Genomic DNA, 230,686 nt, shown 5'->3' on the forward strand with positions numbered 1-230,686 from the left:
AAGGCTCCCAGTAGACGACTGGGTTGATAGGCCAGATGTGGAAGCCCGGTAACGGGTGGAGCTGACTGGTACTAATAGGCCGAGGGCTTGTCCTCAGTTGCTCGCGTCCACTGTGTTAGTTCTGAAGTAACGACCGTGTTTTCATCCGGTTGACATCTTCATAGTGTTTCGGTGGTCATAGCGTTAGGGAAACGCCCGGTTACATTCCGAACCCGGAAGCTAAGCCTTTCAGCGCCGATGGTACTGCAGGGGGGACCCTGTGGGAGAGTAGGACGCCGCCGAACAACCCGCCCTTTTAGCTCAGTCGGTAGAGCGTCTCCATGGTAAGGAGAAGGTCAACGGTTCGATTCCGTTAAAGGGCTCTAATAGAAAAGGCCCCCGCCATTTGGCGGGGGCCTTTTTGCGTTGGCGGGTTGCGCCGGCCCTGGTTAAGGTGGTTTGGAAGGGCAAGACAGGTACGACCGGCGGCTTTGACGTGTCCTGGGGGCCGTCCGGCCTGCCTGGGAGGCGTGATGACCTTTCCCCCCGACGCGGCGGCACCGCGGCACACGCAGAGCGACCCGGAAGACGTCCTCAAACAAGTCGGAGCGTCGTGGCGCTGGGCGCTCGGCTTCGCCCTCGCGACCCTGATCCCGGGCATTCTGGTCCTCGTGTGGCCCGATGAGACGCTGCACATCCTCGCCGTCATCATCGGTCTCCAACTCCTCGCGGCAGGAGTCTTCCGCTTCGTCACGGCCTTTTCGCACAGCCAGGACGGCGGTGGCCGGCTGGCCGGCGTGCTGGTCGCGTTGCTGGCGCTGCTGGCGGGCGTTCTCGTACTGCGGCATCCGATGCAGACGATCGGTGCGCTGTCCCTGATCCTCGGGGTGTTCTGGCTGCTGACCGGAGTGCTCACGGCGTACGCCGCCATCGCCGACCGGGGCCTCGCCCACCGGGGCCTGTTCTTCGGCCTGGGCGCCCTCGGCACCGTCGCAGGCATCGTCGTGCTCTGCTTCCCGGTCGACTCCGCGGTCGCCCTCACCCGACTGCTGGGGCTGTGGCTCGTCCTGCTCGGCGTCTTCGAAGTGGTGCTGGCCTTCGCCCTGCGGTCCGCCACCCGCGGCATCAGATCCGCGCCCCGGCGTGAACCTTCGGCGTGAACCCCGGGCCGCGCGTGGCTAGGCGCCCTCGCGCGGCTGGGGTACGCGGAAGGCCAGGATCGCCATGTCGTCGGAGGCGGGTTCGGCCGCGAAGCGTTCCACCGCGCGCAGGATACGGGCGGCGACCGCGCCGGCGGTGAGGCCCGTACAGGTGGTGAGGACCTCCGCGAGGCCGTCGTCGCCGAGCATGCGGGTGCCCTCGCGGCGCTCGGTCACGCCGTCCGTGACGCAGAGCAGGACGTCGCCCGCGTCCAGGGTGAGGGTCTGTTCGTAGAGTTCGAGGTCGTCCATCACGCCGAGCAGCGGCTGGGGTTCCGCGGCGGGGATGACCTCGCCGTCCGGGCGCAGACGCAGCGGTAGGGGGTGGCCGGCGCACACGACCTTCATCAGGGCGCCGCCGTCCGCCTGGGGGTGGAGTTCTCCGTAGAGGAGGGTGAGGAAGCGGCTGCGGGCGCCCTCGTCGAGGATCGCGGCGTTGAGGCGCTCCAGTACCGCCGGGCCGCCCAGTCCCTCGCGGGCCAGCAGGCGCAGGGCGTGCCGGGCGAGGCCGGTGACGGCTGCCGCCTCGGGGCCGGTCCCGCAGACGTCGCCGATGGCGAAGCCGTAGACCCCGGGGCGGATGGGGAAGACGTCGTAGAAGTCGCCGCCCACCTCGTTGCCCTCGCCGGCCGCGCGGTAGATGACCTCGACCTCCATACCTGGAATGGCGGGGGAGCCGGGCGGGAGGAGACTGCGCTGGAGGGAGCGGCTGATGGCGGTGCGCTCGGAGTAGAGGCGCGCGTTGTCGAGGGCCAGGGCCGCCCGGCGGGAGAGGTCGTCGGCGAGTTCGAGGATCTCCTGGCGGAAGTGTTCCTCGGACGGCTTGCCCAGCGTGAGCATGCCGATGACCCGGTTGCGGGCCAGGAGGGGGAGGACGACGGTCTCCCCGCCGACGGCGCGGGCGGACTCCGGCCAGGGGCGGGCGCCCGCCTCACGGAGCGGCTCGGGCGGGCTGACCCGCGAGAGCAGGGCCTTCAGTCCGTCGATGCGCTCTTCGTCCTCGTGCAGCACGTAGGAGAGGTACGGGTCCGAGGTCTGGTCGGCGATGGTGTAGACCGCACACCAGGTGGCCAGGGTGGGGACGGTCATCTGCGCCATCAGGGCCAGCGTCTGGTCCCGGTCGAGGGTGCCGGCGAGCAGGTCGGAGGCTTCGACGAGGAAGGAGAGCGAGCCGCGGCGCAGGCGTTCCAGCTCGCCGAGGCGGGCGGATTCGACGGCGAGTGCGATCCGGTCGGCGGCGAACTGCAGGCGCAACGCGTCCTCGTTGGAGTAGCGGCCCGGGCTCTCGCTGGAGACGCCGAGGGAGCCTGTGAGGCGGCCCTCCACCTTGAGGGGGACGGTGACCACGGAGCGCATGCCGGTGGACTCCAGGAGCGGGACGGCTCCGGGGACGGCGATGAGGTCGTCGTGGACGGCGGGCATGCGGGCGGAGCCGTACCGGTTCGCGCCCGCCTCGACGGGGACGCGCGCGAAGCGCTGTCGGGTGGACGGCAGTCCGGTCGTGGCGCGGACTTCGAGTTCGGTCTCGTCGTCGGTGGCGAGCAGCAGGAACGCGGCGTCGGAGTCGAGCATGTCGCGGGCCCGCTCGACGGTGCGCTGGAGGAGTCCGTCCAGGTCGTCGGGGGCGGGGGAGCCGATGAACACCTCGAAGGGGTCCACGGGGCGGGCGTCGGTGAGCTGGCCGGCGTCGCCGGAGGGGATGCGTACGGGGGTCTGGAGGAGGGCGCGCTCGTCGTCGTGGACCAGGAGGCACACGATGGACGGCTCGCCGTGGGCATCGCGTACCCGCAGGTGCGAGGCGTAAACCGGGATGACGCGGCCGTCGGCGCCGCGAATGCCGTAGCTGCCCTCCCAGCGGGACAGCCGCAGGGCCTCGGCGATGCCGGTGCCGGTGCCGGGGGTCTGGGGCCAGGCGGCGAGTTCGGCGAGCGGACGGCCGAGGACCTTGTCGGCGGCGTGGCCGAAGATGTGCTCGGCGTCCTCGTTCCAGGCGGAGACGGCGTCGGAGGCGTCGATCTGGATGACGGCGACCCGGACCCGGCTGTCGGCGAGGGGGAGCAACTGGTCGGGGACGACCGGTCCGGCGGAGCGGGTACCGACCGGCCGGTCCGGGAGGTCGAGGCGGAACCACACGTGTTTGTGCGTGCCGGTGTACTCGACTCCCCAGCGGGTGGCGAGCGCGGCGCAGAGCATGAGGCCGCGGCCGTTCTCGCGGTCGGGGTCGGCGTAGGGGCGTTCGCCGGGGGGTTGGAGCGGGAGCTCCCGCTCCGGGTACCGGTCGGCGACCTCGACGCGTACGCCGCCCTCGGTGCGCAGGCACAGTACTTCGGCCTGGGTTCCGGCGTGCACCACGGCGTTGGTGACGAGCTCGCTGGTGAGCACGACGGCGTCGTCGACGATGTCCGCGAAGCCCCAGCCCTGGAGGGTGTCGCGGACGAACGCGCGGGCCCCGGCGACAGAGCGCCCTAGGGGATCGAAACTGGCAGCCGCCCGTGCCGTGATCACAAGACTCCTTCGACGCGGTGGGACATTCGGGTGCCAGGTTACTTACCTTCACGGTCCGCATGGTGCCGTCGTAGGGGATTCCACCCGGGGAGTGCGGCCGGTGTGCAATGGTGCCGAAGTGTTATGGCCGGGTTCGGCCAGGGTGAAACACTGGGCAGGATGGTCTAGCCGGGCGTTTGACTCGCCGGGTTTCGGTGGAACAGTGGTCGACCCTTTCGGGAGGGACACGGTGGAGTCTGGCGCAGCGGTGCGGCGTACGGGAACGCGCCCGAAGGGGGGTCGTTCCCGGCGGAACGGTACGACGGAGGTCGATACCGCCGCTCTGAACCGTCTGCTCACGGCCCTGGTGTCGATGCGGGACGGGAATTTCCGCAAGCGGCTGACGGTGTCCGGCGAGGGCGTGATGGCGGAGATCGCCGCCGTCTACAACGAGGTCGCCGACCGGAACCTCCACCTGACGGGGGAGCTATCGCGGGTGCGGCGGATGGTGGGCCGCGAGGGGAAGCTGAGCGAACGGCTGGAAACAGGCGCCTGTGAGGGTTCCTGGGCGGCCGCGATCGATGCCTCGAACCAACTCGTGGACGATCTCGCCCGGCCGGTGTCCGAGGTGGGTCGGGTGCTGTCGGCGGTCGCCGAGGGCGACCTGGACCAGCGGATGGATCTGCGGACGCAGACGGCCGACGGGGCCGGGCATCCGCTGCGCGGGGAGTTCCTCAAGGTCGGGCGGACGGTCAACAACCTGGTCGACCAGCTGTCGGCGTTCACCGACGAGGTGACGCGGGTGGCGCTGGAGGTGGGCACCGAGGGGAAGCTCGGCGGCCAGGCACAGGTGCGCGGCATGTCCGGGTCCTGGAAGGACCTGACCGATTCCGTCAACACGATGGCGTACCGGCTCACCGCCCAGGTGCGTGACATCGCCCTGGTGACGACGGCGGTGGCGAAGGGCGACCTCTCGCGCAAGGTCACGGTGCACGTGGCCGGCGAGATGCTGCAGCTGAAGAACACCGTGAACACGATGGTGGACCAGCTGTCCTCCTTCTCCTCCGAGGTGACGAGGGTCGCCCGTGAGGTGGGTACGGAGGGTGAGCTGGGCGGCCAGGCGAAGGTGCCCGGGGTCGCGGGCGTGTGGAAGGACCTGACCGACTCCGTCAACACCATGGCCGGGAACCTGACGGCGCAGGTGCGGGGGATCGCGCAGGTCACGACGGCCGTCGCCAACGGCGACCTGTCGCAGAAGGTACGGGTCAGCGCGCGCGGCGAGGTCGCGCAGTTGGCGGAGACGATCAACCAGATGACGGAGACCCTGCGGACCTTCGCGGACGAGGTCACGCGCGTCGCCAGCGAGGTCGGGGCCAAGGGCCTGCTGGGCGGTCAGGCCCAGGTGCCGGGCGCCGCGGGGACGTGGAAGGACCTCACCGATTCGGTGAACACGGTCTTCCGGAACCTGACGACGCAGGTACGCGACATCGCGCAGGTGACGACGGCGGTGGCCAACGGCGACCTGTCGCAGAAGGTCACGGTCGACGTGGCCGGCGAGATGCTGGAGCTGAAGAACACCGTCAACACGATGGTCGACCAGCTCCAGTCCTTCGGTGCCGAGGTGACCCGCGTGGCCCGTGAGGTCGGTGTGGAGGGTGAGCTGGGCGGTCAGGCCCAGGTGCCGGGCGCCGCGGGGACGTGGAAGGACCTCACCGATTCGGTGAACACCGCCTTCCGCAACCTGACCGGTCAGGTGCGCAACATCGCACAGGTGACGACGGCGGTGGCCAACGGCGACCTGTCGCAGAAGGTCACGGTGGACGTCTCCGGTGAGATGCTCCAGCTGAAGAACACCGTGAACACGATGGTGGACCAGCTGTCCTCCTTCGCGGACCAGGTCACGCGGATGGCGCGGGACGTGGGCACGGAGGGCCGCCTGGGCGGTCAGGCCCGCGTGGAGGGGGTGTCCGGAACCTGGAAGGAATTGACCGACTCGGTCAACTTCATGGCCGGGAACCTGACCTCGCAGGTGCGCCAGATCGCCCAGGTGACGACGGCGGTGGCGCGCGGTGATCTGTCGCAGAAGATCGACGTGGACGCCCGGGGCGAGATCCTGGAGCTGAAGAACACCATCAACACGATGGTCGACCAGCTCTCGGCCTTCGCCGAGCAGGTGACCCGCGTCGCCCGCGACGTGGGTACCGAGGGGCGTCTGGGCGGTCAGGCGCAGGTTCCCGGGGTGGCCGGCGTATGGCGTGACCTGACGGACTCCGTCAACGGCATGGCCGGGAACCTGACCTCGCAGGTCCGCAACATCGCCCAGGTCGCGACGGCGGTGGCGCGCGGTGACCTGTCGCAGAAGATCGACGTGGACGCCCGGGGCGAGATCCTGGAGCTGAAGAACACCCTGAACACGATGGTCGACCAGCTGTCGAACTTCGCCGAGCAGGTGACCCGGGTGGCCCGCGAGGTGGGTACCGAGGGCATCCTGGGCGGTCAGGCGGAGGTCAAGGGCGTCTCCGGCACCTGGAAGGACCTCACGCAGTCCGTCAACTTCATGGCGAACAACCTGACCTCGCAGGTGCGCAACATCGCCGAGGTGACGACGGCGGTCGCCATGGGCGACCTGTCCAAGAAGATCACGGTGGACGCCAAGGGCGAGATCCTGGAACTGGTCACCACGGTCAACACGATGGTGGACCAGCTGTCCTCCTTCGCGGAGCAGGTGACCCGGGTGGCCCGCGAGGTGGGCTCCGAGGGCATCCTCGGCGGGCAGGCCCGGGTGCGGGGGGTCACGGGCATCTGGAAGGACCTCACCGACAACGTCAACCTGATGGCCAACAACCTGACCTCGCAGGTGCGCAACATCTCGCAGGTCTCGGCGGCCGTCGCCAACGGCGACCTGACGAAGAAGGTCACGGTCGAGGCGCGGGGCGAGGTCGCGCAGCTCGCCGACACCGTGAACACGATGGTGAAGACCCTGTCGTCCTTCGCGGACGAGGTCACGCGCGTGGCGCGCGAGGTGGGCACGGAGGGCCGGCTGGGCGGTCAGGCGCACGTGCCGGGAGTGTCCGGGACGTGGAAGGACCTCACCGACTCGGTGAACTTCATGGCCTCCAACCTCACCGGCCAGGTGCGGCAGATCGCCATGGTCACGACCGCCATCGCCAAGGGCGACATGACCAAGAAGATCGACATCGACGCGCGCGGCGAGATCCTGGAGCTCAAGACCACCATCAACACGATGGTCGACCAGCTCTCCTCGTTCGCCGACCAGGTGACCCGGGTGGCCCGCGAGGTGGGCACGGAAGGCATCCTGGGCGGCCAGGCCCGCGTCCGAGACGTCGACGGGACGTGGCGCGACCTGACCGAGTCCGTGAACGAGATGGCCGGGAACCTGACCCGGCAGGTGCGCGCGATCGCGGCGGTGGCCACGGCGGTGACCCGCGGGGATCTGAACCTCAAGATCGACGTGGACGCGGCGGGCGAGATCCAGGTCCTCCAGGACAACATCAACACGATGATCGCCAACCTGCGCGACACCACCTTGGCCAACAAGGAGCAGGACTGGCTCAAGGGCAACCTGGCCCGCATCTCCGCCCTGATGCAGGGGCGGCGGGAGCTGGACGACGTCGCGTCGCTGATCATGAGCGAGCTGACCCCGGTGGTCTCCGCGCAGCACGGTGCCTTCTTCCTCGCGCTGCCGACCGGCGGCAGCACCGAGATCGGGACGGACGGCGGCGCGGAGGGTTCGTACGAGCTGCGGATGCGCGGGAGCTACGCGTACGCCGGCGGACAGATGCCCATCTCCTTCCGGCCCGGTGAGGGATTGATCGGGACGGTCGCCGAGGAGAAGCGCACGATCCTGGTCGAGAACACCCCGCCCGGCTATCTGAAGATCTCCTCGGGACTCGGCGAGGCCCCTCCGGCGCATGTGATCGTGCTGCCGGTGCTGTTCGAGGGGAAGGTGCTCGGCGTCATCGAGCTGGCCTCCTTCACTCCCTTCACGCAGATCCAGAAGGACTTCCTCAGCCAGATCGCCGAGATGATCGGTACGAGCGTCAACACCATCAGCGTCAACTCCAAGACGGAAGTGCTCCTCAAGCAGTCGCAGGAGATGACCGAGCAGTTGCGGGAGCGTTCCGACGAGCTGGAGAACCGGCAGAAGGCGCTCCAGGCCGCCAACGCGGAGCTGGAGGAGAAGGCGGAGCTGCTGGCCCGTCAGAACCGGGACATCGAGGTCAAGAACACCGAGATCGAGGAGGCGCGGCAGGTCCTGGAGGAGCGTGCCGAGCAGCTCGCGGTGTCCATGCGGTACAAGTCCGAGTTCCTGGCCAACATGTCGCACGAGCTGCGCACCCCGCTCAACTCGCTGTTGATCCTGGCCAAGCTGTTGGCGGACAACGCGGACGGGAACCTCTCGCCGAAGCAGGTGGAGTTCGCCGAGACCATCCACGGCGCGGGCTCGGACCTGCTCCAGCTGATCAACGACATCCTCGACCTGTCGAAGGTCGAGGCGGGCAAGATGGACGTCTCGCCCACGCGGATCGCGTTGGTGCAGTTGGTGGACTACGTGGAGGCGACCTTCCGGCCGTTGACCGCGGAGAAGGGGCTGGACTTCTCGGTCCGGGTCTCCCCGGAGCTGCCGGCCACCCTGCACACCGACGAGCAGCGGCTGTTGCAGGTGCTGCGCAACCTGCTGTCGAACGCGGTGAAGTTCACCGACGGCGGCGCCGTGGAGCTGGTGATCCGCCCGGCCGGGGCCGACGTGCCGTCGGCGATCCGGGAACAGTTGCTGGAGGCGGGCTCGCTGCGGGACGCCGACGCGGACCTGATCGCGTTCTCGGTGACGGACACCGGGATCGGGATCGCGGCGAGCAAGATGCTGGTGATCTTCGAGGCGTTCAAGCAGGCCGACGGGACCACGAGCAGGAAGTACGGCGGTACGGGGCTGGGCCTGTCGATCAGCCGCGAGATCGCCCGGCTGCTCGGCGGCGAGATCCACGCGGCCAGCGAGCCCGGCCGCGGGTCGACCTTCACGCTGTACCTGCCGCTGCACCCGAGTGAGCTGCCGCCGCAGGGGTACGCCCCGCCGACGCCCGGCGGCGCGCGCGGCGAGTACCGCAGGCCGGCCGAGGAGGCGCGGCCCGCGCCGTCGGTGACCCCGGCGGCGACCGTGCCCGTACCGGCGGTCGAGGCGGGGGAGCGGCGTGCGGCGCTGCCCGCCGCCGGGTCCGCCCGGGCGGCGCAGGGGCAGGGCGGCCCGGCCGCGCTGTTCCGTCGGCGGCGCAAGTCGGTGAGCGACCTGGAGCCGCGCACGGCGGTGCCGGGGCAGCCCGACACGACGGGCGCCGCGGACGGCTGGAGCGGTGAGCTGGAGGAACTCCCGGCGGTGCCGCGGACGTACGACTTCCACGGTGAGAAGGTGCTCATCGTGGACGACGACGTGCGCAACGTCTTCGCGTTGACCAGCGTGCTGGAGCAGCACGGACTGGCCGTGTTGTACGCGGAGAACGGGCGCGAGGGAATCGAAGTCCTGGAGCAGCACGACGACGTGACGGTCGTCCTGATGGACATCATGATGCCGGAGATGGACGGGTACGCGACGACCTCGGCGATCCGGCGGATGCCCCAGTTCGCGGGACTGCCGATCATCGCGCTGACGGCGAAGGCGATGCAGGGGGACCGGGAGAAGGCGATCGATTCCGGCGCTTCCGACTATGTCACCAAGCCGGTGGAACCCGATTACCTGCTCTCCGTCATGGAACAGTGGATGCACGCGAAATGATCGAAGAGCGAGCGCACTGATATCGATTGTTGACTCAGTGTGGCGGAAGCGGTGTGGAAGGGCGGGATACGGGGAACCTTCTGCTCTCCCACACCGTTTCTGCTTCGTGCACAGTGACATCTTGGTGACAGGGTGTGGCGATCTCGGGACTGGGGCTACGATGACCGGCACAAGGACGGACGGCGCAAGGATGCCGTCCTCTGGGGCGGGGCCCGGCGTACAGGCCGGTGCCAGGAGCCGGGGAGGCCCCATGCCGGGGCGAGGAGGACAGGGCATGGTGCAGAAGGCCAAGATCCTCCTGGTCGACGACAGGCCGGAGAATCTGCTGGCGCTGGAGGCCATCCTCTCCGCGCTCGATCAGACACTGGTCAGGGCGTCGTCGGGAGAGGAAGCGCTCAAGGCGCTGTTGACGGACGATTTCGCGGTCATCCTGCTGGATGTCCAGATGCCGGGCATGGACGGTTTCGAGACGGCCGCGCACATCAAGCGGCGGGAACGGACCCGGGACATCCCGATCATCTTCCTGACCGCGATCAACCACGGTCCGCACCACACCTTCCGCGGTTACGCGGCGGGCGCGGTGGACTACATCTCGAAGCCGTTCGATCCGTGGGTGCTGCGTGCCAAGGTCTCGGTCTTCGTCGAGCTCTACACGAAGAACTGCCAACTGCGCGAGCAGGCGTCGCTGCTGCGGCTCCAGCTGGAGGGCGGCGGCTCGAACGGCGTGGACACGGGCAAGGAGACGCCCGGGCTGCTGGCCGAGCTGTCGGCCCGGCTCGCGGCCGTCGAGGAGCAGGCGGAGGCGCTGACCAAGCAGCTCGGCGAGGAAGCGGCCGACGCGTCGGTCGTGGCGACCGCGGCCCATCTGGAGCGCAAGCTCACCGGCCTGCGCAGGGCGCTGGACGCGCTCGAACCCGGGGCCGGCGGCGGCGCGACCGTGCTGCCCCTCCAGGGCTGAGGTCCCCGGGGGAGCGGCCCGGGCGTCGCGCCGGCGGCTCGTGAGGGCGTGTCAGGTCTGGCGGCCCGTCAGGTCCGCGGTCGCGACACGAACGGGTGAAGGGGTGGTCACGCGTGTCCCCCGGCGTGCGCACCGGTAACCTCGGGCGCATGGCCTCACGTACGTCCGGCAAGGGTTCCCAGAGCGCGGCGGGCGCCGCGAAGAGCCGCACCGGCCGTACGACGGCGCCGGCGGGGAAAGCGGCTCCCGCGCGCAAGCCTCCGGCGAAGAAGGCCGCGGCGGCCCGGCGCCCCCCCGTCAAGAAGGTCGCCGCCAAGCCGGCGCCGTCCCCGACCGGGGGTGTGGTGCGGCTGGTGCGCCTGGTGTGGCTCGGCATCGCCCACGCGGTCGGCTCCGTCTTCCGCAGCGTCGGCCGGGGGGCCAAGAACCTCGACCCCGCCCACCGCAAGGACGGCCTCGCCCTGCTGCTGCTCGCCCTGGCACTGATCGTGGCGGCCGGGACCTGGTCGAACCCGGGCGGGCCCGTCGGGGACCTGGTCACCATGCTGATCACCGGTGCGTTCGGGCGGCTCGACCTCCTCGTGCCGATACTGCTCGGCGTGATGGCGGTCCGCTTCATCCGCCACCCCGAGCAGACCGACGCCAACGGCCGGATCGGCATCGGCCTGTCCGCCCTGGTCATCGGTGTGCTGGGGCTCGTGCACATCGCCTGCGGGGCGCCGGGGCGCGGCGAGGGCACCACCGCGATGCAGGACGCGGGCGGTCTCATCGGCTGGGCCGCCTCCAAGCCGCTGATCTTCACCATGGGCGCGCCGCTGGCCGTGCCGATGCTGGTCCTCCTCACCGTGTTCGGACTGCTGGTGGTCACCGCGACGCCGGTGAACGCCATCCCGCAGCGGCTGCGCGGGCTCGGCATCCGGCTCGGGCTGGTGCAGCCGAACGCGTACGACGAGGGCTTCGGGCAGCCGTCGGGCGCGGCCCCGCAGGACCGGCCGGCGGGCGCCGACCCGGTGCGCCGTCGGGCCGGGACCTCGGACCCGGCGGGCGCCGCGGAGGAGGAGGCCTTGGCGCGGCGGCGCAAGCCGCGTCCGAGCGCGACCCGGCCCGCCATGGACCGGGAGATGGACGCCGTCGACGTCGCCGCGGCGGCCGCCGCGGCGCTGGACGGGGTGGTCTACGGGGGACTGCCGCCCTCCCCGGTGGTCGCCGACCTCACCCAAGGGATCAGTGCCGGGCGCGAGTCCGGGGCGGTGGAGGTCACCACCCCGGTGCCGCCCGCGCGGGAGGAGCAGCCCGCCGCGGCTGCCGGCACCGCCGCCCCCGCGCCCGGGTCCGTCCGGCCCACGGCGGGTCCCCACGACAGCACCGCCGCGGCCTCCGGCACCCTCTCGGTGCCCGACCTCACCAAGGCCCCGCCGCGCGCCGAACCGCTGCCGCCCCGCGCCGAGCAGCTCCAGCTGCGCGGGGACATCACGTACGCGCTGCCCTCCCTGGACCTGCTGGAGCGCGGCGGCCCCGGCAAGACCCGCAGCGCCGCCAACGACGCGGTGGTGGCCTCGCTGACCAACGTGTTCACCGAGTTCAAGGTCGACGCGCAGGTCACCGGCTTCACCCGCGGCCCGACGGTCACCCGCTACGAGGTGACGCTCGGCGCCGCCGTGAAGGTCGAGCGCATCACGGCCCTCGCCAAGAACATCGCGTACGCCGTCGCCTCGCCGGACGTGCGGATCATCAGCCCCATCCCGGGCAAGTCGGCGGTCGGCATCGAGATCCCGAACACCGACCGGGAGATGGTCAACCTCGGGGACGTCCTGCGCCTCGCGGACGCCGCCGAGGACGACCACCCGATGCTGGTGGCGCTCGGCAAGGACGTCGAGGGCGGCTACGTCATGGCCAACCTCGCGAAGATGCCGCACGTCCTGGTCGCCGGCGCCACCGGCTCCGGCAAGTCCTCCTGCATCAACTGCCTGATCACCTCGGTGATGGTCCGGGCCACCCCGGAGGACGTGCGGATGGTCCTCGTCGACCCCAAGCGGGTCGAGCTGACGGCCTACGAGGGCATCCCGCACCTGATCACCCCGATCATCACCAACCCCAAGCGGGCCGCCGAGGCCCTCCAGTGGGTGGTGCGCGAGATGGACCTGCGCTACGACGACCTCGCCGCCTTCGGCTTCCGGCACATCGACGACTTCAACCAGGCGATCCGGGACGGCAAGATCACGTTGCCGCCGGGCAGCGAGCGGGAGCTCAGCCCGTACCCGTACCTGCTGGTGATCGTCGACGAGCTCGCCGACCTGATGATGGTGGCCCCGCGCGACGTCGAGGACTCGATCGTGCGCATCACCCAGTTGGCCCGCGCCGCCGGCATCCACCTGGTGCTCGCCACCCAGCGGCCCTCGGTGGACGTCGTCACCGGCCTGATCAAGGCGAACGTGCCCTCGCGACTGGCGTTCGCCACCTCCTCGCTCGCCGACAGCCGGGTCATCCTCGACCAGCCCGGCGCGGAGAAGCTGATCGGCAAGGGTGACGGACTGTTCCTGCCGATGGGTGCGAACAAGCCGGTCCGCCTCCAGGGCGCGTTCGTCACCGAGGACGAGATCGCCGGGATCGTGAAGCACTGCAAGGACCAGATGGCGCCCGTCTTCCGCGACGACGTCACGGTCGGCCAGAAGCAGAAGAAGGAGATCGACGAGGAGATCGGCGACGACCTGGACCTGCTGTGCCAGGCGGCCGAACTCGTGGTCTCCACCCAGTTCGGCTCCACCTCGATGCTCCAGCGCAAGCTCCGCGTCGGCTTCGCGAAGGCCGGTCGCCTCATGGACCTGATGGAATCGCGGGGCGTCGTCGGCCCGAGCGAAGGTTCGAAGGCGCGCGACGTCCTGGTCAAACCGGACGAGCTGGACGGGGTCCTGGCGGTCATTCGGGGGGACGACCAACCGTGAGGGTCCGGCGGGCAACCGTTTCCCCCGGCCGTGCGTCAAGTTGAGGGATACGGCTCACACCGCGCTCCGGCGCGGTGCCGTCGTACCTCCTCCACACCACCCGGAGACCCGATGATCATTCGGATGGCCTAGGGACTCCACCCCTCCGGTTGCTCCACCCTTTCGTCACCCCCCTAGACTGGACAGCCAGCAGGTGGCTACACGCTCGAAAGGCGCCCTCGTGTCCATCGGCAACGCCAACTCCCCCGAAGAAGAGCGGCCTTCGACCGACGACCGGTCCGAGGACCGTCTCGTCGAACGTACCGTCGAAGGACCGTCCATCGGGACGGCCCTCAAGAAGGCCCGGATCGTCGCCGGGCTCACTGTCGACGAGGTCAGTTCCACCACCCGCGTGCGCATCCCGATCGTGCACGCCATCGAAGAAGACGATTTCTCGCGGTGCGGCGGCGACGTCTACGCCCGCGGTCACATCCGTACGCTCGCCCGCGCCGTCCACCTCGATCCGGCACCCCTGGTCGAGGCTTACGACGCGGCCCACGGCGGCCGGCCGGCGCCCACCCCCGCCGCGCCGTTGTTCGAAGCCGAACGCATCCGTCCCGAGCGGCAGCGGCCGAACTGGACGGCGGCCATGGTCGCCGCGATCGTCGCCGTCATCGGTTTCGTGGGCTTCACGGCCTTCGGCGGCGACGGCGGCGCGAAGGAGAACCGGCCGATGGCGGAAGGTTCCGCCGCCTCGGCCGCGCCCAAGCCGGCGGGCAAGCCGGCCGCGTCCCAGCAGCCGCCGAAGGCGCCGAAGCCCGCGCCCTCCGACAGTGCCATCGCCGCCGCGCCCAAGGACCTCGTCACGGTCGTCCTGACGGCCAACGACGGGGAGAGCTGGATCTCCGCCAAGGACCACAGCGGTCGGTCGCTGTTCGACGGCACGCTGGCCCTGGGCGAGTCGAAGACCTTCACCGACAAGGAGTCCATCGACCTCGTACTCGGTGACGCCGGGGTCGTCAAGCTCTTCGTGAACGGCAAGGAGATCAAGGACCAGTTCCAGCCGGGGCAGGTCGAACGGCTCACCTACACCAAGGACGACCCGCGTCAGGGTCAGGCGCAGGCAGGCTGACCAGCGCGGACCGTGTGGTTCCGGATCCCCGGGAGGCCGACCGGCCGCCCGGGGATCTCGTCTTGGGGGATGTGCGGCGGGGGCCGCCGCCGGGACGAAGTAGTCTTGAGTCCATGCCCGAACGCCGTACCGTCGCCCTTGTCACTCTTGGCTGCGCCCGTAACGAGGTGGACTCGGAGGAGCTCGCAGGCCGCTTGGCGGCGGATGGCTGGGAGCTCGTCGAGGACGCCGCCGACGCGGACGTAGCCGTCGTCAACACCTGCGGCTTCGTCGAAGCCGCCAAAAAGGACTCCGTAGACGCCCTGCTGGAAGCCAATGATCTGAAGGATCACGGCAAGACCCAGGCCGTCGTCGCCGTCGGCTGTATGGCCGAGCGCTACGGCAAGGAACTCGCCGAAGCGCTCCCCGAGGCCGACGGCGTGCTCGGCTTCGACGACTACGCCGACATCTCCGACCGCCTGCAGACCATCCTCAATGGCGGCATCCACGCCTCCCACACCCCGCGTGACCGGCGCAAGCTGCTGCCGATCAGCCCGGCCGCCCGCCAGGACACCGAGGTGGCCCTGCCCGGACACGCCCAGGAGCCCGCCGAGGCACCCGCAGACCTGCCGGAAGGCCTCGCGCCCGCCTCCGGGCCGCGTGCGCCCCTGCGCCGGCGTCTGGACAAGAGCCCGGTCGCCTCGGTGAAGCTCGCCTCCGGCTGCGACCGGCGCTGCTCCTTCTGCGCCATCCCGTCCTTCCGAGGCTCGTTCATCTCCCGCCGCCCCAGCGACGTGCTGGGCGAGACGCGCTGGCTCGCCGAGCAGGGCGTCAAGGAGGTCATGCTGGTCTCCGAGAACAACACCTCCTACGGCAAGGACCTCGGCGACATCCGACTGCTGGAGACGCTGCTGCCGGAGCTGGCCGCCGTGGACGGCATCGAGCGCGTCCGCGTCAGCTACCTCCAGCCCGCCGAGATGCGGCCCGGCCTGATCGACGTCCTCACCTCGACGCCGAAGGTCGTCCCGTACTTCGACCTGTCGTTCCAGCACTCGGCCCCCGACGTGCTGCGCGCCATGCGCCGCTTCGGCGACACCGACCGGTTCCTGGAACTGCTCGACACCATTCGCGGCAAGGCCCCGCAGGCCGGCGTCCGCTCCAACTTCATCGTCGGCTTCCCCGGCGAGACGGAAGCGGACTTCGCCGAGCTGGAGCGTTTCCTCACCCATGCGCGGCTCGACGCCATCGGCGTCTTCGGCTACTCGGACGAGGACGGCACCGAGGCCGTCGGCTACGAGAACAAGCTGGACGCGGACACCATCGCCGAGCGGCTCGCGCACATGCAGCGGCTCGCGGAGGAGCTGACCTCCCAGCGCGCGGAAGAGCGGATCGGGGAGACCCTGGAGGTACTCGTCGAGACGGTCACGGCCATCGGCGAGGACGACGAGGACGGCGAGGGTGCCTACGGGCGTGCGGCCCACCAGGCGCCGGAGACGGACGGCCAGGTGGTCTTCACGGACGGCACCGGCCTGGTGCCCGGCCGCATCGTGACGGCGAAGGTCGTCGGCACGCTGGGCGTGGACCTGGTGGCCGAGCCCCTGGACCTGGATCTCGAGGAGGCGGCCGGATGACCGGAGTCCCGGCACCAGCGGCGGGCGGGACAGGCCGCCGGCCCTCGCCCGGCGCGGGGCTCGGGACCGCGGCCGTCCATCAGGCCGGCCTGTGGAACATCGCGAACATCCTGACGATGATCCGGCTCGTGCTCGTGCCGGGATTCGTGCTGCTGCTGCTCGCCGACGGGGGATACGACCCCGTCTGGCGGGCGCTGGCGTGGGCGGCGTTCGCCGTCGCGATGATCACGGACATCTTCGACGGGCACCTCGCCCGGACGTACAACCTGGTCACCGACTTCGGGAAGATCGCCGACCCCATCGCCGACAAGGCGATCATGGGCTCGGCGCTCATCTGTCTCTCCTGGCTCGGCGACCTCCCCTGGTGGGTGACCGGTGTGATCCTCGGTCGGGAACTGGGGATCACGCTCATGCGTTTCTGGGTCATCCGGTACGGGGTCATCCCGGCCAGCCGGGGCGGCAAGCTGAAGACCCTCGCCCAGGGCACGGCGGTCGGCATGTACGTGCTCGCCCTCACCGGACCGCTGGCGACCATGCGGTTCTGGGTGATGGCCATCGCCGTCGTGCTGACCGTGGTGACCGGTCTGGACTACATCCGCCAGGCCGTCGTCCTGCGCCGCAGGGGGCTGGCCGCGGAGCGGGCAACGACGTGACACGAGCGGCGGGTGATTTTCCGGAGGCGGCCGGCGCCGTGGAATCCGCCGCCTCTTCTGCGGACGGCACGGCGGAAGTGGCCGGTGTCGTACTGCGGCTGCTCGCGCAGAGTGACCAGACGGTCGCCGTGGCGGAGTCCCTGACCGGTGGACTGGTGGCCGCCGAGCTGACGGCCGTACCGGGGGCCTCGAAATCCTTCCGCGGCTCGGTGACCGCGTACGCGACCGAGCTCAAGCACCGGCTCCTGGGAGTGGACGCGGCGCTGCTGGCCGCCGAAGGCGCGGTGAACGCGCAGGTCGCGGAGGAGATGGCGGCCGGAGTGCGGCGGGCGCTGGGCGCCTCGTGGGGGATCGCGACGACCGGGGTGGCCGGTCCCGACCCCCAGGACGGGCAACCGGTGGGCACCGTTTTCGTCGCCGTGGCGGGTCCGGGGGGCAGGAAAACGGCCCGGCTGCGGTTGAACGGCTCCCGGACGGAAATCCGTAGGGAGAGTGCACGGACAGTGCTCGAACTCCTCTCGAGCGAACTCCGCGAGAATCTGCGGGGGCAGGATACGGAACAGAACGGGGGGATTTGATGTTTGCAGCCCTGAGTGAACACGACATCGCTCCCCGCACGGCCGCGGCGCGAGGCGGTACGGTGGGGCGTGAAGGTTACGGCTACACGGTCAGAGGAGGGAGCCACCGATGATTCTGCTCCGTCGCCTGCTGGGTGACGTGCTGCGTCGGCAGCGCCAGCGCCAGGGCCGTACTCTGCGCGAAGTCTCCTCGTCCGCCCGAGTTTCTCTCGGCTATCTCTCCGAGGTGGAGCGGGGGCAGAAGGAGGCATCCTCCGAGCTGCTCTCCGCGATCTGCGACGCGTTGGACGTACGGATGTCCGAGCTGATGCGCGAAGTCAGTGACGAGCTGTCGCTGGCGGAGCTTGCGCAGTCGGCCGCGGCAAGCGAACCGGTGCCGGCACCGGTGCGCCCGATGCTCAATTCGGTATCCGTGGCCTCGGTCGCGGGCACCACGGAGCGGGTGACCATCAAGGCGCCCGTGGAAGCGGTGAACGTCGTAGCCGCGTGAAGGCGAGCGCGTGAAGCGCGTATGAGTGTGGCCGGAGCCCCGGCCGGTGCCTGAGGCATCGGACGGGGCTCCTTGCCGTTCTGGGTGCGCCGACGGGGGCGGTGCGGGAGGATGGGGCCCGTCCGGATTCCGGCCCTCCTGGAGGCGGCCGTGCGCTGGCTACTCATACCCGTCGTCCTGACGGCCGGGGTGCTCTGGTGGTGGGCCGTACTGCGGCTGGCGCTGGAGCCCGCGGACGCGGGACCCGTCGAGGGCGCCGTGGCCGTCGGCGGGTGGGGGCTCGGGCTTCTTCCCGTGCACTGCGTGCCCGGACCGGCGCGCGGACGCCGGCGGCCCGCGACCGAGGGCGCGTCACTCGACGGGGCGTCGTTCACCAGGGCATCGATACCCCCCCGTTCGGGCGAAGGATCTGGCCCGTCATGAAGGACGAGGCGTCCGAGGCGAGGTAGAGCACCGCCTGGGCGATGTCCTCGGGCTCGCCGACCCGGCGCAGCGGCGACATCCGGATCATCGCGGCCTCGGTCCGCTCCAGTTCCTCGGCGCTGTGGCGGCCGGTCATGGGGGTGCGGATCCAGCCCGGCGCGACGGCGTTGACGCGGATGCCGTGCGGGCCGACCTCGGTGGCCAGGGTCTTGGTCAGCTGTACGACGGCCGCTTTGGCGGCGCTGTAGCAGAGCAGGCCGGGCTGGGCGGCGTCCACGGCGCCGGAGGCCATCGTGACGACCGAACCGGGACGACCGGCGGCGATCATGGCGCGGACGGCCTCCTGGCAGGTGCGCAGGACGCCCTTGAAGTTGATGTCCAGGACCCGGTCGAGGTCCTCGTCGGAGGTGTCCAGGACGCTGCCGGTGTGCATGATCCCGGCGATGGCGGCGGTGATGTCGAGCGGGCCCGCGGCCTCCACGGCTTCCCGGAGCGCGGCGCGGTCGGTCACCTCGAGGGTGTGGGTGGCGGCCTTCCCGCCGGCTTCCGTGACCAGGCGGGCCGTCTCGTCCAGGCCGGGCGCGTCGCGGTCGGCGCAGTGCACGGCCGCGCCGGCCCGGGCGAGGAGTACCGCGGTGGCACGGCCGATCCCGCTCGCGGCGCCGGTGACGAGCGCGGTGCGGCCGGTGAGGTCGTACGGGGCTGTGGGCATGTCCGGACCGTACGACCGTATCTGACGGGGCGTCAACTACGGGGTCGGGCCGGATTGGCAGCGGGGGCACCAGTACGTGGGGCGGTCGTCCTTCACGAAGCGGCGTACCGGGGTGCCGCAGCGCAGGCAACCCCGCGGGGCGCGCCCGTAGACGAAGAGGGACTGCCCCCGTCGGCGGCTGCCGGTCGTGTTGCGGGTCTCGCCGGTGCCCAGGTTGGCCGCCAGCAGTCGCCGGGCGGCGCCGACCAGCCGGACGGTGGTCACCTCGGGGTCCGGGAGCGCGCCGACCGGGGTCCAAGGGGTGACCTGGGCGAGGAAGCAGAGCTCGCACATGTACACGTTGCCGATGCCCGCCAGATTGCGCTGGTCGAGCAGCGCGTCTCCCAAAGGGCGCTCGGGCTGCGCGAGCAGGTTCGCGGCGGCTTTGGCGGGGTCCCAGTCCGGGCCGAGGAGGTCGGGGCCGAGGTGGCCGACGACCTTGTCCTCGTCGGCGGTGCGCAGGAGTTCGAGGACGGGGAGGCGGTAGCCGACGGCGGTGTCGGAGGCGGTGCCGAGGATGGCGCGGATCTCGTAGGCAGGACCGCCGTGCCACTTCCGTCCGGTGGGGAAGACGTGCCAGGCGCCGTCCATGCGCAGGTGGCTGTGGAGGGTGAGGCCGCCGTCGCCGTCGATGCGGGTGAGCAGGTGCTTGCCGCGCGGGATCACGTTCAAGGTGGTGCGACCGGTGAGGTCCACGGTGGCCAGGCGCGGGACGCGCAGGTCGCTGCGGGTGATCTCGTGGCCGGCCAGGGCGGCGTGCAGCCGGGTGGCGGCGCGCCAGACGCTGTCTCCTTCGGGCATGGCCCCATTGTCGCTCCGGGCGCCTGCCGGCGCGGGGAGGCCAGGGTCGCCGGGGGCCGGCGCCGTGAGCGTCGTGAAACGCCGCAGCCCCCGCGGCGGGGTGTCCGCGCGGGGGCCGGTGGTGCCTGGAGAGTGACTACTTCCAGGTGAGGGCCTTCTTGCCCACCGTGCTGTACGGCTCGCCCCAGTACTCTCCGCCGACCACCTTCACCTGGGCCGACGGCGCCAGGGCGATCGCGCAGTTGGTCTGCGAGTGGCCGTTGGTGAAGCCCTTGGGCAGCGACTCGTCCTTGCACTTCTCGAACGTGCCGATGACGGAGACCCCGTCGGCCTCGCTGCCGTCCGGAAGCAGGCCCTTCATGTGGCCGACCGAGGCGTAGCCGAGGTCGGTGGTGCCGACGTTCTTGACCGTGTAGCGGACGTAGTAGGGGACCATCCCCTTCACCTTGTCGCCCAGCTTCAACGAGTCCAGGTCTGCCGCCTGACCCTGCTCGACGGAGGTCACGGTGAGGGCGATCGTGCCGCTGGTGGTGGTTCCGTAGGTGAACGGGACCGTCGCCGTCTCGCCGATCTTGAAGCTCTGTCCCGGCTTGGCCGTGCCCCCGGCGCCGGCCGGCGCCGCGCTGCCGGCCGCCGACGGGCCGGCGCCGGTGCTGGGTTCGGCGTAACCGCCCGCGGGCGAGGAGGCCGCGGGCGAGCTGGGTGCGGCCGAGCTGGGCGCCGCCGGGGCCGCGTCCTCGTTGCCGCTCTTGCAGCCGCTCAGCGTCAGGGTGGCGGTGACCGCCAGGCCGATGGTGCCGAGTGCGGTCTTGCGCATGGTTGTGGTGCTCACTTCTCAGGTCCCCCATGGACTGTACGTTGACTGCGCATCGTCAATCCCGATGCCTTGGCGATCTTAGGGGCGGGGGAGTGGGCGTCCGTACGCTCTGGGTCCTTCGTGACGGGCTCAGGACATAAGCGCAACATAAGCGGAATGGTCGGGCCGGAACCGGCCCTGCGGCGGCGGCCGTTCGGGCCGGGCGCCGCAGGGGTCGTGTCACGGTCTCAGACGCAGGCCGCGCGGGGTGGCGTGGAAGCCCGCCGCCTCCAGGGAACGGCCCAGCGGCGAGGTCAGCGCGGGCGCCGCGTTGATCCGCTCGACCGTCAGGGGCGGTACCGTGCCCGCGCGGCAGGCCACCGCCAGCGACGCCACGGCCGCCTCCAGGCGCGGCTCCTGGGCGTCGGGCCACGCCAGCAGGGTCTTCCCGCCGCGCTCCAGGTAGAGGACGAGTTCCCCGTCGACCAGGACCACCAGGGAGCCGGCCTTGCGGCCCGGCTTGTGCGTGGCCCCGCCCGGCGGCTCCGGCCAGGGCAGGGCCGCGCCGTACGCGTTCGCCGGGTCGGCGGCGGCCAGCACCACGGCGGCCAGCGGGGGCGGGGTCCGCTCCGCCGCACGCAACCGGTCCACCGCTCCGTCCATCGCGAACTGGGCGGCGCCCAGCCCCTCCACGACATAGCCCCGCCGGGCCTGTCCGCTGTCCTCGAACGCCGACAGCACCCGGTACACGGCGCTGAAACCGCCCTCCACCCCCTCCGCGGCCACCGCACCCCGGGTCACCACGCCGTGGCGGTCCAGCAGGGTCCGGGCCAGGGCGTGCGCCCGGTGGGTCGGGTCCGGTGCCTGGTCGGGCAGGAGCGACCAGCGGCCGGAGACCGTGGGCGGGCCGGTGCGGGACACCGTCGCGCTCAGGGTGCCGTAGCGGCCGCGCGGGACCGTACGCCGCGCCCGGTGCGCGGTGGAACCCGCGGTGCGGCCCGATCCCAGCAGCGAGCGCAGCGGCGCCAGGGTGTCGTTCGTCAGCCGCCCCGACCAGGCCAGGTCCCAGAGCGCCTCGGAGAGCTGGAGGTCGGACGCCTCCGGCCACTTCGCCCGCACCGACTCCACCACCTGGCGGAAGAACAGGCCGTATCCGCCCGAGAGGGTGTCGAGGATCGCCTGGTGCAGCGGCGTCGGCTCCAGCGGATGGGCCGGTGGCAGCAGCAGGGGAGCCGCCTCGGCGAGGTAGAGCGAGACCCAACCGTCCTTGCCGGGCAGGGCCCCGGCTCCGGCCCAGATCACCTCTCCCGTGGTGGTCAGTTCGTCGAGCAGGGCGGGGGAGTAGCCCGACACGCGCGAGGGCAGGATCAGCCGCTCCAGGGCCGAGGCCGGCACCGGTGCCCCCTGGAGCTGCTCGATCGCCCTGGCCAGGCCGTCGATCCCGCGCAGGGCACCCCCCAGGTGCTGCCACTGCGGCAGGAAGGTGGCCAGCGAGGCCGGCGGCACCGGTTCCAGCTCCTGCCGCAGGGCCGCGAGCGAGCGGCGGCGCAGCCTGCGCAACACCGCCGCGTCGCACCACTCCTGTCCGATGCCCGCGGGGTGGAACTCGCCCTGGACCACCCGGCCCGCCGCGGCCAGCCGGTGCAGGGCGCCTTCGGTGACGGCCGCGCCCAGGCCGAAACGGTCGGCCACGGCGGTGGTGGTGAAGGGACCGTGGGTCCGGGCGTACCGGGCCAGAAGGTCCCCGAGCGGGTCCTTGACCGGTTCGGTGAAGGCCTCCGGGACCCCGACGGGCAGCGCGGTGCCCAGCGCGTCCCGCAGCCGACCCGCGTCCTCGATCGCCGCCCAGTGGTCGGCGCCGCCGACGCGGACCCGGATCGCCCGCCGCGCGGCGGCGAGTTCACCGACCCAGGACGGCTGCGCCCCGCGCTCGGCCAGCTCGCCGTCGGTCAGCGGGCCCAGCATGCGCAACAGGTCCGCCACCGACTCGACGTCCTTGGCCCGGCGGTCCTCCGTGAGCCACTGGAGTTCGCGCTCCAGCTCCTCCAGCACCTCGGCGTCCAGCAGTTCGCGCAGCTCCGCCTGGCCGAGCAGCTCCGCCAGCAGTCGGGAGTCCAGCGACAGCGCCGCCGCCCTGCGCTCGGCCAGCGGCGAGTCCCCCTCGTAGAGGAACTGGGCGACGTATCCGAAGAGCAGCGACCGCGCGAAGGGGGACGGCTCGGGCGTGGTGACCTCGACCAGCCGGACCCGCCGCGCCTCGATGTCCCCCATCAGCTCCGTCAGGCCCGGCACGTCGAAGACGTCCTGGAGGCATTCCCTTACGGCTTCCAGGACGATCGGGAAGGAGCCGAACTCAGAGGCCACCTGGAGCAGTTGGGACGCGCGCTGGCGCTGCTGCCACAGCGGTGTGCGCTTGCCGGGATTGCGGCGCGGCAGCAGCAGCGCGCGCGCCGCGCACTCGCGGAACCGGGAGGCGAACAGGGCCGAGCCGCCGACCTGGTCGGTGACGATCTGCTGGACGTCGCCGCGGTCGAAGGCGACGTCGCCGGCGCCCAGCGGGGCCTGTTCGTCATCGAACTCGAAGGACTGCGCGGGGGCCGCCGGGTCGTGGTCGAGCAGGTCCATGGACAGCAGGTCCGCGTCCGGCAGGCGCAGCACGATGCCGTCGTCCGCGTGCATGACCTGCGCGTCCATCCCGTACCGCTCCGCCAGGCGGGCCCCGAGCGCCAGCGCCCACGGGGCGTGCACCTGCGCGCCGAAGGGGGAATGGACGACGACCCGCCAGTCACCCAGCTCGTCCCGGAACCGCTCGACCACGATCGTCCGGTCGTCCGGTACGTGGCCGCAGGCCTCGCGCTGCTCGGCGAGGTAGGCGAGGACGTTCTCCGCGGCCCAGGCGTCGAGCCCGGCCGCCAGCAGCCGCAGCCGGGCGTCTTCGGGGGTGAGGCCGCCGAGCTCGCGCAGGAACGCGCCGACCGCACGGCCCAGTTCGAGGGGGCGGCCCAGCTGGTCGCCCTTCCAGAACGGCAGCCGCCCCGGCACCCCGGGCGCCGGGGAGACCAGCACGCGGTCCCGCGTGATGTCCTCGATGCGCCATGAGCTCGTGCCCAGGGTGAACACGTCCCCCACCCTGGACTCGTAGACCATCTCCTCGTCGAGCTCGCCGACCCGGCCGCCGCCCTTCTTCGGATCGGCCCCCGCGAGGAAGACGCCGAACAGGCCGCGGTCCGGGATGGTGCCGCCCGAGGTCACCGCGAGGCGCTGGGCCCCCGGCCGGCCGGTGATCGTCCCCGCCACCCGGTCCCACACGACTCGGGGCCTGAGCTCCGCGAACGCGTCCGACGGGTAGCGGCCGGCCAGCATGTCCAACACGGAGGTGAACGCCGACTCCGGCAGCGCCGCGAAGGACGCGGCCCGACGCACCAGGGCCAGTAGGTCGTCCAGCTGCCAGGTGTCCATCGCGGTCATCGCGACCAACTGTTGGGCGAGGACGTCCAGCGGATTGGAGGGGATGCGCAGGGACTCGATCGACCCCGTACGCATCCGCTCGGTCACCACGGCGGCCTGCACCAGATCCCCCCGGTACTTGGGGAACACCACGCCGGTGGAGACCGCGCCCACCTGGTGGCCGGCCCTGCCGACCCGCTGGAGCCCGGACGCCACCGAGGGCGGCGACTCCACCTGCACCACCAGGTCCACCGCGCCCATGTCGATGCCCAGCTCCAGGCTGGACGTCGCGACGACGGCGGGCAGCCGGCCGGCTTTCAGGTCCTCCTCGACCAGCGCCCGCTGTTCCTTGGACACCGAGCCGTGGTGCGCGCGGGCCAGCAGCGGCGGGGCGCCCTGCGCGGCCCCCGACTGCGCCATGATCTCGGCCGGCGACGACCCCTCGGGCAGCTTCTCGCCCATCGCCCGCTCGTACGCGATCTCGTTGAGCCGGTTGCACAGGCGCTCCGCCAGCCGCCGGGAGTTGGCGAACACGATCGTGGACCGGTGGGCCTGCACGAGATCGGCGATCCGCTCCTCCACATGGGGCCAGATGGAGGGCTTGTCCCCGCCCTCCCGTCCCTCCGTCGCCGGAGAGCCGCCCAGCTCGCCCATGTCCTCGACCGGGACGACCACCGACAGGTCGAACTCCTTCGTGGACGGCGGCTGGACGATCTCCACCTTCCCGCGCGGCGCGAGGTAGCGCGCCACCTCCTCCACGGGCCGGACCGTCGCCGACAGACCGATCCGGCGCGCCGGCCGGGGCAACAGCTCGTCCAGCCGCTCCAGCGACAGCGCCAGGTGCGCGCCGCGCTTGGTGCCCGCGACGGCGTGCACCTCGTCCAGGATCACCGTCTCCACACCGGCGAGGGCGTCGCGCGCCGCCGACGTCAACATCAGGAACAACGACTCCGGGGTGGTGATCAGGATGTCCGGCGGCCGGGTAACCAGCGCCCGGCGCTCGGCGGGCGGGGTGTCCCCGGAGCGGATGCCCACACGGATCTCAGGCTCGGGCAGGCCGAGGCGGACCGACTCCTGCCGGATGCCGGTCAGCGGACTGCGCAGATTGCGCTCCACGTCGACGGCCAGGGCCTTGAGCGGCGACACGTACAGCACGCGACAGCGCTTCTTCGGCTCGGCGGGCGGCGGGGTGGACGCCAGCTGGTCGAGGGCCGCGAGGAACGCGGCCAGGGTCTTGCCGGAGCCGGTGGGCGCCACGACCAGGACGTCCGAGCCCTCGCCGATCGCCCGCCACGCGCCTTCCTGGGCGGACGTCGGCATGTCAAAGGCCCCCGAGAACCACGAGCGGGTCGCGGGGGAGAAGGAGTCGAGCGCGCTACCGGACATGCCCCCATCGTGCACCCGGCCACTGACAACAGGCCGGACCTGCGTAAACGCGCCGACGGACCGGAGCGCAGAATGAGGGAATGGGCACGGACGACGGCCGCCGGGAGTGGGCGCGGCACTGGCGCTACCCGGAGCTGCCCGGGCTGGACCTGCTGCGCGCCCACTACGTAAGCCACACCTTCCCGCGCCACGCCCACGACGGGTACGTCATCGCGGCCGTCACCGGCGGCGTCGAGGAGATCGGGCTGCCGGCGGGCACCCTGCGCGCCGGCCCGGGCAGTGTGGTCCTGATCAACCCGGAGGTGGCGCACACCGCACGCGCCGGGGTCCCCGAGGGCTGGGCCTACGCCACCCTCTACCCGTCCCGCGCGCTGATCACCGAGGTCGCCGCCGAGATCGCCACCCTGCGCGGGACCCCCGGCTTCACCGCCGACATGGTCCCCGACCCGCACGCCTCGCGGGTGATCGCCGAGGTGCACCGCGCCGCCGAGGCCGGGAACGCGCTGGCCGCCGACACGCTGCTGCGCGGAGTCGTGGCGCGGATGCTGACCCGGCACGGCGGACCGTTGCCGGCCCGTACGGTGCGGCGCGCGGGCGGCGCCGACGCGGAGCGGGCCAAGGCCGTACTGGAGGAACGGATCGCGCGACCGCCGTCGCTGGAGCAACTCGCGGCGGAGCTGGGCACGAGCCCGTTCGCCCTGCTGCGGGCCTTCCGGGAGCGGTACGGGATGCCGCCGCACACCTGGCTGACCGACACCCGGGTGCGGCGCGCCCGCCGGCTGCTGGACGCGGGTACCCCGCCCGCCGAGGCGGCCGTCGCCGTCGGCTTCACCGACCAACCCCACCTGAACCGCCACTTCACCCGGATCGTCGGGGTCCCGCCGGGCGCCTACCGGAGGGAGCGCGGGCAGAGCGGTTGAGCCCGGAGCCCGGAGCACGTGACGGCGCGGGCGGCCCGGGCAGCGGCGCGTCGATCCCGGGCGCGCGCAAGAACGTACAAGACCGCTCGCCGGTCCCGCGCATAGCGTCACCGCGTGGGAGAACATCAGATGGTGACACAAGAGGCCCCCCAGGGGGTCGAGCGGCCACGCGCCGCCGTCGTACGGGACGCCCTCGGCGTCGGGGTGGCCGTCGGTCTTTCCGGATTCGCGTTCGGGGTGACCGCCGCCGGCTCCGGGGTCGGCGTGCTCCAGGCCTGCGTCCTGAGCCTGCTGGTCTTCACCGGCGCCTCACAGTTCGCGCTGGTCGGAGCCCTCGCCGCGGGCGGCAACCCGTTCACCGCCGCCGCCGGCGCCTTCTTCCTCGGGACCCGCAACGCCTTCTACGGACTGCGGCTGTCCCAGCTGCTCGCCCTGCCGAAGGCCGTCCGGCCCCTCGCCGCGCACTGGGTCATCGACGAGACGACCGCGGTCGCCCTCGCCCAGCCCGGCCGCACGTCGGCGCGGCTCGGTTTCACGGTGACCGGCCTGAGCCTGTACGTGCTGTGGAACCTCACCACCCTGCTCGGCGCGCTCGGCGCCGAGGCCATCGGCGACACCACCGTCTGGGGGCTGGACGCCGCCGGGCCGGCCGTCTTCCTCGCCCTGCTCGCCCCGATGGTCAAGAGCCCCACCGAGCGGGCCGTCGCGGCCCTCGCGCTCGTCCTGGGCCTCGGCCTGCTGCCCGTACTGCCCTCCGGGGTGCCCGTGCTGGTCGCGGCACTGGCCGCGCCCGCCGTGCTGTGGATGAAGGGACGCCGCTCGTGAACGTCTGGATCGCCATCGGGCTGACCGTCGTCGGCTGCTACGCCGTCAAGCTCGCCGGGCTGCTCGTACCCGCCGGAGCCCTGGAGCGGCCGGCCGTGCGCAAGCTGTCCGCGTTGCTGCCCGTCGCCCTGCTCACCGCCCTCACCGCCCAGCAGACCTTCAGCACCGGCCACGAACTCGTGCTCGACGCCCGCGCCGCGGGCCTGGCCGCCGCCGCGCTCGCGCTGGTGCTGCGCGCCCCGTTCCTCGTCGTGGTCGGCGCGGCGGTCCTCGTCACGGCCGGTCTGCGAGCGCTGGGCGGCTAGGGCGATCAGGGGAGGCGGCCGTAGGCGCGCAGTGTCAAGAGCGCCTCAAGCGTGGCGATCGGGCGCCGCTCGGGGGAGCTGCCCGCCCCTCGGGCCCCGGTGGGCGCCGGCCAGCCCCCGTCCGGCTGCTGCCGGGCGGCGAGGAAGTCCAAGGACCGGCTCATCTCCGCGTCCGTGAACCAGCCCCGAGCGGGCGACTCGGGGCGGCGCGCGAAGTCGTACGGGAACAACCGCTCGCCCGGCGCGTACCCGGGAGCCGTCGGGTGAGCGTCCCGGCGCGCCGGATCGAGCACCACCAGGTGCCCTTCGCGCACCAGCCGTCCCAGCCGGTCCGCGGCCGCCGCGGCCCGGCCCCGGTCGGGCACGCCGTCGAGGAACGCCACCGCGCCCTGGACCTCGTACGGGTGCCAGTGGCGCAGCGTCTCGACGCGGTCCCAGCAGAATTCGGTGGCCCGGAACAGCCAGGCGTGCCACACCCGGTTGCGGTGCAGCGCGCCGACGACCGGGCCGGTGGTCAGCAGCGCGCCCGGCGGATCGTCGTGCGGCGGGTGGTCAGGGGCCGTCGGCAGGTCGTCCTCTGCGGGGAACACCGCCGGGAGCGCTCCGTCGGGGGTGGAGAGCGAGGCCAGGTGGGTGCAGAGCCGGTCCACCCGCCGGCCCCCGCAGCGGCCGAGGGTATCGAGCACCCGCAGGGCGTACGCGGCGTGCGGTGGCCGGCTCAGCGGTCCGCGCAGGTCCGGGTCGAGGGCGTGCCCGTAGCCGCCGTCGGCGCCCAGGTACGCCTCCAGGGCGCGGTCCACGGCGTCGGGGTCGCCGCCGAGGAAGTGGTACGCGAACCGGTGCTGCTCCAGCACCCGCGCCGTGAGCCAGATGAACCGCTCGGCGCGGGCGAGCGGGGTCGGCGCAGCCGACGCGGCTTCGTCTCCAGGCATGTCGGAACCGTAGGGCGCCGGACCTGCGGTCGGGGGTGCGAACGCCGCCGGTGCACTCTCCGGGGCGCGATACTGGTGGCATGCGGTTGACGATTTTCTGGGAGCGGATGGCCGAGCACTTCGGGGCGGCCTACGCGGACTCCTTCGCGCGGGACCACGTCATGACGGAGCTCGGCGGGCGCACCGTGTACCAGGCGCTGGAAGCCGGCTGGGAGGCCAAGGACGTGTGGCGCGCGGTGTGTTCGGCGATGGACGTGCCCGCCTCGCGGCGCTGACCGGGCGCCCGGCCCGCCCGCCGCGGCACGGGGTGGGTCAGACTGGGGTGCGTGGCAGCGACAGAAGAGACGACCCCCCTCCGGCCCGAACGACCGGAAGAACCCGGACGAAGCGCGGGAACCGAACGAATCGAAGGGGCCGAGCACGGCGGACGGGCCGGTGACGGCCCGGTCACACCGTCCCCCCGGGCCATCGGACCGGTGGCCCGGTCCGATGCGGCGGACGCGGCCCGGATGCCGCGCTGGCTGCCCCGCGCGGTGATCCTGGTACTGGCCCTCGTCGCCTGTTTCCAGCTCGGCAGCTGGGCCTTCCACCAGCTGATCGGGCTGCTCGTCAACATCCTGATCGCCTTCTTCCTCGCGCTCGCCGTCGAACCCGCCGTGTCCCGGATGGCCGCCCGCGGCATGCGCCGCGGGCTCGCCACCTTCCTGGTGTTCCTCGGGGTGTTCGTCGCGGGCGCCGGATTCGTGGCCCTGCTCGGCTCGATCCTCGCCGGGCAGATCGTCGACATGGTGGAGGGCTTCCCCCGCTACCTCGACTCCGTGATCAGGACGGTCAACACGACGTTCCACACCGATCTGTCCCGGCTGGAGATCCAGGACAGCCTGCTGCACTCGGACTGGTTGCAGAAGTACGTGCGCAACAGCGCGAGCGGGGTGCTCGACGTCTCCGCCACCGTGCTCGGCGGCCTGTTCAAGCTGCTGACCGTCGGGCTGTTCTCCTTCTACTTCGCCGCGGACGGTCCGCGGCTGCGGCGCGCGCTGTGCTCCGTGCTGCCGCCCGCCAAGCAGTCGGAGGTACTGCGCGCCTGGGAGATCGCCGTCGCGAAGACGGGCGGGTACCTGTACTCGCGCGGACTGATGGCGCTGATCTCCGGCATCGCCCACTACGTGGTGTTCGCGGTCCTGAACGTGCCGTACGCGCCCGCGCTCGCCGTGTGGGTGGGTCTGGTGTCGCAGTTCGTCCCCACCATCGGAACCTACCTGGCGGGCGCGCTGCCCATGCTGATCGCCTTCACGGTCGACCCCTGGTACGCGCTGTACGTACTCGGCTTCGTGGTGATCTACCAGCAGTTCGAGAACTACGTGCTCCAGCCCAAGCTGACCGCGAAGACGGTGGACATCCACCCGGCGGTCGCCTTCGGGTCGGTCATCGCGGGCACCGCACTGCTGGGAGCGGTCGGGGCGCTCATCGCGATCCCGGCCGTCGCCACGCTCCAGGCCTTCCTCGGGGCGTACGTGAAGCGCTACGAGGTGACGGAGGGCGCCGACACGTCCGACGGCGGGGGACGGGACGGCGGGGGACGGGCGGACGACGGGGGACGGGCGGACGACGGGGACCCCGCTACTCCGGGGTCGTCCCTTCGACGATTGCTGCCAGGGCGTCGGTGACGGTCGCCTCGACGGCGCCCTTCTCCAGGCCGAGGCCGCTGAGCACGCCCTGACCGTTCTCCAGTTCGAGGAGGGCGAGCAGCACGTGCTCGGTGCCGACGTAGGGGTGGCCCAGGCGCAAGGCCTCGCGGAACGTCAGCTCCAGGGCCTTCTTGGCGCCGGCGTCGAAGGGGATCAGGGCGGGCAGCTCGGCCGGATCCGCGGGCTCCGGCAGGACCGCGGCGACCGCGGCGCGCACGGCGTCCTCGGTGACGTGGTGCCCGTCGAGGACGAGCGCGGCGAGTCCCTCGGGCTCGGCGAGCAGGCCCAGCACCAGGTGTTCGGTGCGGATCTCGGTGCTCCGACCGGCGCGGGCCTCGTTCTGCGAGGCCACGACGACGCCCCGGGCGCGGGGGGTGAAGCGGGCGAAGCCCTGGGCCGGGTCGATACCGGCGCCCTCGCCGCTGTCGCCCCCGGCCTTGTCGGCCTTGGGGACGAAGCGCTTCTGGGCGGCCTGGCGGGTGACGCCCATGCTGCGGCCGATGTCGGTCCAGGAGGCGCCGGAGCGGCGGGCCTGGTCGACGAAGTGGCCGATGAGGTGGTCGGCGACGTCGCCGAGGTGCTCGGCGGCCACGACGGCTCCGCTGAGCTGTTCCAACGTGTCGGGGTGGACCTTCTTGATCGCCTCGATCAGGTCGTCGAGGCGTACCGGACTGGTCATGCGAACTGGTTCCGCGGAAGGGTTCGTCATGGTGCAACCGTAGGTTGACAACTCAGGAGGTGTCAACCGGAGGTTGTCACCTGAGTCGGAACCCTTCGCCGCCGCCCGATCCCGGTGGGGCCCGGCGACCGGACCCGCCCCGTGGGGTGAGATCCGGCCACCGGTGCGACCGCGTCAGGCGACCGGCTGCTGCTGGGCCGTCAGCAGGCCCAGGAGCTGGTCCATCTCGTTGCGCCAGAGGCGGTGCACATTCATCCGGGTCGGCCGCTCCTGGCCCGGGAGCTGGAAGCGGAACGAGCTCCAGACGGCGTTGCGCTTGATCTCGGTGACCGCGCCGACGGCCTGGGCCGGCGGTATGGCGAAGACGATCTCCTGCGGCCGGTTGCTCATCCGGCTCGCCTTGTGCAGGACCACGGCCTGCTCCGTCACGGTGACGAAGTAGTAGGTGAGGAACATCTGGCCGATCAGGCCGAGCATGCTCATCAGCCAGACGCTGGGGCCGGCGATGGCCTGGATTGTGACGATGGGCCGGTCGGCCGGATTGATCTGGGCGATGGCCTCGGCCACCTGCTGCTGGATCGTGGCCTTCTTGATGGCCATGGTTCCTCCAAAGCGGAATGAGCGCCCTCGGTCCCGGGGGCACCGCAGGGTACCGATGGGCATGGGGGAGTCGGGGGCCGGGGCCGGGTGGGGACCCATGGGGGCGGTTATGCCGCTCCCGCCCCCGTTCGGTACCGGATGCGGCCCTTGCGGCAGTTGGGGGCGGCGCGGGGGACGGTCAGGGAGGTGGTTTCGGCCGGCGGGCCGTCAACTGCCGGGGTGATAGCGGCTTTCGTCAACTCGCCATGCCCTCTTGTGGGTTGGGGCCCGACGTCCCAACAATGCGCATGACAACCGGAGGATCTTCGGTTGCATCGTCACCAGAGGGGAACCCCCACATGAACAAGCCTCTCGCCGGCGCCGTGCTCTCCCTGCTGCTGATCGGAGCGGGAGCGGCCCCGGCCGTGGCCTCCGTACCCCGGGACGCAGCCCCGCAGGCACCGGCCTCCTCGCGGGACCGGGCCGCGCAGGCCGTCACGGTCACCTACGCGGGGACGGTCGCGCTCAGCAACTGCTCCGGCTCCGTCGTCCGCGCCCCCGGATCGCAGCCGACCGACCCCGCGCTCGTGCTGTCCAACGGGCACTGCCTGGAGACCGGCTTCCCCGAGCCGGGCCAGGTCGTCAAGGACCAGCGGTCCACCCGGTCGTTCTCACTGCTCAACGCCAACGGCAGCAAGGTGGCGACGCTGCGGGCGAGCAAGGTCGCCTACGCGACGATGACCGACACCGACATCTCGATCTACCAGCTGACCTCGACGTACGCGCAGATCCAGAGCCAGTACGGCATCAGCGCCCTGACCCTCAACGACGCGCACCCGGTTCAGGGGACGCCGATCAAGGTGGTCTCGGGCTACTGGAAGCGCACCTACAGCTGCGACGTCGACGGGTTCGCCTACCGCCTCAAGGAAGGCGCCTGGACCTGGAAGGACTCGGTCCGCTACACCTCGTCGTGCAACACCATCGGCGGTACGTCCGGCTCGCCGGTGATCGACACCGCGAGCGGCAAGGTCGTCGCCGTGAACAACACGGGCAACGAGAACGGCGAGCGCTGCACGGACAACAACCCGTGCGAGGTGGACCAGAACGGCGTGGTCACGGTCCGCGAGGGCATCAACTACGCCCAGGAGACCTACATCATCGTCCCGTGCATAGGCGCCGGCAACAAGATCGACCTCACCCGCCCCGGCTGCACCCTGCCCAAGCCGTAACCCCACACGGGCCGTAACCCCCACGCGCCGTCCCCGTTGCCTCGCGGCGGGGGCGGCGGCGCCGCGGCCCGGCCCGCGCCGCCCGCGCCGCCCCGCTCAGTGGAGGCAGAGGCAGAACGGGTGGCCGGCCGGGTCCGCGTAGACCCGCCAGTTGGCCTCCAAGCGGAGCCGGTCCGTCCGCTCCAACACGGTCGCGCCGAGGGCGAGCACCCGCTCCTCCTCCCCGTCGAGGTCGTCCACGTCGAAGTCCAGGTGGAGCTGCTGCGGGTGCTCCCCACCCGGCCACCGCGGCGGTCGGTGGTCGTCCACCCGCTGGAAGGCCAGCGGCGTTCCCTCGAAGCCGTGCACCTCGAACCAGTCGGGATCCTCCGGGTCGGCGACCACCCGGCCGCCGAGGAGTTCCGCGTAGAACTCCGCGAGCCGGACCGGATCGGCGCAGTCCAGCGCGACCGCCTGCAGCTTTCGAATCACTTTGGACACCCCTCGTCGCGTGGACCGTTTCCGCGCCCGTGTACGGAGGGGGTCGTACCCACCGCCACGACGGGCATGCGCAAGGTGTCGACCCGCTGCCCCTGGGCCATCCGGTCACCCTCGACGTGGCCGGCTTGACACGGAAATCGAACACGCATTCTCATTGGTTATCCACAGCCGAACCGGGCGTGGGAGCGCATTGTCAGTGGCAGGCGTTAGCGTCAATGGCGTGAAGCGATCGACTCAAGCAAACCGGGTGGAACCCATGGCAGGCACCGACCGCGAGAAGGCTCTCGACGCCGCGCTCGCACAGATTGAACGGCAATTCGGCAAGGGTGCGGTCATGCGCCTCGGCGACAAGCCGAACGACCCCATCGAGGTCATCCCCACCGGGTCGACCGCGCTGGACATCGCGCTCGGCGTCGGCGGGCTGCCCCGCGGCCGTGTGATCGAGGTGTACGGACCGGAGTCCTCCGGTAAGACGACCCTGACCCTCCACGCCGTGGCCAACGCGCAGAAGGCCGGCGGCACCGTCGCCTTCGTGGACGCCGAGCACGCGCTCGACCCCGAGTACGCGAAGGCGCTCGGCGTCGACACGGACAACCTCATCCTGTCGCAGCCGGACACGGGCGAGCAGGCGCTGGAGATCGTGGACATGCTGGTCCGCTCCGGCGCGCTCGACCTGATCGTCATCGACTCCGTCGCGGCGCTCGTGCCGCGCGCGGAGATCGAGGGTGAGATGGGCGACTCCCACGTGGGTCTCCAGGCCCGACTGATGAGCCAGGCGCTCCGCAAGATCACCGGCGCGCTCAACCAGTCGAAGACCACCGCGATCTTCATCAACCAGCTCCGCGAGAAGATCGGTGTGATGTTCGGCTCGCCCGAGACCACCACCGGTGGCCGCGCGCTGAAGTTCTACGCCTCCGTGCGCCTCGACATCCGTCGTATCGAGACCCTCAAGGACGGCACCGACGCGGTCGGCAACCGTACCCGCGTCAAGGTCGTCAAGAACAAGGTCGCGCCGCCCTTCAAGCAGGCCGAGTTCGACATCCTCTACGGCCAGGGCATCAGCCGCGAGGGCGGCCTGATCGACATGGGCGTGGAGCACGGTTTCGTACGCAAGGCCGGTGCCTGGTACACGTACGAGGGCGACCAGCTGGGCCAGGGCAAGGAGAACGCCCGCAACTTCCTCAAGGACAACCCGGATCTCGCCAACGAGATCGAGCGGAAGATCAAGGAGAAGCTGGGCGTGGGCGTGCGCAAGGACGCCGCGACCGCGGAGGCCGGTGCGGAGGCTTCCGCCGACGCCGCGGCCGTGCCCGCCCCCGCGTCGAAGGCCAAGACGACGGCCAAGGCCGCCGTGGCCAAGAGCTGACCCGTGCGGGAGCGGGAACGGGGCGACAGGGAGAGCGGCCGGGAGGGCCGTCAGGAACTGCCGCCCCAGAGCCCCGAGGAGCAGGCGCGGGCGATCTGCTTGCGCCTGCTCACCGGGATGCCGCGGACCCGGCGCCAGCTCGCCGACGCGCTGGAGAAGCGGGGCATCCCCGAAGAGGTGTCGCAGGAGGTCCTCTCCCGGTACGAGGAGGTGGGCCTGATCGACGACGCCGCCTTCGCCGGTGCCTGGGTCGAGTCCAGACACCGGGGCCGCGGCCTTGCCCGCCGGGCGCTCGCCCAGGAACTGCGGACCAAGGGGGTCCACGCCACGCTCGTCCGGGAAGCCCTGGAACAACTGGACTCCGACCAGGAGGAACAGACGGCCCGGGAGCTCGTGGAGCGCAAGCTCCGGGCGACCCGGGGCCTTGAGCGGGACAAGCGGATGCGGCGCCTCGCCGGGATGCTGGCGCGCAAGGGGTATCCGGAGGGCGTGGCCCTGCGGGTGGTCCGCCGCGCGCTGGAATCGGAGGCCGAGGGGGAGGACGGGGACGGATACCCCGGGGACTGAGCCCCGGGGCACCGGCGCGGCGGGACACCGGACGGCGGCGTGATCGGTGCCGGCGTGGCACCGGGGTCCGCGCCGGCGGGGACCGCGATCACGGTCGCGCGGCGGCCTCCGGTGGGGCGACCGGCAGGCCGGCCGCTTTCCAGGCCTGGAAGCCGCCGGTCAGGTCCGTCGCGCGGTGGAGGCCCAGCCCGTGCAGGGAGGCCGCCGCCAGCGTCGAGGCGTAGCCCTCGTTGCAGATCACCACGACCCGCAGGTCGTGACCTGTCGCCTCGTGGAGCCGGTGGGACCCCTGGGGGTCGAGCCGCCACTCCAGTTCGTTGCGCTCCACGACCACGGCGCCCGGGATCAGTCCGTCCCGTTCGCGCAGTGCCTGGTAGCGGATGTCGATCAGGAGCGCCCCCTCGTCCCGCCTCGCGGCCGCGGCCTCCTCGGGGGAGACGCGCGCGTAGGTCGTACGGAGTCGGTCGACCAGGGCGTCGATGCCCTGCGGCACGCCGCTCACTGCCAGTCCGCCGGGCGCTCGACGTGCTCCAGCCGGAGCACCGGGCCGGTGCGGCTGTAGCGGCGGATCAAGGGGAGCGGCGGATAGTACGCGTGCACCGAGACGGCGTGCTCGGTCCGCGACTCGTTGAGCACCTCGTGGACGTGGTGCTCACCGAAACCGCGCCCCTCGCCCGCCGGGACGCCCCGGCCGCGGTCCACGTCCGGCGCCAGCTCCAGGCTCCGCCAGCCTTCCGACGGCAGGCGCACGGCCAGGGAGCGCTCGGTCAGCTTCCCCCGGGCGGTGGCGAACGCGCCCCGCGACTCCGCGTGGTCGTGCCAGCCGGTGCCGGTGCCCGGCGGCCAGCCGATCAGCCAGGCCTCGCTGCCCCGGGGGCCGTCCAGCCGGATCCAGGTCCGCCCTTGCGGGTCCAGGGGGAGCGAGGCGACGAGCTCGGAGTCGGCCGCGGTGCGCAGCGCGAAGGCGAGCAGTTCCGCCGTCGTCGGTGCGGCGGCGGCAGGGGAGGAGAGGAGGGCGGAGGGAGAAGCGGCGGGAGAGTCGGCGGCGGAGGTGGCCGGGGCAGGCGCGTGCGTGGGCGCAGACATGGGATTGACCGTCCTGGGGGTTCGCGGGTGCGCGCCGCCGGTCCCGGAAGGACACGGGAAAACGGGGCGCGGGAAGAAGGGGCGAATCAGCAGGAAGGGCGACACACGCAGCCCGCGTAGCGGAGCAGGTCCATGTGGACCCTCCGCCACAGGCGTACGTCGTTGCCGGTCATGACCGCGAGTGAAGCACGGGAAGGCAAGAGGGTCAATCGATCACACCGGTGGGCGTGGTGGACGTCTCATCGAGCGCAGAGGGAACGCCGGCCGCCGGAGCCGGGGGACCGCAGCGGACGGCGTCGGCCGCCTCGTACAGTTCCGCCGGCCGGACCCCGGCGAAGGTGGCCGCCAGATGGCCGTCGGGGCGGACGAGCAGCACGGTGTGCGCGGGAGCGCCCGGGTAGCCGTCGGCCACCAGGAGTTCGGCCCGCACGGGGAGGGCGCTGACGGCCGCCGCGAGTCGGGGCATCAACCCGGCGCCCAGCCAGTGTCGCCGGTCCCACACCCCGGTGCCCGGGGCGACCAGGAGCACCAGCAGCCTGCCCCGCCCCAGCAGGTCCCGCAGCGGCACCGTCGACCCGTCGGGCGCGGTCACCGGCACGTTCGCCACCGGGCCGCCGGGTTCGGTGGCGGTCGGCACCTCCCGTACGGCCACGGGCGGGGCGTACGTCGGCTCCCCGCCCAGCGCGCCCCGGCCGAGGTGGCCGTCGGTGAGCAGGCCCTCCGCGGACCGTGCCGCCCCGGGGAGGTACGTACGCAGCCCGGCCCCGCCGCGCAGGGCAGGCAACGCCTGGTCGGCGACGCGCAGCCGGGCCGCGACCGCCCTGCGCCGCTCTTCCTCGTAACTGTCCAGCAGCGCCTCGGAGGCCCCCTGGTGCCAGTCCAGCGCGAGCTTCCAGGCCAGGTTCTCCGCGTCCCGCAGCCCCTCCTCGACCCCCTGCGTGCCGAGCGCGCCCAGCAGGTGCGCCGCGTCCCCGGCGAGGAAGGCCCGGCCGTCGCGCCAGCGCCGGGCGAGGCGGTGGTGCAGGGTGTGCACGCCGGTGTCGATCAGGTCGTACGGCGGGGTCGTGCCCCCGCACCACCCCGCCAGGGTGTCGCGGATCAGGGTGACGAGCGCGTCGGGGGTGACGAGCCCGCCGCGCGGCGGGAGCAGCCAGTCCAGCCGCCACACCCCGTCGGGCAGCGGCCGGGCGGTGACCTCGCCCGTCGCGCCCCGGTGCAGCAACGCCTCGCCGGGCCAGGGCAGTTCGGTGCGCAGGGCGGCCACGGCGTGCCGCTCGACGGCGGTGCGGCCCGGGAAGCGGATGCCGAGCAGCTTGCGTACGGTCGAGCGGGCTCCGTCACAGCCCACGAGGTGACTTCCGCGCCACCAGGTGGTCTCGGCGCCCCGGGTGTGGGCGGTGACCCCGCGGCCGTCCTGCTCCAGGGAGTCCAGGCGGGTGTCGGTGACCAGTCGGACCAGAGGCTCGGCGACGGCGGCGTCCCGCAGGCCGCGCGTCAGGGCGTGCTGCGGCAGGTGCAGCGGCGCCGGGAGGTCCTCGAAGGTGATCCGCCCGGAGTCCCGGCCCCGCCGCATCGTGCGCCAGGCCGCGTAGTAGGCGCCCTCGTCGCGCAGTGTCGTACAACCGAGCCGGTGGGCCATGGAAACGGTGTCGGAGTGCAGGACGACGGAACGGGCCGGTCGGGGCTCGTCCTTGCCGGGCCCCTCGTCCAGTACGACGCAGGGCACGCCTTGGCCGGCCAGGGCGAGGGACAGCGACAGCCCGACGGGCCCCCCGCCGACGACGATCACCGGGTCCATGGTGCGGCTCCCGATGTCCGGTATGTGATCACACAACGTATGCAACCGACTGGAGGTGCCTGCGTCAAGTGACACCGGTCCGGACAGCACTGTGTGGTGCGGCGAAGGATTTCGCCGCACCACACAGGCTACGCACTATGACTGACTTCGCATCAGCGGACTTACCGTCAGCGGGAGTGGTCTCCGCGAACCGTCGCCCGCCGTAGGAGGGCCCTCACCCGGTGCTGTTGTTGCCCGTGGCAAGATCGCCGGCCTCGGCCACGCCCACGACCGCGCCGGTGCTCTTCTTCGACTGCCGCAGCCGGCGCTCCAGCCAGGAGGCGGCGGCGGCGAGACCGTAGTTCACGGCGACGAACAGCGCCGCGATCACGATCAGCGTCGGGATGGTGTTGCTGTAGTTCGCCGAGATCTGCCGGTTCATCGACAGCAGCTCGCCGTAACCGAGGACCGCGCCACCGAGCGCGGTGTCCTTGAGGATCACCACGAGCTGGCTCACCAGCGCGGGCAGCATGGCGGTCACGGCCTGCGGGAGCAGGACGTACGCCATGGTCTGGCCCTTGCGCATGCCGATCGCCTTGGCCGCGTCGGTCTGCCCGCGCGGCAGCGACTGGATGCCGGCCCGGACGATCTCGGCGATGACCGAGGCGTTGTACAGGACCAGGCCCGTGACCACCGCGTACAGCGGCCGGATCTCGGACTCGACGTTCGAGAACTTCACGTACAGCGCGAAGCCGAACAGCATCAGCATCAGGACCGGGATGGCGCGGAAGAACTCCACGACCGCGCCGACCGGGACGCGCACCCAGGCGTGGTCGGAGAGCCGGCCGATGCCGAGCAGCGCGCCGAGCGGAAGCGCGATCACCATCGCGATCACAGCGGCCTTGAGCGTCCCCAGCAGGCCGGGGATCAGGAACGTCGTCCAGATCTGCCCGTCGGTGACGAACGGGCTCCACTTCTCCCAGTCGAGCTGGCGCTTGTCCGCCATGAGGCCCAGCGCCCACCACAGGGCCAGGCCCAGCAGCACGAGGAAGACGGCGGAGTAGATCCAGTTGCGGACCTTGGCCTTGGAGCCGGGGGTGTCGTACAGCACGGTACTCATCGCTTCACCGCCATTCGCTTGGCCACCCAGCCCAGCAGCAGGCCGGTGGGCAGGGTGAGTACGACGAAGCCGAAGGCGAACACGGCGAAGACCTCGAAGAGCGCCTGCGCCTCGTTCTCGATCATCTCCTTCATCAGCAGGGCCGCTTCGGCCACGCCGATGGCCGCCGCCACGGTGGTGTTCTTCGTGAGGGCGATCAGTACGTTCGCGAGCGGCGCGATGACCGCCCGGAAGGACTGGGGGAGCACGACCAGTGTGAGTACCTGGAAGAAACTCAGGCCCAGCGCGCGGGCGGCCTCGGCCTGCCCGACGGGCACGGTGTTGATGCCGGAGCGCAGCGCCTCGCAGACGAAGGTGCCGGTGTAGGCGGTCAGACCCAGGACGGCCAGCCGGAAGCCGGTCTCCTTGAAGGTGCTGCCGCCGAGCGTGATGCCCAGGGTCTGGCTGAGGCCCAGCGAGCAGGCGAGGATCAGCACGGTCAGCGGGGTGTTGCGCACCACGTTGACGTACACGGCGGCGAAGCCGCGCATCAGCGGGACGGGGCTGACCCGTATCCCGACCAGGACGGTGCCCCATATGAGGGAACCGACCGCCGAGTAGAGGGTGAGCTGAACCGTCACCCAGAAGGCTCCGAGCAGGTCGTACTGCCCGGAATCAAGAAAGTCGAACACGTTGCCCTGCGCTCTCCCCAGGATGGCCGGTGGGGCGCGCCGCCGCCCGCGGCAGGCGGGCGGCGACGCTCCTCACCGGGGAATCAGCTGCCTTCGGTGATCTGCGGGGCAGGCTCGTTCTTGTAGTCGGCCGGCCCGAAGTTCTTCTTCACGGCCGCCTCCCAGGCACCGTCCGCGACCATCTTCTTGAGCGCGGCGTTGACCTTGGTCTGCAGGTCCTTGTCGCCCTTCTTGAGGCCGATGCCGTAGTTCTCGTTGCTCAGGTTCAGCCCGACCAGCTTGAACTTGCCCTTGTTCTTGTCCTGCGAGGCGTAGCCCGCCAGGATCGAGTTGTCCGTGGTCAGGGCGTCCACGGCCTTGTTCTCCAGGCCGGTGAGGCACTCGGAGTAGCCCGGGAACTCCTGGAGGTCGGCCTCGGGGGCGAGCTTGGTCTTGACGTTCTGCGCCGAGGTGGAGCCGGTGACGGAGCAGAGCTTCTTCTTGTTGAGGTCCTCGGCCTTGGTGATCGAGGTGTCGTCGGCGCGGACCAGCAGGTCCTGGTGGGCCAGGAGGTAGGGGCCGGCGAAGTCGACCTTCTGCTTGCGCTTGTCGTTGATCGAGTAGCTCGCGACGACCAGCTTGACGTCGCCGTTGGCGATCAGGTTCTCGCGCTCGGAGCTGACGGCCTGCTTGAACTCGATCTGGCTCGGCTCGTAGCCGAGTTCCTTGGCGACGTACGTCGCGACGTCGACGTCGAAACCGGTGAACTTGCCGTCCGGGGTCTTGAGACCCACACCCGGCTGGTCGAACTTGATGCCGATGACGATCTTGCCCTTGGAGTCACCGGACGCACTGGTGCCACCGGAGGACTTGTCGCTGCCGCCGCCACAGGCGGTCGCGGTCAGGGCGAGAGCGACGGCCGCGGCGACGGCCGCACCGGCCTTGTAAACCTTCATCGTGAACTTCCCTCGTATGAGACGTTGTTGGACGGCGGGCGACACGTGGCTCCGGGCCGCCACCGGATCACTACCAGACGAGGACCGTCAGTGGTGAAGGATCTTCGACAGGAAGTCCTTGGCGCGGTCGCTGCGCGGGTTGGCGAAGAACTGCTCCGGGGTGGCCTCTTCGACGATCTTCCCGTCGGCCATGAAGACGACCCGGTTGGCCGCGGAGCGGGCGAAGCCCATCTCGTGCGTCACGACCACCATCGTCATCCCCTCCCGGGCGAGCTGCTGCATGACCTCCAGCACCTCGTTGATCATCTCCGGGTCGAGGGCCGAAGTGGGCTCGTCGAAGAGCATCACCTTCGGGTCCATCGCCAGCGCCCGGGCGATCGCCACGCGCTGCTGCTGACCACCGGAGAGCTGCGCCGGGTACTTGTCCGCCTGGGAGCCGACCCCCACCCGGTCCAGCAGCGACTTCGCCTTCTCCAGCGCCGCCGCCTTGTCCGCCTTGCGGACCTTGAGCTGACCCAGCATCACGTTCTGCAGCACCGTCTTGTGCGCGAACAGGTTGAACGACTGGAAGACCATGCCGACATCGGCCCGCAGCCGCGCCAGCTCCCTGCCCTCGGAGGGCAGTTCCTTGCCGTCGACCGTGATGGTCCCCGAATCGATCGTCTCCAGGCGGTTGATGGTCCGGCACAGCGTGGACTTGCCCGATCCCGAGGGACCGATCACCACGACGACCTCACCGCGGGCAATGCTCAGATCGATGTTCTGAAGCACGTGCAGCGCGCCGAAGTGCTTGTTGACGTTGCTCAGTACGACCAGGCCGTCCGCGGCCCCCGCCGCGTCCTGAACGTCCTCGGTCACTGATACTCCGCTCATCGGCTTCTTGCTCCGTCCTCCGTCGGTTGGGAGGACAGTAGTGACGTGACGCTCACACCGTCATCACATCTGAGGGAGAATTGAGCATAACGATCCGGCCTCGCCCGGATACGCTCCGTGGGCGACCGCGGCCGACGCCCTTCCTTACGCGTACCGGGTGCATAACGGAAGACTCGCGAGACCTGAACCCTCTTGACGTGGGACTCTGCATCGGCGTGGATGCAGGGTGGCCACGCGCGCGTGCCATCGACCGACCGAGGAAAGGGGACCCCGTGAGACTGCTGCTCGTCGAGGACGACGACCACGTCGCCGCCGCGCTGTCCGCGATCCTCGCCCGGCACGGCTTCCAGGTCACCCACGCCCGCAGCGGCGAGGAAGCCCTCCACGCCCTGCTTCCGGCGGGTGCCCCGACCTCTCCCTACGGGGTGATCCTGCTCGACCTCGGCCTGCCCGACCAGGACGGTTACGAGGTCTGCGGCAAGATCCGCAAGCGCACCGCCACGCCCGTCATCATGGTGACCGCCCGAGGCGACGTACGCTCCCGCATCCACGGCCTGAACATGGGCGCCGACGACTACGTCGTCAAGCCCTACGACACCGGTGAGCTCCTCGCACGCATCCACGCCGTCGCCCGCCGCACCGGCGCCTCCGAGGAGGCCGCCGCGACGGGGACCGGCGTCCCGTCCGTGGTCCGGCTCGGGCCCGTCGCCATCGAGCTGCCCACCCGCCGCGTCACCGTGGACGGCGCCGACGTCCCGCTCACCCGCAAGGAGTTCGACCTGCTCGCACTGCTCGCCCAGCGCCCCGGCGTCGTCTTCCGGCGCGAGCAGATCATCAGTGAGGTCTGGCGCACCAGTTGGGAAGGCACCGGGCGGACCCTCGAAGTCCACGTCGCCTCGTTGCGCTCCAAGCTGCGCATGCCGGCCCTCATCGAGACCGTGCGCGGGGTGGGCTACCGGCTCGTCGCCCCGCCCGCCCCCTAGCAAGGCCCCGTCGTGCGCGCCCGGCTGCTTCCCCTGCTCGTCGTCCTCATGGCGGGCGTCCTGCTCGCGCTCGGCTTCCCGCTCGCCGTCAGCCTCGCCGCCGGTCAGCAGCAACGGGTGGTCGTCGACCGGATCGACGACAGCGCCCGCTTCGCCGCCCTCGCCCAGTTCGTCATCGACGCCGAGGGCTCCGCCGCCACCGGCGCCGATCAGCGCCGCGAGACCCTCCAACTGGAACTGGCCCGCTACCAGGAGCTGTACGGCATCCGCGTCGGCATCTTCTACCGCGACGACAACGCCATGGTCCGCGCCCCCGGTTGGTGGCAGCTCCCGGAATCCGGCGAGGGCCGCCGGGCCTTCGAGGAAGCCCTCGCCGGACGCCGAAGCCACGACCCGGGCCAGGTGTGGCCCTGGCAGACGCATGCCAAACTGCTCGTCGCCTCCCCGGTCGTCCTCGACGGGGACGTCGTCGCCGTCGTCGCCACCGAATCACCCACCGGCCAACTGCGCGCCCGCATCCTGCAAGGCTGGCTGCTGATCGCGGGCGGCCTCGCCGCCGCCATGCTGCTGGCCTTCGGAGCCGCCCTGCGGCTCACCAGCTGGGTCCTCAAGCCCGTCCGCACCCTCGACGCCGCCGCGCACGGCATCGCCACCGGACGCATGAACTCCAGGGTCGCCGCCGCCGGCGGCCCCCCGGAACTCCGACGCCTGGCCCACTCGTTCAACGAGATGGCCGACAACGTGGAAGACGTACTGGAGCAGCAGCGGGCGTTCGTCGCCGACGCCTCCCACCAACTGCGCAACCCGCTCGCCGCGCTGCTCCTGCGGATCGAGCTGCTCGCCCTCGAACTGCCCGAGGGAAACGCGGAGATCGCCTCCGTGCGCACCGAGGGCAAGCGCCTGACCCAGGTCCTGGACGACCTGCTGGACCTGGCGCTGGCCGAGCACGCCACCGCCGAGATCACCCTGACGGACGTGGGCGCGCTCGCCGCCGAACGGATCGCCGCCTGGCGCCCCTACGCCGAGGAGAAGGGCGTACGGCTGACCGAGACCGGCCCGGCCGCCGTCACCGGGTGGGCCGACCCCATCGCGCTGTCCAGCGCGCTGGACGCGGTCATCGACAACGCCCTCAAGTTCACCCCGGAGGGAGAGGAAGTCGAGGTGTCGGTCGCCGCGCAGGGCCGCACCGTCCACGTCGTCGTCGCCGACCGGGGACCCGGCCTGACCGAGGAGGAGCTCCAGCGCGTCGGCGACCGCTTCTGGCGCAGCGGGCGCCACCAGAACGTCAAGGGCTCCGGCCTCGGCCTGTCCATCTCCCGGGCGCTGCTCGCCTCGGGCGGCGGGTCCCTCTCGTACGAGACGAACCCGCCCCACGGACTGCGCGTGACGGTCACGGTGCCACGCACGGCCCCGCACTCCCCCTGAGCCTCACTCCCAGCCGAGGGCGGTGCGGGCCGGGGCGGAGACGGCGTACAGCTCGTCGACGGCCCGCACCTCGAACCCGGTCGCGGGCTCCCGGCCGCAGCGGCTGACGGCGGGCAGGTACAGGGCCGTGCCGCAAGTGCCGCCGAGGAAGCGACGGTCGCCGCCGGGAAGCCGCCGGTGCAGCTCGTAGTGGCGGACGGGACCGGCCGCCCGACGCCAGGAGAGGCGCAGCTCGGCCGTACCGTCCCGCCGGGCGGAGGCGTCCACCCTCAGGGCGGCCGGGGCTCCCGGGGGCCGCCGGGCGGTGGCGTCGCGTACCGCCAGGGCACCGAGCCGCCAGAGCACCGGTCCGGTGCCGCGCGCGGTGATCCGTACGGCGATCGCGTACGCAGTCGTCCCGGCCGGTGCGTCGAGACTCGCCCGGGCGCGCAGCCAGCCCCGCCCGGCGCTCCGGGTCACGGTCGCCGGCCAGGTGTACGGGACCGGTTCGCCCGGAGCGGCCGGCTCGCGCAGGGCGATCCCGACCTCCACCCCCACCGGACCGGACCCGGCGGTGTGGACCAGTTCCACGGCGGTGGGGCCGGACAGGGGCAGACGGGTGGAGTGCAGGCCGATGACGACGGGCGCGGTGAGCGCGCCCGCCACGAGCAGGCTGGAGCCGCCGCGCCAGGCGTCGGCGAAGTCCAGGGTCACGGCGGGGCGCACCCCGTCGGTTTCCACGACCCAGCGGCGGCCCGGGAGCCGGTCCTGGAGCCCGAGATGGTTCCACGGCGCGTCGGAGGTGACCTTCCCGTCCTCGTACCAGCGCAGCCCGTGCCCGGTGTTGAAGGCGCAGGCGAAGGGCAGCGCCGCGACGGTCGAACGGTCCGCCACGGCGGTCGCCGGAGCCCGCCAGCCGGTTTCGGGCGCGGGTCGGGCCGGGTCGAGGGAGTCGCCGGTCCAGAAGCGGTCGTCGGCCCGGTGGAAGGCGTCGGGGGAGCGGTCGGAGAGGTGGCCGAGCGTCCACTCGGGCCGGTAGAAGCCGTAGCCGACGACGTGATCGCGCTCGCGCGGGATGACGGCGTCCCAGTCGACGGGCGTGTCCCAGCCCCGGGACTCGGTGTCCACCGCCGCCCACAACTCGTACGGGGAGCGCCCCAGTCGGGCGGCGAGCGCGCCGGAAGCGGCCAGGGAACGCGCGGTCCACCGGAAGTCGACGAACATCGTGTCCGCGACCCGACCGGCCCGGTCCTCGAAGAACTCCTGGTTGAGGGCGTCGAGTTCCCCCTGCCAGCCGACCCTCCCCGTGCTGTTCATCGCGTCGTACCAGGTGATCCGCAGGCCGTACGGCTCGCCCGCGGCGCGCAGCGCGCGCAGGAACCCCCGCATCCGGGTGGCCAGGACGCTGTCCCCTCCGTCGGTCTCGGCGTTCACGAACCAGCCGTCGAAGCCGTACGCGCGCGCCACTGCGACGAGCTTGGCGGCGATCGGGTACCGGCCCAGGGAGTCCCGTTGGACCAGGTCCCGGGTCCACCGGAGGTCACCGCCGTACGCGATGGGCGGCAGGAAGACGTTGCCCAGGACCCGGACCCCGTTGCGGTGGGCGGCGTCGACGACGGGGGCGTTCGGCGCGAGCACGATGCCCTCGCCGGCGGAGCCGCCCCAGAACACCAGCTCGTCGAGGTACGCCCAGTGGGTGAGGGCGTAGTAGTCGGCGGTCGCGGAGCCCTGGGAGGGGTTCCGCGCGGTCGGCGCGAAGGAGACCAGGGCGGAGATACGGGCCTGGTCGGCGCGGGCGTCCGGATGCGGCGGCACCGGCGTGAACCGCGGCGCGAGCGGGACGCACGAGGCGTTGTGGGCCAGGTCGGGGTCCGATTCGGGTGTCCACCCCGCGAGGGAGCGCCAGGTGATCCCGGGCCCGGGGACGCCGTCGGGCAGCGAGTCCGGGAACCAGTAGGAGGCGTACGGGGCCAATGCCGGGGGAGAGGTCGGGGCGGCCGGGGGAGAGGTGGGCGCGGTGGCGGCCCGGGCCGGGGCGCCCGCTCCCAGGAGCGCGGCCGCCCCGGAGACCGCCCCGCCGGCGAGCAGGCCGCGCCGGCTCGGACGGGCACGGGCGGCCGGGGTACGCGGGTCGGGGGTGCGCGAAATGGGGGTGCCGGGTGCGGGGGTGGGCGGGGTGGCGCTGCTGCCGGACTCGGGCACGGGGGCTCCTCGGACGGTGCGTCGGGGGCGGGTCGGGCGGTGCCGGTTCAGGCGGTGCGGGTGGGGCGGTGATGGCCTCAGGGTTACGGGTTCGGGGGTTGTGGGGTGCGGGCTTCGGGAGGTGCGGGCTCAGGCGGCGCCGGTGACGTCGTCCACGCGCAGTACCTCGGTGATGCCGCGCGCCCAAAGGTGTCCCGGGTCGTGGGCGAGGTCCGCCAGGACCACCGCCGGGCGCACCCCCCGCGCGGTCAGCGCGGCCCAGGCCTCGAAGAACGCCCCGCCCGGCCCGCACACCGACCGGTCGGGTGCGGCCTCCGCCCCGCCGACGTCGACGGCGAGGGCGGTCCTGCGGGGTGCGGGCCGGTGCTCGCGGCCCCGCCACAGGGCGGCCATCCGGGCCAGCGCCGCCCCGGCGGGTTTGATCCGGCCGTCGTTGGTGAGCAGGCCGAGGCCGTACTCCAGCTCCGGGAAGTCCGCGAGCTCCCGGGACACGTCGTGCGAGCACCACCAGGTCACCCCCCACACGTCCGCGCAGTCGAGCGCGTTCGTCACGGTGGCCTCCGTGAACCGCGCGGCCCGGTCGGGCGGCACCAGCGGGGCCGGCGCCCCCACTTCCTGGAGCCACACCGGCCGGTGGGGGTCCGAGGCCCAGGCCTTGGAGAGCTCGATCAGGTACGCCGCGTGGTGCTCGGTCGCCGTCCCCGCGGCCCCGTGGCGCTGCGCCGTGCCGTTGAAGACCCAGGAGTGCACCACGGTGGCCGCGCCCAACCGCGCCGCCTGGGCAGGGGTGAAAGGATGCCCGTCCTGGTACCAGGCGGCGTCGTACTCGGCGTGTACGTGGAACCCGCCGGGAGCGCCCTTGTCGCAGGCGGCCAGCATCCGCTCCAGCCAGCGGGCGGCCCCGGCCGGGTCGACGCGGTCGGGGTCGGGGTGCGGGGCGTCGGCGAACTGGTTGATCTCGTTGCCGATCGTCATGCCGAGGAAGTTCGGTCGGTCGGCCAGGGCGGCGGCCAGCGTGGTCAGGTACTCCTCCTGCGCGGCCACCACGTCCGGGTCGTGGAAGATGTTGCGTCGGTGCCAGGTCCCGGTCCACGCGGGCAGGAAGTCGAAGCTCGACAGATGCCCTTGGAGACCGTCCACGGCGACGTCCAGCCCGCGCTCGGCGGCCGCGTCGGCGAGCGCGACGAGCTGATCGACCGCGCGCGGCCGGATCAGTGTGCGGTTCGGCTGGAACACCGGCCAGAGCGGGAAGACGCGGACGTGGTCCAGGCCGAGGGCGGCGACCGAGTCGAGGTCGGCCCGTACGTCGTCGAGATCGAAGTCCAGCCAGTGGTGGAACCAGCCGCGCGCGGGGGTGTAGTTGACGCCGAAGCGCGGGGCGCGGACGGGCGGTGGAGGGGGGCGGTCGTCGGGCATGTGGGTCCCGGAGTTCGCAGGAGTTCAGCGGACTCCCCGCAAATTGCCGGGATTTGGGGGCGAAGTCAACAGGGTGATTCGCGCCGTGCGCGGACCCTGCGGTGACGTCCGCCCAACAAGCTTGTGCATTGCGGTACTTAAACGCTTCAGGCCTTACGGGCGGCGACGTGCGGGCCGGTCGCCCGGCCGCGCTAATGCGGTTCAGTCCTCATTCCGCCGGCGATTTCCTCGTGAACCTCCTTTGCAAGAGCCTTACTTCGTCGTCCGTCCCGAGCGTGTGACCCCTTCCTCCCGCCGCGATGTGGCCGTGGCACTCGCAGGCGCCTCGCCCGCGCCGGATCGCGTACGGTCCGGCCATCGCAGTTCGCGCCACCCCAGGAGGATGAGCCGGCCATGGCCCGCAGACCCACGATCAAGGACATCGCCCGTCGTGCCGGCGTGTCGGAGAGCGCCGTCTCCTTCGCGCTCAACGACCGGCCGGGCGTCTCCCGGGACACCCGGGCCCGCGTCCGGCGCGTCGCCGAGGAACTCGGCTGGCAACCCAACAGCGCGGCCCGGGCCCTGTCCGGGGCGCGCGCCGGTGTGGTGGGGCTGATCCTCGCGCGGCCCGCGCACACCCTCGGAGTGGAGTCGTTCTTCCTCCAACTCGTCTCGGGCATACAGGAGGTCCTGGCGGCCGGACGGATCGCGCTCCTGTTCCAGGTGGTGGAGGACATCGACGCGGAGTGCGCGGTCTACCGGCGCTGGTGGGCGGAACGACGCGTGGACGGGGTCATCGTCGTGGACCCGCGTACGCGGGACCCCCGGCCGGAGCTGCTGACCGGGCTCGGTCTCCCGGCGGTGATGGTCGGCGCGGCGGCGGCGACCGGGGCCGGGGCCGGGGCCGGGGCGGATATGGAGACAACCGCGCCGACGAGCCCGACGGACGATGGGGTGGGCGACCCGGTGGGCGGCGCGGTGAGCCGGGTTCCCGAGGGCGGCGCCGCTCGGGACGGCTCCGGCGCCCCGGCCGCCGCCCTGTCCACGGTGTGGGCGGACGACGCCGGAGCCATGACCCAGGTACTGGACCACCTCCACCGGCTCGGGCACCGCCGGATCACCCACGTCGCCGGCCTGCCCGGCCTTGCCCACACCGCCCGCCGAATGGCCTCGCTGCGTACCTGGTCCGAGCGGCACGGGCTGGGCCCCGGCCAGGTCCGATCGGTGGTGACCGACTACTCCGACGCGGAGGGCGCCGCCGCCACCCGGCGCGTACTCGCCGACCCGCGGCCGCCCACCGCCCTCGTCTACGACAACGACGTGATGGCGGTGGCCGGTGCCGCCGTCGCCGCCGAACTGGGGATACCCGTCCCCGCCCGGCTCTCCCTCGTGGCCTGGGACGACTCCGCCCTCTGCCGGGTCACCCACCCCCGATTGACCGCCCTGGTCCGCGACACGGCGGCCTTCGGCAGGCTCGCGGCCGAGGAACTCCTCGCCGTCCTGGCCGGGGGCCCACCGCGGGTCCGGGCGAGCGAGCTGCCCCGGCTGGAACCCCGGGACAGTACGGCGCAGGCCCCGGCCGCATACTGAACCCCGACCCCTTCCAGGAGAGCGCCGCCGTGACCACTCACCCCTCCGCCCCCTCCGCGCAGCCCGGCCGGGCCGACGGCCTCACCGTGGCGATCGACATCGGCGGGACGAAGATCGCCGGCGCGCTGGTGCACCCCGACGGCGCCATGACGGGGACCACCCGCCGCCCGACCCCGCGCGGGACCGACGCCGAAGGGGTGGTGGCCGCGGTCGCCGAAGTCCTCGCCGACCTCGCGCGCGACCCCCTGTGGCCCTCGGTGGTCCGCTGCGGCGTCGGCAGCGCCGGTCCGGTCGACACCTCGCGCGGCACGGTGAGCCCGGTCAACATCGGTGCCTGGCGCGACTTCCCCGTCCTGGACCGGGTCTCGGCGGAGCTGGCGGCCCACGGAGCCCGTATCCCGGCCGTGCTGGCGGGCGACGGCGTGGCCATGACGGCGGCCGAGCACTGGCTGGGCGCCGCGCGGGGCCACGCCGACGCCCTGTGCATGGTGGTCTCCACCGGTGTCGGCGGCGGCCTCATCCTGAACAACCGGCTCCACCCCGGACCCACCGGCAACGCCGGTCACATCGGCCACATCAGCGTCGCCTTCGACGGCGAACCGTGCGTCTGCGGCAGCCGGGGCTGCGTCGAATCCATCGCCTCCGGCACGGCCATCGCCCGCTGGGCCCTCGCCCAGGGCTGGACCCCCACCGCGGGCCAGGACGCCACGGCGGCGGGAGTGGCCGCCGCCGCCCGGACCGGCGATCCCGTCGCCGTCGCCGCCTTCGACCGGGCGGGCCGGGCCCTGGCCGCCGCCATCGCGGCCACCGCCACCCTCGTGGAGACGGGCATCACGGTCATCGGCGGCGGGGTCGCCGCCTCCGGGGACACCCTCTTCGAGCCGATCCGGCGGCACCTGGCCTCGTACGCGACCCTGTCCTTCGTACGGGGCCTCAAGGTGGTGCCCGCGAGCCTCGGTACCGACGCGGGCCTGATCGGCGCGGCCGCCGCGGCGACGATGCTGCTGGGCGGACCGGCCGGCGGCCCTACGGCTTGACCGAGCGGTAGTACCGGGCGGCGCCGTCGTGCAGGGGCAGCGGATCGGTGTAGATCGCCGTCCGCAGGTCCACCAGCTGCGCGGCGTGCACCTCGTGGCCGATCCGGTCGCGGCTGGAGATCACCGTCGCGGTGAACCGCTCCGTCAGCGCCGGACTGGTGTCGTCCCTCGTCACCAACAGGTTCGGCACCGCCAGCGTGGCCACCGACGAGGTGTTGCGGGCCCGCGCGTACGCGTCCTGCGGCATCACCGCCGATCGGTAGTAGCGGGACGGAGTGCCGCTGCCCTGGAGCCGGTCGACGAGGTCGCCCAGCTGGACGAGTCTGATCTCGAACCGCTCGGACAGTTCGCGCACCGCCGTGGTCGGCAGGCCGCCGGACCAGAAGAACGCGTCGATCCGCCCCGCCTCCATCTCCGCCGGCATGGTGTCGATGCCTATCGACACCGGCGTGATGTCCCGCTCCGGGTCCAACCCGGCCGTCGCCAGCAACCGGTCCGAGATCAACCGCACCCCCGAGCCGGCCTGGCCGACGGCGACCCGCTTGCCCTTGAGGTCCTTCGTCGACTGCACCGGCGACCCCGCGGGCACCACCAGCTGCACGTAGTCGTCGTAGAGCCGCGCGACTCCGCGCAGCCGCCCGGCTCCCGGCTTTCGGTCCAGCCGGTACTTGGCGACCGCGTCCGCCGTCGCGATGGTGAAGTCGGCCTCGCCGGCGGCCACCCGCTGCAGGTTCTGCTGGGACCCCTCACTGGGCTCCAGGCGCACCTTCATACCGGGCATGTCCGTCGCCAGCGCCTGTTGCAACAGGTCCCCGTACCGGTGGTAGACGCCGGTGGGCACCCCCGTGCTGAAGGTGATCTCGCCCCTGGGCTCCGGTTCCCCGAAGGGCCTCAGCCACCACACGGACAGCGCGAGGACGGCCAGCAGCGCCGCCAGGCCCCACAGGGCGCGACGCCGGCTCACGCGGGGCGGTACGAGGTGCACGCCGGCGATCCTGCCACCCCGCCCGGCGTCCTGTCACGGCCCGGCGGCACGGCGCGGGGCAGGACCGGTGCCCGGCGGCCCTCGGGGCCGGAGGGCCGCCGGGGAGCGCCTACCCTTGTTCCATGACCAGCAGCAGCGACCGGAGCACGGCAGTGGACGTCAAGGGAACTTACGAGGTGCGCACCTACGGGTGCCAGATGAACGTGCACGACTCCGAGCGACTCTCCGGTCTGCTGGAGGACGCCGGCTACACGCGGGCGCCGGAGGGCTCCGACGGTGACGCCGACGTGGTCGTGTTCAACACCTGCGCGGTCCGTGAGAACGCCGACAACAAGCTGTACGGCAACCTCGGCCGGCTCGCCCCGATGAAGACCAAGCGCCCCGGCATGCAGATCGCCGTCGGCGGCTGCCTCGCGCAGAAGGACCGGGACACCATCGTCCGGCGGGCTCCCTGGGTCGACGTCGTCTTCGGCACCCACAACATCGGCAAGCTGCCCGTCCTGCTGGAGCGCGCCCGCGTGCAGGAAGAGGCGCAGGTCGAGATCGCCGAGTCGCTGGAGGCCTTCCCCTCGACACTGCCGACCCGCCGCGAGTCCGCCTACGCCGCCTGGGTCTCGATCTCCGTCGGCTGCAACAACACCTGCACCTTCTGCATCGTCCCCGCCCTGCGCGGCAAGGAGGAGGACCGCCGCCCCGGAGACATCCTGGCGGAGGTGGAGGCCCTGGTCGCAGAGGGCGTCTCGGAGATCACCCTGCTCGGCCAGAACGTCAACGCCTACGGCTCCGACCTCGGCGACCGCGAGGCCTTCTCGAAGCTGCTGCGCGCCTGCGGGCAGATCGAGGGCCTGGAGCGGGTCCGCTTCACCTCCCCGCACCCGCGCGACTTCACGGACGACGTGATCGCGGCGATGGCCGAGACCCCGAACGTGATGCCGCAGCTGCACATGCCGCTCCAGTCCGGCTCGGACCCGATCCTCAAGGCCATGCGCCGCTCGTACCGCCAGGAGCGCTTCCTCGGCATCATCGAGAAGGTCCGCGCCGCGATCCCGCACGCGGCGATCTCCACCGACATCATCGTGGGCTTCCCCGGCGAGACCGAGGAGGACTTCCAACAGACGATGCACGTGGTGCGCGAGGCCCGCTTCGCGAACGCCTTCACCTTCCAGTACTCCAAGCGCCCCGGCACCCCCGCCGCGGAGATGGAGGGGCAGATCCCCAAGGAAGTCGTCCAGGAGCGCTACATGCGCCTGGTCGCCCTCCAGGAGGAGATCTCCTGGGAGGAGAACAAGAAGCAGGTCGGCCGCACGCTGGAGGTCATGGTCGCGGAGGGCGAGGGCCGCAAGGACGGCGCCACGCACCGGCTCTCCGGCCGGGCCCCCGACAACCGTCTCGTGCACTTCACGAAGCCGGACGAGGAGGTCCGCCCCGGTGACGTCGTGACCGTGGACATCACCTACGCCGCCCCGCACCACCTGCTGGCCGAGGGCCCGACCCGCTCCGTGCGCCGTACGCGCGCCGGGGACGCGTGGGCGAAGCGCAACGCGGCTCCGGCCCAGCCGGCGGGTGTCATGCTCGGCATCCCCACCCTGGGCGTCCCGGCCCCCCTCCCGGTGGCCACGTCGGGCTGCGCGGCACCCTCGGCCTGACACGGGGGGCGATCCGGCCGCGCCGGCTCGGGGTTCGGTTTCGGCTTCGACTGCCATACCGGCCCCGGCCTCGGCGCCGGTTCCGGCCGCGGCCCCGGTTTCGGTTTCGGCTTCGGCAGGAGAACGGCCGGCCCGCCCCCCGCGCCGCCCGGCGACGGCTAGGCTGCGGATCATGCTCGTAGCCGCCGCCGTCTGTCCCGCCCCGCCGCTCCTCGTGCCGGAGGTCGCCGCGGGGGCCGCCGCCGAACTGGACGGTGCCCGCACCGCCTGCTCCGACGCGCTCGCCGTACTGGCCGCGTCCCGCCCCGACCTGCTGGTCGTCGTGGGCGCCGCCGAGGCCGGGCAGGCCGGCCCGTATCCCCGGGGGTCCCGAGGGGACTTCCAGGGCTTCGGCGTGGACGTCGGTGTACGACTCGGCGAGGGCGAGGCCGAGGGGAAGGCGGACGGAGCGGACGACGGGAAGCGGCCGCTCCCGCCGGCCCTGGCCGTGGGCGCCTGGTTGCTCGGCCACGCCCGCTGGGGCGCCCCCGTCGAGGGGCTCGCGGTGGCGGAGTCCCTGGAGACCGAGGCGGCGCTGCGCGCCGGCGGGGAGCTCGCCGCCCGGGCTGACCGGGTCGCCCTGCTCGTCATGGGGGACGGCAGCGCCTGCCGCACCGTGAAGGCGCCCGGCTACCTGGACGAGCGGGCCGAGGGCTTCGACGCCGCCGCCGCGGCGGCCCTCGGCGCCGCGGACACCGCGGCACTCGCGGCCCTCGACGCGACGCTCGCCGCCGAACTCAAAGCCGCCGGCCGGGCGCCCTGGCAGGTCCTCGCGGGCGCCGCGCGGGGTGCGGGGCTCGACGGACGGCTGCTGTACGAGGACGCCCCCTACGGGGTGGGTTACTTCGTCGCCGCCTGGTCCTGAGACCTCGGGCTCCTGCCGCGACCCCGGTCCGGCCCGGAAATCCCCGGCCCGGAAATCCCCGGCCCGGGAATCTCCTGCCGTTCGAAGCCGGGCCGGTCCCGGACACGCGGAAGGGGTGCGCGGTCCTCAGGACCCCGCACCCCTTCACGGACCGCGTCAGGGAGCCTCCGGCGGCGTCGGCCCGCCGGAACCGTCCTTGTGGGCGATCTTGCCCAGGGCGCCCTTGGCCTTGCTCGTGCCACTCGTGATCCGGTCGCTGTACTTGCCCCTGGTCCTGGAGTCCACGGCCTTGGCCACCTTGTCCAGACCCTCACCGATCTTGCCCTCGTGCTGCTGGGCGAGGTCGCCGACCTTCTCCTTCGCCGGCCCGAGCCTGGCCTTCAGATTGTCCAGGAGGCCCATGGGTCGCCCTTCCCTCGCCGGTGCCTACGTACGGGCGCCCTCGCCGGTCTCGCTGTCCGCGGCGGCCTCAACCGACTGCTGCTTCGGGATCTCCACGGCCTCCGCCGCCTGACCCTCCGCCTCAGCAGGCACCGCCTCCGCTTCCTCGGGCGCGGCCGTCAGGGCCTCGGGAGCGGCCTCTTCGGTCGAACCCTGATCCTTACGGCCAAAAAACCGGCCAAAAACACCCATGTCTACTCCCATAAACGTTACTCGTGCGAGTGGGGTTCCGCCTCGGCCCGATCGGCCATTCCCGGGCGTGCCGGGCCCGGAACCCCGCCAAGGCAACGACCCCGACCGCATCCCGTCACGTCACTCGATCGGGTATCCGCCGCAGGGTTTGCGAGACTGTGGCAGTGAGGAATGCAGCCCCCGCCCCGCGGGTCATCGCCGTCGTCGGTCCCACCGCGGCCGGAAAGTCCGACCTGGGCGTAGCCCTGGCCCACCACTTCGGCGGGGAGGTCGTCAACGCCGACTCCATGCAGCTGTACCGGGGGATGGACATCGGCACCGCCAAGCTGACGCCGGAGGAACGCGAAGGCGTCCCGCACCACCTCCTCGACGTCTGGGACGTCACCGAGACCGCGAGCGTCGCCGAGTACCAGCGTCTCGCCCGCGCGGAGATCGACAAACTGCTCGCCGAGGGCCGTACGCCCGTCCTCGTCGGAGGCTCCGGGCTGTACGTCCGCGCCGCGCTCGACGCCATGGAGTTCCCCGGCACGGACCCGGCCGTACGGGCCCGGCTGGAGGACGAGCTCACGCTGCGCGGTCCCGGCGCCCTGCACGCCCGCCTGGCCGCCGTCGACCCCGACGCGGCACACGCCATCCTGCCCAGCAACGGTCGCCGGATCGTCCGGGCCCTGGAGGTCATCGAGATCACCGGGCAGCCGTACACCGCCAACCTCCCCGGCCACGAGTCCGTCTACGACACCGTCCAGATCGGTGTCGACGTGGCCCGGCCGGAGCTGGACGAGCGGATCGCCCTGCGCGTGGACCGGATGTGGGAGGCGGGGCTGGTCGACGAGGTCCGGGCGCTGGAGGCGAAGGGGCTGCGCGAGGGGATCACCGCCTCCCGCGCGCTCGGGTACCAGCAGGTGCTGGCGGCCCTCGCGGGCGAGTGCGGCGAGGAGGAGGCGAGGGCCGAGACCGTCCGCGCCACCAAGCGCTTCGCCCGCCGCCAGGACTCGTGGTTCCGCCGGGACCCGCGCGTGCACTGGCTCAGCGGAGCGGCCGCAGACCGCGGGGAACTCCCCGGACTCGCGCAGTCGTTGGTCGAACGAGCGGTCACAGCCTGATCACGTGATGGCATCGGGACGCCCCGTGCGCCCGTCTCGGCCTCTGGACCGTGCCATCATCAAACTGCTGAACAGCGGCGTACGAAGTCCGAGTGGGGAGGGCGCGTGGCTATGGAGGCCGGCCCTCGTGACACTGGGCGGGACGACACCGGGCGGGAAGCGGACCCGATGCTTCACAGCGGGACCGCGGAGTTCGCCGGGCGCGAGGAGCCCGCCGGGCCCGCGCCGGAGCCTGCCTCCGGGCCGGTGCCGCGCCAGGAGGCGCGGCCCGCCGGGGCCGACGCTCTCGACGTGCTCGGGCTGCCCGCCGATCCCGCGCGCCTGACCCCCGACGGCCCTGAAGCCCCGGACCCCGTCGCCGAGGGTGCCACCGGCCCCGAGTTCGAGGTCGAACTGCGCCCGCAGCGCCGCCTGCGCATCTGGCAGATCACGCCCATCGTGATGCTGGCCGCCTCCGGCTCGCTGATGTTCGCGTTCCCGCTCGCCTTCGAGTTCGGCGACGGCGGAGCCGTGGTCGCGATGCTCGGCTTCCTCATCAGCTGTTGCGCCGGCGGCTGGGGCATGATGGCCGCGCGCCGGGTCGGGTACTCCCTGCCCGGGCTTCCGCCAAGGGGCAGCGGCCGCGGCCCCGACTGGCGCATGGTCGCGCTGTACGCCCTGGTCGCGCTGGCCGTCGTGGCGCTGGCCGTGTACCGGGTGGCCCGACTGCGGTAAGGCCCCGTCCTCTACGATGGGCCGGTGACGCACACCACCCTCTCCTTCCTCAAGGGCCACGGGACCGAGAACGACTTCGTGATCGTCCCGGACCCGGACAACGCCGTCGAGCTGCCCGAGAGCGCCGTCGCCAAGCTCTGCGACCGGCGGGCCGGCATCGGCGCGGACGGAGTGCTGCATGTGGTGCGGTCCGCGGCCCACCCCGAGGCCTCTCACATGGCCGGCGAAGCCGAATGGTTCATGGACTACCGCAACAGCGACGGCTCCGTCGCCGAGATGTGCGGCAACGGCGTGCGCGTCTTCGCCCGCTACCTCCAGCACGCCGGCCACGTCGAGCCCGGCGACCTCGCCGTCGCCACCCGCGGCGGCGTCAAGCGCGTACACCTCGACAAGACCGGCGACGTCACCGTGTCCATGGGGCGCGCGGAACTGCCCGAAGGCGAGGTCACCGTCTCCGTGGGCGAGCGCACCTGGCCCGCGCGGAACGTGAACATGGGGAACCCGCACGCCGTGGCCTTCGTCGAGAGCCTCGACGACGCCGGGAGCCTGCTCACCGCCCCGCCGTACAGCCCGGCGTCCGCCTACCCCACGGGGGTCAACGTCGAGTTCGTCGTCGACCGCGGCCCCCGGCACGTCGCCATGCGCGTCCACGAGCGCGGCTCCGGCGAGACCCGCTCCTGCGGCACCGGCGCCTGCGCCGTCGCCGTGGCCGCCATCCGCCGGGACGGCGCCGACCCGGCCGTCACCGGCCGACCGGTCACGTACACCGTCGACCTCCCCGGCGGCACGCTCCTCATCACCGAACACCCCGACGGGCGCGTCGACATGACCGGACCCGCCGTCATCGTGGCTTCCGGGGAGTTCGACGCGGCCTGGCTGACCGAAACGGCTTTCGCCTGAAGCTTCCCTCTAATGGGTGATCCGTTTCACGCTGTGCGAGAGGTGGACTGCGCCACGTGGTGGGGTCGGTAACATCAGGCACCGGCCCTGAGGGCTCACCCCATGCCCACCACCGCCGGTCGAAGCCGCCGGAGGTTCCCATGAGTGCAGAGGCCACGAACCCCGAAGCACATCCCGAAGCGCGCCCTGAGCTGCGCAGACGGAGCCGGACCAGGCTTGACCTGCGTCGGCTCGGGCGCGCCGCCCTGCTCGGTCCGCCGTCCCGCGACCGACTCCCGGACGCCATCGGGCACGTCGCGGAGGCCCATCGTGCCCACCATCCGGACGCCGATCTGTCCATCTTGCGGCGCGCCTACCTCCTCGCGGAGACCTCCCACCGCGGTCAGATGCGCAAGAGCGGTGAGCCGTACATCACACACCCGCTCGCCGTCACCCTCATCCTCGCCGAACTCGGGGCGGAGACCACCACGTTGACGGCGTCCCTGCTGCACGACACCGTCGAGGACACCGAGGTGACCCTCGAACAGGTCCGCGCGGAGTTCGGCGACGAGGTGTGCTTCATCGTCGACGGCGTCACCAAGGTGGAGAAGATCGACTACGGGGCGGCCGCCGAACCTGAGACCTTCCGCAAGATGCTCGTCGCCACCGGCAACGACGTCCGCGTCATGTCCATCAAACTCGCCGACCGGCTCCACAACATGCGCACCCTCGGCGTGATGCGCCCCGACAAACAGGCCCGCATCGCCAAGGTCACCCGCGACGTCCTCATCCCGCTCGCCGAACGGCTCGGCGTCCAGGCCCTGAAGACCGAACTGGAAGACCTCGTCTTCGCGATCCTGCACCCCGAGGAGTACGAGCACACCCGCGCGCTCATCGCCGCGCACGCCGGCGAGAACGACCCGCTGCCCGCGATCGCCGACTCCGTACGCGCCGTCCTGCGCGACGCCGGCATCGCCGCCGAAGTGGTCGTCCGACCACGCCATTTCGTCTCCGTCCACCGCATCTCCCGCACACGCGGCGAGCTGCGCGGCTCCGACTTCGGGCGCATCCTCGTCCTCGTCGCCGAGAACGCCGACTGCTACGGGGTGTTGGGCGAACTGCACACCTGCTTCACGCCGGTGGTATCCGAGTTCAAGGACTTCATCGCCGTCCCGAAGTTCAACCTCTACCAGTCGCTGCACACCGCCGTCGCCACGCCCGACGGTCACGTCGCCGAAGTCATCGTCCGCACCCGGCAGATGCACCGCGTCGCGGAGGCCGGCGTGGTGGCACTGGGCAACCCGTACACCACCGGCGAAGCCGCCGACAGCGACGAGGAACGCGTCGATCCGACCCGTCCCGGCTGGCTGTCCCGCCTCCTCGACTGGCAGCAGTCCGCGCCCGACCCCGACACCTTCTGGACCGTCCTGCGCGCCGAACTCGCCCAGGACCGGGAGATCACCGTGTTCGGCGTCGCCGCCGCCGCCACCTCCCCGCGCGCCCTGACCCTGCCCGCCGGCGCCAGCTGTATCGACGCCGCCTACGCCCAGTACGGCGAGGCGGCCCACGGCTGTATCGGAGCCCGCGTCAACGGGCGCCTCACCTCACTGTCCTCCCGGCTCCGCGACGGCGACACCGTGCAACCGCTGCTCGCCCACGACGCCTCCTCCGGGCCGGCCGCCGACTGGCTGGACCACGCCACCACCCCCGCCGCCCGGATCGCCATCAGCAGCTGGCTCGAAGCCCACCCCGACGGCGCCGCGGCCACCACCACCGCAGCCGCGCGGGCCCCCCTGTCCGTCGTGGGCGCGCGCGGGGGCGGCGGCAACGCCGTCGCCGACCTGCCGAACGCGCACGTACGACTCGCCGGATGCTGCACCCCCGTGCCGCCGGACGCCGTCGCCGGGTTCGTCGTACGGGGCGGGGCCGTCACCGTGCACCGCGTGCACTGCCCGGCCGTGGCCCAGATGCGCGCCGTCGGCCGCACCTCGGTCGCCGTGCACTGGCGGGCCACCGCGGACTGCCGCGTCACCCTGGTCGCCGAATCGTTCGGCCGCCCGCACCTGCTGGCCGATCTGACCGAGGCGATCGCCCGCGAGGGGGTCGAGGTGGTGTCGGCGACCGTGGAAGCACCCGTCGAGCAGCGGGTCCGGCACACCTACACCCTCCAGCTCCCCGACGCGGCCGGACTCCCGGCGCTGATGCGGGCGATGCGCGACGTGGCGGGCGTCTACGACGTCAGCCGGGCGTAGCGGGCCCGGGCACTAGCGGGCCCGGGCACTCCAAGGCCCGGCGTAGGCCGGTCCCCGGCCCGGCGCCCTCGTTCGGGTGGCCCCGTCGCGCGCCGGTCGCAACGGGACGCCGGGCACTGGTAAGCGATGGTGGATGCAGCTCACCTCCCCCCGCCTGCGCGCCGCGCTGCTCGCCGCGGCCTCCCTCACCCTCGTCGCCGCGGTACTGCCGCCGCCGAAGGCGCTCGGCATCGGCGACCGCCTCTTCCCGGAACTCGGCAACCCCGGCTACGACGTCCTCTCGTACGACCTGTCCTTCACCTACAAGGACAACCACAGCCCGCTCGACGCCGTCACCGTCATCGACGCCCGGGCCCTGGAAGACCTCCAGCGCGTCAACCTGGACTTCACCCACGGCACCGTGGCCTCCGCCGAGGTCAACGGCGAACCCGCGCGCTTCGAGAGCGCCGGGGAGGACCTCGTACTGACCCCCGCGCGCCCGGTGGCGGCCCACACGCCGCTGCGCATCGTCGTACGGCACACCAGCGACCCGCGCGGCCGCGACGACGGCGGCTGGGTGACCACCGACGACGGGCTCGCCATGGCCAATCAGGCCGACGCCGCCCACCGGGTCTTCCCGAGCAACGACCACCCCGCCGACAAGGCGTTCTTCACCTTCCGGATCACCGCCCCGGACGGTCTCACCGCCGTCGCCAACGGCCTGCCCGCCACCCTCCCCGCACGACGCTCCGGACAGCCCACCACCTGGACCTACCTGACCGTGCACCCCATGGCGACCGAGCTCGCCCAGGTCTCCATCGGCACCTCTGCGGTGACCTCCGGCACCGGGCCGCACGGGCTGCCGCTGCGCGACGTGGTGCCGGCCGCCGACCGGCAGCGACTGGAGCCCTGGCTCAAGAAGACCCCCGAGCACATCGCGTGGATGGAGAAGCGGGTCGGCCGCTACCCCTTCGAGAACTACGGCGTGCTTATCGCCCGCGCCAAGACCGGCTTCGAGCTGGAGACCCAGACCCTCTCGCTCTTCGAGAGCGGCCTGTTCACGGCCAACACCTATCCCCAGTGGTACGTCGAGTCCGTCATGGTCCACGAGCTCGCCCACCAGTGGTTCGGCGACAGCGTGACCCCGCGCACCTGGTCCGACCTGTGGCTCAACGAAGGGCACGCGACCTGGTACGAGGCGCTGTACGCGGACGGCCTCGGCAAGTACTCCCTGGAGCGGCGCATGCGCGAGGCGTACCAGCGCTCCGACCAGTGGCGGGCTGCCGGCGGCCCTCCGGCGGCGCCCAAGCCGGCCCCGCCCGGGGAGAAGATCGGACTGTTCCGTCCCGTGGTCTACGACGGCTCCGCGCTGATCCTGTACGCCCTGCGCCAGGAGATCGGCGTCGACGCCTTCGACCGCGTCGAGCGGCGCTGGGTGGCCGAGCACGCGGACTCCACCGCCGGCACGGACGACTTCGTACGCCTCGCCTCACGCGAGGCCGGGCGGGACCTCGAAGCCTTCCTCAAGCCGTGGCTGTACGGCACGACGACCCCGCCGATGCCCGGACACCCGGAGTGGAGCGCGTCGGAAGCCCCGAAGACGGCCGGGACGGGAAAGACGGCCGGGGCCCCGAAGCCGGCCGAGCCGGGAAAGGCGGCCGAAACGGGAAAGAAGGGCGAAGCGGGGAAGAAGGGCGAGGCGGGGAAGAGGGGCTGAGGGCCGAAAAGCGTGTGACGGGCGCCGAACGGGCATGTCACCATCGACAGGCCGGTCCGCGGGGCCACGGGCCCCCGGGTCCGGGAATCTCCGGGCGGTGTGACACGTTGAACCTGACAGTGCTATGTCACGACCGTGTCATGTCACGCCTGGCGGCAGCCCCGGCAGTCGCCGTACGCGGACACATCCGAATCGACGTAAGGATCCAATGACCTCCTCTTCTTCCCCTTCCCAGGACGCGCGGGACGCACAGGACGTGCAGGACTCGCCGAGCTTCACCGAGAGCCTTCGGGCCGATGCCCTGATGGAAGAGGACGTCGCCTGGAGCCACGACATCGACGGAGACCGCGACGGCGACCAGTTCGAGCGCTCGGAGCGCGCCGCCCTGCGCCGCGTCGTCGGCCTCTCCACCGAACTCGAGGACGTCACCGAGGTCGAGTACCGACAGCTCCGCCTGGAGCGCGTCGTACTCGTCGGTGTCTGGACCTCCGGCACCGTGGACGACGCCGAGAACTCCCTCGCGGAACTCGCGGCGCTCGCCGAGACCGCAGGCGCGCTCGTACTCGACGGCGTGATCCAGCGCCGCGACAAGCCCGACCCGGCCACCTTCATCGGTTCCGGCAAGGCCCGCGAGCTGCGTGACATCGTCATGGAGAGCGGCGCGGACACCGTCGTGTGTGACGGCGAGCTCAGTCCCGGCCAGCTCATCGCCCTCGAAGACGTCGTCAAGGTGAAGGTCGTCGACCGGACCGCCCTCATCCTCGACATCTTCGCCCAGCACGCCAAGTCCCGAGAGGGCAAGGCGCAGGTCGCCCTCGCGCAGATGCAGTACATGCTGCCGCGGCTGCGCGGCTGGGGCGCGTCGCTGTCCCGACAGATGGGCGGCGGCGGCGGTGGCGGCATGGCCACCCGAGGCCCCGGTGAGACCAAGATCGAGACCGACAGGCGACGCATCCGCGAGAAGATGGCGAAGATGCGCCGGGAGATCGCGGAGATGAAGACCGGCCGCGACATCAAGCGGCAGGAGCGGCGTCGCAACAAGGTGCCCTCGGTCGCCATCGCCGGCTACACCAACGCGGGCAAGTCCTCGCTGCTCAACCGCCTCACCGGCGCGGGCGTGCTGGTGGAGAACGCGCTGTTCGCCACCCTCGACCCGACCGTGCGCCGGGCCGAGACGCCCTCGGGCCGGGTCTACACCCTGGCCGACACCGTCGGCTTCGTCCGGCACCTGCCCCACCACCTGGTCGAGGCGTTCCGCTCCACGATGGAGGAGGTCGGCGACTCCGACCTCATCCTGCACATCGTGGACGGCTCGCACCCGGCCCCGGAGGAGCAGCTGGCGGCGGTCCGCGAGGTCATCCGCGAGGTCGGCGCGGTCAACGTGCCCGAGATCGTGGTGATCAACAAGGCGGACGCGGCGGACCCGCTGGTCCTCCAGCGCCTGCTGCGCATCGAGCGGCACTCCATCGCGGTCTCCGCGCGGACCGGCATGGGCATCGAGGAACTCCTCGCGCTCATCGACACCGAGCTGCCCCGACCGGAGGTCGAGGTGGAGGCCCTGGTGCCGTACACCCGCGGCTCGCTGATCGCCCGGGCACACGCCGAGGGCGAGGTCATCTCCGAGGAGCACACCCCGGAGGGCACCCTGCTCAAGGCGCGGGTCCACCAGGAGCTGGCCGCGGACCTGGCACCGTACGTGCCGGCGAAGCACTGACGCCGCCGACACCGGCCGCACGACATGAGAGAGGGCCCCCGCCGACGCGGGGGCCCTCTCCGTCTTCGCCTACTTGAACTTGTTGCTCACCGCGGTGTACACGCCCTTGGCCTCCGGGCCCAACCGCGGACCGGCCAACCAACCCGCCTTGGCGGGACCGATCGACGTGTTCGACACCAGCGCGGGCTTGCCGTCCGCGCCCGCCGCGACCCAGCCGCCACCCGAGGAACCGCCGGTCATCGTGCAGCCGATGCGGTACATCACCGGGGCGGCCGCCGTCAGCGACAGCCGGCCGGGCTTGTCCGTGCACTGGAACGCACGCTGACCGTCGAACGGGGCCGCCGCCGGGTAACCCGTCGCCGTGATGCTCGCGACCTTCTGCACCGCCGGGGCCGCGAACTCCACCGGCAGCGCCGAGCCGACCGTCTCCTCCAGGGACTTGCCCGATCCCTTCTCCGGGGTCACGTGCAGCACCGCGAAGTCGTACGGGGCGCCCGCCCCGCCCGTCGGACCGCCCGTCGCGATCCACTGGTCCGAGGTCTGCGCCCAGTCGCTCCACCACACGCCGTACGGAGCCACCTGGTCCCGCGGTGCCCCCTTGAGCTGCGCCGCGGTCTTGCCCGCGTTGTTGTAGGAGGGGACGAAGGCGATGTTGCGGTACCAACCGCCGGCCTTGCCGGCGTGCACGCAGTGGCCCGCGGTCCAGACCAGGTTGGACTTGCCGGGGTGGGCCGGGTCCTTCACGACCGTCGCCGAGCAGACCATCGAGCCTTCCGGCCCGTCGAAGAAGACCTTGCCGGACGCGGGGACGTTGGCGTGGTACGGAGCGTCCGCCTGCTTCGCCACCACCGGTGCGGGGGTGGGGTCGGTGACGCCCTGGTCCTTGCCGGCGTCTGGGTCGACGGCCGGGGGCTGCGGCGTCTTGTCGGCGTCACGCATCCGGTCCGGGTCCCACAGGCCCTCGATGACCGGGTTGATGTAGTCGCCCGCCTCGCGGAGCCAGTCCTCCCGCTTCCAGTTCTTCCACGCACCCCCCTTCCACTTCTCCATGTCTATGCCGTGCTGCTTCAGCTTGTCCTTGATGTCGTCCGGGATCTTGATCCCGTCGGTGGAACCGGACGGCAGGCTGGCCGCCACGCTCGGCTTGGCGTCGCCGCCGGCCTGGTCGTCACCGGGCCCGCAGGCCGCGGCCGTCCACACGAGCGCGACCGCGCACAGCGTCGCGGTGACCGGTCGGTTCGGTCGCATGTCGTAAGTCCCCCTGGTGGTTCGAGGCGTTGAACGGGGTGCGGTGCTCCCGGCACGCCCCTTCGCGCGCCGCCGGCACAGCACCCCACTATGCCGCTGCGGTTCAGGACGACACAGGCCGGGGCCGCGGTTCCACTTCACGGGCCGTCTGCCACCGCGCGCCCAAGGATCTTCCGCCCACCCGTGATCCGTCGCCGTCACCGTCGTTGGTACGTACGGGGGATGGGGGAGCAGCGTTCCTGTTCGAGACGCAATCCGGACGAGAGTTCCGGACGGGAGGACCGACACTCGTGGCGTGGAGCGAGCCTTTGACCGAGCCGGCCGCAACCGAGGCCGAGACCCGGGGCGCGGTGGTGGGGCAGGACGCGGTGCAGCAGTCCGTCGTGCAGCAGTCCGTCGTGCAGCAGTCCGTCGTGGGGCAGGACGCGATGGGGCAGGGCATGGTGGGCCATGACGCGGTGGGCCATGGCGCGATGGGGCGTGGCGTGATCGCCGAAGGCATCCTGCGCCGGCAGTCCTCGCGGGAGTCCGCCGCGCGGACCTACGCACGCTCCCTGCCCATCGTCCCGGTACGCGCCCGGGGACTGACGATCGAGGGAGCCGACGGACGGCGCTACCTCGACTGCCTCTCCGGCGCGGGCACGCTCGCCCTGGGGCACAACCACCCCGTGGTGCTCGAAGCCATCCGGTCGGTGCTCGACTCCGGCGCCCCGCTGCACGTGCTGGACCTAGCGACCCCGGTCAAGGACGCGTTCACCACCGAGTTGTTCTCGACCCTGCCGCCCGCACTGGCGGCGGACGCCCGGATCCAGTTCTGCGGGCCCGCGGGGACGGACGCGGTCGAAGCGGCGCTCAAACTGGTCCGCACCGCCACCGGGAGGTCGGGACTGCTGGCCTTCACCGGGGCGTACCACGGCATGACGGCCGGGGCGCTGGAGGTATCGGGCGGGGCCTGCGACGTACGGGTCGTCCGGCTGCCGTTCCCGCAGGACCACCGGTGCCCGTTCGGGGTCGGCGGAGCCGAAGGGGAGCGGCTGTCGGCGCGGTGGACCGAGAGCCTGCTGGACGACCCCAAGGGCGGGGTGCCGACGCCCGCCGGGATGATCGTCGAACCGGTCCAGGGTGAGGGAGGGGTCCACCCCGCTCCGGACGGGTGGCTGCGCCGGATGCGGGAGATCACCGCCGCACGGGGCATCCCGCTGATCGCGGACGAGGTGCAGACGGGGGTGGGGCGCACCGGCGCCTTCTGGGGAGTCGACCACGCCGGGGTGGTGCCCGACGTCATGGTGCTGTCCAAGGCGATCGGGGGCAGCCTGCCGCTGGCCGTGATCGTGTACCGGGCGGAGCTGGACGTCTGGGCGCCCGGCGCCCACGCGGGCACCTTCCGCGGCAACCAACTGGCCATGGCGGCCGGAACCGCCACCCTGGCCTACGTCCGACGCAACGGTCTCGCCGAGCGGGCCGCCGTGTTGGGGGAGCGGATGCTGACGGTGCTGCGCGAACTCGCCGCCGCCCAGCCGTGCGTGGGGGACGTCAGGGGCCGCGGTCTGATGATCGGAGTCGAAGTCGTCGACCCCGACACCGGAGCCGCCGCCCCGGAGCTCGCCGCTGCCGTCCGTCAGGAGTGTCTGGACCGGGGCCTGATCGTCGAGCTCGGCGGCCGTCACTCCAGCGTCGTGCGCCTCCTGCCTCCGCTGACGCTGACCGACGAGCAGGCCGGGGCCGTCCTCGACCGGCTGACCGACGCCGTCCCCGCCGCCGCCCGCCGGCCCCGCTGACCTACCCCAAGGACCGCCCGATGCCCGACCCCACCCCACCCCCGAGCCCGGCCACGCCCCAGGACGGCACCCCGACACCGCCCCCGCCCTCGGGCCTGGCCGCGCCCCAGGACGGCACCGCGACACCGCCCCCGCCCACCCGCCCCCTCGGCGCTTCCCCGTCCCCGGGCGCTACCCCCGCCCCGGCCCGGATCGAGAGCGCATTCGGCGGTCAGGCCGCCACCCCGCCCCCGGGCGCCGTGCCGCCCGGCCCCACCACGCCGGGCACCACCCCGCCCCCCGCCCCCACCCCCACCCCGAGCCCGGGGCCGGGCGGTGGCCCGGGCGTCGGGGCCGGCCCGGTGTCGGCCGTCGGGCGGGGCACCGGGCCCGGTGAGGCGCCCGTGCCGGGCTCTGCGTACGAGCCGGCCGGCTGCACCACTCCCACCGCCGCGCCCCATGGCACCGCCCCGTCCCCGAGTGCCCCGCTCGGCACGCCGCGGGCCACCACCCCGAGCCCGGCGCGGGACGGCGACCCCGGCCGGGGGCAGGGCTTCGGATTCGGTTCCGCGCCGATCGTCAGCCTGGGCACCGGGCCCGGTCGGGCGCCCGCGCCGGGCACCGGACCCCGGCCGGTCGGCGCCCTGGACGCGGACGCCGCCCCCGCCGAGCCGGCCCTCCCCGACCCGGTTCAGCGCCCGGCCGACCTCCCTGAAGGCGGGACCGCCTCCGGCCCGGACTCGGTCGAGGTGGCGCCGACGGCCGGCCGGCCGAGCCAGGTGCCGACGCCCGCCCGAGAGCAGGCCGGCGCCGCCGCACAGCCCCCGCCGCCCGAGGCCTGCCCCACCTCCCACGAGGCGCAGGCAGCACACCTGTCGGGCGACCGTCACCGGCCGACGGCACCCGCCGCCGTCGGCGTGCCGCGGCAGAAGAGGCCCACCCTGCGGCCCCTCCCGGCCGGAGCCGGCCTCCTCGGCCCCGACCCGGAGGCGTTGCCCGACCTGCTGGACCACCCCGACCCCGGCATCGCCGCCGAAGCCGCGACGGTGGAGAACCTGCTGCGGTGCTGGGTCCGCGAGAGCGGCCTCAGCCGACCCAACGGGCCGGTCGGCACCCTCCTGCGCGTCCCCCTTCCCGCATCCGGTGTGACGCTGCTCGTCGCCGTCCGCCATTGGTCCCCCGCCGGCTGGCACCGCTTCGCCCCCGCCCGTCTCGAAGGCGCCCCCGCCGATGCCCCGGCCCTGGACGCCGTCACCCTCGCCGCCCTGATCGCCCGGGAGGGCACCGGCCGCGCCGCGGACCTCGTCGGCCGGGTCGCCGACTCGGTGCGCCGCACCGCGGAGTTCATCGCCGACCGGCGCCGACGCCCCACCCCGCCCGCCCCCATCGCCGCGGACCGCTTCCTGACCGCCGAACAGTCCCTCCTCCTCGGTCACCCCCTCCAACCCGATCCCAAGAGCCGCGAGGGGCTCTCGGAAGCCGACGTACGCCGCTACTCACCCGAATTGCACGGCTCCTTCCCCCTGCACTGGTTCGCCATCGACCCCTCCGTGCTCGCCACCGACTCCGCCTGGACCGAACGCGGCCGGCCCGTCCCCGCCGCCCGGCTCCTCACCCGCCTTGCCCCCGGCCTGCCGCTGCCCGTCGGAACCACCCCCTTGCCCCTCCATCCCTGGCAGGCCCGCGACCTGCTCGACCGCCCCGCCGTCGCCGCCCTGCGCGACGCGGGACTTCTGACCGACCTGGGCCCGTACGGCGACCCCTGGTACCCCACCTCCTCCGTCCGCACCGTCCACCGCCCCGGCGCCCCCGCGATGCTCAAGTTGTCCCTCGGCCTGCGCATCACCAACTCCCGCCGCGAGAACCTCCGCAAGGAACTCCACCGCGGGGTCGAGGTACACCGACTCCTGCGCACCGGTCTCGCCGAACAGTGGCACGCGGCCCACCCCGGCTTCGACATCGTCCGCGACCCCGCCTGGGTCGCCGTCGACAGCCCCGACGGCACGCCCGTCCAAGGTCTCGACGCCCTGCTGCGCCACAACCCCTTCCGCTCCGGCGACGACGCCGTCTGCATCGCCGCGCTGACCGCTCCCCGCCCGTGGCCCGGCCGGACCACGATGCGCAGTCGGCTCGCCGAGACGATCTCCCGGCTCGCGGCGGCCACCGCTCGCCCCGTCCCGGCAGTCGCCGCCGAGTGGTTCCTGCGCTACCTCGACCAGGTCGTCCTGCCGGTCCTCGCCTTCGACGCGCTCGCAGGCATCGCCCTCGAAGCCCACCAGCAGAACACCCTGGTGCTCCTCGACCCGGCCGGCTGGCCGATCGGCGGCCGTTACCGCGACAACCAGGGCTACTACTTCCGCTACTCCCGCCGTGCGGAACTGCAGTCCCGGCTGCCCGGCGTCGGCGACGCCGGTGACACCTTCGTCTCCGACGCCGTCACCGACGAACGCTTCGCCTACTACCTCGGCATCAACAACGTCTTCGGCCTCGTCGGAGCCTTCGGATCACAACGCCTCGCGGACGAACGCGTCCTGCTCGCCGCCTTCCGCCGCTTCTTGGGCAAGGCGTCCCACCTCGGTCCGCTTCCGGCGCTGTTGCTCGATTCACCGACCCTGCGCTGCAAGGCGAACCTGCTCACCCGCCTGGGCGGCCTGGACGAGCTCGTCGGCCCCGTCGACACCCAGTCCGTCTACGTCACCATCACCAACCCCCTTCACACCTGAACGCCGACGCCCTAGACGCCCCTCGACGCCTGCACGACCGCACGGCACAACGACCGGAGGGCACAAACGACCGGACGACGCGGAAACCGCGCGAAGCAGCGAAGGCCGCACCGTTCAACAGCTCCATCACGCAAGGCCCGAACGACGGAACGACTGAAAGACCGACGCGCCCCACCGACTCGGAGAAGAGCCCGATGCCGTCCACCCGCACCCCCATCGGACCCACCCGCACGGCCGCGGCCATCACCACGGTCATCGGGCAAGCCGTCCAACCGCGGCTCAACGCCCAGCGGTTGCCGTTGCTCGCCGAGGCAGACCTGCTCGACTCACCGGCTGCCTGGAGCGCCGCCGCCACATCGGTCGGGGCCTTCCGCCTGGAACCCGTACGACCACACCGGGACCTGGCACTCCTCGCACGCTGGATGAACGACCCCGAGGTGGCGGCCTTCTGGGAACTCGCGGGTCCCGCCACCGTCACGGCCGCACACCTGCGCGCCCAGCTCGAAAGCGACGGCCGCAGCATTCCCTGCCTGGGCCTCCTCGACGGCACACCGATGAGCTACTGGGAGATCTACCGGGCCGATCTCGACCCGCTTGCCCGCCACTACCCGGCGCGCCCCCACGACACGGGTATCCACCTGCTGATCGGGGACGGCACGAACCGCGGCCGCGGTCTGGGCACCACACTGCTCCGCGCCGTCGCCGACCTGGTGTTCGACAACCGGCCACGCTGCGCTCGCGTGATCGCCGAACCGGACATTCGCAACACCCCCTCCGTATCAGCCTTCCTGAATTCCGGTTTCCGCTGTTCCGCGGAAATCGACCTACCCGAGAAGCGCGCGGCGCTGATGATCCGTGAGCGGGCGCTGCGCAATCTCCTCTGATTGCCGCCCCGCAGTCCCGGCATCGCCATCGCTGGACGCTTCTGCAATTGAAAACTCCGCGCCGTGGACCGAAGTTCCCGCTACCCGAGGAGTCCCGTGTCGAATTTCCCCGCCGCCTCAGGCTCCACAGGCCCCCACTTCCCCGAGGCGGTGACGTCCTCGCCCCAGGACCCCTGCACGCCACCCGAGATCAACGGGGTGACCTGGGAGTCCGCCACCCGTCGACTGCTCGCCAAGATGCTCGGGGAATTCGCGTACGAGGAGATCATCAGCCCCCTCCCGGCCGCCCCCACCGCCGTCAACCCGGCCCTCACCGCCCCCACGGCCGCCGGTGACATCTGGAGCCTCCCGCTCGACGACGGCAGCACCCTCGGCTTCCGCGCCCGCCGCCGCTCCTACGGCAGCTGGCACGTCGACGCCCGCACCATCACCCTCACCCCGCCACCCCCCTCGACCCGGCCCCCGACCGCCTTCGGCGACCCGTTCGAGTTCCTGATCCGCGCCCGCACGCTCCTGTGCCTCGACGGCGGGACCCTCGGCCACCTCGTCCGCGAACTCAGCGCCACCCTGTCCGCGGACGCCCACCTAGAGCACCACGCGCTCACCGCCGACGTCCTCGCCGACCTCGACTACGCCGATCTCGAAGGCCACCAGACCGGCCACCCCTGGCTCGTCCTCAACAAGGGCCGTTACGGGATGTCGGCGGCCGACACGGCCGCCTGGGCACCCGAGTCCCGCGTCCGTCAACGACTGCCCTGGCTCGCCGCACACACGTCCCTGGCCGAGTACCGCGGAACCGCCGGTATGGAAGACCCCGCCCGCCTCTACTCCGCCGAGCTGGACGCCGTCACCCGCGCCGCCTTCGACCGGACCCTGCGCGACCGAGGCCTCGACCCGAGCGGCTACGTCTACCTACCGGTGCACCCCTGGCAGTGGGACGAGATAGTGCTCCCGCTGTTCGCACCCGCCCTCGCCTCGGGTCAACTGGTGCCACTGCCGGCCGACCCCGACGTACGACTGCCCCAGCAGTCGATCCGTACCTTCCTCAATCTGACCAGGCCCGAGCGGCACAGCGTCAAGCTGCCGCTCTCCGTCCTCAACACGATGGTCTGGCGCGGACTGCCCTGCGACCTGACGCTCGCCGCCCCCGCCGTCACCGCCTGGATCCACTCCCTGCGGGACAACGACCCCTTCCTCCGGGACGAGTGCCGGGTGCTCCTCCTCGGGGAGGTGGCCTCGGTGACCGTCCGCCATCCCGTCTACGACCGGCTCCCCGAGGTCCCGTACCAGTACAAGGAACTGCTCGGGGCGATCTGGCGCGAGCCCCTGACCGGTCGTCTCGCCCCGGGTGAGCGGGCCCGTACGCTCGCGTCCCTGCTGCACACCGACCCGCGCGGGCGTTCCTTCACCGCCGAGCTCGTCGCCCGGTCCGGACTGGCCCCCGCCGTGTGGCTCCAACGGCTCTTCGCCGCCCTGCTGCCACCGCTGCTCCACTTCCTCTACCGCTACGGCACCGTCTTCTCCCCGCACGGCGAGAACACCATCGTGATCTTCGACGAGGGTGACGTCCCCGTCCGGATGGCGGTCAAGGACTTCGTGGACGACGTCAACATCAGCCGGGAAGCGCTGCCCGAACACGACGCGATGCCCGAGGCGGTCCGAGCCGCCCTGCTGACGGAGCCGCCCGCCTACCTCACGCAGTTCATCCACTCCGGTCTCTTCGTCGGGGTCTTCCGCTACCTGTCCGCGATCTGCGAGGACCGGATGGGAGTCCCGGAGGACGACTTCTGGTCGCTCGTACGGGCGGAGATCCTGCGCCACCAGGCCCGCTTCCCCGAGCTCAAGGACCGCTACGAGCTCTTCGACCTGCTCACCGAGCGGATCGACCGGCTCTGCCTCAACCGGAACCGGCTCCACGAGGACGGTTACCGCGACCGCCCGCACCGCCCGCACGCGGTCACCCACGGCACCGTTCCCAACCCCCTGCACCGCCCGTGATCCGTCGACGATGCGGTTCCTGTCGGTGCGGCCCCGTAGGGTTGGCAGTGCTATGACGAAGCCCTCCCTCCCCGACCTGCTGCACGCCGCCGTCTCCGCCGTCGGCGGCACGGAGCGGCCCGGCCAGGTGGCCATGGCCGAAGCCGTCGCCGAAGCGATCGACGAGAACTCCCACCGACTGATCCAGGCCGGTACCGGCACCGGTAAGTCCCTCGGCTACCTGGTGCCGGCCCTCGCGCACGGTGAACGCGTCGTCGTCGCCACCGCGACGCTGGCCCTCCAGCGGCAGCTCGTCGAACGCGACCTGCCCCGGACGGTGGAGGCGCTGCATCCGCAGCTCCGCCGCCGCCCGCAGTTCGCCATGCTCAAGGGGCGATCCAACTACCTGTGCTTGCACCGCCTCCACGAGGGTGCGCCACAGGACGAGGAGGAGGGCCTCTTCGATCAGTTCGAAGCGGCCGCGCCCACCAGCAAGCTGGGTCAGGACCTGCTGCGGCTGCGGGACTGGGCGGACGAGACCGAGACCGGGGACCGGGACGACCTCACGCCCGGTGTCTCCGACAAGGCCTGGGGCCAGATCTCGGTCTCCTCCCGCGAATGCCTGGGCGCGACGAAGTGCGCGTACGGAGCCGAGTGTTTCGCCGAGGCAGCCCGCGAGCGGGCCAAGCTCGCGGACGTCGTCGTCACCAACCACGCCCTGCTCGCGATCGACGCGATCGAGGGCGCCCCCGTGCTGCCCCAGCACGAGGTGCTGATCGTGGACGAGGCGCACGAACTGGTCTCCCGCGTCACCGGCGTCGCCACCGGCGAACTCACCCCGGGCCAGGTCAACCGGGCCGTCAAGCGCGCTGCGAAACTCGTCGACGAGAAGACCGCCGACGCCCTCCAGACCGCTTCGGAGTCTTTCGAACGCGTCATGGAGCTGGCCCTGCCCGGCCGGCTGGAGGAGGTCCCCGAAGACCTCGGGTACGCGCTGATGTCCCTGCGTGACGCGGCGCGCAATGTGATCTCGGCGATCGGTTCCACGCGTGACAAGTCCGTCCAGGACGAGGACGCCGTCCGCAAGCAGGCCCTGGCCGCGGTGGAGAGCGTCCACGCTGTGGCGGAGCGGATCGTGCTCGGCTCGGAGTACGACGTCGTCTGGTACGAGCGCCACGACCGGTTCGGCGCCACCCTGCGGGTCGCTCCCCTCTCGGTGTCCGGCCTGCTGCGCGAGAAGCTGTTCGAAGACCGCTCGGTGGTGCTCACCTCCGCGACGCTCAAGCTCGGCGGCGACTTCAACGGCGTCGCGGGTTCGCTCGGCCTGTCACCGGAGGGCGTGGCCGGAGACGACGTGCCCGTCTGGAAGGGCTTGGACGTCGGCTCGCCGTTCGACTACCCCAAGCAGGGCATCCTCTACGTCGCCAAGCACCTGGCCACCCCCGGCCGCGAGGGAACACGCGGCGACATGATGGACGAGCTCGCGGAGCTGATCGAAGCGGCCGGCGGCCGGACCCTCGGCCTGTTCTCCTCCATGCGCGGGGCCAAGGCCGCCGCCGAGGAACTGCGCGGGCGGCTGGACAACCCGATCCTGCTCCAGGGAGAGGAGACGCTTGGCGAGCTGATCAAGGCGTTCGCGGCGGACCCGAAGACGTGTCTCTTCGGGACCCTGTCGTTGTGGCAGGGAGTCGACGTGCCCGGGCCCAGCTGCCAGCTGGTGATCATGGACCGGATCCCGTTCCCCCGCCCCGACGACCCGCTGATGAGCGCCCGGCAGAAGTCGGTGGAAGAGCACGGCGGCAATGGCTTCATGGCGGTCGCCGCCACCCACGCCGCGCTGCTGATGGCCCAGGGCGCGGGCCGGCTCGTACGGGCGACCGGGGACCGGGGTGTCGTCGCCGTTCTCGACCCGCGGCTGGCCACGGCTCGCTACGGGACCTTCCTGCGCGCCACGCTCCCCGACTTCTGGTACACCACGGACCGCAACCAGGTCCGCCGGTCGCTCGCCGCGATCGACGCCTCGGCCCAGGCGGACGGCAAGTAGCGCGGCCGCGGGCCCTGAGGGCACAAAGCAGCTCCGGGACCGGCGCAGGGGTCCCGGAGCTGGATGGGGGCGACGGGTGTCAGACCCGGCGCAGTACGGCGACGACCTTGCCGAGGATGGTCGCCTCGTCTCCGGGGATCGGCTGGTACGCGGCGTTGTGCGGAAGCAGCCAGACGTGGCCGTCCTCGCGCTTGAACCGCTTGACCGTGGCCTCGCCGTCCAGCATCGCGGCGACGATGTCGCCGTTCTCCGCGACGGGCTGACGGCGGACGGTGACCCAGTCGCCGTCGCAGATTGCCGCCTCGATCATGGAGTCACCGACGACCTTGAGGACGAAGAGTTCGCCGTCACCGACCAGCTGGCGGGGGAGCGGGAAGACGTCCTCCACCGACTCCTCGGCGAGGATGGGGCCGCCGGCCGCGATCCGGCCGACGAGGGGCACGTACGAGGCGGCGGGCTTGCCGGTGGTGTCCGCGGGCTGCGAGCTGGGCTGGTCCGAGCCGCGCACCTCGTAGGCCCGGGGGCGATGCGGGTCGCGCCGCAGGAAGCCCTTGCGTTCCAGCGCCATCAGCTGATGGGCGACCGACGACGTGCTCGACAGGCCGACCGCCTGGCCGATCTCGCGCATCGACGGCGGGTAGCCCCGGCGCTGCACCGAATCACGGATGACTTCGATGACCCTCCGCTGCCGGTCCGTGAGCCCGGAGCTGTCGGCGCGGATGCCTGGAGGTCGCCCGGGCAGCGAGCGTGCGGGGCGCACGGACTCCGCCTCCGGGTTCTGACGAGCGTCATTCATGGCATGCACCGGCTCAAGTCGGCTCTGGGAGCGGTTCTGGGCAGTGATGGTGGCACTGTCTGCGGTCGTGGTCACGTCGGCCCCTCTCGAAATGTTCTCCCTAGCTGGACAACGGTAGTAGCTTTCGAAAGGTTGCGCCAAACACACGTTCGAGTGAAATATCGCAGATCGTTCACCTGGAGCAGTGCTGGAGGTGTATGGACCGACAGTCTGACCGAACGCGGGTTCGGCCGTTCCCACGCCGCCTACGGTACCCTTCCGGCTCGGATCGCCACCGGGCGGGCCGGCGTCCAGTCTGGCACCGCGGACCCCGGTATCCGGACAACCGGAACCGCGACACGCGGCGGGCTGTAAATCCACTACAACCCAAGATCTAGTGGTTGGATGAGCGCGGCCACCCAGAAGTTGTGGTCCCGGGTCCGTCGCAGGTCCCGGCATCGCATATGCTTGTGGCTGCTTCACGAGCCCCCGGCAGAGCCTCGTTCCTGCCGCTCAGGGGCCCCGTGAGGTGATCAGTCGTGCCGAAGAGGGAGGGTGAGGGAACCATGCACTGCCCCTTCTGCAGGCACCCCGACAGCCGGGTCGTCGACAGTCGCACCACCGACGACGGCACGTCGATCCGCCGACGCCGTCAGTGCCCCGACTGCTCCCGTCGCTTCACGACGGTGGAAACGGCCTCGCTGATGGTGATCAAGCGCAGCGGGGTGACCGAACCCTTCAGCCGCTCCAAGGTCATCTCTGGCGTCCGCAAGGCGTGCCAGGGGCGGCCGGTCACCGAGGACGCCCTCGCCAAGCTCGGCCAGCGCGTCGAGGAGGCGCTGCGCGCCACCGGAAGCGCCGAGCTGACCACCCACGACGTGGGTCTGGCCATACTCGGTCCCTTGCAGGAACTCGACCTGGTCGCGTACCTGCGGTTCGCGTCCGTGTACAAAGCGTTCGACACCCTTGAAGACTTCGAGACCGCCATCGCGGAGCTCCGCGACGGACGGCCTCACCCCCATGAGTGCGAGCCGGGTGGGACCCCTGCGGTCGTTCCCGTGCCCGCCTCCGCCGCCGACTGACCGGACGGCCGCGAAGCGGTCGGGCCGGTCGGCCAGGCGAGATTCGAAGATTCGTAGATACAGACACACGGCACCGTGCTGCGGAATATCGCTGGCACTTCAGGGCGTTTTTGCCCGCATATGGGAGGCGGAGCATGACAGAGACGGCGAGCGGCTCGGCACGAGGTTCCCGCGCCAAGGGAACCAAGGCTGCCAAGAGCGGCCTGCGGATCGAGCGCATCCACACCACCCCGGGCGTGCACCCGTATGACGAGGTGAGCTGGGAGCGCCGTGACGTCGTCATGACCAACTGGCGCGACGGCTCGGTCAACTTCGAGCAGCGTGGCGTCGAGTTCCCCGACTTCTGGTCGGTGAACGCGGTCAACATCGTCACCAGCAAGTACTTCCGCGGCGCGGTCGGCACCCCGCAGCGCGAGACCGGTCTGAAGCAGCTCATCGACCGGATCGTGAAGACCTACACCAAGGCCGGCGAGGACTACGACTACTTCGCTTCGCCCGCGGATGCCGAGATCTTCGAGCACGAGCTGACGTACGCCCTCCTGCACCAGATCTTCAGCTTCAACTCCCCGGTGTGGTTCAACGTCGGAACGCCCCAGCCGCAGCAGGTCTCCGCCTGCTTCATCCTGGCCGTCGACGACTCCATGGAGTCGATCCTCGACTGGTACAAGGAAGAGGGCATGATCTTCAAGGGCGGCTCCGGCGCCGGCCTGAACCTCTCCCGCATCCGCTCCTCCAAGGAGCTCCTCTCCTCCGGCGGCAACGCCTCCGGCCCGGTCTCCTTCATGCGCGGCGCGGACGCGTCCGCCGGAACGATCAAGTCGGGCGGCGCCACCCGCCGCGCGGCCAAGATGGTCGTCCTGGACGTGGACCACCCGGACGTCGAGGACTTCATCGCGACCAAGGTGAAGGAAGAGGAGAAGATCCGCGCCCTGCGCGACGCGGGCTTCGACATGGACCTGGGCGGCGACGACATCACGTCCGTCCAGTACCAGAACGCCAACAACTCCGTCCGCGTGAACGACGAGTTCATGACGGCCGTCGAGAACGGCACCGAGTTCGGCCTGCGCGCCCGCATGACCGGCGAGGTCATCGAGAAGGTCGACGCCAAGGCGCTCTTCCGCAAGCTCGCCGAGGCCGCGTGGGCGTGTGCCGACCCGGGCATCCAGTACGACGGTGTGATCAACAACTGGCACACCTGCCCCGAGTCCGGTCGCATCACCGCGTCCAACCCGTGCAGCGAGTACATGCACCTGGACAACACGTCCTGCAACCTCGCGTCGCTGAACCTCATGAAGTTCCTCGACGACGACGGCAAGGGCAACCAGTCCTTCGACGCGGAGCGCTTCGCCAAGGTCGTCGAGCTGGTCATCACCGCGATGGACATCTCCATCTGCTTCGCGGACTTCCCGACGCGGAAGATCGGTGAGAACACCCGCGCCTTCCGTCAGCTCGGCATCGGCTACGCCAACCTCGGCGCCCTGCTGATGGCCACGGGCCACGCCTACGACTCGGACGGCGGCCGCACGCTCGCCGCCTCGATCACCTCGCTGATGACCGGTACGGCGTACCGGCGCTCCGCCGAGCTGGCCGCGATCGTCGGTCCCTACGACGGCTACGCCCGCAACGCCGAGTCGCACAAGCGCGTCATGAAGCAGCACGCCGACGCCAACGCCGTCGCGCCGCGCACCGATGACCTGGACAACGCGGTCTGGGCCGCGGCCACCGAGGCCTGGCAGGACGTGCTGCGCCTCGGCGAGAAGAACGGCTTCCGCAACTCCCAGGCATCCGTCCTCGCCCCGACCGGCACCATCGGTCTTGCGATGTCCTGCGACACCACCGGTGTCGAGCCGGACCTGGCCCTGGTCAAGTTCAAGAAGCTCGTCGGCGGCGGCTCGATGCAGATCGTCAACGGCACCGTCCCGCAGGCCCTGCGCCGCCTGGGCTACCAGGAGGAGCAGATCGAGGCGATCGTCTCCCACATCGCCGAACACGGTGTGGTCGTCGACGCCCCGGGCCTCAAGACCGAGCACTACTCGATCTTCGACTGCGCCATGGGCGAGCGTTCCATCTCCCCGATGGGCCACGTGCGCATGATGGCCGCGATCCAGCCGTGGATCTCCGGCGCCATCTCCAAGACGGTCAACATGCCGGAGTCGGCCACCGTCGAGGAGATCGAGGAGATCTACTTCGAGGCGTGGAAGATGGGCGTCAAGGCGCTCGCGATCTACCGCGACAACTGCAAGGTCGGCCAGCCCCTCTCCGCGAAGAAGAAGGAAGAGGAGAAGGAGGAGGTCACCGCCAAGGCGGAGGACACCATCCGCGCCGCTGTCGAGAAGGTCATCGAGTACCGCCCGGTCCGCAAGCGCCTGCCGAAGGGCCGCCCGGGGATCACCACCTCGTTCACGGTCGGTGGCGCCGAGGGCTACATGACGGCGAACTCCTACCCGGACGACGGCCTGGGCGAGGTCTTCCTCAAGATGTCCAAGCAGGGCTCCACCCTCGCGGGCATGATGGACGCCTTCTCCATCGCCGTGTCCGTCGGCCTCCAGTACGGCGTGCCGCTGGAGACCTACGTCTCGAAGTTCACGAACATGCGCTTCGAGCCGGCCGGCATGACGGACGACCCGGACGTGCGGATGGCCCAGTCGATCGTCGACTACATCTTCCGCCGCCTGGCGCTCGACTTCCTGCCGTTCGAAACCCGCTCGGCGCTCGGCATCCACACCGCCGAGGAGCGTCAGCGCCACCTCGACACCGGTTCGTACGAGCCGTTGGACGAGGAGGAGTTGGACACGGAGACCCTGGCCCAGTCGGCCCCGCTCGCGGCGGTCCCGTCGGAGCCGAAGCCGATCGCGGCCGCCCCGGTCTCGGTCCCCGCCCCGAAGACGGCGCACTCCAGCGCCGAACTCGTCGAGATGCAGCTCGGCGTCTCCGCCGACGCCCCGCTCTGCTTCTCCTGCGGTACGAAGATGCAGCGCGCCGGTTCCTGCTACATCTGCGAGGGATGCGGCTCGACCAGCGGTTGCAGCTGACCGTGAGCCCCCGGCGGGCGTGAGCCGGGAGCTCGGGTGGGGTGTCGACGATCATGTCGACACCCCACCCGGCGTTTCGCGACCACGCGACCGCGACCGCGGCGGCCGCGTGCAGATGTCGGAGCTGGACGGACTGGCGTGGCGGGTCCCTCGCGACGATCATGGTGTCGGGGGAGGGGCGACCGCCGCGAACCCCGGATGTGACTGGGGGAGCGGGGGAGCCATGTGGAGCGGTGACGAGCTTGACCTCGACGCGTATCTGGCGCGCATCGGCATCGGGAGAGGCGGCACGCGGGGAGGCGAGGAGCGGGAACTGCGGCCCGACCTCGCGACGTTGTACGCAGTGCACCGGGCCCACATCGCGGCCATCCCCTTCGAGAGCCTTGACGTCACGCTCGGCCGCCCCGTCGCGCTGGACGTCAAGTCACTGCAGGACAAGCTCGTGCACCGCCGCCGTGGCGGCTACTGCTACGAGCAGAACTCGCTGTTGGCGGCCGCCCTCCAGCGGATCGGCTTCGAGGTGTCGGGGCGCGGTGCCCGCAACCGGTCCCGTGGGGACACCCTGCTGCCGGTGACGCACGCCGTCCTCGTCGTCACCGTCGCGGGTGAACCCTGGCTGTGCGACGCCGGGTTCGGCCATCCCGGACCGTTCGAGCCTGTCCCGCTGGCGCGGCCCGGAGTCGAGGTGCGGCAGGGGGACTCGACGTACGCCGTCCACCGCGAGGAGGGGGACGTCCTCGTCCTGCGCCGGTCCTGCGAGGGCATCCGGCAAGACCTCTACGCCTTCACCCCGCAGCCCTATCACCCGGTCGACTACGTGGTGCTGAACCACTACAGCTCCTCCCACCCCCGCTCCGCCTTTCTCGGCAAGGTGATCGTCCAACGGCCCGGCGAGGACGTCCGGGTGGCCCTCCTGGGGCGCGAACTGACCCGTTGGTACCCGGACGGCCGGGTGGAGCGCGAGATCGTGGCTCCCGAGGAGCTGATCGCCCTGCTCGACCACGAGTTCGGCCTTCGGCTGTCCGAGCGGGACGAGGCCGATCTCGTGCGGATCTTCCGCGCCGAGGACTGACCCGGGCCGCGCCGGGCCCGTACGATGGCGCGGTGCTGGTCAAGTGGATTCGCTGCACGGTGACGGACCGACGCGGGTTCGAGCGTGGGCAGCGCAAATGGGCGGGGCTGCCGGGCGAGCCCGGATTCCGGGGGCAGGGCGGCGGATGGAGCCGTGGCCGGCAGGGGGTGGCGCATGTCTTCGCCTTCTGGGAGAGCCGTTCCTTCTACGACTCCTTCATGGCGCGCTCGTACGATCGGTTGGCCGCCTCCCAGAACGGCACCTTCACCGACGCGCGGGTCACGCTCTTCGACTACCGCTTCGATGTGAAGACCGGGTTCGAGCCCCGGTTCTCCGACGCCGACGTGGTCAGGGTCGCCCATACGCGGGTGCGGGAGGGCCGCGTGGAGCACTTCGCCCTGATGCAGGAGAAGGTCTGGAACCCGGCGATGGCCGGGTCGCCCGGCATGATCCGAGGTCTCTTCGGGGAAGCCCCGGGGCGGGAGTTCCTGGTGCTGTCGATGTGGCGGGCGGCCGCCGAGCACGGCAAGTACCGGCAGGAGCGGGTCGAGCGGCTGTCGTTGCGCGCGCAGACCGAGGCCGACGTGGAGGCGCTCACCGGAGACGTCGTCGACCTCGAACCCTCCTGGACGGTATGACCGTAAGACGATCGGCTGCCTGATCGGCGTGCCCGTTCGAGCCACGCACCGATGGCCGAATAGGGTCGTGGAATGGTACGACCACGGCGCATCGTCCTCGTCCGGCACGGGGAGTCCCAGGGCAATGCCGATGACACGGTGTACGAGCGGGAGCCCGACCACGCCCTGCGGCTGACGCAGACCGGGCGCGAGCAGGCCCGGCAGGCCGGCGCACGGCTGCGCGAACTGTTCGGGGACGAGCGCATCAGCGCGTACGTCTCCCCGTACCGCCGCACCCTGCAGACCTTCCGCGAGCTGCGCCTGGACCCCACCCGGGTCCGCATGCGCGAGGAACCGAGGCTGCGCGAGCAGGACTGGGGGAACTGGCAGGACCACGACGACGTGCGCCTGCAGAAGGCGTACCGGGACGCGTACGGACACTTCTTCTACCGTTTCGCGCAGGGCGAGTCGGGCGCCGACGTGTACGACCGGGTCGGGTCCTTCCTGGAGAGCCTGTACCGCAGTTTCGAGGCCCCGGACCACCCGGAGAACGTGCTGCTCGTGACGCACGGACTGACGATGCGGTTGTTCTGCATGCGCTGGTTCCACTGGTCGGTGGCCGAGTTCGAGGCCCTGTCCAACCCGGGGAACGGTGAGTTCAGGACACTGCTGCTGGGCCCGGACGGCCGCTACCGCCTGGACCGCCCGTTTGAGCGGTGGACCACACCCGAGCCTTACGACCTGGACGACTAAAGTGACGTGGGATGACCGCTGACTCCACTCCCGAGACGCGCTACGCACGCGCCCTGTCCAGCCTTCGAGGGCTGGCCCTGGGGGACGCCCTGGGCTCCCAGTACTTCGTTCCCGTGAACTACCCGCTGCTCAAGCGGCGCGAGCTGCCGGCCGGCGGTGATACCTGGCAGTGGACCGACGACACCGAGATGGCCTGCTCGGTGCTGGCCGTACTCGCCGACCACGGCCGGATGGACCAGGACGCGCTCGCCGCCTCGTTCGCCCACCACCACGACTTCGACCGCGGCTACGGCCCTGCCGTCAACCGGATGCTTCGGCTGATCCGGGAGGGTGAGGACTGGCGCACCCTGGCCGCCGAGCTCTTCAACGGACAGGGATCGTGGGGCAACGGCGCCGCCATGCGCATCGCGCCGCTCGGCGCCTGGTACGCGGACGACCCCGAGCAGGCCACGCACCAGGCGGAGATCTCCGCGTACACCACGCACCAGCACCGCGAGGCGGTGTGCGGGGCGATGGCCGTCGCCGCCGCGGCCGCGCTCGCGGCGGACGCCGCGGGTCCGCCGAAGGCCGCCGACCTGCTGGACGGGGTCATCGCGTTGGTGCCGCGAAGCGCGGTGGGCGCCGGGCTGCGGCGGGCGCGGGACATGCTGGACTACGGCGACGCCACCACCGTCGCGGCGGTACTGGGCTGCGGCCGGCGCACCAGCGCCCATGACACGGTGCCGTTCGCGCTGTGGTCGGCGGCGCGCTCGTTGGACGACTACGAGCGGGCGTTCTGGACCACCGCCCAGGTGGGCGGGGACGTGGACACCACCTGCGCGATCGTGGGCGGGGTGTTGGGGGCGCGCGGCGAGGCGGTTCTGCCGCGGGCGTGGCTGGCGCGGACCGAGGCCCTTCCGGAGTGGTTGCCCGGGGCGCCCCGCTGAAAAGCGGGCCGGGGGCGACTTGTGACCGGGCGCGGACCCGGGCGCTCAGGATGACTCCGGGCGCCCCGGTCCGCGTACGGTCCTCCCCGCTCAGGCCGCCGGACCGGCCTCCGCGGCGGCTCCGTTGAGGGCCTCCAGGTCGCTCTTGCGTACCCGGATCACCAACAGCGCGGTGACCAGGGCGAGCCCTGCCATGGCGACGGCGGCCAGAAACGCGGTGGAGATGCCCTGGGTGAGCACGATGTCGCCCCAGGGGTCGGGCAGCCGGCCGGTCGCCTTGAAGGCGGCCAGCTGACCGGGATCCGCTTTCGCCAGGAAGTCAGGGACCTGCTTGGCGGCCTCGTCGCGGCTCGCGGTGCCGAATACGGTGACCAGGATCGACAGACCGAGTGAGCCCCCGACCTGCTGGCTGGCGTTGAGCAGCCCGGAGGCCGCGCCCGCCTCGCGCGGCGCCACCCCGGAGACGGCGGTGAGAGTGAGGGTCACGAAGTTCAGGCCCATGCCGAAGCCGAACAGCACCATCGGCCCGAGGACCCCGGACACGTACGAGCTGTCGGTCTCGATGAAGCTGAGCCAGGCCAGCCCCGAACCGGTGAGGGCGGACCCGGCGACCATGAAGGGCTTGGGTCCGAAGCGGGGCAGGAGCCGTTGGGAGAGCCCGGCGGCGGTGCCGATGGCCACGGTGACGGGCAGGAAGCCGAGACCGGACTGGATCGGCGTGAAGCCGAGCACGTTCTGCACGAACTGGACGATGAAGAAGAACATGCCGAACATCGCGGCGGCCAGCCCGAGCATGATCAGGTAGGTGCCGGCGCGGTTGCGGTCGGCGAACATTCGCAGCGGGATGATCGGTTCGGGCGCCCGGGACTCGACGACGACGAACAGGGCGAGCAGCGCCAGCGCGGCGACGAAGGAGCCGATGGTGAGCGAGTCACGCCATCCGTCCTCGGACGCGCGGATGAACCCGTAGACCAGCGAGGCCATACCGCCGGTGGAGGCGAGCGCTCCGGCGATGTCGAACCGGCCCGGATGGCGCTCGGACTCGCTGATGAACAGAGGGGTGAGGACGGCGATCAGTACACCGATCGGCACGTTCACGAAGAGGACCCAGCGCCAGTCGAGCCATTCCGTCAACATGCCGCCGGCCAACAACCCGAGTGCGCCGCCGCCGGCCGAGACGGCGGCGAACACGCCGAAGGCCCGGTTGCGTTCGGGTCCTTCCGGAAACGTCGTGGTGATCAGCGCCAATGAGGTCGGCGAGGCGATGGCGCCACCGACCCCCTGGAGGGCGCGGGCGGCCAGGAGCTGCCAGGGCTCCTGGGCGAAGCCGCCGAGGAGGGAGGCGAGGGTGAAGAGCAGGATGCCGGTCATGAAGACCCGTCGGCGCCCGAGGATGTCGCCGGCCCGGCCCCCGAGCAGGAGCAGGCCGCCGAAGGTGAGGGTGTAGGCGCTGAGCACCCAGGACAGGTCGGTGGTGGAGAAGGCGAGTGCCGTTTGGATGTGCGGGAGCGCGATGTTCACGATCGTCGCGTCGAGCACGACCATCAGCTGGCACGCGGCGATCACCGTGAGTGCCACGCCGGGCCGGTTCGGGTGGCGCGCTGCTCCCGGTATGCGTGGTTTGTCGAGTTGCACGCTTGTCACTGAGGATCCCCCGAAGTGAAATAGTGAACGCATTCGTTCACTGCCGACCCACGGTAGGAGCTACATTTAGTGAACGCAAGCGTTCACTAAGCCTGAAAATACGTGCGCCGGGCACGCGGGCCGGTCGGAGGTGTAGGGCATGACGGGTACCCGCTGGTCGGAGCCGCCGCTTGGGCGCAGGAGGGGCCCGGAGCTTGAACGGGCCATCCTGGACGCGGCCCTGGAGCAGTTGAGCACCGTCGGTTGGAACGCGCTCACGATGGAGGGCGTCGCGACCGCGGCACGGACCGGCAAAGCGGCGCTCTACCGGCGCTGGCCGTCCAAGGCCGCGCTCGTGGCAGAGGTGCTGCGGGCCGGACTGCCACCGCTGGACCGCATTCCCGACACCGGTTCGATCCGCGACGACCTCTTCGGGTTGTGCGCGCGGATGTGTGAGGTCATGCGTTCGCGCGCCGGCGTGGCTCTGCGCGCGGTCCTTCACGAATGCGACCACGACCACGCGGACCGGTTCCGCGGAGTGATCTGGAACGGGCTGCACGAACCTGCGCAAGCGGTGATCAGGACGCTTGTGCGGCGGGGGATCGAGCGGGGAGAAGTCCGACCGGACGCGGACACTCCGTTCCTTGTCGACGTCATTCCCGCCATGCTCATGTATCGCGCGAAAATGTACGGAAGCGAATGGGATGATCAGGACATCGCGCAGCTGGTCGACGGGGTGATGGTGCCGATGCTCCGGGCGTGAGCCCGCGCGGGACCCCGGCTGCCCTCCCTCCCCGGGCCGGGGTGTGCAGGCGGCGCGGGGCGGCGTACCCTTGCTGGCGCCATGCCGTACGAAGCACCCACCCACACCGTCGAGCGCTCCCTCCGTGCAACCACCGGCGCCAAGGTCATCGCCGGGGTCGACGAGGTCGGACGAGGGGCCTGGGCCGGTCCGGTCACCGTGTGCGCGGCGATCACCGGTCTGCGCCGGCCGCCCGCGGGACTCACCGACTCCAAACTGCTCACCCCCAAGCGCCGGGACGCGCTGCTCGACATCCTGGAGGGCTGGGTCACCGCCCACGGTCTCGGGCACGCCTCGCCGGAGGAGATCGACGCACTGGGCATGACCGCCGCGCTGCGGCTCGCGGCGACCCGCGCCCTGGAGGCCCTGCCGGTGCGGCCCGACGCGGTGATCCTCGACGGCAAGCACGACTATCTCGGCGCGCCCTGGCGGGTCCGTACGGTGATCAAGGGCGACCAGTCCTGCGTCGCGGTCGCCGCGGCTTCGGTGATCGCCAAGGTCCGGCGGGACCGGATGATGGCCGAACTCGGCGAAGGCGGCGCCTCCCTCGCGGACTTCGCGTTCGCCGCGAACGCCGGCTACCCCTCGCCCGTGCACCGGGCGGCCCTGGAGGAGCTGGGACCCACCCCGTACCACCGGCTCTCGTGGTCGTACCTCGACGCGCTGCCCCGGTGGCGGCACCTCAAGAAGGTGCGCCGCAGCGAGGAATCGACGGAGCTGGAAAACGGAGGCCAACTCGGCTTCGATTTCTGATCGCGTCCACGTGCCATCCGCCGGTACGTTTCGTACCGGTGTTTGATAGATGTCAACTCATGCCTCTCACCCCCGAGGAGCCTCAGATTCACGAGAGTGCCCAGGGTCCCCGCGTTACGCCGGCCGCGAGCCGCACCGCGCAGACCCCCCGCCCCGTACCTGGTCCGCGTCCCGCGGTCGTACCCCGGCCCGGCCGCCCCGGGCCCTCCCCCGCGGCGGCGAGCCGTGCGGGAAGTGCCCCCAGGCCCGCTCCGCCCGTACAGCGTGCGGCGCAGGCCACCCCGGGACCTGTTCCCGCAGCCCCCACCGCACCGTCCGTCTCGGCGGCGGTGCCCCAGGTCCAGCTGATCCCGGCCTCCGTCGAGGGTGCGCTGGACGCGGCCGAGGAGGCCGTCGACCTGCTGCTCGACACCGGGCGCGCGCCCGGTGACATCCTGGTGCTCACCACCGGCGACCCGCACCCGTGGGCCGCGCACGAACTGTCCTTCGGCGAGGCCGCGTACTGGGCCCAGCACGACGCCGGGGACGACGTGTTCTACGCGGACGCGGCGCAGGCCGAGCGCGCCTCGGGCCGTCCCGTCGTGGTCTTCGCGGCCAACGGCGGTCCGGCCGACGCGGTGGCCGGCACGCTGCCGGCGGCCTTGGCCCGGGCCGGTGCGCTGCTGATCGTGTGCGGCGACGCGCAGCAGATCAACTCCGTGCTGAGCGCGAGCGTCTGACGGCCCGTACTCCGGTAGGGGCGGGGAGAGCGGGGCGGACCGGGCGTCGGCCCCGCTGCGGCCCCGGTCGCTCCGCGCGCCGCCGCTCGGCGGAGCCGCCGACCTGCCGGGTCGGTGTGCCGAGAGGGAGGCCGGGCCGGTGGAGCGTGGTCGGGCCGGGTCCTCTGGTGTGGCTCGGCGCTCAGCGGGCGGCGGTGTGGCGCAGCGCCTCGGCCGCACCGCCACCGGTGCGCAGAGGCACCTGTACGGGGTCGGCGGAGAAGGCGCCGAGGAGTTCGGGCCGGGAATCCGAGCTGGGTCTGCGGCCACCGCGGCCTTCGCCGAGCACCTGCCAACCACCGCGGGTGAGCGTGATGTACGCACCGCAGCGCAGCCCGTGCAGGGTGCACGCGTCCCGCAACCCCCACATCCAGGCGCCGTCCTCCTCGGTCCACCGCTCGTCACCCTCGCGGCAGTACAGCAGCACCGCCGTGCGTACAGGGGTCCGGCGGCGCAGGTCGTGCGGCAGGACCCGGCGTAGTCGCGACAGCAGGGCGTTGCGGTACTCCCAGCCGTCGGCCGACACTGACCGCTGCACGAACGAGGCGCTCGCCACGAGCCGTTCCTCCGGGTCGAGCACGGCGATCACCGCCGTGGACGGCACGGGATGGTGCCGCGAGTGGAGCCCGCTGACGACCTCGCGCGGATTGCTCAGCAGGGGGACACCCGCCGCGGACCACTCGGCCGGTTCCAGCAACCTGCCGTGCCGGCTGGCGCCACCTGTGGCCGTGCTCAGGGATGTGGTCGAGGGCGGGGCGAATCCGATGGTCACGGTCCTCCCTTCGGGTACACGCCCGCGGACGGGCACGGCTGGGATGTGGGCGCGCCGCGGCACGGCCCTGGAGAGTGCCGACGAGCCGAGCGGGAGCTCTCCGATTCTCGCGTGGCCCGCGAGCGTGGGGCAATGAGCATTTGGGGCCGCCGACCGGAATTCGCCGGTATGCCGTTCATATCCTTGCCCCGCCACGCCGTGCATGACGCATTCGTTACGGCTGGAGCGCCAACACCAGCGGGAACACCTCCTTCGCACCTGCCCGGCGGAGCAATCGGGCAGCCACAGCGAGTGTCCAGCCGCTCTCCGCGCGGTCGTCGACGAGGAGCACCGGACCGTCCGCCTGCGACAGCGTCGCAGCCAGGGCAGGAGGCACGGTCAAGGCGAGATGGAGTCCGCGGACGCGCTGGGCGCTGTTGGAGGACGGCAGGCCGAACTCCGGTGCCTCGTCGGTGTAGGAGAGTGCCCCGAGCAGGGGCATCCGTCCGACCTCCGCGATCCGGGCGGCAAGGGAACCGACCAACTGCGGACGGCTGCGCGAGGGCAACGCGACGACGCCGACGGGCCGTGCGGGGGCGTCCGGTGCACCCGACGCCCAACCACCGGGGCCCCGGGCCCAGTCGGCGAGCACCGCGACCACGGCTTGCGCGACATCATCCGGAACCGGCTGGTCGGGTGCCTGGCGTGCGAGCATCGGGCGCAGCCGGTTGCCCCAGCCGATGTCTGAGAGCCGGCCGAGCGCACGCCCCGTCGAAGCCTGCTCCCCGGCCGGGATACGTCCCTTGAGGTCCACGCCCACAGCCGACAGGCCGGTCGGCCACATCTTGCGCGGCTCCAGTTCCACTCCGGGACGCCCCAGTTCCCCTCGCGCGGTGTCCAGGGCGGTGGGGGAGACCTCCGCGGTGAAGCGCGTTCCGGCGCAGTTGTCGCACCGACCGCAGGGCGCCGCCTCCTCGTCGTCGAGCTGACGCCGCAGGAACTCCATCCGGCACTCCGCGGTCGACGCGTAGTCGCGCATCGCCTGCTGTTCCGCGGCCCGCTGTCGGGCCACCCACGCGTAGCGTTCCGCGTCATAGGCCCACGCCTCGCCCGTCGACGTCCAGCCTCCCTTGACGCGGTGTACGGCGCCGTCGACATCCAGGACCTTCAGCATCGTCTCCAGGCGGGTTCGCCGCAGGTCCACCAGCGGTTCGAGCGCGGGGAGCGACAACGGCCGCCCCGCTTGGGCCAGTACGTCGAGGGTGCGGCGGACCTGCTCCTCGGGCGGGAAGGCGACGGAGGCGAAGTACTGCCAGATGGCCTCGTCTTCACGGCCGGGCAGCAGCAACACCTCGGCGTGTTCGACACCACGGCCGGCGCGACCCACCTGCTGGTAGTAGGCGATGGGCGAGGAGGGCGAGCCCAGGTGTACGACGAAACCCAGGTCCGGCTTGTCGAAGCCCATTCCCAGGGCGGACGTGGCGACGAGGGCCTTGACCCGATTGGCCTGGAGGTCGTTCTCGGCCTGCTCGCGATCGGCGTTCTCCGTCTTGCCCGTGTACGACGAGACCGTGTGCCCCCGGTGTCGCAGGTAGGCGGTGACCTCCTCGGCGGCCGCCACGGTCAGCGTGTAGATGATCCCGGAGCCGGGGAGGTCACCCAGGTGGTCGGCCAGCCAGGCCAGCCTGTGCGCCGCGTCGGGAAGGGCGAGCACCGAAAGGCTCAGGCTCTCCCGGTCCAGCGGGCCGCGCAGCACCAGGGCGTCCGTCCCCGCGCCGGTGCCCAGCTGTTCGGCGACGTCGGCGGTCACCCGGGCGTTGGCCGTGGCGGTGGTGGCGAGCACGGGCACGCCCGGCGGGAGATCGGCCAGCATCGTGCGCAGCCGTCGGTAGTCGGGGCGGAAGTCGTGTCCCCAGTCGGAGATGCAGTGCGCCTCGTCGACGACGAGGAGGCCCGTGGCGGCGGACAGCTTGGGCAGTACCTGATCCCGGAAGTCCGGGTTGTTGAGCCGCTCCGGACTCACCAGGAGGACATCGACCTCGCCGGCCGCGACCTCGGCCTGGATGCCTTCCCACTCCTCGGGGTTGGCGGAGTTGATGGTGCGGGCGTGGATACCCGCCCGGGCCGCCGCCTCGACCTGATTGCGCATCAGCGCGAGCAGGGGGGAGACGATCACGGTGGGACCGGCTCCGTTCGCGCGCAGCAGTGAGGTGGCGACGAAGTAGACCGCGGACTTGCCCCAGCCCGTGCGCTGCACGACCAGCGCCCGCCGCTTGTGCGCGACCAGGGCCTCGATGGCCCGCCACTGGTCCTCGCGCAGCCGTGCGGTGCCCGTGGGGTCGCCCACCAGGCGGGCGAGTACGGAATCGGCCGAGGACCTCAGGTCTGCGTTCATGCCCCCATGCAACCCGATCCCTCTGACATCGCGCCAATGCCGCACTGCGCCTGTGGATGTTGAAAGCTTGACGAGTTATCCACAGGCCTTTCCGGAAACGATCAGAGGCGGGACCGTCGACGCATGACGAAGAACCACGAATCCCCCAGTCCGGCCGGACGGCGGTCTCCCAGCACCTCCGGATCACCCACGGCGTCCCAGATCACCCTGCGCAGTCCGGCCGAGCTGGCCGACGCCCTGCCCTACATGCTCGGCTTCCACCCGACCGACTCGCTGGTGCTGGTCGCCGTCCACGGTGAAGGGGGCCGCTTCGGCGGCCGACTCCGCGTCGGCATCCCCTCGGCGCCCACCGAATGGGCGGACACCGCCCGGCAGGCCGCCGAAACCCTGATCCGTGGCAGTGAGCGCCGGGGCGGCAAACCCGACGGTGTCGTCGTCTACCTCTGTCAGGACCCGCTCGTCGGGGAAAGCGCGCAGCGGGTGATGACCCGGCTGCGACCGCTGGCCCACCGACTGAGGCTGGCCTGCGGCGCGCTCGACGTGCCCGTCATGGAGGCACTGTGCCTCTCCGACGGCCGCTACTGGTCCTACACCTGCCCGGATGAGCGCTGCTGCCCGGCGGAAGGCAATCCGATGGCCTTGCCGGGCACCTCGGTCATGGCCGCCGCGGCCACCTTCGCCGGAATCCGGGTCAGGGGGTCCCTCAAGGAGATCGAGCGCCGCCTGGCCCCTCTGGACGGGGCGCAAGCCGTCGAACAGGAGAAGGCGCTGGAACGCGCCGCCATCGCCCTGGTGCCGAAGATCCTCGACGGCGCGAGCCGGGAGGAGGTCGGGGCGGAGACGCTCGCGCTGGCCAGGAATCTGATGCGGCGCATGACCCTCGCCCCACCCGCGGAAACAGGCCCGGGAGCCGACGACTGGGACGACGCGCTGCTCGACCACGATGAGGCCGCCGCGATGATCATCGGCCTCCAGGACCGCGAGATCCGCGACATCGCCGCCGAATGGATGGAGGACGAGGAGGCGGCGCCGGCCCTGCGGCTGTGGCGGGCGCTGGCCCGGCGCTGCGTCGGGGCGTACGGGGAGCACGCCGCCGCCCCGCTGACGCTGGCCGGCTGGGTGTCCTGGTCCACCGGGGACGAACCCACCGCGCGGATCGTGCTCGGGCTCGCCCTCCGAGCCGATGCCGACTACCGGTTCGCCCAACTCCTCCACCATGCCTGCAACGAGGGCATCGATCCCGAGGGGCTCAGGCAGTGTCTGCGGGAGGAGCGCAGGCGGCGGGAGCCCGGGCGCAAGCGGTCGAGCGCGAGCACCCGCCCACCCCGCAGCCGCCCGAGGACGAACCGCCGCGCGCCGCGCCGAAGCGCGGGGAGCGAGCAGTGAGCCGGAACGGGAGGACACCGGCCTGGCGGCCGGCCGGTCTCGGGCACGAGGTCGCGGACGGCTGGAGCCGAGCCGGGGGCACTCCCCGCCCGTACGTGTGGCTGCGGCCGGGAGGCCCGCAGGCTCCGCCGGTGTGGGCGGCCACCACTGCCGGTGCGGTCCTGGGGCGGGTCCGACGCCGGTTACGGGGAGTGCCGACAGCGCGGTCCGACAGGCCGGGCGACTCCCGGGCCGCCGGCGGATGTCGCGGCCACGGGGCGGGTCGTCTCCGAGCCACTCGCCGGCAGCGGCCTGGGGCCGTCCGGGCCGTCGGCTGCTCGCCGCTCGGGCGCAGGGCCGCCGGGGTGTTCGGCAGCGCCCCGCGGGGGACCGGGACCACCAGCGCGAGCCCCTCAGGGGTCGGTCGTCGGGTCGAGCCGTCACACGGGCCCGTGACCCCGGCGGGGTCAGACACGTTCAGCTGGGGGGTGGTGGGTGACCGGCCCCGCCGCCGAGCAGCGAAACCGACCGGAGCGCAGACAAGGCGACGCATGGCCCACCCCGTACCCCCTGCCCGCAGGCCGGAATTGCCGCCCGTGCACGACGCCGTCATCTGCGTCGCCGCGCCCTGTCTGGTCATCTCGCCCGAACACGGTCAGCTGACGGGCCGGGGGCTCGACGGGATCTACCGCGCGGGGCGCCGGCTGCTCTCCCGATGCGTACTGCGTGTCGGGGGCCGCGACCCGGTCGCGGTCCAGGGGCGCAGCATGGGGGCGGATCGGGCGGCCTTCACGGCCACCGTCCGCACCGGCGCCGAGGTCGGCCCCGACCCCGACATCCGGGTCGAGCGCGTGCGCCACGCGGACGGCACCGAACGCATCACCCTGCGCAGCTATGCCGCCAGGCCGGTGCGCCTGCCCGTGGAACTCTCGCTCGGCACCGACCTGGCGGAGCTGGCGGCGGTGGCGGGCGGCCGGGCCGGGGCGGAGCTACCCGCAGTCGTGCACGCGGCCGGTTTGCGCTGGAGCACCGGCGAGGCGCAGGCCGTGACCACCGCCGAACCGGCCCCTGACGACGCGCTCGCCTCCTCCGGTCTGCTGCGCTGGCAGGTCGAACTGGGGCCGGGCGAAACCCGCACCATCGAACTGCGGACCACCACCGCCGACCGCACCGCCCGGGCCCCGGCCGGTCAGGTGGCGAACCCGCTGTCCGAAGCCCGGGCCGAGGGGGATGACCCGAGGGCGGAGATCTGGTTCCGCACCAGCGTCGAGGATCTGGGAGCCCTCCTCCTGAGGGACACCGCCGAGCCGGCGGACGCCTATGCCGCGGCCGGGGTCCCGTGGCGGCTCGGCCTGGCCCCGGCGGAGTCGCTGTGGGCCGCCCGGATGGCCCTGCCGCTCGGCACCGGCCTGGCGGGGGCCACCCTGCGCACCCTCGCCCGGACCCAGATCACGGGCCAGGGACCCGACGTCGGGAAGATCCCCGGGCCGCTGCGCGGGGCCGGACCACAGTTGCCGCCCGGCTGCACCGGGACCGAGGCCACCCTCGCCTTTCCGGTCGTGCTGGCCGAGGCATGGCGGTGGGGGTTGCCCGAGGCGGAGGTGGCCCGGCTGCTGCCGACCGCCGAGCGTTGCCTCGGCTGGTTGCGCCGCGCCATGGGTGGGGACGGCTTCCTGGCCGATCCCGACCCGGGACCCCGCCGGTGTGAAACGCAGGCACACGCGCACCGGGCCGCGCTGCTCGGCGCCGACCTGCTCGCCGGGTGGGGGCGCGACGGAGCCGAGGAGTGGCGGGGGTGGGCGGCCGGACTGCGGGAAAGGTTCCGGGCCGGGTTCTGGATCGACGGTCCCGACGGGGGACGCCCCGCCGCGGCCCTGCACCCCGACGGGCGGCCGCTGCCCCGGCTGAGCGGGGCCGCCGCCCATCTGCTCGACACCGGACTGACGAGCGGTGGCCGACCGGCCCCCGGCCTGCTCGACCGGGTCCGTACCGAACAACTGGCCAGGCTGCTCGGGGCCCCGGCGATGGACTCGGGGTGGGGCCTGCGGAGCATGGCGGCCCGTGAACCGGGCCACAATCCCTTCGGCCACCGCTCCGGCGCGGTACGGGCCTATGAGAGCGCCGTCGCGATCGGGGGTCTGGCCCAGGCCGGCTTCGAGAAGGAGGCAGCCGGGCTGCTGCGGGGCCTGCTCGACGCGGCGGAGAGGTTCGGGTACCGGCTGCCGGAGATGTACGCGGCGGAACAGCGCACCGCGGGCAGCGCCCCCTTCCCGCACCCGGCCGCATGCCGCCCCGCCGCGGTGGCGGCGGCGGCGGGAGTCCACGTACTGACCGCTCTCGCGGGCGTCCGCCCCGACGCTCCCGCGGGGACGGTCGCCCTCGCACCCCTGTCGGGCGCCCCGCTCGGTGCCCTGCGGCTGTCGGGCCTGCGCGTGGCCGGGGAACCGTTCGCCGTACGCGTCAGCCGTCTGGGGCTCGGCATGGTGGAGGAGGCGGCTGATGCGCTCCAATTGGGAGGCTGAGGTCCGGATCACCGTCTCCGGCATCACCAAAGCCCTGTTTATCGTCAGGCAGACGACTATGATCGCGGCATGTCGCCCTACGACCCGTCGGCCTTTCCGCCCTTCGCCGTCACCGTCGATCTGGTCGTGCTCACCGTGCGGCGCCACGCCCTCTGCGCGTTGGTCGTCCGACGGGGTGAGCAGCCGTTCCAGGGGCGCTGGGCCCTGCCCGGCGGCTTCGTGCGCGCCGAGGAGGACCTGGCGGCGGCCGCCGCCAGGGAGCTCTCCGAGGAGACCGGCCTGTGCGCGCACGACCCGGGTGTTCCCGGCGTGGACAACGGCGCGCATCTCGAACAGCTCGCCACCTACGGCGATCCGAAACGGGACCCCCGGATGCGGGTGGTCAGTGTGGCGCACCTGGTGCTGGCCCCGGACCTGCCCGCGCCCCGGGCGGGCGGCGACGCCAACAGCGCGCGCTGGGCCCCCGTCGACGAGCTCCTCGCCGCCGGCGAACAGGACTCCGCGGGGCTCGCCTTCGACCACGCCCAGATCCTCGCGGACGGTGTGGAGCGGGCCCGGTCCAAGATCGAGTACTCCTCCCTGGCCACCGCCTTCTGCCCGCCGGAGTTCACGGTCGGGGAGCTGCGCCGGGTCTACGAGGCCGTATGGGGCGTGGCGCTCGATCCGCGCAACTTCCACCGCAAGGTCACCGGTACCCCCGGGTTCCTGGTGCCTGCCGGGGGGACCACGACCCGTCAGGGCGGCCGCCCGGCCCAGCTCTTCCGGGCCGGTGAGGCGACCCTGCTCAACCCACCGATGCTGCGCCCGGAAGTCTGAGGCCCCGAGGTCTGAGGCCCCGAGGTCTGAGGCCCCGAGGTCTGCCCCGCGGTCTGACGCGCCGAGAGTCGACGCTGCCAGGCTTGACGCCCCGCGGTCTGAGGCCCCGAGGTCTGACGCGCCGCGAGTCGACGCCGCGAGACCTGACGCCCCGGGGGCGGGTGCCCGAGGTCGGGTGCCCGGGGGTTCGACCCCCTGCCGTCGGGGACCGGTGCGCCCAGGGTCGGCTCACCGGGGTTGGCCCACACGCAGGGGTGCCTCGCCTGCTGCCGGCCCACCCCAACCAGGGGCACCCCGGCCCGGGTGGCCCCGACCCACAGCGGTCAGCCGGTGCTTGCCAGGCTCCCTCCCGGTGGGTCGGACTCGCCCGGCGACACGGGTGTGTTCGCGGGCCACCTGCCCCGAAAATCGGACATATCGCGTTATCTTGCTTGCGGTACTCACCCTGCCGCAGAGCGGTCTCACCCCCCGCGAGAGAAGCGATGCTCCAGGCCATCGGACTCACCAGTACACCCCGTCGAGACCTCCCGCCCATCGTGGACGACCTCACCTTCGAGGCCCGCCCCGGGTGCGTGACCGCCCTGCTGGGCGAACCGGGCTCGGGCAAGACCACCGCACTGCGACTCATGCTCGAACTCGAACCGGGCCGCGGCGTCACCTACTTCCGGGGCCGCCCGCTCCACCGGGTCCCGCAGCCGGGCCGTGAAGTGGGAGTGCTGCTCGGTGACGTGCCCGGCAACCCGGCGCGGACCGTCCGCAACCAGCTGCGGATGCTCTGCGCCGCCGCCGGGGTGCCGGCTTCCCGGGCCGACACCATGCTGGAGGTCGTCGGTATCGCCGGTTTGCGCGACCACCGGCTCGGCTCGCTGTCGCGTGCGATGGAGCGCCGGTTCGCCCTCGCCGCCGCGCTCCTGGCCGACCCGTGCACGCTGCTGCTCGACGAGCCCGCCGCCGAGCTGTCGTCGCGCGAACGGACTTGGCTCTACGGGTTGTTGCGTGGGCACGCTTCCCTCGGCGGTGCGGTGCTCTTCACCACCGACGACGCCAGGGAGGCCGCCCGCGGCGCCGACCGGGTCGTCTCCATCGAGGCGGGCCGACTCGTCGCCGATCAGGACGCCGCGGACTTCGCCCGCACCCGGCTCCGGCCCAGGGTCGCCGTACGCACCCCGCACGCGGCCCGGCTGGCCGACGTCCTCGGCCGCGAGGCCCGGGCGGCCCGGCGCGCCGTCGAGATCGTCGCGGAGAGCGGTACCCGCCTGTCCGTGTACGGCAGCAACTGCGCGGAGGTGGGCGAGGCCGCCTTCCGCAACGGCGTCCTGGTCCACCAGCTCGCCGACGAGACCGGGGACGCGGGCGGCGCCGGCGAGGCGACTGCAGCGGCCCGACCGGTCCCGCAGGCGCGCACCGAAGCCGGCACCGAAGCCCGCGCCGCGGAGGCCCGTAGCGGCGACATCCGCGCGCAGGCGCGTATCGACGCCCGTGCGGAGACACGCGCCGAGGCGGGTCAGCAGGTCGCCCCCGAGGCCCGCACCACCGCCTCCGGCGGCCCGGACAGCCCAGAACTCCCCTTCGCGACCCGGGCCGACGGCTGGTCCGGTGGCGAGACCGGCCGGTGCCTCTCACCGGCCCCCGACGATGTCCCTGACGGCCGCCCCGGCCTGCCGGTCTCGGCGGTCCGCCGCGTCGGGGGCCCGCTGCGGCCCCTGCGCTACGAGCTGCACCGCGTCTTCGGCACCGCCACCCCCTGGCTCACGGCGGCCGTCGTCATCGCCGTATCCGCGCTGACCGCCGTCCTGCTCGCCCGGACCGGCGCCGCCCCACGCGACCGGATGCTCGCCGCGTGGCCCGCCTTCCTGCCCCTGCCGCCCGCTGCCATCGGCGCGGGGCTCCTCGGCGCCCTGGCCTTCGGCGAGGAGTACCGCTACCCCGCCCTGGCGGCGGCCCGGGGCACCGTGCCGCGCAGGCTGGGACTGCTCGCCGCGAAACTCGGCGTCTGCTCCGCCCTCGCCCTGCTGATCGGCGCCCTCGCCCTGGTGGGCGACACCTGCGCCGTCGGGCTGGTCTTCGGAGCCGCTCCGCTCCGCGCGCCCGCGCAGTGGATCATCCCGGCCGCGAGCTGGGCGGGATTGCTCGCCGGCTGCGCCTGGGCCGGTGTCCTGGCCTCCGCGGTCTTCCGTTCCACGGCCGCCGGCCTGGCCGCGGTGCTCGCCGTACCGGTGGCGGTCGTACCCCTCGTGCGCAAGGTGCTCGCCGAGCCGTCCGCGTACCCGGCCGACGGGATGGTCGCGCGGCTGCGCGGGGTGTCCGCGGCGCACTGGCCACCGGAGGCGGACCGCTTCGTCCTGGGCGCCCTGCGGATGATGACCCAACCCGTCGGGACGGCACTGGTGTTGTCGTTGATCGTCCTGTTGTGCGCCTATGGGTTCACAGGACTGCGGAGCCGGGTGCGCTGGTGAGAGACCGGTGCTGATCGTTCCGGTGCGATACGGGGTGCCAACGGGATCGTTGGCGTCCACGTCACGCGAAACGGATCGCAACTCCCCGTAATAGGCCCGGTTCTTTACGATAAGTCGTCAATTGCGTAGGTGGCACCGATCACCCTTTCGTGTGCTTTTCACCAAAGACCTCAAGGGTGATGGAGGCACAGCCGACAAAGGATTCGTGAGTACCCTTGCGCACACCATGATGACCGCCGCCCGCCACGCCGACTCCGGTCTCGCAGGCCCGGGCGAACTCGACCGCTATCCCTTCGCGGAGACCCCCGGGTCCGACCGGGTCGGGCCACCCCACTGGGAGGGCGCCGACGTCGAGTTGAGCCGCGTGGGCCGCCGCGCGGCGGGCAGCCGGGGCCGCGGGCTGCACGGCCAACTCGTCCAGCAGCTCGGCCAGATGATCGTCTCCGGCGACCTCGGCGCGGACCGCCCCCTGGTCCCCGAGGAGATCGGGCAGCGCTTCGAGGTCTCGCGGACGGTCGTCCGCGAGTCGCTGCGCGTCCTGGAGGCCAAGGGCCTCGTCAGCGCCCGCCCGAACGTGGGGACGCGGGTCCGCCCGGTCGCCGACTGGAACCTGCTCGACCCCGACATCATCGAGTGGCGGGCCTTCGGTCCCCAGCGCGACGACCAGCGGCGCGAGCTCAACGAGCTCCGCTGGACCATCGAACCGCTGGCCGCCCGACTGGCCGCCGGCCACGGTCGCCCCGACATCCAGCAGCGACTCGCCGACATGGTCGAGATCATGGGCCACGCCCTCGGTCAGGGCGACGCGATCACCTTCGCCCGCGCCGACAACGAGTTCCACGCGCTGCTGATCCAGGTCGCGGGCAACCGCATGCTGGAGCACCTCTCCGGCATCGTGTCCGCCGCCCTCCAGGTCTCCGGCAGCCCGGTCACTGCCTGCGACCGGCCCAGCGAGACCTGCGTCGCGCACCACGCCCGCATGGTCGAGGCGCTCGCGGCCGGTGACGCGCTGGGTGCCGAGAACGCCATGCGTCAGCTGCTCACCGTGCACCCGGAGGTCGAGCGCGTGGTTCCGGCCCCGCGCGAGCACTGACGGGCGACGCGCGGGGGCGCGGGGGTTCACACGTGTCGCCGGACCCGGTGCGGGTCCGGCGACACCGGTGTGGGTGCCCGGCGTAGCCACGCGAACTGCGCGTATGGCCGTATGACCGGCATTGGCGTAAAAGTGGTGTGACTCGGACCACGAAGATTGGGCGTAACGCTCCGCGACGTGACGCGATGACTTAAGAGGTGATGGCCGACGGAGGGAAGACAGCAGCCCTTGCGGGTGCTGTGCAGCTCCCCGGCCCCTGCCCGCGCCCCCGGCCCATCCCCAGTCGGTGGTCGTCGGCCACGGTCCAGCACCACCAGGCCGGGGTCGGAAGCCGTTCCCATCGTTCCGAGAGGTTGTTCGTGTCGGCCAGCACATCCCGTACGCTCCCGCCGGAGATCGCCGATTCCGAGTCTGTGATGGCGCTCATCGAGCGGGGCAAGGCCGAGGGGCAGATCGCCGGCGATGACGTGCGTCGGGCCTTCGAGGCTGACCAGATTCCTGCGACCCAGTGGAAGAATGTTCTGCGCAGCCTCAACCAGATCCTCGAGGAAGAGGGTGTGACGCTGATGGTCAGTGCCGCGGAGTCGCCCAAGCGCACCCCCCGCAAGAGCGTCGCAGCGAAGAGCCCGGCCAAGCGGACGGCGACCAAGACCGTAGCGGCCAAGGCGGAGGCCGTGTCGGCCGCCGCGCCCGTGGCACCGGAGCCCGAGACGGCCGAGACGGACACCGTCGGCACCCCGGTGGAGGAACCCGGGACCGAGGCCGTCGCGAAGAAGGCCGCGGCCAAGAAGACGACGGCGAAGAAGGCCGCGCCCGCCAAGAAGGCCACCGCCAAGAAGGCGGCGGCGAAGAAGACGGCGGCCAAGAAGGACGCGGACGAAGCCGACGAGGAGACCCCCGAGGAGGGTCCCGTCGCCAAGGCCGAGTCCGAGGAGGAAGAGGACGGCGGCGAGGCCAAGGGCTTCGTGATCTCGGACGACGAGGACGACGCCCCGGCCCAGCAGGTCGCCGTGGCCGGCGCGACCGCCGACCCGGTCAAGGACTACCTCAAGCAGATCGGCAAGGTCCCCCTCCTCAACGCCGAGCAGGAGGTCGAACTCGCCAAGCGCATCGAGGCCGGCCTGTTCGCCGAGGACAAGCTGGCGAACTCGGACAAGCTGGCGCCCAAGCTCAAGCGCGAGCTGGAGATCATCGCCGAGGACGGCCGCCGTGCCAAGAACCACCTGCTGGAGGCCAACCTCCGCCTCGTGGTCTCCCTCGCCAAGCGCTACACCGGCCGAGGCATGCTCTTCCTGGACCTGATCCAGGAGGGGAACCTGGGCCTGATCCGCGCCGTCGAGAAGTTCGACTACACCAAGGGCTACAAGTTCTCGACGTACGCGACCTGGTGGATCCGGCAGGCGATCACCCGCGCGATGGCCGACCAGGCCCGCACCATCCGCATCCCCGTGCACATGGTCGAAGTGATCAACAAGTTGGCCCGGGTCCAGCGCCAGATGCTCCAGGACCTGGGCCGCGAGCCCACTCCGGAGGAGCTGGCGAAGGAACTCGACATGACCCCCGAGAAGGTCATCGAGGTCCAGAAGTACGGCCGCGAGCCGATCTCCCTGCACACCCCGCTCGGCGAGGACGGCGACAGCGAGTTCGGTGACCTCATCGAGGACTCCGAGGCCGTGGTCCCCGCCGACGCCGTCAGCTTCACACTGCTGCAGGAGCAGCTGCACTCGGTCCTCGACACCCTCAGCGAGCGCGAGGCGGGCGTGGTGTCCATGCGTTTCGGCCTGACCGACGGGCAGCCGAAGACCTTGGACGAGATCGGAAAGGTCTACGGGGTCACGCGCGAGCGGATTCGCCAGATCGAGTCCAAGACCATGTCGAAGCTGCGCCACCCCTCCCGCTCGCAGGTCCTGCGCGACTACCTCGACTGAGCGGCCCGCACACGGACGGCGCGAGACGTCGGCGGTGGTCGCGCGGGTGCGCACGCCCACCGGGCGTCCCACTCTGGGTGGAGTCATGCACACCCAGAGTCAGGAGGCCTCATGCGTCGTTTCTTTGCCCGCGTGCTGTCGGGCGCGTTGACGCTGGCGGCGGGAGCGGCCGCGGCGCATCCGGCCCAGTTGCCACGGGCGGCCGCGGACGGTGTGGTGATCGGGGGCCAACCCGTGAAGGTGGCCGACAGTCCGTGGGTCGTGGCGCTGGCCAGCCGTGACCGGTTCGGGGGTACGCGGGGCGGCCAGTTCTGCGGAGGTGTCCTCGTCGCTCCCGCCACCGTCGTGACCGCCGCCCACTGCCTGGGGCGGCAGGTGCTGGGCGGGCCCGTCGATGCCGTGCCCGACCTTCGGGTGATCACGGGACGCACGGAGCTGCGCGCCGCGGACGGACGGGAGATCGCGGTGCGGTCGGCCCGGGTGAACCCGGAGTACGACCCCAAGACCAACGCGGGGGACATCGCCGTACTGGAGCTGGCAGAAGCGGTACCGGCGCACTACGTCCTGCCCATGGCCGGACCGGGGCACCCGGCGTACGAGCCGGGCACGCGGGCGGACGTGTACGGCTGGGGGGACACGAGCGGGTTCGGCGACTACGCCTACGGGCTGCGGGCCGCCCACGTCACCGTGCTGGCCGACGAGGTCTGCGCGAAGGCGTACCCGGGGGACGCGGACGGGCAGTACCGGCCCGAGTCCATGGTGTGCGCGGGGGAGCAGGAGGGTGGCAAGGACGCCTGTCAGGGGGACAGCGGCGGGCCGCTCGTCGCCCAGGGGCGGCTCATCGGCCTGGTGTCCTGGGGGAGAGGGTGCGGGCGGGCCGACAGTCCGGGTGTGTACACCCGGGTAGCCGCGATGGTCGGCTTCGTGAGCAGCCCGGAGAGGGCCGTACCGCGGGTGACCGAGCACCGGCCCGCGATGGGTCCCCCGAGGGCCTCAGCGCGTCGCGCAGGCCCTCTCGAAGGGCTGTAGGGGCTGCGCGTCTGTAGGGGCTGCGCGTCGGCTCCCGTCCCTCGCACGGCGAGAGGGCGGGAACCGACGGCCGGCAAATGAGGACGGGCGGCTCCCCCCGGGTCTCAGGGGAAGCCGCCCGTCGACCGGCCTGGCCGGTCCTGGCTCGTCGGATGCGAGGGTAGGCCTGTGTCAGCGGTCCTCGGTGTCGGCGGCATTGGCAGCCGGAGCGGACGTAAGCCGCTCGGTCTCATCCTGTATTTCCGCGGCGATCTTCTTGAGTTCCGGCTCGAACTTACGCCCGTGGTGGGCGCAGAAGAGCAGTTCACCGCCGCTCAGCAGGACGACGCGCAGATATGCCTGGGCGCCGCAACGGTCGCATCGGTCTGCGGCCGTCAGCGGGGTCGCGGGTGTCAGAACAGTAGTCACGTCGCCTCTTCTCTAGCTCGACGAGCTGTCGTACCAGGGTCAACATCCAACCAGGCCGAAAACGTTCCCGCTCGCGGCTTTCTTTCGAAACTTCCTTCCGAAGCTGGCCGGCTGTTGCCGGTTGGCGGCGAAGGAGCCGTATTGCGTTGCTTTACGGTTTCGCGTTGTCAGTCGTTCGCTTGTTGCGGTTCCATCCTCCCCGACATGAGCGCCGGGTTGTTCATGAGGACGTGCCCGAACCCTAAATGGTTCATGCGTGGAAGGGAACGTGATGTTTGCGTCACCCCCACGGGGGATCGAACATCCGTGCGGATCTGCACTAGGCTGGGCAGGCGACGAGGGTGGCGTTGCATCCGCTCTACCAGGCCTCGGTACCCTCTGACGGGCGACCGAGCCACCCCTGCGCCCAACCGGGCCAGAAAAGAAATTCAGCGAGGAGCGAACTGCGTGACCGCCGACACGTCCGTGCCTTCCAGCGCGCTGCTGTCCGGAGCAGACCGGGACGGCTCCAACTACACCGCGCGGCACCTGCTCGTCCTCGAAGGTCTTGAGGCCGTCCGCAAGCGCCCCGGCATGTATATCGGCTCGACCGACAGCCGAGGCCTGATGCACTGCCTCTGGGAGATCATCGACAATTCCGTCGACGAGGCCCTCGGCGGCTACTGCGACCACATCGAGGTGATCCTCCACGAGGACTCCTCCGTCGAGGTCCGGGACAACGGCCGCGGCATCCCCGTCGACGTCGAACCCAAGACCGGCCTCTCCGGTGTCGAGGTCGTCATGACCAAGCTGCACGCCGGAGGCAAGTTCGGCGGTGGCTCCTACGCGGCCTCCGGCGGCCTGCACGGCGTCGGCGCTTCCGTCGTCAACGCGCTCTCCGCCCGACTCGACGTGGAGGTCGACCGCGGCAGCTCGACGCACGCGATCAGCTTCCGCCGCGGCGTGCCCGGGATGTTCACCGAGCAGGACCCGGACAGCCCCTTCGAGCCCGCCAACGGCCTGCGCAAGATCAAGCGGATCACCAAGGGCAAGACGGGCACCCGGATCCGATACTGGGCCGACCGCCAGATCTTCCTCAAGGACGCCAAGCTCAACCTGGAGACGCTCTACCAGCGGGCGCGCCAGACGGCCTTCCTCGTTCCCGGCCTGACGCTCGTCGTCCGCGACGAGCGGGCCCTCGACGGCGCGGGCAAGACCGAGGAGGTCTTCCGCTTCGACGGGGGCATCAGCGAGTTCTGCGAGTATCTCGCGCAGGACAAGGCCGTCTGCGACGTCCTGCGGCTGAGCGGCACCGGGACCTTCAAGGAGACCGTCCCCGTCCTGGACGACCGCGGCCACATGACCCCCACCGAGGTCACCCGTGAGCTCGGCGTCGACATCGCCCTGCGCTGGGGCACGGGGTACGAGACCAACCTCAAGTCCTTCGTGAACATCATCGCCACGCCCAAGGGCGGTACCCACGTCTCCGGCTTCGAGCGATCGGTCACCAAGACCGTCAACGAGGTGCTGCGCTCGGCGAAGCTGCTGCGCGTCGCCGAGGACGACGTGGTCAAGGACGACGCGATGGAGGGCATGACGGCGGTCGTCACCGTCCGTCTCGCCGAGCCGCAGTTCGAGGGCCAGACCAAGGAGGTCCTCGGTACCTCCGCGGCGAACCGGATCGTCGCCGCCGTGGTCGCCAAGGAGCTCAAGGCCTTCCTGACCTCCACCAAGCGCGACGACAAGCAGCAGGCCCGCTCCGTCATGGAGAAGATCGTCGCGGCCGCCCGTACCCGGATCGCGGCCCGCCAGCACAAGGAGGCGCAGCGTCGGAAGACCGCGCTGGAGTCCTCCTCGCTGCCGGCCAAGCTGGCCGACTGCCGCAGCGACGACGTCGAGCGCAGCGAGCTCTTCATCGTCGAGGGCGATTCGGCCCTCGGCACCGCCAAGCTCGCCCGCAACTCCGAGTTCCAGGCGCTCCTGCCGATCCGCGGCAAGATCCTCAACGTCCAGAAGTCCTCGGTCTCGGACATGCTCAAGAACGCCGAGTGCGGCGCGATCATCCAGGTCATAGGAGCCGGCTCGGGCCGGACCTTCGATCTCGACGCCGCCCGTTACGGCAAGATCGTCCTGCTCGTCGACGCCGATGTGGACGGCGCGCACATCAGGTGCCTGCTGCTCACGCTCTTCCAGCGGTACATGCGGCCTATGGTGGAGGCGGGCCGGGTCTTCGCCGCCGTACCGCCGCTGCACCGCATCGAGCTCGTCCAGCCGAAGAAGGGCCAGGACAAGTACGTCTACACCTACTCGGACAACGAGCTGCGCCAGACCCTGCTGGAGTACCAGCGCAAGAACATCCGCTACAAGGACGCGATCCAGCGTTACAAGGGTCTGGGCGAGATGGACGCCGACCAACTGGCTGAGACCACCATGGACCCGCGGCACCGGACGCTGCGCCGGATCAACATCGGGGACCTGGACTCCGCCGAGTCGGTCTTCGACCTCCTCATGGGCAACGAGGTAGCCCCGCGCAAGGAGTTCATCACCGGCTCCGCCGCCACCCTGGACCGGTCGCGCATCGACGCCTGAGCCGATCGCGGTTCCGACGGTACGCCGCATACCGGCGCCCTTCACTCTTTCGCCTCACCTGAACGAGTGAAGAGCGCCGGGAGGGCAGTCCGGAAAGCCCTCAATGCCCACATCCTTGTGCCGCGCGGCCAATGCGGTCGCGGACAAGGAGAGTTCGGTGGACAAGCGCGAAGGTCGTGATGCCGGAACGATCCGGCTCGACGACCCCTGGTACGACGCGTTGGCGGTCGGCTGGGGTGAGGGTGCCGCAACCGATCCGGCGCGCCCGCCGGCCGGTGGCGGGCCCGCTCCCGGACCGTCCGACATCTACCTCGAGGTACAGCGCAGCGCGGCCTTCCAGGAAGTGCGGAGCCGCTACCGGAGGTTCGTCGTCCCCGCGACCGCCGGCTTCTTCCTCTGGTACGTCGCCTACGTGGTCGCCGCCACGGCGGCGCCCGGCCTGATGGCCCGGCCCGTCGTCGGCGCGGTCAACGTGGCCCTGCTCGCCGGCCTCGCGCAGTTCCTCAGCACGTTCCTCCTCACCTGGGCCTACGCCCGCCACGCGCGGCTGCGCCGGGACCGGGCCGCGCTCGACCTGCGTTGGACGGTCTTCGAGCAGGAGCGGGGCCGGCAGCGCGACCGGGCGCGGGGGGAGGAGCGTTGAGCACCGCACACCAGGCCCTCGCGCTGATCCTGTTCAGCGTCTTCATCGCGATCACCCTCGGCATCACCACATGGGTCAGCCGCAACCGGCACGGCTCGGCGGAGGAGTTCTACGCCGGAGGGCGTCTCTTCTCCCCGTTGGAGAACGGGTTCGCCATCGCCGGTGACTACATGTCGGCCGCCTCCTTCCTCGGCATCTCGGGCCTCATCGCCCTGTTCGGCTACGACGGCATGTTGTATTCGGTGGGCTTCCTCGTCGCCTGGTTGGTGGTCCTCTTCCTGGTCGCCGAACTGGTCCGCAACTGCGGGAGGTTCACCCTCGCCGACGTGGTCGCGGCCCGGATGAGCCAGCGGCCGGTCCGGATCGCGGCCGGCGCCTCCTCGGTCGTGGTCTCCGTGTTGTACCTCGTCGCGCAGATGGTCGGCGCGGGCAGTCTGGTCGGGCTGCTGATCGGGGGCTCGGGCACCGCCGCCAAGACCCTGACCGTGGTCGGGGTCGGCGCGCTCATGGTGGTCTACGTGTCGTTCGGCGGCATGCGGGCCACCACCTGGATCCAGATCGTCAAGGCCGTGCTGTTGATGGGTGGCGCGATCACGCTGACCGTGTTGGTGCTGCTGCGGTTCCACGGCGACGTGAACCAACTGCTGAGCACCGCCGCCGAGCGCAGCGGACAAGGAGCCCGGTTCCTGAGTCCGGGCCTCAAGTACGGGGCCGACTGGACCGCCCGCCTCGACTTCATGAGCCTGGGCCTCGCGCTCGTCCTCGGCACGGCCGGACTCCCGCACATCCTGTCCCGCTTCTACACCGTGCCGACGGCGCGGGCGGCGCGCCGGTCCGTCGTCTGGGCCATCGCCCTGATCGGCGGCTTCTACCTGATGACCATCGTGCTCGGGTTCGGCGCGGCCGCGCTGCTGGGGCCCGATCAGGTCCGGGCGTCCAACGCCTCCGGGAACACGGCGGTTCCGCTGCTCGCGGGCTTCCTGGGCGGGGGAACCGATTCAACGGGGGGTGCGGTGCTGTTCGCCTTCGTCGCCGCCATCGCCTTCGCGACCATCCTCGCGGTGGTCGCCGGGATCACCCTCGCGTCCTCGGCCTCCGTGGCCCACGACCTGTACGCCTCGCTCAAGCGCCGCCACGGCCGCCGGCGCGGCGAGGTGGCGGTGGCCAAGGTCGCGGCCGTCGGGATCGGGGCGGTGGCGATCGGCCTGGGGCTGCTCGCCCAGGACCTGAACGTGGCGTTCCTGGTCGGGCTGGCCTTCGCGGTGGCCGCGTCCGCGAACCTCCCCGTGCTGCTGTACTCCCTGTTCTGGCGCGAGTTCACGACGCGGGGGGCGGTCTGGTCCGTGTACGGGGGGTTGGTGCCCGCGGTGCTCCTGGTCGTGCTGTCCCCGGTGGTCTCGGGCAGCCCGCAGTCCTTGTTCCCCGGAGTCGACTTCCAGTACTTCCCGCTCCAGAACCCCGGGATCGTGTCGATCCCCCTCGGGTTCCTCGCGGGCTGGTTGGGCACGCTCACCTCGGCGGAGGCGCCGGACGCGGCGAAGCACGCGGAGACGGAGGTCCGGTCGCTGACCGGTGCCGGCGCCGTGTGACGCGCGGTCACGCGGGGCCGGGGTCCTGCGGGCGCCAGCTGTAGCGGTGCTCGGGGCGGCCGGTCTCGCCGTAGCGCAGGGCGAGCGTGACCCGGCCGGAGCGGTCCAGCAGCTTGAGGTAGCGCTGGGCGGTCTGGCGGCTGATGCCCGCGCGGTCGGCGATCTGCTGGGTGGAGAGCGGTCCGGCGGCCGTGCGCAGGACCTGCCGGACGAGTTCGGCGGTGGTGGGGGAGTGGCCCTTGGGGAGGTCGTTGGGGCTCTCGGCCGCGGCCAGGGCGCCGAAGAGGCGGTCCACCTCCGCCTGTTCGGCCTCCCCGCCGGCCTCCAAGGCGTCCCGGAGGGCCCTGTACGCCTCCAGCCGGGAGCGAAGCCCGGCGAAGGTGAAGGGCTTGACGAGGTACTGGAGGGCGCCGAGGCGCATGGCCGCCTGGACGGTGGCCAGGTCACGGGCGGCGGTGACCATGATGACGTCGGTCCGGTGGCCGTGCTGGCGCAGGCGGCGCACCAGGTCCAGGCCGTTCTCGTCGGGGAGGTAGTGGTCGAGGAGGATCAGATCGACCGGATGGGACTCCAGGAACTCCAGGGCCTCGGCCGCCGAATGGACCTGGGTGGACACTCGGAAGCCGGGAACCTTCGCCACGTACGCCGCGTTGATCAGGGCAACACGCACGTCGTCGTCGACGACCAATACGTGCATCGGGGTCTCGTTCATCGCAGGGCCTCCGGGAGTACGACGGAGAACTCCGCCCCTCCGTCCGCTGTCCCGCCGGCCCGGACCGCGCCACCTTGCCGCTCCGCCAGGCGGCGCACCAAAGCGAGCCCGAGTCCGCGCTCGCGGAGGGCCGAGGGCTGCTTGGTCGACCAGCCCTCCGTGAAGATCTCCTCGCCGTGGCCGGCGGGGATACCGGGACCGCTGTCGCGGACGTGGAGCACCGCCGAGCGGCCCTCGGCGCGGAGCTCGACCTCGACCCAGGGCGCCGCCGAGCCGGCGGCCGCGTCCAGGGCGTTGTCCACCAGATTGCCCGTGATGGTGACGAGGTCGCCCGGATCGACGAGGCGGTCCGGGAGCAAGGTGCGGTCGGCGAGGCGCAGGGAGACGCCCCGCTCGGCGGCGACCGCCCCCTTGCCCACCAGGAGCGCGGCCAGCAGCGGGTCGCGGACCCTCTCCGTGACCTGCTCGGCGGTACTGCGGTGCACTCCGGCGACCTCGGTCACGAACTCCGCGGCCTCGTCGTGGAGGCCGAGCTCCAGCAGGCCGAGCAAGGTGTGGAGCCGGTTGGCGTGCTCGTGGTCCTGGGCGCGCAGGGCCTCGATCAGGCCCTGGGTGGAGTCGAGCTCCCGGGCCAGGTGCTCCAGCTCGGTGCGATCGCGCAGGGTCGCGACGGCGCCGCCGTCCTCGGTCACCATCCGGTTGGCCACCAGCACCCGGGCGCCCTGGACGGTGAGCAAGTCGCGGCCGGTGACGCGGCCGGCGAGGACATCGGTGGTGCGGCCGGCGCCGAGTACGTCGTCCAGGGCGCGCCCCGCCAAGGCGTCGACCGAGTGCGGCGAGAGGCCCAGCAGCCGCGCGGCCTCATCGTTGACCAGGCGGACCCGACCGGCGCGGTCGAGGGCGATCACGCCTTCGCGGATGGAGTGCAGCATCGCCTCACGCTCGGCGAGCAGGGCAGAGATATCGGAGAAGGCCAGGTCACGGGTCTGGCGCTGGATTCTGCGGGAGAGGAGGTAGGCGGCCAGCGCCCCGGCCGCCAGGGCGCCGCCCGCGTAGGCGAGCAGCCCCGGGATGGCCCCGAGCAAGCGTGCCCGGACGCTGTCGTAGGCGATGCCCACCGAGACCGCGCCGACGATCTCCCCGTCGGCGGCCACCAGCGGTACCTTGCCACGGGCCGAGCGGCCCAGGGTGCCCTCGTCGATCTCCATGACGTCGCGGCCCGCGAGCGCGTCACCCGGGTCGGTGGAGACCGGCCGGCCGATGCGGTCGGGGCTGGGGTGGGAGTGGCGGATCCCGTTCAGGTCCACGACGACCACGTACTCGGCGCCCGTGGCCCGACGGATGCGCTCGGCCGCCACCTGAACCGGACCGTCCGGGGTGGGCGCGGAACGCAGCAGGTCCGCGGCCAGCGCCGGATCGGCCGCCGCGCTCTGGGCGATGGCGAGGGCCCGGCGCATGGCCTGGTCGTCGAGCTGCGCGCCGAGTGGCGCCAGGAACAGCCCGGTGGCCAGGACCGCGACCCCGGCGGCGATGGCGAGCTGCGTCAGCAGGATCTGGGAGACGGCCCGTCTGGGCCGCCCGAGGCGCCGAGCGCAGGTGAGGAGGAACCGCATGGGTAGCACCGTAGGTCGGCTTTCGGCCAAGCGGAATCCTTGGGGGAAGCCGGAGGCGGGTCGGTCGGGTTGATCACGATGGGGGAGCCGGAGTCTCGCCCGGCGTGCCGCGGGGAGGTGGTCCGGGTGGTAGGACGACCGGGGCCCGGCGTGCGGCGGCCGCCAGGTTGGCACAGGACAGGGGCGGTTCCGTGGACGGCTGGAACAGTTCGGCCGCACGGCAGTGGTGGTGGGACGTGGCGGGGACGGCCCCGGGAAACCCCGGCCCGGCGCACGATCGGCCGGTGTACCGAAGGTAGGGGTTCTTCATCCGCCCCTCTGCGGCGGCCGGGTGAGGGGGTGGCCAAGCCGTGCGCTCGGGGCCGGCGGGTGCCAGGCTCGCAGGCCGTCGGTGAGAGCGTGGCGGCCGACCCTGGCACCGGTGCGTCGCGGCGCACCTTCCGATGGCCACCGCGAGGCTGCGTGCCGACCACGAGCGGTCCGGACGGTCCGTTCCCTCGGCCCGGGTGTGGCCGGGAAGCATCGCCCCGGCGGTCGCTCCCGGTCACGCACCTCTCCGAGGTCTTCGGGCCCTTCCGCGCGACGACCCTCGTTGCGCTCGGTGAGCCGCGCGGAGCGGCCGAGCGGACGAGGACCCCGGGCCCCATGCCGAAGTGGCGACCGTCGGCGAATTCGTCGCGGCCCCGGACGGGCCCCCGGGGGAGTCGGCGGGCCGGCCGGCGTCGGTCCCGCCCGGCCGGTGACTCCCGTTACGGCAGAGGCCGGGGCGGGCGGGGGCCGGCGTAGTGGCCGCTCGGGCGCATGCGCAGGGGTCGCTCCTGGTATTCCTCCAGCGCGTGCGCGATCCAGCCCGCCGTGCGGGACACCGCGAACACCGTCTCACCGGCCTCCGCCGGCATGCCGTACGACACGGTCAGCACCGCCACGGCCAGGTCCACATTGGGGTACAGCCCGCCGCCGTGGCGGGCCATCACCTCGGCCACGTCCCCGGCGGCCTCCAGGGCGCGCGAGGCCTGGGGCAGTGCTTCCAACCGGGCGAACAACGCTCCCGCGCGCGGGTCCGGGCCCCGGTACAGCCGGTGGCCCAGCCCCGGCACGCGCCGCCCCGCCCGCAGGTACTCGGCCACGACCGGCGCGGCCCCGCCCCGCTCCAGGACCTCCGCCAGCATCCGGTGCGCGAGCCGGCCGGCAGCCCCGTGCAGGGGGCCTTCGAGCGCCCCGAGTCCGGCCGAGACCGCCGCGTACGGATGGGCGCGCGCCGACGCCGCCACCCGCACGGCCAGGGTCGAGGCGGCCAGGTCGTGGTCGGCCAGCAGGCCCAGGGTCAGGTCCAGCACGGCCAAGGCGTCCGGGTCGGGTTCCCGCGCCGTGAGCCGGGACCACAGGCGCCGGGCCAGTCGGGTGTCACCACCCCACCGGGTGGGGCCCACCTCGGGCAGTGCGCCGACCAGAGTCGGGATCAGGCAGCGCGCGGAGCCCAGTACGGCTGACTCGGACAGGTCGAACCGCAGCGGATCGGCCACGGCCGCGGCGGCGACGGCCACCCGGAGCCGGTCGATGGGACCGCTGTGCTCGGGCAGCGCGGCCACCGAGCGTCGGGCCGCGGCCAAGGCCTCCGGCGGGGCGGTGAAGCGGGCTCCGGGGGCCGGCGTTCCCGTCCAGAGCCACTCCGCGACCTCCTCGTAGCGGTGCCGGGAGGCCAGCTCCACCGCGTCCACGCCGCGGAAGTAGTACCGGTCGTCCTCGATCAGGGTGAGGGACGTCCGGACGGAGAGTTCCCCGGAGGCGACCGCCGGTCCGGCCGCCTCGCGCCGGTTGCGTCGGGCCAGCGCCTCGACCTCGCGCGCGTCGAAGCTGCTGCCGCGTCCGACCGGATCACGGCGGCTGGTCAGCTGCCCCCGGCTCACGTACGCGTACACGGTCGCGGGTTTCACACCGAGGACTTCCGCCGCTTGCCGCGTGGTGAGCCGTCGCTCGTCTTCCGCCTGGTCCTTCATGACGGTCACCCTACATATATTGATCCGATCAATATTGACAGGGATTGAATCCATGATGGATGGTCGATCCATGAACTCCACCGTCGAAGTACCCCGCGGGCTCGCGGGAGTCGTGGTCACCGAGACGCAGCTCGGGGACGTCCGAGGCCGCGAGGGCTTCTACCACTACCGCCAGTACTCCGCTGTCGAGCTCGCGGCGAGTCGCAGCTTCGAGGACGTGTGGCGGCTGATGTTCCGAGGGGCCCTGCCCGAGGACGTCACCGAGCGCGCCGCCTTCGCCGCCGAGGTCGCCCCGCTGCGCCACCTACCGGCCGAGGTGCGCGAGGCCCTCCCGGCCCTCGCCGACGCCACCGCCCTGTCCGGCCCCCTGGCCGGGCTGCGCACCGCGCTCTCCCTGCTCGGCGCCTCCGCCGGCTTCCGACCCGTCTACGACGTGGACCCCGAGCGCCGGGCGGCCGACGCGCTCGCCGCCTGCGCCGCCGTACCGACCCTGCTCACCGCACTGCACCGGCTCGGACAGGGCTTGGAGCCGGTGGACCCGCGCGACGACCTTCCGTACGCCGCCAACTACCTCTACATGCTGAGCGGCCAGGTGCCCGAGCCGGCCAAGGCGCGCGCCGTCGAGCAGTACCTGATCTCCACCATCGACCACGGGTTCAACGCCTCCACCTTCACCGCCCGCGTCATCGCCTCCACCGGCGCGGACGTGGCGGCCTGCCTGACCGGGGCGATCGGGGCGCTGTCCGGACCACTGCACGGCGGCGCCCCGAGCCGGGCTCTGGATACCCTCGACGCGATCGGAACGGCGGACAGGATCGATCCCTGGATCCGCGAACGCGTGCTCGCCGGGGACCGGATCATGGGCTTCGGCCACCCCGTGTACCGCACGGAGGACCCCCGCTCGCGGATGTTGCGTGGCATCGCCCGAGAGTTCGGCGGGCCGCTGGTGGACTTCGCCGTCGAGGTTGAACGGCAGGTCGAGGAGATCCTCGCCGAACTGAAGCCGGGCCGTGAGCTGCACACGAACGTGGAGTTCTACGCGGGCGTGGTCATGGAACTGTGCGGACTGCCGCGTGAGATGTTCACTCCGACCTTTTGCGCGGCCCGTGTGGTCGGCTGGAGCGCGAACGTCCTCGAACAGGCCGCCGACTCGAAGATCATCCGCCCTGCGGCCCGCTACAGCGGCCCCACCCCGCCCGAGCCGGTGCCCGCGTTCGGCTGACTACGATCAGTCGGGTGCACCCGACATCACCGACCAGCGGACGGCCCGACCGGAGCGTTCCCACCATCCCCGTCGTGCTCCTCGCCGGATTCCTCGGCTCCGGCAAGACCACCCTGCTCAACCATCTCCTCGCGCACCGCGGCGGTACGCGCATCGGAGTCGTCGTCAACGACTTCGGCGCCATCGAGATCGACGCGATGGCGGTCGCCGGACAACTCGGCGACTCGATGGTCTCCCTCGGCGGGGGCTGCCTGTGCTGCGCGGTCGACGGTAGCGAGCTCGACGCGTACCTGGAGAAGCTCTCGGCGCCCGCCCACCGGATCGACGTCATCGTCATCGAAGCCAGCGGACTGGCCGAACCGCAGGAACTGATCCGGATGCTGATGGCGAGCGAGAACCCCGCGATCAGGTACGGCGGGACGGTGGAGGTCGTGGACGCGGCCGAGTTCGACGCGACGCGGGCGAAGCACCCGGAGATCGACCGTCACCTCGGGGTCGCGGACCTGGTGGTCCTCAACAAGACCGACCGGATCGACTCCGCGGAGCGCTCCCGCGTCGAGACCGAACTGGGGACGCTCTGCGCGCCCGGCACGCCGGTGGTGGCCGTTGACCACGGGCGCGTCGACCCCGAGCTGCTCTTCGACCGCCGCCCCTGGACCGAGCCGCGGGGACAGCTCTCCTTCGAGGACCTGCTGGCCGGGCAAGCCGCGGACGAGGACGGTCGTGACCGGCACGGCCACGGCGGCCACGACGAGCACGGCGGGCACGACGGGCACGTCCACGCGGCTTACGAGAGCGTGGACTTCGTGTCCGAGCAGGCGATGAACCCGCGCCGGTTCATCGAATTCCTCGACCGCCGGCCCGCCGGCCTCTACCGGATCAAGGGCTTCGTCTACTTCGGTGTCCCCGGGCACGAGGAACGCTACGAGGTCCAGGCGGTGGGCCGCTTCCTCCGCTTCGCCACCGCCCCCTGGGGACGGGGCGAGGCCCGGCTGACCCGGTTGGTGTTGATCGGCTCCGAGATGGACGGCGCCGGGCTGCTCCGCGAACTGGAGGCCTGCCGCGAACCGGAGCCGCGACAGGTGAGCCCCGAGAGCATGTGGGGAGTCCTGCGCTACGTCGCCCGACCGGTGCGGGAAGAGGATGCCGAGGGCCGCCCGGAGGAAGACCGGGGCGTCTAGCTAGGCGACTTCTATGCCGAATTCGCCCAGCAGGTCCTCCAGGCCGCCCCGGTAGCCCTTGCCGCCGATCACGAACTTCCAATCGCCCCCCGGACGGCGCCGGAAGGACCCGAGGACCAGGGCGGTCTCGCCTGGCCGGCCGTCGGAGACCTCCAGCTGGTCGAGTTCCTGTCCGGCGGAGTCGAGGAGTCGGATGCGGGCGTCGGTGAAGCCGGCGAGATCGGCGTTCGGATCGACCTCCGGGTCGATGGCGGCGACGAGCACCAGACGGTCGGCGCGTTCCGGCAGGCCGTCGAAGTCGACCTCGACGGCGGCCTTGTCGGGCGCCGTGTGGGCCCCGGACCGCACGGAGCCGTCCGGGGTCCGGGGGTTGTTGTAGAAGACGAAGTGGTCTTCGCCCAGCACCCGGCCGCCCTCGCAGACCAGCGCGCAGACGTCCAGGGCGACGGCGCCCGCCCAGGACATGCCGAGGACGTTGTACGGGGCCGGGTCGGCCGCCTGCGCGGGTGATGACGCCTGCCCGGACGCGGGGGAGGGCGCCACCCCGCGGTCGGTGGCCGCCGCCTGCGCCGTGGGTCGGCCACCGTCGCCCAAGCGGCCCCGAAGCCCGTGCTGGTGCAGCAGGGCCACCAGTTCGGACCCGGGAACCAACTCCAGCGGCTTGCCGTTGACAAAGGTGTACGACCCCGGCCCGAAGGACGCGGTGGTGACCAGCACCCCCTTGTTCGCCCCCCTGTCCTGCACGGTGCCGTACAAGTCCCGCACCGCCGTCGGCGGGACGGTGTTCCGGTAGCGCTTGACCTGGACGACGATCCGCCCACCCCGGATCGGCGCCGGGTCCAACGCCTCGACGTCCACGCCGCCGTCGCCCGATCGCTGCGTCGTCACCGCTTCCATGCCCATGGCCCGGAACAGCTCGGCGACCAGGTTCTCGAAGGCGATCGGGTCCATCGTGAACAGGTCGGGCTCCTCCTCGCCGTCGCCCGCGTGTCCGCCGTGGCTGACCACACCCCCGACCTCGCCCGGCCTGCGGCCCGGCCGCACCGCCGTCAACTGGTCCGGCCGGGCGGACAACTGCCCGCCCAATCCGTCGAGCAGACAGTCCACCGCGCTCACCTGCTCCAGGCGCAGACCGGCGAAGGCCTCGCGCTCGGCCCGCACCGTGGCCAGGACGATCTGCGCCTCGCGCCCCGTCACCGGATCGTGGTCGTCCACGAACCCGTTGACCACCACCGAGTCCAGGGCTTCGAACTCGTCCGCCGCGTACAGCTCGCGCAGCACCAGCAACACGCACTGGGCCAGCAGGTCCCGGTACAGGGCCCGCCGCTGGGTGGCCGGACGGGCCGTCTCCTTGTCCTGGTCGGTACTCGGCACGTACCGGACCACCTTGATCTCCGGAACCACCTCGAAGCGGGGCAGTTCCCAGTCCAGCACCAGTTGGCGGGCGGCACGGTCGTACGCGGCGGACACCTGCCTGGGCAACTGTTCGGGCCAGGCCGCGGAGGCGTAGAGGGCTGCCGAGAAGTACTCGACCGCCGCGTCGGCGTCACGGTCGCGCAGTCGTCCGGCCAGCTCGTCCAGCCCGCGGTTGTGTGCCCGGATCGCGGCGAGCTGCTCGGCCGCCCAGCGCTCGTACTGCCGGCGGTTCTCGGCCAGCTGCTGTTGGCGCCGGGTCTCCGCCGACTGGGCCTTCTGTCGGGCCCGCGCATAGCGCGCCTGCTCCTCGCGCTCCGCCTGCACCCGCCGATAGGAGCCCAGCGCCATGCCACTGCTCAGCTGCTGGAACTCCTCGATGCGCGGCAGCGCCACCGGGTGGGCCAGGGGCCCGGGACGGAACGGTTCGAGTATCTCGCTCCGTACCAGCGAGGCCATCCGGAACGCCGTCGCCCGGCAGCCCTGCGCCAGCAGGTTCTGCAACGCCGCGACTTCGGCCTCGATGCCCTCCGTGCGGCTGCGGGCCTCGGCTTCACGGCGTTGCCGGTAGGCGGCCTGCTGCTCACGCTCGCCCCGGGTCACGTCCCGGTCCCAGGCCCGTCGGCGGCGCTCCGCTTCGCGCTGCTGGATCAACTGCGTCCGCTGCTGCCTGCGCTGGGCCTCGGCCCAGTCCCCGATCATCCCGCTCGACTGACGGCTCATCAGTTTTCCCCCGCCCCCACCACAAGCACCAACGGGAAAACACTAGTCGGCATTCGGGTGGTACGTCCCCCGGCGCGTACCACCCGAACCGACTGTTTGCGCTACAGCGCGCCGCCCGCCAACGCCACGGCCGCCGCCGGGAGCGCCGTGCCGGAGCCGTCCCGGCGCGGGTCGACCGCCGGCAGCTCGGCCGGCGCGCCGCCGGCCGTCGCCGCGCGGACCGGGGCGTTGCCCGCCCAGGCCAGCGTCAGTACGTCCTCGCCCTTGAGGAACCGCTGGCAGCGCACGCCACCGGTGGCCCTGCCCTTGCGCGGGTACTGGTCGAACGGGGTCAGCTTCCCGGACTGGACCGAGTCGTCGAGCGTGCCGTGGGAGCCGGCCACGGTGAACACCATGGCCTCGCGCCCCGGGTCCACGGCCGAGAAGTGGATCACCTTCGCTCCCTCGGAGAGCTTGATGCCCGCCATACCGCCCGCCGGGCGCCCCTGCGGGCGTACCTGAGCCGCCGGGTAGCGCAGCAGCTGGGCGTCGTCGGTGATGAAGACGAGATCCTCCTCGCCCGTGCGCAGCTCGACCGCGCCGACGATCCGGTCACCCTCCTTGAGGGTGATGACCTCCAGCTCGTCCTTGTTCGCGGGGTAGTCCGGTACGACCCGCTTGACCACACCCTGCTCGGTGCCCAACGCCAGACCCTGGGAGCTCTCGTCCAGCGCGAGCAGGCAGACCACCTGCTCGTCCGCCTCCAGCCCGGACAGGAACTCGGTGACCGGGGCGCCCCCGGCCAGGTTCGGCGCGGTGTGGGTGTCCGGCAGCTGTGGCAGGTCGATCACGGACAGCCGCAGCAGCCGCCCGTACGAGGTGACCACGCCGACCTCGGCCCGGGCCGTCGCGGTGACCTGCGAGACGATCAGGTCGTGCTTGGCCCGGGGGCCGCCCTCCTCCAGCGGCAGCGGTTCGGCGGTGACCGTCCGCGCCAGCAGGCCGGTCGAGGACAGGAGTACCCGGCAGGGGTCGTCCGCGACCTCCAGCGGAACCGCCCCCACGGCCGTGGCCCCCGACTCCAGCAGGACCGTGCGCCGTTCGGTGGAGAACTTCTTCGCCACGGCGGCCAGTTCCGAGGAGACGAGCTTGCGCAGCTCGCTGTCGGACTCCAGGATGCCGGTCAGTTCGTCGATCTCGCCGGTCAGCCGGTCGCGCTCGGACTCCAGCTCGATGCGGTCGAAGCGGGTGAGCCTGCGCAGCGGGGTGTCCAGGATGTACTGGGTCTGGATCTCGCTCAGCGAGAAGCGCTCGATCAGCCGTTCCTTCGCCTGCGCCGAGTTGTCGCTGTCCCGGATGATCCGGATGACCTCGTCGATGTCGACGAGGGCCACCAGCAGACCCTCGACCAGGTGCAGGCGGTCGCGCCGCTTGCCCCGGCGGAACTCGCTGCGCCGCCGTACGACCTCGAAGCGGTGGTCGAGATAGACCTCCAGCAGCTCCTTGAGGCCCAGCGTCAGCGGCTGCCCGTCGACCAGCGCGACGTTGTTGATGCCGAAGGACTCCTCCATCGGCGTCAGCTTGTAGAGCTGTTCCAGGACGGCCTCGGGGTGGAAGCCGTTCTTGATCTCGATGACCAGGCGCAGGCCGTGCGAGCGGTCGGTGAGGTCCTTGACGTCGGCGATGCCCTGGAGCTTCTTGGAACCGACCAGGTCCTTGATCTTCGCGATGACCTTCTCGGGACCGACCGTGAAGGGCAGTTCGGTGACGACCAGGCCCTTGCGGCGGGCGGTCACGTTCTCCACGGCCACCGTCGCGCGGATCTTGAACGTCCCGCGACCGTTCTCGTAGGCGTCCTTGATGCCCGACAGGCCCACGATCCGTCCGCCGGTCGGCAGGTCGGGGCCGGGCACGAAGCGCATCAGCGCCTCCAGGTCCGCCTGCGGGTAGCGGATCAGGTGCCGGGCGGCCGCGATGACCTCGCCCAGGTTGTGCGGCGGCATGTTGGTGGCCATGCCGACCGCGATCCCGGAGGCGCCGTTGACCAGCAGGTTCGGGTAGGCGGCGGGCAGTGCCACCGGTTCCCGCTCCTGGCCGTCGTAGTTGGCGGTGAAGTCGACGGTGTCCTCGTCGATCGACTCCGTCATCAGTGACGTGGCGTCGGCCATCTTGCACTCGGTGTAACGCATGGCCGCGGGCGGGTCGTCGTTGCCGAGCGAACCGAAGTTGCCGTGGCCGTCGACCAACGGCAGCCGCATCGAGAAGGGCTGGGCCATCCGCACGAGGGCGTCGTAGATCGACGCGTCGCCGTGCGGGTGCAGCTTGCCCATGACCTCGCCCACGACGCGGGCGCACTTCACGTACCCCCGGTCGGGGCGCAGGCCCATCTCGTTCATCTGGTAGACGATGCGCCGGTGTACCGGCTTCATGCCGTCACGGGCGTCCGGCAGGGCACGGGAGTAGATCACCGAGTACGCGTACTCGAGGAAGGAGCCCTGCATTTCGTCGACGACGTCGATGTCGAGGATCTTCTCCTCGAAATCCTCCGGCGGCGGGGTCTTCGTGCTGCGGCGGGCCATCGCTGCGCGGCTCCTTAACCAAGAATGGGTGTACTCGGGGTCTGACGGTGGGACGGTTGGGGCGGTCTGACGGTGTTCGGGTCCGGCGGTACGTGTCGGTCCCGACGGTCCGGCCGGGCAGCCGACCGGTTTCGGCCGATGCCGACGCGGACCATTGTGGCCCGTGGCACCGACAACGCCGACTCCGACCCTGGGGTCCCCCTGGACGGAGTCGCGGGGAAGCCGGGAACTTCTCCGGTCTCCGACGCGCTTGCATACAGTGGCAGGTCTGACAGAAATCTCTGCATCGCGATTCGAAGGGACCACATGCCCATGGGTCACACGGCCACAGCCCAGGCCGGCTCCGGCGGCCTGACAGCGACCGAGCACCGGCTGGCCAACGGCCTGCGCGTGGTGCTTTCCGAGGATCACCTGACTCCGGTCGCCGCCGTCTGCCTCTGGTACGACGTCGGCTCCCGCCACGAAGTCAAGGGACGGACCGGTCTGGCTCACCTCTTCGAGCACCTGATGTTCCAGGGCTCGGCGAGCGTACCGGGCAACGGGCACTTCGAGCTCGTCCAGGGCGCCGGCGGTTCGCTCAACGGCACCACCAGCTTCGAGCGCACCAACTACTTCGAGACGATGCCCGCCCATCAGCTGGAGCTCGCGCTGTGGCTGGAGGCGGACCGCATGGGCTCGCTGCTGGCCGCCCTGGACGACGAGTCCATGGAGAACCAGCGCGACGTCGTCAAGAACGAGCGCCGGCAGCGGTACGACAACGTCCCGTACGGCACGGCGTTCGAGAGGCTGACCGCCCTCGCCTACCCGGAGGGCCACCCGTACCACCACACGCCCATCGGGTCGATGGCCGACCTGGACGCCGCGTCCCTGGAGGACGCCCGCGCCTTCTTCCGTACGTACTACGCGCCGAACAACGCCGTCCTGTCGGTCGTCGGTGACATCGACCCCGAGCAGACGCTCGCCTGGGTCGAGAAGTACTTCGGCTCCATCCCCGCCCACGACGGCAAGCAGCCGCCGCGCGACGGCTCGCTGCCCGAGATCATGGGCGGTCAGCTCCGTCAGGAGATCGTCGAGGAGGTCCCGGCCCGCGCGCTGATGGCCGCGTACCGGCTGCCGCACGACGGCACCCGCGAGTGCGACGCCGCCGACGTGGCGTTGACCGTCCTGGGCGGTGGCGAGTCCTCCCGCCTCCACAACCGCCTGGTCCGGCGAGACCAGAGCGCCGTCGCGGCCGGCTTCGGCCTGCTGCGCCTCGCGGGCGCCCCCTCCCTGGGCTGGCTGGACGTGAAGACCTCCAGCGGGGTCGAGGTGCCCGCCATCGAGGCGGCCGTGGACGAGGAACTCGCGCGGTTCGCCGCCGAGGGCCCGACGGCCGAGGAGATGGAGCGCGCCCAGGCGCAGCTGGAGCGCGAGTGGCTGGACCGGCTGAGCACGGTGGCCGGCCGCGCCGACGAACTGTGCCGCTTCGCGGTCCTGTTCGGCGACCCGCAGCTCGCCCTGACCGCGGTCCAGCGCGTCCTCGACGTCACCGCCGAGGAAGTCCAGGCCGTCGCCGCGGCCCGGCTGCGCCCCGACAACCGCGCGGTGCTCGTGTACGAGCCGCTCAACGCGGAGTCCGGCGCGTCCGACGAGACCGACGACACCGAGAACGAAGGGGCGGAGCAGTGAGCGACACCGCAGCCGTCACGATGACCCTCCACCCGCAGCCGCAGGCCGGCGAGGCCAAGCCCTGGGCCTTCCCGGCCCCCGAGCGCGGCGCGCTGCCCAACGGCCTGACCCTGCTGCGCTGCCACCGCCCGGGCCGGCAGGTGATCGCCGTCGAGATCAACCTCGCCGCGCCGCTGGACGCGGAGCCCGAGGGCCTGGACGGCGTGGCCACCATCATGGCCCGCGCCCTGTCGGAGGGCACCGACAAGCACTCCGCCGAGGAGTTCGCAGCCGAGCTGGAGCGCTGCGGTGCCACGCTCGACGCGCACGCCGACCACCCGGGCATCCGGGTCTCCCTGGAGGTCCCGGCCTCCCGCCTGGCGAAGGCCCTCGGTCTGGTCGCCGAGGCGCTGCGCGCCCCCGCCTTCGCGGACGGCGAGGTCGACCGGCTGGTGCGCAACCGGCTCGACGAGATCCCGCACGAGCTGGCCAACCCGCAGCGCCGGGCCGCGAAGGAGCTCTCCAAGGAGCTCTTCCCGGCCACCCTTCGGATGTCCCGACCCCGGCAGGGCACCGAGGAGACGGTCTCCCGGATCGACTCCGCGGCCGTACGCGCCTTCTACGAGGCCCACGTGCGCCCCTCGACCGCCACCGCGGTGGTCGTCGGCGACCTGACGGGCATCGACCTCGACGCGGTCCTCGCGGACACCCTGGGCGCGTGGACGGGCGACCGCTCCGAGGCGCTCCCCGTGCCCCCGGTGACCGCCGACGACACCGGGCGCGTGATCATCGTGGACCGGCCCGGCGCGGTCCAGACGCAGCTGCTGATCGGCCGCATCGGTCCGGACCGGCACGACCGCGTCTGGGCGGCCCAGGTACTCGGCACGTACTGCCTGGGCGGCACCCTCACCTCGCGCCTGGACAAGGTGCTGCGCGAGGAGAAGGGGTACACCTACGGGGTGCGCGCCTTCGGCCAGGTGCTGCGCTCCACCGCCGACGGCAAGGGCGCCTCGATGCTCGCCATCAGCGGCTCGGTGGACACGCCCAACACCGGCCCGGCGCTGGACGACCTCTGGACGGTTCTGCGCACCCTCGCGCAGGGCGGCCTGACCGACCCCGAACGGGACGTCGCCGTGCAGAACTTGGTGGGTGTGGCCCCGCTGAAGTTCGAGACGGCGGCCTCGGTCGCGGCCACCCTCGCGGACCAAGTGGAGCAGGAGCTCCCGGACGACTACCAGGCGCGCTTGTACGCTCAGCTCGCCGCGACCGGCACGGTGGAGGCGACCTCGGCGGTCGTCGCGGCGTTCCCCGTGGACCGGTTGGTCACGGTCCTGGTGGGCGACGCGGCGCAGATCGCGGAGCCGGTACGGGCCCTCGGGATCGGCGAGGTCACCGTCGTCGCCAACTGACGCGCGGGCGAGGCGACTTGGCTTGAGGGACTCCGGCGGCTTGTCCGCCGGAGTCCCTTTTCGTCTGTTTGGTGGTGTGGTTGTTCGTATGTTCTGTGGCGTAGGTAACAAAAACGCGCGTCTGTTTGGAGATTGACTGATGATCCGCCTAGCGTCGTCCGTGCTGTCCGTCAGTTGTGCCCGCCGCACCCGCGGCACCGGGCAGCGATCGCCGAGTCCCCGTCAGGCGCGAGCCTGGGGAGCCGGGGACCCACTTGTGTCCCTGGGGTGAATCGGACCGCCTCGCAAGAGGGGCCCGTAGGAGACCTTCCTGCTCCGAACCCGTCAGCTAACCCGGTAGGCGAGAGGGAAGGAAAGGATCAAACCCTTCATGGCGTTTGGCAGTCGTGCCGCCGGTAAGCACCGTGGTTCCAGTCGTCTGAGCCGCAAGACCGCCGGTTACGCCGGCATAGCCGCCCTCGCCACCACGGGCGTCGTCGGCACGTTGGCCGTCCCCGCGTTCGCCGCGGACAAGGCCGCCGCCCCCTCGATGGAGGACACCGGCCTGGGTGCCGTGGTCGTCGCCGACGAGCTCCACAGCGAGATCGAGTACCAGGCCGAGTCGCAGCAGCGCGCCGCCGAGGTCACCGCCGCCAAGGCGCAGGCCGAGGCCGACGCCAAGACGCGCGCCGCCGAGGCCAAGCGCCTCGCGGAGGCCAAGGCGAAGGCCGAGCGCGACGCCGCCGAGCGCGCGGCCCGCGAAGAGGAGCGCAAGCGCCTCAACACCTTCGTCGCCCCGATCGACGGCTCGTACGTCAGCACGCAGTACAAGGCCGGCGGCAGCATGTGGTCCTCCGGCAGCCACACGGGCATCGACTTCCACGCCGGCGAGGGCACCACCGTCCACGCCGTGGGCGCGGGCACCATCGTCGAGGCGGGCTGGGGCGGCGCGTACGGCAACAACGTCGTCATCCGGCACAACGACGGCACCTACACCCAGTACGGGCACCTGCTCTCGCTGAGCGTCTCGGTCGGCGACCAGGTCACCGCCGGCCAGCAGATCGGCATCTCGGGCTCCACGGGCAACGCCAGTGGCCCGCACCTGCACTTCGAGGCCCGCACCGGCGCCACGTACGGCACGGACATCGACCCGGTCGCGTACCTGCGCTCGCACGGCGTCAACGTCTGACGGCACCGCTTCCGTCGAAGGCCCCGGCTCACCGAGCCGGGGCCTTCCGCGTGTGCCGCCAGGCCCCGCGTCCCGCCGGCGAATGTTTCGTATTTCCGGCCGTTCTCGGAATGCGTCGCCTGTTGCAATAAAGTCGCAGTACGGTCGTGGCTGTAACGCCGACGGTCAGCGGTTGACGGCAGACGGTCGGCAGTCGGAATGAGAGCGGAGTCCGGCCTTGCGTATTCCTGCGAACGCGGTATGCACAGCAATTCGTGACGACATCGTCTCCGGGGTCTTCGAACCCGGCGGCAGATTGACCGAGGAGGTCCTCGCCCGCCGGTACGGGGTCTCGCGCGTCCCCGTCCGCGAGGCGCTGCGCACCCTGGAGGCGGAGGGGTTCGTCACCACCCGCCGGCACGCCGGGGCCTGCGTCGCCGAGCCCACCGACCAGGAGGCGGCGGACCTGCTGGAGCTACGGGCGCTCCTTGAGCCGCTCGCCGCCGCCAAGGCCGCCCGTCGGCGCACCGAGGGTCACCTCAAAGTGCTGCGCGGTCTGGTCAGGCTGGGTCAGGAACGGGCCAGGAGCGGGCGGGGGGAGGACCTTCGCGCCCTGGGCGGCTGGTTCCACGAGACGCTCGGGCAGGCCTCCGCCAGCCCCGGGCTGATCTCCGTGCTGACCCAGACCCGGCACAAGATCGCCTGGATGTACGTGGTGCGGGCCCCCGCCCGGCCGGTGGACTCCTGGGCCGAGCACGGCGCGATCGTCGACGCGGTGGCCCGGGGCGACGCCGAGCGCGCCCGGGCGCTCACCGCACTGCACGCGGACCGGGCGGCCGGATCGCACCGGCTGAGGGTGAGGAATCCGCAACCTGTCGTAAACACGGCGAGCGGCCGGCATTAACACGAGCCGTATACAAAGGAGAGGGACATCCGGCCGTGATGGATATTCTCCTGCGTCCGAAAGGAGTCCGAAAGGCGGTCGAAAGGCGGTCGAAAGGCGGTCGAAAGGCCGCCGGGAATGACGGCGGAAAAGCAGGCGGGAACGCGGGCACGAAAGCGGCGAAGCCGCGGCGCCCGCTGCACGGGGCCGCGGCTTCGCCGCGAACGGACGACCCGAAGGGCCGGAAGGCTCAGACCGTCTCCGGGAGCTCCTCCAGGCCCTCGGCGACGAGCTTGGCGAGGCGGTCCAGCGCGGCCTCGGCACCCTCGGCCTCGGACGCGAGGACGATCTCCTCGCCGCCCTGGGCACCCAGGCCCAGGACCGCCAGCATGGAAGCGGCGTTGACGGGGTCGCCGCCGGCCTTCGCGATGGTCACCGGGACGCCGGAGGCGGTCGTCGCCCGGACGAAGATCGAGGCGGGACGAGCGTGCAGGCCCTCGGCCCAGCCGACGTTGACGCGGCGCTCTGCCATGGTGATGCCCTTCAGGTTCTTACGGTTGTCTAGACCAGTCTCTCACGACACCCGGAATGCTCGGACCGGCCCTCGGCCCCGGCCCACTGCCGTTCGACCTTCCCCAGCTTGCACTCGTTTGCCCTGATCTGCCTCATGCGCCGCGCACGCGCCACCGGGGGGATGCGCCCCTTAGGGTGTGCCCATGACCACCGAGTCGGACCTCTCGTACCCGGCCCACTGGGAGGCGGACGTCGTCCTGCGCGACGGCGGCACCGCCCGCATCCGGCCCATCACCACCGACGACGCCGGACGGTTGGTCAGCTTCTACGAACAGGTCTCGGACGAGTCGAAGTACTACCGCTTCTTCGCGCCGTACCCCAAGCTCTCCGACCGCGACGTGCGCCGCTTCACGCACCACGACTACGTGGACCGGGTCGGCCTCGCCGCGACCATCGGCGGGGAGTTCATCGGCACCGTCCGCTACGACCGGATCGGCCCAGACGGACGGCCCGCCTCGACCCCCGCGGACGAGGCCGAGGTGGCCTTCCTGGTGCAGGACGCCCACCAGGGTCGCGGCGTGGCCTCCGCGCTCCTCGAACACATCGGCGCGGTGGCGCGCGAGCGTGGCATCCGGCGGTTCGCGGCCGAGGTGCTGCCCGCCAACACCAAGATGATCAAGGTGTTCACCGATGCCGGCTACCAGCAGAAGCGCAGCTTCGAAGACGGCTCCGTCCACCTCACCCTCGACCTGGAACCCACCGCCGAGTCGCTCGCCGTGCAGCGGGCCCGCGAACAGCGGGCCGAAGCCCGCTCCGTGCAGCGGCTGCTGGCGCCCGGCTCGGTGGCGGTGATCGGCGTCAGCCGGTCCGGGGCGGGCGTCGGGGCGGCCGTGCTGCGCAACCTGCGCGACACCGGTTTCCACGGTCACCTCTACGCCGTCAACGAGGCGGTCGACGCCGACCTGCTGGAAGGCGTACGCGCCTACCGCTCGCTCGCCGACGTCGGCGCCCCCGTCGATCTCGCGGTGATCGCCGTCCCGGCGCGGCGGGTACCGGACGTGGTCGCCGCGTGCGGCGACCACGGAGTGCAGGGACTGGTAGTGCTGTCCGCCGGGTACGGGGAGAGTGGCCCGGCGGGCCAAGCACGCCAGCGCGACCTGCTCCGGCAGGTGCGGTCGTACGGGATGCGGCTGATCGGGCCCAATGCGTTCGGGGTGATCAACACCGCGCCCGACGTCGAACTCAACGCCTCCCTCGCCCCTTCCCCGACCACCGAGCGGGGCCGAATCGGCCTGTTCACCCAGTCCGGCGCGATCGGCATCGCCCTCCTGTCCGGTCTGCTGCGCCGGGGTGCGGGGCTGTCGTCCTTCGTCTCCGCGGGCAACCGAGCGGACGTCTCGGGCAACGACATCCTCCAGTACTGGTACGACGACGAAGCCACCGACGTGGCGCTGATGTACCTCGAAACCCTCGGCAATCCGCGCAAGTTCACCCGCCTCGCCCGGCGGACGGCCGCCGTCAAGCCGGTGGTCGTGGCCCGCGGCGGGCGGCACACCCCGGCCGGGCACGTCGTACCGGGGACCCGACTGCCCGATGCCACGGTCTCGGCGCTGCTCGGGCAGGCGGGCGTCATCCGGGTCGACACGGTCACGGAACTGGTCGACGTCGGCCTCCTCCTGGCCGGACAGCCGCTGCCGGCCGGGCCGAGGGTCGCGATCCTCGGCAACTCCGAGTCGCTGGGCGTGCTCACGTACGACGCCTGCCTGACCGAGGGGCTGCGGCCGCTCGCCCCCCTGGACCTGACGACGGCCGCCTCGCCGGAGGACTTCCGGGCGGCCCTGGCCGGGGCGCTGGCCTCACCGGACAGCGACGCGGTGGTGGTGACCGCCATCCCGTGGGTCCGGGAGCAGGAGCTGGCCGACGACCTGGCGGGTGCGCTGCGCGAGGCGGTGGCCGAGTGGCCCGGCAAGCCGGTGGCGGTGGTGCACGTAGAGCTGGGCGCCTTGGCCGACGCGCTCTCCACGACCTCGCGCCCGCCGGCCTCCACTCCTGCGACCTCTTCGCCCGACGCGCCGGCGGAGCCGGAAGCCGCGCCCCCGGCGGCCGAGGGTGCGCGGCCCCCGGTGCCGGCGGGCGGCGGGGAGGGGGAGGGGAACGCCCCGGCCGCCGGCGCCGCCCGCCAAGGCCGCATTCCCGCCTACCCGGCCGCCGAGCGGGCGGTCAAGGCCATCGCCGAGGCCGTGCGCTACGCCCAGTGGCGCCAGGCCAACGCGGACGCCGGCCAGGTTCCCGAGTTCGAGGACATCGACGAGGCCGGAGCCGCCGCCCAGCTCGCCGAGCTCCTCACCGGCGCCGCGCACGACACCGTCCTCACCCTCGCCGAAGCCGACGCGCGCGCCCTCCTCGCCCGCTACGGCATCCGTGTCCCCACCACCCTCCCCGCGCCCAGCGCCGACGCCGCCGCCCGCGCCGCCGGCATCCTGGGCTACCCCGTCGCCCTCAAGACCACGGCCCCGCACCTGCGCCACCGCGCGGACCTCGGCGGCGTACGGCTCGACCTCACCACCGAGGCCGAGCTGCGGCGCACCTACGAGGAGCTCACCGAACTGCTCGGCAAGCCCCAGGAGCTGCTCCCCGTCGTCCAGGCGATGGTGCCCCGGGGCGTCGACACCGTCGTGCGGTCCGTCATCGACCCCGCCGCCGGGGCCGTCCTCTCCTTCGGGCTCGCCGGAGTCCCCTCCGAACTGCTCGGCGACACCGCCCACCGGCTCGTCCCGGCCACCGACCGTGACGTCTACGGCCTCATCCGGTCCATCCGCGCCGCACCCCTCCTCTTCGGCTGGCGCGGCAGCGACCCCGTCGACACCCCGGCCCTCGAAGAGCTCCTGCTGCGCGTGTCCCGGCTGGTCGACGACCACCCGGAGGTTGTCGGCGTGTCCCTGGAGCCCGTCGTCGTCGCCACGGAGGGCCTCTCGGTACTGAGCGCCACCATCCGCGTGACCCGTCCGCCCGCCCGCTCCGACCTCGGACCGCGCACGCTGCCCAGCTACTAGCGCGGTGAGCGCGGTCCAGGTCCCCCGGACGGGCCTTAGGATGGACCTCATGGCGAAATCCGGTACGACGACCCAGGGGCTGCGCGCGGCGATCGAGCGCAGCGGCTACTACCCGACCCTCGTGGCCGAGGCCGTGGAGGCCGCGGTGGGCGGCGAGCCGATCTCGTCGTACCTGGTGCACCAGGAGACGACCTTCGACTCCAACGAGGTGCGCCGGCACGTCACCGTCCTCGTGCTCACCCACAACCGTTTCATCGTGAGCCACACCGACGAGCAGGCCGCCGACGCCGGGTCCCCGTCCCCGTACGCGACCACCTCCACGGAATCGGTCAAGCTCAGCAGCATCTCCTCGGTGGTGCTCAGCCGGGTCGTGGCGAACCCCGAGTCCTACACCCCCGGCACCCTGCCCCGCGAGGTCGTGCTGACCATCGGCTGGGGCGCCGTCTCGCGCATCGACCTGGAGCCCGCCGCCTGCGGCGACCCGAACTGCGACTCCGACCACGGCTACACCGGCAACTCCACCGCCGACGACCTCAGCCTGCGTGTGAGTGAGGCGGGCGACGGCCCCGAGACGGTCCGCCAGACGCTGGTCTTCGCCCAGGCGCTGTCCGAGGCGACCGCGGCCACGGCCGCCCGCTGATGTCCTACTCCGCCCCGCCGAACTGGGACGAGCCGGAGCTGCTGGACCTGGCCGGCGCCCCGGTACCGCACTACGGCACCGGCTCCCTCGCCGACCTCCTTCCCACCCTCGCGGCCGGACAGGGCGTCCCCGGCCTCACCGCCGGGATCGCCGAGCTGACCCCGGCCGACCGGAACTGTGTGTTCCTGGTCGACGGCATGGGCTGGGAGCAGATCAAGGCCCACCCGCAGGAGGCCCCGTACCTGGCCTCCCTCCTCGCCGGCTCGCGCGGCGGCACGGGTCGGCCGATCACCGCCGGGTTCCCGGCGACCACCGCCACCTCGCTCGCCTCCGTCGGCACCGGCTTGCCGCCGTCCCGGCACGGCCTGCCCGGCTACGCCGTGCGCAACCCGGCGTCCGGCGAGCTGATGAACCAGCTCCGCTGGCAGCCGTGGACCAAGCCCAAGGCCTGGCAGCCGTACCCGACCGTCTTCCAGCTCGCCGACGCGGCCGGAGTGCACACGGCGCAGGTGTCCGCGCCCGCGTTCCAGTCCACCCCCCTGACGAAGATCGCCCTCAGTGGCGGCACCTTCCACGGCCGGATGACCGGCGAGGAGCGGATGGACCTCGCGGCGATCCAGCTCGCCGCCGGTGAGCGCTCGCTCGTGTACACGTACTACAGCGAACTCGACGGCGCGGGCCACCGGCACGGCGTGGACTCCGACGCCTGGCGCGGCCAACTGATGTACGTCGACCGGCTCGTGCAGCGCCTGGTCGAGCAACTGCCGCCGCGCACCGCGCTGTACGTCACCTCCGACCACGGCATGGTCGACGTCCCCTTCGACGAGGAATCCCGGATCGACTTCGACGACGACTGGGAACTGGGCGCGGGCGTGGCCCTGCTCGGCGGCGAGGGCCGGGCGCGGCACGTGTACGCGGTGCCCGGCGCGGAGGCCGACGTACTGACCGTCTGGCGCGAGGTGCTCGGCGACCGTTTCTGGGTCGCCGGCCGCGAAGAAGCGCTGGAACTGGGCTGGTTCGGCCCGCCGGGCGAGTGCGACGAGCGGGTGCGCGGCCGGATCGGCGACGTGATCGCCGCCGCCCACGCCGATGTCGCGATCACCGCGAGCCGCAACGAGCCGAACGAGTCCGCGCTCGCCGGCATGCACGGCTCCATGACGGCGGCGGAGCAGTTGGTGCCCCTCCTCGAAGTCCGCACCTGAGCACCCGACACCCCCGACCGACCCCGACCTCCCCGTCCCGCCGGAACAAGACCCGAAAGGTCCCGTACTCCCCATGCCCGAGCTGGTGTTCTTCTCCGGAACGATGGACTGCGGAAAGAGCACGCTGGCTCTGCAAATCACCCACAACCGCTCGGCGCGCGGCCTGGTGGGCGTCATCTTCACGCGGGACGACCGCGCGGGCCAGGGGAAGCTGTCCTCCCGCCTGGGGCTCGTCACGGAGGCGGTCGAGGCGGGGGAGGGCATGGACCTCTACGCGTACCTCGTGGACCAGCTCTCCAAGGGCGGCAAGGCCGACTACGTGATCGTGGACGAGGCCCAGTTCCTGGCTCCGGACCAGATCGACCAACTGGCCCGGATCGTCGACGACCTCGACATGGACGTCTTCGCGTTCGGCATCACCACCGACTTCCGCACCAAACTCTTCCCCGGCTCCCAGCGCCTGATCGAACTCGCGGACCGGATAGAGCAGCTCCAGGTGGAGGCCCTGTGCTGGTGCGGGGCCCGCGCCACCCACAACGCCCGCACGGTGGGCGGCGAGATGGTGGTCGAGGGCGCCCAGGTGGTGGTCGGTGACGTCAACCGTCCGGCCGAGGAGATCGGCTACGAGGTCCTGTGCCGTCGGCACCACCGCCGCCGCATGACCTCCGCCTCCGCGCACGCCGGCGCCCTCTCCCCGGACGTCCTCCCGGTCAACTCGGCCTGAACTGACGGCTCGTCCTATCATGCGGTGATCATCATCGTCATGGGGGCCGAGAGTTGAGCATCTATACGGACAGACCGGGGGCGGGGCCGCGCAATCGGGACAGGAACGGGTGCGTCACCTTCCTGTTGCTCCCGTTCGTGCTGGCGGGGCGGATCTACCGGCCCGGGCGGTCGGACCGGATCGTCGACGAGTCCATCGAGCGGGCCCAGATCGCCCGTACCGCGATCGGGGTCGTGGCCACCTGCTGGTTGCTCTTCGCCTACCCGCTGCGCGAGTCGGCCGGGTCGATCCTCAACGACAAGGTCGGCGAAGTCGTCATCAGCGCGGCCCTGCTGCTCGTCCTGGGCCCGATCGCCCTCGCTGTCTTCGTGATGAGCGCCAGGCCGCCGGGCCCCGCGTTCTACCGCGGGCGCCTGCGCGGGCCGCTGACCGCCCTGGGCACCCTCTTCGGTACGGCGCTGCTGCTGTGGCTCGCCGTGAGCCAGGGGACGGCCGGCTCGATGAGTCTGCTGGGCTTCGGATCCGGGCTGCTGGCGCTGTTCCTGCTGCCGTTCGGTATGGCCTCCGCGGTGCTCTGCGTCCACCACGCCTTCCGCACCGGCGACGTCCACGAGGTGCTGCCCCCGCTGATCACGCCAGTGCTGGTGTGGGCGATGTTCGTGCTGCAGCTGTTCGACGACGTGCCGGTGCTCGCGCCGTTGCCCGTGCGGGTCCTCTTCCTCATCGGGCCGCCCGCCTCGGTGACCGCGCTGTCGGTCTGGGAGCTGCGCCGGCTGAGGACGAGGTACGGGATCACCCTGCGCCTCGCCCTCGGTCGCTGAGACTCCCGGACCTCAGCGCCGGGCCAGTGCCAGGACGCTCAGCCCGAACATCAGGACGCCCAAGGGAAGGTGGACCGACGGGACGTGCGCGATGCCGAGCACGACCTGCACGGAGGCGAGTACGAGGAATCCCGACGCGTGCCAGACGGGCCGGGACGGGCCGCCGCCCGGCTTCCACGCCAGTACCGCCGCGAGCACGTACAGCATCGACGCCCCGTACATCACGCGCGCTCCGACACCGTGCAGCGTCTCGCCGTAGGACGTGGTCAGCAGCAGCCCGGCGGAGACCGACTGGAGGAAGATGGTCAGGGTCTGCAGGGCGATCGCGATCCGCAGGAACGAGGCGCCGCGCCGCACGCCCGCCGTCGCCGTCACCTGAGTGGCCATGTCAGCCCCTTTTCCGCCCTCGGGCAGTAGATCGATAAGGTCTCACCAGCCCGACGAAACAGGGCTGCGAAAGGTAAGGCGAGGGGGCGGACGCAAGGGTGGGGACTGTCGGGACCAGTACGGACGCGATAGCCGGCGAGCGGCGCCAACTGATCAACGTGGCCTACCGGTTGCTCGGTTCGGTGACGGAGGCCGAGGACGCCGTACAGGACGCCTACACGCGCTGGTACGGGCTGCCGCGGAGCCGGCAGGAGGAGATCCTGTCCCCGGGCGCCTGGCTGACGACGGTGACCGGCCGTATCTGCCTGGACCTGCTCGGCTCGGCGCGGGCCCGCCGCGAACGCTACGTCGGCGCGTGGCTGCCCGAGCCGCTGCCCGACCGCACCGAGTGGGACCGCACGGGCGGAGCCGGTCCCACCGGCCCCGCTGACCCGGCCGACCAGATCGTCCTGGACGAGTCGGTGACCATGGCCTTCCTCGTCGTCCTGGAGTCGATGACGCCCGCCGAGCGGGTCGCGTTCGTGCTGCACGACGTCTTCCGGTACCCGTTCGCCGAGATCGCCGATGTCCTCGGTCGCACCCCCGCGGCCTGCAAGCAGCTGGCGGCCTCCGCCCGGCGGCGGGTGGGGGCCGCGGCGGCTCCGGTGGCGACGGCCGGCCGCGGCGACGTGGTGAGGCACGTCAAGGAGGCGTGGGAGACCAAGGACATCGAAGCCCTGGTCGGTCTCCTCAACCCGGCCGCGGTGATGACCGCCGACGGCGGAGGGATGGCCGGCGCCGCCCTGCGCCCGGTCGAAGGCGGCGCGCGCATCGCCCAGTACATGGTCGCGATCGCCGACAAGGCCCCCGGACTCGAACTCCTGGAGCGGTCGGTCAACGGCGTGCCGGGCCTGGTGGCCCGGCACGCCGGTGTCGTCGTGACCGTCGCCTCGTTCGAGGTCCGCGACGGGCGCGTCACCCGCGTCTGGGCGGTCCGCAACCCGCAGAAGCTGCGCCCGTGGGGGCGGGAGGGCTACGAGCTCTGAGCGGGCTGCGGCCGGGAGCGTACGAGGGTGAACACCGCGCCCTCCGGGTCCGCGACCGTCGCCACCCGACCGCTGAGCCGGTCACGCGGCGGCCGGATGACCCGCCCGCCGAGTTCGGCCACCCGCGCGGCGGCCGCGTCGGGGTCCGCCACCTCGAAGTACGTCATCCAGTGCGAGCCCCGGTCGTGCGGCAGCGCGCGGCCCACGCCGTGGACGGCGGCGACCGGGCTGCCCTGGAGGTGCAGGACGAGGTAGTCGAAGTCGGCGGAGGCGTCGGGGTGTTCCCGGGCCTCGTGGCCGAAGACGTGCTCGTAGAACTTGCCGACGGTCGAGGTGTCCTGGGTCAGCAACTCGTTCCACACCGGCGTCCCCGGGTGCCCGTGCAGTCTGCCGCCCAGGTGGGCGCCGGCCTGCCAGATCCCGAAGATCGCCCCCAGCGGGTCGGAACAGATGGCGAGTCGGCCGGCGTTGGCCGCGTCCAGCGGGCCCACCGCGACCGTGCCCCCGCACGCGCGGATCGACTCGGCCGTGCAGTCCGCGTCGTCCGTCGCGAAGTACGTGGTCCAGGCCACGGGCAGGTGCCGGTCCGGGGGCATCTCGCCGATGCCGGCCACCTCCTGGCCGTCGAGGAAGGCGCGGACGTACGGACCGAAGGGGACGGGGCCCGGAGCGTACTCCCAGCCGAAGAGGTCGGCGTAGAAGTCCTCGGTGGTGCCGAGACCGTGGACCATCAGGCTCACCCAACAGGGGGCGCCGGGCGGGCGCCTGGTCGTTTCCGCTGACTCGGTCATGTCCGCAGTCTCCTCCGTCGTAGCCCTGTCCCGGTGTGGCGCTCTGATGCTTCCACTCCGCGCGCTCCGGCGCGGCTCGACCGGGCCGGACGGAGCACGGCCGGGCGAGAGATGACCGGATCGGACCGGGCCGTCACGGTGCGTCGGGTGTCCGGCCTGCTACCCGAAGCCGGGCGCGGGGGAGAAGATGGGCCCATGACTGCGATCCTCTCGGCCCCCGAACTGATGAGCGAGCTGGCCGGAACCACACCGCCGGTGCTCTTGGACATCCGCTGGCAGCTCGGCGGCCCCGACCAGCGTCCGGCCTACGAGGCGGGACACCTGCCCGGGGCGGTGTACGTCGATCTCGACCGCGAACTGGCTGGTCCGGTCAGTGAGACGGGGCTGGGCGGCCGCCATCCCCTGCCGGATCCGGAGGACTTCGGGGCGGTGATGCGGCGGGCCGGGGTCCGTGCGGGCTCGCCGGTGGTCGTGTACGACGGGGGACAGGGGTGGGCCGCGGCCCGCGCGTGGTGGCTGCTGCGCTGGACGGGCCACGCGCGGGTCCGGGTCCTGGACGGGGGCCTGCCCGCCTGGACGGCGGCGGGCGGCGAACTGACGACCGAGGAACCGGCCCCCCAGGAGGGTGATTTCAAGCCAAACCCGGGGGTGATGGGCGTGCTGGACGCGGACGGGGCCGCCGCACTGGCCCGGGCCGGGGTCCTGCTGGACGCGCGGGCGGGGGAGCGGTACCGGGGCGAGGTCGAGCCGATCGACCGGGTCGGCGGCCACGTGCCGGGGGCGGTGTCCGCGCCGACCACCGAGAACGTCGGGCCGGACGGGCGCTTCCTCTCCGCGCAGGCGCTCCGTGCGCGGTTCGGGGCGCTTGGCGTGGCGGAAGGCGCGGCGGTGGGGGTGTACTGCGGCTCGGGGGTGTCCGGGGCGCACGAGGTGCTGGCGCTGGAGGTGGCGGGCATCCCGTCGGCGCTGTACGCGGGCAGTTGGTCGGACTGGTCCTCGGACCCGGGGCGGCCGGTCGCGACGGGCGGTTCCGCCGGCTGAGACGGGGCTCCGGCGCGGTGGTGGGTGAGGAGCGCCCCGGTCGCGTCGGGCGTGCCGGGGCTCGGCCTCGGACCCGCTCCTCGGACTCCCCCGGCACCGTCGCCGGGGGGCATCCAAGGGGCGGCGGCCCCTTTACTCCTGTTTCTTGCGGCGGGTGCCGAAGACGATCTCGTCCCAGCTCGGGACCGCCGCGCGGCGGCCCGGGCGGACGCCGTCCGCTTCCGCCTGGCGGTCGGTGGTGCCGGTGAGGCGTTCGCGGTGGCCCGCGACCGTTCGGGGCATCAGGACGTCAGCGTACGCCGTGCCGGCGCCGGCCGAGGCGGCCGGGGGCTCCTCCGCCTCCGGCTCTTCCGCCGGCGCGTCGGGGCGTTCGGGTACCACCATGTCGCCCCGGAAGCTCGGCACCGCCTCCAGCAGGCTGGTCAGCGTGTCCCGTTCCTCCTCGGGCTCCGGCACCGGCGCGACGGGCCGCTCCATCTGGCGGTCGAGCGCTCGGTCCAGCGGCCGGTCACGCGGCAGCCGCGCGATCCGGGGCACGAAGGGAAAGCTGGGCTCCGGAGTGGCCGGAAGGTCGTCGGACTCGCCGATCAGGGAACGGGCCTCGTCGTCCACGGCCACGACCAGCCGGCGCGGCGGATCGTACGTCCAGCCGGCGGAGTGCGGTTCGCCCGCGACGCGGTAGACCAGCAGGACCTCCCAGGTCCCGTCGTCGCGGCGCCACGAGTCCCACTGCACGGACTCCTTGTCGGCCCCACGCAGCGTCAGCCGCTCCTGTACCGCCTCGCCGAGCTGCGGCCCGGTGTTCTCGCCGGGACGGCGTACCGGAGTTTTGCGGGCCCGCTCCGCCATGAACGCCCGTTCCGCGAGGACGGGTCCCTCGAAGCGGCGTACCCGATCGACGGGGATGCCCGCGAGTTGCGCTACCTCCTCCGCGGAGGCACCGGCTCGTATGCGGGCCTGGATGTCACGGGGGCGGAGGTGGCTCTCCACCTCGATCTCGATCTGGTTCAGGCGCGCGCGGTCGTTGCGCACGGCAGCCCGTAGACGCTCGTCGATCGGAAGCGTGTACTCCGTGCTGTCGGCAGCTTTGAGCACCAGTCGTGTTCCGTCATTGGAGACGGCCACGACACGCAGTTCGGGCATGGGGACCTCCCGGGTGGTGCCTGCCGACGTCACGTGCGTCGCTGCTTCCGCTAGTCGAGTGTGGCCTGCCCGGGTGCAGCCTGCCACAACCTTGCCGAGTTAAACCGGCGTGTCGGGCATGCGCCCTTGATCGCCGTTATGGCACGGTTACCTGTTGGGCACACACAGTGACCAAACGATTACTGTGCGCATCGGAAACCCGTGCAACACCGCGGCATCGCCGGTCTTGAGTGCCGTTTCTCCATCGTCGGCCCCCTCTCCCGGGTCCGGACATCCGAAAGGAAGGACGGCCCCAGGGCTCGCCACAGTACTCCATTCGGGCCACCTGGGTGGACCGCCGCGCCGCCGAAGTTGTCCCGGGCGGCGGGAGTTGGCCTGCCCCGAAACGCGGCGCCGGCCGGGCCGACCTGCGCGGCGGTCCGTTTTCGGGTGTCTTGCTTCACACAATCCCCTGAAGTGGAACTATCCGTTTCGTCCGGGTGTCTGTAACTGCCGGAAGAGGAGACACGCGAGAGGCAGGGCGCGCACGGAATGACACAGGACGACACCGCACCGGAGAAGAAGACGCTCGACCTGAGCGTCGCTCAGATCGCCGGCTCCTCCCTCGCCACCGTCGCGGCGGCGTTGCTCGCCTCGAAGCTGGGCGTGTACGGGACCATCCTGGGCGCCGGTGTCGTGAGTGTCGTCGCCACCGCCGGGGGGCCCGTCATCCAGCACGTGTTCCGCCGCACCGGCGACCGGCTGCGCGGCGGCGGCCGCTTCGAGTCCCCCCGCCCGCGGTCGCCTCACCCGGGGTCGTCCCGCCCGCGGTCCACGCGCCCCCCGTCCGCCCGCCCGACCGCGGCGGGAGCCGACTACGGCGAGGCCACCGTCCACGGCACCCGCGTACGGGGTTGGAAGCGCACGGCCGTGGCATCGGGAGCCGCCTTCGCCCTGGCCGTCGGGGGGCTCGGCGCCTATGAGGCCGCTGCGGGCACCTCGATCAGCGACGGCGGTGGCACGCTCCTCTCCGGCGGCACCCGCAAGGCCGCCGACCACCGGCAACCGGACCCGCCGGCGAGTCGGAACGACAAGGGCGGAACCGACAAGGGCGGAACCGGCGAGGACGAGGAGGGCAGGGACGGGACCGGCAAGGGCGGGGCAGCCTCCCCCGACCCCGCGCGCTCCACGGGTGGACGCAGCCCGGCGCCGGACCCGACCCCCTCGCGCTCGGCGGACCCCACGCCGACCCCGAGCCCGTCGACACCGGGCCCGAGGACCACCCCGCCGCCGACCCCCACACCGCCGACCCCGACAGCGGCGCCGGGTTCCCCGTGAACCGCCGTCAGGCGCCCAGGACCCGCCGCAGGTAGTCGTTGCCGAACAGCCGGTCCGGGTCCAGCCGGTCGCGCAGGGCGGTGAACTCCCCGAAGCGGGGGTAGACCCGCGCGAAGTACTCGGCGTCCCGGGTGTGCACCTTGCCCCAGTGCGGCCGCCCCTCGTGCGCGGTGAAGATCCGCTCGGCGGCCGTGAAGTAGGCCTGGTAGGGGGTGCCCCGGTACATGTGCACCGCGATGTACGCCGTTTCCCGCCCCGAGGCCGTCGACAGGGTGATGTCGTCCGCCGGGGCCGTCCGCACCTCCACGGGGAAGCTGACCCGCAGAGGGGACCGGTCGACCATCGCCTTGAGTTCCCGCAGGGCCTCGACGACGTGCTCGCGGGGGAGCGCGTACTCCATCTCCACGAAGCGCACCCGGCGCGGGCTGGTGAACACCCTGTAGGGGATGTCCGTGTAGGTCCGCGCCGACAGCGCCCGGCTCGCGACCCGGGCGATGGCGGGGATGGTCGCCGGAACGGCGCGGCCGAGCGAGTTGACCACCTGGAAGAGGCCGTTGGACAGCAACTCGTCCTCGACCCACGCGCTGACCGCTCCGGGCGGGGCGGCCGGGCCCTGGCTGCGGTTGTTCCGCTTGGTGTTGCAGTTGCCGGTGTGCGGGAACCAGTAGAACTCGAAGTGCTCGTTCTCGGCGACGTGCTCGTCGAACTCGGCCGTGACCCGCTCGAAGCCCATCGGCTCCTCACGGGCGGTCAGGAAGAAGAGCGGCTCGACGGCGAAGGTCACCGAGGTGACGATGCCGAGCGCCCCGATCCCGAGCCGCGCGGCCGCGAAGACCTCGGGGTTCTCCTTCTCCGAGCAGGCCAGCAGCCTGCCGTCCGCGGTCACCAGTTCCAGGGCGCGGATCTGCGCGGCGATGGAAGCCGAGTCGCGGCCGGTGCCGTGGGTGCCGGTGCTGGTGGCGCCGGCGACCGTCTGTTCCATGATGTCGCCCATGTTGGTGAGCGACAGGCTTTCCCGCGCCAAGGCCACGTTCAGGTCCTTGAGCACGGTGCCCGCCGCCACCGTGACGGTGCCGGCGGTCCGGTCGATCGAGGTGATCCCCCGCAACGCCTGGGGGCGGATGAGCACCCCGTCGGTGGCGGCGGCCGCGGTGAAGGAGTGGCCGGTGCCGACCGCCTTCACCCGCAGGCCCTCCTCGGCGGCCCGGCGGACCGCCTCCCGCAGCTCCCCGACCGTGGTCGGGGCCACCACCCGGGCGGGCGTCGCGCTGACGTTCCCCGCCCAGTTACGCCACGCGGTCGGCGTCTTCGCCGCCCCGGCCGGCCCGTTCCGCCCTGCTGTCGCCGTCCCCATCGGTAGCTGGCTCCTCCCCTTGCGCCGGCCTCGTCAGCCGGCGGTAACCCGCGAACGCCACCGCCGCCGCGGCCGCTCCCGCCGACATGGAGACGACGTACCCGCTCTTGGCGCCGGCCGCGTCGATGACCAGGCCGGCCACGGAGGAGCCGACCGCGACACCGACCGCGAGGCCGGTGCTGATCCAGGTCATGCCCTCGGTCAGCTTCGCGCGTGGTACGTGCGCCTCGATCAGGGCCATCGTGGTGATCATCGTGGGAGCGATGGCGAGGCCCGAGACGAAGAGCGCCACGGCCAGAAACGGCAAGTTCCCGGCCAGTAGGAGGGGGATCATACTCACGCCCATCGCACAGATGCCCAGTACCCATCGGCGTTCGGCCGTTCCCTTGAGGTGCAGCAGGCCGAACACGATGCCCGCGAGGCAGGAGCCGAGGGCCCACACGGCGAGGATCACGCTCGCGAGTGGTTTGTGGCCCCGCTCGTCGGCGAAGGCCAGCGTGGCGACGTCGATCGAGCCGAAGATCGCCCCCGTCGCCACGAACGTGCCCATCAGCACCTGGAGTCCGGGCGAGCGCAGTGCCGACGTCCGGTCCCCGTGTTCCTCGTGCGGGTGGGGCCGCGGTTCCGTCGCCCGCTGCGCCGTCAGCCACCAGACGCCCACCAGCAGACACAGGGCGGCGACCAGCGGTCCCGCCTCCGGGAACCAGGTCGTGGACAGGGAGATGGCGATGATCGGGCCGAAGATGAAACAGATCTCATCGACCACTGATTCGAAGGAGTACGCCGTGTGCAGGCTGGGGGTGTCCCGGTAGATCGCCGTCCACCGGGCGCGGACCATCGAACCCACGCTCGGGACGCAGCCCGCCAGGACGGAGAAGGCGAAGAGCGTCCAGTCGGGCCAGCCCTTCGCCGCGGCGACCAGCAGACCGGCCACCGCCGCGACCGCGAAGAGGGTCGCGGGGCGCAGTACGCGCCGTTGTCCGTAGCGGTCGACCAGTTTGGAGACCTGGGGGCCGACGGCCGCGGCGGACAGGGCGAGGGTCCCGGTGAGGGCGCTCGCCAGCCCGTAGCGGCCGGTGATCTCCGAGATCATCGTCAGGATGCCGACGCCCACCATGGAGAGCGGCATGCGACCGATGAGCCCGGCGGCGCTGAACCCCTTGGTGCCAGGGGCGGCGAAGATCGCGCGGTAGGGACTGGGCACGGGCCCTCCGTAAGGGACGTCAATGGCCTCTACAGGTTACGACCGCCGACAAGGCACCCGCATGGCGAGAAAACGGACTGAAGTAAGGGTGACCTTACCTCGCGGAATGCGGGCCCGACGGCCGGGTCCGGTTCCCGCCGCGGCCCGCCTGGTGGCAGGATTCGACGCATGTCCGACCAGCTACGCGCACCCGATGCCGGCCCCTACGACGCCCTGCTGCTGCTCTCTTTCGGCGGTCCCGAGGGTCCCGACGACGTCGTGCCGTTCCTGGAGAACGTCACGCGCGGGCGCGGCATCCCGCGCGAGCGGCTCAAGGAAGTCGGGCAGCACTACTTCGGCTTCGGCGGGGTCAGCCCCATCAACGGCCAGAACCGCGAGCTGCTGGACGCCCTGCGCAAGGACTTCGCCGAGCATGGGCTGGACCTGCCCGTCTACTGGGGCAACCGGAACTGGGCCCCGTACCTCACCGATGTGCTGCGGGAGATGGCCGCCGACGGGCGCCGCCGCATCGCGGTGCTCGCCACCAGCGCGTACGCCTCGTACTCGGGCTGCCGGCAGTACCGGGAGAACCTCGCCGACGCGCTCGCCACGCTCGCGCAGGAGGGCGTGGCCGAGCTTCCGAAGATGGACAAGCTGCGGCACTACTTCAACCACCCGGGCTTCGTGCGGCCGATGATCGACGGGGTGCTCGCCTCCCTGGCCGCCCTGCCGCGAGAGGTCCGCGCCGGCGCCCACCTGGCCTTCACCACGCACTCCATCCCGACGGCGGCCGCCGACACCTCCGGCCCCGTCGAGGAGCACGGCGACGGCGGCGCGTACGTCAAGGAGCACCTCGACGTCGCCGGGCTGATCGCGGACGCGGTGCGCGCCGAGACGGGGACCGAACTGCCCTGGGAACTGGTCTACCAGTCGCGCAGCGGCGCTCCCCACATCCCCTGGCTGGAACCGGACATCTGCGACCACCTGGAAGCCCTTCACGAGGCGGGCGCCCCGGCGGTGGTGATGGTGCCTATCGGTTTCGTCTCGGACCACATGGAGGTCCTGTACGACCTCGACACCGAGGCGACGGCCAAGGCCGCCGAACTGGGGCTGCCCGTCGCCCGGTCCGCGACGGTCGGCGCCGACCCGCGTTTCGCGGCGGCGGTACGGGACCTCGTGCTGGAGCGGGCGGCCGTCGAACGCGGTGAGACGGTGGAGCGGTGCGCTCTCGGGGCGCTCGGCCCCAGCCACGACCTCTGCGCGGTGGGCTGCTGTCCCGCGCGGGCACCCCGGCCGGCGGCCGCGGGTGTCGACAGTCCGTACGCGTAGGGAGTGGGACCGACATGGGCATCGACGAACAGGCCGCGGAACTCAGGGCGGAGCTGCTGGCGGTGGGGCTGGACGCCGCCCGCCGGGCCGGCGAGCTGCTGCGGGACGGCCGGCCGGCGGACCTGGCGGTGGCCGCGACCAAGTCCAGCCCGATCGACGTGGTGACCGAGATGGACATCGCGGCGGAGAAGCTGATCACGAGCATCCTCGCGGAGCGCAGACCGGAGGACGGGCTGCTGGGCGAGGAGGGCGCCGACAGCCCGGGGACGAGCGGCGTGCGGTGGATCGTGGACCCGCTGGACGGCACCGTGAACTACCTGTACGACCTGCCCAGTTGGAGCGTCTCGATCGCCGCCGAGTACGGCGGCGAGACGGTGGTCGGCGTGGTCGCGGCGCCGATGCGCTCGGAGACCTACCACGCGGTGCTCGGCGAGGGGGCCTGGCTGGGGGACCGGCGGCTGCGGTGCCGCGCCGCCGCGCCGCTGGACCAGGCGCTGGTGGCGACCGGGTTCGCCTACCTCCAGAACCGCAAGGAGCAGCAGGCCGAGGTGGCCCGGCGGATTCTCCCGAGGGTGCGGGACATCCGCCGCGCCGGGTCGGCGGCCCTGGACCTCTGCGACGTCGCCGCCGGACGGCTGGACGGGTACTACGAGCGGGGGCTGAACCCCTGGGACCTCGCCGCCGGAGCGCTCATCGCCCGGGAGGCCGGCGCGGTGACGGGCGGCCGGCCGGGTGAACCGGCCTCGGGGGAGCTGGCGCTGGCCGCCACCCCGGCCGTGTTCGCCTCGCTCCAGCCGTTGCTGGAGGAAGCCGGGGCCTGGCACGACTGACCCCCGGGGCGCCGCGCGCGACGGACACCGCGCACGAAGGGACCCCGACCGCCCTGAGGGCGGCCGGGGTCCGAGAAGCAATGTGATCCGATCCGGGGAGTACCGGGTCGAGAGGTGTCGGTCAGGCGGCGGTGACCGGCACGCCGTGTTCGGCCGCGAGGCGCTGGAGGTCCTCCAGCTCCGCCTGTTCCACGTCTGCGAGGTAGTCGTCGCCCGTCTCGCGGGCCTTGCTCAGGTCCGACTGCGTGGCGCTGATGCGCTGCAGGAGACCCGCGGTGAATGCGTCCATGGTGGGTGCGCCCCCTCTTCGTGGGTCGCGGCGGCTCAGCCCGTGGCGGGTCCGCCGTCAGGAGTGGATGGGGATGGGGTGTTACATCGTCCTCCCCGGCACCCTGGCCGCAGAAACCTCGTACGCCCATCGAATCCTCGGCTCCGTTCCCGCGGCGTCTGTCGCGGGAGGCGCTCAGGGGCGCCTTACAGCCGGTTTATCGCCGAAACGGGCAGGATGGGCGACGCAATACACGTGTGCCCTTCTGGGCTCGAAGGAAGGAAACGACGTGCGCGTACTCGTCGTCGAGGACGAGCAGCTGCTCGCCGATGCGGTGGCCACCGGCCTGCGCCGGGAGGCCATGGCCGTGGACGTCGTGTACGACGGCGCCGCGGCCCTGGAGCGCGTCGGAGTGAACGACTACGACGTGGTCGTGCTCGACCGGGACCTCCCGCTCGTCCACGGGGACGACGTCTGCCGCAAGATCGTTGAGCTCGGCATGCCGACGCGCGTGCTGATGCTCACGGCCTCCGGGGACGTCAGCGACCGGGTCGAGGGGTTGGAGCTCGGGGCGGACGACTACCTGCCCAAGCCGTTCGCCTTCACCGAACTGACCGCCCGCGTGCGCGCCCTGGGCCGGCGTACGACGGTCGCCCTGCCGCCCGTACTGGAACGCGCCGGGATCAAGCTGGACCCGAACCGGCGAGAGGTGTTCCGGGAGGGCAGGGAGGTGCAGCTGGCGCCGAAGGAGTTCGCGGTCCTGGAGGTCCTCATGCGCAGCGAGGGAACCGTCGTCTCCGCGGAGCAGCTGCTGGAGAAGGCCTGGGACGAGAACACCGACCCGTTCACGAACGTGGTGCGCGTGACGGTCATGACCTTGCGCCGCAAACTCGGCGAGCCGCCCGTCATCGTGACCGTGCCGGGCTCCGGATACCGGATCTGAGGCCATGGCAGCGACTCCGGCGCCACCGACGGCACCACCGAAACCGACCTGGGACCCCGGCCCGCCCGAGGGTCCTTTCCCGTGGCTGCGGCCGACCATCCGCATACGCCTCACCCTGCTGTACGGCGGGATGTTCCTCATCGCGGGAATCCTGCTGCTGTCGATCATCTACCTGCTGGCGGCGCAGGCGCTGCGGGAGGGCAACGCCCTGCCCTTCAAGATCGTCGGCGGTACGAAGATCGAGGTCACCAGCACGACCTGCTCCGGCGTGGGCGCCGACATGTCGTTCGACCAGTTCTACTCGGCGATCAGCCAGTGCATCTTCGACCAGCGCCGGCACGCCCTCGACGACCTGCTGAGCCGGTCCCTGATGGCCCTGCTCGGCCTGAGCATCATCGCCTTCGCCTTCGGCTACGCGATGGCCGGACGGGTGCTGTCGCCGCTGGGCAAGATCACCCGTACCGCCCGCCGGGTGGTCGGCACCGACCTGACCCGGCGGATCGAGCTGGACGGCCCGGACGACGAGCTCAAGGAGCTCGCCGACACCTTCGACGAGATGCTCGACCGGCTGGAACGGGCCTTCACCGCCCAACAGAGGTTCGTCGCGAACGCCTCGCACGAACTGCGCACCCCGCTCGCCATCAACCGGACCCTGCTGGAGGTGCACCTCTCCGACCCGGGGGCACCGGTGGAGCTCCAGCAGCTCGGCAAGACGCTCCTGGCCACCAACGAGCGCAGCGAGCAGCTGGTCGAGGGACTGCTGCTGCTCGCCCGCAGCGAGAACCAGATCGTCGAGCGCAAGCCCGTGGACCTGGCGGAGGTCGCCTCGCGCGCCATCGACCAGGCGCGGGCGGAGGCCGCGGCGAAGGGTGTGGAGATCCGCGGCGAGCGGTTGCCGGCCGTCGTCCAGGGCAATGGCGTGCTGCTGGAGCGGATCGCCCTGAACCTGGTGCAGAACGCCGTCCGGTACAACGTGCCGGAGGGAGGCTGGGTGGAGGTCGCGACCGAGATGGGGCACGGTCAGGCGGTGCTTCTCGTATCGAACACGGGTCCCGTGGTTCCCGCGTACGAGGTGGACAACCTCTTCGAGCCGTTCAGGCGGCTGCGTACGGAGCGAACGGGCAGTGACAAGGGTGTGGGGCTCGGCCTGTCCATCGCGCGCTCCGTGGCGCGCGCACACGGCGGCCGCATCCAGGCGACCCCACGGGAGGGCGGTGGCCTCGTGATGCGTGTCACTTTGCCCCTCTGAGCAGGGTGTGCCCGTGTTCGCTTTTGGCTGAATCGGCCGAACCGGCCGAGGGGCATCCCGGGAAATCGCTGTGTGATCGATCACATGAGCGAGTGTCCGGCTGTGCGCGTTCAGTGACCCCAGGAAGGCCGGAACGCCCGGGAAGTCCGGGTTTCCGGCCCCCCGAATGGCGGGAAATACACGGGGTGGCATGCGTGCAAGGCGGCCTCCGGACCGTGTACGGTCCCGGTCGTCATCCCAGCCGCAAGCTCCTTCCGGGGCCCGGCTGGGTGTCGATTGAGTAACAGACCTTGATGTGAGGCAAAATCTCCGCCTCAGGTCGGGCACAAGTCCGGCCTCTCGCGCGTTACGTGCGCTGAGACACCGCTAAATCCCAGAGGGGGAGAGCGAACCATGGCAACGGACTACGACACTCCGCGCAAGACCGACGACGACGTAGACAACGACAGCATCGAAGAGCTGAAGGCTCGGCGCAACGAGAAGTCCCACTCGAATGTGGACGTGGACGACTTCGACGCGGCGGAAGGCATGGAGCTTCCCGGTGCGGACCTCTCCAACGAGGAGCTGGCCGTCCGGGTCCTGCCCAAGCAGGCCGACGAGTTCACCTGCATGAGCTGCTTCCTGGTGCACCACCGCAGCCAGCTGGCCCGGGAGAAGAACGGCCAGCCGATCTGTCGCGACTGCGACTGAGAGGCCTCGGCCGTGACAGGGTCGTCGCCCTTCCGGAAGCACCGCTTCCGGAAGTCTGGTGATCCGGTGGAGACGCGGGTGGAGAAGGGCCCGGAGACGGGCCCCGGAACCGCCGGCGGCCTCGACGCGCACTCCGACACCGCCCCCGCGGTGCCGCCGGCCACGGTGGCCGGCGACGGGCCCCGCAAGACCGGGACCCGTCGGATGCAAGCCGTCAAGAACGGTGTGCGCAAGGGCGGCGAAGGTTCCAGGGCCGTCGCCCTGTACATCGCCGAACGCGTCATCGAGAACGCACCGCGCGTTCCGGTTCGGGACCTCGCGACCCTGCGCGCGCAGTTCCCGGGCCTCGACCCCGACCAGCTCGCCGACAAGCTGATCGCCGGCGCCGCCCATGCCACGTCCGCCGTGGGAGCCGGTGTCGGCGCGGCGGCGATGCTGCCCGTGCCGCCCGCGATGCCGGCGGAGCTGGCGGCGGAGATCACCGGGGTCGCCGCGATCGAGCTCAAGCTGATCGCCGAACTGCACGAGGTGTACGGGCTGCGGCCCCCCGGCAACCTCAAGGACCGCACCATCGCCTACCTCACCTCCTGGACGCAGGAGCGAGGGGTGAACCTGGTCAAGCCGACCACGATGGACGTGGCGCTGGGCGGCCAGATGAAGCGCGAGCTGCGCCAGCAGATCACCAAGCGGATGGTCCGCAACCTCCCGAACCTGATCCCCTTCATGGTCGGCGCGGCCGTCGGCGCCGTCATGAACCGGCGCGACACCCGAAAAGTCGCCCACAAGGTACGCGCGGACCTGCGGGCCCGCGCCGTGCCCTGGGAGTCCCTCGACCGGCTTCCGCCCCTTGAGCGGCCCTCCGGGCCCCTTCCCGAGGCCATCAGGGCCGCCGTCGAGGACTCGGATCCGCGCGAGCGCGACTAGCGCCCCCTCGAAGCTTCCCGCCCCAGAGGCCTTCCGCGGGACTCCGACGCCAGGGCTTAGAGCACGCCCTGGCGCGCCTCTGTCCGCGCCGACCGGATCGCCGCCGCCAGCGCCGCGGGCTCGCGGGTGGAGACGTAGACGTACGGGGTCGGGTCGCTCGGATCTGTGACCTCGACGCGGACCGCGGTCGGCACGTAGCTGCGGAGCAGCATGAACGCCCGGGTGTCGGCCTTGTAGGTGCGCCACGCCCGCGCCTCTTCGGCGTCCAGCGCCACCGGCTCGCCCAGGGCCGTCACCGGGATCCGGGCGTCGCCCGCCGCCAGCGCCCCGTTCACCACGCGCACGCGCGCGGAGCCGTACGAACTCACCAGCATCCCCGCCAGCGCCGTCCCCCCGACCAGCCCGGCCAGCAGCGGCAGCGTGCCCAGCGGCAGCGCCACCAAGGCGCAGGCCAGACCGGTCAGTACGGCGATCGCCCACCAGGAGCGGGGGGCGGTCAGGCGTTCGTCGTGGTGCGCGGGGGAGAGCTGCATGCCCTCAAGCCTGCCACGAGGCGACCGGTGGGTAGCCGCGCGGGTAAGGTCTGCGGCTGTGAGTGGACGAAACACAGCGTTGACGCCCCCGGCCGACGCCACGGCGCCGGTCCGGCACCCCGAGGCGCCCGCCCCCGGCGAACTCCTCGGCGCGCACTACGAGCACTGCTTCGGCTGCGGCGGGGGGCAGCCGCACGGGCTCCACCTGGAGGCCCGGGCCGGCGAGGGCGTGCGCGTCACCGCCGAGTTCACCGTCAAGCCCGCCCACCAGGGCGCGCCCGGTCTCGCGCACGGAGGCGTGCTCGCCACCGCCCTCGACGAGACGCTCGGTTCCCTGAACTGGCTGCTGCGCGTCATAGCGGTGACGGGGCGGTTGGAGACCGACTTCGTACGGCCGGTGCCCCTGGGCACCGTCCTGTACCTGGAGGCCGAGGTCACCGCCGTGGCCGGGCGGAAGATCTACTCCACCGCGGTCGGTCGAATAGGAGGGCCGCAAGGGCCCGTCGCCGTGCGCGCCGACGCCCTCTTCATCGAGGTGAAGGTCGACCACTTCATCGACAACGGACGGCCCGAGGAGATCCGGGCGGCAATGGCCGACCCGGACCAGGTCAGGCGCTCCCGCGCCTTCGAGGTGAACCCCTGATGTCTGAGAACAACCACGCCCCCGTCGACGTGCTGATCCGCCGCGTCGACCCCGAGGTGCCGCTGCCCTCCTACGGTCACCCCGGCGACGCGGGCTGCGACCTGGTGACCACCGAGGCCGCCGAGCTGGCTCCCGGCGAGCGGACCGTACTGCCCACCGGAGTGTCCATCGCCCTGCCCGACGGGTACGCCGCTTTCGTGCACCCGCGCTCGGGCCTGGCCGCGCGCTGCGGGCTCGCGCTCGTGAATGCCCCGGGGACGGTGGATGCCGGGTACCGTGGGGAAATCAAGGTGATCGTGGTCAATCTCGACCCGCGCGAGAGCGTCAGGTTCGAGCGTTTCGACCGCATTGCCCAGCTGGTTGTCCAGCGGGTCGAGAAGGTGCGCTTCCACGAGGTGGCGGAACTTCCCGGCTCGGCCCGGGCCGAGGGGGGTTTCGGCTCCACCGGCGGTCATGCGGCCGTGGCCGGATCCCGAGCTGGTCAGCAGGGTGGGAATGGCTACGCTTCGGTCGTAACCGACCGGGAAGGACAGTGACGTGTTCGGACGTCGCAAGAAGAACGACTCCGTCAAGGACGGCGGCGCGGCCGAGCAGGTCGTCGAGAACGAGCACGGCGATGAGCAGAACGACGCCGAGCGGATCGACGACGCCACGCCCCGCCGCGTGAACCTGCCGCCGGCGCCGCGGCCCGACGGCCCCTGGGACGTCTCCGAGGTGCCCGGCAAGCCGGAAGACGGCCGGGTCGACCTGGGCGGCATCCTCGTACCCGGTGTCGAGGGCATGGAGCTGCGCGTCGAGGTCGCCGGGGACGCGATCGTCGCCGCGACCGTCGTCCTGGGCGACAGCGCCGTGCAGCTGCAGGCCTTCGCGGCACCCAAGAAGGAAGGCATCTGGGGCGAGGTCCGCGACGAGATCGCGACGGGCATCACCCAGCAGGGCGGCATCATCGACGAGGTCGAGGGCCCCCTCGGCTGGGAGCTGCGCGCCCAGGTGCCGGTACCGCTGCCCGACGGGCAGACCGGCGCGCAGCTCGTGCGCTTCGTCGGCGTCGACGGCCCCCGCTGGTTCCTGCGCGGCGTCATCTCCGGCCAGGCCGCGGTGCGCCCCGAGTCGGGCGGTGTGCTGGAGCAGATCTTCCGGGACACGGTCGTCGTGCGCGGCGAAGGCCCCATGGCGCCCCGCGACCCGATCGTCCTCAAGCTCCCGAACGACGCGCAGATGGTGCCGGACGGCGTGCAGCCGGCCGGTGAGGCCGAGGGCTCCCGCTTCGGCGGCGACATGGGACAGCTGGAGCGCGGGCCGGAGATCACCGAGGTCCGCTGATCGTCCGCCGCTCCCGCGGTCTTCCTCTTCAAGGCCGGTGGGCCGTACCCCTCGCGGGTACGGCCCACCGGCGTTCCCGGGCGCGGCGGCCGCGTCAGGGATGCGTCAGGGATGCGTCAGGGATCGTCGCGCGGACCGCCCGTCGGACGGTCGGCGGCGGGAACGTCCCCGAGAATGGGCGCATGGGACGCGGCAAGCTACGGATATACCTCGGCGCGGCGCCCGGTGTGGGCAAGACGTACGCCATGCTCGCGGAGGGCCACCGCCGGGTCGAGCGGGGCGGCGACTGCGTCGTCGGCTTCGTCGAGCACCACGGCCGGCCGCGGACCGAGGCGATGCTCCACGGCTTGGAACAGGTGCCGCGGCGGGAGCTCTCCCACCGGGACGCCCCCTTCACCGAGATGGACGTGGACGCGCTCCTGGCCCGGCGGCCCGCGGTGGCACTGGTGGACGAGCTCGCGCACACGAACGTCCCCGGGTCGCGCAACGCCAAGCGTTGGCAGGACGTCGAGGAACTGCTCCGGGCCGGCATCGACGTCGTGTCGACGGTGAACATCCAGCACCTGGAGTCCCTCGGGGACGTGGTCGAGGCCATCACCGGGGTGCGGCAGCGCGAGACCGTGCCGGACGAGGTGGTGCGGCGGGCCGAGCAGATCGAGCTGGTCGACATGTCGCCCCAGGCGCTGCGCCGCCGGATGGCCCACGGCAACATATACAAGCCCGACAAGGTCGACGCGGCCCTGTCCAACTACTTCCGCCCCGGCAACCTCACCGCGCTGCGGGAGCTGGCCCTGCTCTGGGTGGCCGACCGGGCCGACGAGTACCTGCGGCAGTACCGGGGCGAGCACGACATCCGCTCCACCTGGCAGGCGCGCGAGCGGATCGTCGTGGGGCTCACCGGCGGGCCCGAGGGGCGGACCCTGATCCGGCGTGCCGCGCGCCTCGCCGAGAAGGGGGCGGGCGGGGAGGTGCTGGCCGTGTACATCGCGCGCAGCGACGGGCTGACCTCCGCCTCGCCCAAGGAGCTCGCCGTACAGCGGACCCTCGCGGAGGACCTTGGCGGAACGTTTCACCATGTCATCGGCGACAACATCCCCGAAGCCCTGCTGGAGTTCGCCCGCGGGGTCAACGCCACCCAGATCGTGCTCGGCTCCAGCCGGCGCAAGGCCTGGCAGTACGTGTTCGGGCCGGGCGTGGGCGCCACCGTGGCCCGCGACTCGGGGCCCGACCTGGACGTGCACATCGTCACCCACGACGAGGTCGCCAAGGGGCGCGGGCTGCCCGTCGTCCGCTCGGCCGCGCGGCTCGGCAGGACCCGCGTCCTCGCCGGCTGGGTGGTCGGGGTGGTCTTCCCCGCCCTGCTCACGGTGCTGCTCACGCATGTGGACGGCGACCCGGGCCTGGCCAACGACATGCTGTTGTTCCTCGCCCTGACCGTCGCCGCGGCCCTGCTCGGCGGCCTCCTGCCCGCACTGGCCTCGGCGGCCTTCGGCTCGCTGCTGCTGAACTACTACTTCGCGCCGCCGCTGCACCGCCTCACCATCTCCGACCCCAAGAACATCGTCGCCATCTCGGTGTTCTTCGGGGTGGCGGTGGCCGTCGCCTCCGTGGTGGACTCCGCCGCCCGGCGCACCCAGCAGGCCGCCCGGCTGCGCGCCGAATCCGAGATCCTGTCCTTCCTGGCCGGCAGCGTCCTGCGCGGGGAGACCACCTTGGACGCGCTGCTGGAGCGGGTGCGGGAGACCTTCGCCATGGAGTCGGTGGCGCTGCTGGAGCGCGCGGGCGAGGTCGAACCCTGGCAGCCGGCCGGCAGCGTCGGCCCCGGCCCGGTCACCCGGCCCGAGGACGCGGACGTGGACATGCCGATCGGCGACCACATGGCGCTGGCCCTGTCCGGACGGGTACTGCCCGCCGAGGACCGCCGGGTGCTGGGCGCCTTCGCCGCGCAGGCCGCCGTGGTGCTGGACCGGCAGCGGCTGGTCGGGGAGGCGGAGGAGGCCCGCAGGATGGCCGAGGGCAACCGGATCAGGACCGCGCTGCTCGCCGCCGTCAGCCACGACCTGCGCACCCCGCTGGCGTCCATCAAGGCGTCGGTGTCCTCGCTGCGGTCCGAGGACGTGGAGTGGTCGCCGGAGGACCGGGCCGAGCTGCTCGCGGGGATCGAGCACGGCGCCGACCGGCTCGACCACCTCGTGGGGAACCTGCTGGACATGTCCCGGCTCCAGACCGGCACCGTCACCCCGCTGATCCGGGAGATCGACCTCGACGAGGTGGTCCCGATGGCGCTGGGCGGCGTACCCGAGGACAGCGTGGCGCTGGACGTCCCGGAGACGCTGCCGATGGTCGCGGTGGACCCGGGGCTGCTGGAGCGGTCCGTGGCCAACGTGGTGGAGAACGCCGTCAAGTACAGCCCGCCGGGGCAGCCCGCGCTGGTCGCGGCGAGTTTCCTCGGTGACCGGGTCGAGGTACGGGTCGTGGACCGAGGGCCGGGGGTGCCGGACGAGGCCAAGGACCGGATCTTCGCCCCGTTCCAGCGGCACGGGGACGCGCCGCGCGGGGCGGGGGTCGGGCTCGGGCTCGCGGTGGCCCGCGGCTTCGCGGAGGCCATGGACGGAACCTTGACCGCGGAGGACACGCCGGGGGGCGGGCTCACGATGGTGCTGACCTTGCGGGCGGCGGCCGGGGGGACGGCGCGGGGGCCCGGCGGGGACGATCGCGTGGATCGGCCGGACGCCGCGGACCGCGTGGATCGGTCGGACGCCGCGGACCGCGTGGGTCGTCCGGACGCCGCGGACCGCGTGGACCCGGTGGATCGGGAAGATCGACCTGTTGATCCGTTCAATGTTCGCTCGATACGACAGAAGGCAGGCCCTCGATGACCCGAGTGCTCGTGGTGGACGACGAGCCCCAGATCGTCCGAGCCCTCGTGATCAACCTGAAGGCACGCAAGTACGAGGTCGACGCCGCCGGCGACGGCGCGCGCGCCCTGGAGCTCGCCGCCGCCCGCCACCCCGACGTGATCGTTCTCGACCTGGGCCTGCCCGACATGGACGGCGTCGAAGTGATCAAGGGACTGCGCGGCTGGACACGGGTCCCGATCCTGGTGCTCTCCGCCCGCCACAGCTCCGACGAGAAGGTCGAGGCCCTGGACGCGGGCGCCGACGACTACGTCACCAAGCCGTTCGGCATGGACGAGCTGCTCGCACGGCTGCGCGCCGCCGTCCGCCGGGCCGAGCCCCTCATGGGCGCGGGCGAGGACGAGGTGATCGTGGAGACCGAGGGCTTCACCGTCGACCTGGCCGCCAAGAAGGCCGTGCGCGGGGGACGTGACGTACGCCTGACGCCGACCGAGTGGCACCTGCTGGAGGTCCTGGTCCGCAACGGCGGGAAACTGGTCGGCCAGAAGCAGCTCCTCCAGGAGGTCTGGGGCCCTTCGTACGGGACGGAGACCAACTACCTGCGGGTCTACATGGCGCAGCTGCGCCGCAAGCTGGAGGCCGACCCCTCGCACCCGAGGCACTTCATCACCGAACCGGGCATGGGATACCGCTTCGAGAGGTAGCGGGCACGCCGGTACGCTTCCTGTATGAGTGCTGAACCGCGTCCCGAGAAGCCCGCGAAACCGGCCAGGCCGGCGGGCCGGTTCCGCCGGATGATAGAGCGTCTTTCCACCTCTCAGGAGGATCTGCATTCGGCGGAGCTGCAAGAGGACGCAGAAGCCGCGGGATGCACGCGGATCTGCGACTCCTACGACCGCGAGATAGTCAAGGTGACCGGTACGCTGCGGACCGTCACCCTGCGTCCGCGGGCCGGCGTCCCCGCCCTGGAGGCGGAGCTGTTCGACGGCTCGGCCGCGCTGGACGTGGTGTGGCTCGGGCGTCGCTCGATCGTGGGAATCGAGCCCGGGCGGCGCATGATCGCCTCCGGGCGCATCGCGATGAGTCATGGGCGCCGGGTCCTCTTCAACCCGAAGTACGAACTCCGACCGCTCGGACAGGAGCAGTAGCCGGTGACGTCACTCGACAAACCGAACATCCCCGCCCCGGACCCCGCCGACGAACAGAAGGCCGCGACGCAGGCCGCGCTCTTCGACGCGTTCGGCGGCATCCGCGGCACCGTGGAGACGATGCTCCCCGGCCTGCTCTTCGTGATGATCTACACGATCAACAAGAACGTGGTGATGTCCGCCATCGCGGCGGCCGTCGTCGCGGTCGCGCTGGTGATCGTGCGGCTGTTGCGCAAGGACACCGTCAAGCACGCGTTCAGCGGTGTGTTCGGGGTCGGCGTGGGCGTGGCCTTCGCCCTCTTCACGGGCACCGCGAAGGGGTTCTACCTGCCCGGAATGATCTACGGGGCGGGGCTGGGAGTGGCCTTCACGCTCTCGGCGCTGATCGGCTTCCCGCTGCTCGGCGTGATCCTCGGGCCGGTGTTCAAGGAGAACCTGTCCTGGCGCACCCGCAACCCCGGACGCAAGAAGGCGTACACCAAGGCGAGCCTGGCGTGGGGGATCATCTTCCTCGCCAAGTACGCGATCCTCTTCCCGCTGTACTGGTGGGGGGACGCGACCCAGCTCGGGTGGGTGCTGATCGCGCTGAAGCTGCCGCCGATGGTGCTCGCGGTGTACTTCACCTGGGTGTTCCTGGCGAAGGCGCCGCCGCCGATCGACGTCATCGCCGAGTACGAGGCCGAGGAGGCCGCCGAGAAGGCGGCGAAGGCCGCGGCGCGGGAACGCCGGGCCTGACCACGACGAGAGCCGGGCCTGACCACGACGAGAGCCGGGCCTGACCACGACGAAGGGGCCGCCGACCACGATGTGGTCGGCGGCCCCCTCGCGTGCGTACCGCGTCAGTGCCGGGCCTGGAGCAGCTCCTCCAGCTGCTCCTCGCGCGCCTGGGCGGCCACGAAGAGGAGCTCGTCACCCGGCTCCAGCGTCTCCTCGCCGTGCGGGGTGAGCACCCGGTTGCCCCGGATGATCGTGACCAGCGAGGTGTCCTCGGGCCAGCTGATCTCGCTGATCTGCGTGCCCGCGACCGAGGAGTCGGGCGGCAGGGTCAACTCGACGAGGTTGGCGTCGCCGTGGCTGAAGCGGAGCAGCCGCACCAGGTCGCCGACGCTGACGGCCTCCTCGACCAGGGCCGACATCAGGCGGGGCGTGGAGACCGCGACGTCGACGCCCCAGGACTCGTTGAAGAGCCACTCGTTCTTCGGGTTGTTGACCCGTGCCACGACCCGGGGGACCCCGTACTCGGTCTTGGCGAGCAGGGAGACCACCAGGTTGACCTTGTCGTCACCCGTGGCGGCGATGACCACGTTGCAGCGCTGGAGCGCGGCCTCGTCCAGCGAGGTGATCTCGCAGGCGTCGGCCAGCAGCCATTCGGCCTGCGGCACCCGCTCCACCGAGATGGCGGTCGGCGCCTTGTCGACGAGCAGCACCTCGTGGCCGTTCTCCAGCAGCTCGCCCGCGATGGAGCGGCCGACGGCGCCGGCTCCGGCGATCGCGACCCTCATGCGTGTGCCTCCTCGGGCCCCTGGGCGAAGACCGCCTCGACCTTCTCGATCTCGTCCGTGCGCATCATCACGTGGACGAGGTCGCCCTCCTGGAGGACCGTCTGCGACGTGGGCAGCATGGCCTCGCCCAACCGGGTGAGGAACGCCACGCGGACGCCCGTCTCCTCCTGGAGCGTGCTGACCTTGTGACCGATCCAGCTCGCCGAGGTGTGCACCTCGGCGAGCTGCACACCGCCGCTCGGGTCGCGCCACAGCGGTTCCGCGCCCGAGGGCAGCAGTCGGCGCAGCATCTGGTCGGCCGTCCACCGCACGGTCGCCACGGTCGGGATGCCCAGGCGCTGGTAGACCTCGGCGCGCTTGGGGTCGTAGATGCGGGCGGCGACGTTCTCGACGCCGAACATCTCCCGGGCCACGCGGGCGGCGATGATGTTGGAATTGTCACCGCTGCTGACGGCGGCGAAGGCGCCGGCCTCCTCGATGCCCGCCTCCCGCAGCGTGTCCTGATCGAAGCCGACCCCGGTCACGCGGCGACCGCCGAACGATGCCCCCAGTCGACGGAATGCGGTGGGGTCCTGGTCGACGACTGCGACCGTATGACCCTGCTGTTCCAGGGTCTGCGCAAGGGCGGAGCCCACCCTTCCGCAGCCCATGATGACGATGTGCACGGCCGTCCTTCCGGCTGACAGCGGCTCGCTGGTTACCAGCCTCATTGCATGCTCTGGCTAATCAGGGTCTCAGACCATGGCCCAAGCTACACACGGGCGGTCACCAGTGTGACCATTTGGGCTGCGGGCGGGGGCTCATTGGAGCGTGATTGCGCGCTGAAAGGGGCGGGGGGTTCGTCAGCCGGTTTTCGAACGCTTACGATCCTTGGCGTGTCCAAACTGACCGACGTGCCCAAACGGATCCTGATCGGCCGGGCGCTCCGCAGCGACCGCCTCGGAGAAACGCTCCTCCCCAAGCGGATCGCCCTACCTGTTTTCGCCTCGGACCCGCTCTCCTCGGTGGCGTACGCCCCGGGCGAGGTGCTGCTGGTCCTGTCGATCGCGGGCGTGTCGGCGTACCACTACAGCCCCTGGATCGCGCTGGCGGTCGTGGTGCTGATGTTCACCGTGGTCGCCTCCTACCGGCAGAACGTCCACGCCTACCCGAGCGGCGGCGGCGACTACGAGGTCGCCAACACGAACCTCGGGCCCAAGGCCGGTCTCACCGTGGCGAGCGCGCTCCTGGTCGACTACGTCCTGACCGTCGCCGTGTCGATCGCCTCCGGAGTGGAGAATCTCGGCTCCGCCATCCCCTTCGTCGTCGAGCACAAAGTGCTCTGCGCGATCGGGATGATCTTGCTTCTCACGCTGATGAATCTGCGCGGCATGAAGGAATCGGGGCGACTGTTCGCGATTCCCACGTATGTCTTCGTCGCGGGCGTATTCATCATGATCGCGTGGGGTGCCTGGCGGGGCCTCGTCCTCGACGAGACCATGAAGGCGCCCACCGCCGATTTCGAGATCAAGGCGGAGCACCAGGGACTGGCCGGTTTCGCGCTGGTCTTCCTGCTGCTGCGGGCCTTCTCCTCGGGCTGTGCCGCACTGACCGGCGTCGAGGCGATCAGCAACGGCGTGCCCGCGTTCCGCAAGCCCAAGAGCAAGAACGCCGCGACCACCCTCGCCCTGATGGGCGCGCTCGCCGTGACGATGTTCTGCGGAATCATCGGCCTGGCGATGGCGACCGACGTGAGGATGGCCGAGAAGCCCGCGACGGACCTGCTGCACAACGGCGTGGCGGTCGGACCGGAGTACGTGCAGAACCCGGTGATCTCCCAGGTCGCCGAAGCCGTCTTCGGCGACGGCAGCTTCCTGTTCATCGTGCTCGCCGCCGCCACCGCGCTCGTCCTGTTCCTGGCCGCCAACACGGCCTACAACGGCTTCCCGCTGCTGGGCTCGATCCTCGCCCAGGACCGCTACCTGCCCCGTCAGCTGCACACCCGCGGCGACCGGCTCGCCTTCTCCAACGGCATCGTGCTGCTGGCGGGCGCCGCCGTCCTGCTGATCTGGATCTACGGCGCGGACTCGACCAAGCTGATCCAGCTCTACATCGTCGGCGTCTTCGTCTCCTTCACCCTCAGCCAGACCGGCATGGTCCGGCACTGGAACCGGCACCTGAGGGCCGAGAAGGACCAGGCCGTGCGGCGTCGGATGTTCCGCTCCCGCGCGATCAACGCCTTCGGCGCCTTCTTCACCGGCCTGGTGCTGGTCGTGGTCCTCGCCACCAAGTTCACCCACGGTGCCTGGGTCGCCCTGCTGGGGATGCTGATCTTCTACGGCACCATGACCGCCATCCGCAAGCACTACGACCGCGTCGCCGACGAGATCGCCGCCGACGAGGGGCCGAGCGACGACAGCGTGCGGCCCTCGCGGGTCCACTCGATCGTGCTGGTCAGCAAGGTGCACAAGCCCACGCTGCGCGCCCTGGCCTTCGCCAAGCTGACCCGGTCCGACACCCTGGAGGCGCTCAGCATCAGCGTCGACGCGGCCGAGACCAAGGCGCTCAAGGCGGAGTGGGAGCGGCGCGGGATCAACGTACCGCTCAAGATCCTCGACTCCCCGTACCGCGAGATCACCCGGCCTGTGGTGGAGTACGTCAAGGGCCTGCGCAGCGAGAACCCGCGCGACGCGGTCAGCGTCTACATCCCGGAGTACGTCGTCGGCCGCTGGTACGAACACCTGCTGCACAACCAGAGCGCGCTGCGGCTCAAGGGCCGACTGCTGTTCACACCCGGCGTGATGGTCACCTCGGTGCCCTACCAGCTGGAATCCTCGGAGCTCGCGAAGAAGCGGGCGAAGAAGCGGCAGGAGTGGAACGCCCCCGGCGCCGTGCGCCGCGGCCCGGTGGACACCTCGCGGCCCAAGGACCGGGCGGGGAAGTAGCCGCCGGTCGGTCGGTGTGGCGAACGGCCGGACGAGATCCACGTAAACTGGTGGGTCGGTCGTCCGGCCGTTCCCGTTTTTATGTTTTGGAGTCTCCCCACCATGACCGAGCAGATCGAGAAGCAGTCACTGGTCGGGGAGGAGTACGAGGTCGAGGTCGGCCCCGTCGCGCACGGCGGCCACTGCATCGCCCGTACCTCCGAGGGCCGCGTCCTGTTCGTCCGGCACACCCTGCCCGGCGAGAAGGTCATCGCCCGGGTCACCGAGGGCGACATCGACTCCCGCTTCCTGCGCGCCGACGCCGTCACCGTCCTGGACGCCTCCAAGGACCGCGTCGAGGCGCCGTGCAAGTACGCCGGTCCCGGCAAGTGCGGCGGCTGCGACTGGCAGCACGCCAAGCCGGGCGCCCAGCGCCGGCTCAAGGGCGAGGTCGTGGCCGAGCAGCTCAAGCGGCTCGCCGGACTCACCCCGGAGGAGGCCGGCTGGGACGGCACGGTCATGCCGGCCGAGGGCGACAAGCTGCCGGCCGGACAGGTCCCGCAGTGGCGCACCCGGGTCCAGTTCGCCATCGACGAGGACGGCAACGCCGGCCTGCGCAAGCACCGCTCGCACGACATCGAGCTGATCGACCACTGCATGATCGCGGCCGTCGGTGTCGAGGAACTCGGCATCGAGAAGCAGGACTGGCCGCAGATGGAGACGGTCGAGGCCATCGCCGCCTCCGGCTCCGGCGACCGCCAGGTCGTCCTCACCCCGCGCCCGGGCGGCCGCCTGCCGCTCGTCGAGCTGGACAAGCCCGTCTCGGTGCTGCGGGTCGAGGAGAAGGACGGCGGGGTCCACCGCGTCCACGGCCGCCCCTTCGTGCGAGAGCGCGCGGACGGCCGTACGTACCGCGTGGGCATGGGCGGCTTCTGGCAGGTCCACCCGCAGGCCGCCGACACCCTGATCAAGGCCGTCATGCAGGGGCTGATGCCGCGCAAGGGCGAGATGGCGCTCGACCTCTACTGCGGCGTCGGCATCTTCGCGGGCGCGCTGGCGGAGCGGCTCGGCGAGACGGGCGCGGTGCTCGGCATCGAGTCCGGCAAGCGCGCGGTGGAGGACGCCCGGCACAACCTGGCGGACTTCCCCCGGGTCCGCATCGAGCAGGGCAAGGTGGACCAGGCCCTCCCGAAGACCGGCATCACCGAGTGCGACCTCGTCGTCCTCGACCCCCCGCGCGCGGGCGCCGGCAAGCAGACGGTCCGCCACATCGCCTCCCTCTCGGCCCGCCGCATCGCCTACGTCGCCTGCGACCCGGCGGCCCTGGCCCGCGACCTGGCGTACTTCGCGGAGGCCGGCTACAAGGTCCGCACGCTCCGCGTCTTCGACCTCTTCCCGATGACCCACCACGTGGAGTGCGTGGCGATCCTGGAGCCGGTCAACAAGGGCGCCTGATGCGAGCGGGTGATGTGCGCCATGGGCCCCTTGGTGCCGGGGGTGCGGCTTTGTGAAGTCGACGTTCGGACGTGACCCCCGGCCCGGCGAGCCGGGGAACGCCTGATGCTTCACACGAGTCCGTGTCCGGGCGTTCAGTCCTGCGCATGCTGCCGGCGATAGATCGGGCCCCTGCGGTCGGTGCATGCGAGGTTCACAAGAGCATGGTGCGGTGTAAATCAGCCAAGTCCCTTGGTCCCTGGCTGCGGTTCTGTGCGCTGCGGGACAATGGCGTCCGACGTCCGTTACCACCACCGCCCCGGAGCCTCGGCCGGACGGGTACAGCCCCTTCGCACACCTCACCGCGCCCAACGCCGCCGTCTACCGTCAGGTGATGCGGGCGTTCGTGATCGCCAAGGAGCGGTTCGCCGTACATCTGCGCCCCGAGGACGTACACGCCGCCCTGCCGGCCGACGGGCGACCCGCTGAGCTGGAGGTCCTGGTCAAGGCGCTGGACAGCCTCGTCGGCTGGGGCAATCTCCGCGCTGACCCCGACACCGCCCGCGACACCGCCGTCGAGGACTTCTACCGGAAGCGGTTCGTCTACCAGCTCACCCAGGACGAGAAGCTGCCGAGGAGGCGTTGGGCGTCTATGACGAGGCACTCGGGCGGCGCGGCGCTCTGCGGGCCGTCGCCCTGCACGACATCGTCACCCAGTTGCGCGCCCTCCTCGTACTGGCGGCCGAGGAACAGCCGGATCAGGTCAAAACGCACCCGGCACTTGACGCGCCGGTGAGTAGGTTCGCCGCACTCGCCGACAACGCCCGCGCCTTCATGGGGTCCTTGCAGAGGACCATCGACCTCCATGACGTCGAATAGGAAGTCTTCCTCGCCTACAAGGACCGGATCATCCACGGGGACTTCGACTGGGGCGGGCTCCGCATCGCCTCCGCATTGCTGCACCGTGTTCCCTGGCGGCCGTGGCGCTACACGGCGGTCGACTTCGCGCCGCGGCGGCTCTCGCGGGTCCCCACGCCCTGCCACTCGCCGGCCGGCCGGCCGAGGCTCCCTGGGACCCGGCCCTGACGCGGGCTCTCTTGGAACTGGGGGTGCGCGTCGAGGAGGAGGCGGTCCTCGACGTGTTACTGACCGACCTCGCGCGACGACGACCCGCATGTCGGGGCGAAGGCCTGTCATGTCGGCGTCAGCCCGTCGGTGGGCAGGGTCGCTCCGAACGGAGCGGGAGTCGCGAGCAGTTGAGGGAGACTGAAGACAGCAGGAATGCTGGAAAGATGACCGGTTTCACCGAGACGGGCCTGCGCGCGATCGCCGGCCCGCGCTCCTTCGCCAGGGCCCAGGACTATCTGGACGCCGTCACGGTCACCGAGATCGGTGACGGCTGGATCACCGCCACCGTGCACGGGACGCACCCCTACGCGGTGAAGTTGTCGCTCGACGGGGGCGAGAAGCCCTCGGGGGAGTGCGACTGCCCGTACGGCCTGGAGGGCAACTTCTGCAAGCACCTGGTCGCGGTCGGCCTGACCGCGCTCTCCCGCGCGGAGAGCCTTCCCAAACAGCGCACCCGGGCCCGGACCCGCGCCCGGGGCCTGGACGCGTGGCTGGCCGCGCTGTCCAGGGAGGAGCTGCTCGCGCTCGTACGGGAACAGCTCCGTGAGGAGCCGCAGTTGCGCCGCCGCCTGGAGTTGCGGGCCGCCGGCGCCCGCGGGGATCTCGACGAGGTCCGCGCCCGGGTCCGCGAGCTCCTCGACATCGGCCCGTTCGCCCGATACGGATACGTCGAGTACTCCGATGCCCACGCCTACGGCGAGCAGGCCGCGCAGGCCGTGTCGGCGATCACCGCGCTGACCGCCGTCGGTCGGCCCGCCGACGCGCTTGTCCTCTCGCGGGAGGCAATGCGTCTCCTGCACGCCGTACAGGAGAGCATCGACGACTCCGACGGGCGCCTCGGCGAGGTCGGAGCCGACCTCGCCCAAGCGCATCTGGACGCGTGCCGTGCGACGCGCCCCGACCCAGAGGAGCTCGCGGCCTGGCTGGTCGAGCACGTACTCGGTGACACGGACGACCTCACCGGCATCGACCCGCTCGACTACGAGGACGTCCTCGGCGCACGGGGGATGGCCACCGTACGGCGGCTGGCGGTCGAGGCATGGGGCGCGAACCGCTCGGGTTGGGCGGAGAAGTACCTCATGGAGCGTCTGGCCAAGGCGGGCGGCGATGTGGACGCGGTGGTCGCCGTCCATGCGGCCGACCTCGTTCCGGACGGCAGCACCCACCTGCTCATCGCCCGCGAACTGGACACCGCGGGCCGCCCCGACGAGGCCCTGCGCTGGGCGGAACGCGGCGTCGAGGAGGCCGAGGACCCTGCCTTCACCGCCACCGCTTTGATCGACTACCTGTGCGAGCGCCACTCTCGCGCCGGGCGGCTGCGGCAAGCCGTCGCCGTGCGCCGCGATCACTTCGCCGCCCGCCGCACCCTGGCCGCGTACCGGCAGCTGCGCACGGTGGCGCAGGCCGCCGGTCTCTGGGACGCCGAACGCGACACCGCCTTGGCCCTGCTGCGCGCCGATGCCGGACAGCGCACGCCGTACCGGTACGAGGGCCCGGTCCTGATCGACGCCCTCCTCGACGACGGTGACGTCGAAGCCGCCTGGCAGGCCGCCACCGAGACGGGTGCCGACGACCGGCAGTGGCTCACCCTCGCCGACCGGTCGCGCCCCGGCCGTCCAGCGGACGCGCTGCGCGTCTACCTGCGCCTGATCGAACCATTGTTGAAGGAGACGGGCAACGCCGTTTACGAGCAGGTGGCGAGCCTGCTCCTCGGCATGCGCGCCTGCCACCAACGCCTGCGTACCCAAGCCGATTTCATGGAATACGTCACCGCCCTGCGCGCCGCCCACAAGCGCAAGCGGAACCTGATGCGGCTCCTCGACGAGCACGGCCTGTGAGCCGGGCACCGGCCGACCCCGCGGGGAGGCCGTACAGGGCATCTGCGACCCGCCCGCCAGGTGTGGCAGCAGGGAAACGCTGCGCTTACACGGTGGCCGGCCGGGCGGAGGAGTGGATCAGCGACTGCGCGCAAGGGCGCGGGGGAACCGGTGCCTTCGGCGCCTGGCTCGACGTGGGCGGTGGCCGGCACATGACGTACGTGGGCCGGAGCCTGGGGGGTCAGGCGCGGAGGATCGAGGAGAGCCAGGGCGTGAGGGTCAGGGCCGGCACGCGTTCGCGGTAGGTCTCGTCGCCCGGGAGGGGGATGATGAGCCGGTAGCCCGGGGGAAAGCGACGGGCTTTCACGTGGGCCAAGCCGCTGTACACCGAGCGGAGGAACGCCGGCACCTGGTCGCGGGGGACGTCGTGGAACTCCACGCCGTCGACGGTGATCAGGGCGTCGTCGTCCGGATAGAGGCGGACGGACACCGTGGGCCGGCCGGCGAGGTCGACGAACGCCTCGTGAGGGAGGGAGCCGTCGGGGTCGGTCGCCTTGAAGAGCGCGGCCGAGGAACGGCGCGAAGTCTGGTCCGCGCCGATGTCGTGGGCGACGGTCATTGTGAGGCCGTAGGCGTCGGCGATCTCGCGCACGGCCGTGACGGCCGACTCCGTGCTGGGGAGCGGGGGATGGTCCATGGTCACCATGATCCCTCTTTCGGGCCGGTTCCGGGCGGGATGGGGAGGGCAACGGGGAGGGCGACGGTGCGGACCGCCGCGGACGCCGCCCGGGCCGGGAGGCGTCCGCCGGCTGTGCGGACGAAGGGCCCGGCTCTGCGCGGCCGGGGCCCCGGCCGAGTGGCGGGGCCAGGATCGCGGCAGTGACGGCCGAGGAGCGGTATTGGGCCGGGGCCAGGGGCTGGACGTCGACCGACGGGGTGAGCATCAGGCTCAGGGCCCGGCCATAGCTGTGTCTCCCGTAGAGCGCGACAGCGGAGTTCGGGTCCGTCCGTCGCCCGGCAGGCCTGGACGAGAGGCACAGCCGTCGCCGGAAGGGTGGCCCCGGATGCCGGACAACCGGCCACGGGGACTCCTCAGTGGTCGGCTGCCCGGAAGCCGCGCAGACGCAGGCTGTTGCCGACGACGAAGACGGAGGAGAAGGCCATGGCCGCTCCGGCGATCATCGGGTTGAGCAATCCGGCCGCGGCGAGCGGCAGGGCGGCCACGTTGTAGGCGAAGGCCCAGAACAGGTTCGAGCGGATGGTGCCCAGGGTCCTGCGGGCGAGGCGGATGGCGTCGGCGGCGGCCCGCAGGTCCCCGCGCACCAGGGTCAGGTCGCCCGCCTCGATCGCGGCGTCCGTGCCGGTGCCCATGGCCAGGCCCAGGTCGGCCTGGGCGAGGGCGGCCGCGTCGTTGACGCCGTCGCCGACCATGGCGACGCTGCGGCCCTCGGACTGGAGCCGCTTGACGACGTCGACCTTGTCCTGCGGCATGACCTCCGCGATGACCTCGTCGATGCCGACCTCGGCCGCGACGGCCTCGGCCACCGCCTTGTTGTCGCCGGTGAGCAGGATCGGGGTGAGTCCGAGGGCACGCAGCCGCCGGATCGCCTCCGCGCTGGTGTCCTTGACGGCGTCCGCGACCTCCAGGACGGCGCGGGCCTCGCCGTCCCAGGCGACCGCGATCGCGGTGCGGCCGGCGGCCTCGGCCGCGGCCTTGGCCCGCTCCAGGGAGGGCGGCAGCGTCATCGCCCACTCGGTCAGCAGCTTCTCGCGGCCGACGAGCACGGCATGGCCGTCCACGACGCCCTGTACGCCGAGGCCGGGGATGTTGGCGAAGTCCTCGGGGGCCGGCAGGGCCCCGACCCGGGCGGCCGCGCCGGAGGCGACGGCCTGCGCGATCGGGTGCTCGGACGCGTGCTCCAGCGACCCCGCCAGCCGCAGTACGTCGTCCTCGGTGGCGCCCTCGACGGTGTGCACCGCGAGCAGCGTCATCTTGCCGGTGGTGACGGTGCCGGTCTTGTCCAGGACGATGGTGTCGACCTTGCGCGTGGTCTCCAGGACCTCGGGGCCCTTGATCAGGATGCCGAGCTGGGCGCCGCGGCCGGTGCCGACCATCAGGGCGGTCGGGGTGGCCAGCCCCAGGGCGCACGGGCAGGCGATGATCAGGACCGCGACGGCGGCGGTGAACGCGGCGGTGAGGCCGGAACCGGAGCCGAGCCAGAAGCCGAGGGTGGCCAGCGCGAGGCCGATGACGACCGGTACGAACACGGCGGAGATCCTGTCGGCCAGGCGCTGGGCGGCGGCCTTGCCGTTCTGGGCGTCCTCGACCAGCTTGGCCATCCGGGCCAGCTGGGTGTCGGCGCCGACCCGGGTGGCCTCGACCACCAGGCGTCCGCCCGCGTTGAGGGTGGCACCGGTGACCGGGTCGCCGACTCCGACCTCGACGGGCACGGACTCGCCGGTGAGCATCGAGGCGTCGACGGCGGAGGAGCCCTCCACCACGGTGCCGTCGGTGGCGATCTTCTCGCCGGGGCGGACCAGGAAGCGGTCGCCCGCCCGGAGTTCGGCGGTGGGGACGGTGACCTCGCGGCCGCCGCGCAGCACCGTCACCTCCTTGGCGCCCAGTTCCAGCAGCGCCTTGAGCGCGGCCCCGGCCTTGCGCTTGGAGCGGGCCTCGAAGTACCGGCCGGCCAGTATGAACGCGGTGACGCCGGCCGCCGCCTCCAGGTAGATGTTCCCGGCGCCGTCGGTGCGGGCGATCGTGAACTCGAAGGCGTGCGTCATGCCGGGCGTCCCGGCGGTCCCGAAGAACAGCGCCCACAGCGACCACAGGAACGCGGCCGTCGTGCCCACCGAGATCAGGGTGTCCATCGTGGCCGCGCCATGACGGGCGTTGGTCCAGGCGGCGCGGTGGAAGGGCCACGCGGCGTAGGTGACCACAGGAGCGGCCAGGGTCAGGGAGAGCCACTGCCAGTACTCGAACTGGAAGGCGGGGACCATCGCCAGCGCGATGACCGGCAGGGCGAGCCAGACCGCGGCGACGAGCCGTTGGCGCAGGGGGCGCAGTTCGTCGGGCTCCTCCGCCGGCGTTTGAGGGCCGCCGTCCACGGGGGCGCGCACCGGCTCCCGCGCGGTGTAGCCGGTGGCCTCGACGGTGGCGATCAGGTCGGCCACGGAGATGTCGGCGGCGAAGCTGACCTTCGCCTTCTCGGTGGCGTAGTTGACGGTGGCCTCGACCCCGTCCATGCGGTTGAGCTTCTTCTCGATGCGGGCCGCGCACGAGGCGCAGGTCATGCCGCCGATGGCGAGCTCGACCTGGGCGGCGCCGGCTGTGGTGGTGGTCATGAGTACTGCTCCTCGTTCGAGCGGGGTGGGGGCCGGGGAGCCCGGCGGTCCGGGCGGGTGACGCGGGGCGCGGGGACGGGCCCCGGCGGCCGGATCGGGCCGGTGTCAGGCGGCCCGGCCGGTGAGCTCGTAGCCGGCGTCGTCGATCGCGGCGGCGATCGCCGCGTCGTCGGGGTCAGCTGCCGTGGTCACGGTGACCAGACCGCCGTCCACGTCGACGTCGACGGAGAGGACGCCGTCGAGCGCGCTCACCGAGGCGGTGATGGCGCTCTTGCAGTGGCCACAGCTCATGCCGGAGACGCGGTAGGCGGTGGCGGTGCTGTCGGCGACGGCCGTCGCCCCGGCGCCGGTGCCGCAGCTGCCGTCGGGGGTGCAGCAGGAAGACATGGATCTCTCCTTCGTGGATCGGATCGCGATACCCTGAGGGGGTATCTCTGTCGGCTTCCAGGTATACCCCCCATGGGTACCAGGCGCAAGCGGCGACCGAGCTTGACTAGATACCCCCCAGGGGTATGGTGAAGTGCATCGGACCGCCGAACGCGGCACCACGTCCCACGGGAGAGCAGCCATGAACACCGGAGTGAGGATCACCGCTTATGCCGCCGCGCTCGCAGCGACCTTCGGAGCCGCGTACGGGGTGGGCAAGGGCGTCGGCCCGGTGGGCGCCCCGGGGTCCTCGCCGCACACGGCCCACGCGACTCAGGCCGACGCGCCCGGTTCGGGCGGCGGCCACGGGGGTCACGAGGAGGCGGCCCAGGGGCCGGCCGCCGGAGGCTTGCAGATCTCGGAGGGCGGCTACACCCTCGCCCTCGACACCGCGCGGATCGCGCGCGGAGCGGGAGAACTGAGGTTCTCCGTCAAGGACCGCGAAGGCCGCAAGGTCACCGCGTTCAAGACCGAGCACGGCAAGGAACTGCACTTCATCGTCGCCTCGCGGGACCTGACGGTCTACCGGCACCTGCACCCGGTCCGCGCGCTGGACGGCACCTGGTCGACCCCGGTGGACCTGCCGGCCGCGGGCGCCTACAAGGTCTTCGCCGACTTCACCCCCGCCGCCGGCGCCAAGGGCGTCACCCTCGGCGCGGACGTGTCCGTCCCCGGCCCGTACACACCCGCCCCGCTGCCCCCGGTCGCACCCACCGCCGAGGTGGACGGCTACCAGGTGGCCCTGGCCGGCGCCCTGGACCCGGGCAGGGCGGGCGAGTTGCGGCTCACCGTGAGCAAGGACGGCAAGCCGGTCACCGACCTGGAGCCCCACCTCGGCGCCTACGGCCACCTCGTCGCCCTGCGTGACGGGGACCTCGCCTACCTCCACGTCCACCCCAACGCCGGTGGTCCCGGGCCCGACGTCTCGTTCACCGCGACGGCCCCGAGCGCCGGCACCTACCGACTCTTCCTGGACTTCCGGCACCAGGGCACGGTCCGCACGGCCGCCTTCACGGTCCAGGCGGGCACCGCTCGGGCGGACGTCGGCCAGGCCGTTCCGCGGCCCCCCGCCGCCGCGGACCCGACCACGCCCGAGCAGGGCGAACACTCCCACTAGGTCCCCTCGTACAGGGGGCCCGGCCGTGACGCTCCCGGTGGCGGCCGGGGGAGTGCGATCGAGAGGGGACGGCACGGCCGTCCTGTCCGCCGGACGGCCCCGTCCATCCGCCGCCCGGCGTACGCCTCGCCTGCGGAAGACAACGCCGGCTCCTACAGTGACGTACACCGTCTACGTCCCCGTCGTCACCGGAGCCGGCGTTCCGGACCGGGGCGATCACCCGAGGGAGCGGCGCCCATGACCCTTCCAGTGGACCTACCCGTCCCGAGTCCGGTGGACCTCCCCGACCCGAGGGCCCTGCCCGCTCTCGACGGAGCCTCCCTCGACGGCCGCCTCTACACACGCGTCACCGGGCTCGCCGGACGCGCGCCGGACTGGTTCGACGCGCTGGTCTCCCACTGGTCGGCCTACGGTCTGGCCCTGTTCGCCGTGCTCATGCTGGTCGCCTGGTGGCGGGCCAGGCCCGGGGACGCCCCGCGGATCGCGATGGCACTGGCCGCGCCCCTGGTGGTGGCCCTCGCCTACACCGCGAACACGCTGATCAAGACGGTCGTCCGCGAACAACGCCCCTGCCTGACCCTGCACACCGTCACGCTGGAGAGCTGCCCCGCACCGGACGACTGGTCCTTCCCGAGCAACCACGCCGCCATCGCGGCCGCCGCGGCGGCGGCCCTCTGGCTCGTCGACCGCGGACTCGGCGTCATCGCTGCCCCGGCCGCGCTGCTGATGGCCTCGTCGCGGGTCTGGGTCGGCGCCCACTACCCCCACGACGTGGTGCTGGGCCTGGTGGTCGGCGCCGTCGTGGGCCTGCTCCTGACGGGCGCGTCCCGGCGCGCCGCACCGCTCGTGGAACGGGCCCGCGCCTCCCGACTGCGGCCGTTGGTGGCGCCGCGCTGAGTCTCGGCCCTGTCGGGACCACGTCCAAGGGGCCGCGGACGGCGGGCGGGGCCCTTGCAGGCACCTTCCGGCACGCCTCGTCCGAGGTTCGAGCGCCGCTCGGCCGGTCGATACGGCGGCCTTCCCTAACCTGCCGGTCAGAAGGTTCCGAGCACCTCCCGGTGGTCCGGCGAGGCATCGCGACGAGACGTGGACACGGTCGGTCGGCCGTGGGGACGGGACGAGATGACGGACATCGGCACCACCGACGATCGGGTCCCCCGGGGGGCGGACACCACCGAACCCGGCCACCGGGACCAGAGATGATCCCGCTGTCGTTCGCCCAGCGCCGCCTGTGGTTCCTCCACCGGCTCCAAGGCCCCTCGGCCACCCACAACGTGCCGTTCGTCCTGCGCCTGCGGGGCGAGCTGGACACGGCCGCGCTCGAAGCGGCGGTACGGGACCTGGTGGCCCGGCACGAGAGTCTGCGCACCCTGTTCGTCGAGAACGAGCACGGCGACGCGTTCCAGCGCGTCGCGCCCCCCGCCGGCGTGCCGCTGACCGTCCCGGTGTCGGTCGTGACGCCCGACGAGGTACCGACCGCCGTGGCGCGGGCCGTCGCCCATCCCTTCGACCTCACGGCGGAGATCCCCCTGCGGGCCACCGTACTCAGGTGTGCGCCCGAGGAGCACCTGCTGGTGCTGGTGGCCCACCACATCGCCTGCGACGAGGAGTCCGGCAGGCCCCTGACCCGCGACCTGTTCGCCGCCTACGAGGCACGACGCGCGGGGCACGCGCCCCGGGACGGCGAACTGCACGTGCAGTACCAGGACTACACGGTGTGGCAGCGCGACCTGCTGGGCGACGAGAACGACCCCGCCGGTCTCGCGACGGCCCAGGTGTCCTACTGGCGGGAGGAACTCGCCGGCGTCCCGCAGCCGTCGGCGCTCCCCACCGACCGCCCCCGCCCCCCGGCGGCGAGCTACCGCGGCGACCTGTACGAGTTCGCGCTCGACCGGCGGTTGCTGGCCGGCGTGGAGGTGCTGGCCACACGCCACGGCGCGACGGCGTCGGTGGTGATGCAGTCCGCCCTGGCCGTCCTCCTGCACCGACTGGGCGCCGGGGACGACCTCACGATCGGCTGCCCCGTCACCGACCGCGCCGAGGAGGCCCTCACCGACCTCGTCGGATGCCTCGCCAACACCTGGGTGCTGCGGCTGGACCTCACGCGCAACCCTCCCTTCTCCGAACTGCTCGCGACGGCCGCGACCAAGGCGCTGAACGCGCACGACCTGCACGACGTGCCGTTCGAGCGGCTGGTGGAGCTGATCGCCCCCGAGCGTTCCACCGCCTACCACCCGCTGTTCCAGGTGCGGTGTGCCTGGCAGCCCTCCCCGCCGCCGATCGAGGTCCCGGGGCTCAGGGTCGCCTTCGAGCCCGCCTGCACCTCCGCCGCCACCTGTGACCTGTCCTTCCTCGTCGTCCCCGAACCGGCCGGCGGAGCCCGGGTCCGGCTCACCTACGCCACCGATCTGTTCGACCGCGCCACGGTGGAGCGGATCTCGGCCCGGTTCCTGCGCGTGCTGCGCGCCGTCGTCGCGGATCCGGGGGTGCGGGTCGGGGCCGTGGACGTCCTCGACGCCGAGGAGCGCGCACACCTCCTGCGGCCGGCGGGCGACCGCCCCGGAGCCGGGTCCTGGGAGAGGCCCGCCGAGACGCCCGGGGAGACGGTCGTCGCGCTCTTCGAGCGGCAGGCGCGGGCGACACCGGACGCCCCGGCCGTCCTCGACGCGAACGGCACCCGCCTCACCTACGGGCAACTCGACGCCCGGGCCGACCGGGTGGCGCGCGAACTGGTCCGGCGCGGGGCCGGTCCCGAGAGCCTCGTCGCGCTCGCCCTGCCCCGGACCGCCCGGTTCGTCGTCGGACTGCTCGCCGTCCTCAAGGCCGGCGCCGGCTACCTGCCGCTCGATCCCGACCGGCCCGGCCCGACGCCGTTCGACGCCGTCCTCGCCGCCGCGCGCCCGCGGTTGCTCCTCACCGACTCCGCCGCCGCGGCGGCCTGCGACGTCCCGCGCGTGTGCCTGGAGGACGTCCGCGCCGAGGCGCCGGGAGACCCGGTCCCTCTCGCCGTCCCACGGCCGGATCAACTCGCCTGCGTGCTGTACGCCCCCGAAGCGCCCGGGGGAGTCGCCGTCACCCATCGGAACATGGCCGACGGCGTCCGCCGGCTGACCCGGCGCCTCGGCGTCCTCGCCGGTCGGCGGATGCTCACCGCCTCACCATCCGGCTCCGACGCGTCGGCGTACGAGATCCTCACCCCCCTCTGCGCGGGCGGGAGCGTCGAAGTGGTCGGCGGTCCCGAGGTGCCGGCGTCCGGGCGCGGCCGGTCCGCGCAGGTGATCGGCACGACCCCGACGGCCTTCGCGGCGTCGGTGGAGGACACGCCGGCGCCGGACGCCCGGGCGCGGACCGGCGTACGGGCGGTGGTCCTCGGCGGGGAGCCGCTGCCCGCGCACCTGGTGGAACGGGCTCGGGCGGTCGCGCCCGGGGTCCGGGTGGTCCACGCCTACGGCCCCGCCGACGCCTTCTGCGTCCCCGGGTTCGGGCCGGACGTCCCCGCCCCGGACTCCGCCCTCGACCCGACGGACCGCGGCGGGGTGTGGACGTACGTCCTCGGGCCGGGTCTCGCTCCCGTCCCGCCGGGGACGGTCGGCGAACTGTACGTCGGCGGCGCCGTGGGCCGCGGCTACCTCGGGCGGCCGGGAATGACGGCGGAGAGGTTCGTCGCGGACCCCTACGGTCCGGCCGGTGGGAGGATGTACCGGACGGGTGACCTGGCGCGCCGGGACGTCGACGGACGGCTGGAGTACCTCGGCCCCGCCGACGCGCAGGCCACGACGGCCGGGCCGGTCGTGGAGACGGCCCGGGTCGAGGCCGCGCTGACGGCGCACCCGGGTGTCTCCCAGGCAGTGGTCGTCGCCCGCGAGGACCGCCCTGGCAGCCCGCGCCCGGTGGCCTACGTCGTACCCGGTGGCGTGACGAGTGGCGGCGACCACGATCACGGCGACGACCACGGCGACGATCACGGCGGCGGGCTCCGGGCAGAGCTGCGGCGCTTCGTCTGCGCACGGCTGCCCGACTACCTGGTGCCCACTGCCTTCACACTGCTGGACCGGATGCCGCTGACGCCGAACGGCACCCTGGACCGGGCCGCGCTCCCCGCACCCGACCGCGCCGACACCGCCTACCGCGCCCCGCGCACCGCCACGGAAGAGGTGCTGGCCGAGGCGGTCGGGGAGGTACTCGGCCTGGAACGGGTCGGCGTCGACGACGACTTCTTCCTCGTCGGCGGCGACAGCATCCGCTCCGTCCAGACCGCCGCCCGGGCCCGCGCCCGGGGCGCCGACGTGAGCCCCCGCGAAATCTTCGAGCACCGCACCGTGGCGGACCTGGCGCTCGTCGCCGCCGAACGGGCCCCCGACACCCCCGAGCCGACCGAACCGGACGACGACGGCGTCGGCTGGATGCCGCTGCCCCCGGGGGCCCGGGAGCTCCAGGACCGCGGCGGCGACCGCCTCCCCCTCGCGCAACTGCTCGAACTCCCTTCGGACATCGACCTGTCCACCATGATGGCCACCCTCGGGGCGGTCCTGGACCGCCACGAAGTGCTGCGCTCCCGGTTGGTGCGGGACCCCGAACCCGGCCTGCGGATCGAGCCCACCCGGCTGGTGAGCCCGGTTTCGCTGGTACGCCGGATCCCGTGCGGCGGCCCGTGGGACGACGAGCTGATCGCCGCCGAACTGGACGCGGCCGCGGCCCGGTTGGACCCGGAGTCCGGGGTGATGGTCCAGTTCGTGTGGTTCGACCGCAGCGCCGTCGGGGCGGGTGGCACCGGACGGCTGCTGGTCGTCCTGCACCCCTTCGTCGCCGACGCGGCGTCCTGGCACGTTCTGCTGCCCGACCTGGCCGAGGCCTGGGCCAGGGCCCGCTGCGGGGTCCCCGTGCTGCCCCGGGCGGGAACCTCCGTACGCGCCTGGGCGCACGCGCTGGAGAACGAGGCACGCCGTCCCGACCGGGCGGCGGAGGCGACCGCCTGGCGCGAGGTCCTCGCGGCGCCGGACACCGTCCTCGGCAGCCGCCGACCCGACCCGGCCCTGGACCTGACCGCCACCGTTCGGACGGTAGGGGTCCGCGTCCCCGCCGCCGTGGGCGAAACCGTGCTGACCACGGTTCCGGCCGCCTTCCGCTGCCCGGTGGAGGACGTACTGCTCACCGCCCTGGCCCTGGCGCTGGCCCACTGGCGCCGGGGCAGGGGCGACGCGCAGACCTCCGCCCTCATCCGCCTCGAAGGCCGCGGCCGCTCGCGTCGGGCGGTGCCGGGCGCCGACCCGACCCGGACCGTCGGCCGGTTCGCCGCGTCCTTCCCCGTACGCCTGGAGGTCGGCGGGATCGACCTGGACGAGGCACTCGCCGGCGGGCCCTCCGCCGGACGCGCCCTCAAGACCGTCAAGGAGCAGTTGCGCGCCGTACCGGACGAGGGCATCGGCTACGGACTGCTGCGCCACCTCAACCCGGGGACGGCCGCCGAACTGGCCGCCCGCCCCGAGCCGCAGATCGGGTTCGGGTACCTGCGCCGCTTCGGCGCCGACGACATGCCGGTCGGCCTTCGCGGCCTGGGCTGGCTGCCGGCGAGCGACGACGAGCCGACCCCGACCCCGACCCCGACCCCGACCCGGGACGGCCGGCTGCCCGTCCGGTCGGCACTGGAGATCGGCGCCCGCGCGACGGAAGGCGGGGACGGCCCCGAACTCGCCGCCTCCTTCGGCTTCCCGGCAGGCGTGCTGTCCGAGGCGGAGGTGTCGGAGCTGGCCGGCCTGTGGGTCACCGCGCTCACCGGCCTGGCCCGGCACGCGCGTCGGCCGGGCGCCGGCGGGCTGACGCCCTCGGACGCTCCGCTGGTGCGGGTGGCGCAGTCGGAGATCGAGGAGTGGGAGGCCCGCCACGGGCGGCTGGCCGAGGTATGGCCGGTGTCCCCGGCCCAGTCGGCGGTCCTGCGACCGGCCGGCCCCGTCGGGTCCCGGTCCGGGCCGCGGCCCGTGCAGTTCGTCATCCCGGTGGAGGGCCGGGTGGACCCCGTACGGATGCGGGCCGCCGGACGGGCCCTGCCGGCGCGCCACCGGCAGTTGGGCGCGGACTTCGGCACGGCCGCCACCGGCGAGCCGGTCCGACTCGTCCCCGAGGACGTGCGGCTGCCCTGGCGGTACCTCGACCTGGCGGGGGCCGACGAAGCCGTCCGCGAGACGGAGACCGGGCGGCTCCTCGCCGCGGAGCGCGCGGCCGGGTTCGATCCGCTCGCCCCGCCACTGCTCCGGCTCGCCCTGATCGGCCTGGGGGAGCGCGCGCGGCTGGTGTTCACCGCGCACCCCGTGTTGTTCGACGACCGGTCGGCGGCGGTGTTGACGAGGGACCTGGTCCGGCTCTACCACGTGGGCGGTGACGCGTCGCTCCTGGCGCCGGCGCCAGGCTACGGCGACTACCAGGCCGGGCCGGGACGGGGAGAGGCGACCGGGGTCCCCCTCCCGGCCGTCCCCCTCCCCGCCGCTCTCCCGGCCGAGACCGAGGCCGGGACCTGGGGCGAGACCGGGACCGGCCGGGTCGAGGTCGAGGTGACGGCCGGTGAGGCGCGGGCGCTGTCGCGGCGGGCGGCCGAACTGCGGATCACGCCCGAGACGCTGATCGAGGGCGCCTGGGCGATCCTGCTCGCCCGGCTCGGCGCGGGTCGCGAGGCGGCGTTCGGCGTACGCGTCCACGGCCGCCCGGACGCGTTGCCAGGGGCCCACGAGATGGTCGGCCTCTTCGCCCGCACCGTCCCGGTGCGGGTCTCCTACACCCCCGGCGACACGGTGGGACGGCTCCTGCGGGCGCTGGACGGGCGCGCCGGCCACGGCCCGGGCGCGACCGGCCGGCACACCGGTCGGACGACGCCCTTCGACTCGCTGGTCGTCCACGAACCGTGGCCGGACGCCCCGGACGGCCCCTTCGGGGCCACCGCGTCGGCGGGCATCACGCTCACCGGCATCCGTCCCGTCGCCGGTTCCCCGTACCCCCTGACGCTGCGCGTCGCCGGGCCCGGCACCCGGTTCACCCTGGAGTTCCGCAGCGACCGCCACGAGCGGAGCGCGGTGGAGGGGCTCGCCGCGTCCTTCGCCCGGGTGCTGCGCCAGGTGGGGGCCGATCCGGCGATGCCGGTGGACGCGGTGGGGGTGTACGCGCCGCCACGGGAGCGGGCCGCCGCCGTCTGACCGGGGAAGGGTTGCGGGCGGGCCGCCGCGCCCGCCTGACCTCGGCCGTCACGGCTGCGCCACCTGGCTTGGGCGTGCCCGCCGCGGGCTCCGCGGCGCCCGCCGGGGACCAGTCCGGCGGCGGCGCCCCGACGCCGCGGAGCGCGGCAGCCCCGGCCGAACAGCGGACGTCCACGTTCACGGTCCGGTCCCTTCTGCTCCCCCGGGCAGGCCCCGGACACCCCGGCAGGCCGGCAGGCCTCCGGCACCCCCGCACGCCCCGGGCACCCCCGCGGCCCCCCGACACCCCCGCAAGCCCCGGTGCCACCCCGGGCAGGCCCCGGGCGCCCCGGCCAGGCCGCTCGGCACCCCCGGCGGGCCCCCGGCACCCCGGCGGGCCGTCCGCTACACCGGCAGGCCGGTCGGTTCCTTGATCCGCTTCATGATGATCTGCGAGTTGACCTCGGTGACCCCGGACAGGGCCGTGAGCTGCTCGATCCACAGGCGCTCGTAGGCCCGCAGGTCCGCCACCGCGATGCGCAGCAGACAGCCGGGGCTGCCGAAGAGGCGGTAGGCCTCGATGACGTCGGGGATGTCCTGCAAAGCGGCCTCGAAGGCCTCCACGGCGGCCCGGTCGCGGCGCACCTCTACCGACACCAGCACCTCGAAGCCCCGGCCCACCGCCTCCGGGTCGATGACCGCCTGGTAGCCCTGGATCACCCCGTCCTGTTCCAGTTGCCGGACCCGACGCATGCAGGGGGAGGGCGTGAGGCCCACGCGCTGGGCCAGTTCCTGGTTGCTGAGGCGGCCGTCCCGTTGGAGCTCGCGCAAGATTTCTCGATCAATGGCGTCCATCACGCAATTATCACTCGCCAAATGTTACACGCCGGCCGGAATCGGCAATCGCATTGCGCGTAGATCTCTCTATCATTGCCGGTTGTAGCAAATCAGTGCGGACTTCGTACGAGAGAAGGGTGGGACCGGGGATGGGACGCGTCGTCGTCATCAGCACCGGCGGGACGATAGCCAGCCGTTGGCAGGGCTCCGGGTTCGCCGCCGACGCCGACGGCAGCGAGGTGATCGCCACCGCGCCCCTGCCCGAGGGCGTCACCGTCGAGGTGGTCGACCTGTTCAGCGTGAACAGCCCCCGCCTGACCACCGCCCACCAGCTCACCCTGCTGCGCACGGTCCACGAGGTGCTCGCCGACCCGGACGTGGACGGCATCGTCGTCACGCACGGAACCGACACGCTGGAGGAGTCGGCCTTCCTCCTCGACCTGCACCACCACGACCCGCGCACCGTGGTGTTCACCGGCTCGCAGCTCCCCATGGGCTCCGCCGACGGGGACGGCCCCGGCAACCTCTACGACGCGCTGCTGACCGCCGCCACCACGCGGGGGCTCGGCGTGCTGATCGCCTTCGCCGGCCGGGTGCACGCGGCGCGCGGCACCGTGAAGACCCAGGCCGTGGCCCTGGACGCGTTCGCCGACCCCTCGAAGGAACTGCTCGGCAAGGTCGGCTTCGGCAAGGTCACCGTCCTGCGCACCCCGCAGCGCCCGGCCCCGCTCGCGCTGCCGGCGATGCCGGAGATCCCGCCGCGCGTGGACATGGTCATGCACCACGCCGACGGTGACGCGACGCTGTTGAACGCCGCCGTGGCGGCGGGCGCGCGGGGGATCGTCCTGATCGGGACGGGCGCCGGCAACGCGACGCCGCAGATCGTGGACGCGGTCGCCGCGGCCGTCGCCCGCGGGGTCCTCGTCGCGCTCACCACGCGCGTGGCCGCGGGCCCGGTCACCGAGATCTACACGCACGGCGGGGCGGTCGACCTGGTCGCCGCCGGAGCCGTGCCGACGGGCACCCTGCGGGCCGGACAGGCCCGCATCGCGGTCCTGTCCGCGCTGCTCGCCACCGACGACGCGGCCGAACAGTCCCGGTTGCTCCGCACGGCCCTGTCCTCGGGCGACCCGGCCCTGGTCGCCACCGGCGCCTGACCCACCCCGGTCGCCGGCGGGACCCGACCGGCGGGGTCCGTCGCGCGGCCCGCGCCGTGGGCCCTCGCAGGAGCCCCGGCCGGCCGAGGTCCCAGGCGTGGCACCCCGCGCGGTCAAGGGTCCCATCCCGCGCGGCCCCTAAAATCAGGCGCCGCGCGGCCCCTGGGATCAGGCGCTGCCGAAGGCCGCCAGGATCTGGTCCGCCGCCAGGGTCGGGGTCAAGGACCCCTCCCGGACCGCCGCTTCGAGTCCGGGCGCCAGGGCCCGTACCGCCGGGTTCCCCCGGAGCCGTCCCAACAGCTCCTCGCGGACCATCGACCACGTCCACTCCACCTGCTGCGCGGCCCGCTTGGCGGCGAGACGGCCACCCGCGTCCAGCAGCCGGCGGTGCTGCTCCAGCCGGTTCCAGACCTCGTCCAGGCCCACCGACTCGCGGGCGCTGCACGTCAGGACCGGCGGGGTCCACGCCGCGTCCGCCGGGTGCATCAGCCGCAGCGCGCCCGACAGTTCACGCGCCGCCGCCTTCGCGTCGCGCTCGTGGGGGCCGTCCGCCTTGTTGACCGCGAGGACGTCCGCCAGTTCCAGGACGCCCTTCTTGATGCCCTGCAACTGGTCGCCCGTGCGGGCCAGCGACAGCAGCAGGAAGGAGTCGACCATCCCGGCCACCGTCGTCTCCGACTGCCCGACGCCGACGGTCTCGACGAGGACCACGTCGTAGCCCGCCGCCTCCATCACGATCATCGACTCGCGCGTCGCCTTGGCGACACCGCCCAGCGTCCCCGCCGACGGCGAGGGCCGCACGAACGCCGCCGAGTCGACGGCGAGCCGCTCCATCCGGGTCTTGTCGCCCAGGATGGAACCGCCCGTCCGCGTGGAGGAGGGATCGACGGCCAGGACCGCCACCCGGTGGCCCAGACCCGTCAGCATCGTGCCGAACGCGTCGATGAACGTCGACTTGCCGACGCCCGGCACCCCGCTGATGCCGATCCGCCGGGCCCGCCCCGCGTGCGGCAGCAGCTCCGTCAACAGCGCCTGCGCCGAAGCCCGGTGGGCGGGCAGGGTGGACTCGACGAGCGTGATCGCGCGTGCGATGAACGCGCGCTTCCCGTCGAGCACCCCCTTGGCGTAGGCCTCGACGTCGATCTTCGGAGCCATCGTCTCGCGCCCGCCCCTACAGCTCGTGACCGAGATCCGCGGCCAGCCGCGTCACCAGGTCGTGCGCCGCGTCCGGGATCACCGTGCCCGGCAGGAAGACCGATGTCGCGCCCATCTCCAGCAGTGTCGGGACGTCCGCCGGCGGGATCACCCCGCCCACCACGATCATGATGTCCTCGCGGCCCTCCTGCGCCAACTGCTCGCGCAGCGCCGGTACGAGGGTCAGGTGACCGGCCGCCAGCGACGAGACGCCCACCACGTGGACGTCCGCCTCGACGGCCTGGCGGGCCACCTCCGCCGGGGTCTGGAACAGCGGGCCGACGTCCACGTCGAAGCCCAGGTCGGCGAAGGCCGTCGCGATCACCTTCTGGCCGCGGTCGTGCCCGTCCTGACCCATCTTCGCCACCAGGATGCGCGGCCGGCGGCCCTCGGCCTCCTCGAACCGGTCGATGAGCGCGCGCGTGCGCTCCACGGACGGGGACTCGCCTGCCTCGGTGCGGTACACACCCGAGATCGTACGGATCTGGCTCGCGTGCCGCCCGTAGACCTTCTCCAACGCGTCCGAGATCTCACCGACCGTGGCCTTGGCGCGGGCCGCGTCGACCGCCAGCGCCAGGAGGTTGCCGTCCCCGCGATCGGCGGCGTTCGTCAGGGCCCGCAGCGTGTCCTGCGTACGCGCCTCGTCCCGCTCCTCGCGCAGCCGCCGCAGCTTCTCGATCTGCCTGCTGCGAACCGAGGAGTTGTCGACCTTGAGGACCTCGATGGCCTCGTCGTTCTCCACCCGGTACTTGTTCACGCCGATCACCGGCTGGCGTCCCGAGTCGATCCGGGCCTGCGTGCGCGCCGCGGCCTCCTCCACGCGCAGCTTCGGGATGCCGGCGTCGATGGCCTGCGCCATGCCGCCGGCCGCCTCGACCTCCCGGATGTGCTGCCACGCCCGGCGCGCCAGGTCGTACGTCAGCTTCTCCACGTACGCGCTGCCGCCCCAGGGGTCGATCGACCGGCAGGTCCCCGACTCCTGCTGGAGCAGCAACTGTGTGTTGCGCGCGATGCGCGCGGAGAAGTCCGTCGGCAGGGCGAGCGCCTCGTCCAGCGCGTTGGTGTGCAGCGACTGGGTGTGGCCCTGGGTCGCGGCCATCGCCTCGACGCACGTGCGCGTCACGTTGTTGAAGACGTCCTGCGCGGTCAGCGACCAGCCCGAGGTCTGCGAATGGGTACGCAGCGAAAGGGACTTGGCGTTCTTCGGGTCGAACTGCTTGACCAGGCGCGCCCACAGCAGACGCGCGGCGCGCAGCTTGGCGACCTCCATGAAGAAGTTCATGCCGATCGCCCAGAAGAACGACAGGCGCGGCGCGAACGCGTCCACGTCCAGCCCGACCGCCTGCCCGGCACGCAGGTACTCCACGCCGTCCGCCAGGGTGTACGCCAGCTCCAGGTCGGCCGTGGCCCCGGCCTCCTGGATGTGGTACCCGGAGATCGAGATGGAGTTGTACCTCGGCATGTTCCGCGAGGTGAAGGAGAAGATGTCGGAGATGATCCGCATCGAGGGCTTCGGCGGGTAGATGTAGGTGTTGCGGACCATGAACTCCTTGAGGATGTCGTTCTGGATGGTCCCGGCGAGCTTGTCGGGGGAGACGCCCTGCTCCTCCGCCGCCACGATGTACAGCGCGAGGACCGGCAGCACCGCGCCGTTCATCGTCATCGACACCGTCATCTTGTCCAGCGGGATCCCGTCGAACAGCTGCCGCATGTCGTAGATCGAGTCGATCGCCACGCCCGCCATGCCGACGTCGCCCGTCACCCGGGGGTGGTCGCTGTCGTAACCGCGGTGCGTGGGCAGGTCGAAGGCGATCGACAGGCCCTTCTGGCCGGCGGCGAGGTTGCGTCGGTAGAAGGCGTTGGACTCCTCGGCCGTGGAGAAGCCGGCGTACTGGCGGATCGTCCAGGGCTGGTTGACGTACATCGTCGGGTACGGGCCCCGCAGGTACGGCGCCACGCCCGGGTACGTCCGCAGGAAGTCCAGGCCCTCCAGGTCGGCCCCGGTGTACAGCGGCTTCACGCCGATGCCCTCCGGGGTCTCCCACAGCAGGTCCGCGGCCGCCGTGCCGGTGGACTCCTTGACGGCGGCCCGCCACTGCTCCTCGGAACCGGCCGGGGCCGCCCCGGAATCCAGCGGGAGGGCGGAGAAATCGGGGATCGCGGTGCTCAAGACGCCACCTTCATCCGGTCGAGAACGGAGGACAACACGGCGACGGCGTCACAGCCGGCGAAGACGTACTCGTCCACTGCCGCGCGGGCGGTACCGGGCTTGCCGGCGAGGAACACGGTCGTCGCGCCGGCCGAGCGCAGGGCGGCGGCCACCGCCTCGGCCTGCTCCTCGTACAGGGCGTCGCTGGAGCACAGCACCGCCATGCCGTCCGCGCCGCTCGCCGCGTACGCGGCGGCCGCCGTGTCCGGGTCCACGGACACCGGGTCGTGGACCGGCTCGACTCCCCCCGCCTGGAACAGGTTCGCGGCGAAGCCGGCGCGGGCGGTGTGCGCGGCCGCCGGACCGAGCGCGGCGAGGAAGATCCTCGGCCGGGCGCCGGTCGCCGCGAGGTGCGCGTCGCTGCGCGCGCGCAGCGCCTCGTACGCCTCGTCGCGCCGGACGCGCGGCAGACCGCCCGTCGGTCCCGCGGGGGCGGGCTCTCGTACGACCGGCTTCTCCGACAGGTGCGGGAACTCGCTGACACCGGTGATGGGTTCGCGGCGCTTGGCCAGCTTGGCGGAGCGTACGGCCCAGGTGGCGGCGAGCCGCTCGGCGACCAGGCCGGAGCGCAGGGCGGCCGCCTGGCCGCCCGCCTTCTCCACGGTCTGGAAGAACTCCCAGGCCGCCCGGGCGAGTTCGTCGGTGAGCTGCTCGACGTAGTACGACCCGCCGGCCGGGTCGATCACCCGTGACAGGTGTGACTCCTCCAGCAGGATCGTGGAGGTGTTGCGGGCGATCCGGCGCGCGAACGCGTCCGGCAGGCCCAGCTCGTGGTCGAAGGGCAGCACGGTGACGGCGTCCGCGCCGCCCACGCCCGCCGCCATGCAGGCGACGGTGGTGCGCAGCATGTTCACCCACGGGTCGCGCCGGGTCATCATCACCGGCGAGGTCACCGCGTGCTGGCGCTGCGTGCCCGCCTCCGGGGCGCCGCAGGCCTCGGCGACGCGGGCCCACAGGCGGCGCGCGGCGCGCAGCTTGGCGATGGTCAGGAACTGGTCGGCGGTCGCGGCGTAGCGGAACTCCAACTGCCCGAGGGCCGCGTCGAGGCCGAGACCGGCCTCCGTGAGGGCCCGCAGGTACGCCACACCGGTGGCCAGCGACAGGCCCAGTTCCTCGGCGGCGCTGCCCCCGGCCTCGTGGTAGGGCAGGGCGTCCACGGTCAGGGCCCGGACGTGGGGCCAGGCGCCGGCCGTCCCGGCGGCGAGGGCGGCGGCTTCGGCGAGGTCCAGCGGTTCACCCGTACGGGCCTCGTGGCCCAGCGGGTCGGCGCCCAGGGAGGCGCGGGCGGCCTCGGGGGCCACCCCGCGCTCGGTGTACAGGGCCAGCAACGCGCGGGCCACGTCTGCGTATCGGGCGCCGGCGTCGAGGGTGACCGGGGCGAGGTCGAGGTAGACGCCCTCCAGGGCGCGGCCGATGTCGGCGACCGGGAAGCCGCCTTCGCCGACGGTGAGCCACAGGGAGGTGGTGCCGTTCTCCAGGTCGGCCAGCGCGGCCTCGTTCACCCGCGCCGGATCGGTCCCGGCGAGCCGCTGGCGCACGTCCCAGCCGGAGGCGGAGGTGCCCTCGGGCCGGCCGCCGCGTACGAAGGGGGCGAAGCCGGGGAAACCGGTCGCGTCCTCGCCGGGTCGTGCGGTGTACAGCGGGCGGGTGCGGAGCCCGTCCTCAAGTGTCGTGGACAGCGCGTCTTCAGCTGCCTCGCCGGTGACTTCCTTGCCCGACTTGCGCAGTACGCCCTCAACCAGGCGCTGCCACTGCTCATGTGTCGCGTCAGGAAACTCGGCGGCCAGGGAGAGCCCGTCGTCAGGCAGGACCGTCATGGCTCGAATGCTAGGGGGGCCGCTCAAGCGTGACCATAACCGTCGGATGTGATCTCGCACTCGCAGGTCAGGCCCCCGACCCGCGTCGCGCCCCTCGCCCCCACCGGCCCCGCCCGACGTCCCCGCCGACCCCGGCGCGGGTGTGCCGGTCGACCGGGACGGGGTCGCGGAGTGGACCTTCCCACGTCGGCGGAGCCCCCGACGTGGCGGCGGCCCCCCCACCACCGACCGCGCGGCGGGGGGTCCCCGGGTCCCTGTCGGGCGGGCCTGCGCGAGGTCGGGCTCGCTGGGCCGGGCAGGGAGCCCGAGCGCGTCCCGCGGGGCACCGGCGTGGCGGGGGCGTTGCGGAGGCGTGAAATCAGGCCACCGTTTTCGGCCGGTCAGGGTATCCCGCCACACCCCCGCAGGGCGGCCGAATCAGCAGGTCAGCCACCCTGTAGGCGCCCTCGGCGCACCCTGCCCCCAGGCCGCCGCACGGGGGTTGACCGCCGGCCGGGCCGCTGACACGCTCCGGGACATGTCCGCGACCGTGCACCTCGCCCCGCGGCTCCACACCCCCGGCCCCTGTACCGCGCCGGGCGAGTGTCAGGGCCGCTGTCCGGCACCCCGCCGCGCCTGAGCGCCGCGCCCCGCCGTACCCCCGCCCGGCCTGAGCGCCGCGTCCCCGACGCGCCCCGCCATGCCCGTCGCGCACCCCTTCACCACCCCTGCCCCCGCCGCCGCCTTCCCCGCGCCGGTGCCCCTTCCGCTGCGGAAACGAACCCGCACGCACCTCCAGGGAGCTCCCATGACCACCGTCACCACCCCCGTCACCGTCACCCGGATCGGCGGCCGCATCGGCGCCCACATCGACGGCGTCCGCCTCGGCGGCGACCTCGACGCCTCCACCGTCGCCGAGATCCGCGCCGCCCTCCTCGCCCACAAGGTCGTCTTCTTCCACGGCCAGGAGCACCTCGACGAGGCAGGCCACGAAGGCTTCGCCCAACTGCTCGGCACCCCCGTCGCGCACCCACCGTCCCCTCCGCCGACGGCCGTTACGCCCTCGGCATCGACTCCCACCACGGCGCCCGCGCCAACCAGTGGCACACCGACGTCACCTTCGTGCCCGCCTACCCGGCCTTCTCCATCCTGCGCGCCGTCACCATCCCCCCGTACGGCGGCGACACCCTCTGGGCCAACACGGCCACGGCCTACGCCCACCTCCCCGAGCCGCTGCGCGCCCTCGCCGACGGCCTGCGCGCCGTCCACTCCAACGAGTACGACTACGCGGCCCTGCGTCCCGACGCCCTCCCTGAGGCGCTCGCCCAGTACCGCGAGGTGTTCACCTCCACCAGCTTCCTCACCGAGCACCCGGTCGTCCGCGTCCACCCCGAGACCGGCGAACGCACCCTGCTGCTGGGCAACTTCGTCCAGCGGATCAGCGGCCTCACCGGCCGGGACTCGCGCCTGCTCCTCGACCTCTTCCAGGCCCACATCGAAAGCCCCGAGAACACGGTCCGCCACCGGTGGCAGACCGGTGACGTGGCGATCTGGGACAACCGCGCCACCCAGCACTACGGCGTCGACGACTCCGACGACCACGAGCGCACCCTGCGCCGCGTCACCGTCGACGGCGACGTCCCGGTCGGCCCGGACGGGCTCCCGTCCCGCCTGATCAGCCCGGAGAGCGTGCCCGACCCCTCCTTCGGAATCGCCTCCGGCGCCTCCACGGCCGCCGCCTGAGGGCCACCGCCCGACCGTCCCCGACCCGCCCCACCAGGAGCGCCCCGTGCCCAGACTGCTCGCCCTCACCGGCAGCCCCTCCCTCAACTCCCGCACCGCGATCGTCGCCGACCACGTCCTGCGCCGCCTGACCCACGCCGGCTTCGAGACCTCACACCTCGCCCTGCGCGAGCTGCCCGCAGCCGACCTCCTCTCCGCCCGCCGGGGCGAGCCGGAGATCCGCCGGGCCCTGGAAGCCGTCGCCGAAGCGGACGGCCTGGTCATCGCGACCCCCGTCTACAAGGCCGCCTACACCGGGCTGCTGAAGTCCTTCCTCGACCTGCTCCCGCAGGACGGCCTCGCCGGCAAGACCGTCCTGCCGCTCGCCACCGGTGGCAGCCTCGCCCACGTCTTGACCATCGACTACGCCCTGCGCCCGGTCCTCGCCGCACTCGGCGCCCGCCACGTCACCGCCGGTCGCTTCGTCCTGGACTCCTCCGTCGAGCGCGGCGCCGGTCCCGACCGGTTGCGGCCGGAGGCGGAGCTGGACCTCTTCCAGGCGGTCGACGAGTTCGCCGACGCCCTGCGCGCCGCCGACACCGCCGCCCTCACCCCCGCCCCGTAGCCCTTCCCAGATCCTGCGACCCGACCCGCGACAAGGACCAGCCATGCCCGCAGCCTTCACCCCGACCCCCACCTCCCGACGCCAGTTCCTCACCCTGCTCGGCATCTCGGCGGCCGCGGTGAGCTGCGGCACGGCCACCGCCACCGGCGGCTCCGGCGGCCAGGGCAAGCAGGTCACCACCCTCAAGTACCAGGGCGCCGTCGGCTCGGTCATCCTCCCCGAGCTCGCCGCCGACCTCGGCTACCTCGGCGGACTCAGCCTCGAATGGGTCGGCAACACCATCAGCGGTCCCCAGGACATCCAGTCCGCGGCAACCGGCCAGACCCACTTCGGCGGCGCCTTCAACGGCGCGATCGTCAAGCTGGCGGAGAGCAAGGCCCAGATCCAGGCCGTCGTCTCCTATTACGGCTCCGACAAGGACACGTACCTCGGGTACTACGTCCTGGAGGACAGCCCGATCCGCTCCGCCCGCGACCTGATCGGCAAAAAGGTCGGCATGAACACCCTGGGCGCCCACGCGCAGGCGCTCCTCGACATCTATCTGGAGCGCAACGGCCTCTCCAGGGCGGACGCGGGCAAGGTCGAACCCCTCGTCGTCCCGCCCGTCAACACCGAACAGGCCCTGAGACAGAAGCAGATCGAGGTCGGCGTGCTCAGCGGCGTCCTGCGCGACAAGGCCCTGGCGGCCGGCGGGATACGCCCGCTGTTCAAGGACTTCGAACTGCTGGGCGCGTTCAGCGCCGGTTCGTACGTGATGACGCGGCGCTTCATCAAGGAGAACCCCGACACCGTACAAACCTTCACCACCGGCGTGGCCAAGGCCATCGAGTGGTCCCGCACCACCCCGCGCGAGGAGGTCGTCGCCCGTATGACGGAGATCATCAAAAAGCGCGGCCGTAACGAGGACACCTCGACGCTCCAGTACTGGCGCTCCTACGGGGTCGCCGAGCCCGGCGGCCGCATCGCCGACAAGGAGTTCCAGCTCTGGCTCGACTGGCTCGGCGGCCGCGGCGAGATCAAGAAGGGCCGACTGAAGCCCGGCGATCTCTACACCAACGAGTTCAACGGACTCGGAAAGGGCTGACGGCCGCCATGGCGAAGATCGTGTTCGACTCCGTGACGAAGACCTTCCCGACCAAGGAGAAGAAGAACAAGAAGGAAAGGAACAACAAGGGGGAGTTCACCGCCCTCGACGGCATCGATTTGGAGATCGAGGCGGGCGAGTTCCTGGTGGTCGTCGGCCCCAGCGGGTGCGGCAAGTCCACCCTCCTGGACCTCCTGGGAGGCCTGACCCGGCCCGCCTCCGGCCGCATCCTGCTCGACGGCGAACCCGTCACCGGGCCCGGGCTCGACCGGGGCATCGTCTTCCAGCAGTACGCGCTGCTGCCCTGGCGGACCGCCCTCGGCAACATCGAATTCGGCCTGGAGGCGCGGGGGGTCCCGCGCGGTGAACGAAAGGAACGAGCCCGGGAGTTCCTGGACCTCGTCGGCCTGACCGGGTTCGAGGACCGGCATCCGCACGAGCTGTCGGGCGGCATGCGCCAACGCGTCGCCATCGCCCGCTCGCTGGCCTACGACCCCGACGTGCTGCTGATGGACGAGCCGTTCGCGGCGCTCGACGCGCAGACCCGCGAGGCGCTCCAGGACGAGTTGCGGCGCATCTGGCAACGCACGGGCAAAACCGTCGTGTTCATCACGCACGGCATCGAGGAGGCCGTGTACCTCGGCCAACGGGTCGCCGTCATCACCTCCCGCCCGGGGCGCGTCAAGGCGGTCGTCCCGGTGTCGTTCGACGCCCGCGGCGACGGGGCGACGGGGGAGGACCTGCGCTCCAGCCCGGAGTTCGCCCGCTACCGGCACGAGATCTGGACCCTGCTGCACGACGAAGTGGCCCGCGCCCGGCAACTGGAGAAGGAGGAGGCCACCGCATGAGCACCGGAATCGACACCACGACCCTCGCGGCACCACCCGCCACCACCACCGAGGCGGTATGGAGCCCCGCGCGCCCCGCCGCCCCGCCCGCCCCCCGGACCACGGGCCGCCCGGCGGGCCGCGCGACAGCCGCCGGAGCGTCGGCGCTGCGCCGGCTGGGCGCCGCGCTGCTGCGCTCGGCGGCGATCATCGCCCTGCTCGCCGTCTGGGAGGCGGCGCCGCGGCTCGGCCTCGTCGACGCGACCTTCCTGCCCCCGGTCAGCGAAGTGGCCCGAGCCTGGTGGGAGCTGCTCGGCGACGGGCAGCTCGCCGAACACACGCAGGCCAGCCTCGTCCGCTCCTTCGGAGGCTTCGCCATCGCTGTCGTCGTCGCCGTCCCGCTCGGGCTGTTGATCGGCTGGTACCGGCCGGTCGCCGTCCTGCTCGGTCCGCTGCTGGAGGTGTTCCGCAACACGGCGGCCCTCGCCCTGCTGCCCGTCTTCGTCCTGCTGCTGGGCATCGGGGAGACGTCGAAGGTCTCGATCGTCGTCTACGCCTGCGTCTGGCCGATCCTGCTGAACACGATCAGCGCCGTGGGCACCGCGGACCCGACGCTGGTGAAACTGGCCCGATCCATGGACCTGTCCACCCCTCGGCTCTTCCAGAAGGTGATCCTGCCCGCCTCGGTGCCCGCGATCTTCACCGGCATCCGGCTGGCGGGCGCGGTGTCGATCCTGGTGCTCGTCGCCGCCGAGATGATCGGCGCCAAGGCGGGGCTGGGCTATCTGATCAACGCCTCGCAGTTCAACTTCGCCATCCCCCAGATGTACGCGGGCATCGTGACCATCTCCGCGATCGGAGTGGCCTTCAACCAGCTCCTCGTCACCGTCGAGCGCCGCCTCAGCCTCTGGCGCGTCCCCGCCTGACCCGCGGCGTCCCCGCCCCGCGCACCACCCGTACCCACCCCGAGGAACAGACCATGACCGCACCGCGGACCCTCCACCTCAACGCCTTCCTGATGAACGCGGGTCACCACGACGCCGCCTGGCGACACCCCGGGAGCAGCCCCGAACGCGTCACCGACCTGCGGTACTTCCAGGAACTGGCCCGTACCGCCGAGCGCGGCCGACTCGACTCGATCTTCTTCGCCGACGGCCTCGCCCTCTGGGGCAAGGCCCGCTACAACGCCCTCGGCGGCTTCGAGCCGCTCACCCTGCTCTCGGCCATCGCCGCCGTCACCGAGCACATCGGGCTGATCGCCACCGTCTCCACCACCTTCAACGAGCCCTTCCACACCGCCCGCAAGTTCGCCTCCCTCGACCACATCAGCAACGGCCGCGCCGGCTGGAACATCGTGACCTCCGGCACGGTCGACGAGGCCCGCAACTTCAACCGGGACGAGCACCTGGAGCACCGCCTCCGCTACGACCGCGCCCGCGAGTTCCTCGACGTCGCCACCAAGCTGTGGGACAGCTGGGAGGACGACGCGATCGTCCTCGACAAGGAGCGCGGCGTCTACGCCGACACCGACAAGCTGCACCCCGCCGCCCACCGGGGCGAGTACTTCGGCGTGGCCGGCCCCCTCAACGTGCCGCGTTCCCCCCAGGGCCACCCCCTCCTCGTGCAGGCCGGCTCCTCCGAGGACGGCAAGGAGTTCGCCGCCCAGTACGCGGAGGCGGTCTTCACCGCCCAGCAGACCCTCGTCGACGGCCAGACCTTCTACAAGGACCTCAAGTCCCGCCTCGCCAAGTACGGCCGCTCCGAGGGCGACCTGCTGGTGCTGCCGGGCATCGCCCCCGTCATCGGTTCCACCGAGGCGGAGGCCAAGGCCCTGGAGCAGGAGCTCACCGACCTCCAGGTGCCCGAGTACGGGCTCGCGCAGCTCTCCGGCATGCTCGGTACGGACCTCACCGGCCTCCCCCTGGACGGTCCGCTCCCCGAGCTCCCCGAGGAACGCGACATCAACGGCAACAAGAGCCGTTTCACCCTCGTCGCCGAACTCGCCCGGCGCGACGGCCTCACCCTGCGCGAACTGATCGCCCGCCTCGGCGCCGGGCGTGGGCACCGGGTCTTCGCGGGTACCCCGGAGCAGATCGCCGACCAGCTGGAGGAGTGGTTCACGCGGGGCGCCGCCGACGGCTTCAACATCATGGCGCCCGTGCTGCCCACCGGTCTGACCGACTTCGTCGACCACGTCGTGCCGATCCTCCAGCGCCGAGGCCTGTTCCGCACGGAGTACACGGGCCGCACCCTGCGCGAGAACTACGGCCTGGCCCGCCCGGCGAACCGGTACGTCAAGGAACCCGCCTGAGCGGCCACACCCGAGCCATCGACCCGTAGGGCGCCGGAGCGGAACGCTCCGGCGCCCTACGGGCGTTCCCCGGTCCTCAGGCGGTCAGGACGATCCCGCCCCGCATCCTGCCGGCGGCACTCGGCCGGGTCCACGGGCGGTGCGCCCCGAGTCGAGGCCCGCGTCGATGCCCTCGGGGGCCGACTCGCGGATACGGTCCGCGGGGCCCTCGCCGTGGAGCACGGCCCCGGCGCCGGGCGGGCGCGGGCAGTCGTGGTCGTGCGCCCCTGCGCCGTCGTCCGCGTATGTGATTGCCTTCATGGTCGTCGCGGCGGAGGCGGGCGGTGACTGTCCCGACGGCCGCACTCCGGTAGGTTTCCGGTCTGTTTCGGGCGGAATCATGCGTTCCGGTGACGTACGGGACTTCCGGGACGGCCCGTGTGCCGGTCGCCCCTCGGCGCCCCGTGTCGGTGTTGGGCTGAACGGGTGAAACGAGAGAGGATGGCGGGATGCACATGAAGCGCGCGGCCGAGGCGGTCCGGTGAGCAGGTACGACGTCACGGACGAACAGTGGGAGGGACTCGCGCAGGTGGTCCCCCTGCGCAGTCGCAACGAGTGGCCTTCCCGGGTGGACCACCGCACGATCCCCGCGCGGCCCGGGACTTCGGCGGCGGAGCAGCAGCGGCGCTTCGTGGTGATCCGGGTCCAGATCTTCGCCGACGCCCGTGAGGTGGCGGAGTACCTGATCGCGCAGATCCCCGTGCTGCTGGACCTGACGGGGGCGGACACCGAGGTGGCGAAGCGCATCCTCGACTTCAGCAGCGGTGTGGTCTTCGGACTGGGCAGCGGGATGCACCGGGTCGACCGCAACGTGTTCCTGCTGGCGCCGGTCGGCACCGAGGTCGAGGGCATCGCGGCCGCGGCCGTCCCTCGATCGTAGGAAGGTCCCGGCGGCGGAACGGTTCGCCGAGGACGCCCCGGTCGTGGCGGCCCGTACTGTCCGGCGCATGGACGCCACCTTGGACACCGGGCTCGACTGTGGGCCGACCGCGGGGCCGGACACGGGCTTCGGCACAGGACTCGGCACAGGACTCGACGCGGGACTCGACGCGGGGAGGGGTGCGGCGCCGGACGCCGCGCCGGACGCGGGGTCGGGTGCCGGCCCGGACGCGGGGCGACCGGGCCACCAACGACCGGCCGTCACCGAGTTACGCCTCGCGGCCTTCGGCGCGCACCGCTCGGCGGTGTTCCCGCTGGGGCCGGTCACCTTGTTCACCGGCCCCAGCGGCAGCGGCAAGTCCCATGCCCTGGACGCCTACCAGGCCCTGTCCCGACTCGCGTCCGGTGCCACCCTGGCCGAGGCGTTCCCCGACCCCCGCGCCCGCGTGCCGGAGCGCGCCGTGCCCGACGCGGAACGCAGGCGCGGCTTCCGACTCGGCTGCACCGTCGACGGGCCCGTCGGGCCGGTCCACCTCGAACTGGCCGTCCAGGCCGAGCCCTCGCTGCGCCTCGTCGGCGAACGCCTCACCCACAACGGGGAGATCCTGCTCACCACCGCCCTGCGCGACCCCGGCCGGCGCTCCGTCCAGGCCGCCTGGCTGACGGGCGGAGCCACCGGCATGACCCGCGCCCCGCTTCCGGACGACCGACTCGGCACCGCCCTGCTGCCGCTGCGCGTCGCCGGGGCCACCGCCGGGCAGCGGCGCGTCCTGGCCGCCGCCGAGCAGGTCGTCGTGGCACTGCGCTCGGTGTTCCCCTGCGACCCGCGCCCGGAGCGGATGCGGGGCGCGGTCCCGTCGGGGACCGGGCGGCTGCGCGGCGACTGCGCGAACCTGGCCGATGTCCTGCGCCGGACCCGCCGGGAGTGTGGCACCCGGCACGCGCTGCTCACCACGGCCGCCCGCACCGGCTGCGCCGGACCGGTGGCCGGGCTCGACGTACGGCCCCACCCGGACGGCTCCGTCACGGCGCTGCTGGACAGGGGCCCCGCCGCACCGGGCACGGCACTCGGCCGCCTCGGGGCGGGCGAACTCCGCTTCCTCGCCCTGGCGCTCGTCCTGCTGACCGGGCCGGGCGTACTGGCCGTGGACCCGGCCGCCGAACTGCTCTCCGCGCAGCAGGCCCTCACCGTGCTCGCGGACGGATTCGACCACGGCCTCGACGGGCGCCAGCGCGCCGAACTGCTGCGCCTGGCGCTGTTGTCGTGCGCGCGCGGTCACATCCGATTGGTCGCGGCCATCGGGGAGGAGACGGCGGGAACCGCCCGCGCCCTCCCGGGCGTCTCGGTGGTAGACCTGGGTCCATGAGCGACACGCACGACACCCGCGACACGCACGGCTCGCAGGACGCCCGGGACGGGAACGACGCCCGGGACGGGAACGACGCCCGGGACGGGAACGACGCCCGGGACGCGCACGACGACCGGAACGGGCACGACACCGGGGGTGGGAAGGCGGACGAACGGCTCTACCGGCTCCAGCGGCGGCTGGCGGACTTCGCGGCCGCACGCGACTGGGCCGAGTACCACACTCCGAAGAACCTGGCCGTGGCCCTGAGCGTGGAGGCGTCCGAACTGGTCGAGATCTTCCAATGGCTGACGCCGGAGGAGTCGGCGAGGGTCATGGAACGGCCCGGCACCGCGCACCGGGTGGCCGATGAGGTCGCCGACGTCATGGCGTACCTGCTGCAGTTCTGTGAGGTCCTCGGGGTGGATGTGCTGGACGCGCTCGCCGCGAAGATCGAGAGGAACGAGCTCCGGTTCCCCCGGACGGGTGGTTCGAGCCCGAATCGTCACTCTTCGGAGTGATGGTGTCATCCACAACCATCTTTGTGTCCACAGATTTCCGAATACCCCTGGCTTTACTGGCTCGTTGCCTTCACTCTGGGTAGTGAGGGAGCGGCGGCATGTCGTGCGGACGGGGGACGGCATATGGATGCGGTACGGCTCATCGCGGCCGGCCGGCACGCGCTGGCACAGAGCGGGGCTGCGTGGGACATCGTGGGCGAGGCCTGGCAGGCACAGGCCTTGACGCAGGGGATCGGGAGCTGGCTGGCGGTCACCGGGCCGCCGGAGCTGAGAGCGGAGGCGCGGGTACTGGGTGAAGCGGGAGGCAGAGGTTGCGGGCTGCTCGACAGTCCGGCCGTGCGTGGCGGGGGCGGCGTGCCCGACTATCCGCCGAGAGCCGCGCAACTGACCGAAGTGCGGGACGTCCGGCAGGCGTTGCTGGGGCTCCAGGCGTTGCTCGGCGAGGTCGGCATAGCACTGGTCGGGGTGGCCTGCGCCACCGACGAAGAGGCGCTGTACTGGCAGTGCATAGAGTCGATCGACGCGGCTGACGAGTCGAGCGACCGGGTACGGGCCCTCCTGCGCCGCATCAGCGTGCGCGAACGGGGCTCCGCCTCCGGGGTGTCCTGAGGCACCGGGCGGGGCCGTACGGTCCGCACCGCGGACAGGATGCGGGCCGCCGGCGCCGCGGCGGGTCGGTGATACCGCTCAGGCGGACCGGGGCGGGGCGCCGTCGCCGTCCGGGGCCGGCCCGTTCCGCGTCGTTTCGTTCCGCATCGCGTCGCTTCGCGTCGGGCCGACGGCGGCCGGCGAGGTGCTTGAGAGGGTGCGGTCCGTGGAGGACAGGAGGTCGGCGTCCAGCCGGGACAGGTCGGCGTTCAAGGCCGCCAACAACTCCTCCATCTGCTGGAGCAGTCCCTTCGGCGCGCCGCCTTCCGGCGCGGGCGCGGCGGGGTCGCGGGGGTCCGGGGCGGCTGCCGGGTCGTGCGCCGCCTGTCCGGTCCGGCCGGTCGGTGTGTGCTGTCGGCGGGTCTCCGGCACGGCCTCGTGGTACATGGCGGCCTCCTCGGCCCTTGGCCCTTCCCGGGGGAAGGGGGCGGTGGACGCGCCGGACGGGGGCCGCCGGCGCGCGGGCCGGGGCGGTCCGGCTCCGTCCGAGCCAACGATCACCCTCCGGGCCGGTCACCGGCGCGGCGCGCCGGGGGCCTCCGGGCGGCGCGGATTCACCCGGCAGCGGCGGGCGGGGCAGGATAGGGGGCATGGATCTTCGCATTTTCACCGAGCCGCAGCAGGGCGCGAGCTACGAGACCCTCCTGCGGGTCGCCCGGGCCACCGAGGAGCTCGGGTTCGACGCGTTCTTCCGCTCCGACCACTACCTTCGGATGGGGTCCGCCGACGGGCTGCCCGGTCCCACCGACGCCTGGATCACCCTCGCCGGCCTGGCCCGCGAGACCAAGCGCATCCGGCTGGGCACGCTGATGACGGCCGGTACCTTCCGGTGGCCGGGGGTGCTCGCCATCCAGGTGGCGCAGGTCGATCAGATGTCGGGTGGCCGGGTTGAACTCGGGCTCGGCGCGGGCTGGTTCGAGGAGGAACACAAGGCGTACGGCATCCCGTTCCCCGCGGACCGGATGGCCCGCCTGGAGGAACAGCTCGCGATCGTCACCGGTCTGTGGGCCACCGAGCCGGGCGCCACCTTCGACTACGCGGGCGCGCACTACCAGGTGGAGAACTCCCCGGCGCTGCCCAAGCCCGCCCAGGCCAAGGTGCCGGTCCTCATCGGCGGCCACGGCGCGAAGCGCACCCCGCGCCTCGCGGCCCGGTATGCGGACGAGTTCAACATGCCGTTCGCGTCGATCGCGGACAGCGAGCGGCAGTTCGGTCGGGTCCGCGAGGCCGCCCGGGAAGCCGGCCGCGCGCCCGAGGACCTCGTCTACTCCAACGCCCTCGTGGTCTGCGTCGGCAAGGACGACGCCGAGGTGGCCCGCCGGGCCGCCGCCATCGGTCGTGACGTGGACGAACTCAAGGCCAACGGGCTGGCCGGTTCCCCCGCCGAGGTGGTGGAGAAGCTCGGCGCGTACGGAGCCATCGGCTCCTCCCGCGCCTACCTCCAGCTCCTGGACCTCCACGACCTCGACCACCTGGAGCTGATCTCCTCCCAGGTGCTGTCCCAGCTCGACTAGAGGAGCCTCGCCCATGGCCCGCGCGTCCGGCCCGCTCGCCGAAGCACTCGCCCGCAGGGCCGTGCTCCTGGACGGCGGCCTCAGCAACCAGCTCGTCGCCCAGGGCTGCGACCTGTCCGGCGGCCTCTGGACGGGCCGGGTGCTCGCCGAGCGGCCGGACCAGGTCGAGGCGGCCCACACCGCCTACGCGCGGGCCGGCGCGGAGGTGCTCATCACCGCGAGCTACCAGATCGGGTACGGGGCGCCCGAGGCCGAGGTACTGCTGCGCCGCGGCGTCGCCCTGGCCGACCGCGCGGCCCGGGCGGCGGACCACGAGGTCTGGGTGGCCGCCTCGGTGGGCCCGTACGGGGCGGTGCTGGCGGACGGCTCCGAGTACCGGGGCGGGTACGGGCTCGGCGTCGCGGCGCTGGCCGACTTCCACCGCCCCCGGATCGAGACGCTCGTGGAGGCGGGGCCCGACGTCCTGGCGCTGGAGACCGTCCCGGACACCATAGAGGCGGAGGCCCTGCTCGGCGTGCTCGCCGGGTCGGGGGTGCCCGTCTGGCTGAGCTACACGGTGGCCGGCGGCCGTACCCGGGCCGGCCAGCCCCTCGCGGAAGCCTTCGCCCTGGCGGCGCAGGCGCCGGAGGTCATCGCGCTCGGAGTCAACTGTTGCGATCCCCAGGACGTGGGGCCCGCCCTGGAAGCGGCCGCCTCCGTCACCCGTAAGCCGTTGCTGGCCTACCCCAACGACGGTTCGATCTGGGACGCGGCCGGCGGACGGTGGCACTCCCCGCCGACTCCGCCGGTCTGGGACGTCCCCGCCTGGCGCTCCATCGGCGCCCGCCTCCTCGGCGGCTGCTGCCGCATCGACCCCCCTGCCATCGCCGCCCTCGGCGCCCGCCTGTCCTGAGGCTTCACGCGGCCCCGGTGGCCACCCGCCACGCGTCGACGAGGGCGCCCACGGAGGGGAACCGTCGCTCCGGCGCGCCGGCGGTCGCCCGCCCGATGACCTCCAGCTGTTCGGGATTCCCGCGCCACCGCCTCTCCTCGTCGCCGGCGTCCAGCAGCAGACGGAGCGTCCGGCCGAGGGTGAACACGGTGGCGCGGGTGTCGATCAGCGATCCGCGCACGAGTTGCTCCGGAGCCATGTAGCGGGTCGACCCGGGCAGCCGGTCCGCGTCGAGGACGAAAGGACCGGGCCGGTACTCGTCCAGGTCGCACAGCACCATGCGGTGCAGGTCGAAGTCGTACAGCAGGCATCCGTCGTAGAGGTCGACCGCGACGAAGCCGGCCTCCTCGACGGCCACATGGGCCCGGAGGACGGATTCCAGCGCGGCATGGACGAGAGGAAGCGGCCGGGCCCGAAACCGTGCCATCGGGCTGCCGGGAACGGCCCGACCCCCTCGGTGTGAGCGGGTCGGGTGGTAGAGCACCTCGCCGCTCACCCAGGGGTAGACCAGGACGAGGCGTTCGTCCGTGGTGAAGGTGTGGACCAGGGGAACGACGGCCGGGTGCGCCACCTTCCGGTGGAACGACGCCGCGCGGCGCAGGGAAGAGGTCCCCTCCGCGGTGGCGGCGGTCTTCACGAACCAACGCCGGCCCGAGGCCAGGAGTCCGTAGGAGACGCAGCCGGAGTCCTGCTCGTCGAACCGTCTGAACACGGTGCCCAACCGGTCGAGGAGCGCTTCGGGTTCCGCGGCGTGCGTGACGTTCCGGAACGGGTGTGTCGTCATCACGGGAATGATCTCAGCCCGTCGGCGGGGACGCGGCGCTCCTGACGCGACCGCGGCGCCGGCCCGGGACCGAAGCGTAAAGGCACCGCCGCCGTAGGGCCGCTAATTAGGTCGTATGGGGGAACTTTCCCCGAGAACTCCGGGAAACCCACCGGCGGGATCGTTCATCCAGGGCAGCGGAATGTCCGCGACCCTGGAAGGACGGAACGTCACCTATGAAGATGACCGCGCGCGGAAGCATTGCGGCGCTCATGACCTGTATGGCCGCGGCCGGCGCGGCCTCCCCGGCCGTGGCCGACTCGGTTCCGGTGGGTGTCCCGCTGGACGCCGTGAAGACCACGCTGGGCGTGGACACCCCGCGCGTGGCCACCGGGGTGCCGGTGCCGGTCGTCGGCGCGCCCGAGGCGCCGCGCTTCCACAGCGGGGACCTGCTCCCCACCCCACTCCTGCCGGTGGTCCCGATCGGCACGGACCTCGGTCACACCCTCGTCACCTCCCCGGTGCCGAACCCGGCGGGCAGCCCCGAGACGGACGGCGAGGGTTCGCTGGACGCCCCGGAGACCCGGATGCTCGCCCGCACCCCCGGGGCGATCGTCGGCGCCCCGCTGTCCATGCCGGACGGCGGCAACTTCGGTATCCCCAACATCGTCACGCCCAAGCTGGGGCTGAGCGCCCCGGAGCTCGTCGGCACCCCGACGGCACTTCTCGGCCTGCGCTGAGCACCCCGCGGACAAGGCCCGGCCGACCCCGGGTCAAGGCCGTCCGGTCTGGGAACGTGTACGGCATGGGATTCCATGTCGACTCCGAGACCGGGCGGCTGCGCCGCGTCATCCTCCACCGGCCCGACTTGGAGCTGAAGCGGCTCACTCCAAGCAACAAGGACGCCCTCCTCTTCGACGACGTGCTGTGGGTGCGCCGCGCCCGCCAGGAGCACGACGGGTTCGCGGACGTGCTGCGCGACCGGGGCGTCGAGGTCCACCTCTTCGGCGACCTGCTCCGCGAGGCCCTGGAGATCCCGGAGGCGAGACACCTCGTCCTGGACCGGGTCTTCCACGAGAAGGAGTACGGCCCCCTCGCCACCGACCACCTGCGGCAGGTCTTCGACGGCCTGACCTCCGACCGGCTGGCGGAGGCGCTGGTCGGCGGCATGACCAAACGTGAGTTCCTGGAGCGGCACGCCGAACCGGTCTCGGTCCGCTTCCACGCGCTGGAGCTGGACGACTTCCTCCTCCAGCCGCTGCCCAACCACCTGTTCACACGGGACACCAGCGCCTGGATCTACGACGGAGTCTCCATCAACGCCATGCGCTGGCCGGCCCGGCAGCGCGAGACCGTGCACTTCGAGGCGATCTACAAGCACCACCCCGTGTTCACGTCGTCCGGGGCCTTCCACTACTGGTCGCAGGGCCTGGCCGACTACCCGTCCACCATCGAGGGCGGCGACCTGCTGGTCATCGGCAACGGCGCGGTGTTGATCGGGATGAGCGAGCGCACGACCCCGCAGGCGGTGGAGATGTTGGCGCGGGGGCTGTTCGCGGCCGGGTCCGCGACAAGCATCGTGGCGCTGGACATGCCCAAGCGTCGGGCCTTCATGCACCTGGACACGGTGATGACGATGGTGGACGGAGATACGTTCACTCAGTACGCCGGCCTGGGCATGCTGCGCTCCTACACGATCGAGCCGGGCGCCGGCGCGAGCGAGCTGAAGGTGACCGACCATCCGCCGGAGCACATGCACCGGGCCATCGCCGCGGCCCTCGGGCTGGGCGGCATCCGGGTGCTCACCGCCACCCAGGACGTGCACTCGGCGGAGCGCGAGCAGTGGGACGACGGCTGCAACGTGCTGGCGGTCGAGCCGGGCGTGGTCGTCGCCTACGAGCGGAACGTCACCACCAACACCCACCTGCGCAAGGAGGGCATCGAGGTGATCGAGATCCCGGGCAGCGAACTGGGTCGGGGGCGGGGCGGCCCCCGGTGCATGAGTTGCCCGGTGGAGCGGGACGCCGTCTGACCCGGGGCCGGGGGGCGGGGGTGCGCGGCCACATGCGGGGGATACGAGGGGGACCGCGGACGGGGAACGCCCGGGGGGTCTGTATATCAATACAGTGGGTCGTATAGACTTCCATCATCCCCTGTCAGCGTCACCCTGGAGCGTCCCCATGGCCACCGACCTCGTCGGCCGCAGTTTCCTCAAGGAGCTCGACTTCACCGCCGCCGAGTTCCGCGGTCTGATCGAGCTCGCCGCCGCCCTCAAGGCCGCCAAGAAGAACGGCACCGAGCAGCAGTACCTCCGGGGCCGCAACATCGCGCTGATCTTCGAGAAGACCTCCACGCGCACCCGCTGCGCCTTCGAGGTCGCCGCCGCCGACCAGGGCGCCCACACCACCTACCTCGACCCCTCCGGCTCCCAGATGGGCCACAAGGAGTCGGTCCGCGACACCGCCCGTGTCCTCGGCCGGATGTTCGACGGGATCGAGTACCGCGGTGACAGTCAGGCCGCCGTCGAGGAGCTCGCCGCGCACGCGGGCGTGCCCGTCTTCAACGGCCTCACCGACGACTGGCACCCCACCCAGATGCTGGCCGACCTGCTCACCATGACCGAGCACTGCGACCGCCCGCTGGAGCGGATCGCGTTCGCCTACCTCGGCGACGCCCGCTTCAACATGGGCAACTCCTACCTGGTGACCGGCGCCCTGCTGGGCATGGACGTACGGATCGTCGCGCCCCGCGCCTACTGGCCGGCCGGGTCGGTGGTGTCCGCGGCACGCGTCCTGGCCGAGCGGAGCGGCGCCCGGATCACCCTGACCGAGGACATCGCCGAGGGCGTCGCCCGGGCCGACTTCGTCATCACCGACATCTGGGTCTCCATGGGCGAGCCCAAGGAGGTCTGGGACGAGCGCATCCGGGTGCTGTCCCCGTACGCGGTGACCATGGACGTGCTGCGCGCGACCGACAACCCGGACGTGAAGTTCATGCACTGCCTGCCCGCCTTCCACGACCTCGGCACGCAGGTGGCCCGCGACATCCACGCCCGGCACGGCCTGGAGTCCCTGGAGGTGACGGACGAGGTGTTCGAGTCGGCGCACTCCGTCGTCTTCGACGAGGCCGAGAACCGGCTGCACACCATCAAGGCCGTCCTCGTGGCGACCCTCGCGGCGCCGGACGCGGGCCTGCCCGCATAGTCATACGCCGATCCTCGACGGGGCCGGTCCGGCGGGACCGGCCCCGTTGTCGTGCCGCCGCGCTCCCGACCCCGCCGGAGTATCGGAACCGCGCATAGCGTTTCTGTGACGGCAGTCACGAGCCGGTGATACCGTCGTTTCCGTGAGCCCCTTCATCGGTTCCACCCCAGCGACCGAACGGTGGCGCCACCTCCGGGTGACCCGGCAGGACGGCGTGGCCACCGTCACCCTCGACCGACCCGGGAAGCTGAACGCGCTCACCTTCGGCGCCTACGCCGACCTGCGCGATCTGCTCGCCGAACTCTCCCGCGAACGTTCCGTGCGCGCCCTGGTGCTGGGCGGCGAGGGACGCGGCTTCTGCTCCGGCGGAGACGTGGACGAGATCATCGGCGCCACCCTGGCCATGGACACCGCCCAGCTCCTCGACTTCAACCGGATGACCGGCCAGGTGGTCCGGGCCGTCCGCGAATGCCCCTTCCCCGTCATCGCCGCGGTCCACGGGGTGGCCGCCGGGGCCGGGGCCGTCCTCGCGCTCGCCGCCGACTTCCGCATCGCCGACCCCACCGCCCGCTTCGCCTTCCTCTTCACCCGGGTCGGCCTCTCCGGCGGCGACATGGGCGCCGCCTACCTGCTGCCCCGGGTCGTGGGCCTCGGGCACGCCACCCGGCTGCTGATGCTCGGAGAGCCCGTACGCGCGCCCGAGGCGGAGCGGATCGGCCTGCTCAGCGAGATCACCGAGGAGGGCAAGGCCCACACCCGGGCCGCCGAGTTGGCCGCGCACCTGGCCGCCGGACCCGCCCTCGCCTACGCGCAGACCAAGGCACTGCTCACCGCCGAGCTGGACATGCCGCTGGCCGCCTCCGTCGAGCTCGACGCCAACACGCAGGCGCTGCTGATGCACGGCACGGACTACGCCGAGTTCCACGCCGCCTTCACCGGGAAGCGGCCGCCGGAGTGGAAGGGCAGGTAGCGCCGTGCCCCTCGGAAAGAGGCTGCGGGTGGCCGTCGTGGGCGGGGGGCCCGGCGGACTCTACTGCGCCGCGCTGCTGGCCCGGCAGGGCCACGCCGTCGAGGTCCACGAACGCAACGCCCCCGACGACACCTTCGGTTTCGGCGTGGTCCTCTCCGACGAGACGCTGGGCGGCATCGAGCGCGCCGACACCGTCGTCCACGCCGCCCTCGGCGCGGAGTTCACCCGCTGGGACGACGTGACCGTGGTGCACCGGGGCCGGATGCTGACCTCCGGCGGCCACGGATTCGCCGCGCTCGGCCGGCGCCGGCTGCTGCGGATCCTGCACGAACGCTGCGCCGACCTCGGGGTGACGCTCCGCTTCGGCACCGGGGCACCGGACGCGCACGCGCTCGCCGCCTCCCACGACCTGGTGGTCGCCGCGGACGGGGTGCACAGCGCGACCCGGGAGAGCGGGGCCGCGCACTTCCGGCCGACGGTGACGACCGGCCGGTGCCGCTACATCTGGCTCGCCGCCGACTTCGCCTTCGAATCGTTCCGCTTCGAGATCGCCGAGACCGAGCACGGGGTCATGCAGCTGCACGGGTACCCGTACGCCGCCGACTCCTCCACGGTGATCATCGAGATGCGCGAGGAGGTGTGGCGGGCGGCCGGCCTCGACCTGTGCGACGAGGAGGAATCGGCGGCCCGCTGCGCCAAGGTCTTCGGCGAGGCCCTGCGGGGACGCCCCCTGCGCGGCAACAAGTCCGCCTGGACCCGCTTCCGCACGGTCGTCAACGAACGCTGGTCCCACGGCAACGTGGCCCTCCTCGGGGACGCCGCGCACACCGCGCACTTTTCCATCGGCTCGGGTACCAAGCTCGCGGTGGAGGACGCCCTCGCGCTCGCCGAGGCCATCGCCGCCGAGCCGGACGTACCGGCCGCCCTGGCCGCCTACGAGGCCGCCCGGCGCCCCGCGGTGGCGAGCACCCAGCGCGCGGCGGCGGCCAGCATGCGCTGGTTCGAGGAGATCGCCGGCTACGTCGACCAGCCCGCCCGGCAGTTCGCGTTCAACCTCCTCACCCGCAGCCGGCGGGTGACCCACGACAACCTGCGGCTGCGCGACGCGCGCTTCACCCGCTCGGTGGAAAGGGAGTTCGGCTGCCCCGACGGCGGCCCGTCCCACCCGGACACGCCGCCGATGTTCACCCCGTTCACCCTGCGGGGACTGACCCTGCGCAACCGGGTCGTCGTCTCACCGATGGACATGTACTCGGCGCGCGAAGGCGTGCCGGGCGACTTCCACCTCGTGCACCTCGGTTCCCGGGCTCTGGGCGGCGCCGGCCTCGTCATGACCGAAATGGTCTGCGTCAACGCCGAAGGCCGGATCACCCCGGGGTGCGCCGGTCTGTACACGCCGGAGCAGGCGACCGCCTGGAAGCGGATCACGGACTTCGTCCACACCTCCGCCCCCGGAGCCGCCATCGGCGTGCAGCTCGGCCACTCGGGCCGCAAGGGCTCCACCAAGGTGATGTGGGAGGGGATGGACGAGCCCCTCCCCGAGGGGAACTGGCCGCTGGTCGCCGCGTCCGCGCTGCCGTACCGGCCCGGGGTCTCCGCCGTGCCGCGCGCCCTCGACGCCGCCGACCTCGCCGTGATCCGCGCGGACTTCGCCCGGGCCGCCGGCCGGGCCGCCGAGTGCGGCTTCGACCTGCTCGAACTGCACTGCGCGCACGGCTACCTGCTGTCCGGATTCCTCTCCCCGCTCACCAACCACCGCACCGACGCCTACGGCGGCTGCCTGGAGAACCGGCTCCGTTTCCCCTTGGAGGTCTTCGACGCGGTCCGCGAGGCCTGGCCCGAGGACCGCCCGATGACCGTCCGGCTCTCGGCCACCGACTGGGCCCCCGGCGGCACCACCCCGCAGGACGCCGAACACATCGCGGCCGCCTTCGTCGCCCACGGCGCGGACGCCATCGACGTGTCCACCGGCCAGGTGGTGGCCGAGGAGTCGCCGGAATACGGACGCTCCTACCAGACGCCCTACGCGGACCGGATCCGCAACGCCCTGGGCGTCCCGGTGATCGCCGTCGGCGCGATCTCCTCCTGGGACGACGTGAACTCCCTGCTGCTGGCGGGGCGCGCCGACCTCTGCGCGGTGGGCCGCCCCCACCTCTACGACCCGCACTGGACGCTGCACGCCGCCGCCGACCAGTCCTACACCGGCCCGGCCGCGCCCTGGCCGGCCCCCTACCGGGCGGGCAGCCGCAAGCCGCCGACCGGGCGCGGCTAGGCCGGGCGTCATGCGGTCGTCAGTACGACGCGGTCCTCCACCGGTGTGTAGCCGAGGCGCTGGTACACGCCGTTGCTGGTGCGGTTCGACAGGTCCGTGAAGAGCAGCACCTCCGTGGCGCCGGCCGCGTACGCCGCCTCGCTCGCCGCGTGCGTGGCCCCGGCGGCGTACCCCCGGCCGCGCAGCTCGGGCGGGGTGTAGACGGGGCCGACGCGGCAGACCGAGGAGATCGGGCGGAAGAAGCCCGCCATCGACACGGGCGTGCCCGCGTCGTCCCAGAGCAGCATCCCGCCGTACGAGATCCGGTGGCGCAGGACCGCCTCGGAAGCGCTTCCGGGCTCGCCGGCCTGGCGCTTGAAGGCGTTGACCCAGTCGACCAGCAGCGGAAGGTCCGCCTCGTCGGCGACCCGGGCCCGGCCGGTCGGCACGGGGTCCGGGGCGTGCAGTTCGGCCAGCCGGTACAGCCGGTTCTCCGTCGTGATCCGCGCCGGCCTACTCCACGCCCGGGACAGCGCCGCCGCGTCGCAGCGGCGCACGTTGACCCCGTCGAACGGGGCCGGCAGGCATCGGGCGCTCAGCGCGGCGCCCAGCGCCGCCACGGCCCCGGCGGGCACCACGCCCAGCAGCAGGGGGTGCGGCGGAGTGCACAGCAGGCCGCCGGACACCTTTCCGTCGGCGCCGGTCCACCAGCCGAAGAACGGGGTGTCGGACCCGTAGGCCGTCGGGCCGCGCCGCTCCAGCCCGTCCATGACGGTGAGGAGGGAGGTGTTCTCCACGGGCCGTGATGCGACGGCCGGCCCGGCGGCGGCCACGAAGGCGGCGAAGTCGGAGGTGAAGGTCCATGTCATGCCGGCCCATCCTGGCCACCGTTCACCGCGCCCGCACCCTCTTTTCGGGCGCTAGGACCGCACGAACCCGGCCCCCGTGTCCCGCAGCCGGGCGTGCAGTTCCGCGAAGACGGCCGCCGCGCGGTCGCCCGGCCAGTCGGCGGGCAGCAGCTCGGGCGGCAGCCCCGGGTCGGAGTAGGGGAGCCGGCGCCAGCTGTCCAGGGCCTGCAGGTAGCGCCGGTAGGCCTGCTCCTGGGTCGGCTCCGGGCCCGACTGGAGCGCCCGCAACTCCGGCTCGTGCCGGTCCAGGAACTCCTCGTGCTGCTTGGCCAGCGTCGTCAGGTCCCACCACCGGGCCACCGCCTCGGCCGTGGGCGCGAATCCGAGGTGGGCGCCGCGGAACAGCTCCACGTACGGCGTCAGGAGCAGCCGCTCCATCGTGCGGCCGGTCTCCTCGTACAGGTGCGCGGGGGCGATCCAGACGCCCGGCGCGACCGAGCCGAAGCCCAGCCGGGCCAGCCGGGAACGCAGCAGGTGCCGCTTGTGCCGCTCCTGCTCGGGAACGGAGAAGACGGCGACCAGCCACTCCCGCGACCACCGGGGGGACCCGTAGATCCGCCGGTCGCCGTCCTCCAGCAACTGCCTGGCCTCCTCGGACAGCTCGTACCCGGCCGATCCGTCGGCCGCCCGCGCGGGCAGCAGGAAGCCCCGCCGCTTGAGCCGGGACACCGACGAGCGGACGGACGGCGCGTCCACGCCGACCGCGCCCAGCAGGCGGATCAGCGCGGACACCGGGACGGGGCCGTCGAAGGCCCGCCCGTAGGCGCCGTAAAACGTGACGATCAGGGATCGCGGAGTGTGCTGCTCGGCCACGGGTTCACTCTAGATCGCGCAGCCGGAAGCGTTGCAGTTTGCCCGTCGGCGTCCGGGGGAGCGCCGGGACGAAGACGAAGGAGCGCGGGCACTTGTGCGGCGCCAGCTCGGCCCGCATGAAGGCCCGAAGGGTCTCCTCCGTCAGTGTGACCCCGTCGCGCGGCACGGTGTACGCCACCACGACCTGACCGCGGCGGTCGTCGGCGCGTCCGACGACCGCGGCCTCCGCCACGTCCGGGTGGCGGAGCAGGGCCTCCTCCACCTCCGGGCCGGAGATGTTGTAGCCCGAAGAGATGATCATGTCATCGGCCCGGGCGACGTACCGAAAGTAGCCGTCCCCGTCGCGCACGTACGTGTCCCCGGTCAGGTTCCAGCCGTCGCGCACGTACTGCGCCTGTCGCGGGTCGGCCAGGTAGCGGCAGCCCACCGGCCCCCGGACGGCCAGCAGTCCGGGCTCCCCGTCCGCCACCGGCCGCCCCGCCGGGTCCACGACGCGGGCCTCCCACCCGGGCACCACCCGGCCGGTGGTGCCCGGCCGGATGTCGTCGTCGGCGGCCGAGATGAAGATGTGCAGCAGTTCGGTGGCCCCGATGCCGTTGATGATGCGCAGTCCCGTGCGCTCGTACCAGGCCTGCCAGGTGGCGGCGGGCAGGTTCTCGCCCGCCGAGACGCAGCGGCGCAGCGCGCCGAGGTCGTATGCCCCGGCGTCATAGGGGCCCAGGGTGTCCAGCATCGCCCGGTAGGCGGTGGGCGCGGTGAACAGGACCGTGACGCGGTGCTCGGCGAGCGCCGGCAGCAGCCGGCGGGGCGCCGCCTGCTCCAGTAGCAGCGAGGAGGCGCCGGCCCGCAGCGGGAAGACCACCAACCCGCCGAGCCCGAAGGTGAAGCCGAGCGGCGGACTGCCCGCGAAGACGTCGTCGGGCCGGGGACGCAGCACCTGGCGGGAGAAGGTGTCGGCCACGGCGAGCAGGTCGCGGTGGAAGTGCATGCAGCCCTTGGGGCGGCCGGTGGTGCCCGAGGTGAAGGCGATCAGGGCGACGTCGTCGGCGGAGGTCGCCACAGCGGGAAAGGGCCCCGCGTGCCCGTCGCACAGACGCAGGAGGTCATCGGAGGTCCCCCCGCCGTACGGGGTGATCCGCAGTCCCGGCACCTCGGCCTTGACCAGGTCGTCCAGCACGTCCACGTGGCACAGGGCGTGGCGTACCTCGGCCATCGCGCACACCGTGGCCAGCTCCTGGGCGCGCTGCTGGGCCAGCACGGTGACCGCCACCGCTCCCGCCTTCATCACCGCGAGCCAGCAGGCGGCCAGCCACGGGCCGGTCGGACCGCGCAGCAGGACCCGGTTGCCGGGGACCACGCCGAGGTCGGCGGTGAGGACGTGGGCCAGCCGGTCGACGCGCTCGCGCAGCTCCCCGTACGACCACACCTGCCCGTCGGAGCCCCGGAAGGCCGGGCGGTGCGGCCCGAACCGGTCGATGGTGGCGTCCAGCAGCTCGGCCCCGCAGTTCAGCCGGTCCGGATAGGCCAGCTCGGGCAGGTCGAACAGCAGGCGCGGCCAGGCTTCACCGGGCGGCAGGCGGTCGCGGGTAAAGGTGTCGACGTGCGCGGAAGGCTTGAGCTCCAAGCTGGTTCGCCCCCTCGGGACGGTCGCGGATCGCGTGACGAGCGTATCGTGACGGTGACGGCAGTCAACAGGACGCGATAGATGCGGGGTTGTTTGCATGACCGGATTCGCGCTCGGGGTGGACGAAGAGGAATGGTGCGGGCGATTGCGCGCCCTGTCGGCGGGGCGGCTGCGGTCGCTGGCCGAGAAGGGCGAGCCGGGCCGGGTGAACCGACCGCTGCTGGCCGCGCTCGGGGAAGAAGGCCTGCTGGAGCGGGTGTTCGTCTCGGGCGCGCTGCAGCTGTGCCTGCTGCGGGAATCACTCGCCTACGGCTGTACCGAGGCCGAGACGGCGCTGGCCCTCCAAGGGTTGGGGGCGTACCCGGTGCTGCGCGCCGGGAGCCGGGCGCAGCGGGAACGCTGGCTGCCGGGGGTGCGGGAGGGCCGACTGGTGGCCGCGTTCGCGCTCAGCGAGCCGGGCGCCGGTTCGGACGCGGCGGCGCTGGCGCTGACGGCGGAGCCGGAGGGCGGCCGCGGTGCGGCGGCGCACACCGGAGGGCGGGCGGATACCGGTGCGGCGGGCATCGGGGCCGGGCATGGCGGGGTGGGCAGCGCCGGGGACGAGGGCGCCGGGGACGAGGGCGTCCGGGAGCGGCCGGTCGATGCCGGCAGGGTCGGCGGCGGCTGGCGGCTCACCGGGCAGAAGCGGTGGATCTCCAACGCCCCGGAGGCGGATTTCTACACCGTCTTCGCCCGTACGGGTGAGGGACCCGGGGCCAAGGGCATCACCGCCTTCCTCGTCCCGGCCGACCGGCCGGGCCTGACGGGCGAGGCGTTGGACATGCTCTCCCCGCATCCCATCGGTTCCCTCTCCTTCGACGGGGTACCGGTCGGCCCCGAGGACGTGCTGGGCGAGCCGGGGCGCGGGTTCCGCGTCGCGATGGACACCCTGAACCTGTTCCGGCCCAGCGTCGGGGCCTTCGCCGTGGGCATGGCCCGGGCCGCGCTGGACGCGACACTCGCGCACACGGCCGGGCGGAGTGCCTTCGGCGGCGTCCTGGCGGACCTCCAGGCGGTGGCGCACCGGGTGGCGGAGATGGCCACGCGGACGGAGGCCGCCCGGCTGCTGGTGTACGCCGCCGCCGGGGCCTACGACGGCGGATCGCCGGAGGTGCCGAGGCGGGCGGCCATGGCGAAGCTGCTGGCCACGGAAACCGCGCAGTACGTGGTGGACCACGCCGTCCAGCTGCACGGCGCGGTCGCCCTCCAGCGGGGCCACCTGCTGGAGCACCTGTACCGGGAGGTGCGCGCGCCGCGCATCTACGAGGGGGCCAGCGAGGTCCAGCGCACGATCATCGCCAAGGAGCTCTACCGGGAGGTGGCGGCCCGATGAGCCTCGAACGCGTCAATCCGGCGGACCTCGCCCCGCCGACCGGCTTCTCGCACGCCGTCGTCGCCACCGGCTCCCGCCTGGTGTTCCTGGCCGGCCAGACCGCCCTGGACGGCTCCGGCAAGGTGGTGGGGGACACGCTGGCGGAGCAGTTCGAGCGGGCGCTGTCGAACCTGCTCGCGGCGCTCGCGGCGGCGGGCGGGACCCCCGAGCGGCTGGCCCGTGTGACGGTGTATCCGGTGGACGTGGAGGCGTACCGGCGACAAGCCCCGGAACTCGGCCGCATCTGGCGGGCCCTCGCGGGGCGCGACTACCCGGCGATGGCGGTCATCGGCGCGGTGAGGCTGTGGGACGAACAGGCGCTGGTCGAACTCGACGGCGTCGCCGTACTGGACTGACCTGCGCACACCACGGCATCCACGATCGCCGTCCCAGGTTTTGGACCGGACGCCTTTGACAGTGGGCGGTGAGAAGAGAGAGGGTGGAAATGTCCTTTTTGCAAAGAACATCGCCAATGCTCGGAGGTGCATCGTTATGCGCCGTGGGATCATTGCGGCCGTCGTGGCAGGAGCCGCCGGAGCAACGCTCGGTCTGATGCCCGTCAGTGGCGCGTTCGCCGCCACCCTTCCGCAACACGACCAACAGTGTTCCGACCACTGGCGGGGGGACAACGGGCGCGACTGCTGCGACTCCTCCCGCTGGAACGACCACGACAACCGGCCCGACTGGTGCCGAAACGACGACAACGGCAATTGGGGCAACGCCAATTGGAACGACAGTGGTTGGCGGGGCGGCGACCACGGCGACTGGAGCAACAGCCGCAACGACAACTGGAGTGGCGATCACGGAAATTGGAACGGTGACCGGAACCACGACTCCCAGGACCACGGTGACTGGAACGGCGGTTCCGGCGACCACGGCGGTGGTGGCCGTTAGGCCCTCTCCTCCAGCAGGACTCCCATCCACTCCTCGATCCCGCTGACCGTACGCGGCAGGGCGCCCGACATCAGCCGGGCGCCCGTCGCCGTGACGACCAGGTCGTCCTCGATGCGGACCCCGATGCCCCGGAGTTCGGCGGGCAGCGTCTCGTCGTCGGGCTGCAGGTACAGGCCCGGTTCGACCGTGAGGACCTGGCCCTCCTCCAGCACCCCGTCGAGGTAGGTCTCCGCCCGCGCCTTCGCGCAGTCGTGGACGTCCAGTCCCAGCATGTGGCCGCTGCTGCACAGGGTGTACCGCCGGTGCAGGTCCCCTTCCGGGTCCTTGAGCACCCCCCAGTCCGCGAGCCCCTCCGCGATCACCCGCATGCCCGCCCGGTGGAAGTCCCTGAAGCTCGCGCCGGGTCGCAGCGCCGCGATACCCGCCTCCTGGGCGGCCAGGACCAGCTCGTACACCTGTCGCTGGACCGGGGAGAACCGGCCCGACAGCGGGAGGGTGCGGGTGATGTCCGCCGTGTAGAGGGTGTCCGTCTCCACGCCCGCGTCCAGCAGGAGCAGTTCGTCCCGGTCCAGGCGCCCGTCATTGCGGATCCAGTGCAGGACGCAGGCGTGCGCGCCGGACGCGGCGATCGTCTCGTATCCGGTCCCGTTGCCCTCCGCGCGGGCGCGCAGGCCGAAGACCCCCTCGATCCAGCGCTCCCCGCGCGGGTGTTGCAGCGCGCGCGGCAGGGCCCGTACGACGTCCTCGAACCCGGCGGTCGTGTGGTCGACGGCCAGTTGGAGCTGCTCCACTTCCCAGGCGTCCTTGACCAGCCGCAACTCCGAGAGGGCCGTGGCGAGTTCACCGTCCGTGGAGGCGTTTCGCCCCGTCGGTGAACCGAGCGAGTCCAGACGGGCGCAGCGGATGCCCGTCAGGCGTTCCGCCTCGGCCAGGTCGGCGCGGCGGCCGACCCAGAACTCCCCGTACCGGCGGTCCCGGTAGAACTCCTCGTTGCCGTCCGCGCGCGGCGAGCGCGGGCGCAGGTAGAGCACGGCCTCGTGTCCCCGCGGCCCCGAGGGCTCCAGGACCAGGACGTGACCGACCTGGTCCTCGCCGGTCAGGCCCGTCAGCCAGGCGTACGCGCTGTGCGGGCGGAAGCGGTGGTCGCAGTCGTTGGAGCGGACCTTCAGTTCGCCGGCCGGGACGATCAGTCGCTCGCCGGGGAAGAGCGCCGAGAGCCGGGCGCGACGGGCGGGCGTGACGTCGTGCGCCTGAGTCCCGCCGGAGCCGGTCGGTGACGACGGGGTCCAGCCGCCCGCCATGAAACGGGACAGTTCCGCGGATACGGGCAGGTCGTGGCTGCCGATGTTGAGGCGGGAGGAGGCATCGGTCACGGGGGCTCCCTGAAGAGAAGCGAACTGGTAGGCGCACAGGGGTTGTCAGTGCAATTTCACATTACTATGTTACAGCTCACACCGCGCCGCGTTAATCCCCGTCAAACGCCGCGTGAAGCAGGGCAGTTCACGCACTTCGCACCTCATGCACCGACATGCACCTCGTGCCTCGTGCACTCGTACGTCCTCACACTTCCTTCCCCACAGGAGTCCTTGGTGTCCCAGCACAGAGCTGTGCGTTCGTCCCTCCTCTCCGCCGCCGTCGCCGTCACGCTCCTCGCCTCCGCCGGCCAGGCCGTGACCCAGGCGGCCGAGACGGGCGCCGCGGTACCCGCGACCTTCGCCTCCGGTCCCGCGGCCGCGTCCGCCGCCGTCGCGCCGAACCCCTTCGACGAGGTCGAGCACCGCGCCAACCCCCTGTCGTCCGCCGCCGCCACCACCGCCGCACCGGCCCCGGCCCCCGGTGGACAGGCGATATCCGACGGCAAGGTCCCGGGCGCGGCGCCGACCGCGGGCGCCGCCGCCGGGCAGCGGACGGACAAGAGCGGGAAGCCCGCGACCGCCCAGAGCGCCGCGACCACCCGGGGCCTGGCCGTCAACGTGCCCTGCACCCTCGACGGGATCAAGGGGCTGTCGCCCGAGCAGTTCGCCGACTTCCTCGCGGACCCGGCCGTACTCGCGGACGGCTGTCTGCGCGGACTGATCTGGACCTGGGACGCCCGCCTGGCGCCCGTGATGGACGACGCGCACGTCCAGGCCGTCTCCCGCCGGATATCCGCCCTGGCCGCGGCCCACGACGGCAAGAACTCCTCCCACCTGGAGGAGATGTTCACCTTCCTGCACGCGGCCGTGTACCACGACTTCTCGCGCGACGAGATCGACCTCACCGACGCCCCGACCGTCGACGCGATGCGCAAGGCGATCGCCGACTTCGGCAACGCCGCCCACACCTTCGACGCCACCCCCTCCAACGCCCGCACCCTGCGCGAGGCCCTCTACGCCGCCGGCCCCGGCCTGCGCCAGTACCAGACGGGCCTCATCAAGAAGGTCCTGGCGACCCTGGACGCGTCACACCCCGCGACCAACCAGGACGCCTCCTGGGGCGGCGCCGTCCTCGCGGCCCTCAGCACCAACTACCTCGGCGTCTACCCGGGCAACCAGGACAGCGCCTTCCACGCGGCGGTGTCCGCCGACCCCTCCTACCGGGCCGCCTTCAAGGCCTTCGCCGGCTACACCCACCTCAAGGGGACCGCCAACGACTGGGCGGCGCGCGACGCGCTCGGCGAGTACGGCCGCTTCGGCCAGGTGGACGGCCTCAAGGACCAGACCGTCGCCGACCTCGGCGCCCTCCTCGGGCCGGTCAAGACCGCGTGGGGCGCGGGCAGCGAGCAGTGGGCGAAGATCGTCTCGTGGCTGAACACCTACGAGGCCTGCAAGCCGTACGCGGTGTGCAAGGAGGACATCGAGAAGGTGCTCTTCCCCAACACCTACACGTACGACAACGGGGGCATCAAGGTCCGCACGGCCCTCGACCGGGCCACCGTCGACCAGCTCTACTACGCGAGCAAGCAGGTCAAGACGCAGTTCCACCGGGTTCTGGGCACCGACCAGCCGCTCGCGGGGGACACCAACACCACGCTGAACATCGTGCTGTACGCCTCCCGCGCCGACTACGTCACCTACCAGACGATGCTGAACGGCTACGGCACCAACAACGGCGGCATGTACATCGAGAACGGCGCCACCTTCTACACCTACCAGCGCCGCGTCCCGCAGGACTCCTCCCTCACCCTCGAAGAGCTCTTCCGCCACGAGTACACCCACTACCTCAACGGCCGGTTCGCCGTGCCCGGCCTCTTCGGCGAGGGCCCCTGGTACGAGGGCGACCGCACGACCGCCATGGACGAGGGCACCGCCGAGTTCTTCGACGGCGCCACCCGCGACAACGGCATCGCCGTCCGCAAGTCGTTGGTGAAGGGCGTCATCGCCGACACGGCCGGCGGCGGCCCGCGCATGTCGGTCGAGCAGTTGCTGAACGCCACCTACGACGGCGACGGGTTCCGCTTCTACAACTACGCGGGCACGTTCTTCGAGTTCCTCTGGACCGAGAAGCCCACCCTGCTCCGGGAGATGTACACCCACCTGCGCGAGAACGACGTCGCGGGTTACGACGCCTGGCGCAACCGCATGGGTTCGGACACCTACCTCCAGCGCGACTACGACAAGTTCCTGGACGCCCAGATCGCCAAGGTCGACCAGCTGTACGTGCCGAACACCTCCTTCACCGCCAACGACCGACTGCGCGACTCCGCGCTCGCCAACGTCAAGTCCTCGTTCGCGACGGCCACCTACAACACCCCCGACTGCGTGGAGAACGGTGACGCCGGCAAGCGCCGGTTCACCTGCACCGGCCGGATCACCGCGAACCTGAAGAACTGGCGCAGCGACGACCAGAACTTCAAGGACATGTCCGAGACGGTGGACTACTTCATCCTCGACCGCTCGGCGCCGGTGTCCAACAACCTCGCCGACATGAACTGCTCCTTCGGTCCCGTGGAGATCTGGACGAACCACGTCGCCGGGACCTCGAACTACAGCTGCGAGGGCCCGCTGCGCAGCTGACCGCGGCCTCGGACCGGCCCCCTGCCGCAACGGGGGGAGGGGACCGGTCCGGGCGGCTCCGGCCGATTCCGATGGGTCTCGGCCGACCCTGGGAACCCGATAAAGAATGTGACATATTACTGCCGTGCCCAAGAGAAGCAGCAGCCTGGACGCCGTCATCGTCGGCGCGGGCGTCGTCGGAGCCGCCTGCGCGTACTACGCCACCCGCGCGGGACTGCGCGTGGCCGTCGTCGACCGCGGTTCGGTGGCCGGCGGTACCACCGGGGCGGGCGAGGGCAACCTGCTCGTCTCCGACAAGGAAGCCGGACCCGAGCTCGACCTGGCCCTGTTGTCGGCGGCCCTGTGGCGCGAACTCGCCGCGGTCATGCCGCCGGAGATGGAGTACGAGGACAAGGGCGGCCTGGTCGTCGCTCCCGACGAGATTTCGCTCGCGGCGTTGCGGGCCTTCGCGGAAGGCCAGCGCGCCGCGGGCGTCACCGCCGTCGAGGCGGGGACCGAGGACCTGCGCGAGCTCGAACCCCATCTGGCACCGGGACTCGCGGGCGGTTTCCACTACCCGCAGGACGCCCAGGTCCAGCCCGCCCAGGCGGCGGCCCGGCTGTTGGCCGCGGCGACCGCCCAGGGGGCCCGGATCCACCTGGGGGAGGAGGTGACGGAGTTCGTGGTGGGGCGCGGCGCCGTACGCGGCGTGCGGACCCGCTTCCGGGAACTCCTCGCCCCGGCCGTCGTCAACGCCGCCGGCACCTGGGGCGGCCGGATCGCCGAACTCGCCGGGACCACCCTGCCGGTGCTGCCGCGCCGCGGCTTCGTCCTGGTGACCGAGCCGCTGCCCAGGGTCGTACGGCACAAGGTCTACGCCGCCGACTACATCGCGGACGTCGCCAGCGGGTCGGCCGCGCTCCAGTCCTCGGCGGTGGTGGAGGGCACGCCCTCGGGCCCGGTGCTCATCGGGGCCACCCGGGAGCGGGTCGGCTTCGACCGCTCCCTGTCGGTGGAGGCCCTGCGCCGGCTCGCGTCCCAGGCGGCCGCGCTGTTCCCCGTGCTGGCCGACGTGCGGGTGCTGCGCGCCTACCACGGCTTCCGCCCCTACCTCCCCGACCACCTCCCGGCCATCGGCCCCGACCCCCGGGTGCCCGGCCTGCTGCACGCCTGCGGGCACGAGGGCGCGGGCATCGGCCTGGCCCCGGCAACCGGCGCCCTGATCGCGGCCGCCCTGACCGGAGCCGAACCGCCCCTGGACCCGGGCCCCTTCCGGCCGGACAGGCCGTTCGGGCCGCAACCCGGACCGGGGGAGGGGCGGTGAGCCGACCGTCCGGGGCCACGCTCGGGCGAGGGCGCCCGGAGAAAGACGCCACGGCCGCCCCCGGCGCAGACGACCCGAGAAAGACGCCAGGAGAAGGAGACCGCCGATGAGCCGGCGCACCGGTGACCGCACCCCCCGCGACCTCGTGGGCGGGGCTCCCCGGGAGACGTACGTCCTGCGCTTCGACGGCCGCGACTTGACGGCGGAGTCGGGCCAGAGCATCGCCGCCGCGCTGTGGAGCGCGGGCATCCTCGCCTGGCGCACCACACGTGAAGGAGGCGCCCCGCGCGGGGTGTTCTGCGGGATCGGCAGCTGCCACGACTGCCTCGTCACCCTCAACGGCCGGCCGAACCAGCGGGCTTGTCTGATCCCGGCGCGGGCCGGGGACACCGTCACCACCCAGGAAGGGACCGGCCGTGCCGACCTCGCCGTCTGAGTCCACGCCGGCCGACCCCGGCGCCCCCGGCGGTCCCGCCGACATCCCCGCCGACGTCGCCGTCGTCGGCGCCGGGCCCGCCGGGCTGGCCGCCGCCGTCACCACCGCGCGCCTCGGGCTGCGGGTGGTGCTCCTGGACGCGGGGGAGCGGCCCGGCGGCCAGTTCTACCGCCGGCCCGCCCCGGACCTCGGCGCGGTACGCCCCGAGGCCCTGCACCACGGGTGGGCCGCCTTCGCCTCCCGCGAAGCGGCCCTGCGCGCCCACGAGCGGTCGGGCCGGATCACGTACCTCCCGACCCACCACGTCTGGACGGTGGTCCCGGACGGGGACCGCTGGACCCTGCACGCCGTCGCGGGCCCCGAGGAGCGCTCCGCCACGGTCCGGGCCCGCGCCGTACTGCTGGCCACCGGGGCGTACGAGAGGCAACTCCCCTTCCCGGGCTGGACGCTGCCCGGGGTGATCGGCGCCGGCGGCGCGCAGGCCATGCTCAAGGGCGGCCTGGTGCTGCCGGGCAGGCGGGTGGTCGTCGCCGGGAGCGGGCCGCTGCTGCTCGCCGTCGCCGGCTCCCTCGCCGCAGCCGGAGCCATCGTCCCGGCCGTGGTCGAGGCCGCCTCCTACACCGCGTACGCGGGGCGGCTGCCCGCGCTGCTGCGCAACCCCGGCAAGCTCGCCGAGGGGGCGACGTACGGCGGCGCGCTGCTGCGCCACGGGGTCCGCCTCCTGGCCCGGCACGCCGTCACCGAGGCGCACGGCCGCGGTCGGGTCGAGGCCGTCACCGTGGCCCGGCTCGACGCCGACTGGCGCCCGCTGCCCGGTACGGAGCGGCGGATCCCGTGTGACGCCCTCGCCGTCGGCCACGGCCTCGTGCCCCAGTTGGAGTTGGCGACCGCCCTCGGCTGCGCCACCCGGGCGGGCGAGGACGGCACGGTCGCCCTGGAACTCGACGCCGGGCAGCGAACCTCCGTTCCCGGCATCTGGTCCGCGGGCGAGACCGGGGGCATCGGCGGCGCCCAACTGGCCCTCGTCGAAGGCGAACTGGCGGCCTTCTCGCTCGCCGGCCGACCCGCGCCGGCCGACCTGCTCCGACGCCGCTCACGGCTGCGCGCCTTCGCCGGGGCGATGGCCGCGGCGCACCGGCCCGGCGAGGGCTGGGCGGACTGGCTGCGCGAGGACACCGACGTGTGTCGCTGCGAAGAGGTCTCGGCCGGGCGAATCCGACAGGCCGCGCGTGACCTCGGCGCGCGGGACTCCCGTACCGTCAAACTCCTCACCCGTGCCGGCATGGGCTGGTGCCAGGGCCGGATGTGCGGCCCGGCCGTCGCCGCCCTGGCGGGCGAGACCTCCGCCGCGGCGGGAGCCGCCCCCGACCGGCGTCCCTTTTCCTGTCCCGTCCCGCTGCGCCACTTGGCCGAACTCCCGCGGGAAAACCCCTGATCCGATCCGGATCGGGCCGGTCCGGCCCCTTGTGGCCGGCTCATGTCCCTTAGTAAAATGTCACACACCACTCTAGGGAGTCCTTTATGACCCACGCGCACACCCCCGCGCCCGTCCCGCCCCGCACCCGCCCCTGGCACGGCATCATGGTCGCCACGGCGCTGCCCCTGCGCGAAGACCTCCGCGTCGACTACGACGCCTACGCCGAACACGTGGCCTGGCTCATCGACAACGGCTGCGACGGCGTAGTCCCCAACGGCTCCCTCGGCGAGTACCAGACCCTCACCGACGAGGAGCGCGCGCGTGTCGTGCGTACCGCCGTGGAGGCGGCGGGCGACGGCGACCGGGTCATGCCCGGGGTCGCCGCCTACGGCAGCGCCGAGGCCCGCCGCTGGGCCGAGCAGGCCGCCGAGGCCGGTGCCGGATCCGTCCTGCTGCTGCCCCCCAACGCGTTCCGCGCCGACGAGGAAGCCGTCCGGGCCCACTACGCCGAGGTGGCGGGCGCGGGCCTGCCCGTCGTCGCCTACAACAACCCCATCGACACCAAGGTGGACCTGACGCCCGCGCTCCTGGCCCGGTTGCACGCGGACGGCAGCATCGTCGCCGTCAAGGAGTTCAGCGGAGACGTCCGTCGCGCCTACGAGATCGCCGAACTCGCGCCCGGCCTCGACCTGTTGATCGGAGCCGACGACGTACTCCTGGAACTGGCGCTCGCGGGCGCCGTGGGCTGGATCGCCGGCTACCCCAACGCCCTGCCCCGGTCCTGCGCCACCCTCTACCGCGCCGCCGTCGCGGGCGACCTCACCACCGCGCTGCCGCTCTACAAATCCCTGCACTCACTGCTGCGCTGGGACTCCAAGACCGAGTTCGTGCAGGCCATCAAGCTCTCCATGGACCTGGCGGGCCGTCCCGGCGGAGCCACCCGGCCGCCGCGCTTCCCGCTCACCGGCGAGACCGAGGCGGCCGTCCGCGCCGCCACCGAAAAGGCCCTGGCCGAGGGCCTCAACTAGCAGACGTGGGGGGACTCATGCGTACGCGCCACATCTACCACGCGGTGGACTCGCACACCGAGGGCATGCCGACCCGGGTCATCACCGGGGGGATCGGGGTCATCCCCGGCGCCACCATGGCAGACAAGCGGCTCCACTTCATCGAGCACCTGGACCACGTCCGCACCCTGCTCATGTACGAACCGCGCGGCCATGCCGCGATGAGCGGCGCCGTCCTCCAGCCCCCCACCCGGCCCGACGCCGACTTCGGCGTGCTGTACATCGAGGTGTCGGGCCTGTTGCCCATGTGCGGACACGGCACCATCGGGGTGGCCACCGTCCTGGTCGAGACCGGCATGGTCCCGGTCGTCGAACCGGTCACCACGGTCCGGCTCGACACCCCCGCCGGGCTGGTGAGCGTGGACGTCCGCGTCGAGGACGGGGCGGCCACCGCCGTCACCCTCACCAACGTCGCCTCGTACTGCGCCGGGCTCGACCTGAAGGTGGACGTGCCCGGATACGGGGCGGTGACCTACGACCTCGCCTACGGCGGCAACTTCTACGCCCTCGTCGAACTCGACGCCCTGGGTCTCCCCTTCGAGCGGGACCGCAAGGACGACCTCCTCGCCGCGGGGCTCGCCGTCATGGACGCCGTCAACGCCTCCGCGGACCGGCCCGTCCACCCCGAGAACCCCTCCATCGCCGGGGTCAAGCACGTCTACCTCGCCGCCCCGGGCTCGGACGCCCGCCGCTCCCGGCACGCGATGGCCATCCACCCCGGCTGGTTCGACCGCTCGCCCTGCGGTACGGGAACCAGCGCCCGGATGGCCCAACTGCACGCCCGGGGGCTCCTGCCGCTCGGCGCCGACTTCGTCAACGAGTCGTTCATCGGGACCGAGTTCACGGGCCGGCTCGTCGAGGAGACGACGGTGGGCGGTCGCGCGGCGGTGATCCCCACCGTCACGGGGCGGGCCTGGATCACCGGCACCGCCCAGTACTTCCTCGACCCCACCGACCCGTTCCCCGGAGGGTTCCTGCTGTGACCGACGCCGCGCCCGCCCACGGCGCCCCGGGCTTCGACGCCTTCCCCACCACTGTCCGCACCACCGACTACCACGCGGCGGGGGAGCCCTTCCGCATCGTCGACACCGCCTCCGGGGCAATGCCCGCCGTGCCGGGGGACACCGTCGCGGAACGGTGCGCCACCGCCATCGGCCCCACAGGCTCCGCGACCTCCCCGCGCCGGAGCGCGCTGGACGACGTACGGCGGCTCCTCGTGCGGGAACCGCGCGGGCACGCCGGCATGTACGGCGGGTTCGTCGTCCCGCCGGACGACGACGGAGCCCACTTCGGCGTGCTGTTCTGGCACAAGGACGGCTACTCCACCGCATGCGGCCACGGGACCATGGCCCTCGGCGCGTGGGCCGTGGACTGCGGCCGCGTCCCGGCGCCCGACGACGGCAGCGCGCAGGTCCGCGTCGACGTGCCGTCGGGCCGGGTCACCGCCACCGTGCACCGCTCGGGAGGCCGCACCACCGGGGTGACGTTCCGGGGCGTGCCGGCCCGGGTGAGCGCCCGCAAGGTCCCGGTCGCCACCACCCTGGGCCTGGTCGAAGCCGACATCGCGCACGCCGGGGCCTGTTACGCCGCGGTCGCGGTGCGGGACCTGGGGCTGGAGGTCTCCCCGGCCGCCCTGCCCGCACTGGTACGCGCCGGACAGGAGATCAGGGCGGCGCTGGCCACGCACCCGGGGACCTGGCACCCGGGCGGCCCGCTCCTCTCGGGCGTGTACGGCGTGATCCTGTACGAGGAACTCCCCGACACCCCGTTCGGACCGCACCAGCGCAACGTGACGGTCTTCGCGGACGGGCAGTTCGACCGCTCGCCCTGCGGTTCCGGTACCGCCGCACGCCTCGCCCTGCTCGCCGAGGACGGGCGGCTGGGGGAGGGGGAGGACCTGCTGCACGAGTCGGTCATCGGCACCGTCTTCACCGGCCGGGTGGTGTCCGGCGGCGCCGAAGGCGTGGTCACGGAGGTCACCGGGACGGTCTACCGCACAGGCGAGCACGCCTTCCTCGTCGACCCGCTGGACGCGCTCGGCACCGGGTTCGCGCTGTGATCGCCCAGCTCTCCGGCGCGGACCTGGCGGGCCGGCTCACCCCCTCCGAGGCGGCCGACGCCCTGGCCGGGGTATTGCGCGCCGGCCTGGACCCGGAGGGCTGCCCGCAGCGCGGCGCCGTACCCGTGCCGGGCGGGGAGCTCCTGCTGATGCCGGCCGCGGCGGGCGGGTACGCCGGGGTGAAGATCGCGGGAGTGGCGCCGGGCAACGCCGCCCGGGGTCTGCCCCGGATCACCGGCTCCTACCTCCTCCTGGACGGCCCCACCCTGCGCCCCCTGGCCCTGCTCGACGGCGCGGCGCTGACCGCCCTGCGCACCCCGGCGGTGTCGGCGCTGGCCCTGCGCCACCTCGCGCCCCGGGACCGGCCGCTCGGGCTGGTCCTGTTCGGTGCGGGACCGCAGGCGTACGGACACCTCGAAGCCGTGGGCGCGGAGCGGGAGTTGGCCGGGGTGACCATCGTGGCCCGCGCACCGGACCGGGCGGAGCGGCTCGCCGCGCACGCGCGGTCCCTGGGCCTCGCCGCCCGGACCGGTACGCCCGAGGACGTGGCCGACGCCGACCTCGTGCTCTGCTGCACCACGGCCCGTACCCCGCTGTTCGACGGTCGGCTGGTGCGCGCCGGTGCGACGGTCGTCGCGGTCGGCTCGCACGAGCCGGACGCCCGGGAGACCGACACCGCGCTGGTGCGCCGGTCCGCGGTGTACGTGGAGTCGCGCGCGGCGGCCCTGCGCGAGGCGGGCGACCTGTTGATCCCGGAGGCGGAGGGCGCGATCGGCCCCGGCCACATCGCGGGCACCCTCGCCGATCTCGTCGCCGGGCGTCATCCGGCGCCGGAGCGGGAAAGCGGTCCGCGACTCTTCAAGAGCGTGGGGATGGCCTGGGAGGATCTGGCCGTGGCGATCGCGTTGTTCCACGCCTCGGGGACCGCCGGGGCAACGTGACATTGTACGCTGTCCCTCTGCGAGCTCGGAGGAACAGCAATGGGTGACCTGAAGCAGCACAGCCTCATCAAGGCCCAGGAGCGGCTGCGTGACCAGGTCGGTCACGCCCTGCGAGCAGCCCTCATCGCGGGTGAGTTGCGCCCCGGGAGCGTCTACTCCGCCCCCGGCCTGGCGGCCGAACTCGGCGTGTCCGCCACCCCGGTGCGCGAGGCCATGCTCGATCTCGCCCGCGAGGGGCTGGTCGAACCCGTGCGCAACAAGGGCTTCCGGATCACCGAGGTAAGCGAGCGGGACCTCGACCAGTACACCGAACTGCGCACGATGATCGAGGTTCCGACCATCGGCCGGATCACCGAACTCGCGACCGCGGAGCAGCTGGAGGCCCTGCGTCCCATCGCGGAGGAGATCGTCACCAGCGCCCGCGAGCACAACCTGATCGGTTACCTGGAGGCGGACCGTCGCTTCCACCTCAGCCTGTTGGCGCTCTCCGGCAACGACCGCCTGGTCGAGACGGTCGGCGACCTGCGCAAGCGCTCCCGCCTCTACGGCCTGACGGGCCTGGACGAGGCCGGCAAGCTGGTCTCCTCGGCGGAGGAGCACATCGAGCTGCTCGACCTGATGATCAGCGGCGACGCGGCGGCGGCCGAGGACTGCATGACCCGCCACCTGGGTCATGTCCGATCCTTGTGGGCGCAGGGCCGGGACGAGCCGGTCGGTCGCCCGTCGGGCGGTCTGGGTTCCGGCGTCTGACCGTCCGAACTCCCTTACAGGGCACCCCTTTTGGACACGGCTGGATAACGGCGGTGCCAACCCCTTGTCAGTACAATTTCACATTACTATGTTACCGGTCACATCCTAGAGCGCCGCCCTTCACTGGAGTGACCCATGACCAAGCGCACCCGACTCGCCCTCGCCACAGCCCTGGTGGCAGCTCTCGCACTCGGTGCCTCGGGCTGCTCCGACCCCGAGAAGGGCTCGGCCGGCGGTTCGGGTGCCTCCAACCCCGCCGCCGGAAACGACGGCAAGATCCTCGGCGGGACGCCCGCCAAGGGCGGCACCCTCACCGTCCTGTCCAACCAGGACTTCTCCCACCTCGACCCGGCGCGCAACTGGGTCATGCCGACGATGGACTTCGGGACCCGGCTCCTCTACCGCACGCTCGTCACCTTCAAGTCGGAGCCGGGCAAGGCCGGCAGCGAACTGGTACCCGACCTCGCCACCGACCTCGGCACCCCCTCCGACGGCGGCCGGACGTGGACGTTCACGCTGAAGGAGGGCGTGAAGTACGAGGACGGCTCGCCCGTCAAGGCCCAGGACATCAAGTACAACGTCGAGCGCTCCTTCGCCCCGGACCTCACCGGCGGCCCCGACTACGCGGCCCAATACCTCGCGGACACCGAGGGGTACAAGGGCCCGCTCCAGGGGCAGCACCTCGACTCCGTCCAGACCCCCGACGACCGCACGATCGTCTTCCGACTCAAGCGGCCGGTGGCGGAGTTCTCCGCCACCGCCACCCTCCCCACCTTCGCGCCCGTCCCCCAGTCCCAGGAGAAGGGCACCCAGTACGACACCCGTCCGTTCTCCTCCGGCCCGTACAAGATCGAGTCGTACGACCGCGACAAGAAGCTCGTCCTCGTCCGCAACGAGCACTGGGACCCCAAGACCGACACCGTCCGCAAGGCCTACCCGGACAAGTTCGTGGTCGTCATGGGCCTCAAGGGCGGCCAGATCGACGACCGGATCATCGCCGGCGCGGGCGTGGACGCCTCCGCGGTCGAGTACGCGAACATGCGCCCCGAGAGCGCCCCCAAGGTGCTGCCCAAGGCGGACGTCAAGGCGCGCCTGCTCGCAGAGTCCCAGGGCTGTACCGAGATGCTCCACCTCAACAACTCCCGGGCCCCCTTCGACGACCCCAAGGTCCGCGAGGCCGTGCAGTACGCCGTCGACAAGGAATCCGTGATCACCGCCGGCGGCGGGCCCGCCCTCAACGAGGTCGCCACCGCCTACCTGCCCCCGGCCCTCACCGGCGGCAAGCAGGCCGACACCCTCAAGATCGCCCCGACCGGCGACCCGGACAAGGCCAAACAACTCCTCAAGGCGGCGGGCAAGGACAAGCTGAAGGTCTCCCTCGCCGTCTCCACCGGTGACAAGGGCAAGGCCGAGGCGATCCAGCAGGGTCTGGCCCGCGTGGGCATCGAGGTCGTCGTCGACACCGTCGACCCGGGCGCCTACTACGACGTCATCGGAGACCTCTCCACCACTCCCGACATGACCCTCAGCGGCTGGTGCCCCGACTACCCCTCCGGTTCCACCTGGATGCCGTTCGTCTTCGACGGACGCACCATCAAGCAGAAGGGCAACCAGGGCAACCTCAGCCAGTTCCGCGACGAGGCGACCATGAAGCGGATCGACGAGATCAACGCCATGGCCGACGCCAAGCAGGCCAACCAGGCCTGGATCGACCTGGACGCCGAGATCATGAAGAAGTCCCCCTCCGTCCCGGTCCTCCTGGAGCGCAAGCCGCTGCTCGTCGGCCCCAACATCGCGGGCGCCTTCGGTCACCCCGTGTGGACCGGAACCATCGACTACGGGACCGTCGGCCTCAAGGACCCCTCGAAGAGCCAGGGCTGAGAGACCGAGAGGCCCAGCCATGACCACCACCGCACCCGCCCCGGGGGCTCCGGCCAAGGAGATCCCCCCGGGCAGCAGCCCCTGGCAGCTCGCCCGGCGGGAACTGCGCCGCCGCCCCGCCGTCCGCGTCAGCCTCTGCGTCGTCCTCCTCTTCGTCACGATGGCCGTCACCGCCCCCTGGCTGGGCACCCTCGGCGGCTGGGCCCCGGACGAGTTCGACAAGACCGCCATCGACCCCTACCTCGGCGGGCAGCCGCTCGGCTCCCTGGGCGGGATCAGCCCCGCCCACTGGCTCGGCGTCGAGCCCGTCACCGGCCGCGACCTCTTCTCCCGTGTCGTGGCCGGCGCCCAGGTCTCCCTCCTGATCGCCTTCGCCGCCACCGCGATCGTCGTGGTCGCCGGCACGGCCGCCGGGATCGCCGCCGGCTACTTCGGCGGGCGCACCGACGCGGCGCTCTCCCGCCTGATGGACCTGACCATGTCGTTCCCGTCGCTGATCTTCATGATCGCGATGCTCTCGGTGGCCAAGGACGTCAACCGCATCGTCCTCATGACGGCCGTGATCGGTCTCTTCGGCTGGCCCGGCGTCGCCCGCGTCGTCCGCGGCCAGACCCTCTCCCTCAAACACCGCGAATACGTCGACGCCGCCCGTGTCGGCGGCTCCGGCGCCTGGCGCATCCTGACCCGCGACATCCTCCCCGGCGTCTCGGGCCCGGTCATCGCCTACACCACCCTGCTGATCCCCGGCATGATCAGCACCGAGGCCGCACTCAGCTACCTCGGCGTCGGAGTCCGCCCGCCCACCCCGTCCTGGGGCCAGATGATCGCCGAGTCCGTGGCCTATTACGAGACCGACCCCATGTACTTCGCCATCCCGAGCGTCTTCCTGTTCCTGGCGGTCCTCGCCTTCACCCTCCTCGGCGACGCCCTGCGCGACATCCTCGACCCGAGGGGCGGCCGGACGTGATCCTCTACCTGGTCCGCCGGCTGCTCGCCCTCGCCGGCGTCCTGCTGGCCATCGCCGCCGTCACCTTCCTCATCTTCTACGTCCTGCCCTCCGACCCCGCCGCGGCCGCCTGCGGCAAGACGTGCAGCCCCGAACGGCTCGCCGACGTACGGCAGTACCTGGGCCTCGACCTGCCCCTGTGGCGACAGTTCCTCAATTTCCTGAGCGGCATCTTCACCGGCCGCACCCTCGGCAGCGGTCAGTACGCCGTCCAGTGCGACTTCCCCTGCCTCGGTTACTCGTACGAGAACTCCCTGCCCGTCTGGGACCTGCTCATGGACCGCCTGCCGGTCTCCGCGTCCCTCGCCTTCGGCGCCGCGGTGCTGTGGCTGCTGCTCGGCCTCGGCGCCGGGGTCACCGCCGCGCTGCGCAAGGACACCGCCACCGACAAGGTCCTGATGGTCGGCGCCGTCGCCGCCGCCTCGTTGCCCGTCTACTTCACCTCGGTGATGCTGATCTACGGGGTCATCCGCGTCGCGGGACTGCTGCCCTACCCCTCCTATCGGTCCTTCGGCGACGACCCGCTCGGCTGGGCGTCGAACCTGCTGCTGCCCTGGACCGCGCTCGCTCTGCTCTACGCCGCCATGTACGCCCGCCAGAGCCGCGGCTCCATGATCGAGGCGATGGCCGAGCCGTACATCCGTACCGCCCGGGCCAAGGGCATGCCCGAACGCACCGTCGTGGTCAAGCACGGACTGCGCTCCGGGATGACCCCGATCCTCACCATCTTCGGCATGGACCTGGGCGGCCTCCTCGCCGGCGCCGTCATCACCGAGTCCATCTTCGGACTCCCCGGTGTCGGGCGGCTGTTCTACGGGGCGCTCGTCAGCTCCGACCAGCCGGTGGTCCTCGGCGTCACGCTGCTCGCCGCCTTCTTCATCGTCGTCGCGAACCTCGCCGTCGACCTCCTGTACGCCGTCATCGACCCGAGGGTGAGGTACTGATGGCCGCCACCACACCACCGCTCCTGCGCGTACGCGACCTGCGCGTCACCTTCACCACCCCGCGCGGCTCGGTACGGGCCGTCGACTCGCTCGGCTTCACCGTCGAGGCCGGCCGCACCCTCGGCATCGTCGGGGAATCCGGTTCGGGCAAGTCCGTCACCTCGCTGGCCGTCATGGGCCTGCACCGGGGAGCCGAGATCGGCGGCTCCGTGGAGTTGGACGGGCGGGAGCTCACCGGCCTGTCCGAGCGCGAACTCTCCCGCCTGCGCGGTCGCAAGATGGCCATGATCTTCCAAGACCCGTTGTCCAGCCTGCACCCCTACTACACGGTCGGCGAGCAGATAGCCGAACACTTCCGGGTGCACTTCAAAGCGGGCCGCGCCGCCGCCCGCAGGCGGGCCGTCGACATGCTGGGGGAGGTCGGCATCCCCGAGCCGGCGCGGCGCGCGGGGGAGTACCCGCACCAGTTCTCCGGAGGCATGCGGCAGCGCGCGATGATCGCGATGGCGCTGGCCTGTGAACCGGACCTGCTGATCGCGGACGAGCCGACCACCGCCCTCGACGTCACCGTGCAGGCCCAGATCCTCGAACTGATCGCCCGTCTCCAGCAGGACCGGGGCCTCGGCGTCGTGATGATCACCCACGACCTGGGCGTGGTGGCCCGGGTCGCCCACGAGGTGCTCGTCATGTACGGGGGCCGGGCCGCGGAGCAGGCGCCCGTCGACCAGTTGTTCGCCGAACCGGCCCACCCCTACACCCGGGGCCTGCTGGACTCCCTGCCCCGGCTCGACGACGCCGACGACGCGCCCCTGCGGGCCATCCCCGGCTCGCCACCTTCCCTCCTGACCCCCGCCCCGGGATGTGCCTTCGCCCCGCGCTGCGCCAAGGCGGCGGCGCGCTGCGCGGACGAGCGCCCGGAGCTCGAACCCCACGGGGAAGGGCCCGCGCGCACCGTCGCCTGTCACTTCGCCGGAGCCGGCGCCCCCGCCGAGGTGACCCGATGACCGCCGCACCGCAGCCGCTGCTCTCCGTACGCGACCTGACCATGACCTTCCCCGGCCGACGGTCGGTGACCGGGCGCCGGGGGGCGCCCGTGCGCGCCGTCGACGGCGTCTCCTTCGACCTGGGTGAGGGGGAGACCCTCGGTCTGGTCGGCGAGTCGGGCTGCGGCAAGTCGACGACGGGCCGGATGCTGGTGCGGCTGTTGGAACCGACGGCGGGCAGCGTCGAGTTCGACGGCCGGGACATCAGCCGACTCTCCCCGGGCGCCCTGCGGCCGCTGCGGGGTCACATCCAGATGGTGTTCCAGGACCCGCACTCCTCCCTCAACCCCCGCCAGACGGTGGCCCGGATCATCTCCGACCCGCTGCTGGTCCAGGGCTGGAAGGCGGGAGACGCCCGCCGCAGGGCCGCCGAACTGATGGAACTGGTCGGGCTGATCCCCGAGCACATCGACCGGTACCCGCACGAGTTCTCGGGCGGCCAGGCACAGCGCATCGGCATCGCCCGGTCGCTCGCCACCAACCCCCGGTTGATCATCGCCGACGAACCGGTCTCCGCGCTCGACGTCTCCGTACAGGCCCAGATCGTCAACCTGATGGAGCGGCTGCGCCGCGAACTGGGTCTGGCCTACGTGTTCATCGCCCACGACCTGTCGGTGGTGAAGCGGGTCAGCGACCGGGTCGCCGTCATGTACCTGGGCCGCATCGTGGAGATCGGCGCGAAGGACCTCCTGTACGCGGACCCCCAACACCCCTACACCCGGGCCCTGCTGTCCGCCGTCCCGCTGCCCGATCCGGTGGCCGAGCGCCGGCGCGAGCGGATCGTCCTGCTCGGGGACCCGCCGAGCCCGGCGGCGCCACCGCCCGGCTGTACCTTCCACCCGCGCTGCCCCATGGCCCAGGAGGTCTGCCGCACCGAACGCCCGTTGCTGCGGATCGCCGCCTCGCGCGAGGTGGCCTGCCACTTCCCGGGGGACTGACGGGGACCCCGTGGGAGACGAGGGGCCCCGGAGCCGACACGATCGGCTCCGGGGCCCCTCACCTGTCAGAGCGCCAACTCGCGGCGGAAGAAGTCGAGTTCCTGGAACATGACCTTCTCCCTGGCGCCGCCGGGCGTCATGTGCGTGACGCCCGGCAGCGCGAGCAGCCGGTGCGGGCGCCCCGCGTCCGTCAGGGCCCGCGACAGGCGCAGGGTGTGGGAGGGGTGGACGTTGTCGTCGGCCAGGCCCGTGATGAGCAGCAGGGGCCGGGTCAGCCGGGGCGCGTCCGGGATCAGCGAGTCCCGTTCGTACACCTCGGGGTGCTCCTGGGGGAGACCCAGGTAGCGCTCGGTGTACGCGGTGTCGTAGTGCCGGAAGTCGGTCGGCGCGGCTCCGGCGGAGGCCGCGTGGAAGAGGTCCGGGCGGCGCAGTACGGCGAGGGCCGCGAGGTAGCCGCCGTAGGACCAGCCGCGTACCCCGACCCGGGAGAGGTCGAGGTCCCGGTGGCGGGCGCCGAGCGCCTGGAGCGCCGCCGCCTGGTCCTCCAGGGTGACGTCCGAGAAACCCCGGTACATGGCGTGGGTGTGGGCGGGGGAGACGTACGGGGTGCCCCGGTTGTCGACGGTGACCACCGCGAAGCCCTGGTCGGCCCACCACTGACGGTGCTGCCAGCGCCGCGGCTCCGCCGAGACGTCCTGGAAACCGGGGCCGCCGTAGCCGTCCACCAGCACCGGCAACCGGGTACCGGGGACGTGCCCGCGCGGGAACACCACGGCGGTGGGGACGCGGTGTTCGGTGACCCGCTCCAGCACCGGGGCAACCCGGTGGGGCAGCGCTCGCGCCAGGTCCACGGGGCTGAACTCCCGCCCGTCGGCCGTGCGGACGGTGCGGCGTATCCCATCGGTGTCCGCACCGGTCAGCAGGAGCGTCCCGGCCGAGGCGAGCACGGTGTGCACCCCCGGCCCGTCGGCGAGCGCGGTCGACTCACCGGATTCGGGGTCCAGGAGGCACACCTGCTGCTCGGCGGGGTCGCGCAGCCCGACCTCGACCAGCAACCGGCCCTCGTGCCATCCAGCCACGCGGCGCACCTGGACGCCCTCACCGGTCAGCGGCCTGCCGTCGACGGCGAGGGTGCGCCCGGCGCCGCCCTCGGTGTCGGCGGCCGTCAGCATCCGTCCGTCGGGAAGCCGCGCCGGGGTCCCGGGCAGCGGGTCCACCCACTGGGGGTGGGTGGTTCGGGACAGTTCGCGAGTCGCGCCGGTCTCCGGGTCGGCGCCGAGCAGCAACACCGTGCGCTGGAGCCGGTCCTGGACCGTCAGCAGGATCTCGCCGGCCGATTCCCACCCGGCGTCCGAGACGTACGGGTAGGCCTCGGCGTCCCAGTCGAGCCGCACCCTGTCCCCACCCGGGCCGAGCACCCACAGCTGCACGTCCGCGTTGGGTCCGCCCGCCTCGGGGTACGCGAAGTCCTCCACGGGCAGCTCCGGGTGCGCCGGGTCGCCGATCCAACGCCGTTGGAGGGCGGACTCGTCGACCCGGGCGGCCAGCAGGGTCCGCCCGTCGGGGGACCACCAGTGGCCGCGGTCGCGGCCGAGCTCCTCGGCCGCCGCGAACTCGGCGAGGCCCCAGCGGGCTCCGTCGTCCGGGCTGACCCGGCCGCCGGGCACGATGTGGAGGGCGTCCCCGGTGACGTACGCGACGCGGGTGCCGTCCGCGTTCGGGCGGGGGTCCACCGCGGGGCCGGCGGCGGGGATCTGCGCGGGTGGCGCGGCGCCGTCGCAGGTGATCCCGTACAGCCGCCCGCCGAGCGCGAACACGGCGTGGCGGCCGTCGCCGGAGAGGGCGTACGAGCCGATCCCGGCCGCGACGAGCCGGACGCGTTCGCGCAGCCGGCGCTCGGCGGTGGGCAGGGCGCCGGCCGAGAGCTCGCGGGGGTCGGCGAGGAGGGTTTCGGTGCCGGTCGAGGTGTCGAGGACCCAGAGGGCGTCGACCGGGTCGGTGGGGCCGGTCGAGCGCAGGAACCAGAGCAGCCGCCCTTCGTCGCCGAAGGCGAAGGCGCGGGGGGCGCCGTGGGTGAACCGGCCGGTGGCCGCGGAGAGCCTGAGGAAGTCATCCATGATCGCAGTCTGCCATGTGAAATATCACACCGTATAGGTGTGCTTTCGGCGGAGTCGGCGTTAGGCCATTCGAGTGGTGAGGCCCCGGAGGCGGGTTTAGCGTCGGAGGGGTGGACGGGAAAACATCGCCGACCGGCACGGGGACCACCGGCACGGTCCGAGAAGGGCGCGGGAACGGCCTCGCCCTGTTCGTCATCGCCAGCTGCCAGCTCATGGTCGTGCTGGACATCACCATCGTGAACATCGCGCTGCCGCACATCCAGACCGCACTGGGGTTCTCCACCGAGAGCCTGTCGTGGGTCGTCAACGCCTACACCCTCACCTTCGGCGGCCTGTTGCTCCTCGGTGGCCGTACGGGCGACATCCTCGGCCGCAAACGCGTCTTCATCTTCGGCGTGCTGCTCTTCGGCCTCGCCTCCCTGCTCGGTGGACTCGCCCAGAACGAGGGCCAGTTGATGGGCGCCCGGGCCCTCCAGGGCATGGGCGGCGCCATCGCCTCACCGACCGCCCTCGCGCTGATCACCACGACCTTCCGCGAGGGGCCGGCCCGCAACCGGGCCTTCGGGGTGTTCGCCGCGGTCTCGGCGGGCGGCGGCGCGATCGGACTGCTGGCCGGCGGCGTACTCGTCGAATGGCTCGACTGGCGCTGGGTGTTCTTCGTCAACGTCCCGATCGCGCTGGCCATCGCCTTCACGGCCGCCAGGGTCATCAAGGAGTCCGAACGCCATCCCGGGCACTTCGACCTCGCGGGCGCGCTGCTGTGCACCACCGGCATGGTCGCCCTCGTCTACGGGTTCATCCGCGCGTCCCAGGAGGGCTGGCGCGACAGCCTGACCCTCGGCTCGTTCGGCGCGGCCGTGGTCCTGTTGACCCTCTTCATCGTGAACGAACGGCGCTCGCCGCAGCCGATCACGCCCCTGCACATGTTCGCCGACCGCAACCGGGCCGGGACCTACGGCATCATGCTCTTCCTCGCCTGCGCGATGTTCGGCATGTTCTTCTTCCTGACCCTCTTCGTACAGAACGTGCTGGGATTCAGTCCCCTCAGCGCGGGCCTCGCGTTCCTGCCGGTCAGCGTCGTCATCGCCATCGGCGCGGGCCTCGCCTCCCGGCTCCTGCCGAAGTTCGGGCCCAAACCGTTCATGGTGGGCGGCGCGCTCTGTACGGCGGCGGGCCTGGCCTGGCTGACGCAGACGGACGTGCACTCCACCTACCTCGGCAGCATCCTGGGACCGATGCTCATCTTCGGCATCGGCATGGGCATGCAGTTCGTCTCGCTGACGCTGATGGCCCTGTCCAACGTCCCCGACCGGGAGTCGGGAGCGGCCTCCGGGCTGCTCAACACCACGCAACAGGTGGGCGGCTCGCTCGGCCTGTCCATCCTCGTCACCGTCTTCGGCACCGCGAGCCGAAACGAGGCCCACACCCAGGTCCCGGCCTTCCTCGCCACAGCCGACCCCGGGCAGCGGGCGATGTTCCTGCGCACCGGTCGACTCCCCGACCCCTGGGGCGACCAGGTGCTCGCCTCCGGCGTGAGCACGGCCTTCATCGTGGCCGCCGCGTTCGCCCTGACGGCCGCGGTGATCGCCCTGGTGGTCATCCAGGTCCGCCCCTCCGACCTGGCCCGCCTCCAGGGCAACCACACCCCGACGGCGGCCGTTTAGGCCCCCTCCGTACCCCGCGTCCGTCGGCGCAGCCGACAGCGGGCCGGTCCGTCCGCGCGCAGGGTGATGCCGACGCCGACGGGGACCTCCCGGTCCACGGCCTCGAACTCGTACTCCCGCAGCATCACCGCGAGGGCGATCACCGACTCCAGCATGGAGAAGTGCTGACCGATGCAGGCGCGCGGGCCGCCCCCGAAGGGGAACCAGGCGTAGCGGGGGCGGCCGGCCTCCGCCTCGGGGGTGAACCGCTCCGGGTCGAAGCGTTCGGGGTCGGGCCAGTGGGCGGGGTGGCGGTGCGTGACCCAGGGAGCGAGGATCACGTTGGCGCCGGCCGGGACGGTGAGCCCGCCGATCCGGCTCGCGGCCACGGCCTTGCGGCCCATCACCGGAGCCGCGGGATAGAGCCGCATCGCCTCCTTGAGCACCTGCGTGAGGTACGGCAGCCGGTCGAGGTCGCCGGCCTCGGGCGCACGCTCGCCCAGCACCCGCGAGATCTCCTCGTACGCCCGCTCCTGGTGCTCGGGGTGGCGGGCCAGCAGGTGGAGCGCGAAGGCCAGGGAGGTGGCGGTCGTCTCGTGACCGGCGAGCAGGAAGATCAGCACCTGATCGCGCAGTTCGCCGGCGTCGAAGGCGGCGTCGTCGGCGCTCTGCGCGGCGGCGAGCAGCGTCAGCAGGTCCTCCCCCTCCGCGCCTTCCGGCCCGTCCTCGCCGCCTCGCCGCTCGGCGATGATCCGGTCGCAGACCGCGTACAGCTCGTCCATCGCGGCGGCCGCCCGCCGGTTGCCCGGGGTGGGCCAGCCGCGCGGGATGTTGGCGGGGGAGTAGCCGCGCCGCAGCACGTACTCCGTGATGACGGGGAAGGACCGGTCGATGACGTCGACGGTGGCGTCCACGTCCGTGCCGAACAGGATCCTGGCCACCGCGCGCAGCGCGAGGCGCGTCATCTCGTCGGAGACGTCGACGATCCCGTCGGCGGCCCCCGTCCAGGTGTCGAGCGTCGCCCGGGTCTCGGCCACGACGGCGCTCGCGTAGCCGTCCACCCGGCGGCGGGTGAACAGCGGCTGGACCAGTCGGCGCTGGCGCAGGTACTCCTCGTCCTGGCTGGTCAGCAGGCCGTTGCCGAGGGACTCCCGGATCTCCTGGTAGAAGGGGTTGTCCTTGCGGAAGTTGGCCGATTCCGATGCCAGGACCTGCTGTGCGCCCTCCGCGGAGAACACGCAGTACAGCTCGGTACGCAGCCCGGGCGGCCCGGCGCTGACGCGGACGACGTCACCGTGGCGCTGCTGGGCGCGCAGGTAGGTTCCGAGCGAATCCGAGGTCAGGTCGAACAACGACCCCAGCAACGGCGCCCCGGCCAACACCGGGACCTCCGTACCCGCCCGTGTTCCCGCCGTACTCTCCACTGCCATGGCCGCCCCCTCGACGCCGTCCCGAACCCCTGATTCTGCCGCTCCCCTCGGCCCTGCCCCGCCCGTATGGCCGAATCCGGCCGTTCCCGGCCGGGGCGCGTGCCGGCCGGCCTGACGGGAAAGCCCCCCTCCCACTCGGTGGGCGGGGGGCTGCGTCCGCGCGGTCCGGGCACGGTCGGCTAGGGCGGGGCCCGGGGAACCCGCCCTAGATGTCCCGGAAGATCTCGATCTGCGCGCCGACCGAGTTGAGGCGTTCGGCCAGTTCCTCGTAGCCGCGGTTGATGACGTAGACGTTGCGCAGGACCGAGGTGCCCTCGGCCGCCATCATCGCCAGGAGGACGACCACCGCCGGGCGGAGGGCGGGCGGGCACATCATCTCCGCCGCGCGCCAGCGGGTCGGGCCCTCGACCAGGACGCGGTGGGGGTCCAGGAGTTGCAGCCGGCCGCCGAGGCGGTTGAGGTCGGTCAGGTAGATGGCCCGGTTGTCGTACACCCAGTCGTGGATCAGGGTCTGGCCCTGGGCGACGGCGGCGATCGCCGCGAAGAACGGGACGTTGTCGATGTTCAGCCCGGGGAACGGCATCGGGTGGATCTTGTCGATCGGGGCTTCGAGCTTCGACGGGCGGACCGTCAGGTCGACCAGGCGGGTGCGGCCGTTGTCCGCGGTGTACTCCGCCGAACGGTCGTGGTCCAGGCCCATCTCCTCCAGGACCGCCAGCTCGATCTCCATGAACTCGATCGGCACGCGGCGGATGGTCAGTTCGGACTCGGTGACCACGGCCGCGGCCAGCAGGCTCATCGCCTCGACCGGGTCCTCGGAGGGGGAGTAGTCCACGTCGACGTCGATGTTCGGGACGCCGTGGACGGTCAGGGTGGTGGTGCCGATGCCCTCCACCTTGACGCCCAGGGTCTCCAGGAAGAAGCAGAGGTCCTGGACCATGTAGTTGGAGGAGGCGTTGCGGATGACGGAGACGCCGTCGTGCCGGGCCGCGGCCAGCAGCGCGTTCTCGGTGACCGTGTCCCCGCGCTCGGTCAGGACGATCGGACGGTCGGGGGAGACCCCGGCGGCCACCTGGGCGTGGTAGATGCCCTCGGTCGCGGTGATCTCCAGGCCGAAGCGGCGCAGGGCGATCATGTGGGGCTCGATGGTGCGGGTCCCGAGGTCGCAGCCGCCGGCGTAGGGCAGTCGGAACTGGTCCATGCGGTGCAGCAGCGGACCCAGGAACATGATGATGCTGCGCGTCCGGCGGGCCGCGTCCGCGTCCATGGCGTCCATGTCGAGGCGGGCCGGCGGGACGATCTCCAGGTCCACGCCGTCGTTGATCCAGCGGGTGCGGACACCGATGGAGTTCAGGACTTCGAGGAGGCGGTAGACCTCTTCGATGCGGGCGACGCGCCTGAGCACCGTGCGGCCCTTGTTGAGCAGCGAGGCGCAGAGCAGCGCCACGCACGCGTTCTTGCTCGTCTTGACGTCGATGGCACCGGAGAGACGGCGGCCGCCGACGACCCGCAGGTGCATGGGTCCGGCGTAGCCCAGAGAGACGATCTCGCTGTCGAGAGCCTCACCGATTCGGGCGATCATCTCAAGGCTGATGTTCTGGTTGCCGCGTTCGATCCGGTTGACGGCGCTCTGGCTGGTGCCGAGAGCGTCGGCGAGCTGACTCTGTGTCCAGCCCCGGTGCTGACGGGCGTCACGGATGAGCTTGCCGATGCGTACGAGGTAGTCGTCTGCCATGGGTGCACCGTATCTCAGATATGAGATGGGGGCCGAACGGGGTGTGGCAGACGGGTGTTACCCACAGTGGCGGGGCGTCCTGTCGACTGACCCGGGGTCAGTCGACAGGACGCCCGCGACCCGTGCCCGCTCAGTGCCCGCAGGCGTGGTGCCGGCCGCCGTGGACCGCCGCGTACGAGGCCGGCCGCGGCGCCGAGCGCGCACGCCGCGCGCGGGCCGAAGCCGCCCGGCCCGCCTCGGAATCCGCGTCGTGCACGACACGACCGCCGACCAGGGTCATCCGTACGCCGGTGTCGCCGATGTCGGCCACCGGGCAGCGGGTCACGTCCCGGTCCAGCAGCACGAGGTCGGCCGCCTTGCCCGCCTCCACCGTGCCGGTCAACCCCTCCTGGCGCAACTGCCAGGCCGTGCCCGAGGTGTGCATCCGCAGGGCCGAGTCCCTGCTCAGCCCCTCCAGCTCCCGGTACAGCTCGCCCTCCCCGAAGGCGCCCTGCCGGTCGATCGCCGTGCGGAGCTGGTTCCACACCTGGAGGGCGTCCACCGGCCAGTCCGAGCCGCCCGTCAGGCGTGCCCCCGCCTTCTCGATGCTCCGTGCCGGATACATCCAACGGTGGCGGCGCGGCCCGATGTAGGGCAGCAACGCCTCCATCGTCCAGGTGTCGCGCGAAGCCCACTGGAGTTGCATGCAGACGGCCACGCCGAGCCGGGCGAAACGGGGCAGATCGGCAGGATCGACTATCTGGAGGTGGGCGATCGTGTTCCGCGCGTCCTTACACCCCGTCACCCGCCTGGCGTACTCGTATCCGTCCAAAGCGGTACGGACCGCCCGGTCGCCCAGGCCGTGGGCGTGCATCTGCCAGCCGGACGCGTTGAAGGCCGCCGACAGCCGGCCGTAATCGGCCGCCGACGTGTACAGCTCGCCGCGGTTCGTGGTCGGTTTGCCCGCTCCGTCCAGGTACGGCTCCAGCAGGGCCGCCGTCTGCGCCGGGTACTCGATGACCCCGTCCAGGAACACCTTGATCATCCCGAACCGGAGTCCCCGGACCCCCTCGAACTCGCGCCGCAGCCCGCGCGCGTAGGCCAGCGAGGCGGTCGGGTCCTTGGCCTGCCCGGCGTCCAGTCGGATGGCGGGCACGATCCGCTGCGGCAGCTTCCCGGCCGCCGACAGGGCCCGGTACAGCTCCAGCTCGTGCCGGCCGACGAGGGCGTCCATCATGGTGGTGACCCCTGAGGCGGCCGCCGACTCCAGCACCTTCGCGCAGGCCGCCACGAGTTCGTCGGTCGACGGCTCGGGGACGTGCCGCTTCACCAGGTCCTGCGCGTCGTCCTTGAGCACGCCCGTCGGCTGTCCGTCGGCCCCCCTGACCACCTTGCCGCCGACCGGGTCGGGGGTGGCCGCGGTGATCCCGGCGATGTCCAGGGCGCGCCCGTTCGCCCACAGGTTGTGCCCGTCGCCTCCGACGAGGACGACGGGGCGCCGGGTGGGCAGGGCGTCCAGCATCGCGTGGTGCGGGGCGGTCCCCGTCGGCAGCAGCCCGACCGGGTTCCAGTCCTCCACCACCAGCCAGCCGTCGGGCTCCGCGCCCGCCCCGCCGGTGTCGGCGAGGAACCCCGTCAGCAGGGCGGTGAGTTCCGCCACGGTGGTCTCCGCGCTCCCCAGCGAGGGGCGCAGCGACCGCTCGCCGGCGCCCAGCGGGTGGACGTGCCCGTCGTGGATACCGCTCATCACGGTGTTGCCGCGGGCGTCGACCACCTCGGTGTCCCGGCCCGCGTGCCGGCGTACCGAGGCGCTCGAACCGGTGGCGAGGATGGTGCCGTCCCGCCCCACCGCGACGGCCTCCGCCGGAGCGCTGCCCGGCCGACCCGTGAAAACCCGGGCGTTGTGGAACACCAGGGCGGCGGAGCCGCGCCCGTTGGAAGGCGCGGAGGCGGAGGCCGCGCCGGCGCCCACCAGGGTGGCGGCCGTAGCGGCTCCGGCGGACGCGAGGAGCCCTCGTCGGGACAGGGGGGAAGGGGTCATGGCCACTCCAGACGTCGGTAAGGCGGTGCCGGTACGTGGCGTGGACATTGGGTGATTAACCCGTTAACCAGAACCCGCCCCGCGCGACGGATTCCGCACGCCGGCGTCCCCTTCGGCCCCCCGCCCGTACCATGACCCCGTGCCCGGCCCCGGTCCCACCCTCGCCGACATAGCGCGCGCCGCGGAGGTCTCCACCGCGACCGTCTCGCACGCCCTCAACGGCACCGGCCGCCTCTCCGACGGCACCCGCCGACGGGTCCGCGAGGTGGCCGCCGGCCTCGGCTACGGCTCCCGGCGCGGTCCCCGCACCCGCACCCTCGGACTGGCGGTGACCACGTACGCGGGCTCCGCCTGGGACTTCGCGGGGATCGCCTACTTCTCCCGCCTGCTGACCTCCGCGACCTCCGCCGCGCACGCCCACGGCTACGCCCTCACCACCGTGCCCGCCGACCGGGGCGGCGAGCCGCTCTGGCACACCCTCGCCGTCGACGGGATGCTGCTGTCGGACAGCCCGGCGGGGGACCCGGTGCTGCGCGCCCTGCGGGCCCGCGGCCTGCCGCTGGTCTTCGACGGCCGCCCGTCCGACCCGTGGCCGTCGGACATATGGGTGGACAACGACCACGCGAGCACCACGCGAGAGGTGCTCGACCACCTCGCGGCCTCGGGAGCCCGGCGCGTCGCGCTGCACTCCGGATACGGCCGCGAGTTCTACACCGGGGCCGTCACGTCCGCCTACGAACAGTGGTGCGCGGAGCGTGGCACGGACCCGTTGGTGATCCGCTTCGACCCCGACGACCGCGCAGGTCACGCCTTCGACGCCGCCTTCGGCGCGCCCGGCCGACCCGACGCCGTCTACTGCGTGTACGACCCGGGCGGACGGCAGGCGCTGGCGGCCGCCGCGCGCCACGGCATCCGTACGCCCCACGACCTCCTGCTGGTCTGCGCCAGCGAGGACGCGGGGTACGCCGAGAACGAGCCGGCCGTGACCACCGTCACCCTGAATCCGGAGCGGATCGCCGTGCGCGCGGTGTCCGCGCTGGTGGAGCTCATCGAATCCGGGGAAGCGGAATCGACCGGGCAACTGACTGTGGCGGCAGGACTGCGGGTGCGTGCCTCGTCCCTTCCCCCGGACATGTACTAGAGTTATCTCGACATCGAGATATCTGCCGAAGGCGAACCGCAGCCGCCCCCGCTGGTAAGGGTTACCTAACTTAGCCTTACCTTAGCGGATTGGCCATGGGGCGTGGCGGCAGGATGCGGT

At 72.3% G+C, this 230,686-nt stretch carries 185 protein-coding genes, 1 tRNA gene, 2 rRNA genes, 3 pseudogenes and 1 riboswitch; of the genes and pseudogenes, 130 read left to right on the forward strand and 61 right to left on the reverse strand.

Going from position 1 to position 230,686, the window contains the following annotated elements; translation table 11 throughout:
* From E6R62_RS07380 to E6R62_RS07395, 4 genes are all read left to right on the forward strand, one after another.
* A 23S ribosomal RNA gene (locus tag E6R62_RS07380) occupies window positions 1–95 on the forward strand; the annotation flags it as partial.
* 72 nt (window positions 96–167) lie between these two features.
* A 5S ribosomal RNA gene (gene rrf, locus E6R62_RS07385) occupies window positions 168–284 on the forward strand.
* A 5-nt stretch (window positions 285–289) separates the two neighbouring features.
* Window positions 290–362: transfer RNA gene (locus E6R62_RS07390), tRNA-Thr, on the forward strand.
* Between the two features lie 150 nt (window positions 363–512).
* Window positions 513–1,139, forward strand: a complete 627-nt coding sequence (locus tag E6R62_RS07395; RefSeq protein WP_136212506.1) for an HdeD family acid-resistance protein — start codon at window positions 513–515, stop codon at window positions 1,137–1,139.
* 18 nt (window positions 1,140–1,157) lie between these two features.
* Here the strand turns inward: E6R62_RS07395 and E6R62_RS07400 are convergent, their stop codons facing one another.
* Window positions 1,158–3,683 (reverse strand): SpoIIE family protein phosphatase, encoded by a 2,526-nt coding sequence (locus tag E6R62_RS07400; protein WP_136212507.1) that lies wholly within the window; start codon window positions 3,681–3,683, stop codon window positions 1,158–1,160.
* 229 nt (window positions 3,684–3,912) lie between these two features.
* On the opposite strand from E6R62_RS07400, the gene E6R62_RS07405 reads away from it, so the two are divergent.
* The 9 genes from E6R62_RS07405 (at window position 3,913) to E6R62_RS40725 (ending at window position 18,215) form a co-directional block, all read left to right on the forward strand.
* Window positions 3,913–9,450 carry a HAMP domain-containing protein gene (locus E6R62_RS07405; RefSeq protein ID WP_206308676.1) on the forward strand — a complete coding sequence of 1,846 codons (5,538 nt, stop codon included), beginning with the start codon at window positions 3,913–3,915 and terminating at the stop codon, window positions 9,448–9,450.
* Between the two features lie 274 nt (window positions 9,451–9,724).
* Window positions 9,725–10,408, forward strand: a complete 684-nt coding sequence (locus E6R62_RS07410) for a two-component system response regulator (RefSeq protein WP_136212509.1) — start codon at window positions 9,725–9,727, stop codon at window positions 10,406–10,408.
* Window positions 10,409–10,557: 149 nt separating this feature from the next.
* Window positions 10,558–13,350 (forward strand): DNA translocase FtsK, encoded by a 2,793-nt coding sequence (locus E6R62_RS07415; RefSeq protein WP_136212510.1) that lies wholly within the window; start codon window positions 10,558–10,560, stop codon window positions 13,348–13,350.
* A gap of 220 nt (window positions 13,351–13,570) precedes the next feature.
* On the forward strand, window positions 13,571–14,461 hold the full coding sequence (locus tag E6R62_RS07420) for a helix-turn-helix domain-containing protein (protein ID WP_136212511.1): 891 nt from the start codon (window positions 13,571–13,573) through the stop codon (window positions 14,459–14,461).
* A gap of 113 nt (window positions 14,462–14,574) precedes the next feature.
* Entirely contained in the window at window positions 14,575–16,071 is a 1,497-nt protein-coding gene (gene rimO / locus E6R62_RS07425) for a 30S ribosomal protein S12 methylthiotransferase RimO (RefSeq protein WP_136212512.1), read from the forward strand.
* Window positions 16,068–16,724, forward strand: coding sequence for a CDP-diacylglycerol--glycerol-3-phosphate 3-phosphatidyltransferase (gene pgsA / locus E6R62_RS07430; RefSeq protein WP_136212513.1), 657 nt, complete (start codon window positions 16,068–16,070; stop codon window positions 16,722–16,724). The genes rimO and pgsA overlap by 4 nt, the downstream gene beginning before the upstream one ends.
* A 77-nt stretch (window positions 16,725–16,801) precedes the next feature.
* Window positions 16,802–17,302: a CinA family protein gene (locus E6R62_RS07435; RefSeq protein WP_136212699.1), complete on the forward strand. Its 501-nt coding sequence runs from the start codon at window positions 16,802–16,804 to the stop codon at window positions 17,300–17,302.
* Between the two features lie 109 nt (window positions 17,303–17,411).
* Window positions 17,412–17,792: a helix-turn-helix domain-containing protein gene (locus E6R62_RS07440; RefSeq protein ID WP_136212514.1), complete on the forward strand. Its 381-nt coding sequence runs from the start codon at window positions 17,412–17,414 to the stop codon at window positions 17,790–17,792.
* 111 nt (window positions 17,793–17,903) lie between these two features.
* Window positions 17,904–18,215, forward strand: coding sequence for a hypothetical protein (locus E6R62_RS40725; protein ID WP_136212515.1), 312 nt, complete (start codon window positions 17,904–17,906; stop codon window positions 18,213–18,215).
* Here E6R62_RS40725 and E6R62_RS07450 read toward each other — a convergent pair.
* The 4 genes from E6R62_RS07450 to E6R62_RS07465 all read right to left on the reverse strand — a co-directional run bounded on the left by E6R62_RS07450 (window position 18,163) and on the right by E6R62_RS07465 (window position 25,396).
* Window positions 18,163–18,927 (reverse strand): SDR family NAD(P)-dependent oxidoreductase, encoded by a 765-nt coding sequence (locus tag E6R62_RS07450; protein ID WP_136212516.1) that lies wholly within the window; start codon window positions 18,925–18,927, stop codon window positions 18,163–18,165. The genes E6R62_RS40725 and E6R62_RS07450 overlap by 53 nt on opposite strands.
* Window positions 18,928–18,963: 36 nt before the next feature.
* Window positions 18,964–19,767: an Fpg/Nei family DNA glycosylase gene (locus tag E6R62_RS07455; protein WP_136212517.1), complete on the reverse strand. Its 804-nt coding sequence runs from the start codon at window positions 19,765–19,767 to the stop codon at window positions 18,964–18,966.
* A gap of 136 nt (window positions 19,768–19,903) precedes the next feature.
* Window positions 19,904–20,599 carry a hypothetical protein gene (locus E6R62_RS07460; protein WP_136212518.1) on the reverse strand — a complete coding sequence of 232 codons (696 nt, stop codon included), beginning with the start codon at window positions 20,597–20,599 and terminating at the stop codon, window positions 19,904–19,906.
* A 204-nt stretch (window positions 20,600–20,803) separates the two neighbouring features.
* The gene (locus E6R62_RS07465; protein ID WP_136212519.1) at window positions 20,804–25,396 is read right to left on the reverse strand and encodes an ATP-dependent helicase; all 4,593 of its coding nucleotides are present in this window, start codon (window positions 25,394–25,396) and stop codon (window positions 20,804–20,806) included.
* 80 nt (window positions 25,397–25,476) lie between these two features.
* Between E6R62_RS07465 and E6R62_RS07470 the strand changes: the two genes are divergently transcribed.
* The 3 genes from E6R62_RS07470 (at window position 25,477) to E6R62_RS07480 (ending at window position 27,446) form a co-directional block, all read left to right on the forward strand.
* Window positions 25,477–26,316 (forward strand): AraC family transcriptional regulator, encoded by an 840-nt coding sequence (locus tag E6R62_RS07470; RefSeq protein WP_136212520.1) that lies wholly within the window; start codon window positions 25,477–25,479, stop codon window positions 26,314–26,316.
* A 129-nt stretch (window positions 26,317–26,445) separates the two neighbouring features.
* Window positions 26,446–27,141: an AzlC family ABC transporter permease gene (locus tag E6R62_RS07475; RefSeq protein ID WP_136212521.1), complete on the forward strand. Its 696-nt coding sequence runs from the start codon at window positions 26,446–26,448 to the stop codon at window positions 27,139–27,141.
* Window positions 27,138–27,446, forward strand: a complete 309-nt coding sequence (locus E6R62_RS07480) for an AzlD domain-containing protein (protein ID WP_136212522.1) — start codon at window positions 27,138–27,140, stop codon at window positions 27,444–27,446. Before E6R62_RS07475 ends, E6R62_RS07480 begins: the two co-directional genes overlap by 4 nt.
* A gap of 5 nt (window positions 27,447–27,451) precedes the next feature.
* Here E6R62_RS07480 and E6R62_RS07485 read toward each other — a convergent pair whose 3' ends face one another.
* A complete protein-coding gene (locus tag E6R62_RS07485; protein ID WP_136212523.1) occupies window positions 27,452–28,378 on the reverse strand; it encodes a hypothetical protein in 927 nt (308 codons plus the stop codon).
* Window positions 28,379–28,458: 80 nt separating this feature from the next.
* Between E6R62_RS07485 and E6R62_RS07490 the strand changes: the two genes are divergently transcribed.
* Window positions 28,459–28,653: a DUF3046 domain-containing protein gene (locus tag E6R62_RS07490; RefSeq protein ID WP_136212524.1), complete on the forward strand. Its 195-nt coding sequence runs from the start codon at window positions 28,459–28,461 to the stop codon at window positions 28,651–28,653.
* Window positions 28,654–28,887: 234 nt separating this feature from the next.
* Window positions 28,888–30,045, forward strand: coding sequence for an AI-2E family transporter (locus tag E6R62_RS07495; RefSeq protein WP_136212700.1), 1,158 nt, complete (start codon window positions 28,888–28,890; stop codon window positions 30,043–30,045).
* On the opposite strand, the gene E6R62_RS07500 is transcribed toward E6R62_RS07495, so the two are convergent.
* Together E6R62_RS07500 and E6R62_RS07505 are read right to left on the reverse strand one after the other, a co-directional pair.
* Window positions 29,999–30,775 carry a Clp protease N-terminal domain-containing protein gene (locus E6R62_RS07500; protein WP_136212525.1) on the reverse strand — a complete coding sequence of 259 codons (777 nt, stop codon included), beginning with the start codon at window positions 30,773–30,775 and terminating at the stop codon, window positions 29,999–30,001. The two genes, E6R62_RS07495 and E6R62_RS07500, sit on opposite strands and share 47 nt — an antisense overlap.
* 144 nt (window positions 30,776–30,919) lie before the next feature.
* Entirely contained in the window at window positions 30,920–31,345 is a 426-nt protein-coding gene (locus E6R62_RS07505; RefSeq protein WP_136212526.1) for a hypothetical protein, read from the reverse strand.
* Between the two features lie 338 nt (window positions 31,346–31,683).
* On the opposite strand from E6R62_RS07505, the gene E6R62_RS07510 reads away from it, so the two are divergent.
* Window positions 31,684–32,553 carry a serine protease gene (locus E6R62_RS07510; protein ID WP_136212527.1) on the forward strand — a complete coding sequence of 290 codons (870 nt, stop codon included), beginning with the start codon at window positions 31,684–31,686 and terminating at the stop codon, window positions 32,551–32,553.
* Between the two features lie 96 nt (window positions 32,554–32,649).
* On the opposite strand, the gene E6R62_RS07515 is transcribed toward E6R62_RS07510, so the two are convergent.
* On the reverse strand, window positions 32,650–33,024 hold the full coding sequence (locus tag E6R62_RS07515; RefSeq protein ID WP_136212528.1) for a VOC family protein: 375 nt from the start codon (window positions 33,022–33,024) through the stop codon (window positions 32,650–32,652).
* Window positions 33,025–33,289: 265 nt separating this feature from the next.
* Between E6R62_RS07515 and recA the strand changes: the two genes are divergently transcribed.
* Both recA and recX read left to right on the forward strand, forming a co-directional pair.
* Window positions 33,290–34,399 carry a recombinase RecA gene (gene recA, locus E6R62_RS07520; protein ID WP_206308678.1) on the forward strand — a complete coding sequence of 370 codons (1,110 nt, stop codon included), beginning with the start codon at window positions 33,290–33,292 and terminating at the stop codon, window positions 34,397–34,399.
* Between the two features lie 3 nt (window positions 34,400–34,402).
* The gene (gene recX / locus E6R62_RS07525) at window positions 34,403–34,966 is read left to right on the forward strand and encodes a recombination regulator RecX (protein WP_136212529.1); all 564 of its coding nucleotides are present in this window, start codon (window positions 34,403–34,405) and stop codon (window positions 34,964–34,966) included.
* Between the two features lie 88 nt (window positions 34,967–35,054).
* On the opposite strand, the gene E6R62_RS07530 is transcribed toward recX, so the two are convergent.
* The 8 genes from E6R62_RS07530 to E6R62_RS07560 all read right to left on the reverse strand — a co-directional run bounded on the left by E6R62_RS07530 (window position 35,055) and on the right by E6R62_RS07560 (window position 41,428).
* Entirely contained in the window at window positions 35,055–35,468 is a 414-nt protein-coding gene (locus tag E6R62_RS07530; protein ID WP_206308679.1) for a rhodanese-like domain-containing protein, read from the reverse strand.
* Window positions 35,465–36,052: a cysteine dioxygenase gene (locus tag E6R62_RS07535; protein ID WP_136212531.1), complete on the reverse strand. Its 588-nt coding sequence runs from the start codon at window positions 36,050–36,052 to the stop codon at window positions 35,465–35,467. Before E6R62_RS07535 ends, E6R62_RS07530 begins: the two co-directional genes overlap by 4 nt.
* An 86-nt stretch (window positions 36,053–36,138) precedes the next feature.
* A complete protein-coding gene (locus E6R62_RS42170; RefSeq protein WP_311318651.1) occupies window positions 36,139–36,225 on the reverse strand; it encodes a putative leader peptide in 87 nt (28 codons plus the stop codon).
* Window positions 36,226–36,257: 32 nt separating this feature from the next.
* Window positions 36,258–37,850 carry an FAD-dependent monooxygenase gene (locus E6R62_RS07540; protein ID WP_136212532.1) on the reverse strand — a complete coding sequence of 531 codons (1,593 nt, stop codon included), beginning with the start codon at window positions 37,848–37,850 and terminating at the stop codon, window positions 36,258–36,260.
* 214 nt (window positions 37,851–38,064) lie between these two features.
* Window positions 38,065–38,949 (reverse strand): amino acid ABC transporter permease, encoded by an 885-nt coding sequence (locus E6R62_RS07545; protein WP_136212533.1) that lies wholly within the window; start codon window positions 38,947–38,949, stop codon window positions 38,065–38,067.
* Window positions 38,946–39,620 (reverse strand): amino acid ABC transporter permease, encoded by a 675-nt coding sequence (locus E6R62_RS07550; RefSeq protein ID WP_136212534.1) that lies wholly within the window; start codon window positions 39,618–39,620, stop codon window positions 38,946–38,948. Before E6R62_RS07550 ends, E6R62_RS07545 begins: the two co-directional genes overlap by 4 nt.
* 83 nt (window positions 39,621–39,703) lie before the next feature.
* Window positions 39,704–40,555: a glutamate ABC transporter substrate-binding protein gene (locus E6R62_RS07555; RefSeq protein ID WP_136212535.1), complete on the reverse strand. Its 852-nt coding sequence runs from the start codon at window positions 40,553–40,555 to the stop codon at window positions 39,704–39,706.
* Window positions 40,556–40,642: 87 nt separating this feature from the next.
* Entirely contained in the window at window positions 40,643–41,428 is a 786-nt protein-coding gene (locus E6R62_RS07560; protein ID WP_136212536.1) for an amino acid ABC transporter ATP-binding protein, read from the reverse strand.
* A 272-nt stretch (window positions 41,429–41,700) separates the two neighbouring features.
* Here E6R62_RS07560 and E6R62_RS07565 point away from each other — a divergent pair, with 272 nt between their 5' ends.
* Both E6R62_RS07565 and E6R62_RS07570 read left to right on the forward strand, forming a co-directional pair.
* Window positions 41,701–42,411 carry a response regulator transcription factor gene (locus E6R62_RS07565; RefSeq protein ID WP_136212537.1) on the forward strand — a complete coding sequence of 237 codons (711 nt, stop codon included), beginning with the start codon at window positions 41,701–41,703 and terminating at the stop codon, window positions 42,409–42,411.
* A gap of 12 nt (window positions 42,412–42,423) precedes the next feature.
* Window positions 42,424–43,836, forward strand: a complete 1,413-nt coding sequence (locus E6R62_RS07570) for a HAMP domain-containing sensor histidine kinase (protein WP_136212538.1) — start codon at window positions 42,424–42,426, stop codon at window positions 43,834–43,836.
* 3 nt (window positions 43,837–43,839) lie between these two features.
* Here the strand turns inward: E6R62_RS07570 and E6R62_RS07575 are convergent, their stop codons facing one another.
* Window positions 43,840–45,963, reverse strand: a complete 2,124-nt coding sequence (locus E6R62_RS07575; protein ID WP_136212702.1) for an endo-beta-N-acetylglucosaminidase — start codon at window positions 45,961–45,963, stop codon at window positions 43,840–43,842.
* A gap of 183 nt (window positions 45,964–46,146) precedes the next feature.
* Window positions 46,147–47,433 (reverse strand): glycosyl hydrolase, encoded by a 1,287-nt coding sequence (locus tag E6R62_RS07580; protein WP_136212539.1) that lies wholly within the window; start codon window positions 47,431–47,433, stop codon window positions 46,147–46,149.
* A 393-nt stretch (window positions 47,434–47,826) separates the two neighbouring features.
* Between E6R62_RS07580 and E6R62_RS07585 the strand changes: the two genes are divergently transcribed.
* Window positions 47,827–49,002: a LacI family DNA-binding transcriptional regulator gene (locus E6R62_RS07585; RefSeq protein WP_136212540.1), complete on the forward strand. Its 1,176-nt coding sequence runs from the start codon at window positions 47,827–47,829 to the stop codon at window positions 49,000–49,002.
* Between the two features lie 29 nt (window positions 49,003–49,031).
* Entirely contained in the window at window positions 49,032–50,039 is a 1,008-nt protein-coding gene (locus E6R62_RS07590; protein ID WP_206308680.1) for an ROK family protein, read from the forward strand.
* Here E6R62_RS07590 and E6R62_RS07595 read toward each other — a convergent pair.
* Window positions 50,029–50,985 carry a TAXI family TRAP transporter solute-binding subunit gene (locus tag E6R62_RS07595; RefSeq protein WP_240801546.1) on the reverse strand — a complete coding sequence of 319 codons (957 nt, stop codon included), beginning with the start codon at window positions 50,983–50,985 and terminating at the stop codon, window positions 50,029–50,031. The genes E6R62_RS07590 and E6R62_RS07595 overlap by 11 nt on opposite strands.
* Before the next feature lie 161 nt (window positions 50,986–51,146).
* On the opposite strand from E6R62_RS07595, the gene miaB reads away from it, so the two are divergent.
* Together miaB and E6R62_RS07605 are read left to right on the forward strand one after the other, a co-directional pair.
* Complete coding sequence (gene miaB / locus E6R62_RS07600) at window positions 51,147–52,670, forward strand: tRNA (N6-isopentenyl adenosine(37)-C2)-methylthiotransferase MiaB (protein ID WP_136212542.1); 1,524 nt, start codon at window positions 51,147–51,149, stop codon at window positions 52,668–52,670.
* Between the two features lie 172 nt (window positions 52,671–52,842).
* Window positions 52,843–53,574 carry a hypothetical protein gene (locus E6R62_RS07605; RefSeq protein WP_136212543.1) on the forward strand — a complete coding sequence of 244 codons (732 nt, stop codon included), beginning with the start codon at window positions 52,843–52,845 and terminating at the stop codon, window positions 53,572–53,574.
* Window positions 53,575–53,730: 156 nt separating this feature from the next.
* On the opposite strand, the gene E6R62_RS07610 is transcribed toward E6R62_RS07605, so the two are convergent.
* Together E6R62_RS07610 and E6R62_RS07615 are read right to left on the reverse strand one after the other, a co-directional pair.
* Window positions 53,731–53,976 (reverse strand): antitoxin, encoded by a 246-nt coding sequence (locus E6R62_RS07610; RefSeq protein WP_136212544.1) that lies wholly within the window; start codon window positions 53,974–53,976, stop codon window positions 53,731–53,733.
* Between the two features lie 24 nt (window positions 53,977–54,000).
* On the reverse strand, window positions 54,001–54,207 hold the full coding sequence (locus tag E6R62_RS07615; RefSeq protein ID WP_136212545.1) for a gliding motility protein: 207 nt from the start codon (window positions 54,205–54,207) through the stop codon (window positions 54,001–54,003).
* Window positions 54,208–54,371: 164 nt separating this feature from the next.
* Between E6R62_RS07615 and miaA the strand changes: the two genes are divergently transcribed.
* From miaA to hflX, 6 genes are all read left to right on the forward strand, one after another.
* Window positions 54,372–55,310, forward strand: a complete 939-nt coding sequence (miaA, locus tag E6R62_RS07620) for a tRNA (adenosine(37)-N6)-dimethylallyltransferase MiaA (protein WP_136212546.1) — start codon at window positions 54,372–54,374, stop codon at window positions 55,308–55,310.
* A 168-nt stretch (window positions 55,311–55,478) separates the two neighbouring features.
* Window positions 55,479–56,024, forward strand: a complete 546-nt coding sequence (locus E6R62_RS07625) for a hypothetical protein (protein WP_240801534.1) — start codon at window positions 55,479–55,481, stop codon at window positions 56,022–56,024.
* A gap of 24 nt (window positions 56,025–56,048) precedes the next feature.
* Window positions 56,049–56,924: a diaminopimelate epimerase gene (dapF, locus tag E6R62_RS07630; RefSeq protein ID WP_136212547.1), complete on the forward strand. Its 876-nt coding sequence runs from the start codon at window positions 56,049–56,051 to the stop codon at window positions 56,922–56,924.
* 140 nt (window positions 56,925–57,064) lie between these two features.
* Complete coding sequence (locus E6R62_RS07635; protein ID WP_136212548.1) at window positions 57,065–59,155, forward strand: bifunctional (p)ppGpp synthetase/guanosine-3',5'-bis(diphosphate) 3'-pyrophosphohydrolase; 2,091 nt, start codon at window positions 57,065–57,067, stop codon at window positions 59,153–59,155.
* A 133-nt stretch (window positions 59,156–59,288) separates the two neighbouring features.
* On the forward strand, window positions 59,289–60,851 hold the full coding sequence (locus E6R62_RS07640) for a M1 family metallopeptidase (protein ID WP_136212549.1): 1,563 nt from the start codon (window positions 59,289–59,291) through the stop codon (window positions 60,849–60,851).
* Window positions 60,852–61,059: 208 nt separating this feature from the next.
* On the forward strand, window positions 61,060–62,565 hold the full coding sequence (gene hflX, locus E6R62_RS07645) for a GTPase HflX (RefSeq protein WP_136212550.1): 1,506 nt from the start codon (window positions 61,060–61,062) through the stop codon (window positions 62,563–62,565).
* Between the two features lie 69 nt (window positions 62,566–62,634).
* Here hflX and E6R62_RS07650 read toward each other — a convergent pair whose 3' ends face one another.
* Window positions 62,635–63,813 carry a serine protease gene (locus E6R62_RS07650; protein ID WP_136212551.1) on the reverse strand — a complete coding sequence of 393 codons (1,179 nt, stop codon included), beginning with the start codon at window positions 63,811–63,813 and terminating at the stop codon, window positions 62,635–62,637.
* A gap of 440 nt (window positions 63,814–64,253) precedes the next feature.
* Between E6R62_RS07650 and E6R62_RS07655 the strand changes: the two genes are divergently transcribed.
* The 5 genes from E6R62_RS07655 (at window position 64,254) to E6R62_RS07675 (ending at window position 73,198) form a co-directional block, all read left to right on the forward strand.
* Window positions 64,254–65,591, forward strand: a complete 1,338-nt coding sequence (locus tag E6R62_RS07655) for a diaminobutyrate--2-oxoglutarate transaminase family protein (RefSeq protein ID WP_206308688.1) — start codon at window positions 64,254–64,256, stop codon at window positions 65,589–65,591.
* A gap of 728 nt (window positions 65,592–66,319) precedes the next feature.
* Complete coding sequence (locus E6R62_RS07660) at window positions 66,320–68,293, forward strand: IucA/IucC family siderophore biosynthesis protein (protein WP_136212706.1); 1,974 nt, start codon at window positions 66,320–66,322, stop codon at window positions 68,291–68,293.
* 194 nt (window positions 68,294–68,487) lie between these two features.
* Window positions 68,488–69,177: a GNAT family N-acetyltransferase gene (locus E6R62_RS07665; protein ID WP_136212552.1), complete on the forward strand. Its 690-nt coding sequence runs from the start codon at window positions 68,488–68,490 to the stop codon at window positions 69,175–69,177.
* A gap of 150 nt (window positions 69,178–69,327) precedes the next feature.
* Window positions 69,328–71,175 (forward strand): IucA/IucC family siderophore biosynthesis protein, encoded by a 1,848-nt coding sequence (locus tag E6R62_RS07670; RefSeq protein ID WP_240801547.1) that lies wholly within the window; start codon window positions 69,328–69,330, stop codon window positions 71,173–71,175.
* Between the two features lie 52 nt (window positions 71,176–71,227).
* A complete protein-coding gene (locus E6R62_RS07675) occupies window positions 71,228–73,198 on the forward strand; it encodes an ATP-dependent DNA helicase (RefSeq protein WP_136212553.1) in 1,971 nt (656 codons plus the stop codon).
* Window positions 73,199–73,277: 79 nt separating this feature from the next.
* On the opposite strand, the gene lexA is transcribed toward E6R62_RS07675, so the two are convergent.
* The gene (gene lexA / locus E6R62_RS07680) at window positions 73,278–74,069 is read right to left on the reverse strand and encodes a transcriptional repressor LexA (protein WP_136212554.1); all 792 of its coding nucleotides are present in this window, start codon (window positions 74,067–74,069) and stop codon (window positions 73,278–73,280) included.
* Between the two features lie 470 nt (window positions 74,070–74,539).
* On the opposite strand from lexA, the gene nrdR reads away from it, so the two are divergent.
* The 6 genes from nrdR to E6R62_RS07710 all read left to right on the forward strand — a co-directional run bounded on the left by nrdR (window position 74,540) and on the right by E6R62_RS07710 (window position 81,455).
* Complete coding sequence (gene nrdR / locus E6R62_RS07685) at window positions 74,540–75,055, forward strand: transcriptional regulator NrdR (protein WP_136212708.1); 516 nt, start codon at window positions 74,540–74,542, stop codon at window positions 75,053–75,055.
* Window positions 75,056–75,189: 134 nt separating this feature from the next.
* Window positions 75,190–78,087, forward strand: a complete 2,898-nt coding sequence (locus tag E6R62_RS07690; protein ID WP_136212555.1) for a vitamin B12-dependent ribonucleotide reductase — start codon at window positions 75,190–75,192, stop codon at window positions 78,085–78,087.
* A 223-nt stretch (window positions 78,088–78,310) separates the two neighbouring features.
* Window positions 78,311–79,159, forward strand: a complete 849-nt coding sequence (locus E6R62_RS07695) for an arylamine N-acetyltransferase (protein ID WP_136212556.1) — start codon at window positions 78,311–78,313, stop codon at window positions 79,157–79,159.
* 32 nt (window positions 79,160–79,191) lie between these two features.
* Window positions 79,192–79,797: a YdbC family protein gene (locus E6R62_RS07700; RefSeq protein ID WP_136212557.1), complete on the forward strand. Its 606-nt coding sequence runs from the start codon at window positions 79,192–79,194 to the stop codon at window positions 79,795–79,797.
* A 72-nt stretch (window positions 79,798–79,869) separates the two neighbouring features.
* Window positions 79,870–80,529, forward strand: coding sequence for a histidine phosphatase family protein (locus E6R62_RS07705; protein WP_136212558.1), 660 nt, complete (start codon window positions 79,870–79,872; stop codon window positions 80,527–80,529).
* Between the two features lie 11 nt (window positions 80,530–80,540).
* The gene (locus E6R62_RS07710) at window positions 80,541–81,455 is read left to right on the forward strand and encodes an ADP-ribosylglycohydrolase family protein (protein ID WP_136212559.1); all 915 of its coding nucleotides are present in this window, start codon (window positions 80,541–80,543) and stop codon (window positions 81,453–81,455) included.
* A 90-nt stretch (window positions 81,456–81,545) separates the two neighbouring features.
* Here E6R62_RS07710 and E6R62_RS07715 read toward each other — a convergent pair whose 3' ends face one another.
* Window positions 81,546–83,099, reverse strand: coding sequence for an MFS transporter (locus E6R62_RS07715; RefSeq protein ID WP_136212560.1), 1,554 nt, complete (start codon window positions 83,097–83,099; stop codon window positions 81,546–81,548).
* A 139-nt stretch (window positions 83,100–83,238) separates the two neighbouring features.
* On the opposite strand from E6R62_RS07715, the gene E6R62_RS07720 reads away from it, so the two are divergent.
* The 3 genes from E6R62_RS07720 (at window position 83,239) to E6R62_RS07730 (ending at window position 85,352) form a co-directional block, all read left to right on the forward strand.
* On the forward strand, window positions 83,239–83,841 hold the full coding sequence (locus E6R62_RS07720) for a TetR/AcrR family transcriptional regulator (protein WP_136212561.1): 603 nt from the start codon (window positions 83,239–83,241) through the stop codon (window positions 83,839–83,841).
* Window positions 83,842–83,922: 81 nt separating this feature from the next.
* Window positions 83,923–84,633 (forward strand): ribonuclease HII, encoded by a 711-nt coding sequence (locus tag E6R62_RS07725; RefSeq protein ID WP_136212562.1) that lies wholly within the window; start codon window positions 83,923–83,925, stop codon window positions 84,631–84,633.
* Between the two features lie 59 nt (window positions 84,634–84,692).
* The gene (locus E6R62_RS07730; RefSeq protein WP_136212563.1) at window positions 84,693–85,352 is read left to right on the forward strand and encodes a hypothetical protein; all 660 of its coding nucleotides are present in this window, start codon (window positions 84,693–84,695) and stop codon (window positions 85,350–85,352) included.
* Between the two features lie 181 nt (window positions 85,353–85,533).
* On the opposite strand, the gene E6R62_RS07735 is transcribed toward E6R62_RS07730, so the two are convergent.
* Both E6R62_RS07735 and E6R62_RS07740 read right to left on the reverse strand, forming a co-directional pair.
* Window positions 85,534–86,163, reverse strand: a complete 630-nt coding sequence (locus E6R62_RS07735; RefSeq protein WP_136212564.1) for a hypothetical protein — start codon at window positions 86,161–86,163, stop codon at window positions 85,534–85,536.
* Window positions 86,164–86,377: 214 nt separating this feature from the next.
* Window positions 86,378–88,537, reverse strand: coding sequence for a RecQ family ATP-dependent DNA helicase (locus tag E6R62_RS07740; protein WP_136212565.1), 2,160 nt, complete (start codon window positions 88,535–88,537; stop codon window positions 86,378–86,380).
* A 123-nt stretch (window positions 88,538–88,660) separates the two neighbouring features.
* Between E6R62_RS07740 and E6R62_RS07745 the strand changes: the two genes are divergently transcribed.
* The 7 genes from E6R62_RS07745 to E6R62_RS07775 all read left to right on the forward strand — a co-directional run bounded on the left by E6R62_RS07745 (window position 88,661) and on the right by E6R62_RS07775 (window position 99,746).
* On the forward strand, window positions 88,661–89,923 hold the full coding sequence (locus tag E6R62_RS07745; RefSeq protein WP_136212566.1) for a DUF4192 domain-containing protein: 1,263 nt from the start codon (window positions 88,661–88,663) through the stop codon (window positions 89,921–89,923).
* Between the two features lie 530 nt (window positions 89,924–90,453).
* On the forward strand, window positions 90,454–92,424 hold the full coding sequence (locus E6R62_RS07750; protein ID WP_136212567.1) for a glycogen debranching N-terminal domain-containing protein: 1,971 nt from the start codon (window positions 90,454–90,456) through the stop codon (window positions 92,422–92,424).
* Window positions 92,425–92,493: 69 nt separating this feature from the next.
* On the forward strand, window positions 92,494–93,240 hold the full coding sequence (locus E6R62_RS07755) for an NUDIX domain-containing protein (RefSeq protein WP_136212568.1): 747 nt from the start codon (window positions 92,494–92,496) through the stop codon (window positions 93,238–93,240).
* Window positions 93,241–93,722: 482 nt separating this feature from the next.
* Window positions 93,723–95,696: an ATP-binding cassette domain-containing protein gene (locus E6R62_RS07760; protein ID WP_136212569.1), complete on the forward strand. Its 1,974-nt coding sequence runs from the start codon at window positions 93,723–93,725 to the stop codon at window positions 95,694–95,696.
* A gap of 205 nt (window positions 95,697–95,901) precedes the next feature.
* On the forward strand, window positions 95,902–96,789 hold the full coding sequence (locus E6R62_RS07765) for a FadR/GntR family transcriptional regulator (RefSeq protein WP_136212570.1): 888 nt from the start codon (window positions 95,902–95,904) through the stop codon (window positions 96,787–96,789).
* 353 nt (window positions 96,790–97,142) lie between these two features.
* Window positions 97,143–98,717 carry an RNA polymerase sigma factor gene (locus tag E6R62_RS07770; RefSeq protein ID WP_136212571.1) on the forward strand — a complete coding sequence of 525 codons (1,575 nt, stop codon included), beginning with the start codon at window positions 97,143–97,145 and terminating at the stop codon, window positions 98,715–98,717.
* Between the two features lie 111 nt (window positions 98,718–98,828).
* On the forward strand, window positions 98,829–99,746 hold the full coding sequence (locus E6R62_RS07775; protein ID WP_136212572.1) for a trypsin-like serine protease: 918 nt from the start codon (window positions 98,829–98,831) through the stop codon (window positions 99,744–99,746).
* A 171-nt stretch (window positions 99,747–99,917) separates the two neighbouring features.
* Here E6R62_RS07775 and E6R62_RS07780 read toward each other — a convergent pair whose 3' ends face one another.
* Complete coding sequence (locus E6R62_RS07780) at window positions 99,918–100,154, reverse strand: hypothetical protein (RefSeq protein ID WP_030239625.1); 237 nt, start codon at window positions 100,152–100,154, stop codon at window positions 99,918–99,920.
* A 447-nt stretch (window positions 100,155–100,601) separates the two neighbouring features.
* Here E6R62_RS07780 and E6R62_RS07785 point away from each other — a divergent pair, with 447 nt between their 5' ends.
* The 3 genes from E6R62_RS07785 (at window position 100,602) to E6R62_RS07795 (ending at window position 104,954) form a co-directional block, all read left to right on the forward strand.
* Window positions 100,602–102,722: a type IIA DNA topoisomerase subunit B gene (locus E6R62_RS07785; RefSeq protein ID WP_136212573.1), complete on the forward strand. Its 2,121-nt coding sequence runs from the start codon at window positions 100,602–100,604 to the stop codon at window positions 102,720–102,722.
* 157 nt (window positions 102,723–102,879) lie between these two features.
* A complete protein-coding gene (locus E6R62_RS07790; protein ID WP_136212574.1) occupies window positions 102,880–103,365 on the forward strand; it encodes a DUF485 domain-containing protein in 486 nt (161 codons plus the stop codon).
* Complete coding sequence (locus E6R62_RS07795; RefSeq protein ID WP_136212575.1) at window positions 103,362–104,954, forward strand: cation acetate symporter; 1,593 nt, start codon at window positions 103,362–103,364, stop codon at window positions 104,952–104,954. The genes E6R62_RS07790 and E6R62_RS07795 overlap by 4 nt, the downstream gene beginning before the upstream one ends.
* Window positions 104,955–104,961: 7 nt before the next feature.
* Here the strand turns inward: E6R62_RS07795 and E6R62_RS07800 are convergent, their stop codons facing one another.
* The 3 genes from E6R62_RS07800 to E6R62_RS07810 all read right to left on the reverse strand — a co-directional run bounded on the left by E6R62_RS07800 (window position 104,962) and on the right by E6R62_RS07810 (window position 109,276).
* Window positions 104,962–105,666 (reverse strand): response regulator, encoded by a 705-nt coding sequence (locus tag E6R62_RS07800; protein ID WP_136212576.1) that lies wholly within the window; start codon window positions 105,664–105,666, stop codon window positions 104,962–104,964.
* On the reverse strand, window positions 105,663–107,279 hold the full coding sequence (locus E6R62_RS07805; protein WP_136212577.1) for an ATP-binding protein: 1,617 nt from the start codon (window positions 107,277–107,279) through the stop codon (window positions 105,663–105,665). Before E6R62_RS07805 ends, E6R62_RS07800 begins: the two co-directional genes overlap by 4 nt.
* Before the next feature lie 749 nt (window positions 107,280–108,028).
* Window positions 108,029–109,276 (reverse strand): citrate synthase family protein, encoded by a 1,248-nt coding sequence (locus tag E6R62_RS07810; RefSeq protein ID WP_136212709.1) that lies wholly within the window; start codon window positions 109,274–109,276, stop codon window positions 108,029–108,031.
* A gap of 55 nt (window positions 109,277–109,331) precedes the next feature.
* Between E6R62_RS07810 and E6R62_RS07815 the strand changes: the two genes are divergently transcribed.
* Window positions 109,332–110,498 (forward strand): citrate synthase/methylcitrate synthase, encoded by a 1,167-nt coding sequence (locus E6R62_RS07815; protein ID WP_136212710.1) that lies wholly within the window; start codon window positions 109,332–109,334, stop codon window positions 110,496–110,498.
* A 14-nt stretch (window positions 110,499–110,512) separates the two neighbouring features.
* On the forward strand, window positions 110,513–111,679 hold the full coding sequence (locus E6R62_RS07820) for a GTP-binding protein (RefSeq protein ID WP_240801535.1): 1,167 nt from the start codon (window positions 110,513–110,515) through the stop codon (window positions 111,677–111,679).
* On the opposite strand, the gene E6R62_RS07825 is transcribed toward E6R62_RS07820, so the two are convergent.
* A complete protein-coding gene (locus E6R62_RS07825; RefSeq protein ID WP_240801536.1) occupies window positions 111,680–113,815 on the reverse strand; it encodes a restriction endonuclease in 2,136 nt (711 codons plus the stop codon).
* Between the two features lie 101 nt (window positions 113,816–113,916).
* Window positions 113,917–116,373: a DNA topoisomerase (ATP-hydrolyzing) subunit A gene (locus E6R62_RS07830; protein WP_136212578.1), complete on the reverse strand. Its 2,457-nt coding sequence runs from the start codon at window positions 116,371–116,373 to the stop codon at window positions 113,917–113,919.
* Window positions 116,374–116,685: 312 nt separating this feature from the next.
* Here E6R62_RS07830 and E6R62_RS07835 point away from each other — a divergent pair, with 312 nt between their 5' ends.
* The 4 genes from E6R62_RS07835 to E6R62_RS07850 all read left to right on the forward strand — a co-directional run bounded on the left by E6R62_RS07835 (window position 116,686) and on the right by E6R62_RS07850 (window position 121,480).
* Window positions 116,686–118,041, forward strand: coding sequence for a pitrilysin family protein (locus E6R62_RS07835; RefSeq protein WP_136212579.1), 1,356 nt, complete (start codon window positions 116,686–116,688; stop codon window positions 118,039–118,041).
* A gap of 20 nt (window positions 118,042–118,061) precedes the next feature.
* Entirely contained in the window at window positions 118,062–119,429 is a 1,368-nt protein-coding gene (locus E6R62_RS07840) for a pitrilysin family protein (protein WP_136212713.1), read from the forward strand.
* A 199-nt stretch (window positions 119,430–119,628) separates the two neighbouring features.
* Window positions 119,629–119,787, forward strand: a riboswitch (cyclic di-AMP (ydaO/yuaA leader).
* Between the two features lie 12 nt (window positions 119,788–119,799).
* Window positions 119,800–120,597 carry a M23 family metallopeptidase gene (locus E6R62_RS07845; protein ID WP_136212580.1) on the forward strand — a complete coding sequence of 266 codons (798 nt, stop codon included), beginning with the start codon at window positions 119,800–119,802 and terminating at the stop codon, window positions 120,595–120,597.
* 217 nt (window positions 120,598–120,814) lie between these two features.
* On the forward strand, window positions 120,815–121,480 hold the full coding sequence (locus E6R62_RS07850; protein WP_136212581.1) for a GntR family transcriptional regulator: 666 nt from the start codon (window positions 120,815–120,817) through the stop codon (window positions 121,478–121,480).
* Window positions 121,481–121,709: 229 nt separating this feature from the next.
* Here the strand turns inward: E6R62_RS07850 and E6R62_RS07855 are convergent, their stop codons facing one another.
* Window positions 121,710–121,991, reverse strand: coding sequence for an HPr family phosphocarrier protein (locus E6R62_RS07855; RefSeq protein WP_079430157.1), 282 nt, complete (start codon window positions 121,989–121,991; stop codon window positions 121,710–121,712).
* Window positions 121,992–122,175: 184 nt separating this feature from the next.
* Here E6R62_RS07855 and E6R62_RS07860 point away from each other — a divergent pair, with 184 nt between their 5' ends.
* The 5 genes from E6R62_RS07860 (at window position 122,176) to E6R62_RS07880 (ending at window position 128,412) form a co-directional block, all read left to right on the forward strand.
* Window positions 122,176–125,025 carry a bifunctional GNAT family N-acetyltransferase/acetate--CoA ligase family protein gene (locus E6R62_RS07860; protein WP_136212582.1) on the forward strand — a complete coding sequence of 950 codons (2,850 nt, stop codon included), beginning with the start codon at window positions 122,176–122,178 and terminating at the stop codon, window positions 125,023–125,025.
* A 49-nt stretch (window positions 125,026–125,074) separates the two neighbouring features.
* The gene (locus tag E6R62_RS07865) at window positions 125,075–125,665 is read left to right on the forward strand and encodes a DUF5998 family protein (RefSeq protein WP_136212583.1); all 591 of its coding nucleotides are present in this window, start codon (window positions 125,075–125,077) and stop codon (window positions 125,663–125,665) included.
* Entirely contained in the window at window positions 125,665–126,867 is a 1,203-nt protein-coding gene (locus E6R62_RS07870; RefSeq protein WP_136212584.1) for an alkaline phosphatase family protein, read from the forward strand. Before E6R62_RS07865 ends, E6R62_RS07870 begins: the two co-directional genes overlap by 1 nt.
* Window positions 126,868–126,940: 73 nt before the next feature.
* Window positions 126,941–127,591, forward strand: a complete 651-nt coding sequence (locus E6R62_RS07875; RefSeq protein ID WP_136212585.1) for a thymidine kinase — start codon at window positions 126,941–126,943, stop codon at window positions 127,589–127,591.
* 125 nt (window positions 127,592–127,716) lie between these two features.
* The gene (locus E6R62_RS07880) at window positions 127,717–128,412 is read left to right on the forward strand and encodes a hypothetical protein (RefSeq protein ID WP_136212586.1); all 696 of its coding nucleotides are present in this window, start codon (window positions 127,717–127,719) and stop codon (window positions 128,410–128,412) included.
* Window positions 128,413–128,424: 12 nt separating this feature from the next.
* On the opposite strand, the gene E6R62_RS07885 is transcribed toward E6R62_RS07880, so the two are convergent.
* Window positions 128,425–128,799 carry a hypothetical protein gene (locus E6R62_RS07885; RefSeq protein WP_136212587.1) on the reverse strand — a complete coding sequence of 125 codons (375 nt, stop codon included), beginning with the start codon at window positions 128,797–128,799 and terminating at the stop codon, window positions 128,425–128,427.
* 98 nt (window positions 128,800–128,897) lie between these two features.
* Here E6R62_RS07885 and sigJ point away from each other — a divergent pair, with 98 nt between their 5' ends.
* Window positions 128,898–129,824, forward strand: coding sequence for an RNA polymerase sigma factor SigJ (sigJ, locus tag E6R62_RS07890; RefSeq protein ID WP_136212588.1), 927 nt, complete (start codon window positions 128,898–128,900; stop codon window positions 129,822–129,824).
* Here the strand turns inward: sigJ and E6R62_RS07895 are convergent.
* Window positions 129,812–130,615: a VOC family protein gene (locus E6R62_RS07895; RefSeq protein WP_136212589.1), complete on the reverse strand. Its 804-nt coding sequence runs from the start codon at window positions 130,613–130,615 to the stop codon at window positions 129,812–129,814. The genes sigJ and E6R62_RS07895 overlap by 13 nt on opposite strands.
* A 195-nt stretch (window positions 130,616–130,810) precedes the next feature.
* Here E6R62_RS07895 and E6R62_RS07900 point away from each other — a divergent pair, with 195 nt between their 5' ends.
* Entirely contained in the window at window positions 130,811–131,656 is an 846-nt protein-coding gene (locus E6R62_RS07900) for a sulfurtransferase (RefSeq protein WP_136212590.1), read from the forward strand.
* Window positions 131,657–131,788: 132 nt separating this feature from the next.
* Here E6R62_RS07900 and sepH read toward each other — a convergent pair whose 3' ends face one another.
* Complete coding sequence (gene sepH, locus E6R62_RS07905; RefSeq protein WP_136212591.1) at window positions 131,789–132,799, reverse strand: septation protein SepH; 1,011 nt, start codon at window positions 132,797–132,799, stop codon at window positions 131,789–131,791.
* A 531-nt stretch (window positions 132,800–133,330) separates the two neighbouring features.
* Here sepH and E6R62_RS07910 point away from each other — a divergent pair.
* Window positions 133,331–134,116, forward strand: coding sequence for a hypothetical protein (locus E6R62_RS07910; protein WP_136212592.1), 786 nt, complete (start codon window positions 133,331–133,333; stop codon window positions 134,114–134,116).
* A 7-nt stretch (window positions 134,117–134,123) separates the two neighbouring features.
* Here the strand turns inward: E6R62_RS07910 and E6R62_RS07915 are convergent, their stop codons facing one another.
* Window positions 134,124–135,470: a D-arabinono-1,4-lactone oxidase gene (locus E6R62_RS07915; protein WP_136212593.1), complete on the reverse strand. Its 1,347-nt coding sequence runs from the start codon at window positions 135,468–135,470 to the stop codon at window positions 134,124–134,126.
* On the reverse strand, window positions 135,403–136,674 hold the full coding sequence (locus E6R62_RS07920; protein ID WP_136212594.1) for an MFS transporter: 1,272 nt from the start codon (window positions 136,672–136,674) through the stop codon (window positions 135,403–135,405). Before E6R62_RS07920 ends, E6R62_RS07915 begins: the two co-directional genes overlap by 68 nt.
* Before the next feature lie 168 nt (window positions 136,675–136,842).
* On the opposite strand from E6R62_RS07920, the gene E6R62_RS07925 reads away from it, so the two are divergent.
* Both E6R62_RS07925 and E6R62_RS07930 read left to right on the forward strand, forming a co-directional pair.
* On the forward strand, window positions 136,843–137,982 hold the full coding sequence (locus E6R62_RS07925) for a ferrochelatase (protein ID WP_136212595.1): 1,140 nt from the start codon (window positions 136,843–136,845) through the stop codon (window positions 137,980–137,982).
* 14 nt (window positions 137,983–137,996) lie between these two features.
* On the forward strand, window positions 137,997–138,812 hold the full coding sequence (locus E6R62_RS07930) for an inositol monophosphatase family protein (protein WP_136212596.1): 816 nt from the start codon (window positions 137,997–137,999) through the stop codon (window positions 138,810–138,812).
* A gap of 121 nt (window positions 138,813–138,933) precedes the next feature.
* On the opposite strand, the gene E6R62_RS39440 is transcribed toward E6R62_RS07930, so the two are convergent.
* Window positions 138,934–139,101, reverse strand: coding sequence for a hypothetical protein (locus E6R62_RS39440; protein ID WP_168714001.1), 168 nt, complete (start codon window positions 139,099–139,101; stop codon window positions 138,934–138,936).
* Between the two features lie 268 nt (window positions 139,102–139,369).
* Between E6R62_RS39440 and E6R62_RS07935 the strand changes: the two genes are divergently transcribed.
* The 4 genes from E6R62_RS07935 (at window position 139,370) to E6R62_RS07950 (ending at window position 142,886) form a co-directional block, all read left to right on the forward strand.
* The gene (locus E6R62_RS07935) at window positions 139,370–140,023 is read left to right on the forward strand and encodes a response regulator transcription factor (protein ID WP_030036265.1); all 654 of its coding nucleotides are present in this window, start codon (window positions 139,370–139,372) and stop codon (window positions 140,021–140,023) included.
* Between the two features lie 4 nt (window positions 140,024–140,027).
* Entirely contained in the window at window positions 140,028–141,272 is a 1,245-nt protein-coding gene (locus tag E6R62_RS07940; RefSeq protein ID WP_136212597.1) for a HAMP domain-containing sensor histidine kinase, read from the forward strand.
* 393 nt (window positions 141,273–141,665) lie between these two features.
* Window positions 141,666–141,962: a DUF4193 domain-containing protein gene (locus tag E6R62_RS07945; protein WP_136212598.1), complete on the forward strand. Its 297-nt coding sequence runs from the start codon at window positions 141,666–141,668 to the stop codon at window positions 141,960–141,962.
* Between the two features lie 12 nt (window positions 141,963–141,974).
* Window positions 141,975–142,886: a hypothetical protein gene (locus E6R62_RS07950; RefSeq protein WP_136212599.1), complete on the forward strand. Its 912-nt coding sequence runs from the start codon at window positions 141,975–141,977 to the stop codon at window positions 142,884–142,886.
* A gap of 56 nt (window positions 142,887–142,942) precedes the next feature.
* On the opposite strand, the gene E6R62_RS07955 is transcribed toward E6R62_RS07950, so the two are convergent.
* Window positions 142,943–143,419 (reverse strand): DUF3093 domain-containing protein, encoded by a 477-nt coding sequence (locus tag E6R62_RS07955; protein WP_136212600.1) that lies wholly within the window; start codon window positions 143,417–143,419, stop codon window positions 142,943–142,945.
* A 58-nt stretch (window positions 143,420–143,477) separates the two neighbouring features.
* Between E6R62_RS07955 and E6R62_RS07960 the strand changes: the two genes are divergently transcribed.
* The 7 genes from E6R62_RS07960 (at window position 143,478) to E6R62_RS07990 (ending at window position 150,126) form a co-directional block, all read left to right on the forward strand.
* Entirely contained in the window at window positions 143,478–144,062 is a 585-nt protein-coding gene (locus tag E6R62_RS07960) for a PaaI family thioesterase (protein WP_136212601.1), read from the forward strand.
* Complete coding sequence (gene dut, locus E6R62_RS07965) at window positions 144,062–144,598, forward strand: dUTP diphosphatase (RefSeq protein ID WP_136212602.1); 537 nt, start codon at window positions 144,062–144,064, stop codon at window positions 144,596–144,598. The genes E6R62_RS07960 and dut overlap by 1 nt, the downstream gene beginning before the upstream one ends.
* A 1-nt stretch (window position 144,599) precedes the next feature.
* A complete protein-coding gene (locus tag E6R62_RS07970) occupies window positions 144,600–145,385 on the forward strand; it encodes a DUF3710 domain-containing protein (protein WP_136212603.1) in 786 nt (261 codons plus the stop codon).
* A 182-nt stretch (window positions 145,386–145,567) separates the two neighbouring features.
* Entirely contained in the window at window positions 145,568–148,264 is a 2,697-nt protein-coding gene (locus E6R62_RS07975; RefSeq protein ID WP_136212604.1) for a sensor histidine kinase KdpD, read from the forward strand.
* Window positions 148,261–148,947, forward strand: a complete 687-nt coding sequence (locus tag E6R62_RS07980) for a response regulator (protein WP_136212605.1) — start codon at window positions 148,261–148,263, stop codon at window positions 148,945–148,947. Before E6R62_RS07975 ends, E6R62_RS07980 begins: the two co-directional genes overlap by 4 nt.
* Window positions 148,948–148,971: 24 nt before the next feature.
* Window positions 148,972–149,391: an OB-fold nucleic acid binding domain-containing protein gene (locus E6R62_RS07985; protein ID WP_136212606.1), complete on the forward strand. Its 420-nt coding sequence runs from the start codon at window positions 148,972–148,974 to the stop codon at window positions 149,389–149,391.
* A 3-nt stretch (window positions 149,392–149,394) separates the two neighbouring features.
* On the forward strand, window positions 149,395–150,126 hold the full coding sequence (locus tag E6R62_RS07990) for a DUF3159 domain-containing protein (RefSeq protein WP_136212607.1): 732 nt from the start codon (window positions 149,395–149,397) through the stop codon (window positions 150,124–150,126).
* Between the two features lie 104 nt (window positions 150,127–150,230).
* Here E6R62_RS07990 and E6R62_RS07995 read toward each other — a convergent pair whose 3' ends face one another.
* Together E6R62_RS07995 and E6R62_RS08000 are read right to left on the reverse strand one after the other, a co-directional pair.
* On the reverse strand, window positions 150,231–150,893 hold the full coding sequence (locus tag E6R62_RS07995; RefSeq protein WP_136212608.1) for a TrkA family potassium uptake protein: 663 nt from the start codon (window positions 150,891–150,893) through the stop codon (window positions 150,231–150,233).
* Entirely contained in the window at window positions 150,890–151,558 is a 669-nt protein-coding gene (locus E6R62_RS08000; RefSeq protein ID WP_136212609.1) for a TrkA family potassium uptake protein, read from the reverse strand. The genes E6R62_RS07995 and E6R62_RS08000 overlap by 4 nt, the downstream gene beginning before the upstream one ends.
* 210 nt (window positions 151,559–151,768) lie before the next feature.
* Here E6R62_RS08000 and E6R62_RS08005 point away from each other — a divergent pair, with 210 nt between their 5' ends.
* From E6R62_RS08005 to E6R62_RS08025, 6 genes and pseudogenes are all read left to right on the forward strand, one after another.
* The gene (locus E6R62_RS08005) at window positions 151,769–153,817 is read left to right on the forward strand and encodes an APC family permease (RefSeq protein WP_136212610.1); all 2,049 of its coding nucleotides are present in this window, start codon (window positions 151,769–151,771) and stop codon (window positions 153,815–153,817) included.
* Between the two features lie 102 nt (window positions 153,818–153,919).
* Window positions 153,920–155,251 carry a class I SAM-dependent RNA methyltransferase gene (locus E6R62_RS08010; RefSeq protein ID WP_136212611.1) on the forward strand — a complete coding sequence of 444 codons (1,332 nt, stop codon included), beginning with the start codon at window positions 153,920–153,922 and terminating at the stop codon, window positions 155,249–155,251.
* A 373-nt stretch (window positions 155,252–155,624) separates the two neighbouring features.
* A pseudogene (locus E6R62_RS41700) lies at window positions 155,625–155,789 on the forward strand (DUF2397 family protein); the annotation flags it as partial.
* 83 nt (window positions 155,790–155,872) lie between these two features.
* Complete coding sequence (locus E6R62_RS41705) at window positions 155,873–156,109, forward strand: DUF2397 family protein (protein ID WP_276615547.1); 237 nt, start codon at window positions 155,873–155,875, stop codon at window positions 156,107–156,109.
* Between the two features lie 101 nt (window positions 156,110–156,210).
* Window positions 156,211–156,327: pseudogene (locus E6R62_RS40735) on the forward strand (hypothetical protein); the annotation flags it as partial.
* A gap of 195 nt (window positions 156,328–156,522) precedes the next feature.
* Window positions 156,523–158,196 (forward strand): SWIM zinc finger domain-containing protein, encoded by a 1,674-nt coding sequence (locus E6R62_RS08025; protein ID WP_136212612.1) that lies wholly within the window; start codon window positions 156,523–156,525, stop codon window positions 158,194–158,196.
* Window positions 158,197–158,416: 220 nt separating this feature from the next.
* Here E6R62_RS08025 and E6R62_RS08030 read toward each other — a convergent pair whose 3' ends face one another.
* The 3 genes from E6R62_RS08030 to E6R62_RS08040 form a co-directional block, all read right to left on the reverse strand.
* On the reverse strand, window positions 158,417–158,872 hold the full coding sequence (locus E6R62_RS08030) for a hypothetical protein (RefSeq protein ID WP_136212613.1): 456 nt from the start codon (window positions 158,870–158,872) through the stop codon (window positions 158,417–158,419).
* A 395-nt stretch (window positions 158,873–159,267) separates the two neighbouring features.
* A complete protein-coding gene (locus E6R62_RS08035; protein ID WP_136212614.1) occupies window positions 159,268–161,520 on the reverse strand; it encodes a cation-translocating P-type ATPase in 2,253 nt (750 codons plus the stop codon).
* 105 nt (window positions 161,521–161,625) lie between these two features.
* A complete protein-coding gene (locus tag E6R62_RS08040) occupies window positions 161,626–161,907 on the reverse strand; it encodes a cation transporter (protein WP_136212615.1) in 282 nt (93 codons plus the stop codon).
* A 181-nt stretch (window positions 161,908–162,088) separates the two neighbouring features.
* Here E6R62_RS08040 and E6R62_RS08045 point away from each other — a divergent pair, with 181 nt between their 5' ends.
* The 3 genes from E6R62_RS08045 to E6R62_RS08055 all read left to right on the forward strand — a co-directional run bounded on the left by E6R62_RS08045 (window position 162,089) and on the right by E6R62_RS08055 (window position 170,244).
* Window positions 162,089–163,063: a hypothetical protein gene (locus tag E6R62_RS08045; protein ID WP_136212616.1), complete on the forward strand. Its 975-nt coding sequence runs from the start codon at window positions 162,089–162,091 to the stop codon at window positions 163,061–163,063.
* A gap of 237 nt (window positions 163,064–163,300) precedes the next feature.
* Window positions 163,301–163,960, forward strand: a complete 660-nt coding sequence (locus E6R62_RS08050) for a phosphatase PAP2 family protein (RefSeq protein WP_136212617.1) — start codon at window positions 163,301–163,303, stop codon at window positions 163,958–163,960.
* A gap of 302 nt (window positions 163,961–164,262) precedes the next feature.
* Window positions 164,263–170,244, forward strand: a complete 5,982-nt coding sequence (locus tag E6R62_RS08055; RefSeq protein WP_136212618.1) for a condensation domain-containing protein — start codon at window positions 164,263–164,265, stop codon at window positions 170,242–170,244.
* A gap of 384 nt (window positions 170,245–170,628) precedes the next feature.
* Here E6R62_RS08055 and E6R62_RS08060 read toward each other — a convergent pair whose 3' ends face one another.
* Entirely contained in the window at window positions 170,629–171,078 is a 450-nt protein-coding gene (locus tag E6R62_RS08060; protein WP_136212619.1) for an Lrp/AsnC family transcriptional regulator, read from the reverse strand.
* A gap of 131 nt (window positions 171,079–171,209) precedes the next feature.
* Between E6R62_RS08060 and E6R62_RS08065 the strand changes: the two genes are divergently transcribed.
* The gene (locus tag E6R62_RS08065; protein WP_136212620.1) at window positions 171,210–172,217 is read left to right on the forward strand and encodes an asparaginase; all 1,008 of its coding nucleotides are present in this window, start codon (window positions 171,210–171,212) and stop codon (window positions 172,215–172,217) included.
* A 168-nt stretch (window positions 172,218–172,385) separates the two neighbouring features.
* On the opposite strand, the gene meaB is transcribed toward E6R62_RS08065, so the two are convergent.
* From meaB to E6R62_RS08080, 3 genes are read right to left on the reverse strand one after another with little or no spacing between them, the layout of a single operon-like run.
* Window positions 172,386–173,372 (reverse strand): methylmalonyl Co-A mutase-associated GTPase MeaB, encoded by a 987-nt coding sequence (gene meaB / locus E6R62_RS08070; RefSeq protein WP_136212621.1) that lies wholly within the window; start codon window positions 173,370–173,372, stop codon window positions 172,386–172,388.
* Window positions 173,373–173,388: 16 nt separating this feature from the next.
* On the reverse strand, window positions 173,389–175,581 hold the full coding sequence (gene scpA, locus E6R62_RS08075) for a methylmalonyl-CoA mutase (protein ID WP_206308682.1): 2,193 nt from the start codon (window positions 175,579–175,581) through the stop codon (window positions 173,389–173,391).
* Window positions 175,578–177,437, reverse strand: a complete 1,860-nt coding sequence (locus E6R62_RS08080) for a methylmalonyl-CoA mutase family protein (protein WP_136212622.1) — start codon at window positions 177,435–177,437, stop codon at window positions 175,578–175,580. Before E6R62_RS08080 ends, scpA begins: the two co-directional genes overlap by 4 nt.
* A gap of 787 nt (window positions 177,438–178,224) precedes the next feature.
* Between E6R62_RS08080 and E6R62_RS08085 the strand changes: the two are divergent.
* The 6 genes and pseudogenes from E6R62_RS08085 to E6R62_RS08110 all read left to right on the forward strand — a co-directional run bounded on the left by E6R62_RS08085 (window position 178,225) and on the right by E6R62_RS08110 (window position 183,985).
* Window positions 178,225–179,159 (forward strand): annotated as a pseudogene (locus tag E6R62_RS08085) (TauD/TfdA dioxygenase family protein).
* A 46-nt stretch (window positions 179,160–179,205) separates the two neighbouring features.
* Entirely contained in the window at window positions 179,206–179,763 is a 558-nt protein-coding gene (gene ssuE, locus E6R62_RS08090; RefSeq protein ID WP_136212623.1) for an NADPH-dependent FMN reductase, read from the forward strand.
* Window positions 179,764–179,806: 43 nt separating this feature from the next.
* Entirely contained in the window at window positions 179,807–180,847 is a 1,041-nt protein-coding gene (locus tag E6R62_RS08095; RefSeq protein WP_136212624.1) for an ABC transporter substrate-binding protein, read from the forward strand.
* An 8-nt stretch (window positions 180,848–180,855) separates the two neighbouring features.
* A complete protein-coding gene (locus tag E6R62_RS08100; protein WP_136212625.1) occupies window positions 180,856–181,695 on the forward strand; it encodes an ABC transporter ATP-binding protein in 840 nt (279 codons plus the stop codon).
* The gene (locus E6R62_RS08105; RefSeq protein ID WP_240801537.1) at window positions 181,692–182,600 is read left to right on the forward strand and encodes an ABC transporter permease; all 909 of its coding nucleotides are present in this window, start codon (window positions 181,692–181,694) and stop codon (window positions 182,598–182,600) included. Before E6R62_RS08100 ends, E6R62_RS08105 begins: the two co-directional genes overlap by 4 nt.
* Before the next feature lie 53 nt (window positions 182,601–182,653).
* Window positions 182,654–183,985, forward strand: a complete 1,332-nt coding sequence (locus tag E6R62_RS08110) for an LLM class flavin-dependent oxidoreductase (RefSeq protein ID WP_136212626.1) — start codon at window positions 182,654–182,656, stop codon at window positions 183,983–183,985.
* 84 nt (window positions 183,986–184,069) lie between these two features.
* On the opposite strand, the gene E6R62_RS40245 is transcribed toward E6R62_RS08110, so the two are convergent.
* Window positions 184,070–184,285: a hypothetical protein gene (locus E6R62_RS40245; RefSeq protein WP_206308683.1), complete on the reverse strand. Its 216-nt coding sequence runs from the start codon at window positions 184,283–184,285 to the stop codon at window positions 184,070–184,072.
* 220 nt (window positions 184,286–184,505) lie between these two features.
* On the opposite strand from E6R62_RS40245, the gene E6R62_RS08120 reads away from it, so the two are divergent.
* From E6R62_RS08120 to E6R62_RS08135, 4 genes are all read left to right on the forward strand, one after another.
* Complete coding sequence (locus E6R62_RS08120; RefSeq protein WP_136212627.1) at window positions 184,506–184,904, forward strand: cell division protein SepF; 399 nt, start codon at window positions 184,506–184,508, stop codon at window positions 184,902–184,904.
* 67 nt (window positions 184,905–184,971) lie between these two features.
* Window positions 184,972–186,270 (forward strand): AAA family ATPase, encoded by a 1,299-nt coding sequence (locus E6R62_RS08125; RefSeq protein WP_136212628.1) that lies wholly within the window; start codon window positions 184,972–184,974, stop codon window positions 186,268–186,270.
* A 179-nt stretch (window positions 186,271–186,449) separates the two neighbouring features.
* Window positions 186,450–186,770, forward strand: coding sequence for a nucleotide pyrophosphohydrolase (locus E6R62_RS40740; protein ID WP_240801549.1), 321 nt, complete (start codon window positions 186,450–186,452; stop codon window positions 186,768–186,770).
* Between the two features lie 123 nt (window positions 186,771–186,893).
* The gene (locus tag E6R62_RS08135) at window positions 186,894–187,379 is read left to right on the forward strand and encodes a DUF6099 family protein (protein WP_136212630.1); all 486 of its coding nucleotides are present in this window, start codon (window positions 186,894–186,896) and stop codon (window positions 187,377–187,379) included.
* 78 nt (window positions 187,380–187,457) lie between these two features.
* On the opposite strand, the gene E6R62_RS08140 is transcribed toward E6R62_RS08135, so the two are convergent.
* Complete coding sequence (locus tag E6R62_RS08140) at window positions 187,458–187,805, reverse strand: hypothetical protein (RefSeq protein WP_136212631.1); 348 nt, start codon at window positions 187,803–187,805, stop codon at window positions 187,458–187,460.
* 203 nt (window positions 187,806–188,008) lie between these two features.
* Here E6R62_RS08140 and E6R62_RS08145 point away from each other — a divergent pair, with 203 nt between their 5' ends.
* The gene (locus E6R62_RS08145; RefSeq protein ID WP_136212632.1) at window positions 188,009–188,932 is read left to right on the forward strand and encodes an LLM class F420-dependent oxidoreductase; all 924 of its coding nucleotides are present in this window, start codon (window positions 188,009–188,011) and stop codon (window positions 188,930–188,932) included.
* A gap of 13 nt (window positions 188,933–188,945) precedes the next feature.
* Window positions 188,946–189,824 (forward strand): homocysteine S-methyltransferase, encoded by an 879-nt coding sequence (gene mmuM / locus E6R62_RS08150; RefSeq protein ID WP_136212633.1) that lies wholly within the window; start codon window positions 188,946–188,948, stop codon window positions 189,822–189,824.
* 4 nt (window positions 189,825–189,828) lie between these two features.
* Here mmuM and E6R62_RS08155 read toward each other — a convergent pair whose 3' ends face one another.
* Entirely contained in the window at window positions 189,829–190,647 is an 819-nt protein-coding gene (locus E6R62_RS08155; protein WP_136212634.1) for a serine/threonine-protein kinase, read from the reverse strand.
* A 221-nt stretch (window positions 190,648–190,868) separates the two neighbouring features.
* Between E6R62_RS08155 and E6R62_RS08160 the strand changes: the two genes are divergently transcribed.
* The 5 genes from E6R62_RS08160 to E6R62_RS08180 all read left to right on the forward strand — a co-directional run bounded on the left by E6R62_RS08160 (window position 190,869) and on the right by E6R62_RS08180 (window position 197,071).
* Entirely contained in the window at window positions 190,869–191,366 is a 498-nt protein-coding gene (locus tag E6R62_RS08160) for a hypothetical protein (protein WP_240801538.1), read from the forward strand.
* A gap of 65 nt (window positions 191,367–191,431) precedes the next feature.
* Complete coding sequence (locus tag E6R62_RS08165; RefSeq protein WP_136212636.1) at window positions 191,432–192,658, forward strand: arginine deiminase; 1,227 nt, start codon at window positions 191,432–191,434, stop codon at window positions 192,656–192,658.
* 148 nt (window positions 192,659–192,806) lie between these two features.
* On the forward strand, window positions 192,807–193,829 hold the full coding sequence (gene argF, locus E6R62_RS08170; protein ID WP_136212637.1) for an ornithine carbamoyltransferase: 1,023 nt from the start codon (window positions 192,807–192,809) through the stop codon (window positions 193,827–193,829).
* Window positions 193,830–193,971: 142 nt separating this feature from the next.
* Window positions 193,972–194,799, forward strand: a complete 828-nt coding sequence (locus tag E6R62_RS08175; RefSeq protein ID WP_136212638.1) for an enoyl-CoA hydratase family protein — start codon at window positions 193,972–193,974, stop codon at window positions 194,797–194,799.
* 4 nt (window positions 194,800–194,803) lie between these two features.
* On the forward strand, window positions 194,804–197,071 hold the full coding sequence (locus tag E6R62_RS08180; protein ID WP_240801539.1) for a bifunctional salicylyl-CoA 5-hydroxylase/oxidoreductase: 2,268 nt from the start codon (window positions 194,804–194,806) through the stop codon (window positions 197,069–197,071).
* Between the two features lie 8 nt (window positions 197,072–197,079).
* On the opposite strand, the gene E6R62_RS08185 is transcribed toward E6R62_RS08180, so the two are convergent.
* The 3 genes from E6R62_RS08185 to E6R62_RS08195 are packed head-to-tail and all read right to left on the reverse strand — an operon-like array spanning window position 197,080 to window position 200,395.
* Complete coding sequence (locus E6R62_RS08185) at window positions 197,080–197,919, reverse strand: GNAT family N-acetyltransferase (RefSeq protein ID WP_136212639.1); 840 nt, start codon at window positions 197,917–197,919, stop codon at window positions 197,080–197,082.
* 51 nt (window positions 197,920–197,970) lie between these two features.
* Window positions 197,971–198,771, reverse strand: a complete 801-nt coding sequence (locus E6R62_RS08190; protein WP_136212640.1) for a PaaX family transcriptional regulator C-terminal domain-containing protein — start codon at window positions 198,769–198,771, stop codon at window positions 197,971–197,973.
* A 4-nt stretch (window positions 198,772–198,775) separates the two neighbouring features.
* The gene (locus tag E6R62_RS08195) at window positions 198,776–200,395 is read right to left on the reverse strand and encodes an AMP-binding protein (protein ID WP_240801540.1); all 1,620 of its coding nucleotides are present in this window, start codon (window positions 200,393–200,395) and stop codon (window positions 198,776–198,778) included.
* Window positions 200,396–200,492: 97 nt separating this feature from the next.
* Here E6R62_RS08195 and E6R62_RS08200 point away from each other — a divergent pair, with 97 nt between their 5' ends.
* The 3 genes from E6R62_RS08200 to E6R62_RS08210 all read left to right on the forward strand — a co-directional run bounded on the left by E6R62_RS08200 (window position 200,493) and on the right by E6R62_RS08210 (window position 202,700).
* Window positions 200,493–201,767, forward strand: a complete 1,275-nt coding sequence (locus E6R62_RS08200; protein WP_136212642.1) for an acyl-CoA dehydrogenase family protein — start codon at window positions 200,493–200,495, stop codon at window positions 201,765–201,767.
* On the forward strand, window positions 201,764–202,162 hold the full coding sequence (locus E6R62_RS08205; protein ID WP_136212643.1) for a RidA family protein: 399 nt from the start codon (window positions 201,764–201,766) through the stop codon (window positions 202,160–202,162). The genes E6R62_RS08200 and E6R62_RS08205 overlap by 4 nt, the downstream gene beginning before the upstream one ends.
* 136 nt (window positions 202,163–202,298) lie before the next feature.
* Window positions 202,299–202,700: a hypothetical protein gene (locus tag E6R62_RS08210; RefSeq protein WP_136212644.1), complete on the forward strand. Its 402-nt coding sequence runs from the start codon at window positions 202,299–202,301 to the stop codon at window positions 202,698–202,700.
* On the opposite strand, the gene E6R62_RS08215 is transcribed toward E6R62_RS08210, so the two are convergent.
* On the reverse strand, window positions 202,697–204,073 hold the full coding sequence (locus tag E6R62_RS08215) for an aminopeptidase P family protein (protein ID WP_240801541.1): 1,377 nt from the start codon (window positions 204,071–204,073) through the stop codon (window positions 202,697–202,699). The two genes, E6R62_RS08210 and E6R62_RS08215, sit on opposite strands and share 4 nt — an antisense overlap.
* Before the next feature lie 216 nt (window positions 204,074–204,289).
* Between E6R62_RS08215 and E6R62_RS08220 the strand changes: the two genes are divergently transcribed.
* The 14 genes from E6R62_RS08220 (at window position 204,290) to E6R62_RS08285 (ending at window position 220,480) form a co-directional block, all read left to right on the forward strand.
* Entirely contained in the window at window positions 204,290–206,695 is a 2,406-nt protein-coding gene (locus E6R62_RS08220) for a collagenase (RefSeq protein ID WP_136212645.1), read from the forward strand.
* Window positions 206,696–206,819: 124 nt separating this feature from the next.
* Window positions 206,820–207,998 carry an FAD-binding oxidoreductase gene (locus E6R62_RS08225; RefSeq protein ID WP_136212646.1) on the forward strand — a complete coding sequence of 393 codons (1,179 nt, stop codon included), beginning with the start codon at window positions 206,820–206,822 and terminating at the stop codon, window positions 207,996–207,998.
* A 106-nt stretch (window positions 207,999–208,104) separates the two neighbouring features.
* Window positions 208,105–208,434 (forward strand): (2Fe-2S)-binding protein, encoded by a 330-nt coding sequence (locus E6R62_RS08230; protein WP_136212647.1) that lies wholly within the window; start codon window positions 208,105–208,107, stop codon window positions 208,432–208,434.
* Complete coding sequence (locus E6R62_RS08235; RefSeq protein ID WP_136212648.1) at window positions 208,415–209,869, forward strand: NAD(P)/FAD-dependent oxidoreductase; 1,455 nt, start codon at window positions 208,415–208,417, stop codon at window positions 209,867–209,869. Before E6R62_RS08230 ends, E6R62_RS08235 begins: the two co-directional genes overlap by 20 nt.
* Window positions 209,870–209,955: 86 nt before the next feature.
* Window positions 209,956–210,879 carry a dihydrodipicolinate synthase family protein gene (locus tag E6R62_RS08240; RefSeq protein WP_136212649.1) on the forward strand — a complete coding sequence of 308 codons (924 nt, stop codon included), beginning with the start codon at window positions 209,956–209,958 and terminating at the stop codon, window positions 210,877–210,879.
* Window positions 210,880–210,896: 17 nt separating this feature from the next.
* Window positions 210,897–211,901 (forward strand): proline racemase family protein, encoded by a 1,005-nt coding sequence (locus tag E6R62_RS08245; protein ID WP_136212650.1) that lies wholly within the window; start codon window positions 210,897–210,899, stop codon window positions 211,899–211,901.
* On the forward strand, window positions 211,898–212,977 hold the full coding sequence (locus tag E6R62_RS08250) for a proline racemase family protein (protein WP_240801542.1): 1,080 nt from the start codon (window positions 211,898–211,900) through the stop codon (window positions 212,975–212,977). Before E6R62_RS08245 ends, E6R62_RS08250 begins: the two co-directional genes overlap by 4 nt.
* Window positions 212,974–213,918, forward strand: coding sequence for an ornithine cyclodeaminase family protein (locus E6R62_RS08255; RefSeq protein WP_240801543.1), 945 nt, complete (start codon window positions 212,974–212,976; stop codon window positions 213,916–213,918). Before E6R62_RS08250 ends, E6R62_RS08255 begins: the two co-directional genes overlap by 4 nt.
* A 39-nt stretch (window positions 213,919–213,957) precedes the next feature.
* Entirely contained in the window at window positions 213,958–214,668 is a 711-nt protein-coding gene (locus E6R62_RS08260; protein ID WP_136212651.1) for a GntR family transcriptional regulator, read from the forward strand.
* Between the two features lie 135 nt (window positions 214,669–214,803).
* Entirely contained in the window at window positions 214,804–216,549 is a 1,746-nt protein-coding gene (locus E6R62_RS08265; RefSeq protein WP_136212652.1) for an ABC transporter substrate-binding protein, read from the forward strand.
* A gap of 19 nt (window positions 216,550–216,568) precedes the next feature.
* Window positions 216,569–217,516 carry an ABC transporter permease gene (locus E6R62_RS08270; protein ID WP_136212653.1) on the forward strand — a complete coding sequence of 316 codons (948 nt, stop codon included), beginning with the start codon at window positions 216,569–216,571 and terminating at the stop codon, window positions 217,514–217,516.
* A complete protein-coding gene (locus E6R62_RS08275; RefSeq protein ID WP_136212654.1) occupies window positions 217,513–218,499 on the forward strand; it encodes an ABC transporter permease in 987 nt (328 codons plus the stop codon). Before E6R62_RS08270 ends, E6R62_RS08275 begins: the two co-directional genes overlap by 4 nt.
* Entirely contained in the window at window positions 218,499–219,503 is a 1,005-nt protein-coding gene (locus E6R62_RS08280; protein WP_136212655.1) for an ABC transporter ATP-binding protein, read from the forward strand. Before E6R62_RS08275 ends, E6R62_RS08280 begins: the two co-directional genes overlap by 1 nt.
* Window positions 219,500–220,480: an ABC transporter ATP-binding protein gene (locus E6R62_RS08285; protein ID WP_136212656.1), complete on the forward strand. Its 981-nt coding sequence runs from the start codon at window positions 219,500–219,502 to the stop codon at window positions 220,478–220,480. Before E6R62_RS08280 ends, E6R62_RS08285 begins: the two co-directional genes overlap by 4 nt.
* 65 nt (window positions 220,481–220,545) lie before the next feature.
* Here the strand turns inward: E6R62_RS08285 and E6R62_RS08290 are convergent, their stop codons facing one another.
* Window positions 220,546–222,597 (reverse strand): prolyl oligopeptidase family serine peptidase, encoded by a 2,052-nt coding sequence (locus tag E6R62_RS08290; RefSeq protein ID WP_136212657.1) that lies wholly within the window; start codon window positions 222,595–222,597, stop codon window positions 220,546–220,548.
* A gap of 185 nt (window positions 222,598–222,782) precedes the next feature.
* On the opposite strand from E6R62_RS08290, the gene E6R62_RS08295 reads away from it, so the two are divergent.
* On the forward strand, window positions 222,783–224,261 hold the full coding sequence (locus E6R62_RS08295; RefSeq protein WP_240801550.1) for an MFS transporter: 1,479 nt from the start codon (window positions 222,783–222,785) through the stop codon (window positions 224,259–224,261).
* Here the strand turns inward: E6R62_RS08295 and E6R62_RS08300 are convergent.
* The 3 genes from E6R62_RS08300 to E6R62_RS08310 all read right to left on the reverse strand — a co-directional run bounded on the left by E6R62_RS08300 (window position 224,258) and on the right by E6R62_RS08310 (window position 229,425).
* The gene (locus E6R62_RS08300; protein ID WP_136212659.1) at window positions 224,258–225,670 is read right to left on the reverse strand and encodes a cytochrome P450; all 1,413 of its coding nucleotides are present in this window, start codon (window positions 225,668–225,670) and stop codon (window positions 224,258–224,260) included. The two genes, E6R62_RS08295 and E6R62_RS08300, sit on opposite strands and share 4 nt — an antisense overlap.
* Before the next feature lie 205 nt (window positions 225,671–225,875).
* Window positions 225,876–227,405: a UDP-N-acetylglucosamine 1-carboxyvinyltransferase gene (locus tag E6R62_RS08305; RefSeq protein ID WP_136212660.1), complete on the reverse strand. Its 1,530-nt coding sequence runs from the start codon at window positions 227,403–227,405 to the stop codon at window positions 225,876–225,878.
* A 130-nt stretch (window positions 227,406–227,535) separates the two neighbouring features.
* Window positions 227,536–229,425 (reverse strand): amidohydrolase, encoded by a 1,890-nt coding sequence (locus E6R62_RS08310; protein ID WP_136212661.1) that lies wholly within the window; start codon window positions 229,423–229,425, stop codon window positions 227,536–227,538.
* Window positions 229,426–229,564: 139 nt separating this feature from the next.
* Here E6R62_RS08310 and E6R62_RS08315 point away from each other — a divergent pair, with 139 nt between their 5' ends.
* Window positions 229,565–230,566 (forward strand): LacI family DNA-binding transcriptional regulator, encoded by a 1,002-nt coding sequence (locus E6R62_RS08315; RefSeq protein WP_136212662.1) that lies wholly within the window; start codon window positions 229,565–229,567, stop codon window positions 230,564–230,566.
* Window positions 230,567–230,686: the final 120 nt, after the last annotated feature.

It is taken from the genome of Streptomyces sp. A1136, from assembly GCF_004795055.1.
Lineage (GTDB): Bacteria > Actinomycetota > Actinomycetes > Streptomycetales > Streptomycetaceae > Streptomyces.

Excerpts from the sequence above, each read along its gene's own strand:
- E6R62_RS07690 (WP_136212555.1), top strand. The coding sequence starts at position 75,190 with ATGACAGAGACGGCGAGCGGCTCGGCACGAGGTTCCCGCGCCAAGGGA.
- E6R62_RS07510 (WP_136212527.1), top strand. The coding sequence starts at position 31,684 with ATGAACAAGCCTCTCGCCGGCGCCGTGCTCTCCCTGCTGCTGATCGGA.
- E6R62_RS07870 (WP_136212584.1), top strand. The coding sequence starts at position 125,665 with ATGTCCTACTCCGCCCCGCCGAACTGGGACGAGCCGGAGCTGCTGGAC.
- E6R62_RS07810 (WP_136212709.1), bottom strand. The coding sequence starts at position 109,276 with ATGAAGGACCAGGCGGAAGACGAGCGACGGCTCACCACGCGGCAAGCG.
- E6R62_RS07760 (WP_136212569.1), top strand. The coding sequence starts at position 93,723 with ATGCTCCAGGCCATCGGACTCACCAGTACACCCCGTCGAGACCTCCCG.
- E6R62_RS07730 (WP_136212563.1), top strand. The coding sequence starts at position 84,693 with ATGCCTCTCACCCCCGAGGAGCCTCAGATTCACGAGAGTGCCCAGGGT.
- E6R62_RS08265 (WP_136212652.1), top strand. The coding sequence starts at position 214,804 with ATGACCAAGCGCACCCGACTCGCCCTCGCCACAGCCCTGGTGGCAGCT.
- E6R62_RS07470 (WP_136212520.1), top strand. The coding sequence starts at position 25,477 with ATGGGCACGGACGACGGCCGCCGGGAGTGGGCGCGGCACTGGCGCTAC.
- E6R62_RS07830 (WP_136212578.1), bottom strand. The coding sequence starts at position 116,373 with ATGGCCCGCCGCAGCACGAAGACCCCGCCGCCGGAGGATTTCGAGGAG.
- E6R62_RS08145 (WP_136212632.1), top strand. The coding sequence starts at position 188,009 with ATGGATCTTCGCATTTTCACCGAGCCGCAGCAGGGCGCGAGCTACGAG.
- E6R62_RS08065 (WP_136212620.1), top strand. The coding sequence starts at position 171,210 with ATGGGACGCGTCGTCGTCATCAGCACCGGCGGGACGATAGCCAGCCGT.
- E6R62_RS07750 (WP_136212567.1), top strand. The coding sequence starts at position 90,454 with ATGGCCCACCCCGTACCCCCTGCCCGCAGGCCGGAATTGCCGCCCGTG.
- E6R62_RS08030 (WP_136212613.1), bottom strand. The coding sequence starts at position 158,872 with ATGGACCATCCCCCGCTCCCCAGCACGGAGTCGGCCGTCACGGCCGTG.
- E6R62_RS07930 (WP_136212596.1), top strand. The coding sequence starts at position 137,997 with ATGGGCATCGACGAACAGGCCGCGGAACTCAGGGCGGAGCTGCTGGCG.
- E6R62_RS08165 (WP_136212636.1), top strand. The coding sequence starts at position 191,432 with ATGGGATTCCATGTCGACTCCGAGACCGGGCGGCTGCGCCGCGTCATC.
- E6R62_RS07885 (WP_136212587.1), bottom strand. The coding sequence starts at position 128,799 with ATGGCCACTCAGGTGACGGCGACGGCGGGCGTGCGGCGCGGCGCCTCG.
- E6R62_RS08200 (WP_136212642.1), top strand. The coding sequence starts at position 200,493 with ATGACCGGATTCGCGCTCGGGGTGGACGAAGAGGAATGGTGCGGGCGA.
- E6R62_RS07560 (WP_136212536.1), bottom strand. The coding sequence starts at position 41,428 with ATGAGCGGAGTATCAGTGACCGAGGACGTTCAGGACGCGGCGGGGGCC.
- E6R62_RS07710 (WP_136212559.1), top strand. The coding sequence starts at position 80,541 with ATGACCGCTGACTCCACTCCCGAGACGCGCTACGCACGCGCCCTGTCC.
- E6R62_RS07805 (WP_136212577.1), bottom strand. The coding sequence starts at position 107,279 with ATGCGGTTCCTCCTCACCTGCGCTCGGCGCCTCGGGCGGCCCAGACGG.
- hflX (WP_136212550.1), top strand. The coding sequence starts at position 61,060 with ATGACCTCCTCTTCTTCCCCTTCCCAGGACGCGCGGGACGCACAGGAC.
- E6R62_RS07865 (WP_136212583.1), top strand. The coding sequence starts at position 125,075 with ATGGCGAAATCCGGTACGACGACCCAGGGGCTGCGCGCGGCGATCGAG.
- E6R62_RS07705 (WP_136212558.1), top strand. The coding sequence starts at position 79,870 with ATGGTACGACCACGGCGCATCGTCCTCGTCCGGCACGGGGAGTCCCAG.
- E6R62_RS07615 (WP_136212545.1), bottom strand. The coding sequence starts at position 54,207 with ATGGGTGTTTTTGGCCGGTTTTTTGGCCGTAAGGATCAGGGTTCGACC.
- E6R62_RS08155 (WP_136212634.1), bottom strand. The coding sequence starts at position 190,647 with ATGACGACACACCCGTTCCGGAACGTCACGCACGCCGCGGAACCCGAA.
- pgsA (WP_136212513.1), top strand. The coding sequence starts at position 16,068 with ATGACCGGAGTCCCGGCACCAGCGGCGGGCGGGACAGGCCGCCGGCCC.
- E6R62_RS07500 (WP_136212525.1), bottom strand. The coding sequence starts at position 30,775 with ATGACGAACCCTTCCGCGGAACCAGTTCGCATGACCAGTCCGGTACGC.
- E6R62_RS08260 (WP_136212651.1), top strand. The coding sequence starts at position 213,958 with ATGGGTGACCTGAAGCAGCACAGCCTCATCAAGGCCCAGGAGCGGCTG.
- E6R62_RS07540 (WP_136212532.1), bottom strand. The coding sequence starts at position 37,850 with ATGGACCCGGTGATCGTCGTCGGCGGGGGGCCCGTCGGGCTGTCGCTG.
- E6R62_RS07635 (WP_136212548.1), top strand. The coding sequence starts at position 57,065 with ATGAGTGCAGAGGCCACGAACCCCGAAGCACATCCCGAAGCGCGCCCT.
- E6R62_RS07555 (WP_136212535.1), bottom strand. The coding sequence starts at position 40,555 with ATGAAGGTTTACAAGGCCGGTGCGGCCGTCGCCGCGGCCGTCGCTCTC.
- E6R62_RS07845 (WP_136212580.1), top strand. The coding sequence starts at position 119,800 with ATGGCGTTTGGCAGTCGTGCCGCCGGTAAGCACCGTGGTTCCAGTCGT.
- E6R62_RS07875 (WP_136212585.1), top strand. The coding sequence starts at position 126,941 with ATGCCCGAGCTGGTGTTCTTCTCCGGAACGATGGACTGCGGAAAGAGC.
- E6R62_RS07855 (WP_079430157.1), bottom strand. The coding sequence starts at position 121,991 with ATGGCAGAGCGCCGCGTCAACGTCGGCTGGGCCGAGGGCCTGCACGCT.
- E6R62_RS08300 (WP_136212659.1), bottom strand. The coding sequence starts at position 225,670 with ATGGCAGTGGAGAGTACGGCGGGAACACGGGCGGGTACGGAGGTCCCG.
- E6R62_RS07900 (WP_136212590.1), top strand. The coding sequence starts at position 130,811 with ATGACTGCGATCCTCTCGGCCCCCGAACTGATGAGCGAGCTGGCCGGA.
- E6R62_RS08245 (WP_136212650.1), top strand. The coding sequence starts at position 210,897 with ATGCGTACGCGCCACATCTACCACGCGGTGGACTCGCACACCGAGGGC.
- E6R62_RS07755 (WP_136212568.1), top strand. The coding sequence starts at position 92,494 with ATGTCGCCCTACGACCCGTCGGCCTTTCCGCCCTTCGCCGTCACCGTC.
- argF (WP_136212637.1), top strand. The coding sequence starts at position 192,807 with ATGGCCACCGACCTCGTCGGCCGCAGTTTCCTCAAGGAGCTCGACTTC.
- E6R62_RS07695 (WP_136212556.1), top strand. The coding sequence starts at position 78,311 with ATGTGGAGCGGTGACGAGCTTGACCTCGACGCGTATCTGGCGCGCATC.
- E6R62_RS40725 (WP_136212515.1), top strand. The coding sequence starts at position 17,904 with ATGGGGCCCGTCCGGATTCCGGCCCTCCTGGAGGCGGCCGTGCGCTGG.
- recA (WP_206308678.1), top strand. The coding sequence starts at position 33,290 with ATGGCAGGCACCGACCGCGAGAAGGCTCTCGACGCCGCGCTCGCACAG.
- E6R62_RS07740 (WP_136212565.1), bottom strand. The coding sequence starts at position 88,537 with ATGAACGCAGACCTGAGGTCCTCGGCCGATTCCGTACTCGCCCGCCTG.
- E6R62_RS08045 (WP_136212616.1), top strand. The coding sequence starts at position 162,089 with ATGAACACCGGAGTGAGGATCACCGCTTATGCCGCCGCGCTCGCAGCG.
- E6R62_RS08035 (WP_136212614.1), bottom strand. The coding sequence starts at position 161,520 with ATGACCACCACCACAGCCGGCGCCGCCCAGGTCGAGCTCGCCATCGGC.
- E6R62_RS07815 (WP_136212710.1), top strand. The coding sequence starts at position 109,332 with ATGGATGGTCGATCCATGAACTCCACCGTCGAAGTACCCCGCGGGCTC.
- E6R62_RS07640 (WP_136212549.1), top strand. The coding sequence starts at position 59,289 with ATGCAGCTCACCTCCCCCCGCCTGCGCGCCGCGCTGCTCGCCGCGGCC.
- dut (WP_136212602.1), top strand. The coding sequence starts at position 144,062 with ATGTCTGAGAACAACCACGCCCCCGTCGACGTGCTGATCCGCCGCGTC.
- E6R62_RS07585 (WP_136212540.1), top strand. The coding sequence starts at position 47,827 with ATGGCCCGCAGACCCACGATCAAGGACATCGCCCGTCGTGCCGGCGTG.
- E6R62_RS08040 (WP_136212615.1), bottom strand. The coding sequence starts at position 161,907 with ATGTCTTCCTGCTGCACCCCCGACGGCAGCTGCGGCACCGGCGCCGGG.
- E6R62_RS07535 (WP_136212531.1), bottom strand. The coding sequence starts at position 36,052 with ATGTCTGCGCCCACGCACGCGCCTGCCCCGGCCACCTCCGCCGCCGAC.
- E6R62_RS07465 (WP_136212519.1), bottom strand. The coding sequence starts at position 25,396 with ATGTCCGGTAGCGCGCTCGACTCCTTCTCCCCCGCGACCCGCTCGTGG.
- E6R62_RS08160 (WP_240801538.1), top strand. The coding sequence starts at position 190,869 with ATGACCGCGCGCGGAAGCATTGCGGCGCTCATGACCTGTATGGCCGCG.
- E6R62_RS07655 (WP_206308688.1), top strand. The coding sequence starts at position 64,254 with ATGGTGGGCCATGACGCGGTGGGCCATGGCGCGATGGGGCGTGGCGTG.
- E6R62_RS07505 (WP_136212526.1), bottom strand. The coding sequence starts at position 31,345 with ATGGCCATCAAGAAGGCCACGATCCAGCAGCAGGTGGCCGAGGCCATC.
- E6R62_RS07440 (WP_136212514.1), top strand. The coding sequence starts at position 17,412 with ATGATTCTGCTCCGTCGCCTGCTGGGTGACGTGCTGCGTCGGCAGCGC.
- E6R62_RS07775 (WP_136212572.1), top strand. The coding sequence starts at position 98,829 with ATGCGTCGTTTCTTTGCCCGCGTGCTGTCGGGCGCGTTGACGCTGGCG.
- E6R62_RS07925 (WP_136212595.1), top strand. The coding sequence starts at position 136,843 with ATGTCCGACCAGCTACGCGCACCCGATGCCGGCCCCTACGACGCCCTG.
- E6R62_RS07860 (WP_136212582.1), top strand. The coding sequence starts at position 122,176 with ATGACCACCGAGTCGGACCTCTCGTACCCGGCCCACTGGGAGGCGGAC.
- E6R62_RS07415 (WP_136212510.1), top strand. The coding sequence starts at position 10,558 with ATGGCCTCACGTACGTCCGGCAAGGGTTCCCAGAGCGCGGCGGGCGCC.
- E6R62_RS42170 (WP_311318651.1), bottom strand. The coding sequence starts at position 36,225 with ATGACCGGCAACGACGTACGCCTGTGGCGGAGGGTCCACATGGACCTG.
- E6R62_RS07495 (WP_136212700.1), top strand. The coding sequence starts at position 28,888 with ATGCCGCGCTGGCTGCCCCGCGCGGTGATCCTGGTACTGGCCCTCGTC.
- E6R62_RS08010 (WP_136212611.1), top strand. The coding sequence starts at position 153,920 with ATGACCGAGCAGATCGAGAAGCAGTCACTGGTCGGGGAGGAGTACGAG.
- E6R62_RS08185 (WP_136212639.1), bottom strand. The coding sequence starts at position 197,919 with ATGACATGGACCTTCACCTCCGACTTCGCCGCCTTCGTGGCCGCCGCC.
- E6R62_RS07665 (WP_136212552.1), top strand. The coding sequence starts at position 68,488 with ATGCCGTCCACCCGCACCCCCATCGGACCCACCCGCACGGCCGCGGCC.
- E6R62_RS07995 (WP_136212608.1), bottom strand. The coding sequence starts at position 150,893 with ATGAGGGTCGCGATCGCCGGAGCCGGCGCCGTCGGCCGCTCCATCGCG.
- E6R62_RS07910 (WP_136212592.1), top strand. The coding sequence starts at position 133,331 with ATGACACAGGACGACACCGCACCGGAGAAGAAGACGCTCGACCTGAGC.
- E6R62_RS40245 (WP_206308683.1), bottom strand. The coding sequence starts at position 184,285 with ATGAAGGCAATCACATACGCGGACGACGGCGCAGGGGCGCACGACCAC.
- E6R62_RS07625 (WP_240801534.1), top strand. The coding sequence starts at position 55,479 with ATGCTTCACAGCGGGACCGCGGAGTTCGCCGGGCGCGAGGAGCCCGCC.
- E6R62_RS08240 (WP_136212649.1), top strand. The coding sequence starts at position 209,956 with ATGACCCACGCGCACACCCCCGCGCCCGTCCCGCCCCGCACCCGCCCC.
- E6R62_RS08230 (WP_136212647.1), top strand. The coding sequence starts at position 208,105 with ATGAGCCGGCGCACCGGTGACCGCACCCCCCGCGACCTCGTGGGCGGG.
- E6R62_RS07940 (WP_136212597.1), top strand. The coding sequence starts at position 140,028 with ATGGCAGCGACTCCGGCGCCACCGACGGCACCACCGAAACCGACCTGG.
- E6R62_RS08080 (WP_136212622.1), bottom strand. The coding sequence starts at position 177,437 with ATGACGGTCCTGCCTGACGACGGGCTCTCCCTGGCCGCCGAGTTTCCT.
- E6R62_RS07955 (WP_136212600.1), bottom strand. The coding sequence starts at position 143,419 with ATGCAGCTCTCCCCCGCGCACCACGACGAACGCCTGACCGCCCCCCGC.
- E6R62_RS08095 (WP_136212624.1), top strand. The coding sequence starts at position 179,807 with ATGCCCGCAGCCTTCACCCCGACCCCCACCTCCCGACGCCAGTTCCTC.
- E6R62_RS07745 (WP_136212566.1), top strand. The coding sequence starts at position 88,661 with ATGACGAAGAACCACGAATCCCCCAGTCCGGCCGGACGGCGGTCTCCC.
- E6R62_RS08305 (WP_136212660.1), bottom strand. The coding sequence starts at position 227,405 with ATGGCAGACGACTACCTCGTACGCATCGGCAAGCTCATCCGTGACGCC.
- E6R62_RS07475 (WP_136212521.1), top strand. The coding sequence starts at position 26,446 with ATGGTGACACAAGAGGCCCCCCAGGGGGTCGAGCGGCCACGCGCCGCC.
- E6R62_RS07915 (WP_136212593.1), bottom strand. The coding sequence starts at position 135,470 with ATGGGGACGGCGACAGCAGGGCGGAACGGGCCGGCCGGGGCGGCGAAG.
- E6R62_RS07800 (WP_136212576.1), bottom strand. The coding sequence starts at position 105,666 with ATGAACGAGACCCCGATGCACGTATTGGTCGTCGACGACGACGTGCGT.
- E6R62_RS08025 (WP_136212612.1), top strand. The coding sequence starts at position 156,523 with ATGACCGGTTTCACCGAGACGGGCCTGCGCGCGATCGCCGGCCCGCGC.
- E6R62_RS07985 (WP_136212606.1), top strand. The coding sequence starts at position 148,972 with ATGAGTGCTGAACCGCGTCCCGAGAAGCCCGCGAAACCGGCCAGGCCG.
- E6R62_RS08140 (WP_136212631.1), bottom strand. The coding sequence starts at position 187,805 with ATGTACCACGAGGCCGTGCCGGAGACCCGCCGACAGCACACACCGACC.
- E6R62_RS08280 (WP_136212655.1), top strand. The coding sequence starts at position 218,499 with ATGGCCGCCACCACACCACCGCTCCTGCGCGTACGCGACCTGCGCGTC.
- E6R62_RS07545 (WP_136212533.1), bottom strand. The coding sequence starts at position 38,949 with ATGAGTACCGTGCTGTACGACACCCCCGGCTCCAAGGCCAAGGTCCGC.
- E6R62_RS08310 (WP_136212661.1), bottom strand. The coding sequence starts at position 229,425 with ATGACCCCTTCCCCCCTGTCCCGACGAGGGCTCCTCGCGTCCGCCGGA.
- E6R62_RS08060 (WP_136212619.1), bottom strand. The coding sequence starts at position 171,078 with ATGGACGCCATTGATCGAGAAATCTTGCGCGAGCTCCAACGGGACGGC.
- E6R62_RS07610 (WP_136212544.1), bottom strand. The coding sequence starts at position 53,976 with ATGGGCCTCCTGGACAATCTGAAGGCCAGGCTCGGGCCGGCGAAGGAG.
- E6R62_RS07720 (WP_136212561.1), top strand. The coding sequence starts at position 83,239 with ATGACGGGTACCCGCTGGTCGGAGCCGCCGCTTGGGCGCAGGAGGGGC.
- E6R62_RS39440 (WP_168714001.1), bottom strand. The coding sequence starts at position 139,101 with ATGGACGCATTCACCGCGGGTCTCCTGCAGCGCATCAGCGCCACGCAG.
- E6R62_RS07605 (WP_136212543.1), top strand. The coding sequence starts at position 52,843 with ATGCTCGTAGCCGCCGCCGTCTGTCCCGCCCCGCCGCTCCTCGTGCCG.
- E6R62_RS08100 (WP_136212625.1), top strand. The coding sequence starts at position 180,856 with ATGGCGAAGATCGTGTTCGACTCCGTGACGAAGACCTTCCCGACCAAG.
- meaB (WP_136212621.1), bottom strand. The coding sequence starts at position 173,372 with ATGGCTCCGAAGATCGACGTCGAGGCCTACGCCAAGGGGGTGCTCGAC.
- E6R62_RS07455 (WP_136212517.1), bottom strand. The coding sequence starts at position 19,767 with ATGCCCGAAGGAGACAGCGTCTGGCGCGCCGCCACCCGGCTGCACGCC.
- E6R62_RS07485 (WP_136212523.1), bottom strand. The coding sequence starts at position 28,378 with ATGCCTGGAGACGAAGCCGCGTCGGCTGCGCCGACCCCGCTCGCCCGC.
- E6R62_RS08205 (WP_136212643.1), top strand. The coding sequence starts at position 201,764 with ATGAGCCTCGAACGCGTCAATCCGGCGGACCTCGCCCCGCCGACCGGC.
- E6R62_RS08285 (WP_136212656.1), top strand. The coding sequence starts at position 219,500 with ATGACCGCCGCACCGCAGCCGCTGCTCTCCGTACGCGACCTGACCATG.
- E6R62_RS07395 (WP_136212506.1), top strand. The coding sequence starts at position 513 with ATGACCTTTCCCCCCGACGCGGCGGCACCGCGGCACACGCAGAGCGAC.
- E6R62_RS08135 (WP_136212630.1), top strand. The coding sequence starts at position 186,894 with ATGGATGCGGTACGGCTCATCGCGGCCGGCCGGCACGCGCTGGCACAG.
- E6R62_RS07580 (WP_136212539.1), bottom strand. The coding sequence starts at position 47,433 with ATGCCCGACGACCGCCCCCCTCCACCGCCCGTCCGCGCCCCGCGCTTC.
- E6R62_RS08055 (WP_136212618.1), top strand. The coding sequence starts at position 164,263 with ATGATCCCGCTGTCGTTCGCCCAGCGCCGCCTGTGGTTCCTCCACCGG.
- E6R62_RS07725 (WP_136212562.1), top strand. The coding sequence starts at position 83,923 with ATGCCGTACGAAGCACCCACCCACACCGTCGAGCGCTCCCTCCGTGCA.
- E6R62_RS07840 (WP_136212713.1), top strand. The coding sequence starts at position 118,062 with ATGACCCTCCACCCGCAGCCGCAGGCCGGCGAGGCCAAGCCCTGGGCC.
- rimO (WP_136212512.1), top strand. The coding sequence starts at position 14,575 with ATGCCCGAACGCCGTACCGTCGCCCTTGTCACTCTTGGCTGCGCCCGT.
- E6R62_RS08270 (WP_136212653.1), top strand. The coding sequence starts at position 216,569 with ATGACCACCACCGCACCCGCCCCGGGGGCTCCGGCCAAGGAGATCCCC.
- E6R62_RS08290 (WP_136212657.1), bottom strand. The coding sequence starts at position 222,597 with ATGGATGACTTCCTCAGGCTCTCCGCGGCCACCGGCCGGTTCACCCAC.
- E6R62_RS07835 (WP_136212579.1), top strand. The coding sequence starts at position 116,686 with ATGGGTCACACGGCCACAGCCCAGGCCGGCTCCGGCGGCCTGACAGCG.
- sepH (WP_136212591.1), bottom strand. The coding sequence starts at position 132,799 with ATGCCCGAACTGCGTGTCGTGGCCGTCTCCAATGACGGAACACGACTG.
- E6R62_RS08125 (WP_136212628.1), top strand. The coding sequence starts at position 184,972 with ATGGACGCCACCTTGGACACCGGGCTCGACTGTGGGCCGACCGCGGGG.
- E6R62_RS07450 (WP_136212516.1), bottom strand. The coding sequence starts at position 18,927 with ATGCCCACAGCCCCGTACGACCTCACCGGCCGCACCGCGCTCGTCACC.
- E6R62_RS07975 (WP_136212604.1), top strand. The coding sequence starts at position 145,568 with ATGGGACGCGGCAAGCTACGGATATACCTCGGCGCGGCGCCCGGTGTG.
- E6R62_RS08050 (WP_136212617.1), top strand. The coding sequence starts at position 163,301 with ATGACCCTTCCAGTGGACCTACCCGTCCCGAGTCCGGTGGACCTCCCC.
- E6R62_RS07980 (WP_136212605.1), top strand. The coding sequence starts at position 148,261 with ATGACCCGAGTGCTCGTGGTGGACGACGAGCCCCAGATCGTCCGAGCC.
- E6R62_RS08210 (WP_136212644.1), top strand. The coding sequence starts at position 202,299 with ATGCGCCGTGGGATCATTGCGGCCGTCGTGGCAGGAGCCGCCGGAGCA.
- E6R62_RS07825 (WP_240801536.1), bottom strand. The coding sequence starts at position 113,815 with ATGAGCCGTCAGTCGAGCGGGATGATCGGGGACTGGGCCGAGGCCCAG.
- E6R62_RS07650 (WP_136212551.1), bottom strand. The coding sequence starts at position 63,813 with ATGCGACCGAACCGACCGGTCACCGCGACGCTGTGCGCGGTCGCGCTC.
- miaB (WP_136212542.1), top strand. The coding sequence starts at position 51,147 with ATGACCAGCAGCAGCGACCGGAGCACGGCAGTGGACGTCAAGGGAACT.
- E6R62_RS07490 (WP_136212524.1), top strand. The coding sequence starts at position 28,459 with ATGCGGTTGACGATTTTCTGGGAGCGGATGGCCGAGCACTTCGGGGCG.
- E6R62_RS08110 (WP_136212626.1), top strand. The coding sequence starts at position 182,654 with ATGACCGCACCGCGGACCCTCCACCTCAACGCCTTCCTGATGAACGCG.
- mmuM (WP_136212633.1), top strand. The coding sequence starts at position 188,946 with ATGGCCCGCGCGTCCGGCCCGCTCGCCGAAGCACTCGCCCGCAGGGCC.
- E6R62_RS08105 (WP_240801537.1), top strand. The coding sequence starts at position 181,692 with ATGAGCACCGGAATCGACACCACGACCCTCGCGGCACCACCCGCCACC.
- E6R62_RS07675 (WP_136212553.1), top strand. The coding sequence starts at position 71,228 with ATGACGAAGCCCTCCCTCCCCGACCTGCTGCACGCCGCCGTCTCCGCC.
- nrdR (WP_136212708.1), top strand. The coding sequence starts at position 74,540 with ATGCACTGCCCCTTCTGCAGGCACCCCGACAGCCGGGTCGTCGACAGT.
- E6R62_RS07895 (WP_136212589.1), bottom strand. The coding sequence starts at position 130,615 with ATGACCGAGTCAGCGGAAACGACCAGGCGCCCGCCCGGCGCCCCCTGT.
- E6R62_RS07410 (WP_136212509.1), top strand. The coding sequence starts at position 9,725 with ATGGTGCAGAAGGCCAAGATCCTCCTGGTCGACGACAGGCCGGAGAAT.
- E6R62_RS07945 (WP_136212598.1), top strand. The coding sequence starts at position 141,666 with ATGGCAACGGACTACGACACTCCGCGCAAGACCGACGACGACGTAGAC.